This window comes from Bradyrhizobium cenepequi (assembly GCF_020329485.1).
GTDB classification, from domain to species: domain Bacteria; phylum Pseudomonadota; class Alphaproteobacteria; order Rhizobiales; family Xanthobacteraceae; genus Bradyrhizobium; species Bradyrhizobium cenepequi.
The window spans coordinates 1-184,278 of sequence record NZ_JAGKJI010000022.1 but is presented as its reverse complement, the minus strand read 5'-3'; the positions used below and the strand labels follow the sequence as shown (position 1 = coordinate 184,278).

Below are 184,278 nucleotides of genomic sequence, written 5' to 3'. Positions count from 1 at the left end.
CCCCATCCCAGGACGGCCCCCGCCCCCTTTTCTTCTCCATGCATCATCCGCCTGCCGCGACCGTCGCAGCTTGCCTTTCGAATGGGTTGCTGGCTCTGGCGGGAGACGATACCGATACAATCTGGAACCCGGCATGGATCGCGGCTGGTTCGCGGCAAGCCGCTCCAGCGAGAGGAAATCTCGTCCAAACTCGTGCCCTAATCCGGGCACAAATCGTGGCTGGGCCAAAGACGGCTCTCGCAGCAGGCAGGTAGCGCGTGCAGGGCGACAACAGCGATGAATCGGCACTGGCATTCGGACCATTCCGACTGCTGCCGAAAGCGCGACTGCTCGAAAAAGACGGCGATCCCGTACATATCGGAGGCCGCGCGCTCGACATCCTGATCTTCCTCGCGGAACGCGCCGGCGAAGTCGTCGGCAAGCGGGAACTGGTGTCCCGGGTGTGGGCCGATGTGACCGTTGACGAAGGCAGCCTCCGCTTCCACGTCAGCGCGCTGCGCAAGGTGCTCGGCGACAGCGCGTCCGGCGCGAGATTTGTCATGAACGTTCCTGGCCGCGGCTATTGCTTCACCGCGCCGATCATACGTGCGCAGACGGGGCCTGCCGCAACGCCGGTCAGTAGCCCTCCCCTTCCGGCTCAGATCGCCAGGATGATCGGGCGCACCGAAACGATCGAGAAGATAGCCGCCGAGCTCGCGCGCCATCGCCTGGTCACGGTGGTCGGACCGGGTGGTATCGGCAAGACAACCGTCGCCCTGGCGGTGGGGCACCGTCAGCTTCCCGCCTATGCCGGAATGGTCAGATTCGTCGATTTCGGCTCGCTGTGGGACAAGCGCCTGGCGCCGAGCGCGCTGGCATCGGCCTTGGGGCTTTCGGTCTCCTCCGACAATCCGGTGCCGAGCATCCTGGCGTTTCTGCGTGAGAAACGCATGCTGTTGATCTTCGACAGTTGCGAGCATCTCTTGGAGAGCCTGGCGATGCTCGCGGAAAGCATCATCCGCGAGGCGCCTGAGGTTTCCATCCTGGCCACCAGCCGCGAATCGCTGCGCGCTGAAGGCGAGCAGGTCCATCGGCTGTTTCCGCTGGATTGCCCGCCGGAGCGCGCTGCCATCACCGCTCAAGACGTGCTGGCCTTCCCGGCCGCGCAATTGTTCGTCGAACGCATCGCCGCGAGCCTCGGCGGGTTCGAGCTCGGAAATGCCGAAGCGCCACTGGTGGCGGAAATCTGCCGCAAGCTCGACGGCATCGCGCTGGCGATCGAGCTCGCCGCCGGCCGCGTCAACGCTTATGGAATTCAGGGCATCGCCACGCTGCTCAACAGTCGATTCTCGCTGCTGTGGCAGGGCCGGCGCACCGCGGTGCCCAGGCATCAGACGCTGAGCGCGGCTCTCGGCTGGAGCTACGATCTATTGACTCTTGCCGAGAGCGTCACGCTGCGCAGGCTGTCAGTGTTCGCCGGCACCTTTACGCTGGAAGCCGCCCTTGCGGTGGCCTGCGGCGATGAAACCGACGACGCCGAGGCAGTCGAGGCGATCGCAAACCTGGTGGCAAAGTCGCTGATCTCGCTGCCGTCAACGGCTCAGCCGGTACGTTATCGACTGCTCGATACCACGCGCGCCTTTGCCACCGAGAAGCTTGCAGAGAGCGGTGAAGCCGCAAAGATATCGCGCAACCACGCGATCTATTTTCGCGATCTCCTTACCGGCATCGCCGCGAGAACCGCGGGCTCCGACAGCTTTACGCTCTATGCGGATCATCTCGCCAATGTCCGCGCGGCGCTGGATTGGAGCTTCTCCGACCAGGGCGACCGCGCGATCGGGATCGGGCTTGCCGCGGCTGCCACGCAATTCTTCCTCCAGCTTTCGCTGCTGACGGAATGCCATCGCTGGGCGCGACAAGCGCTGGCGGCGCTCGATCCGAAAATTGCCGACCAGCGCCAGGAGATGGAGCTGCAGGCCGCGCTTGGCGCGTCCTTGATGTTCACGCAAGGCAACACTGAAGAAGTCCATGCGGCCTTCACCCGCAGCCTCGAACTCGCAGAGTCCCACAACGACCTGCACTGGCAGCTATGGCTGCTGCGGGAGCTTCATATCTATCTCACCCGGATCGGCGACTATCGTGGCGCGCTAGTGATGGGCGAGCGCGGCGCGGTGGTTGCCAGGACATTGAACGATGCCGGCGCGATCCGCACCGCGGAGTGGATGCTCGGGGTCGCCAATCACCTGATCGGAAATCAGAACGAAGCTGTCTTGCAGTGCGAGAGCGCCACGACGCATGATCCGACCAGCCTGCGGATCAACATGCAGCCCCTCGGATATGACGACCGGATCGTCGCGCTGGTCGCCCTTGCACGCAGCCTCTGGCTGACGGGCCATCCCGATCGCGCCATCGAGGCGGCAAGATATGCAGTCAGCGAGGCCGAGCGCACGCAGCAGCCGCTCACGATCGGAATTGGCCTGATATGGTCCATCTACGTGTTTCTCTGGGTCGGCGATTGGGACGAAGCCGACAAGCTCATTGAACGCCTCATCAATCATGCGGCCAGGCATTTTCTCGGGCCGTACCAGGCCGTGGGACTCGGATTGAAGGGCGAATTGCTGATCCGCCGCGGAGAGCCAAAGGTCGGCATCGAGCTGCTCCGGCAGGGAACCGGAACATTGCGGCAGACGCGGCACAAGATCTTGAGCACGGTGTTCGCGGCAGCGCTCGCCGAAGGCCTGGTGCAGGTGCGGCAATATGAGGAGGCGCTCGGAATCATTGACGAGGCGATCGCGCAGCGCGACAGCGCCGGACAATCATTCGACCTGCCGGAAATGCTCCGCGTCAAGGGACACGTGCTGGCTTCGTCGGCCCGTCGATCCGAGGCCGAAACCTATCTGATGCAGTCGCTCACTCTGTCCCGCGGGCAAGGTGCGCTGGGATGGGAATTGCGGGCCGCCGCCACCTTGGGACGGCTCTGCCGTGACCAGGGCGATGCTGCAAAGGCGCATGCGCTGATCCACCCGCTCTATGCACGATACAGTGAAGGCTTCGACAGCGCCGATCTCCGGTCCGTAAAACTACTGCTCGATGAGCTGGCTTCAAGTATCTAACAACATCTAACGCGCAAATTCGCCCGTGCTGGGCCATGCTCCCTGTACGATTTTGGGGCTGGTCGAAGACGGGATTTGCGAATGGGACTGCTTGATGACGCCCTCGAGGCCTGCGGTGGGCTGGAACGATGGCGTCGGTTGAAGAGATTCACCGTCCACGTTTCCATTGATGGCGCGCTTTTCTCCCGCATTGGAAACGCAGGGCAGCTCAAGGACATGGTCGTGGAGGGATCGACCGAGGTGCAGACGCTGCAGTTCACCGGCTTCACCGCTCCCGACAGATGCGGTCTGTATCAGCCTGACTGGGTCGCGATCCAGAGCCTCCAAGGCGAGATCCTGCAATCGTGTCGCGACCCGCAGACGGCATTTTCGGATCACCACGACGATGCGCCGTGGGACGATCTGCGCCTGGCCTATTTCTGCGGCCTCTCGCTCTGGAACTGTTTGACGACCCCATTCCTGCTTGCGCAACCTGAAATTGAGACCGAGGAGCTGCCTCCCTGGAACACCGGCAACCAGATCTGGCGGCGTCTTCGCGCGCTGTTTCCGCCGACCATCGTCACGCATTCGCGGGAGCAGATCTTCTACTTCGATTGCGACGGGCTGCAACGGCGATTGGACTACGAGGCCGCGGGCACGCCAGTCGCGCACCTGACCTGGGCGCATCAGAAGTTCAACGACATCGTCATTCCCACGCTCCGGCGTTGCCTGTCGCGTGAGCCCGACGGCACGCTGATTGCGAAGCCCGCGCTGATCGATATCGAGATCTTCGACGCGTCGTTCGAGTAGCTCCTAACGGTCGACATGGGCCGCGAGCCAAGCGCGAACGCCGTCCAGCGTCTGGAACGGCGATTTCGACTTTGCACGTTGCCGAGTAGTGTCGTCGGCACCATCGCTCGAAAGCGTCATGACCCACTTGCTCGCATCGGCGCAAGTGGGTCTTGTGATGTCACTCAGCCACTCTGTACTCGACCTGAGTAGCCTCCTCTCGGATCGGCACCGGCGCCATAGCCGCGAACACACCGTCATGCCGGACCAGCGCGTGGAAGAGCGCCGCGGCGGCGTGCATCAGGATCAGCGCAAAGAATGCGAAGGCCAGATAGAAATGCGCATTCCACAACAGCGTATGCAGGCTGTCGCTCTGCGGCAGGAGCGCGGGAAGATAGATGCCGCCGTACAGCTCGGCAGGATAGGCGGATGCCGACAGCATGGCCCAGCCGAGCAAGGGCATGCCGATCATCAGCGCGTAGAGCGCGTAGTGCGACAGTTCCGCAGCAAGCTTCATCGGCTCGGGCAGATCAACCGGCAGCGGCGGCGCGCCGTAATAGAAACGCGTGACCAGGCGGATCAGTGCCAGCACAAAGATGACAGTGCCGAGCGTCTTGTGGATCGAGACCAGCGGGACGTATTTCGGCATGATCGTGGAGACCATGCCGACGCCGATGAACAGCATCGCCAGAATGCAGATTGCCATGAGCCAGTGCAGCAGGCGCTGAAGGGGAGCAAAGTGATGGCGGATCGCGTTCATGGCTTCGGGCCCGTTGGGATTCGTGGATAATCCTTGGCCTCCGCCGTGCGGAGATCGTACGACTTGGCGTAGACTGACGACCGGGCTGCCGGGAACGGATCGTCCGAGGTGCGGATGCCCGGAGGCAGGACGGTCGGATCGAAGTTGATGTCGCGGCAAGGACCATCCGCCTCGGCCTCGATCCGCTGCACCACGAGCGTGCCAACATCGATAGTGCGACGATCCTCCGGCCAGGCCTTGGTCGGGTCCGCGGTGGGATCACTCGGATTGGCAACGGTCACCGCCATGGTCCAACGCTGCGGGCCACTGCGAACGCGCTGCGTGATCTCCTGTTTAAGGAAGTCAGCGCCAAGCTTCTCGAGATCATCCTGCGCCACCGGAATAATCTGCGCCTGCGGCAGCAGCGACCATCGCACCGCGTGATCAGCGCCGGAACTGTCGGTGAAGATGAAAGCGTTGAGGCCATTGAAGTGATCCTCGGCATAGCTGCCGGTCCAGGGCCCGTTCCTGGCCCAGGCGCCGAACGTCGCGAACTCCGGATGCGCTCGGGCAAACACCTTCATGGCGTTGGTGTCCTTGCTGCCTGCTGCGAGCAGGAGTTCGTGAAAACCTTCCGGCGTTGAAGCGGCAAAGACCGGCGCATTGATCATTGCCGTGCGCCATTCCTCACCATTCGGCGGCGTGATCCGCAATCCCATGCCGCGCACGCGCACCGACGCATCCGCGGCATCCGGATTGGGCGTGCCCAGATTGAAGCGTCCGAGCGCCGGATACTGGCCGGCGGCAAGCACCGAAGCGCGCGAGATCGCCGCGCCACTGCCATTGGATTCGAAAACGCCGGTGAAGCAGATGCCTTTGGCGTGATTGCGGCGGTGACCGAGCGCTGGGCCGCTGGGCGGCGCCAGCGCCTGCAACATCTTCCAGGGCGTGAGGCGCTCGGGCGAAAGCCATCCCGCGGTGTAAGCAAAGGCGGCCGCGCTGCCGGCAACGACGACGCCGATCAGCACGATCGATCCCAGCACGGAGTGTGCGGGAGATGGACGCGGCTCGGGCATTCAGACCTCGCGATGACGATGGATAGTTCTGTTCTGTACGCACCACTATCGCTCTGTCGCAGAGCCCGTCTTCCCGAACCTGCCAACACTCTTTCAAAATCGCACGGCCGGCATCCGCAACGCTCTCCTCGTCGGAGGGGATTGTCGATCCGTCGCCATCGTCCTAACCTGCAAGAAAAAACAGGTGGAAACGCAATGGCACATATCAAGAATATCGAAACCGGACTCTACCGGATTCCGCTGTCGGTCACTGTCCGACAGCACCCATGGCGAAATCAAGGCGTTCGAGCTCATCACCATTCGCGCACGCGATTCCGACGGCGCCGAGGGCGTCGGCTACACTTACACGGTCGGCCGCAACGGCGGCGCCATCGCCGACATTCTGCGGCGTGAGGTTCCCGAATTGATCGAGGGCCGCGAGGCCGACGATACCGAAGCGCTTTGGCACCACGTCTGGTGGGGCCTGCATTATGGCGGGCGCGGCGGCCCTACCGTGCTTGCGCTTTCGGCGCTGGACATCGCCCTTTGGGACTTGAAGGCCCGGCGTGCCAAACTTCCGCTCTGGCGCCTGCTCGGCGGGTTCGATCAGCGCGTCCCCTGCTATGCCGGCGGTATCGACCTCGATCTGTCGGTCGAGGCGCTGCTGCAGCAGACCGACGACAATCTGGGCAAGGGCTTTCGCGCCATCAAGATGAAGGTGGGCCGCCCCGATCTCGGCTCGGACGTGGCGCGCGTACAGGCGATGCGCAAGCATCTTGGTGACGGCTTTCCCTTGATGGCCGACGCCAACATGAAATGGACGGTAGAGGAAGCCATCCGCGCCGCGCGAGCGTTGCAGCCGTTCGATCTCACCTAGCTTGAAGAGCCGATCATTCCCGACGACGTCGCCGGCCACGCCCGGATCCTCGCCGCCGGCGGCGTGCCGATCGCGGCCGGAGAGAACTTACGCACGCTCTGGGAGTTCAAGAACTACATCGCCAATAGCGCGGTCTCTTATCCGGAGCCTGACGTCACCAATTGCGGCGGCGTGACGGCCTTTATGAAGATTGCGCGGCTTGCCGAGGCCTTCAATCTTCCCGTCACCAGCCACGGCGCGCACGACATCACCGTGCATCTGCTCGCGGCCTGCCCGAACCGCTCCTATCTTGAGGCGCACGGCTTCGGCCTCGATCGCTATATCGAGCATCCGCTGGTGCTCGAAGAAGGCATGGCGCTGGCGCCGACGCGGCCGGGCCATGGTGTCAACTTCGACTGGAAAGGGCTTGAGCTGTTGGCCGCATGAGTCGGCCGCGGTCGGCCCGGCCTCGTTCCCGCACACGTGATCGCTGTGACACCCAAGCCGACGATAGAACATTCCTTGCTGTCGTGGTAGCGGATCCATACTGGCCGGACAGCGTCGACGGCAAGGAAGGCGACATGGCGCGAACAATCCAATGGAAGCACGGAAGCATTGAAGTCACGCTCGGTCTCGATGGGGCCGGCCAGGGCGGCTCTGTTGTCCTTCTGCCGGCCTTGAGCTCGATCTCGACGCGTCAGGAGATGCGCCCTCTGCTTGATCGGCTGTCCTCCCGCTTCCATGTCACAGCCGTCGATTGGCCTGGCTTCGGCGACTTGGCGCGCCCCTCCGCGGACTGGTCACCCGACATGCTCTCGGCATTCCTCGACTGGTTCCTGACCGGGATCATCTCGCCGCCCCACATCGTTATCGCAGCCGGACATGCGGCGACCTACGCGCTGCATCAGGCGGCTAGCCGTCACGGCACCATTGAACGTCTCATATTGATCGCGCCGACCTGGCGCGGGCCGTTGCCGACCATGATGGATGGTGCGCGCCCCTGGTTCGCCCGCGTGCGCGCGGCGATCGATCAGCCTGTGATCGGCCCGCCGCTCTACCGGCTCAATGTCAGCCGCTTCGTGATCTCGAGGATGGCGAGCGGGCATGTCTACAGTGATCCCGATTGGCTGACCGGCGATCGCCTCGCCGCAAAGCTTGCCGTCACGCAAGCGAAAGGCGCCCGCTATGGCTCGGTACGCTTCGTGACCGGCGCGCTCGACCGCGTCGATAGCCGCGCGGCGTTCCTTGATCTGGCGCGTCGCGCGAACGTTCCGATCCTCGTGATCTACGGCGCCGGGACGCCGCCGAAGTCGCGCGCGGAGATCGAGGCCCTCACTGAACTGCCGAACGTGCAGATCAGGCGATTGCCAAAGGGCAAACTCGCCGTCCACGAGGAGCTGCCCGATGCCGTCGCCGACGAAATTCTGGCGACCATGCCAGGGTGATTTAGCGCCCGATCATGTTCCGCTCATCGCATCGCGAACAGTTCCTGGTGGAAGCGATCCTTGACCGGGAAACCGCGCACGGCGAAGTCACGTTTCAGCGCCTCGCCGAAACCAGGCGGCCCGCAGAACCAGATGCTCGCCTCGCGCCATAGCGGCACCTGCTCGCGTATGCGTTCGCCTGTCAGGTGTCCGTCGCGGGCATCGATCAGAATATGCAGGAGAACATCGGCGGACCTGGCATCGGCCGCCAGCTTGCCGAGCGCTTCCTCGTCGACATCGGCGGTGGTGTGGAAGAGATCGATGGTTTGCCCCTCGGGCCAGTCGGGGGTCTCTTTCTGCAGCGCCATGTGTTTCATGCGCGCGACAAAAGGTGTGATGCCGATCCCGCCGCCGATCCAGATCTGGTGCGGACAGTCATCGTCGAACGTGAAGCAGCCATACGGCCCCTCAAGCTTCACCTCTTGCCCTATCCTGAGCTTGTGGCGCAGGCGGCTGGTGTGGTCGCCGAGCTCCTTGGTGATGAAGGTTATGTTCGGCTGTTCGGCGTGCCAGCCGGAGGCGATGGTGTAAGGATGCGCGCCTTCCGAGGCGTCCGATGTGGCGAAGGCGAACTGGCCCGGCTTGTGGCCGGGCCAACCGCAGGGCACCGCGATCTCGGTTTCGAGTGCCCTCACGCCCGGATAATATTGCAGCGAGGTGATCTTGCCTTTGACCTGCCGCCCGGCGCCCGCGCGCCGCAACAGGACAAGGATGGCGGCGTAGGTCCCGCAGGCTAGCAGCACCGTCATCACCGATCCGAGCGGCGATATCCAGTGGCTGAACTTGATCAACACGACCGCGTGAAAGACCAGCACCAGATAGACGACGCCGAGCAGCCGATGGGTCTTGTAGAACAGCCGGTAGGGGAAATACCGGATCAAGGCCAGCGCGATCAGCAGCACGGCGGCATAGAAGGCCCATTCGCCCACGCCCTCCGCCGTGCCGCGCAAGCTCGCGAGATACGCCTCGAGGGGATTGTCGATGATGGGCCTTGGCCCGCGCGCCGGCCGCTGCATCAGGCCCCAGCCGACGGCCCATTTCGGGCCCTCGGCCCAGAGCCAATGGATAATGCCGACGACGAGCGCGCCGATGCCAAGCCATTTGTGCAGCCGATACATCTTGTCGAGGCCGCCCAGCCAACGCTCCGGCCAGCGTGGCCGCAGCGCCAGGATCATCGCCACGCTCATGCATCCGATCGCCACGACGCCGCTGAGCTGCACCATCCTGTCGCGAAGCGCAAAGAACGTGGCTGACTGGGATACGGACGGCTCCGCGAGCAGCCACAGCAGAACCAAGGCCGCCAGCATGCCCCAAAATGCGCGTTTGAGGTTCTGCATGCGGCCTTCCTGTGAGATGATTTCGATACAAATTAAAGATTACAACCAAATGGCCCATCGCTGCATTGAGCTGGCTCAAGGCCGCCCGCGACGGCCTGGATAGACGACGCTGCGGTTCCAGGTCGTTGGCCAAGTCATAGCTCGGCATTGTGCCTGTGCAAGCGGTGCGCTTTCGAGGTAGGTTTGCGGCAGGCGGCGAATTTTACTGGAGGCGGAACGACAAATGCCGACAAAAGATCCGGTCAACTGGATGTTGTCTGAAGCGATCGAATCGCTCGCGCGCGCCGAACGGCTGCATCAAAGATTGTTCAGCCTGCAGCCGGGTAGCCCGCGCGAGCCCAATTGGGAGCCTCCGATCGACGTGCTGGAGACCGATCGGGAATTGTTGATCTTCGTGGCGCTGCCCGGCGTCGATCCCGATCAGGTGGTGGCGATCATCGAGAACGGCGTGCTGATCATCAGGGGGCAACGGATATTGCCTGACGAGCTGCGCGACGCGCTGATCCACCGGCTCGAGTTGCCGCAAGGCCGGTTCGAGCGCCGCATTGCGCTGCCGGCCGGACGCTACGCCGTCAGCCGGAGCGCCCAAAATGGATGCGTCGTGTTGCGCCTGTCGAAATCCGTGTGAGAAGTTATGATGTCGCCTGACAATCAAAATCCCGCTTCGGCGACAGCCGGTGCGAAAGCGGAATCGGTCGCGATCCCCTCGGATGCGCTGATCATCGTCCCCGTCCGCAACATCGTGCTGTTTCCGGCCGTGATCGCTCCGGTCACGATCGCCCGCGCCAAGTCGATCGCCGCCGCGCAACAGGCGCTGCGCGAACAGCGTCCGATTGGAGTCCTGCTGCAGCGACACGCCGAGATCGAGGATCCAGGTCCTGATGACCTGCACCGCGTCTGCACGATCGCCAACATCGTCAGGTACATCACCGCGCCCGACGGAACCCATCACATCGTCTGCCAGGGAGTGCAGCGCGCCCGCATTCTTGATTTCCTGCCCGGCACGCCATTCCTCGCAGCGCGGGTGCTTCATATTCCGGAGCCGACAACGACGTCGCCCGAGATCGAGGCGCGTTCCATGAATCTGCAGAGGCAGGCGATCGAGGCTGTGCAGCTCCTGCCGCAGGCGCCGCCCGAGCTGGTCGGCGCCTTCCAGGCAACCACGGCTCCCGGCGCGCTCGCCGACCTCACGGCGTCCTATATGGACATCAAGCCGCAGGAAAAGCAGGAGATCCTCGAGACCATCGACGTCGCCTCCAGGATGGAGAAGGTTTCTCGCTATCTGGCCGAACGGCTGGAAGTGCTGCGGCTGAGCAACGAGATCGGCCAGAAAACCAAGGCGGCCCTTGACGAGCGCCAGCGCGAAGTGCTGCTCCGCGAGCAGATGGCCACTATCCAGCGCCAGCTCGGCGAAGGCGAAGGCAAGGCGCAGGAAGTCGCCGAACTGAGCGCGGCCATCGACAAGGCGAAGATGCCGCCCGAGGCCGAGAGCCAGGCGCGCAAGGAGCTGCGCCGCTACGAGCGGATGCCCGAGGCCGCCGCCGAGGGCGGCATGGTTCGCAGCTATCTCGACTGGCTGATCGATCTGCCCTGGGCGCTGCCGGAAGAAAAGCCGATCGATATCCGCGAAGCCAGGCGCATCCTCGATGAGGATCATTTCGGGCTGGAGAAGATCAAGGCCCGGATCATCGAATATCTCGCGGTCCGCAAGCTGGCGCCGCATGGCAAGGCGCCGATCCTGTGCTTCGTCGGACCGCCCGGCGTCGGCAAGACCTCACTCGGACAGTCGATCGCACGCGCCATGGACCGGCCGTTCGTGCGCGTCAGCCTTGGCGGCGTGCACGACGAAGCGGAAATCCGGGGGCATCGCCGCACCTATATCGGCGCCCTGCCCGGCAACATCATCCAGGGCATCAAGAAAGCCGGCTCTCGCGCCTGCGTCATGATGCTGGACGAGATCGACAAGATGGGTCGCGGCATCCAGGGCGATCCGTCGGCGGCAATGCTCGAGGTGCTCGATCCCGAGCAGAATTCGACCTTCCGCGACAACTATCTCGGCGTGCCCTTCGATCTTTCGCGCGTCGCCTTCATCGCGACCGCGAACATGCTCGATACGATTCCGGGACCGTTGCAGGACCGGATGGAGATCATCAGCCTGCCGGGCTACACCGAGGATGAAAAGCTCGAGATCGCGCGGCGCTATCTGGTGCGCCGCCAGCTCGAGGCCAACGGCCTGAAGCCGGACCAGGCCACAATCGAAGACGAGGCGCTGCGGTCGATCATCAAGGGCTATACGCGCGAAGCCGGTGTCCGTTCGCTCGAGCGGGAAATCGGCAAGGCACTGCGCTATGCCGCGGTGCAGATCGCGGAAGGCAGCTCAAGCAAAGTGACGATCGGCGCAAGGGATCTTGTGATCGTGCTCGGCCAGCCGCGTTTCGAAGGCGAGATCGCCTTGCGCACCAGCGTGCCAGGCGTTGCGACCGGGCTCGCATGGACCCCGGTCGGTGGCGACATTCTTTTCATCGAAGCGACCCGCGTGCCCGGCAAGGGCGGGCTGATCCTCACCGGCCAGCTCGGCGACGTCATGCGCGAAAGCGCGCAGGCGGCATTGACGCTGGTGAAGAGCCGCGCCTCGCAGCTCGGGATCGATCCGTCCGTCTTCGAGAAAAGCGACATCCATGTCCATGTGCCCGCCGGCGCCACGCCGAAGGATGGCCCGAGCGCCGGCGTCGCCATGTTCACCGCGCTGTCCTCGCTGTTCACCAATCGCACAGTGAGGCACGACACCGCCATGACCGGAGAGATATCGCTCCGCGGCCTGGTGCTGCCGGTCGGCGGCATCAAGGAGAAAGTCGTCGCGGCAGCGGCCGCTGGCCTGACCCGGGTGATGCTGCCGGCGCGCAACCGACGCGACTTCGACGACATTCCGCAAGGCGCGCGCGAGAAGCTGGAGTTTATCTGGCTGGAGCGCGTCGACGATGCGATTGCACAGGCGTTGGAGCAGGCGAAGCAGCCGGCCGCGGCACAGTAGAAGGTTCGATCAAGAACGCGGTTTCCCGCGCGCTTGACCCTCAGTCCTTGCCCTTGGTTTTCATGAGATAGCTGACAATCGCAGGCACATCCGCCTCGTTGATCGGCGCCTTGTAGGTGTTGATCATCTTGTGCACCTCGGCTTCCCATGTCGCCTTGGGCAGCGGCGGCTGGTTCAGCACCATGTCCGGCGAATGGCAGGCGAGGCAATTATTATTGATCGCATCGGCGCTGGCGCCGCCGGGAAACAGCGCGTCGCCTGCCGGCAGCTCCACCGTCGTCGATTTGATCGTAGGCAGATCCTGAACCCGGGCCGGTGTCGAGGACAACAGCACGCTTCCAAAACCGCCGATCACAAACAGTCTTTTCAGCATAGCCCGCTCCTAGACTGCCTTGACTTGCACGGTCTCGATGACATTGAGCATGAAGCCGCTGGTGTTCCAGTTCGGTGTGTCCGGCTGGACCTCGCCTGAGGAATTCGTGCAGCGCACCATCAGCGCGTGATCGCCTTTGTCGGCAAGGGCAAGGTCCGTCTGCCACTGGCGGAAACCGTACTTGCCAAAATCATCGCCGAGCCTGGTCGGCTGCCATGACTTGCCGCCGTCGCTGGAGACCTCGACCTTGGCGACACCGGCGTCGCCGCCAAAGGCGATTCCGCGAACGGGCACGCGTGTGCCGGCAGCGAACGACGCGCCATCAGCGATATTGGTGAAGAAGGAGCGCGGCACCATCCGGTTGATCGGCACCATCTTCACGCCGGTCTGGCCTGGCGCGATACTCGCATGCGGGGTGTCGGGAATCGTATAGGCGACCGCCATCCAGTAATTGTCGTCCACCTTGTCGAGCACTTCGATGTCGCTCAGCATCTTGACCCAATAGGTGGAGTACCATCCCGGCACGATCAGGCGCAGCGGGAAGCCATTGAGCAGCGGCAGTTGCTCGCCATTCATGGCGTAGGCGATCATCACTTCGCCGTCGCGGGCATGGTCGATCGCAAGCGACTTCCGGAAGGTCGGCGCTTCCGGTACGACCGGTTCGTCCAATCCCCTGAAACGGACCTGTACGGCGCCGGCCTTGATGCCGGCGCGGTCCAGCACGTCCTTCAGCCGCACGCCGGTCCATTTGGCGTTGCCCATCGCGCCATGCCCCCATTGCGCGCCGGGCACGCGCGGAGCGAAGAGGCCGCGCGAATTGCCGGAGCATTGATTGACCGCCGCCAGCTCCACCCGCGGCAGGTCGCCTATCATGTCCGGTATCGACAGCGACAGCGTCCGATCGACATGGCCGCGCACGGCGAGGCGGAAGGTGTTCACGTCGACCGAATTCGGGATCTCGGCCCAGTGCCAGCGCACGTAGAACTGCTCGTTCGGCGTGAAGACACCGCGGTCGAACACTTCCATCGGCGTTTCCAATAGTGGCGGCCGCACCCGCTGCAGGATCATGTCGCCTTTTTGCGGAAAAGCATGCGTGACCGGCCGTTCCCGCGGCCCGCTGGCAAACGGCAATTTGACGAGTTCGTCGGCGAGGGCTGGCGAGACCGCAAGCGACAGGCCGGTAGCTCCAACGTTCCGAAGCATCGCGCGGCGCGACAGACCTCGAGTGGCGGCGGCGTGACCGCGATGCAGGTTGGTCAGCGAGTGGCTGAACGGGCCTTCCTTGTCGTCGCGCATCGGAGCTTCCTCCTCCGGCAAGGCGGCCCTGAACCCATCAGCACCGCCCATCACAAATCCGAACACCATCGTAGCCAGACTAATGTCGACCGGCACCTGGGTATTTCGAATTTGCCCGCTACCGAGCCAGCGCGCGAACCGTGCAAGGCCGCGACCGATCAGGCCGCCAGCGCGTCCTGGTTGATTTCACCCTTGGCAAGCACCGTCAGCAATTCGTCCGCCCGCCGTTCCTCCTCGAGCGCGCCGTGCAGCAGCCGCTGGTCCTCCCGAAGATCGAGCTGACCCGCAAGTGCGGCCGCGCTTCCATAGGCCGCGATCTCGTAGTGCTCGAGCTTCTGCGCGGAGGCGATCAGACCGGCGTCGCGAACATTGTCGTCCTTCAGGATTGCGCACATCTTCTCGGTCTCATGGATCAGCGCCTGCATGGCCTGATCCGTATGTCGCTCGGCGCCGGCGCCATGCTTCTGCAGGATCGCCTCCAACCGCTCCTCCTGTACGACGGTTTCTCGCTGGTGCCGCTCCAGCGCGGCCCTTAGCGAAGGATGTGAGGCCACTTTGGCCATGCGCAGCAATGCCTCGCCGAGCTGTTGCTCGACGCTGACGAGTTCCTGCAATTCGGCAAGGTACATGTCCTTGAAGCTTTTGATTTGCATGGTGGTACCCTTTCGCTTTCCGAACGGGCCGTCCAGCCTGCCGCCGCGGCCCTCAAGCTGACCACTCAACAAAGGGAACCAGTCGGCGGTTCCTAAGGCAGGATGCGGGCGGCGCGGCTCACGCCCGATAGAGATGGAGATAATGCGGCGAGAACAGCGCCGCACTCTTGAGCGCTTCGAGGTGGATGATCGTCAGCGTCCGTTCCCGCAGCAGGATCAGGCCGGAGCTGCGCAGTTCCTGCAGTGTGCGGTTGAGATGGACCACCGACAGGCCGGTCGCGTCGGCCAAGTCCGTCTGGGTCACTGGAAGGCTGCAGGACGTACCATCGATCAGGCCGACCGGCCGCAGCCGCTCGAAGATCTCGCATAGCAGATGGGCGACGCGCTCGAGCGCCAGCCGGCGGCCAAGATTGATCGCCCATTCGCGCTGGATCGCGCCCTTCAGCAGCGTCTCGCACCAGAACGCCTCTGCGAGCGAACGGTCCTGCGCGATCAGCGCTTCGAATTGCGCGCGCTTCACCGTGGCATAGACCACCGGCGTCAGCGTCGCGATCGAATGATCCATCACTGACAGAAGATAGCCGTAGGCATCACAGGTTTCGCCCGGCAGGACAAAATTAACGATCTGGCGCCTTCCGTCCTCCAGCGTCTTGTAGCGGCACAGCCAGCCCGACAGGATGATCCGCACGCTGTTGACCGGATCGCCCTCGCGGATCACGTCCTCACCGGTGCCGACGTGCTGCATGCCTTCGCGTATCGTCCGTTCGAGCGAGGCGACACCTTCGTCCGACAAGCGCCGCAACGCATTGAGTCGCCGGATCACCGGCTGTGCCAGGCTTCCCTCGACGGGTGTGTGACGCATTTAACTGCCCACCACTGGGGTGTGAATGGTCCGCCGGCTCAAAGGAATGCTGATGGTGCAGTGAAGGCCGCCGGCATTGAACATCATCGTGCTCTGCCCTTTGAGTTCGAACGCCAGCGTCCGCTCCAGCAGTTCGGTGCCAAAGCCTTTGCGCGGCGGCGCCGTGACGGGCGGGCCGTTCCGCTCGCACCAGTCGAAAACCAGTCGCGGCGGATCAACCGCCTCGTCGATCCGCCAGTTGATCTCGATGCGCCCGGAGGGCTGGCTCAGCGCCCCATATTTGAGCGCATTGGTCGCAAGTTCGTGGACGGCGAGCGCGAAGGTTTCCGCGGCCTTTGCCCGGAAACGCAGGCGCGGGCCGGAAACGTACAAGTGCTCGCCTTCGCGCGCAGTATAGCCCAGCAGCTCCTCGATGACGAGATATTCGAGATCGACGCTACCCTCGGGATCGCGCATTACCATCGCCTGGGTGCGCGCGAATGCATTCAGGCGGCCGTCGAGATGGGCGGCATATTCCTCGACGCTCGAGCTGGTTTCGGCAGAGCGGCGCGCGATCGAGCGGACGACGCCGAGCGTGTTGCGGACCCGATGCTGAAGTTCGGCGAGCAGCTGCCGCTCCTCCGCGCGGATGATCGCGGTGACGTCATCCACGACGCGGACCGGCCCGTCCTTGAACAGCACGACGAAATTGCGGCGACCGCCGACATCGTCCTGGATGGACTCGACGGTGATGTCGACCACGATGCGATGACCGTTCACGCCGAGTTGCACCTGCTCGGCATGCACGGCCTTGTTGGTTTCCGCCGCCCGGCTGAACGCCGTCCGTAATGCCAGTCGGAGATCGCGATGCACGAGACCGAAGAGGTCGAGCGTCGCGGCATCGCCGGTCGGCTCGACATAGCGGTCGGTGCGGCCGGAAAAATGCAGGACCTGGAAGTTCTCGTCAGTGACCACGTAGGCCGGCGCGTAGCGCTCGGCGACGCGCTGCGCGCGGCGCTCGAGCCTTACGTCGGGCCCCAGCGAGCGCACTTGGGGCAGACGGCGGGCATAGACCTGGATGTGCTCGGGAATTTCCTCGGGCGGCAGCACGACATCGGCGATCGCGGCCGCATTGTTGCCGTCGGCAAGCTGAGCGGCATGGCCGTTGGTGGCCCGTCCGGCGATGGCCAGCCCGCCGCGGTCCTTAAGGGTCGCGGCGCCCAACGTCCCGTCATCGCCGGTCCCGGCAAGGACGACCCCGATCGCCTCCTCGGCGCGCTCCTCCGCGAGCGATACCAGGAAGCTGTCGATGGTGGCACGTTCGCCCGGCACCTGCTCGGCCTTGCGGACCGCAAGGCGACCACCCTGGATCGTGGTGATCCCGTCCGTGGGGCAGAGATAAATCGTGCCGCCCTCGATCGCGGCGCCGTCCTGGACTTCGGAAAGCCGGGTGCCTTCCGGCCGCTGCAGCATCGCGCGCAGCCGTCCTTCGTCCAACGCCTCGCGGTGCTGCAACGCCAACACGATAGTCTGGTCGGAACTCAGCGTCAGCTTCGAGAAGAACCGCTCGATACTGTCGATCGCGCTGGCGGACGCGCCGACGCCGATGATCAACGGTGGCTTGGCCCGACGCCCGCCCTGCGCTGGTTGCGATCCGGGTTCACTCATGCGGCGGCGGCTCTCGTTGTTGGGTCGGGGCCTGATTCAGCTACGCCAAGCATGCGCATAGCAGAATTTCACACTATCCCCAACAGAGATTGCGGCGAAACAGCCTGGGCGTACGATCATTTCGCCTGGCTCAACGCAGCCCCGCCGCTAAAGCAGCATGGAGGCGCAGATCGCGCAGCAGTGGTCTGGAATCCACGATTGGAGATGTCTGGGATGCGGAGCGCAATGAATCGCGCCGCAGGCAAGTCCACCGGCAACCCGCTTAAGATCATCGTTCAGCGGCGCCGTTGCTCCGGCTGAGCCAATGATGACGACAATATCACGGTTACCCATGGAACCTGCCATCATCTGGTATGTTTATGACAACGAGGTTTCGTCTCACATTCCTGACTTCAACAGAGAATTCAGACGGGACGCCGCCTCCTCGTCGCCGAAGACATTTCCTCGCCGACGACATCGCGCGGGCATGCCGGGCTCTCGGTGCCGAGATCGAAGGTCCGGTCGGCGAGGTCGAAGATGCGCTGGTCATCCTGAATGGATTGCGGGCGGTCGACGGCACAGTGCTCGACCTTAACCTCAGAAGCGCTTCGATATTCCCTGTCGCGCGTGCATTGCAGTCCCGCGGCACCCCTTTCGTGTTCGCGACCGGTTATGACAGAACTGCGATCGAACCCGAATTTGAGGGCATCCCATTGTGGGAGAAGCCGCTCGACATCGAGGCCATGACGCGCGAGCTGTGCGGGCTGATGGCGCGCCCCCTCACCATGAGGGTCTAGTGTCGCCCGCGGTGGGACGAATTAACCCGAGCGATTTCAAGGTGATTTGCCCCGTCCAGTCCTCGCGCGAAAAACATTCCGCTTCCGTCGTCGGGCAAATCAGTGATTTAACTCCGCGCGTCTCATCCAAATGAGGGGCGGCTCGCGATCGTCACGAACGTGCGGTGAGATGCGGTGGACGCGGGTGTTGCGACTGACGAGCGTGGCACTCGCGGACGGCGAAGTCGTGTGATTCTGGCGCCCCGACGCTGGCGCTAAGTTTTTTGCGCGAACAAGTTTGCGCGAGAGATGACGGTGGCAAGAAAGCCCGGTCACCGGGAAGAGCACGAAGTAAGCCGTAAAACCACTGCGCAGGGAAAGCCGGTGTTGCTCCGGTTGACCTGTGGTCCTATCCCCGTGCTTTTTGTTGCACGGGGCCCACGGGTGCAACCGGCACCCGGCTTTCCCTGCGCCCTCTGCTATCGAGGAGGGCGGAAAGTGACGCAAAGCTCGGACGCAACGCGCCGCGAGAATGCGGACTCACATCCCCTCCGCTGTTTGAAATTTGAATCCGAACCCCACCCCACGTCGTCCCGGCCTTGAGCCGGGACCCATAACCACAGGGAGTTGTTGTGGCGCGAGCAGGCGGTTGCAGCGGAGCACACGCAAAGGCCTGTGGTTATGGGTCCCCGCCTTCGCGGCGGGGTGTGAGAGGATCCGTCTCGCCTGCAGAGCCTGCATCAACCGGCCCGCACCTGATGGAGATGCGGGCTCGCCTTGTCGCCTATCCTCAATGACGACCGGAATCGCCGGCGTTGAGCGCCACTGCGAGGTCGCGCACCGACCGGGTCACGAGCGGGTCGAGGTCGAAGCGCTTCTCAAGCAGCTTGAGGATCGAGGTCGTGTCGTAATCCTCGTGAGCGACGCCCGACTTCTCAAAACGCTTGGAGATCAGGAGCGCCGGAACGCGGGTGCCCGGCCCCCACTGGTCGGCGGCCTTCGCCTCATCGCCGTGACGATTGTGGGGCGGCGGTGGCACGTGATCCCACTGGCCGCCGAACTCGTCATAGGTGATGATGATGAGGGTGTCCTTGCCATCCGGTCCCTCGGTGATCGCCTTGACCAGGTCAACCAGATGCTGGCTGCCTTCGGCTTCGCTGGCGTAACCAGGGTGCTCGTTCTCTTCGCCGATCGGCTTGATGAAGCTGACATCCTTCAGCCTGCCGCTCTTCGCCGCCTGGATGAACTCCGCCTCATCCTTCAGATGGTCCTTGCGGGCCTTCGTCCCCGGCGCATAGTTGGCGAAGTAGTTGAACGCCTGATGGTGGAACTGGAAGTCCACGTCGGCGCAGTTGGGAAAGACTGCGGTCGGCAGATGGTTCGGATCGGCGCAGGTGGTGCCGTTTCCGTTGGTCCAGCCGGAAGCGCCGACGTCACCATTGGCGTTCGACCACCCGCCCGAATACCAGGCCCAGTCGACGCGCTTGGCCGACAGCCGATCGCCGATGTTGGGCGTGTTGAGCGGCGGCAGACGCCGGGCATCTGCCGTACCCGGCGAATAGGGCTGATAGAACGGCTGGGTGGTGTTGACGGCATAGTCGCCGCAGGCGAGCCCGGTCGGCAGGCCAGCCTGGTTGCACTTGGCCGTCAGTGGCGCATCCTTCACCGTGGAGAGCGGGGTGTAGAGCGGCGTGCTGGTTGGCATGCCGTTGGCGTCGACGATGGAGTGCAGATCATTGGCACTGCCGTCGTTCGGCGCGCCGACGAACTGCGGCGCGGCAGCCGCGACGAGGAACTGGTGGTTGAGGAACGAACCGCCGAAAGCGCCCTGGAAGAAGCTGTCGGCGATGACGTAATTCGGCGCGCCGCGATCGTGCAGATAGCGATAGATCGGCAGCTTCTTGGTGTCGTAGTAGCCCATCACGAGACCCGACGCATCGCTGCCGGTCACGTAGCGGTTCTGCCGGCCGCCGTTGATTTGATACTGCTCGCTGTAGAAGCGATGCACGATGTCTTCCGTGCAGCCGCCGGGCAAGCCGGCGCCGTTGAGGAAGCCGTGGGCCGCGAACGCGCCGATCGGCTTCGGGCATGTGGTTGCCGAAGTCGGAATGAAATCGTTGATTTCGAACGGCTTGTTCTTGAAGGCGCTGAGGATGGCGACCGAGCTTCCATTGTCGGTGCAGCTCGTCGGCAGCGGCGAAGGAGAGATCAGGTTGACGTCATTCTGCAAGAGGCAGGTGTAGACCGTCTTGTTGTCCTGGCGGACCTGCAGCGTATGCGGCTGATCGGCATCGGAGACGCCGTCGATCCTGTCACGGCCAACGTCGCCCCAGTGGCCGTAAAGGTTATCGAAGCTGTGATTCTCCTGGTAGATGACCACGATGTGCTTGTACGCCTTCAAGAGATCGTCCCGATCATGATGACCATGATCATGGCCATGATTCCTGAAGTCCTGCCGCTCGTCCCTGATGTCGTGCTTGAACTGATCGATGATCCTTTCGACCAGATTCTCGGCATTAGCTACGGGCGAGGCAGCGATCGCACCGACAGCCAATGTGAACGCGGGAATGGCTCCCCAAAGCCGCATGGTTATCTCCCCTGAGAGCAAAGATGGAATGGAAACAAGGTGAGGCTATCTGCCCCACATTTCGATCCGATGACTGTTTTCCGACAATGCAGGACTCGCGCACACGTGCCGCCATTCTTAGACAGATGTCGATATGTGATCTGCCATCTGAGCGTCATCAAACCGACGACAAGTGTCGTCTATCCAATCCAGCTGCGGTCTCGCCAACAGGGACGTTGTCATCTGCGCGACATCTGCTGTTCACAGGCCGCTCAATTGGGTTGTTGCAGGGGCTGTTGTCGTGATGACCAGGGACATTCTTGCGTGCCGCTCGCGCCGAACTGGCGCAGCTGCCGCGGATCGCACCGCTTCGTCCGTCTTGATTGTACTGATCGCGCTTGTTGCAGCGTTCGTCCCCTTGCAGACAGAGGCATTTCCATTAGGCGGGGATCAGACCGTCTTGCCGACCGGGACCGAATTTTCCGAGGAGGCGCTGGCGAAGCCGCGTGAACTATTCCACTCGGAAGCCGTGGGCGGGCACAAATCCTACCTGGTCAATCTTGGCGATCTCGCATTCAACTCGCCTTCAATCCTGGGCGGCAAGGCGCGGCAGGCGGAAATGAGCTGCGGCACCTGTCATATCAACGGAGCGTCGAATCCGAAGCTGTTCGTTCCCGGCGCCTCCTCGCGGCCCGGCACCTTCGACACCACCAGCCTGATGTTCAATCCGAAGGCATTCAACAGCATTCTCGATCCGGTCCGGATCCCCAGCTTGCGCGGCGCGCGCTTTCTGGCGCCTTATGGGCATGACGGCCGCATGACCTCGCTGCGCGACTTCATATATAATGTCATCGTCAACGAGTTTGACGGCCCCCGGCCCAGCGATGCCGTCCTGGACGGCCTGGTCGCCTACATCAACGATATCGATTTTCTCCCGAATCCCAGACTTTCGCCTGGCGGCATGCTTACGACGCAGGCGAGTAACGCCGAGCGCCGCGGCGAGCAACTGTTCTTCAAGCCGTTCCCGCACCAGCCGCAACTGAGCTGCGCCACCTGTCATCTTCCAACCGGCGTCTTCACCGACCAGACCCGCCACGACGTCGGCTCAGGCGGCCTGGTGAAGACGCCGGCCTTGCTCAACGCCAATTTCAACGCGCCCTACTTCCACGATGGCCGGTACGACACTTATGAAGAAGTGGTTGGACATTTCGACCGCGTATTCGATCTCGGTCTGTCGTCGCAGGACACGCAGGATCTCGTCGCCTACCTGACAGCGGTCGGCGATGGTGACCGCCCCTTCGACAAAGATGGCGTGGCGATCCGCATGAAGGAAGTGCGAGAGTTGGCGAGCGTGCTGGAATTGGCCATCCCCGCCGCTGATACAGCCGTGGTCTCGCTGGCCGTCACGGGCGTAGGCGCTGAGCTACGCGAACTGACCGAGCACATTCCGGATATCAGGTATGCTTCGGTCGGCGGCCAGGAAGAGCGGCTTGCGGCGCGTACCGCCGTCAAGGACCTGGTTCTCAGCCTGCGCCGGATTGATCTTGCGGTCGCTGCCAGCCGTCTCGACGAGGCCATGGCCGAATACGAGAACTTCTCGATGCTCGCGACCTTCGACGTACCCGTCGCGTTGAAAAAGGCGGAGCCGTGGTCGCTGTTCAACGCCAACGTCCACCAGTCGCACTACGCTGCGCTTGGACGGATGCTGCAATCGACAGTCAGGCAATCGCAGTGATCCGCTCACTCCGAGGCAGGCGGAGCGACCCATACGTCGCTCTGCCTGATGCGATCGATCAGCGCCCGCGGATCGAATTTGCGCGAGCCGGGCGGAATTTCGAACGCTTGCGGCGGCTGCGGCTCGTCTCGGATGTTCTCGACGACAATCACCGCGCCGTCCGTGGTCCTGATCTGCAGCGGAAACTTCCGCTCGCGGTCGACCCAGCCGACAAAGCTGGTGCCGGAAGCCGCGGCGATACGATAGATGTCCGCCTTGCGCCCGCCTATCGTATCCTCTCCGTCGCGCTCGCAGCGCCACTTGTCGGGATCCACCGGCGCCGCCAGCGACGCCGCCACCTGCCATTGCCGGCAGGGCTCGTCGGGATCAACCGGGACAAACATCTGCGTGATCGGAGTTGATTGCCTTGCCTCCATGAACACCTTCGCGCGCGGACGCACGAAAGTGGCCGCAGGCTTCGTGCCATCGACTAGAAAGAAGCCATCGGCAAAACCGGTTGTCTCGATCCTCACCTTGCCTTCAGACACGCGCAAGCCTCCCACCCGCACGGCCTTTTCACCGCGCATCGCGACAAGATCGGCGGAAAATTGCTGCGCCGCGGCTGAAACATCGGCAAACGCCGAAGCGACCAAGGCAAGCAGGGTTGCTCTCAGGCTTTTGGTCCCCAACGCAATCATCCGGTCTCGATCCATCGGCCAACCTCAGCCCAGTGCAAAAATTATGGTGGTGCCGACCGGACCATTGGCTCGATCGGCACCATCCTTCGTTCGGGAACGCTGTTCAGTTACTCGGTATAGGACAGCGTAACGGGCTTGCTGAAGTCGAACGCATCGAACATGTCAGCCAGCGCGGGGCTGTTGGTCGGCACATATTCGTTGTTCCGCGAATATGTCGGGTTCGGCAGGTTGTCCCGGCTGCGGTTCGTCAGCGGCTGCAGGCCCCAGTTGCGTTCGATGAACTTGAGCAGCGAAACGTGGTCGCCGTAGTTGTGGTAGATCTTGCCGCCCGTCGAATAGGGCGACAGGATCAGGATCGGCATCCGCGGTCCATCGCCGAAGAAATCGATCGACTGGATGTAGCCCGAGTCCCAATAACCGCCTGCTTCGTCAAAGGTGACGAACACCGCGGTCTCCGCCTTGAGTTCCGGATTGTTGTCCAGCGCGTTCAGGACGTTCAGGACATAGGCCTCGAACAGATCGACCTTCGAGCTTTGCGGATGACCGTCGAGCAAGCCGTCCGGCTTGCCGAACGACACCGAAGGCAGGGCGTTGTTCTGGATCGCCGTGATCAGATCGGCGGTGTCCTTGATGTGAGCCTGACGCACGGTCGGATTGGCCATGATCGAGGTCGCATACTGGAACGGATTGCAGATCTGGCAATAGGCCACGCCGAGCGCGTGAGCGGGATCGGCAAGCGCAGCCGCATTGAGATCCGGCTTTGTCGGATTGGCGGCAATCGCGGCGTTCGAAAGCGCCACGGCGTCATTATAGGCACCACCGTAGAAGGCCCAGGAGATCTTCTTCTCGATCAAGGCATCGCCGATGGTCCGCACCGACGACGGCGGCAGGTTGTTTCCGCCGGCCAGCGCACCGTTCGGCAGATAGCCCGGATTGGTGTTGTTGAGCATATAGTAGTGGTTGGGCTTGCAGTTCGGCTCGGCCGCATACGGCAGATTGTTCAGATAGGTCACGATCGGCTTGACGCCGGGGTTCGCGACGTCCGAACAGTCGCTGAAGTTGCCATCAACAGTGTAGCGGTTCACCGTTCCGGACACCGGATTGGGGTTTGCGATCTGGTTTGCAGGCGGCGTGGTCGGATTACCCTTGCCGTCACTCCAGAAGCCAGCGTCGCCGGTGCCGAGCATGAAGTGGTTGGCACCGGTGCCGCCGTGGAACGACTGATGGAAGTTGTCGCCGAGGGTGAAGCGGTCAGCCAGCATTTTCAGTATCGGAGCCTGGCCCTGCTGGGCATTGTAGAAGCCCATCGAGTTGGCCATGCTCTTGTTGGAAGCCGAGTACGTCGCCATCACGAACGGGAACAGGTCGCTCAAGCAGCCGGAGTTGTTGGCTTTCGTCGCGCTGGCGGCGCTGCAATCCTCCTGCTGCCAGTCCTGATAGAACCGATGCGTGGTGTCACCGGTGTAGTCGTCGTCGCTGATCTGCTCGCCCTGCAGCGGAAATGGTCCGGTCAGATGGCCGGCGCCGGGAACGCGGATGTCAAGAACGCCAGTCGGCAGGCCGCTGAAGCCGGTTGTGAGGATGCCCAGATCGCTCGGGTCCATGTCCTTCTCGACACTGGCCTCGGCGATCGTCTTGAACGGAGGCGACGTATCGCTTTGCGCGGTGGGCGTGCCTGCCGTGTTCGGCTGCGGCATCGAATTGGTTGCGCTATAGGGCGACTTCGCGATCGTCGGAGCGCCGATGTAGAAAGAAGACTGCGCGGCGACCGAGTATTGCTGGGCTTGCGCGAAATTCGGGCCCGGCGAGCCGTCCTCGGTGACGATACCCTTCGACAGCAGGTTGGAGATCGTCTGTCCCCTGCCCTTCGGCTTGTACACACCGAACGTGTGATCGAGCCCGCGGTTTTCGCCGATCAGGATGATGACGTGCTTGATTGGCGAGGCGGTCTTCACTTTGTCGCCGTGATCATTGTCATCGTGGTCACCATGGTGGCCATTGTTGTCGTGATCGTTGTCACCGTGGTGACCGTTCCCATCGTGATCGTTGCCGTGATTGTCATGGGCGAAACGATTGTGGTGCGGGCGCTTGTCCCAATCACTTCGGCCGCCGGGATAGTGAGCAGCATAGGCAGCGGTTGCGACAGCGACTGTTGAAATGACGCAAAGTGCCGTGGTGGTTCGCCAGTTCTTCTTATGATTGAAAGTCATTATCGACTCCAAGGGTTGTGGTTGGCGACACATCGTCTAATGTGGCAACATGACGCACACTTATCGTTGCTGTGAAAGCGCGCGAGAAATTTTGACTCGTTCAAAAAAATTCTCTGTGTTGCATCTGCTGCAGCGATGCATCGCGACCGATGCCATTCGCATCGCACGACAAAGCAGAACGATTTTTTGAAAATGATGCGCGCGATGCAATCGCGCGAGAATTTTCTGCGGACGCGAATTAGCGCCTCTCAGCAATCGCCTAGTGAGACAGATGTTTCGACTGCATCACTTGGCGCAGCGCTGCATAGTGCTGGTCATGCACATCCTGATTGAACAGCGACCATGGTTCAGCACCCGCCAGCAATGCAGGGACAGCCGCGGCCATGAGATAGCGATAGTTCCTGAACTCAGTCGCGGCGTCAGTGCTGCGGCCTTCGGCTACGGCGATATCGATTCGACGTAGCATGAGAACGAGTTCCTTGAGACTGTTGCGCGCCAGGACGCGCTGCCGCTCGCCGCCTGACAAGCTGGTGTTCTTTCGATCGGGATATCGCTCAGTGAGCTCACGCAACTCCTGGCCGATGGTGTCGACGGCAAGCGCGACGATCGCCTTGTCGCCCGAGGGAATTGCGGTCGCGAGCACCAGATTGAAGTCATTGATTTCCTTCAGCGTCGCGCCGGCGCCGTCGCGCTCATAGGGCTGCACACCATCTCCGATCGCGGTGAGATAGGCCACGAGATCGCGCTTGTCCTGCGCCGACAGGCCAAGGTCGAATGTGCGGTCGAAATGATCGACGACCTGATCAAAGCTGTCGAAGCGACCATCGTGAAAATAGGGTGCGTTGAAGTCCGCGTTGCGCAGGGTCGGCGTCTTGAACAGACCGCCGGAGCCAACGTCATGCTGCTGGTGGTCGACAAAGGCAGCGGACGGAACATGACAACCGGCGCAGCTCAAGCCGGGATCATGCGGGAACGGCCTGGAGAACAGGGCCTCGCCGCGACGTTCGGATTCGCTGACACTGCCAACCAGCCGACCGCCTGGACCGAGGCTAGGGTTGGGCAGGAAGTCGATGTCCTGAACATAGGCGACTATCGCATCAATGATCGCAGGCGACGGCTCGGGCCCGGCGAACTCGTTCACGATGACGTTGCGGATGAAGTCGCGCAGCGACGCCGACCGCCCGTCGCTGCCGTAGGGCGCGAGATAGCGCGCACCGCGCAGGCTCGGAATCCTCACGGGATCGAGCACGAGGTTGTTCGCCTTCGGATTGAACAGGGGACCGGTGACGTCGAAATTTCCGGGCCGCGTCGACATCTTCGGCATGAAGAACTTGGCGTTACCGACGCCGTTGACGTGGCAGGTGCCGCAGCTCACGCCAGCTTGACGCGCGACGTCGCCAAGGATCGCCGGCGAATTGAATGCGAGGTCGCCGAGGTTGACCAGATACGATTTCGCGCCAACGCGTTCGGATTGGAACACCTCGCGCGGTTTGTCGAGCGCATCCTCGTTCAGCTCGGTCTTTGTCGGCAGGACAGTCTGATTGCCATCGACAGGAAAAGCCAGCGCCCGTCCGAGCGACGCGACGGCAAGCAAACCGGACGCAAGCGCCGCCAGCCGTAACCAAGGCGAGATCATCGCACCTGGGCCTCCAGCGTCGGCCGTTGCAGTCCAAGCTTTGCCGAAGCCGTCTGCAGCGCCACCACCAGTTCCTCGCTGGCTTGGCGCAGCCTCGGGATATCGACATGCGGCAGGTCTGGCGCCGCGACAATCGCTTCAAGCAGCTCGATTCTGGTCGTCACCATTTCATCAAGCTTGCCGTCCGCGGTGTTGAGGGGCGCCGAGAAAATCGTGTGGTAGGCAAAATCGATACCGGCGACGTTGTTGCGCATGTCATCGAGCGAGGTGCCGCTGATGCGAGATTCGCCGCCATCGGCCTTGCTTTCCCCGACCTCGTAAGCGAGCCGCGCTGTACCATCCAGCAATCCCTGCGGCGTGAGCTGTATGTCCTTGAGCTTGACGTGCAGATTGCTCAGATGCTCCACCAACGCGGCGGCATCTTTGTCGACGTCGGTCTGGCCCGCGCCGAACAATTTCGCTTCGATGGCGTGGAACCCGCTGTCGGCGTTTGGCCAGGCGTCGATCCTCGCGTCAAGCTCAGGCACGAAGCCGGTCGTGAAGACTTCCGAGCGCTCCCAGCCGGCGCGAGCCGAAATCCAGGCTTTCTTCGCGCCCGCGAGATCCCCTGCTGCAGCCCTTTCACGCAGTGCTTGGGCACCCGCCAGCGCGCTGCCAATGCCTTCGATCATGTAAGGCCGATAGCGTTCGGCGCCTTCGTCAAGGACTCCGGCGTCTGCGGAACGCACGCCGCCCAACATCACCAGCAAAGCAAGGCATGTCGCCACTCGCATTTTGTTCACCGTCATTCGCGCATCAGCTATCGGTCGCAGCGACAGGAAATATTGTCAGCTTCCTATGCGGTTTTGTGACAGACTGACTGCACGTTGCGGTTTTCTGTTCTCTGGACTTTTTTCGACGATCACATTCCCGAAAGGCCACGTCGTACTTATGCTGGCTGCTTGAAAATTGAGCTGCTGAGCGCGAAGGAAATTCTGGTAAGCACTCACACACTTCGTCATTCATCGTAGCGCATGCCCGCCGACAGTGAAGCTATACAGTTCCTCGGATTCTACATCGCCCTTTGCGTGACATGCTGCGCGTTGGCAATGATCGACTTTCGCCGCGGTATCATTCCCGATGGATTGAATCTTGCGATTGCCATCCTTGGCATTGCGCAAGCCACGATCTTCGGGAACCAGACGGACGCCTTCGGAGCGCTCGGCGAAGCTGCGGCGGTTGCAGTCATTTTCTTGTTGTTGCGGCGCCTCTATTTCCTGCTGCGACAGACCGAAGGGCTCGGGCTCGGCGATGTCAAATTTCTCGCAGCCGCCACGACCTGGGTCGGCATCACCGGCATTCCGATCTTGCTGTTGATTGCCACCTTGATGGCGCTTGCAGCGGTCGGCGGCCTGCAGCTCGCCGGGCGCCAAATGAAACGCCATACATCGCTGCCATTCGGTCCGTTCTTGGCGCTCGGTCTGTTGCTGACGCTGGCTTTCCAGCGATGGCTCGACCTGAACTAGCGCATGATCCGGAAAAGTGGACACCGGTTTTCCGAAAAGATGGTGCTCAAACAAAGAGCTAAAGCGGGATGACGATCCGAAGAAAAGTCATCACGCTTTAGCTAGCGTCGCGTTGCCAATGGCGTCCTGATCGTGCTCACTGGAACGAGATGGACCTCGCCGCCGCCCTCGCCGCCTGGCGGCGGCAGTGTAAGCACGGCACCCTGTTCGTCCTTTTCCATGGTGACTTCGCGCCCGTGGATCGCGCTCAGCTTCCAGCCCTGAAAATCTTCGCCGATCTTCAGCCGTAGCGCAGCATTGGTCGATTGATCGAGGAAGATCCCGAAGCCTTCGTCATCTCCGGCAATGGTACCGACGAGCGACAGTTGCGGAGATTCGACTTCCTTCTTCCGCGGCGGCGGAGGCGGCCTGGCGATGACAGGTTCGGCGACGGCCACGGGCGGCGGCCGCCGTGAGGGCGAGAACACCGGACGCTCGCGCGTATTGGATAGCTGCGTCAGCGGAATGCCCCACAACGGGTTGGCCGGAAGTGACCGCGCCGGCGCCGCCCGCGGTGGAACCACGCGCACTGTCGTGACCGGTTCAGAAGGCGGCGGCGATGTCAGGACGGGCCCGCCCAGCCGCGTGTCGTCCAATAGGCCGGCATCCAATGCATCACCCGATGTGTCAGGCGCCGCTGCCGCCATGGATTGAACTGACAACGCCAAGCCCAAGAGGCCCGTGACGATCACTGTCAAACGCATCACTTGGCCCCCCGCCACTGTCCGGAGACGCCCAGCAGCACGCGCAGCTTGCCCGGGCCTTCGCCCGTATTTGCCCCATCGAGGATGGTCTGCACGACGAGCTGGTCGATGAACAAGAACGGCATGCCGGCCTCCAGGTCGTAAAGCACCTGTTGCAATTGCTGTTGCTCGATTTCGCAGCTCGCGACCATGCTGATGAAGCCGGCCTTCGCGGGTGTGTTGGGGACATCGAGCTGGGTCGACAATACATTGCCGCCGAATTTCGTCACCGAACCCGCCACGCGTTGCAATAACGTGGCGCCGGCAACCGTGACGGTGGCGCCTTCGAGATAGGCCGAGCCCGCCGGCATCGTCTCACCAAGCGCGCCGCCTGCTCTCGCCGTGCGGCCTTCCAACTGCGCCAGCATCGCCGACGACGAAGCGAGTTCGTTACGCTGATCTATAAAGTCGGATAGCGACGATATGGCCACGAACAGCAGCAGGATCAGCAGCCCAGCATAAATCGCGGCTGCCACGAACGGCTGGGTGCTGATTGCCTTCAATGACCGGGCGGATGCGTTCATGAGCCGGATCCGAAATAGGCTGATATATTTGCCTCGACGTGAAAGCGCTCGCCAGACTCGTTCGCCGCACGGGTGGTCGGCGCAAAAAACGTGGCGCGGGTGAACTGCGGCGACTGTTCCATCAAGCGGATGAGCGATGGCGCGTCCTGGGTCATGCCCACAACCTGCACCTTGTCGCCTTCGATGCGCAGCTCCGTCACATAGGTCGTGTCCGGCAGCACGTGCGAGAGCGCTTCCAGCACCATCACGCTCGACGGCGTGGTCTGCTTGCGCTTTGCCAATAGACCGATCCCGGATGCCACGCCATTGGCGTCAACCCGCAATGCCGCACGGCGCTGCAAAATCTGCCGCTGGACATCCTCCTGCTCGGATTGCAGCGATCCGCCGAGATAGATGCTCAGAAACAACGACGCAGCGGCGGCGACGCCCGTCAAGATCAGGGCGACGCGCAACGAGCGCGGCACATTTGGTCCCGCCACACTGCGGAGCCGCTTGTCGAGCAGCTTCACCTGAACCAGCGCGCCGCCGCCCGCCGCTGGCGCATGGATCGCAACGGAAGCAGCGCCCAGCCGTTCGGCCAACTGCACCAACGGATCGACTTGCGACGCCGAGGTGGCGCTGAAGGCGACTTCGATCCGGTCGTCAGCGATTGGAGCCGGCGAACTCCAGCCGAACACCGCCTCGCCCGCGCCCCATGGCGTCAGGCGGTCGACCTGCGAACGAATCATGCCATCGAGAAAGTCAGCCGCCTGCCTTGGGAAGTCGAGCAGACGAGTCATGACATGGTCGGGCGGCAATTGCACCTCGACACGGCTGCCCTTGAAGGCGGCACTCCACTGCGCTGGCAGCGGCGGCTCCGGCGTGCCGTGCCGCATCCGGAAGGAGAGAACTGTCGGAGCGCGACTGTCTTTTGATGCCTTCATGCTGGCGGTGAATGTGCCGTCCGCATTCTCGTCGAGCTGGATGCGGCGCTGGCGCACCAACCGATCCGTAATGCTGTCGACCGCACCAGAAACCGCCGCGATCCATTGCTCGAACCATTGCCTGGTTTGCACGATCATTGTCATCAAGTGCTCCCGCGACGCGAAACGGCATTTCGCGGTGCGATGTCATCCTGCCAGGACAGCACCCGGTAGGGCTCAACCTCGTCGCCCATGGCGATCACGACCTCCGAGGTGGTGCGGCGGCCATTGCGAAAGTGGATCGTGGTCTCGACGCGGTAACAAGGGCTCTTCGCCGTCGACGCATCGGTCTTCGCTGAATCGGACGGTTGCGACGCCGGCCGCGCGGCGTTCACCGAAGCCGAACCACCTCCGAACGGATCTTGCTTGTTCGCAGACTTGTCGGGCATGGCCTCGATGACTTCCGGCGCCGCGATTGCCGGATCGACATCGGGAGATCCGTTGAACACCGTGACGAAAGGCAGTGCACGCTCCACCAACGCCGCCGGCAGGCCGACGACCAGCGCCAATTCATTGACATGGGTAAACGGAGCCTGCCGCGGCGAATAGCCGACCGAATTGTAACGCGCCTCCTCCTCGTTAGCGTTGCCGGGAACGGGCCGGGTTCGCCAGCCGACGACCCGATTCGCATATTCGATTGCCGCGTCCTTGCTGGCGCCCAGCGAGGCAAACAGGCCGGCCAACATCTCGTTGGGAGCGAGATTCAGATCGACGCGGGCAGCCTCCGATGTAAAGGCGACCTGGACACTCGCATCATCCATGCGGAAGTGAAAGGCTCCGCGCTGAGGCTTCGCAGATTCGTCCGCCAGCGCCAGTTGGTAGGCGGTCAGTTCGAGGCTGGCGGATACCAGTGCTTCGGTCTGCAGCGCGGTCTCGTTGACCGCGATCGCCCGCGTGGACGCTGACAAATAAGCTGCAAAGACCATTGCCAGGGATGCCAGCGCCGCCAGGATCCAAAGCACCGCGACAATGACAAAGCCGCGTTCGCCTGAGGATTTGCATGCGCCGATCGCTGCCATCACGTCCTCCCTGGCTCGGCAGCGCCTGGCGCGCTGTCCTTGTTGTCGTCGCATTTGGCGTTCGGCTTCGTACAATCGCTCGGCAATTGGACATGAACCGGCGCGATCGTCGAGACCGACAGCACGCGTTGGCTCGCGCCGTCGCGCACCGTCAGCTTGATCATGGCCGGTAGGCGGTCGGCGTTTCGCCAGGTGCTTTTCCAGATGTGATCGGGACCGGCATAGGCGAATGACAGGCGAAACGGCGCGCGCAGCAGCACCACGGGATCGCCGAGATGCGTTTGCTCCGACAGCGACAACCCAACGGGCAGCGGCGTGAAGCGGGCCCGCGACCGAACCGTGACGAACTCGCCGCGCTCCCTGGTTTCACCGAGCCGCACGACATCGAGCCCCGGCCCGGCGTTCGGACCCACCGACGTTCGCACGAACGTGACGGACAACTCCGATCCGTCGAACAGCGGACGGCGCGAGTCGCGGTTGGCGGGAACAAACTCAGCCGCGGCCAGGTCCGCGGCAATCCGCTCGAGCGCGATGCCGGTCAGTTCGCTGCGCTGGATCCGACCAAATCCCCTGTTCCAGTTCGGCAGCCACTGCGCGGTGATGCTCGCGAGCGCCGACAGCAATAGCCCCATCAGCGCCAGCGCGACGATGGTCTCTATCAGCGTAAATCCGCGCTCGTGCGCGCGCTGCCTGACCAATGCTGGGCTCATTCGGATGGCCTCGGCATCAAGCGCACGGTCCGAATATCGGATAGCGCACCAGTGGGCGACCGGACACGAATCCTCACCAGTTCGGGCGTCCACGGCACATTGGCGCCTGGAACGGTCCAATCGCCGCCGAGCGGACTGACGTCGATGGTCCAGCGGTAGCCGTCGGCCTGGCCCGTCGAGGTGCCCTGCTGCAATTCCGCGCGGGGCGGAACGCCAACCGTCATCACGGTCCGCGCCGCCTGCATCAGCGCCACGTGCTGCTCCAATGCGCGCACGCCGCGCATGTTGCCGGCCATGACGGTGCCGATCGCGACGATGGAGACGGCCACCACCGCCAGCGCCACCAGCACTTCGATGATTGTAAAGCCTGCGTCGGGGCGATCAGTTGGTGGCGTTGTCACGGGAAACGACCTCGACCCTTCCGGTGAGCCAGTTGACGCGGATCTCATAGCCGGCGTCGAGCCGCGTCAGCGCGATGGATCCGCCACATGAGCTGCCATTGGCGAAGAAGCGAATGGTCGACAGCGCCGCCCGCCGTTGGCAGGTTTGCGGCAACAGCGCATCGAAGCGAACGTCCTCGGGAATGCGGACCGTCGATCGCGACGACCCGGAATGGATCACGCGGCTCGGCGCGTCGACCAGCGTCGCGATGCTGGTATTGCGGTTGATCGCCGCATTGCGATCCGCTTTCAGGAGCGTCGCGGCCTGCAACGCGTAGGCCTGCAACCGCGACCGTGACGTCTGGCGTGGAATGAATGGCAGCAGCACGGCAGCCAGCAATGCGATGATGGCGAGCACACACACCATCTCCAGCAGGGTGAAGCCGCGCTGCGTGACGTCATTCATCTCGGGAGGCTGTCGTCTTCTCAAGAGAAATGTCGGCGGAATTGCCGCTGCCGCCCTCCTGGCCATCGGCGCCATAGGAGACGATGTCATAGGGACCGTGCTCGCCGGGCGACCGATAAACATAGGCGTGATTCCAGGGATCCTTCGGGACGTTGCCGCCCTTCAGATACGGCCCATTCCACGCGGCAAGCCCCGGCGTCCGCTGCACCAGCCCGGCAAGCCCCTCCGCGCTCGAAGGAAACCGTCCGGCATCGAGATAGAATAGGTCGAGCGCACTCGAAAAACTCTGCAGCTGGATGCGGGCGGCCTTGACCTTGGACTCGCTGAGATAATTGAGCACGCGCGGGCCGATCAAGCCCATGATCAGGCCGATGATGGCGATCACGACCAGCATTTCGACCAGCGTGAAGCCCTCTTGACCGAGATAGGCGTGCCCGCTTCTCTCACGGGCGCTCCGGTGTGTGAGGCGGGTGACGAGCAATTCAGCGATGCTCTTGAGCGAAATCATGATGTAACCCTTGCTCTAGCCGACAAGTTGCGTGACCGACAGCAGCGCCGTCATGACGGATACGATCAATCCGCCGACGACCGTGCTGATCGTGATGATCGCAAGCGGTCCGACGATGCCGACGATGCGATCAAGGCTGCGCTGCAATTTTGCTTCGTAGAATTCGGCGACCCGTCCCGCCAGCACCGGCAGCTGCCCGGTTTCTTCACCCAACCGAAGCATGCGGACCGCCATCGGTGGCAGGCTGTTGGCGACGGCAAGGGCCTCAGACAATTTTCCGCCATGCCGGACGCGGTCGGAAGCCGCCGTCCAGCTTGCTTCGCTGCCCGTCACCGCCATGATGTCAACCAAGATACGCAAGGTAGCCGTGAGATTGACGCCGCTGCCGAGCAGGACACCGAGATTGCGGCAGAACAGGCTGGCGCGATAGAATTGAAAGATGTTGCCGATCAGGGGCAGCTGCGATAACGCGTTCACCATTGCCGCGCGCACGCTTGCCTGGCGCAACAGCCACCAAACGATTGCGATGACAGCAGCCGAGATCAACATGGCGGCCGTCGCATTGGCGCGCAGGAAATCGGATAGCTGGATGAAGGTGGCGAGCGCCGTATCGGACTTGGCGCCGAAATCCCCGAGCACGGTCGAGAATTGCGGCAGCACGAACAGCAGAAAGAACAGCATCACGCCCGAGGCCGCGATCAGTACGAAGGCGGGATACTGCATGGCATCCGTGAGTTTCCGCCGCATCTGTTCGGAACGCGCGCGCTCTGCGCCGAGCATTTCGAGCACGGAATCGAGTGTGCCGGAGACTTCGCCGACGCGCACCAAGGCGCCATACATCGGTGGAAACAACGCCGGATGATCTGCCGCCGCATCGGCGAAACTCCCGCCGGCAAGCAGCGCCGCTCGCATCTTCGCCACCACGGGGCGCATCCGTCCGACATCTGCATCACCCGACAGCAGTTCAAGCGCATCGTCGAGGCGGGCGCCGGCCTTGAGCAGCAGCGCGAGGTCGCGCGTGAACGTGGTGATCTCGGCGGCGCTCGGCCGGCCGAACAAGCCGAAGCCTGCCGAACTGTGAGAAGCCCGCTTGTCTTCGATGGTTTCGATCGGCAAGAGCCGCAGATATTCGATCCGGCGCGCGACCTCGGCGGCTGTCGGTGCACTGATCGTGCCGTTCACGATCTCGCCGTTCTGGGTCAGGGCGCGGTAGCGGAAATTCGGCACGTGGTCACCGCATGGTCGTGACACGGAGAATTTCCGCAGGCGACGTCAGCCCGGCGCGGCATTTGGCGATGCCGTCGTCGAGCATTGTAGTCATACCTGCACGAATCGCAGTTGCATCGATCTTCAGTCCGTCGGTCTTCTCCCCGATCAGTTCACGCAGTTCGTTGGAGATTTCGAGCAGTTCGAAAACGCCAAGCCGCCCCCGATAGCCGGCGCCGCTGCAGCGTTCGCACCCGCACGGTTCCTGGATCGTTTCACCGGCGCGGAACCCGAACGCGGCAAGCCGCGGATCCTCGGCGAAATCGGAAGGGCCAAGCGTCCGTCCCGATTTGCAGCGTTCACAGAGTTGCCGGACAAGACGCTGCGCAATCACGCCACGCAGGACCGAGCGCAGCAGATAGCTCTCAACGCCGAGGTCGAGCAGTCGCGGCACCGCAGCAGCCGCCGTCTCGGTATGCAACGTTGTCAGCACCAGATGGCCGGTGAGAGCCGCATGGACCGCAACATGCGCGGTCTCGGAATCTCTGATTTCCCCGACCATGATGACGTCAGGGTCCTGCCGGACGAATGAGCGCAAGGCAGTGGCAAACGTCAGGCCGATCGCGGGCTTGACCTGGGATTGATTGACACCCGGGATTTCATACTCGACCGGATCTTCGATGGTCAGGATCTTGCGCGTCGGCTCGTTGAGGATCGAGAGGATCGTCGCAAGTGTCGTCGTCTTGCCGCTTCCGGTCGGACCGGTGATGACGATCATGCCGTGCGGCAACGCGAGCAGCCGCCGCAGCTTGCTTTCGTCTGCTGCCGAGAATCCCAGTTTTTCCACGACCAGCAGCCCGCGATCCTTCGGCAGGATGCGAATGACGGCCGATTCGCCGTGTTGCATCGGCATGATCGCGACGCGGATATCGATGTCGGAACGTCCTGCCCGCAACCGCGCCGCGCCATCCTGGGGCAGCCTGCGCTCGGCGATGTTGAGATTGGCGATGATCTTGATGCGGGAGATGACGGCTTGCGGCAGCACGCCGGATAGCGCTGCCACCGGCCTCAGCAGGCCGTCGATGCGCAGGCGGACCACGAGGCCGGAGAGAAACGGCTCGATATGGATATCACTGGCGCGAAGTTCGACAGCCTTTTCAATGAGATCATTGACCGCGCGGACCACCGGGGCGCCACTTGCAAGATCGCGCAGGCTCTCGATGTCGTCCTCGCGCGGCAGCGTTGCCACCGGTCCGGCGGCATCCGTGTCCTCGACGTGCACTCGTTGATCCAGGACGACGGCAATGTCTTCCGAGGTTGCGACCTTGATCGCGACGGCGGTGCCGAGCACGATCTGCGCCGCGCGTTGCGTCGCCTGATCGGTCGGATCGACGACCGCGAGCGTCATCGCGCCATCGGATGTGGTGCACGGATAGACCATGGTCTCGCGCAGAAAGCGCTGCGAGAACGACGCCCCGAGCGGCGCAGCCGACATCATCTCCTGCAGGGTCACGCGGCCGAGTCCGAAAAAGCAGGCAGCCTCGTCGGCAAACTCGGCGGGCGAGAGATTGGTGATCTCCCAGAGCTTTTGGTGACGGCGGTCGGAGCCGCCCTGTCCCGCGCCGTCCGCCTTTTCCTCAGCGGGCGTCAAATGCTTGTTCTGACGGAGGTAGTCGACGAATTGCGAGGACCGATCGCTGGCCATTTCGTCTTCTTCCGTCACATTGGTTTGGAGCAGCGCAGACGTCAGGCGTGTTGTTATCGATCCGAAGTATGACAGGCATACGAAGGCAGCGCGTGCTGAGTGTTCGAGAACGTCGAGACCGGACTTTCCCGAATGACTGGTCTCGCTTTTCTTCATGCCTTCATGCTTCGGCGTACGTCGCAGAATGCTAACCGGCCGACAATCATGTAATCAATTTATTTTTGTCATGTTCACTCGCTAATAATTTCTGGGGCAGGGGCTGATCGTCGAACATCCTCCAGTCGGAAACGGCAAGGACTTATGGTGCGCGTAGGCAAGCTGGGCCGCTACCAACGGATTCGTGGCGGCATCGGCGCCGCCTTTGTTTTGTTTTCGCTGGGGCTGCTGGCATCCTGCAATTCCGCAACGGTCGGAGGCGTGGATACGGCGCAGGTCGACATCTCCGACAAGGTGCGCTCGCTTGATCTGTTGCCACGGCAATCGCAACCGGTGAACGCCTTGGCCGCTGGTGGCGCTCAGGGTGGCGGCGTTCGCGCGGCAATGTATGAGGGATCCGAAGTCACGGCCGTGTCGGATGAGCGGCTGCAGCCGACAGCGAATGGCAACGGCTTCGATCTGAACTTTGAGAACACACCGGTTGCGACGGTCGCCAAGGTCGTCCTCGGCGACATACTGCAGGTGGGTTACACCATCGACCCGCGGGTGCAGGGCACCGTGAGCCTGGTGTCGGTCCGTCCGGTGCCGAAGTCGGACATCGTGTTCGTGCTGGAGAATGCCTTGAGATTGAGCGGCGTCGTGCTGCTTCGCGATACGACCGGCTATCGGCTCACGCCACTTGGCGACGCGGTCGGCGGAGGCCGGGTCGACACGGCGAGCGGCAATCCCGAACCCGGGTTCGGCGTCTCCGTCGTGCCATTACAATATGTGTCGGCGCAAACGCTGCTGAAGCTGATGGACAGCTTCGCCACCAAGGCCGGCGCGGTGCGCGCCGATACGACGCGAAACCTCATTCTGATTCAGGGAACCGGCGCTGAACGCCGCACCGCGGTCGATACGGTGCTCAGCTTCGACGTTGACTGGATGCGTGGCCAATCCGTCGGCATATTCCCGATCTCGAGCGGCTCGCCCGCGCCCATCATCGCCGAGATGGAGAAGATCGTCGATTCCGGCGAGAACGGCCTCAGTCAGAACATCATCAAGTTCCTGCCGATCGCCCGTCTCAACGCGGTGCTGGTTGTGACGAAGAAGCCGGAGATGCTTCGCACGGCCGCGACCTGGATCAAGCGTCTTGATCGAAACGATACGGCGCGGACCACGGTCCACGTTTATCGCGTGAAGTTCGGCGATGCCCGCCAGATCGCGCGGGTGCTGACGGATATGTTCCTCGGCGGATCGTCGTCAAGCCTGACCGAGAGTGCCGACAGCCAGATCGCGCCGGGGTCAGGAATCGCGGCGAGTTCAAGTGCTGCGGATCGGCTGTCGCTCAACGGCAACTTGGGGGCGAACACAAATGGCGGCTTTGCCTCTCGCGGCAACATGGGAATGGCTGGCGCGTCCGGCCTCGGCGGAAACGGCGGGCCTGGTGCGCAGCCGGCCAATCCCAATCAAAACGGCGGTGGCGCTCCGCTCGATAGCGGCCGCGGTTCTGGAAACGGCCAGCCGATGATGCAGGACGTGCGGATCACGCCCGACACCGTCAACAACACGCTCTTGATCTACGCCGACCAGGCGAACTACCGGATCATCGAAGCGACGTTGGTCCAGATCGACCAGCCGCAGTTGCAGGTCGCGATCGATGCGACGATTGCCGAGGTTACGCTGAACAACACCTTAGCCTATGGCGTCCAATCCTATCTGACGAGCCAGAATGTCGGGTTGAAGCCGAACACGGGCTCCATCCTCAACACCCAGACCCCGGCCTCCGCAGCGCCTACGACAATCGTCGACCCGACGACGGGCGCAGCCACTGTCGCTGGATCGGTCACCAATGCCTTCATCAATCGGGCCTTCCCCGGCTTCAACTTCCTGATCGGCTCTGAAACCCAGCCCAGCCTGATCCTCGATGCGCTGCATGCAGTCACCAGCGTCAAGGTGCTCTCCAATCCGTCGCTGGTGGTGATCAACAACCAGGTAGCGACGCTGCAGGTCGGCGACGTCGTGCCGGTGTCGACCGGAAGTGCGACGGTGTTGACGACGAACAATACCGTCGTCAACACCATCGACTATCGCAACACCGGCATCATCCTGCGGGTTTCGCCGCGCATCAGCGTCAACGGCAATGTCCGGCTCGACGTCGAACAGGAGATCAGCAACGTGCCCGCGGCAAGCGCCAACAGCCTGACGCCGACGGTGTCGGAGCGACGGGTGAAGAGCCAGATCTCGGTGGCAAACGGTCAGACCGTGCTGCTGGCGGGCCTGATCAGCGAACAGCAGAACGGCACCCGCAGCGCGATTCCCGTGCTTGACCAGATTCCAGGCCTTGGCGATGCCTTCGGACACCAGAGCAACAACACCCAGCGCACCGAACTGATCATCTTCATCCGTCCGCAAATCATCCGTGACGGCTCCGACGCTCACGTCGTGGCCGAAGAGCTGCGATCGAAATTGCGCGGCAGCATCGCCACGACCTCGACCAACGCCCCGATCACCACCAGCTTCCATTGAGCGGGACAACAGAATGCTGAGCGTCTGTGCCGCGCGCCGATTTCTCTTGGCACTGCTGGCCGTTGCGCTTGCGGCAGCCGCCGCGCCGGTCGCGGCTGGCAGCCTTTCGCGTGGGACCGCTGCGTTCTATCGCGGCGATTACGTTCGCGCGTTCCGGGAGCTTTCGCCGCTGGCCGAGCGCGAGAATGCAATCGCGCTCGGCCTGCTCGGCTTCATGTACGAGCACGGCTTTGGCGCGCCGCAGGCCTATGACGCCGCCGCCGATCTCTATGCCCGCGCGGCTATTCAAGGCAATCCATTCGCGCAGGCCATGCTCGGCCTGTTGTACGACAAGGGTCACGGCGTTCCGCAGGATTTCGTCCTCGCTTATAAGTGGCTCAATCTCGCAGCGGCCCGAACCAGCGGGCGCGAGCGGGACGCCTATGCACGGTTCCGCAACGCGGTCGCTTCAAAAATGTCGACCGATGAGATCGTGATCGGCCAGCGCCTTGCGTTGAACTGGTCGCCTGCCCTTCCCGCGCCCGCCCTGCGACTGTCACATTAAGGTCGGCTGAAGCCCGCTCGCTACGCCAAATCCGCGTCACAGAAGCGTCAATTCCGCATCAGATCAGTTGCGGTCTGTGACAGAATTGCTACGGTCACATGTCAGTTCGACTACGCGGGAGAGCAGGGCCCCATGAGTATGGAGTGGCGCGCGCGGCCAAATCCGGTGGTTCGGTGGTGGGGTCTGTTGACCCTGGTCAGCGGCGCCAACATCGCGCTTTGGTTCTTGCTGTACGGCGAGTTCCACAAGCCTGTCGTGGGCAGCCTGGGCAACACCTCTAGCACCAAGTCCATGTTCCTGCTTTCCGCGGCATATGTCTTCGGCTGCGCATTCAGGTCGTTGCTTCCGCGCGCGGATGTTCAACGGATCTGTCTGTTCGACACCTGGCTATCGAGCGTCTTCGTTGGCCGATCGGTGGCAACCGTGGCCGAGATCTGTTTTGCGGTGCAATGGGCGATCATCCTGAACCAGCTCGGCGGGATCGCCGGAGCAGAGACGACCTTGAACGCGGCGCGGTTGATCGTGCCCTTGATCATCATCGCGGAGTGCTTCTCATGGTACGCGGTGGTGTCCACCAACTATTTAGGCAATGCCATCGAGAACTCGATATGGGCCATCGCCTTCTTCGTGGTCGGCGTTGGCCTTTGCCGGCTCCTGCCTGAATATAACGGTCTGGTCCGCGTGGCCCTCATCGTCGCGATCGTCGGAATTGCGGGCTACCTGGCTTTTCTCATCACGATCGACGTCCCAATGTATTTGAGCCGATGGCAGGCAGGTCTTGCCGATGGCAGCAAGCTCCTCGGTTTTCTCGAGGGGCTCCATGACGTGAGTACGCGCTGGGTGGTGACGCACGATTTCGAGCACTGGAAAGACGAGATCGCCTGGATGTCGCTCTATTTTAGCGCGGCCGTCTGGGCCAGCCTCGCGCTTTGCGTCGTCTATTCGCTCGACGGTCATCTGCCGCAATATCGCACTGGAGCGGCGGCTGCGAATTGCCCTGCAGCGATGTGCAGCCCGCCGCAAGGTGCTCGCAAAGCCGACTATCGATATGCGGCACTGTCAGGCGTGTGAATGATGTGCCGGATTTTGGCTCGGCCTTCGTCGACAATGTCCCATTGCGGAAGAGCGTCGTTTCTGAACCTGTGACCCGCAACGATAATTTCGTCTCCGTCAATGGCCTCCACCGTTGCCGCTTTCCGTATCCCGTCGTCGGTCGGCCCGCAAATCTGCAAGACAACCGGATCGCCAAGCGCAAGCTTGCGCATGTCCCCCTGCCACCAATAATTCCTGCCCACCGGGGTGGTATCATCGCGAGCCATGATCGAGCAAGCGAAATGGGCCCGCATAAGGGTATGGTTTTACTGCGGTATGCACCGGGGTCGGGACGATGAAGTCGTTCTTCTAAGCATCGCGAATAAGCATCGCGAAGCGATGGACCCGGAATGACGAGTGGAGACGGCGGTGTGAACCTCACCGGCCCATCAGCCGATCGGCGAAATAACCGATGGTCTTGCGGTAGATCACGGCTCTGTTCCATTCGCGCATCGCTTCGAAATTGGCGCTGCCCTCGTCGTAGGGCGCGCCCATCTTGAAGCCGTTGGTGTGCAGGAGATTCGCGGTGGAGGCGAGAACGTCGGGCACGCTATGACGCAGATCGACATGGCCGTTGCCGTCGAAATCGACGCCGTATTTGATGTAGGACGACGGCAGGAATTGCGTCTGGCCGATCTCGCCGGCATAGGCTCCGATCATGTCGTTCAGGCGGAGATCGCCGCGCTGCACGATCTGCAGCGCCGAGAGCAATTCGTTCTGGAACAGCTCGGTGCGGCGGCAATCATGCGCGAGCGTGGCGAGCACGCGGAACACCGGCAGCTTGCCCATGTCGCCCTTGCCGTAGTCGCTCTCCAATCCCCAGATCGCGACCAGGATCTGGCGCGGCACGCCAAACTTCTGTTCGATGCTCGCAAGCAGCGCGGCATGACGCTGCAGCATCGCGCGCCCGGTGTTGATCCGCCCGGGTCCGACGCGGGTGGCGACATACTGCTCAAAAGTCTTCCGGAACGTGCCGCGCTGGCGGCGGTCGAAGGCAAGCACGCCCGCATCCTGCTGCACGCCATCGAGCGCCTGCGAGATCACGCTTTGCGAGATGCCGGCCGCGGCTGCTTCCTGCGAAAAACTGGCGATGAACGTGCGGAAGTCGCCGCCGCAGCGGGCCGCTCTGGCCGGGCCGGATGCGAACAGCGCAAGCAATAGGGCGGCCAGAGCAAGCCTCAGCATGTCGAATTTCCTTCAAGAAAAAACGTGGGCGGGAGGCCGATCATGCCCGCGAAACTCGCATCCGTCAAAATGCCGACGGGACCTTTTGCCGCGCGTCCTGGCGCGCGCGGTTGGCGTTTTCCTTGGCGACCTGCGGCACCTCGCGCGGCCGCGCCGGTTTGAGCGATCAGGCAAATCGCGTTATACGGGTGCGGCGCGGCTCGGCGTTGCCCTTCATTGCGGAGGCAGCCTATGAGATCAATCACCCGTCGTCTTTTCCTGTCGCTGGCGGCCGCCTTTAGTCCGGCAGCGGCGATGGCCCATCACGGTTGGGGCGGCTACGATACCTCCAAGGCATTCACCGTCACCGGCGAGATCCTCAAATCCGCATTCCAGAATCCGCACTGCGCGATCGAGATGGAGGTTGGCGGCAAGCACTGGCACTTCGTGCTGGCGCCGCCCTCGCGCATGCAGCAGCGCGGGATCACGCCGGACCTCATCGCGCCCGGCAAGACCTGCACCGTGTTCGGCTATCCTCACACCAGCAATCCGGACGAGGCGCGGATCGAATACATCATTCTCGACGGCAAGCGCGTCGAACTGCGGTAGGCCAGTGGAGCAGCATCCGGCCCCGCCGATCTTCCTGGCCTTGCAGGAGAGCGCGCTGGGGCATCTGATGCGCAGCTCGCCCGCGCTTTATCCCGCGGTGGAGATCCTGCACATCCTCGGCTTCGTTGTGCTGGTGGGATCGATCCTGGCCCTCGATGTGAGGTTGCTCGGATTGGGGCGCGCTATACCGATCCAGCCGATGGCGCAATTGCTGCTGCCTTTGTCACGCTTCGGTTTCCTGCTCGCCATCGGGATGGGTTTCCTGCTGTTCAGCGCGGATGCGGCGCATGTGGTGCGCAATCCCGCGTTCCAGGCCAAGCTGCTGCTGATTGCGGTCGCGCTGGTCAATGTCGTGATCGCGCATGCCGGCCCCTGGCGGCAAGTTGCGCTGTGGGGAGGCGAAGCGTCCGGCGGCGCAAAAATCACCGCGCTATTGTCGCTGCTGCTGTGGCTCGGCGCTGTCTGCGCCGGCCGCCTGATCGCGTATTTTTAACGAGCTCCTTCGCCATGTTTCGCATGCGCTTCGTCATCATCACGATACTCCTCGCGGTCTGCGCCGCGCCTGAGATCGCAAGCGCCGATCAAGCCGAGGCCTGGACCGCGTTGCGCGCGGGCCGGCATGTAGCCCTGATGCGCCATGCGGATGCGCCCGGTGGCGTCGGCGACCCGCCGGGATTCAGGATCGATGACTGCGCCACGCAACGCAATCTCAGCGCCAAGGGACGCGCGGATGCCGCAAGGATCGGGGCGCGGCTCAGGTCGGAAGGGATTGCGGTCGAGAAAATCCTCTCTTCGCCCTGGTGCCGCTGCATGGACACGGCGACGCTGCTGGAACTGGGACCGGTCGAAGCCGAACCCACATTCGGCAATGTGGTGGTGCTCAGTAATCAAACAGCGGCGCTGACCGCCGGGGCACGCGCGATGATCGACAAATGGACCGGGAGCGGAATCCTGCTTGTCGTGACGCACGGCGCGAATATTCGGGCACTCACAGGCATTTTGCCGGCGAGCGGCGAGATTATCGTGGTCCCAAGCGGAAGCGGCGGCAGCAAACCTGTCGGCCGCCTGACGCTTGATTGAAGCGTGAAGCATCCGCCACGCGCGATCGGACCGAACTTAGGAACGAAGCTGGAGCGATGCCGGTTATTGGTCAGAACCGGGCTCGGCTTTTCAATTCGCCCGTTTGTCGGGTGAACCGCCGTCCCTGTCATTCGCAAATGCGGTAGGCTTTCATGATGAACGACATGCAGGAAGAGGCGCCCTCGCCGCGGTCGCTTGTTTTCGGAGCGCCGCTGCTCCGGCTGCTCGCGATCAATCTCGCCGCAGGCGTCTCGCTGGCGGTGCTGCTGGTCGGCGGCTTGCTGCTGCTCAATCCCGGCCGGCTGCGCGACCTGATCCTGGCCGATCATGCGCCCGGCGTTGCGCTAGGGCTGCTCTTGTTCGGCTTCATCGTCACGCTGGGCTCGAGCACGATGGGCACGGCGATCATGGCGATGGGGCAGCAGCAGACCGACGGCGGTCCACGACGCGGCCGCGGCCGACTGGTGGCACAGAGGGTCGCTGCCATGGCGCCGACCCAGGGCAGGGCGGCATCCGACGCCTGAGCGAAAAGCGCCGCCACCACTGTTCTTCCGCGCACTTGATGCGCTAGCCGCCGGCAATTGGCTGGTGAGGCTTCAATGCAGGTTGAGCAAGTTCTTCACCAACTGCCCCGAAATGATATCCGCAAAGGACAGCTTGATCTCCGGAGCGGCCGCCGGCGCCGGGCTGGCAGGCGCGACCGCGGGCGCCAGCGGTAGCGGCGGCTGTAGCGCTGCGACCTTGGGCGCCTGCCGTTTGACGACCTTCTTGGTCTTTTTCTCGACCTCAACCGCCGGCGGAGGCGGAGGTGCTGCAGCGAGCGCGCGCACCGGAGGCGAAGGCGCGGTGGCGAGCGTGCGCACCGGCGGCGGTTCGCTTGTCGTCACCGGTTCGGCCAGCGTTGGCGGCGGCACAATGGTGGGCAGGCTGGTGTCGATGACGACAAGTTCGGGCGGCCGCTCGACCGAAGCAATCCGGATGGCCGGCCGCTCGACCGGGTCACCCGGCGCTTCCGTTAAGGATTGTGGCGAGCACCAGTCAACGATGTACATTAACACAAGAAGCGATGCGCCAACCCAGGCGATGTATCGTCCGACAGGCATAACCATCTCTCGCCACCATGCTGATGTGACGAGAAGCAAAGGCCGTAATTCCTGACAGTTCGTAACCGCGGCGGGGTTTGCGGGGGAATATTGGAACGTGGTTACCATCAAGGCCTGCACTACGAACTCGAGCATTTCGGCGAAGCACGCGTTGTTCGCGCAGGGCAGGCAGCCGCGGAAAGGCCGTTATTTTCTTTGACAGCGGTGCCCTGATCGAGGACAAGCCGCCATGGCCAAGAAACCCGGGACCAATCCCAAAGGCGAGTTCGCCTTTTTCAACGTCGTCTATGAAGACGGCTCCCAGCGTTCCAACCGCCGCGTGCCTGCCGAGTTGCTCGGCGGCCTCGATGGCGACGAACCGGCGCGCGGTTTCATCATCGAACAGGACCGCGAGATCGCCGAAAAAGCCGGCCGCCCACCGTTGGCGATCAAGAAGATCGAACGGGTTGGGGTGAAGAAGAAATAAGCCGCTATCGTTCGTTGATCGTCGCGATAGGGTGTACAAAAAAAGCAACACGTTCCCCGCAGTTTTCTTTGACGAGATGCCCGGTCAAGGTCGGCGTGATAATATGGATTGTTTGTCGAGAGGCTTCGCAGCTTCCGGCTGTGCGATGGACGCTTCACTTTAGGCACCATTCGCCTCTATCTGCCGGATGCATTCGGAAGCCGCTACGACCCCCTGGCTGACTTCCAGCCTCCTCAATCGTAGGGTGCAGCGCTTCCTCTTGCGCGAATCGAGCCCCGCTCGTAATTACGCGGTGTTGGCAATCGCTTTTTTTCCGAGGCGACCTCACGACGGTGATCTGTCAAGAGCCGAGCGTGTCGCGCGCAAGCGTGGCAGCTGCAAAGCTCCGAGACCCAGCAGATGCGTCTTTGACCATCTGGTGGCGGGGCAGAACAACGGAGGTGTCAATGTCCGTGGTGCGTAATAAGAAGAGGCGGGCTAATGACAGGTGTGAGGGAGAGCCGAAGGGGCGGAGGCGGTGCGTCGATACCGTTCGTTCACGGTTTGTTCTTTTCCTGATTGTTGGGACATGCTTGGCGAACAATTCAATCATCGAGGTGAGGCGCGGTTCTTCGACCGTGATTGACCAAACAGCGGTGATCTGTCACGAGCCGAGCGTGTCGCGCGCAAGCGTGGCAGCTGCAAAGCTCCGAGACCCAGCAGATGCGTCTTTGACCATCTGGTGGCGCCAGTTCTAGCAAGCTTAGGTGCACCAACTTCCTCGACCCTGAGCTTGTGCGAACGGCATGACGTCGAGACCAACTAAGATACTTTCCAAGTCTAAGTTGCGTGCAGCTTGGAACGATTCACGAGATTCATCTCCAAACGCGGGTCGACCAGGTATCGATAACGTAACAGCCGCTTGGTTCGCCGCGAATCTCGATCACAATCTTGCAGTACTTGCTGGCAGACTTCGGCAAGGTCAGTATGGTCCCTCCCCCCTAAAATCTGTCTTCATTCCAAAGCCAAACTCTGAGAAAGAGAGAATGATTTGTATTCCGACGGTCTCCGATCGTCTGGTTCAACGAGCGATTATCTTCTATCTCGATAAGAACAAGAAATTTCCTATCTATAATTCGTCATCATTCGGCTTCTTACGCGATCTTGGTACAGAAGCTGCAATAAAAGCAGCTGTGGGACACCGGCAAGCATTTGATTGGTGCTTGAAGACCGATATTGAATCGTTCTTCGATAGAATACCGCGTCAATATTTGAAGGCTTGCGTAAAGAGAGCACTCGGACAGCATAGTTTAGTCCCGATTATTTCTAAGATCATCGATTGTGAAGTGAAGCCTACCGTCTTGAACCGATCGAAGATTCAAAAATTTGGTATCGAGATGGGAGCTGGAATTCGACAGGGGATGCCGCTGTCGCCAATCCTTGCCAATCTTGTTCTTTCCGAATTTGACAATCTTGTCGAGAAGCGCGGGATGAAGATGGTCCGCTATGCGGACGATATTGCTGTCTTTTTCAAAACAAAGCATGAAGCTCAAGAAGGCCACAAGTTCATTAGTGATACCTTAGCCCGGATCAAGCTAACAATCCCAGGATTGAGCGATGACTCTAAGACCCAATTGCTAGGTCCTAGCGATCCAATAGACTTTCTCGGTCGAGAAATTGTCCGAGTTGGCGCCGACAATCATGCCGTTTGGCGCGTAGCGCAAAAACAGATTCGCAAAATCGTAAAGAGGTTGGAAGAGGAATACACACTGCAGGCCAGAATGAAAGCGGACAGCACGTTTCAGGAAACAATTATCGAAGTATGGGATTCAATTGGCGCATACTTTTCCATATACAAAGGGGCCTACAACTATACGTCACTCGATTCTGCGCTTCGCGCCGTTTCAAGCAAAATCATCCGCGAAATTTTCCTAGAGCTTTTTGGTGAACGAGCGATTGCCAACATAACCATTGAGGAAAGAAAATTCTTGGGAATGAGTCATGTCGATTTCGATGAATTTGCAAACGACATGCCGACCTGATCAATGCAAGCTATTGAGCAGCGCCTTGGCTTTGGTCCGGCGGATGCGCGCTCTGGTCACCGAGAACTACTGGCCAATTTCCAGACAATCGGGCGCGGACTGAAACCGCAAACAAAAACGGCGGGCTTTCGCCCGCCGTTCGTGGATGCCCGGGTCAAGCCCGGGCATGACGACTCGTATTGCTGCGTCAGTTATCCAAGAAGCTCCGCAGCTTCCGGCTCCTTGACGGATGCTTCAGCTTGCGCAGCGCTTTGGCTTCGATCTGGCGGATGCGCTCTCTGGTTACCGAGAACTGCTGGCCGACTTCTTCGAGCGTGTGGTCGGTGTTCATGCCGATGCCGAAGCGCATGCGGAGCACGCGTTCTTCGCGCGGTGTGAGCGAGGCCAGCACGCGCGTGGTGGTCTCGCGCAGGTTCGACTGGATCGCCGCATCAATGGGCAGGATCGCGTTCTTGTCCTCGATGAAATCGCCGAGGTGTGAATCCTCCTCATCACCGACCGGCGTCTCCAGCGACAACGGCTCTTTGGCGATCTTCAGGACCTTGCGCACCTTCTCCAGGGGCATACCGAGCTTCTCGGCGAGCTCTTCCGGGGTCGGCTCGCGGCCGATCTCGTTCAGCATCTGGCGCGAGGTGCGCACGATCTTGTTGATGGTCTCGATCATGTGCACGGGGATGCGGATGGTGCGGGCTTGATCTGCAATGCTGCGGGTGATCGCCTGCCGGATCCACCAGGTGGCATAGGTCGAGAACTTGTAGCCTCTCCGGTACTCGAACTTGTCGACCGCCTTCATCAGGCCGATGTTGCCTTCCTGGATCAGGTCGAGGAACTGCAGGCCGCGATTGGTGTATTTCTTCGCAATCGAGATCACGAGGCGAAGGTTGGCTTCCACCATCTCCTTCTTGGCCTGGCGTGCCTCGCGCTCGCCCTTCTGGACGCCGTGCACGATCTTGCGGAATTCGCCGATCTCCAGGCCCGTCAGCGCGGCGAGCTGCTGGATGTCGTGGCGCAGATCCTTGATGCGGTCCTTCTCGTGGTGGACGAAATTCTTCCAGCCCTTGGCGGAGAGTTTCGAGACACGGTTGAGCCAGCGCGGATCAAGCTCCGAGCCCTGGTAGTTGCGCAGGAAATCCTCGCGCGCGACGCCGTGGCTGTCGGCAAGCCGCATCATACGGCCCTCGAACGAGACCAGCCGCTTGTTGATGTCGTAGAGCTGCTCGACCAGCGAATCGATGCGGGCCTGGTTCAGCCGCAGCGACTTCACCTCGACGATGATCTCGTCCTTCAGCTTCTTGTACTTGCGCTCCTGCGAGGGCGAGAGCGACTCGCTCTGCAGCTGGTTGGCAATGTCCTGTTCCTGCAGGCGCCGCAGCTTCTTGTACTCGGACGCGATCTTGTCGAAGGTCTCGACCACCTTCGGCTTGAGCTCGGCCTCGATGGCGGCAAGCGACATCTGGTTCTCGAACTCGTCGTCGTCCATGTCGGCTTCGGCGGCGGCCTCGCCCGGATCCTTCTCCTCGACCTCGGTATCGCCGCCGGCGGCCGGCGCTGATCGGAACGGGGTCGGCGACGGCGGAGCGGCCGGCGGGGCGACATGGGCGGGCGCGCCCGGGGCGACATCGCCACCCTCGCCTTCCGCGGCAGGCGCACCATCAGCAGGCGCGCCGAGCACGGGCGGATTGATGCCGCCCTTGGCCTCCGGGCCGGCATAGGTTGCTTCGAGATCGATGATGTCGCGAAGGAAGATCTTGCCTTCGTTCAGTTCGTCGCGCCAGATGATGATGGCCTGGAAGGTCAGCGGGCTTTCGCAGAGGCCTGCGATCATCGCCTCGCGGCCGGCCTCGATGCGCTTGGCGATCGCGATTTCGCCCTCGCGAGAGAGCAGCTCGACGGTGCCCATTTCGCGCAGATACATGCGCACGGGATCGTCGGTGCGCTCGCCCGGTTCGGATTTCTTGACCTCGGTGACGGCCTTCTGCGTGACCTCGACAAGCTCGTTGTCGGTCTCGTCGTCGGTGTCCTTGTCGTCCTCCTCGCCCTCGGCGTCGTCGGCCTCGGTGACGTTGATGCCCATATCCGAGAGCATCGACATGATGTCCTCGATCTGCTCGGGCGAGGTGGTGTCGGAGGGAAGCACTTCATTGAGCTGATCGAAGGTCACGAAGCCGCGCTTCTTGGCCTGCTTGATCATCTTCTTGACGGCGGCATCCGAGAGGTCGAGCAAGGGCGACGGCGCATCCGCCTGTTCCTTCTCGGGGGCATCCGCTGCCTTGTCGTCTTTTTCCTTGTCCTTAACCTGCAGCGTCTTTGCCTTGGTGGCCATTCATCAAGCTCCCGAAACGCGTTCCATGCGAGGCCGGCGTCATCACGCCCCTCGCATGAATCACCGAAGTCCTCACGAGCGCGACAGCCTTCTCTTCGGAGAAGCGTCCCGCCCTATCTCCTCTTTCGAGCACAATTACGGAATACCCGCTTTTTCCGTTCGTGCCCTTGATGCGGAAAGGGCGGCGCAAACCTGTCGCCACCCTTGATCCGCCTCGACCAGTGTGCACCAATAACGGTGCGGCAATTAAGTTTCGCTTAACCCTGTTTTTGCAGCCAAACCATGGATTTGGCGAGTCTTGCGGACTTGGCACGAGCCTTCCGCATGATTCTTTCATCACACGCTGCGCTGGAACCGGCCCGACAGCTCACCAAATCCCTCGATCAGGGCCTCGGTGCCTTCGGCTTCTGCCATCCGTGCCTGAATGTCCCGCAGCCACGCCCAGTTCGCCTCGCTGGAATCCTCGGCGTAAGCCTGCTCGGCGTCCTTCTTTTCCCTAAGTAATGCATGTGTTTTCTGATGCAAGGCAACGAGTTGCCGCCAAGTGGAAAGAACATCCTCGCGTGCGGCGCCGCTTTGCACGCCCCACACCGCCTGCGTCGTGATCGCCCGCTCAACCCTTTGAAGCATTTGCGAAAATCCGCCCGCTGTGAGGTCGGCCCGCATTTTTTCCGCCTGCTCCTCCTCGTCGGGAGAATGGTGGTGATCGTTGGCGAAGGCGGCGATGATGCCAGCGCGGAGCTTGTGCGCCTCGGGATGGGCGAGCTCGAGGGCGGCAACCTCCTCCAGATGGTCGTGCAGCAGCCAGGGATGGTTGATCAGGGTCTGCAGGATCAGGGCCTCGCGGCGGGACAGCGCGCTGCGCTGGCCGTGCATGATCGGGCTGTTGGCCAGTTGCGGGCTCGCAGCCTGGTACGGACCGCGGGGAAGCCCCTGGGCCAGGCCGGCCGGTGGGCCGAACCGCCCGCCACCGGGGGCGCGAGGCGCGAATCGGCGGGGTGATTCGCTGCCCCTGGGCGAGCGGAAAGGGCCGCGGCCATAGCCGCCGCGGGCGGGCTCGGGGGCAAAATTGCGCTGCAGGCGCTCGGCAAAATCCTGCCGGTAGTAGCGGCGGACCACGTCGTCGCGGACGGCATTGGTGAGCTCGCCGATGCGGGCCTCCAATGCGGCGCGGCGCTCGGGGGTGGCGAAATTGCCGCCCTCGAGCTCGCGCGACCAGAGCACGTCGGCGAGGCCGCGGGCGGCCGAGATCACCTCCTCGATTGCGCCGCGCCCGCCGGAGCGGGCGAGATCGTCGGGGTCCTGGCCTTCCGGCAACAGCGCAAAGCGCAGGCTCTTGCCGGGCTTCAGATGCGGCAGCGCCAGATCGGCGGCGCGATATGCCGCCTTCTGGCCAGCGCGGTCGCCGTCGAAACAGAGGATCGGCTCGTCCGCCATCTTCCAGAGCAGCGCCAGCTGGTTCTCGGTGAGCGCGGTGCCAAGCGGCGCCACCGCGCCCGCGAAGCCCGAGGTGACCATGGCGATGACGTCGACATAGCCTTCGACCACGATCAGGGCAGCGCCGTCATGGGCGGCCTGGCGGGCGGTCGCGAGATTGTAGAGGTTGTCGCGCTTGTGGAAGAGCGGGGTTTCCGGCGAGTTCAGGTACTTGGCCGGGACGTCCTTCTCCAGCGCGCGGCCGCCGAAGGCGATCACGCGGCCGCGGAGGTCGGTGATCGGAAACATCACGCGGTCGCGAAAGCGGTCGTAGGGCACCGGGACGTCGTCCCCGGCGACCAGCAGCCCCGCCTCCACCATGTCCTCGGTCGAAATCCCCTGGGAGCCCAGGAATTCCTTCAGCGCAAAGCGTTCCGGCGGCGCATAGCCCAGGCGGAACTGCAATTGCGTCGCCGGCGAGATCGCGCGGTCGGCGAGATAGCCGCGCGCTTTGGCGCCGGTCCGCGAGGCCAGCGTGTCGGCAAAGAACTTGGCGGCCAGTTCCATCACGTCGTGCAGCGTCTTGCGGCGCTGCTCGTGGCGGGCGGCATCCGGCGTCACGGCCGGCAGCGGCATGCCGGCCATCGCCGCGAGCCGCTCGACCGCTTCCGGGAAGGAGACGCCCTCGGTCTCCATCACGAAATCGAAGATGTTGCCGTGCTTGCCGGAGGAAAAGTCGTGATAGAAGCCCTTTTGGTCGTTGACCGTGAACGACGGCGTCTTTTCCTGCTGGAACGGCGACAGCCCCTTCCACTCCTTCCCTGCCTTCTTCAACCGCACGCGCTTGCCCACGACTTCCGAGACCGGAAGCCGGGCGCGCAGTTCGTCGAGGAATTGCGGGGTGAAGCGCATGGGGCGATTTCTAGGGTGGGCGTGAACCGGTCACCGATACAGGGAGGACGTCCTCAACGGATCAACAATGTCGTGATTCGCCCGGTATTCACAGGAGCAACGGGCTTTGTCGCGCCCGTCAACAACACGGGAAGCTTGAACCTCGCTCGGTTCCGGGGTTGGATAGTACCATGTTCACGACCTTCAGGGGCGGACAGAGCGGCGGCTGGCGCGTCACCTCGATCTCCAAGGTGAAGGGCGAGACGCTGCCGCGCGTGGCGGCGGTGTCGATCATCGCGAGCGAAGCGATCGCGCTGCCGCTGTTGCCGTCGACCACCGCCTGGCGGCTTGCCGGCGTCACCAGTCATCTGCGCTATACAAACCGGGCGGAGAAGGAACAGCTTGACGCGCAGCAGCCCGCGCTTGGCCGGCGCGAGGCGAGCTGCGCGGCGCTGATCCCGATCCGGAAAACGGTCGCGTGGTGGAATCTGACGCCGGAAGAGCGGCGGGACCTCTTCGAGGACAAGTCGCACCACATCGCCGGCACGCTGAAATATCTGCCCGCGATCGCGCGGCAGCTGTTCCACAGCCGCGACCTCGGCGAGCCCTTCGACTTCCTCACCTGGTTCGAATTCGCGCCCGAGCATATCGCGCTGTTCGACGAGCTGGTGGCGATGCTGCGCGCGACCGAAGAATGGAGCTATGTCGAGCGCGAGGTCGATGTCCGGCTCGAGCGGGAGGAGTGACTACTTCTCCAGGAAGCGGCCCGAGGTGATGCGCGTCAGGCGGGCGACCGGCCAGTTGTAGACATAGGTCCACGCTTCGGCCTTGGCGCCGTCGGACAATATCAGCGGCAGCATCTGGCGGACATATTCGGTCGGCTGCGGAAAACCCTCGCCGCAGGCTTCGTACATATCGAACTCGCGCAACAGCTCGTCCGGAACGCGCAGGCGAAACAATTCGCCGTGCACGATATCGGCGGGATCGTCGGATAGCACGAGCCCCGGATAATGCTTTACCAGGTAAAGCCGGCCCTGGCAGCACGCCTCACCGATGAAATCGGCATTGCCCGAGAGCAGCCGTGCCATCGGATGGTCGAAGCCGTGCATCAGCGTGCCATAGACGAAGAGACAGTTGGAGATCATGGCTCTCTATGTCATTGCGAGCGGAGCGAAGCAATCCGTCTTGCTGCTCGTGCAGGCGTGGACCACTCGCTCGAAATGACGGAGACCGAGCGTGTCCGCCCGCTCGTCGAAGGCGATCGCCACACTGTTGCCGAACACATCGTGGATTCAGCGCAGCGACATCGGCTGTGGCTCTCATCTGAGATCGTCTCGACCACGCGCAAGTCATGGCTGTCGCGCGGGCTGGGCATGATGCGGTGCTCGCCGAACGCTCCGGATGGGTGTAGCGATGTAGACGCGCCGCTTCGATAGGCAAAGTTGAGGACGAAATCTTGGACACCACGACCGGCACTACGTTCCTGCTCACGGACGAAAACGTTCCGCCGGTCCACGAACAAAATGCCGATGGCCGCTCGTCGTTCCTGTTCACCTGCGACCATTATGGGCGGTTGATCCCGCGTATGCTCGGCGATCTCGGCCTCTCCGGAAGCGAGCTGACGCGGCACATCGCCTGGGACATCGGGATCGCCGGCGTCGCCGAGCAGCTTGCGGGGCAGCTCGACGCGCATCTGGTGGCGCAGCGTTATTCGCGGCTCGTGATCGACTGCAACCGCCCCCCGCATGTCGCAAGCTCGATCCCCCTGATCAGCGAGGCCACCACGATCCCCGGCAATGAGGGATTGACGCGCGAAGCCGCGGAGGCACGGCGGCAGGCGATCTTCGATCCCTATCACCGGCGGATCGACGAGATCATCGACCGGCGGCTGCGCGCGGGCAAGCCGACGGCGCTGGTGTCGCTGCACAGCTTCACGCCGGTTTATGCCGGGATCGATCGTCCCTGGCATATCGGCACGCTCTATCACCGCGACACCGTTCTGCCGCCGCTGCTCCTGAAGCATTTGCGCGGCGAGGGCGACCTCGTGGTCGGCAACAACGAGCCCTATGCGGTCAGCGACGAGACCGACTACACGATCCCCGTCCATGGCGAGAGGCGCGGCCTGATGAATACGGGAATCGAGATCCGCCAGGACCTGATCTCCGACCAGGCCGGACAGAAGGCGTGGGCCGACCGGCTGGCGCGGATCCTTGCCGAGATCGAGACGACATTAAGCGCAGAGAAGCTGAGCTAGCGCGCTGCGCATAACGAAACCGGCCACACCTCACCTCACGCCATGACTCGTCCTTCTAGCGATCGTCAGGACTTATGGACGATGGATGGCCAACACGGAGTGAAGAATGCCCCCCATCCACGACGCTAAAGTTGCCGGTTACGTCGCGACCTTGGGTGCCCTGGGAGAAGACAACAGGCTGCGCGGCCTCAAGCCGCGAGCGGGGATCGATTTCGTCTCGAACGATTATCTCGCGCTGGCGAGCGCGCCGCGCATGAAGAAGGCTATCGCGGCTGCAATCGATACCGGCACACCGATTGGAGCCGGCGGATCGCGGCTTCTGCGTGGAAACTGCGAGGAGCATGAAAATGTCGAAGCAGAAGCCGCCAGGTTCTTCGGAGCAGAGACGGCGCTCTTCTTTGGCAGCGGCTATGTTGCAAATTTTTCCGTCCTGACAACGCTGCCGCAACGGGGCGATTTGCTCGTCCTCGATTCTCTCGTGCACGCGAGTATTCATGAAGGCGCGCGGGCTGGCCGGGCCGAGTTTCGGATGAGCGCCCACAACGACCCATCCTCGGTCGAAAACACAATTCGCGACTGGCGGGCGAAAAGCGGAACGGGGCGCATCTGGATCGTGGTCGAAAGTCTGTACAGTATGGATGGCGATTTCGCCCCGCTCGAAGAGCTGCTGGCAATCGCGGACCGGCACGATGCTTTCCTGATGGTGGATGAGGCCCATGCCACCGGCGTCTACGGCGAGCACGGACGAGGGCTCACCGCGCCCTATGAGGGGCGCGAAAATCTGGTGGTCGTTCACACCTGCGGCAAAGCGCTGGGTGCTGCCGGCGCGCTCGTCACTGCGACACGCGTCCTGCGTGATTTCCTGGTCAATCGCTGCCGTTCATTCATCTTCTCCACCGCACCGTCACCTTTGATGGCGGTCGCAGTGCGGGAGGCACTCTTGATCCTGCGGGACGAACCTGACCGGCAGCGGCGGCTGGCCAATCTGGTCGCGTTCACGCATCGGGAGATCGCTGCGCGCAGTGGCCTAAGAAGTCCATCGTGCTCGCAGATCGTGCCATATATCGTGGGCGACAATGCGCGTGCGATGCGGCTCGCGTCTGCGCTGCAGGCTCGCGGATTCGACATCCGTGGAATCCGGCCGCCGACCGTGCCGGCGGGCACCGCACGACTGCGCATTTCCCTGACGCTGAACGTCGGAGAGGCTGACGTGCGCGCAATGCTCGATGCACTGATGGAAGAGATAAGAGGCGAAGCTCGATGAGACACCGAATCGTGGTGGCCGGCACCGACACCGGGATTGGAAAGACAGTCTTTTCGGCCGGGCTCGCCAATTTCCTTGACGCCAATTATTGGAAGCCGATCCAGGCTGGTCTTGAAGGAGAGACCGACTCCCAGACCGTCGCGCGGCTCGCTGATCTCTCCGATGATCGCATCGTGCCGGAGCGTTATCGTCTCAAGACACCAGCTTCGCCCCATCACGCCGCAGAAGCTGACGGGATTTGCATTGACGCGCAGTCGCTCGATGTGCCGGATTCCGGGGAGCGTCCCCTTGTGATCGAAGGCGCGGGCGGACTGATGGTGCCGCTCAATCGCAGCACGCTCTACATTGATATCTTCGCGCGATGGCATCTTCCGGTCGTGCTTTGCGCGCGTACTACGCTCGGCACCATCAATCACTCGCTGTTATCGATTGAAGCATTGCGACGCCGAAAGATCGAGATTGTCGGGATCGCATTCATCGGCGAAGAGAATGCCGACAGCGAGGCGACGGTCTGCAAGATTGGAGGCGTGAGGAGATTGGGCCGACTGCCCTGGCTTTCTCGTCTCACGACGAGCGCGCTCCGGACCGCGTTCGAAGCTTCGTTCCGCCGCGACGAGTTCGACCTATGATGCCAAAGAGGAAATCGCCGATCTGGCATCCGTTCACGCAACATGCGCTTCAAGGCGAGATGACAAAAGTTGTCCGCGGAGAGGGCGCATACCTCTACACCGCGGATGGCCACCGCATCATCGATGCGATCTCATCCTGGTGGGTCGTGACCCACGGTCATTGCCATCCACACATCGTCAGCGCGATTCAGAAACAGGCAGAGACGCTCAATCAGATCATCTTCGCCGGCCACACGCATGAGCCCGCCGAGGAGGTCGCCGCGCTTCTTCTACAACTTGCGCCCCGCGGCCTCGACTACGTGTTCTTCTCCGACAGCGGTTCGACCTCCGTGGAAGTGGCGCTGAAAATGGCGCTGGGCTACTGGCGTAACATAGGCGAGCCGCGAACACGTCTGATCGTCATGCAGCACTCGTATCACGGCGACACGATAGGGACGATGTCGGTCGGCGCGCGCGGCGTGTTCAACGCGGCGTACGAGCCTCTGCTGTTCGACGTCACCTCTGTCCCGTTCCCCGCGAGCGGTCGCGAACAGGCAACACTCGATGCCCTCGAGGCTGCGTGCCGGAACGGGAATGCGGCAGCCTTTATCGTGGAGCCGCTGATCCTGGGCGCCGGCGGGATGCTGATGTATCCAGCCTGGGTCCTCAAAGAGATGAGGCGGATCTGCGAGGCGTCGGGCGTCTTGCTCATTGCCGACGAGGTAATGACCGGCTGGGGCCGCACGGGGACGCTGTTCGCTTGTGAGCAGGCGGACGTGTCTGCGGATATCGTCTGCTATTCGAAAGGCCTCACCGGCGGATCGCTTCCGCTCGCGGTCACACTCTGCCGCGCAGATATTTTTAGAGCACACTACTCGAACGATCGTGCGCGCACGTTCTTTCACTCCAGTTCCTATACCGCAAATCCGGTCGCATGCGCAGCCGCCAAAGCAAACTTCGATCTTTGGCAACGCCAGGACGTTCGAGAGCGCATGGCGTTCGTCGCTGCGATGCAGGAGCAGCAAATTGAGCGATTCCGCGCCGACTCGCGCTTCGAAAACGTCCGTCGGACCGGGACCATCACGGCGCTCGATCTGAAAGGGAGCGATGCGGGTTATCTCGCAGATATCGGTCCGAAACTTCAAGCTTTCTTCAGGGATCGAAATCTACTGCTGCGCCCGCTCGGCAACACAATCTATGTGATGCCGCCCTATTGCGTAACGGCGACAGATCTTGCCGAAATCTACGCCTGCATCAGCGATGCTGCCGATGCGCTGGCTTGACATCGCCTCTTGGTCTCCGGATTCGGCTCAGGCCGCATACAGCGGAATCCGCCTGATGATTTCGGAAAACGGATCTTCACTTTTCCGGATCATGCTCTAGCTAGCGCGCCCGTGTCAGCGCGAGCCAGATGCCGCCGCCGATCATGAAGCCGCCGGAGATGCGCGAGACCAGGCGCGTCCGCTGCTTGGAAAAGAATTTTCGCGCGCGGCCGGCGAGCAGCGCATACACCATGTCGCTCATGGCCGCCGTCACCATGAAGGTCACGCCAAGCAGCGCGACTTGCGGGAAGTGATCCTTGTTCAGGTCCACGAACTGTGGAATGAACGCGCCGAAGAACACCAGAACTTTCGGGTTCGACAGCAGCACCAGGAATCCCTGCAGGAAGAAGCCGCCGCGCGGCGGCTTCGGCGGCGCATCCGCGCTCACCTCCTCGACCGGCGAGCGGATCAGCTTGATGCCGAGCCAGACAAGGTACGCCGCACCGGCAAAGCGCACCCAGTCGAACCAATAGCCCATCGTCGCCATCAGCGAGGTGAGACCGACGGCGACGACGCCGATCACGATCGCCAGCCCCGCCTGCGCACCAAGCACATTGGTCAGTGAGGCGCGGGTGCCATAGCGCAGGCCGTTGGCGATCACCAGCGTGACGATCGGCCCAGGCAACAAAGCGAGCGCAATGCAGGCGGCAACGTAAGCGAGATAGGCTTGAAGGGACATAGGGAGGACTCGGCTGGAGGCTCTGCTCGCATCATAGAGATGGGAATGCCCAGGACAAGCCCTGCGTGGTCAGTTCTATTGCGTATTCATCGCTGACTTCATCCATCGCGCCGGCTCGGCCTTCGCCAGTAATTCCAGCGCAGCGCGCTGTACCTGAATGGCATCTCCCCTGCCCTGCGCCGCTGCCACCAGAAGATCGCAGCGGTGCGAGACAGCAATGCCGATCGCAGCACGCGTGCCATCGCCCAGCCTCAGATTGTAGGGTCTGATACGTCCGGGCATATCGGCGACGCGCACGGCCTCGCCAGCGCTGATCGGGACAAAACGTTCGCTGATCAAGTCGACATCCGCAACGCGGTCGACCTCGTCGTCATCGGCAACACCGCTTGTGCAATTACAGAATCCGAGCTTCGGCCGGATGTAGACTTCGATATCGCCGCCGCAGGACGCCGCGCTGCAGTGGAACGCACGGCCCGCAGGCCAGCCGTCGCGCGGGAATGGCCAGGCGATCTCGTTCCAGTCGTCAGGCGGCGTCGCGCGCTCGTAAGCCGCAACGCCCGACAGGACGCCGAGCACGAGCGTCGCAGTCGCTATGACCGACCAGGCGCGCATTCGTCCCTCACGGCAGGCCGGCGCTGGCACGCGCCTCGTCGGTCAGTTCGAGGATATGCAGGCCGGTGTTGGCGCGGTCGACCGCATAGATGTAGCCGCGCTCGTCGGTCTCGACATTGTTGGTCTGGATCGCGACCTTGCAGCGGTCCTTGCCCTCGATGGTGACGCAGCGCTTGTCGGTTGCCGGCGTGATCGACGGGATGAAGTAGCCGACCTCCTTCGGGTGATAGGGATCGCGGATGTCGAGCGCACGGACACCGGCATTGAAGAAGGCGATGAAGGCCACCTTCTTGTAGTAGACCGGCGCCATGCTCTCGTTGGAGGAATGTGAGCCGAACCGCCCGCCGCGCTCGCAGAAGGAGCCGCTCGCTTCCGGCACGGTGTAACTCGAGATCATCATCGGCCGTGTCTCGGTGGTGACATCGGCAAACCACACCATCTGCCGCGCCTCGCCACATTCGTTCAAGATCGCCTCGTCGACGATCATGACGATGTCGCGGGTCTTGCCATCCTTGTCGTGTGCGAATTCCGCGATCGGCATTTCCGGCATCGGGAACGTCGTGTGTGCGCCGTTGAGTGCCGACAGCGGCATGCGCGATATTTCGGGATAACGGAGATTTTCCGCGATCGGCTCCTTCGGCCCGTTGAGCAACTTTTCACGGTCGACGATCTGCAGGAAACCGCCTTTGTTGGTGCCATAGCCGAAATAGACGCGGTTGCCAGATGGTCCCGTCGAGATCGGCCCGTGCAGTTCGGTCGGCACCGCGCCGGTCGAACCAGGCTCCTGGCCTGGCAGGCCAAAATCCCTGATCTTCACGGGATGGGCGGGATCACTGAGATCGTAGACCTGCGTCATGCGACGGGTGCGCCAGTCCGGCGCGCCCGAGACCAGGAAGGCGATGCCGGTGTTGCACTCCCACCAGCTCTTGTGCGTGTCCTTCAGTCCGCCGATCCGCGTGATCAGCGCTGGATTGGCGGGATCGGCGACATTCCAGATCTCATGCGCCTCGCTGCCGAAGGTGCGCAGCATATAGACCGCGTTGCGATCCCCCTTCGGCAAATCCTTGCCGTCGCAGACGCGCACCATCTGTGCGCCACCGGACTCATATTTGCCCTCCTGCCCCGGAATGTGGCGCAGATATTTTGGATGCGCGGGATCGGTGACATCGACGATCGACGTGCCGTTGGGTTCCGGCTTGCCGGTCATCGGATTGATGGGATCGGGAATCCCGTCGGTGCCGCCGTGATGGCCGATATAGGCGATCCAGCGGTCGCCCTGATGATGGATGGTCGGCTGATAGGCGCTGCGCGCCTGCAGATCGTTGGTTCCCACCAATTTCATGTTTGAGGCTTCGGGCGGCGCTCCGATCTTTTGCTGCTGCGCATAGACGTCCGCACCCCCGACAAAAGCAATTGCCACACACAGCGCAAGTTTACCGCTACCCTTCATGCGTTACTCCCCTTTTTGAAGCCAATCTCCGTTGGCTGACGGCAGGATAACACAACCAAACGCTGCGCCAAAAACACGCCCTTGACATGCAACCATTTGGTTGCCTATTTTCGCGCGCATGGACGAAGTCTTCAAAGCCCTGGCGGACGCATCGCGGCGGTCGCTCCTGGACAGGCTTCACGCCAGAAACGGACAGACATTGAACGAGTTGTGCGAAGGCCTCGCGATGACGCGACAGGCGGTCACCAAGCACCTTGCGATCCTTGAGCAGGCCAACCTCGTCAGCACGTTCAAGCATGGCCGCGAGAAGCTGCACTATCTCAATCCGGTGCCGATCCATCAGATCGGCGAACGGTGGATCAGGAAATTCGAGCGCGCCAAGCTGGTGGCGCTCAGCGAATTGAAACGGCAACTGGAGAAGCGTGATGAGTAAGCCGGAATTCGTCTATGTGATCTATATCGAGGCGACTTGCGAAAAGGTCTGGGATGCGCTGATCGATCCGGAGATGACCAAGGATTATTGGGGCAGGAAGCGCAACCGCTCGGAGTGGAGCAAGGGCGCGAGGTGGCAGCACGAAGATTACGATGACCCTTCCGAGGTCGCCATCGCCGGCACCGTCATCGAGAGCGAGCGTCCGCATCGGCTCGTGCTGAGCTGGGCCCAGCCGGCAAATCTAGGCAATGCCGACAAGGTGTCCCGGGTTACCTTCACGATCGAGGAGCAGTTCGGCTCGACCAGGCTGACAGTCGTGCACAGCGAACTCGACGACGAGATGCTGCGCGGCGTCAGCGCCGGCTGGCCCGCCGTCCTGTCGAGCATGAAAACGATGCTGGAGACAGGCGCGTCGATGCCGATGACGCGCCGACGCTGGAAGGGCGGCGATTAGCCTCGCGGGAGGGTTCAAGATGTCCAAGCCGGAATTCGTGTACGTCACCTATATCGAGACCACGCCGGAGAAATTGTGGGAGGCGCTGACCAATAGCGAATTCACCAAGCAGTACTGGTTCAACACGGAAGTGAAATCCGACTGGAAGGTGGGTTCCCCGTTCGCGCTGGTCATGAACGGCATCACGACCGACGTGGGCGAAATTCTCGAGGCCGACCGGCCGCGGCGTCTTGCCTACACCTTCAAGCACCAGCTTGATGAGGAGTTGCGCAAGGAGCCGCCGACCAAGGTCGTCTTCACCATCGAGCCCCACGGCAACCTTACGAAGCTGACCGTGACGCATGAAGGCTTCGTCGAAGGCAGCAAGCTTTTTGACGGCATCTCCAAGGGGTGGCCGGCGATTCTGTCCGGACTCAAGACCCTGCTTGAGACAGGGAAAGTGTTCGCGATCCCGCCTCGCGCGCTTGGGATCGAAGGATTCGAATAGAGATGAAGATCTATCGGAGGATTCGAGTGGACATGAACATCGAAAAATTCAAGCCGGCGATCGTCTACACGATCTATATCGCCTCCACACCGGAGAAGGTCTGGGAGGCGCTGACCAACGCCGAGTTCAGCCGCAAGTATTTTTTCGGCAACGCGGTCGAGGTCGATCTCAGGGTCGGCGGCGCATTCATGGTGCGCACGCCGGATGGCGCACCGCACATTACCGGCGAGGTGATCGAATGCGAGCCGGCGCGAAAGCTGACCGTGACCTTTAACGTCAACTGGCCGGCCCTGGTAGAAAAGCTCGGGCCGACGCTCGTGACCTATGAGATCGAACCAGCGGGCAACGCGGTCAAGTTGACGCTGCTGCAATCGCACGACCGGCCGCTCAGCGACGATATCCTCTCCGGCGGCCGCGCCGGCTGGCCCGCGATCCTCTCCAGCCTCAAGAGCCTGCTCGAAACCGGCAATGCCCTCGTCGTCCAGATGCAGCCGCCGGAGCGGATGCTGGCGGCGCTGAAGGAGCTGGGAATCGCGACGCCGTAAGCGGCGCGAACACAAGTGGGCTCCCTCTCCCCGTTCTTACGGGGAGAGGGTTGGGGTGAGGGGCTCTCTCCGCGCAGACGTTGATAGACGAACTCGTGGAGGCTCCCCCTCACCCGAAATTCAAGCTGCGCTTGAATTTCGACCTCTCCCCGCAAGCGGGGCGAGGTGTTTACCCCCGCGCCCGCAATTCGCGACGCAGCACCTTGCCGGTTGCGGTCATTGGCAGCGACTCCGCGAACTCCACAAAGCGCGGGTATTCGTGGGCAGCGAGTTGCACCTTGACGAAATCCTGGATCTCACGGGCGAGCGTGTCGCTCGGGGCATAGCCCGGTCGGAGCACGATCCAGGCCTTGATGGATTCGGTCCTGATAGGATCGGGAATGCCGACGACGGCCGACATCGCGACCGCCGGATGCTTCATCAGCGTGTGCTCGATCTCGGACGGGCCGACGCGATAGCCGGCGGTGGTGATGACGTCGTCCTCGCGGCTGACGTACCAGAAATAGCCGTCCTCATCCTGCACGCCGAGATCGCCGGTCAGCAGGAACTCGCCGGCATATTTCTTCGCGGTCGCCTCCGGGTTGCGCCAATACTCGATCATGGTGACGGGGCACGGCTGGCGCACGCCGATGATGCCCCTCGTCCCGCGCGGCAGCTCCTCGCCCTTCTCATTCACAATACGCACGTCGAAGCCCGGCGTCGCCCTGCCCATCGAGCCTGGGCGGATCGGAAACAGGTTCGAATTGCTGCCGATCACAAGGTTGCATTCGGTCTGGCCGAACACCTCATGGGCGTCGATGCCGAAGGTATCGCGCACCCAGCCCAATAATTCGCCGCCGAGCGACTCGCCGCCGGTGAAGATGCTGCGCAGCTTCACGCCGGAGTTCTTGACGCCCGCCTGCCGCATCAGCTTCAGCGCGGTCGGCGGCAGGAACACGTTGCGGATTCCGAGTTCGGCCATCATCTGCATCGCCGCCTGCGGCTCGAATTTGCGCGCGCGATGGCCGACCACGGGAATGCCGTGGTACCAGAACGCGAACAGGCCGTTGATCAAGCCGCCGATCCAGGCCCAATCCGCCGGCGTCCACATGAGGTCGCCGGGCCGCGGCAGGAAGTTGTGGCACATCTCGACATTCGGCAGGTGGCCGAGCACGACGCGATGCGCGTGCAGCGCGCCCTTCGGGTTACCCGTGGTGCCCGACGTGTAGATGATGAGTGCGGGATCATCGGCCGAGGTGTCGACGCTGGTAAACTCCGCCGACGCCGCACGCAGTGACGGCCAGAACGGCTTGGTGCCTGCTGGCACCTCGTCGCTGACCACATAGACGTTCTTCAGCTCGGGCAGGCGGTCGCGGATCTTCGCCAGCTTCTGCCAGCCGGCCGCGTCGGTGACGATCGCTTTCGCTTCGGCGTTCGACAGCCGGAATTCCAGCGCATCCTCACCGAACAGCGCGAACAGCGGGATCGAGATCAGCGCGGAGCGGAAGGCGGCAAAATGCGCGATCGGCAATTCCAGCGATTGCGACAGGAACACCGCGACGCGGTCGCCGCGCACAAGACCATCAGCCTTCAGCACATTGGCGAAGCGGCGCGACATTTCCGCGACCTCATCAAAGGTCGTGCGCGCCTGGCTGCCGTCCTCATCGACATAGACCAGCGCAAGCCGCTTAGTGCCGTCGGCATGACGGTCGCAGCAGGCCGTCGCCATGTTGAAGCGCGCCGGGACCTCCCAGCGGAAGTTGCGGTAGAGTTCGTCGTAGGTTGCGGCTTCCTTGAGCATGATCCTCGGGCGTTCCTGACGTTTCCTCAGGGGCCGGCGGCGCGAGACGCAATCACCGGCCATTCTGTTCTTGCCGCCAGTTTTAAAGCCCCGCGCGTCCCGCACAAGCTCCGCGTCCCCGGCGCTGAGAGCGCTGCCGAACGGCGCCATGCAACCCCCGTGTTTACCGGTGTCTGTCGCGCGAAAAATCTTATAACCGTCTGATTTAATTACATTTATCTGAATTTCTTTACTGCCATGCGTGGATTCATCATGAGGTCTGTCGCTGGCGTTCAGGGGTCGCAATTTTGTCAAATAAGCCTATATTAGGGATCGAAATGACATGTGCGGCGCGCCGCCGGTTGTGGCCGCCGTCCCCAACTCCCAATCGCGCTAGCGCCAAGAAGAGTAAGAGGTCGTCGACCATGCGTCCTATGCGTCCGTTCAACTTTAACACTGCCGCCGAACTGTTTCCCGCCGCCATTCGCAAGAAGAAGCGAGCAGGTTTCGCCTATCGGCGCTTTGGCACCGCGGCGGAAGCCGTGCGCTATGCCATGGAGGAGTTGCCGGCGGATTCGCTGAACGGCGCCTATCTGCAGGTCGAAGAAGCCCGTTTCGACCAGAACGGCATCCGCTCGCTCTATGAGAGCGAGGCGTTTCCGCTGCCCCGCCGTCCGCGCCCGGTGCAGACCAATACCGACGCCGACGCAGCTTAAACCAATCCGTCCCCGACCCAAGCGAAAAGCCCTCGGGATGATCCGGGGGCTTTCTCTTTTTGCGCTTACGGTCGCGGCTGCTTGTCCAGCCAGCGCTTGAGCATGCGCACGTTCCGGACATTGGCGCGGAACACGACGTCGAACGCGTCGCCGGCAAGCGGCACCAGGCCGACCGCGCCGTCGAGCGCGACGTTGGCAAGCATCCGCGCGGTGATGTGCCAGGGCGCGCCCAGCGCACGCGCTTCCCGCACCAGCCACAGCGAGATCGCCGTCGTGATGATGTCGCCGACCACGGGGATCAGGCCGATCAGCCCATCGATGCCGTAGCGGATGTTGGTGCCGGGCACGATGAAGGCGACGTCGAGCAGTTTCGCGATCGCCTCGAGCCGCGCCAGCCGCTGCTCACGGGTGAGATTGCCGAACGGATTGGCACCCTCGAAATCCAACCGGAACGCTTCGAATTGCGGATGCAGCGCGGTTTCCGGAATCTCGCGTCCGTCCTGGTCGATGATTTTTCCCTGCGGCCTGGCGTCGCGGTAGGCGCCGCGCGAGCGGGCACGGTTGGGCGTGAAGATGTCGTCGGGCATGCGCATGACATGGTAACGCAAGGGCGCGGTACAAGTTGCGTCACATTACCGCTCTGTCACCTGGCGGCGAGGCTCGCACCACAGATACGCCGTCATTCCGGGGCGCGACGAAGCCGCGAGCCCGGAATCCATTTCTCCCGCTTGCGCATGCGACGCAATGGATTCCGGGTTCGCGCTGACGCGCGCCCCGGAATGACAGAGAGAGTGGCTTATGTCGTCACTGGCTGCGGCTCTTCCGCATATTTGTGCGCCAGCCAGGATGACAGCGTTGCCGGCACGCAGCCGACAAGCCCGTAGAGGATGAACTGCACCACGCCGGAGTCCGGTCCGCGCGAGCCGTAGAGCAATTCGGACGCGATGAAGCCGATTGTGCCAATGACCAGTATCCGCACGGACGGACTGATCTTCCGCACATGCATCAGGATATCGTCGATTGCCCCCAGCATCAGCGACGGCACGATACCGAACAGATACGCGTATTGCAGCGTCTTGGCGAAAGCCAGGAAGAACTTTCCGACCTCGTGAGCGCCCGTCTCGGTCCAATAGCCGGACTGATAGCTGGTCGCGAACAGCAGAATGAGACCACCGATGAACGGGCCGATAGCGGCGAAGATCAGGTAGCGTTTCATGGTGCCTAACTCACTGCACTAACGACGCCGCTCTTGCCTTACGACAGGTTAGCGGCATTGTCCCGACGAGGAAATAACTCCCTCACTCCCCCCATGCCGCGAACGCATCATTAAACGCGCGTTCCCCCGGCGCCCCCTTCTCGATCGCGATGATGGCGCGGCGTTGGTTGGAGTAGACGAGCGGAATGTCGAACCAGGAGCGCTCCTTCAGGAGCTGCAGGTTGCGCGAGCGGTCGGCATCGACGTTGGAGAGGCCGACCAGGAAGAAGCCGTCGGTGACCTTCACCGCAAGGCCTGCGAGTGGCGTGCCGCGGGCCTGCTCGTTGGACTTCATCAGGATGCCCGGCACGTTGCCGACGCCGCCGTTCGGGAAGTCCTGCGGCAGGATGAAGGTGAGCTCGGCGGTGTGGCTTGCGGGCAAGGACGAGTCGGTGTTGCGGCGGAACGACATCGTCATCTTGAACTTGCGGTCGGGAATCTCGATGTCGGCGCGCACGGCGATGTCAGCGGGCGAGTTGCCGGCGGCCTTGATCGGTTCGGTGCGCCAGATCACCGAGCCCACATATTGCTTGCCCTTGGGATCGCTGGGGTCCTCGTCATAGAGCACGACGCGCTGCGCCACCGGCGCGACCGGCTCGGTGGACGACGGCTGGCCGACACGGTCCGGGATCTTCGGCTTGGTGGCGGGCGCCGATGCGTCCTTCGGCGCCTCCACCGAGGATGATGACTTGAGCAGGCTGCTCACCACCGTGACCGCCTGCTTACCCCAGAGGATGCCGGCGCCGATCAGGATCAGGATGATGCCAACCGCGATCGCACTCTTGAACGGGAATGCCGAGCCGAGCCGCGCGCTCTTCTTGAGCTCGCGATCGCCGCCATTGCCGATCCGCGTCCGCAGCTGCGATCCCTGCGGCGCGTAGCGCTCAGCCTCCTCGCTCGACTCGTCATAGGAGTATGTGGCATCCGGATCGGCGCCGCGATTCTCCATGTTCGGCTCGAGCCGGTCGAACTCCGGCGAGGGCGACGGCACGTTGGCGTAGGTTTTGCGCGCGTTGCGGTTGGCCTGCGCGGCGGCGCGGCCGAGATCGTCGGCGTCGGCGGCGAGATCGCGGAAACCGCGAAGGCCAGGCGGCTGCGGCACTGGCGGCCCGCCATTGGTGGCGGCACCGTTATTGTCAGGCCCGCGGCGCGCGCCGGGAGGCCGCTGCGGATCTGGCGGCTGGGGCGCCGGCGGCCGCGGGGTGACCGGCGGAGCCTCGCCACGGAGGTTGCGCTGCGGGCGATCCTCGCCAACGGTCGGACGCGGTGGCGGCGGAGTGCGCGGGCGCGGCGGCGTGGCTGGGGCCTGAGCGCCTTCCGGCGGGCGGGTGGTCGCCGTGGCCGTGGCACGGCGGAAGGCGTCGCCGCTGCGGGAACCGCCGCCGGGACGGCTAGCCTCGCGGGCGCGCTGGGCGGCTTCCGATTCGACCTTGCGCACGGCCTCTTCGAGCGACAGCCGCTCGCGGGTGATCTCGGACTCGGAAAGCGGCGGCTGGACGCTGCGGAGCTGCTGGATCAGCGCAGCCCGCGCCCGCTCGTAAAGCGCGCGGCGGCTCTCACCGGGAGCATTGGGATCCAATCCGGCGATGGCACGGGCAATCAGCGGGTAGTAATCAGCCATTTCCACTCAAATTGGTGGGATATAGGTAATATCCCGTTAAGCCTCGAACGGATTTTGTACCAGAATAGTATCCTCGCGTTCCGGGCTGGTGGAAAGTAGTGCGATCGGGCAGCCGACCAGTTCCTCCACCCGGCGGACATATTTGATGGCCTGCGCCGGCAGGTCGGCCCAGGAACGGGCGTTCGCCGTCGGCTGCTTCCAGCCCTCGATCGTCTCATAGATCGGCACCACGCGGGCCTGTGCGCCTTCGCCCGCCGGCAGGTGGTCGATTTCCTTGCCGTCGAGCTTGTAGCCGGTGCAGACCTGTATGGTATCGAATCCATCTAGAATATCGAGCTTGGTCAGCGCCAGTCCCGTGATGCCGCAGGTGCGCACCGTCTGCCGCACCAGCACCGCGTCGAACCAGCCGGTGCGACGCTTGCGGCCGGTGTTGACGCCGAATTCCTTGCCACGGCGGCCGATTTCCTCGCCGATCTCGTCCGTCAGCTCGGTCGGGAACGGCCCCTGACCGACGCGGGTGGTGTAGGCCTTGCAGATCCCCAGGACATAGCCGACCGCGCCGGGGCCGAGCCCAGCGCCGGTTGCCGCCTGCGCCGCCACCGTGTTGGAAGAGGTGACGTAAGGATAGGTGCCGTGATCGACATCGAGCAGCGCGCCCTGGGCACCTTCGAACAGGATACGCTTGCCCTCGCGGCGCTTGAGGTCGAGCAGTCGCCAGACCGTTTCGGCATAGGGCAGGATTTTCGGCGCCAGCGCCGTCAGCTCGCGCAGAATGCCCTTGCCGTCGATCTCCTCCAGATTGAGGCCGCGGCGGAGCGCATTGTGATGCGCCAGCAGCCGGTCGATCTTGTGCTGCAAGGTGTCGAGGTCGGCCAGGTCCATCAGGCGGATGGCGCGGCGGCCGACCTTGTCCTCATAGGCCGGGCCGATGCCGCGGCGAGTGGTGCCGATCGCGGTCACCGCGTTGGATGATTCGCGCAGCGCGTCGAGATCGCGGTGCAGCGGCAGGATCAGCGTGACGTTCTCGGCAATCCGCAAATTGTCCGGGCTGACCGCAACGCCCTGCCCCTTCAGCCGCGCCACCTCATCCAGGAAGGCTTGCGGATCGAACACGACGCCATTGCCGATCACGGCCAGTTTCGATGGCCGCAGCACGCCCGACGGCAGCAGTGCGAGCTTGTAGGTCTCGCCGTTGATCACAAGCGTATGGCCGGCATTGTGACCGCCCTGGAAGCGCACGACGATGTCGGCCTGCTCCGACAGCCAGTCGACGATCTTGCCCTTCCCTTCGTCGCCCCACTGGGCGCCGACCACGACAACATTGGCCATTTCGCAAGCGTTCCCTGCAACACTTCAAGGTTCGATCATGATCACAGCGGAAAAGCGGTGCCGAACTTTCCGGATCATGGTTTAAGCTGCCCGGCCGAAATCACGGCGGTGGCCGCTCGCACACAGGTCGCTCACCCCGATAAAGGAAGCGCTACGCTTAAGCAAGCAAGAAGGGTAGTTTTTGCGTCGTTTCGATGGTCTCCAAGCCTTTGATATCCCCGGAAAATTTGTGGCCGCGGAAAAGCAGGGCCAGATCATGGGCAAGGATTAAGGGAACAACCAGCCAGATGTCCAAAAGCACGCGCGCCACGGAGACGCTGGCCAGGCTCGGCGTGAAATTCACCCTGCACGCTTATGACTATGATCCTGACGCCGAGAGCATCGGCCTGCAGGCCGCCGAAGCGCTGGGGGTGGCGCCGAAACGGATGCTGAAGACGCTGATGGCCGAGGTCGACGGCAAGCCGGTCTGCGCCGTGGTGCCGTCGGACTGCGAGGTCAGCATGAAGAAGTTAGCGGCCGCCTTCGGCGGCAAGACCGCGAAGATGATGCGCCCCTCCGATGCCGAACGGCTGACGGGCTATCACGTCGGCGGCATCAGCCCGTTCGGGCAGAAGAAGCGCGTGCCTGTTACGATCGAACAGGCGTCGCTTAACGAGACGAGCGTGTTCGTCAATGGCGGCCAGCGCGGCCTGCAGATCGAGCTCGCGCCCGACGATGCGGTGAAGGCGACGGCTGCGATCGTGCGGCCGCTGACTGCATGAGGTTGGATGCGACGCTCAGGCCGTCGCGGGCTTGAGCGTCAGCACCTCGCGCCGCCTCGAGAGCAGCGAGAACAACAGCGATAGCGGCGCCATCGTGGCGAGCAGCACAGCGCCAGCGATCAGTGCGGCCGATGGCTTGCCCCAGGCATCCTGCAGCCGGCCGGCGGCGGACGGCCCGATCGCCATCAGGATGTAGAAGCAGGTGAAGAACAGGCCGAAGCCGAGCGAGCGGTCAGCCGGCTCGAGCACGCGCGTCGGCAGTGACAGGATCGCGCCGGACAAGGGGCCGATGGCGACGCCGAAGACGAGGCAGGCGATGGTTGGGTGGATGTCTGCGACGAACACGGCCAGCGCCAGGGCCGCCACAAGCCCGCAAGCAACGATCGCGGCAACCGGCCGCCCCGACCGCTCGACGACATAGCCGCCGACGGGAATGGCAATGATGGTGAACCAGATCGCGAGGCTGACCAGCGAGGCCGCCCCCGTCGGGCTCGCTCCCTGCGCCACCATCAATTGCGGCGCATAGCTGAAGAACAGCACGCAGGCGAGATTCATCGCGCCCCAGATGACGCCCGCAATCAGAATCGGGACCAGTGTCCTGACCGGCAGGCCGGCGCGCGTGGCCGCCGCGGTCTCTGCCTGGACGGGACTCCGCGGCAGGAGTGCGAAGGCGCCGAGCGCGACCAGGGCCATCATCGCGCTCGACGCCATCACCGCCGGCCACCCCAGCGATTGGGCGAGATAAGTCTGCGCCGGCAGCGCAACCATCGCGCCGAACGGCCAGCTCATCTGCAACAGCGACATCGCCAGCACGATCTCGCGGCCGGCGAACCAGTCGGTCGTCATCTTGGTAGCGACCAGGATCACGATGGTGGCGCCGACGCCGCCGATCACACGTGCGATCAGCGCGGCAGCGAAGCTATCGCAATAGGACAGAGCGACGCCCGAGACTGCCATCAGCGCCAGTCCGACAAGCCCGAGCGTCGTCTCGCGTACGCGCTGGCCGATCAGGCCCGCTGGAAAGGCGACGACGATTCCGGGCAACAGATAAGCGCCGAGCAGCATCCCGAGCTGGGCGTAGCCGAGCGCGAGATCCTGCATCAGGAAATTGGTCGTGGACCCGACCGATTGGAACTGAAACCCGGTCGCCGCGCGCGCTGCGAACAGCACGGCAAGCACGATCCATCTGCGGGGCATCGCTGCCTCCCGATCAATCCTGGAGGTCGCTGCTGACGAGATTGCGGCTGACCACGTTGGAGATTTCGGACAGTTCGTCTTCCGAAATCTCGTGCAGCGACAGTTGAAGCTGCATGATCGCGAGATCGACGAGGTGGCCGGCAAAGGACAGCCCGCCGGAAACCAGGATGTTACGCTGTTCGGTCAGTACCGGAATCACGTTACGCAAGCGACGGGCCCTCAATTCATCCATATCGATGCCCTCTCAGCGGCCGCTGCGCGGTTGCGACCAGCCAGTGAGCGGTGGTGGCGACGTCGGCGAACAATTCGATCGCCTTCGTCGCAACAAGGTGCACTGAACCAGCATCGGCATCGCGCCGCTGCCGGCTCGCCGCGGCATCGGTCAGGAAGGTGACGCGATGACCGCGGTGCGAAGCGTCGATGGCGGTGGCAAGGCAGACCTCTTCCGCAGCCAGACCGCCGATCGCAAAGCTGCCGATCCGCGAGACGACGTCCTCGAACAGCGGATTGGCGTAGCAGGAGGGCTGCCTACGCTCGAACACCATGTCCGAACGCTTCGGCTCAAGGCCCATGATCCAGGGCGACTGCGCCTTCCTGTCGACAATATCCAGCCCTTCAGCCCGCCGCGTGAAGGCGATCGGCATCCCGGCATTGCGGGCGTGCTGGATCGCGGCCCTGCAGCTTTCCAGCGAGCGAGCGAGATCGTCAGCGCAGGCCGCCGCACGAAAATAGGCATCCTCCTGCAGGTCGACCATGACCAGCAGGCGGGTGTTGGAAGCGCCGACATAGGGTTTGAGGTCGATCACGCCCATGGGATCACATCGTGGGCGGCTGCGCAGCCGCGCCGCGGCCAGCAGACATTTCGAGGATGCCGGGGACGTCCCACTGTCCTTCGGGACGGATCAGGACGTAAGGATCCTCGCCGAGGGTGATGCGCTGCGGATGCCGCTCGGTCTGAAGCTTGACCTCGACATAGTCGAAATCGGAGAACACGAATTCGCGCGAGCCCGGCATGCGCTCGAAGCCGCGCTGCTCCCAGAAGCCGAGCAATCGCTTCTGCGCATGCGCATAAAGAACGTTGTAACCCTTTTTGCGGCAGAGCTCGATCGCGGCATCGACGATGCGGCCGGCGATACCGCCGCTGCGGTTTTCGCTGCGCACCGCCAGCCGCTCCAGCTTGGCGAAATCGGCGAAGTAGCGGATCCGCATGCAGCCGACCGGCTCGCGGCCCTGATGGCAGATCAGATGGGTTGCGGAGAAATCATTGCCATCGAATTCCTCCTCGAACGGGCAATGCTGCTCGCCCATGTAGACGGCGCTGCGGATCGCCATCACGCGCGCCATCTCGTCCATCGAGCGTACCACCCGCACCGAGATCGGGTCCGGCGGCACCGGCTTCGGCGGCGGCATCTCGTGCGAGCGATCGAGCATCTGCAGATGCGGCGCGAACAGTCCGTCATAACGGGCGCCCGGAGTAAAGCCGAGCGGCTCGAGCACGCGCAGCCCTTCCTTGGTGATCGGGCGCGAATAGATGTTGATGCCCTGGTAGAGCGGGGTCGAGAATTTCTGCAGCACCAGCGGGATCGCAGCGACCGTCGGCCCCTTGGCGTGGATGGCCCAGACATAAATGCCGGCCGGCCGCTCCGATTGCCGCGCGACGAATTCGAGATCGGGATTCTTGGTGTCGAGCCGGCCGTCGATCAGGCGGCGCGCGCCTTCATGCGTCAGCGGCAGCACCGCCAGGAAGCCTTCGCCCTTCGGCGCGGCAATGTCGAATTGGTCGCGCCGCGCGATCGCCCAGAACACATCCGGATTATGGTTAGCAACGGTCTGAACGATCCGGTTGGTGGTCAGTCCGGGAATATCCTCCCTCGCCGCATCCATCAGCGCCGCAATTCCGGCAGCATCGACGGTGAAGATCACCGTGCGTTTCGCCAATTGCAGCATGGTCATCTTGTCGAGCGAACGGGCGGGACCCGTCCCCTGACGCCTGGTGGCGGCCTTGCGAATAAAATCGAGGTCCAGAGCAGTCATCGATCATCTCTCGCGGTTGTGGTTTCGCCGCGTTTCTGCCAAGAATAGCGAGGTGTTCCCGTTAAGCTAAAAGGCGACAAACGAGGCGATTTGTATGCACTCACCTGAGCGCAGGGGTGCTCACCACCGTGCACACCCTCCGGGCCGCATCGGCCAGTGGGATTCGGTGCGGATCTTCCTTGAGGTGGCCCGGATCGGCAGCTTCCGCGCTGCAGCCCTGGAGCTGAACGCCTCGGCCAACTTCCTGCGCAAGCAGATCCTGCAACTAGAGAGCGCCTATAAAACGACGCTGATCACCCGCCATGTCGATGGCGTGCGGCTGACGCCGGAAGGCGAGAAGGTGCTGGAGGCGGCGCGGCGGATGGAGGAAGCGGCCTTCGGCCTCGACCGCGCGCTGAGCCAGACCACGCCGGCGCTGTCGGGCGAGGTGCGCTTCGCGATCACCGAAGGTCTCGGCACCTTCTGGGTCGCGCCGCGGCTGATCGAATTCCAGCGCGTCTATCCGGGACTATTGGTCGATCTCAAATGCGAGATGCGCTCGGCTGACGTGCTCCGTCTCGAGGCCGATGTCGCGGTGCAGCTCGAAGAGCCTGACAAGCCCGACCTCAAGCGCGTCAAGATCGGGCGTCTGCATGTCATGCCGTTCGTCAGCCCGTCCTATGTCGAGATCTACGGCATGCCGAAGGACCAGGACGACATCCGGCAGAACCACCGCATCGTGCTGCAGGATGCCGACCAGACTCGCGCGCAGCAGATGTACGAGCAATATGCCGGCCGCGAGCAGGTCGGCTTCGTCGCCATGCGCAACAACGTCAGCAGCGCGCATGTCTGGGCGGTCGCCAAGGGCGCCGGCATCGGCTGGCTGCCGACCTATGTGCCGGCGGTCGCCGGGCCTTTGATCCCGCTCGACATCGGCATCAACTTCTCGCTCGACATTTGGCTTGCCTATCACCCCGACGCCAAGCGGATTCCACGCGTCAAGCAGTTGATCGACTGGACCATCCAGGCCTTCGACAGCCGGAAGTATCCGTGGTTCCGCGACGAGTTCGTGCATCCCAACGATCTGCAGAAAACCTACAAGGGGGAGCCGCTGGTCAATCTGTTCGCAGGCTTCGTGAACGAAACACGGTCCAAGATCGGCTGAGCAACGCAATGAGCAAATCGACCGACGGGCACATCGATCAATTGGTGCAGGCCAAGTGGCGCGAGATCGGATTATCGCAGTCCGACCTTGCGGAAGTGCTGGGAGCAACGCCCCCGCAACGGACAGGGCGCGTAAACGGCCGCGAGGCGGTTGATCTCGAGCGCTTGCGCCACGTGGCGAGCGCGCTCGGCGTTTCCGCCGATCACTTCGGCGGCCGCGCCGGCAGCAGCGCCGCGCGAGCACGGCGACTGCCGGAACCGGGCTCCGCATCGTTGCAGTCGCTGCTCGAGCTGCGCCTCTTGCGGTTGTTTCGCGAATTGCACGACGTCGATACGAAACGGATGCTCATCGACCTGACCGCACAGATCGTCAAACGCCAGGCTGATCCTTCGGGCGAGGCCGGCTGACGCCGCTCTCCGGCGGACCAGCACCCCACGAAACAGTCGTCAGGAGCTGCCGACAGGCTTGCCCGAATAGGGCCTCGCGCATGGTCGCGATGCAGCCAACGCCATTGCCGTCACCGCAAAATCCGTGTCTGTGGCGCGGGCCGGGCCCTCTCACATTCCGGCCCGGTGCGTGACCTCGCCGGGCGGGCCACGGCGCCATGAACCGGGCCCGACGAATGTCTGCTTCCGAGACCACCACTCCTGCCGGCTCCGGCAACTGGCTGGCCAACCAGCCCTACCTGCTGCTTAGCCTCACAGCGCTGTTCTGGGCCGGCAACGCCATCGTCGGCCGCCTCGCCGCCGGCCATATTCCGCCGGTGACGCTCTCCTTCCTGCGCTGGTCGCTGGCGTTCCTGTTGACCCTGCCCTGGGCCTGGCCGCATCTGAAGCAGGATTGGCAGGCGATCCGCGGCCACCTCGGCCTGATGGTTTTCCTTTCGCTGACGGGCATTGGCGTCTTCAATACCCTGCAATATTGGGCGCTCGAATACACCCAGGCGCTGAACACACTGCTGCTGCAATCGGCGGGGCCGCTGATCATCGCGGTATGGTCGCTGGTCCTGCTCGGCGTGCGGCTGACGGCGGCGCAGGCCCTTGGCGTGCTGCTGTCGCTTGCGGGCGTGCTGGAAATCATCCTGCACGGCGATTTCACCGCGCTGTCAAAGATCGAGTTCAACAAGGGCGACCTGATCTTCCTGCTGGCGCTCACGATCTTCGGGATCTATTCGGTGCTGTCGCTGAAGCGGCCGCAGATTCACGGCCTGTCATTCGTCGCCTTCACGTTCGGCTGCGGCGCGGTATGGCTGACGCCGTTCCTGGTCTGGGAATTGCTGGCGCGCCCGGCGATGGAGCTCAACCTCAACAACGTGCTCTCGCTGATCTATGTCGCGGTGTTCCCCTCAACGCTGGCTTATCTCTGCTTCAACCGCGGCGTCCAATTGATCGGCGCCAACCGCGCCGCGCCGTTCTTCCATGTGGTGCCGGTGTTCGGCACCGTGCTGTCGATCATCTTCCTTGGCGAACATCCGCAACCGTTCCATTTCATCGGCTTTGCGCTGGTGCTGTCAGGCGTGTTCGTCGCCTCGCGCAAGCCGAAGCCGGCCTAAGCCAATCGCCGTCATTTGTGTTTCGGCGCCGAGTCATGAGCTGATCGGCTTGAACTAACAGGCTTGGCACCGGGCTTGTTATCGCGAGCATGAGGGCCGATCATGGAAGACATGAAAGTCACGGCCAGCGGGTTTGACCATCCGGACGTAAGAGGCGAGCTCTTCTGGGGCGGACGTGGTGGCACGCAATGGTGGATTTCACCTGAGACGAATACGGCAGGCCTGATCATGGCGCAGCGTGAGATGGGGCATCCCTTTGTGGCCGAGTTCAAGCGGCTCGCGTACGAAGCGGTGAAGCGCAAGCGCTGACAAGGATAAGCTTCGCGCTACGCCAACAGGCTTGAAATTGAACTACCGTAATGGCCCATGTGCTGGCCGGGAAAAGTCGAGGGTGCAATGGCGAGGCTCATCGCGATGGCGGGCTTGCCGGGTGTCGGCAAGTCGAGCATTGCGCAGCATCTGGCGCGGCGCACTGGTGCCGTCTGGCTGCGGATCGACTCAATGGACCAGGCAATCTGGGCATCAGGTACGGCGCCTAGCGATCTCTTTGATTCGACCTACCGAGCAGCCCAAGCGGTCGCTGCCGATAATTTAGCGCTCGGCTTGGATGTCATTGCGGACTGTGTAAACGATTGCCAGGAGGCACGAGACGGCTGGGAGACGGCGGCGCGACGTATCGGAGCTGAAGTCAAATGGCTCGAAGTCGTGTGCAGCGACCCCCTCGAGCACCGTCGAAGAGTTGAAACAAGATCAAGCGACATCGTGGGATTGCACCTGCCCGATTGGGATGCAGTCGCCGCCCGCGCCTACGACAAGTGGAATCGGGATCGCATTGTTATCGACACAGCACATCGCAATCTGGAGGTGTGCGTCGACGAGGCCCTCGATCTCCTGCGCAGATGACAGCCGCTTTTGACGCGACTGAGACGTCAAGCACTCAGTCTGCCTTGTGCAGTTTGTTGATGGCCTCCGCCGATCTAGCGGCTGCCAGGTTGTGTTCTAGGCTATCGCGACGTTTGCCGCGGTCGAATTTGCGGCGGGCTCATCCAGAGCGGCCAGGCGACGATCGATTGCGTCGATGACCTGGCGTGAGAAAGGTCCAAGATGCGCGTAGGCCACAATCATGGCTACTGCGATTCGTGCCGAGGACGAGTCTCGCTTGGCGCAGCTGAGGAAGGTTCGCCAAAACGGATCGTGCGCTTCGGGAATCGCGGTGACGACGCGATGCACTGTCTCTAATGCCCGCACCTTGGCACGGATGTCGCCGACGGGCAGTTCCTGACGTTGCCGCGAACGGTCGAGGATCGTCATCAATCGGTCAATACGGCTCGCGTACGCGACGGGATGATAGACGCTCTCCAGGATCTGTCTGTAGTCTATCAAGATGTCGCGCAACGGACGCGTCGGATCGAAATTGATGCCGTCGGTGCACTGATCGCCGCCGATGGTTGGACCCAAATCGTGATTGGGGTGCAGCCGACCCTCGCGCGTAAGACGGCGCGTGAGCTGCGTGTTTGGCAAGGCATAGAGCAAGCCAACCATGCAAACGGGGATTGCGGCTTCCTCGATGAAGTCGATCATCGCATCCGCGATCGAGACTTTCTCGCTGTCGAAGCCCACGATGAAGCCCGCGGTGACGAGCATCCCGGCGCCGTATATCCGGTGAATGCTCTCGGCGATATTGCGCCTTGTGTTCTGCTTCTTCTTCGTCGCCACCAGGGTCGCCGGGTCCGGACTTTCGATGCCGACGAAAATGCCGAAGAAGTTGGCCGCGGCCATCATCTGCAGCAGTTCCGCATCATCGGCCAGATTGACCGAGGCTTCTGTCGAAAACTCGAACGGATAATCGTGCGCGCGTTGCCAGGCGGCGAGTTCGGGAAGAAACAGCTTGAGCGACTTCTTGTTGCCGATGAAGTTATCGTCGACGAAGTCGAGATGGCCGCGATATCCCATCTCGTAGAGCGCATCGAGCTCGGCGAGCATCTGCGGGGTCGTCTTGGTACGCGGCACCCGCCCGTAGAGTTCGATGATGTCGCAAAACTCGCACGTGAAGGGGCAGCCGCGCGAATACTGCACACCAAGATAGAGATAATCTTGAAAGTTGAGCAGGTCGAAACGCGGCACTGGCGTCTTGGTGACGTCAGCCTGGAACTTGGGCGCTGTGAAGACGCCCGATCGGGCACCGTTCTCCCAAGCCGCGACGAACTGGTCAATTACACTTTCGGCCTCACCGAGCACTTGAAAGTCGGCTGCGACATAGATGTGTGGACTGGAAGTTGGGTCGGGGCCACCGACGACCACCGGCTTGCCCCGCGAGCGACAAACCTCGATCAGCCGCAGCGTGTCAGCCTGTTGCGGCAACATCCCGCCAGTGAAAACGACGTCAGCCCAGGCAAGATCGTCGTCCGTGAACGACGCCGTATTGCAGTCGATCAGGCGCACCGTCCAGCGGTCCGGTAACATCGCCGCGACGGAAATCAGGCCGAGGGGAGCTGCGGGGCGTCGAACTCCCATCAGTTTGCAGGATTCGGTAAAGCTCCAAAACGAGTCCGCAACGAAGCGCGGATAAAGCATAAGCACGTTGCACGGGCGCTGCGTGTTCATGGTGCTCCAAGCTGGCCTGTGTCTCGGTCAGAACATAGCCCGGCCATAAAGGGCAATGCTAGAACTAACCTGACGCTCCTTGCGAGCGCAACAACAGGCTCCCAAGCCAACAATTGCGCGATGTTTTTTTGACTCACGTGGCAGAAATGGCACGCAATTAAGTGATTTTTGTGTTCCCCGAAGTGACGGAGCAGGTTCTTGAGATTCCATTCGAAAGTCGCACTGTGGCAATCTGTCACCCATGATCCGCACTGCGGGGCATAAAGCATGACTCATCTTACTTTGGCGAACGGCGACGTACGACTTGCCGCATCGGTTGATGGACCGATGGATGCGGTTCCGATCCTGTTCTTGCACGGGGCAAGCGTAAGTCGCGATACGTGGAATGAAACCAAGCAGCAATTGATGGGTCGCTATTGCGTTTGGACGCTCGATTTTCGTGGTCACGGCCACTCCGATCGCGCGTCGAACTACGACCTTGCAGGTTATGTTTCCGATGCCGAAACTGCTCTAGCGGCCATAGGCCGTCCGGCAATAGTTGTTGGGCATTCCCTGGGCGCATGCGTGGCCGGTGTGCTCAGCCAAACCAATCCGAACATCCGGGCAGTCTTTCTTGAGGACCCGCCGTGGTTCCTGGGACGTCCGGAGGAATGGAGCAGGTCGCTACTCTCGAAGCTGTTCTCACTCTTGCTATTGCGGCTGACGAAATGGCAGCACGAGCCTCCGCCGTTTACGACCTACGTTGAACTGCTTTCCAATGGGTCCGACCGCTTGGGAGGTGTGGCTCAGGACCACATATCGGCTCGGCATTTGCTCAGCCACGCTTCCGCGATACAGCGCGTCGACCCGCGTTGCCTTCGTGATGATTGCTTGAGAGACGCGTTGTCATCGATATCGACTGAGCGACCGTTCCTGTGCCCTGCAAAGCTTGTTCGAGGTGAAGAACGGTTCGGAGGCGCATTTTGGGATGAACATGCCGGCAATTTGCTGGCGACCAATCCCCATCTTGAAATCGTCCAATACAAACGATGTGGCCATCATCCCCACCGTATGCTCGGCTTCGAGCAGCGCTTCTTTTCTGATCTTGAGGACTTTCTTGCGAAGATCTGAGCTCGAACGCGGCGCCAGTCAATCCCAAGGCGAGGCGTTTGCCCGCTAGGGAACACTCCGCGTAATCGGTAGTCGGCACGTCCGATCTCTGCGGCATTTCAGTCGGCCGGGTCGACGATATTCACGCCGGAGCAACAGTTCATGTTGGCAATCGCGCATGCGAATGCGGGCCAATTCGATGATGCCTGCCGCTGCATCGACAAGGCGATGGCGGCGATGCAGGCAACCAAGGAACGGTGGTGCGAGGCCGAGGCGCATCGCGTGGCCGGTGAAATCGCGCTCAAATCGCCGCGTCGGGACGTGGCGAAAGCGCAAGCCTGTTTCGAGCGATCCCTGACCCTCGCACGCGCCCAGCAGGCCAAGTCATGGGAATTGCGCGCAGCCATGAGCCTGGCGCGGCTCTTGACTGAGCAGGGCAGCCGACAAGCGGCACGCGACGTTCTTGCCCCAGTATACGATTGGTTCACCGAGGGTTTTGACACAAGCGATTTGCGAAATGCCAAGGCCTTGCTCAGCGAGCTTCACTAGGCCCTGTACCCATAAACCCGTTGATGTGACGCGGCGAAGGCACGTCCGCTTGCCCCGTTAGCGACCAAGCTTGCGCCGCGGCGCAACATGTCGCGACGGGCCAACTCCGGAAGTCGGGGTAGCCCAAAGGTCCCGGAAGTCGGTAGCCAGGAACCGCCTAAGAGGAACCGGCGCGGTCGTTGTGCGTTTGGCAAAACCAGCCAGTGGCGACGAGGGGATGCCCATGCCGACCGGTCATTATAACATCCTGTTTTTGTCCAACCGCAACACAGCGCGTAGTATCTTCGCCGAGGCGGTCGCGAACCGATTGGGACGAGGACATTTTAAGGGCTTCAGTGCGGGTATGAACCCGGCCAACTTTCTGGACCCTCTGGCTATCGACGTTTTGCGGGTCGCGCAATATTCTGTCGACGGTTTGCGCCCCAAGCACTGGCAGGAATTCGCCAGAGCCGATGCCCCAGCCCTTGATTTCGTATTTACCCTCTGCGACCCCGTGGCTGGGGAGCCATTGCCACATTGGTCAGGTCGACCAATTACCGCCGATTGGCGTTATCCCGATCCTGCAAACCTTCCTGACGAAGAGTGGCAGCGGCGTAAGGAGCTGGCTCGGATACTGGCTGGCTTAGAGCGTCAATTCAGGGCGTTCATGCAGTTGCCGTTCAAGTCGCTCGACGAAATCAGTTTGCAGGCGCGACTTGGTGAACTTGGTGAGCGAGATCGGATCGCGCGCTCCGCGGATGCTCCGAACGCCCCGCCTTTGTTATAACTGACTTCCATGTCGCGAAGACAGGCCTTGAGCAAACTTGCCGCTGGACGAAGTATCGTATCGGCTTAAACTGAAGAACCCTGATAAGGGAGCGGAATTGGGCCTTGACCTAGGTTTCGTCCGGGCCGCGGCCCCGATGTCTCAGTTGGGTCACGAGCAGACATTCCTTACGTCGCCGACTCCGCCTCAATCCCCGCTTCGGCAAGTTCTTTGAACCCCCCAATGTTGAAAACCTTCGTATAACCCATCTCCTGAAGGGCTTTTCCGGCAAGTGCAGAACGACCACCTGACGCACAATGCAAAAGGATCGTCTTGTCTTTGTTGAACGCTGGATTGTAATAGGGGCTTTCGGGGTCGGCGCGAAACTCCAACATGCCGCGTGACACGTTCAGAGCACCTTTGAGCTTACCTGTTTGCTGAACCTCGGTCGGATCACGAACATCGACGACGAGCACCTCCGACGACCGCAGTTTCTCAGCCGCTTCAGCAGGAGACAACTTCGGGACTACAGCATTCGCTTCCGCCAACATCTGCTTCACATTCTGGGGCATCGCTTTCCTCCTCCGGCTAGCCGTTTAGCCGCGACGCGATGGTATACGAAGGAACCTATTCAGTCCAATACGCCTGAGCCGCAGTCAGGGATCCGCGTCCAAAGCGTGAGTTTTGGAATTCGCAGGAGCGCGCGCCCATCAACCGCGGCGCTCGCATAGCGCTGCGCCCGTCCGACGAGACAGCGGTGAGATACGCTGCGGATCACGCGTTGATTGCGACCGCAACAGCTAGCTGGGACGCTGCATTGGTCAGACGCGGATGACCTGTCCTTTGAGTGAGTAGAGGATTGCGACGACCTCGTTGCGTTCCCCTGGACGTCGGCTCTGGGTCAGAAGCGGACGTTACTGTTACGATGGCGTTGTGCCGTCCCGCCGCGGTGCGATCCGCCGATGGACCGATGGTCAGCAGTTAGGAACGTTAGGAACAGAAGCATGAAGGCAATTGCACTGACGGCCATCCTGCTCACCGCTTCACTTGCGCCGGAAATCGTACGCAATACGGCCCAGCAAGTCGCGGGCTGGCAAATGTCGCACTTCCATGAAGTACCCCAGGCGCCTGAAACAGATTGGACACGCGCCGTCTTCTATATCGGTCTCGCAAGATGGGCTGCGACACCAGATCAGATGAAATACTTCGACGCGATCCGAGAGCTTGGAGAACGGACCGGTTGGCAGATCGGCAACAGCGACTGGGCACCCCCGATCTACCTTGCAGACGATCATGCCATCGGGCAGGTCTACATCGCCGCCTATGATCATTTCGGCGATCGACGCATGATCGAGGCGACCGTGCGGCGGCTGGAGTATATCCTGCAGCACCCACCACAGGTCTCGCTCGAATTCGACAACGCAGAGTGCCTGCAGCGATGGTGCTGGTCTGACGCCATCTTCATGGGGCCTGCAACATGGTTCGGCATTGCGCGCATCCAGAAGGACCAGCGGTTTCGTGACTATGCCGACAGGGAATTCTGGGCCACGAAAGACTTCCTATTCGATAGCCAGGAGCACCTGTTCTACCGCGACAGCCGCTTCATCGGGAAAACTGGCGCGCATGGCGAAAAGATATTATGGGGCCGCGGTAACGGCTGGGTGCTCGCTGGGCTTGCCAACATCCTACGAGAGCTTCGTCCCGGCGACCCGCTGCGCGAGAAATACGTCAACCTGTTCGTCGAGATCGCGGATCGCGTAGCGAGCCTTCAGCGCCCGGATGGCTTCTGGTCCACCTCGCTGCTCGCTCCGCCCGACGTAGGCAGCCCTGAATCCAGTTGCACTGGATTCCTGACCTACGGCTTGGCCGCCGGGGTGCGGATGGGACTTCTCGATGTAAAGCAGTTTAGTCCAGTGATTGAACGAGCCTGGCGGGCTCTGGCATCGGCGACGGTTAACGGCCGACTCGGCCGCGTGCAGCAGATTGGCGACAGGCCGGACGCCGTTCAGATCACGGACACACAGCTCTACGGGTCTGGCGCTCTCTTGCTGGCTGCATCTGAACTAGTCCACTAGCATCGCATCATCGCGCGCATGACTTGTGGTTGCTGCATCGTGCCAGCGATAGCCATAAGCCAGGATATCAGCCGACCGTCTCGCGACAACGCTTCGCCTTTTTCAGACCTCGCTGGAGGTCCGTCCTGTGTTATTCGGCAGCCATCTGGGACAACTCAAGCTGAATGAGCCGATCGACAGCCGGATCCTGGAGCGCGCTTGGCGGCTTGAGCAGTTGCTGGACCTCCGCCATGAGCCGGTGAACGGCGGGATCGCGCATCGCGGCCCGGATCAGGGCTCCATTGTATTGAAGCCGGCTCTCGAAATCCGGCGGACGTTCGCCGCGCGTCTCGGGATAGACCAGATCCGGAACCGCGGACATGTTCCATGGAGCCTCGACCAACGGCAGGCTTTCGGAAAAGAATGCCAGCGCCAGTCCGGCAAGCGGATCGGGCTTGGTCGCCCGACCCTTCAGGAGTTGCTTTAGAAGACGAGCTTCCTGAGCCGCCACGCTCATGCCCTGGCCATAGATCGGGTTGAAGCGACAGATCGAGTCGCCGATCGGCAGCAGGCCGCGCGGAAATGCGCTCAGCCGGTCGAAACGGCGCCATACGCTGGCCGGATAGCCATAGCGCTCGAAGCCGCCCAGCCGCTCGGCATGCTTGATGGCGTTGTAGATCGTCTGCGTCTCGAGCCGCCGGGCATAGTCCATAAATCCGTCCGGCTCGGCTGGCGGACGTTCGCCGAGCTGTCCCGTGAGCGTCAGAACCCAGCGGTTGCCTTCGATCGGCAGCATATAGCCGCCACGGCTGCGTTCCGGCGCGTGGGGATGACTGGCTATGCCTCTCCAATCGGTGGGGGCATCCAGCGGAATGACAAAGCTGGTCGTCGTATAATGGAGATCGACGCCAATGATGATTTCATCCGGCACTGGCTGGTCGAACGAACGGAGCAGCGCCAGGGTTGGCGCACCGCGTCCGGACGCGTCGACAACAAGATCGGCGGCGAGGGTTTCCTGCCATCCATCGGCGGTTTCATAGCTGACGCCCGTAACCATAGCGCCATCCGACGTAGCGGTGATCTCGAGCACCCGGCATCCCCCGCGCATCGTCACGTTGGTCAGCCTCTCGACCTGTCGGCGCGTGAGCCGTTCGATCAGCGGGCGCGATGCGCAGTAGAAGAACCAGCCGAAATCGCGCGATGGTAGGGGACCGAGACCCGGGATCTCCACACGAAGCTCGCGTGGCACTCGAAGCAGCGCCGACCCGGCATTTATCAGATCTCGCTCGAAATGCGGGAACAGGTCGGTGAGCGCCCGCTGGCCGCCTGGCAGCAAAACGTGCAGATGCCGGGCTTGTGGAGTGCCCGGTCGCGGGACCGCCTGGTCCGGCAGGCGGTCGCGCTCCAGCACGATCACCCGTTCGAAGTGGTCGGCCAGCGCGCCCGCTGCGGCCAAGCCAGCCATACCCGCGCCAATCACTACGGCCTGCTTGCCTATCTTGCCTACCATCGCAGTCCTCTCCTCGTCCACACAGCCGTGTCGTGGTATGAGGGAACGGACGGATTACAGCGTGATTTCAGCGCGGAAGAAGCGTGTTACGATCGTAGCGGTGACTGGCCGCCGCAAATCCGCTAGTTTCGCTGTCCGCTTCACGAAGATCGAAACATGGTGCGCGCCAGCAATGTAATGATCGGGACCTTGGCGCTGGCGTTGGTCGCCGGCGCGCTCGGCGGCTGGCTCGGCTACCGCAAATATGCCGGAATCCAGCAGCAGGTGCCGTTCCGGGTGATCTTCGAGGGCCCGGCCTCGGGCCTGCGCCGGGGTGGCAGCGTGAATTTTGCCGGCGTGCGCATCGGCGAGGTGGAGTCGATCAGGCTCGACCGTCACCGCGTGATCGCGATGACGTGGATCGAGAAAACCGCGCCGATCAAGAAGGACACCCAGGTCGGACTCGAATTCCAGGGCCTGACCGGCATCGCCGGGATCTCCTTCACCGGCGGCACCGACCAGGCGCCGCCTCCGCCGACCGGTCCCGACGGCATTCCGGAACTGACCGCCGATCCCCTGGGCACGATGGGCATCCAGGAAAAGATCCGTGCCGCGCTGCGCAATGTCGACACTGTCATCAAGGACAACGAGGGTGCGATCCACGACACGTTGAGCGGTTTCGAGACCTTCACCGCCTCGCTGTCGAGCAACGGCGAGAAGATCAGCAGCGTCATCAGCACCGCCGAAACGGGCGTCAATGGTCTCGACGACGGCATGAGCCGGACCGAAGCGTTCCTGAAGAGCCTCGGCAGCGACAAGTATGGCGGCGAGTTGCTGCCGACCGTCATCTCGCTGCGCGAACTGATCGAGAGCTTCGACAAGAAGTCCACCGCGCTGATGGCCGACACCCGCAAGATGCTGGGCGATATCAGCCAGTCCGTGAACAAGGCGGACCGGAAATTTGGCGGAACCGGCGGCGGGCGCTAACGTAGCACGATGATAACAATAGACGATAACAATAACGGAAACGCCTGCTGTGCACGACAAGACGAAGAGCCCGCCCGCCCCGCCGCCCACCGTAACTCGCGCCCAAGGCGTGGTGCCGCGGCATCTGCGGCGCTATCTCACGCTGGATGATTTTGAGCCGGCCGCGCGCCGGCTGCTGCCGAAGTTCCTGTTCGGCTATATCGACGGCGGCGCCGAGACCGATGCGGCCAAGCGCGACAACCGTAAGGCGTTCGAGGAATATGGCTTCGTGCCGCGCGTGCTCAAGGACGTCTCCGGCCGCGACCAGACCACGACCTTGTTCGGCAAGACCTACGCCGCGCCGTTCGGGATTCCGCCGATGGGCTCGTCGGCGCTTTGCGCCCATCGCGGCGACATCGTACTGACGCGCGCGGCGGCGGCGATGAATGTGCCGATGATCCTTTCTGCCTCCTCCCTCATCACGCTGGAGGACGTCCGCCGCGAGAACGAGGCCGCGTGGTACCAGGCCTACCTCGCCGGCGTCGATGCGCGTATCGAACCTCTGGTCGACCGCGTGGCCGCGGCCAGCTACGACACCTTCGTCGTCACCGCCGACGTGCCGGTGCCGCCCAATCGCGAGAACAACATCCGCAACGGCTTCCAGGTGCCGCTGGCGATCACGCCGCGCGTGTTCTGGGACACGATCACGCATCCGGACTGGCTGCTCAACACCTGGGCGCGCACGGTTCTCAATCATGGCATGCCGCATTTCGAGAACATGGACGCACAGCGCGGCCCGCCGGTGCTTTCGAAGAACCTGATCCGCAACATCGGCGCGCGCGACCAGCTTGCCTGGAAGCATGTCGAGCTGATCCGCAAGCGCTGGAAGGGCAAGCTCGTGGTCAAGGGCCTGGTGTCGCCGGAGGATGCGCGGATCGCGCGTGAAAGCGGCGTCGACGGCGTGATGCTCTCCAACCATGGCGGCCGCCAGCTCGACTATACGGTCTCCGCGCTGCGCACGCTGCCGGAGATCGCCGCCAAGGCAAACGGCATGACCGTGATGGTCGACGGCGGCATCCGCCGCGGCACCGACATCATCAAGGCACTGGCGCTGGGCGCCGATTTCGTGTGGGTCGGCCGACCATTCCTCTATGCCGCGGTCGCCGCCGGCGAAGCCGGCGTCACGCGCGCGATCACGCTGTTGCGTGACGAGATCGACCGCGACCTCGCGCTGCTTGGCATCCGAAGCCTCAGTGAGATCACGCCGGACCTGGTACGGAAGTTCTAGACCGTAACGCCCGTTGATTGAATCGGTCTGGCCACACGTTCACCTCTCCCGCTTGCGGGGGAGGCCGGCGCTTTAGCGCCGGGTGGGGGCTCTCTCCACACGAAGAATGTGAACCGCGGAGACACCCCCACCCCAGCCCTCCCCCGCAAGCGGGAGAGGGAGCGCAGCCGCGTTCGCGGAGACTTCCCGCACCTAGCCAATCCTGAACTTGCTGTAGGCCTCTGTGGTCGCGATGATGACGTGCTCGGCGCAACCGTTGCGGCGGTGGGGATCGCACAAGGTTTCGTAGTCGGCCGAGGTCATCATGTCGATGAAGGCTGAGACCGCGGGATAGTAGACCAGCGCCAGATAGTCCCACTGGTTGTCGTCTGGCCTGCCGAGCGCGACCGTGCGGGCATTGCCGGTCCAGAGCAGTGTGCCGCCGCGCGCCTTGATCATTGGCACGGTGAGCGCGCTGTAGCGCAGATAGGCGTCCCAACCCGAGCCGTCGCCATCGAGCGAGCGCTCGCGGAAGCGCATCAGGTTCACCATCACGACCGGCTCCTGCGGCTGCAGCGCCTTGAGGCCTTCGACGTTCAAGAGGTCCACACCCATGCGTCTCTCCGATGATTCCTTGAGCAGTTCAGCATCGCATATATCGCGTCCATGACACCCAGCGGCAGCGCGCATGGCTGCATTCTTCCGGAGCGTCTTGTCGCGCGAGAAGAATCCGGCAAAAAGGTCTGATAGCATGACCGACCTCCGCGCCTTGCCGTCAGCACCCGCTCCCACACGCCGCTCCGCGATCGCCTGGCTCAACAACCAGCCCTACCTGCTGCTCAGCCTGACGTCCCTGTTCTGGGCCGGCAATATCGTGATCGCGCGCTATGTCGGCAGTCACGTGCCGCCGCTCACGCTGTCCTGCCTGCGCTGGCTCGGCACCTGCCTCATCCTGCTGCCCTTTGCCTGGCCGCATCTTCGGCATGACTGGCCGGCGCTGCGCGGCCGCCTGCCGCTGATGCTGCTGCTCTCGCTCACCGGCTTCGCCTTCAACAATGCGATCTCATACTGGGGGCTGCAATACACCCAGGCCCTCAACGCGCTCTTGATCCAGTCGGCAGGCCCGCTGTTCGTCGCACTGTGGGCCCTGGTTCTGTTCGGCGTGCGGCTGACCGGGGCGCAGTTCGCCGGTGTCATCCTGTCGCTGACGGGCGTGCTCACCATCATCCTGCGCGGCGATCTCGGCGCGCTCGCCTCCATCAGCTTCAATCGCGGCGACGTGATGTTCGCATCCGCGCTGCTGTCATTCGGGCTCTATTCGGCGCTGATGACACGGCGCCCGGTGACGCATCAGCTCTCGCTGATTGCATTCACCACCGGCTGTGGCGCCTTGATGCTGGTGCCCGGCTCGATCTGGGAATATCTGACCGGCGCCACCCTCAAATTCGACGCGCTGACGCTGGGAACGCTGGCCTATGTCCTTATCTTCCCCTCGGCGCTGGCCTATCTCTTCTTCAACCGCGGCATCGCGCTGATCGGACCGAACCGCGCCGCGCCCTTTTTTCACCTCGTGCCAGTGTTCGGCTCGGCGATGGCCATCCTGCTGCTCGGCGAGGCGCTGCAACCGTTCCACCTGATCGGCTACGCGCTGGTGCTGGCCGGTGTCGTGATCGCGTCACGGCGTAGCTCGACCAAACGGTGAATCAAGCACGGCAACGCCTTCCGCTTCGAGCCACGACCAGTTAGTTTCCCCGGCAACCAACAGCCCATAGCGGGGAAACGACGACATGATTTCGGGACTGAAACACCATTGGCGCATCGCGGCGGCATCCGCAGGGCTTGCGCTGCTCTCGGGCGCGGCCACGGCGCAGGCGCCGAATTACCCGAACCGCAGCATCACGCTGATGTTGCCGTTTGCGGCCGGCAGCGGCACCGACACCACGACGCGTCTGATCTCGAAGGAGCTCGGCACCGCGCTTGGCGTGCCCATGGTGATCGAGAACAAGGCGGGCGCCAATGGCTCGATCGCGGCGAACTATGTCGCCCGCTCCGCGCCCGACGGCTATACCCTGTTCGTGACGACGAACACCACGCACTCGGCCAATCCCTATCTGCTCAAGACCATGAGCTACGACCCGATCAAGGACTTTACGCCGATCGCGCGCACCGGCGACCTGCCGTTCATGCTGGTGATCAATCCGGAAATCCCGGCCAATTCGGTTGCCGAGCTGATCGCGCTCGCCAAGAAGGACCCCGGCAAATACTCCTACGCCAGCGGCAGTTCATCGGCTATCGTGTCAGGCGCGACATTTGCTCGTCTCGCCGGCATCGATCTCTTGCACGTCCCCTACAAGAGCTCGCCGCCCGCGCTCACCGACGTCATCGCCGGCCGCGTCTCCATGATGTTCGTCGACGTCCCGACCGGGCTGCCGCACGTCAACGCCAAGGTGCTGAAGGCGCTGGCGGTGACCACCAAGCGCCGGTCGGCACTGCTGCCGGAGCTGCCGACCATGGACGATACCGTGAAAGGCTTCGACATCACCTCGTGGCAGGGCTATCTCGGTCCGGCCAACATGCCCAAGGACATCGTGGTCAAGCTGAATGCCGAGATCCGCAAGGTCGTCGAGCGGCCGGACATCAAGAGCCAGCTCGCCGAACGCGGCATGGAGGCGTTCTCGGGCACGCGGGAGGAATTCGACGCCTTCCTCAAGGAGCAGCTCGTGCTCTGGGAGAGGTTGATCACGGACGCCGGAATCGAGAAGCAGTGATGGACCCCTGCCACATAATCCGCCGTCATCGTCCGCCAACGGGTCGGCCGAACGGCCGCCCGATGACAGGCTCCGGCGGACGATCCAGTAAACGACGGCGCCTCGGGTCAATGACTGCGGCCGGCGATTACTGGATGCCCGCCTGCGCGGGGCATGACGGTGAACGCTTACGCCGCACGCACCTTTGCCAAGAATTCGTCCACCGCGTTGCGGAGCATGCCGGACTGAGCGTCGAGCTCGCGGGCGTTCGACAGCACGTCGGAAGCCGCGGTGCCGGTGGCGGAGGCGGCCGTGGTGACGCCGCCGATATGGCTGGAAATCTCGCTGGAGCCGGCCGCGACCTGCTGGATGTTGCGCGCGATCTCGCGTGTCGCGTCGCCTTGCTGGTCCACCGAGGTCGAGATGCTGGCGGTGATCTCGCTCATCTGCGCGATCGTCTCGGTGATGCCGCCGATCGAGGTGACCGCCTCCGTGGTGGAGGCCTGCATGGCGGTGACCTGGGCGGAGATCTCCTCGGTCGCCTTCGCGGTCTGGTTCGCAAGCGCCTTCACCTCGGAGGCGACCACCGCAAAGCCGCGGCCGGACTCGCCGGCGCGCGCCGCTTCGATGGTGGCGTTGAGCGCAAGCAGGTTGGTCTGCGCGGCGATCGAGTGGATCAGCTTCACCACCTCGCCGATCTTCTCCGCGCCAGTGGAGAGCGCCTGCACAGTGGCGTTGGTGCGCTCGGCATCGGCCACGGCCTTGCTGGCGATATCGGCGGAACGCGCTACCTGGCGGGAAATCTCGGTGACCGAGCTCGACAGCTCCTCGGCGGCCGCCGCAACGGTGCCGACATTGTTCGAGGCGCTTTCAGACGCCGCGCTCACATTCGCCGCCCGCGCGCTGGCATCGCTCGCGGTCGCCGTCATCGATTGCGCGGTGGTTTGCATGCCGGCCGCGGCGGTCGCGACCGAACGGACGACGCCAGAGATGCTACGCTCGAAATCGTTGGCGATATTCTCCATTGCGGCACGGCGCTCGTCGGCAGCGCGGGCCTGCGTCTCGGCTTCCGCCTGCTCGAGGCCGCGGATGCGCACCGCATTGTCCTTGAAGATCTGCACGGTCGCCGCCATGGCGCCAACCTCGTCGGCCCGGCCGACACCGGGAATATCGCCGTCGAGCTTGCCGTCGGCGAGTTCCCGCATCCTGGTCCCGAGCTGGCCGAGCGGCCTGGTGATGCTGCGCCCGATCAGCCAGGCGATCGAGCCGGAGATGATGGCGATGCCGAGGATCGAGAGGGCGAGCAGCCAGGCGATCGGCGCCAGCTTGGCGTCGATATCGTCGATATAGGCACCGGTGCCGAGATACATGTCGAAGCCGGGAACGGCGACGGCATAGCCGATCTTGCGGATCAGCTTCTGCTCGCCGGGCCGCACATATTCGTAAGTGAGGAGGATTTCGCCCTTCGCCTTCACGCCATCCATCAATTCGCGGGACAGCTTGCGGCCGTTGGTGACCACGTCCAGGCGGTTGGTGCCGATCTGCTTGGGATCGGGCGCAAGGATGGTGATGCCCTCATAGGAGGTGCCGAACAGGTAGCCGGAGCCGTTGTCATAGGTCATGGAGTTGCCGCGCTTGCCGAGCTCGGCGAGCGCCGCCTCCTTGGTCATCCGCCCGGCATCGACCTCCTTCTTGAGGCCGGCCGCCATGTTCCTGGCCATCTCGACCATCGCCTTGGTCTGGTCGATGCGCGCGTTCATCATTTCGCGCTGCATCAGATGGTGCGCGAGGATGCCGGCGGCGCAGAGGCCGAGGATGGTCACCCCCACCAAAATGCCGAGTTTGGGAGTGATCTTGAGGTTGGTCAGCTTCACAGGGCGTCTCCGGGAATGGCGCGCTTGCGTGTTTGGCGGATTGATTCGGCCCACCCTAATGTGAGAGCCTTTAGCGTCAGGTTACGAAGCCTCTCCGTAAAATCCCGGGAAAGCCGCGCTCAAGGCAACCCGCGACGGTGCGGGGCGCGCTTCGGTGCACGAACACGAGGCAGCGACGACTTGTCGCGGCCAAGTGGCGGCAGAACAATCAACAACCGAACAATCAAATCGGGAGCAGGAGATGTCGAAGTTCAGGGTGGTGACGCCGAAAGGCGCAAGCTTCACGGTGGCCGGCGGCGGCTACGACTATGAGAAGGAAGCGCTCGATCCGATCGGTGCCGAGATCATCGAGGCTCCCGCCAACGAGGCGGAATTCATCGCAGCCGCCAAGACGGCCGACGCGATCTACGCCAAGGGCATGCCGATCACCAAGGCGGTCATCGATGCGCTCGAGAACTGCAAGGTGATCACGCTCGGCAGCGTCGGCGTCGACAGCGTCGACGTCAAGGCGGCAACCGCTCGCGGCATCCCCGTCACCAACATCCCCGATACGTTCATCGAGGAAGTCGCCGATCACGCGATGATGCTGCTGCTTGCCGGCTTCCGCCGCCTGGTCGAGCAGGACAAGATGGTACGCGAAGGGCGCTGGGCCGAAGGACGCCCCGCACTGTTGAAGATTCCGCGTCTGATGGGACAGACGCTCGGCTTCATCTCGTTCGGTCGCGTGGCGCGCGCGGTGGCGAAGCGCGCGGCTCCGTTCGGCCTGCGGATGATCGCATATGATCCGTTCATCCAGGAAACGCTGATGTCGGAACACAATGTGCTGCCGGCGACGCTGTCGGAGGTGCTGTCGCAATCCGACTTCGTCTCGATGCATGCGCCGGCGCGGCCCGAGGTGCATCACATGCTCACCGAGAAGCATTTCCGGCAGATGAAGAAGAGCGCGATCTTCATCAATACCGGACGCGGCGCCACGGTGGACGAGGAAGGGCTGATCAAGGCGCTGCAGGAGGGCTGGATCGCGCATGCCGCACTCGACGTGCTGGAGAAGGAGCCGCCGTCGCACAACAATCCCCTGCTCCGCATGGACAACGTCACGCTGACCGCCCATGTCGCCTCCGCATCGGCACGTTTCGATGAGGCGCGCAAGCGGCGCGTCGGCTACGAATTGTCGCTGGTGCTTTCCGGGCTGTGGCCGGTAAGCTGCGTCAATCCGTCGGTGCTGCAGAACACCTCGCTCCGGCGCTGGCAGCCTGTCAGCATGGATCGAGGTCCGAACAGCTAGCCGGCGGGAACGCGCGTTTCCCGCAATGCGGGAGCCGTGCGGGGCAAAAGTTTCAAGGCGATCGCTTCGGTCCTGATTGGGAGCGAAGCTCACGTTCACCGGTGAATAACGCCGGGAACGACAAAACAAGGGAGGAGACTATGGGGAACGACCTCACTCGTCGTGACGCGTTGGCGCTCGGCCTCTCGGCTGCGGCGCTGGCGGCAACCGGCGCCTCGGCGCAATCAACGGAATCGCGAGTCAAGGCGGCCGACGTCGCCGCACCATCGCTGCCGATCGAGAAGGGCGCGAGCCTGCGGATGCTGCGGCCGGTCCGTTTCGTCAAGACCGACGAAGACGTATTCCGTGCCAACGCCGCCAAGTTCACCGAGAAGATGGGCGTCGAGGTCAAGGTCGATTTCGTCGGCTGGGAGGACATCAACCAGCAGACCGCGGTGACCTCGAACTCCGGCGCCGGTCCCGACATCATCATCGGCTTCTCGGACGCACCGCATATCTACGCCGACAAGCTGATCGAACTCACCGACGTCGCGGAGTATCTCGGCAAGCGCTACGGCGGCTGGCAGACGCTGGCCCAGAAATACGGCAAGCGCGCCAAGGGCAACGCATGGATCGGATTGCCGTTCGGCGCCAGCAGCGGCCCGCTCGTCTATCGCAAGTCGGTGCTGCAATCGATCGGCTACGACAAAGTCCCGGAAGATCATGCGGGCGTGCTGGATGTCTGCCGCAAGCTGCAGAAGGCCGGCAAGCCCGCAGGCTTCGCGCTCGGCAACGCCGTCGGCGACGGCAACGGCTTTGCGAACTGGATCCTGTGGTCGCACAACGCGTCCCTGCTTGACGAGGAAGGCAACGTCACCATCAACAGCAAGGAGACGGTGGCCGCGCTGAAATATCTGAAGGAGCTGTATCCGACTTTGATCGCGGGCACGCCGTCCTGGAACGACGTCTCCAACAACCGCGCCTACTCATCGCAGGAAATCTCGCTGACGGCCAACGGCGTCTCGCTCTATTTCGCGCTGAAGAACGATCCGGCGACGGCCGCGATCGCCGAGGATACCGAGCATCAGTTCCTGCCGAAGGGCCTGGCAAGCTCCACGCCGATGGCGGGCCTCACACTGAATGCCATGGTGTTCAAGCACAGCCCCTATCCGAACGCCGCCAAGGCCTTCCTGCAGTTCATGATGGAGAAGGAACAGTACGAGCCGTGGCTCAATGCCAACAGCGGATACTGGGCGCAGCCGCTCGCGGGCTATGCGGATGCTGCGGTGTGGTCCGGCGATCCCAAGGTCAAGATCTTCAAGGACACCATGAAGAGCCAGTACTACGCCGGCTATAAGGGTCCGATCTCGACCGCGACCGGCGCTGTCAATGCCGACTATGTGCTGGTGCAGATGTGCGCGTCGGTCGCTACCGACGCGGCGACGCCGGAGTCCGCAGCGGCGGAAGCCGAGCGGCGCTGCAAACGCTACTTCCGGCGGTGAATCGATAGGCCCCGTCATTGCGAGAAGCGGAGCGACGAAGCAATCCACTCGTTGTTCTTGTCGCGAAATGGATTGCTTCGCTGCGCTTGCAATGACGGCGTAGGGCGCAACAGCACAGGACAAGTCTCTGATGTCCGTGACCACACTATCCCCCCGAGGCATCGCGCTGCGGCAGCCAGGCTGGCTTGCGCGCCTGTTCGATTACAAGCCGTTCCTGATCGTCATGTGCCTCGCGCCGGCGATCGGACTACTCGCCGTGTTCCTCACCTATCCGCTCGGGCTCGGCGTCTGGCTCGCCTTCACCGACACCACGATCGGGCGGCGCGGCATCTATGTCGGGCTGGAGAACTTCCAATATCTGCTCAGCGATCCCCTGTGGTGGGGCGCGGTGTTCTACAGCGTCTTCTACACAGCCGTCGCGACCTTCGGGAAATTCGCGCTCGGCTTCTGGCTGGCGCTGCTGCTCAACAACCACTTTCCGTTGAAGAGCCTGCTCCGCGCCATCGTGCTGCTGCCTTGGATCGTGCCGACCGTGCTGTCGGCACTGGCGTTCTGGTGGATCTACGACCCGCAATTCTCGATCATCTCCTATCTGCTGGTCGACGTACTGCACTGGCGTTCGACCAATATCGATTTTCTCGGCTCGGCATGGCCGGCGCGGTTCTCGCTGATCGCGGCCAACGTCTGGCGCGGCATCCCGTTCGTGGCGATCTCGCTCTTGGCGGGACTGCAGACGATCTCGCCATCGCTCTATGAGGCGGCGATGCTGGACGGCGCCTCATCCTGGCAGCGCTTCCGCTATATCACCTTCCCGATGATGATGCCGATATTGGCGATCGTGATGACGTTCTCGATCATCTTCACCTTCACCGATTTCCAGCTGGTCTACGCCATCACCCGCGGCGGGCCGGTGAACTCAACGCACCTGCTCGCGACGCTGGCGTTCCAGCGCGGCATCGCCGGCGGCGAGCTTGGCGAAGGCGCGGCGATCGCGGTGTCGATGGTGCCGTTCCTGGTGTTCGCGACGCTGTTCAGCTATTTCGGCCTGGCCCGGCGCAAATGGCAGCAGGGAGAGAGCGATGACTGACGCCGTCGCCCAACCAACCAAGGTCGCAAGCGCAGCGCCCGACACCATGGCGTGGGACTCCCGCGCGCGGCGGATGATGATGATCTACCTGCCGCTCGCCTGTTTCGTCATCATCCTGCTGTTTCCGTTCTATTGGATGACGGTGACCGCATTCAAACCGAACGCGGAGCTGTTGAACTACAAGGAGCACAACCCGTTCTGGATATCCTCGCCAACGCTGGCGCATATCCAGCACCTGTTGTTCAACACTGCCTATCCACGCTGGCTGAAGACGACGATGCTGGTGGCGATCGGCTCGACCTTCCTGTCGCTGCTCGCTAGCACGCTCGCCGCCTACGCGATCGAGCGGCTGCGCTTCCGTGGCAGCCCCTATGTGGGCTTGAGCATCTACCTCGCCTATCTGGTGCCGCCCTCGATCCTGTTCATTCCGCTCGCCACCGTGGTGGTGCAGTTCGGATTGTTCGACAGCCCCTTGGCGCTGATCCTGGTCTATCCGACCTTCCTGGTGCCGTTCTGCACCTGGCTCCTGATCGGCTATTTCAAGTCGATCCCCTACGAGCTCGAGGAATGCGCGCTGGTCGATGGTGCAACAAGGCTGCAGATCCTGCGGCGGATCACGCTGCCGCTGGCGGTGCCCGGGCTGATCTCGGCCGGCATCTTCTCGTTCACGCTGTCGTGGAACGAGTTCATCTACGCGCTCGCCTTCATCCAGAGCAGCGCCAACAAGACCGTGCCGGTCGCAATCCTGACCGAGCTCGTCTCCGGCGACGTCTATCAATGGGGCGCGCTGATGGCAGGCTCCCTGCTCGGCTCGCTGCCCGTTGCCATCTTCTACTCACTGTTCGTGGACTACTACGTGTCCTCGCTGACAGGCGCAGTGAAGGAGTAGTGTGTAAGGGTCAGCAAGCTCAAGCTCCTTCCCCCTGAAAGGGGGAAGGCTGGGATGGGGGTCAAGCCGCGGGCGCAGGTGCGCGTGGAGAGAAGATCCCCACCCGGTTTGCGTTTAGCGCAAACCGACCTCCCCTTTTCAAGGGGAGGTGGGAGCCTCACATGCTTACCGCAGCGAGAACGAGATCGGCACGTTGAAGCCCATGGCGGGGTGCTTCATGTCGGCGGGAAACGGCGGAAACGGCTGGGCCCGGCGAACCATCGCCACCACCTCGGCATCGAGCGCGGGATTACCCGATGACCGGCCGAGCCGGCTCGACGTCACCTGCCCGCCACGGCTCAGTGTGAAGATCACGCTGGCGACGCCCTGCTGTCCGGCGGACTTGGCACTCTGCGGATATTGCTTGAAGCGCAGCAGATGCGCGCGGACGATCTGGTTGTAGGAAGCGACGGCGGCAGCAGATGCGCCGCTGCTGACCGCGGACATCGTCGGACCCTGGCGCTCTACGCGTGGTGACGCGGTGGTGCGTGGCGCCGGCGGTGCTTCCGTCGGCTTCTTGGCCTCGCGACGGACCACCTTCGGTTTGACCGGCGCCGGCTTATGATCGGGAGCGGGCTTTGCGGGCTCGGGCGTCGGCGGTGTCGGCTGAACCTTCTGCTCCGGTGGTGCCACGACCTCAGGCTTCTCCTGCGGAGGCGTCGGCGGGATCAGCTTTTCCGCTGCCTGCTGCTGCACCGGTTCGGGCGGCGAAGCATTCGCTTCCTGCATCACCGGGCCGGGTGCGAGGTCCAATGGCGTCGATTGCGGCGCCGACGTCGCTGGCGCCATATCGACCATGATCGCAGGCAGGGTGACACCAGGCAGCGGCTGCTCGTGATACCATTTCATGCCGGCCGCGATCAGCGCCGCATGCGCCGCCAGGATCGCGAGCGCCGAGATGCCCCAGCGCCGCAATGCTGCGTGGTCGGTGGCATCGTGCAGCGCGAAGGCGTTCATCTTGCGGATCAGCTTCGGCCGTCGAGGCCGACCAGTGCGATCTTGAGATAGCCGGCGTTGCGGAGCAGGTTCATCACCTCCATCAATTCGCCATAGCTCACGGCCTTGTCGGCGCGCACGAAGATGCGCTCGTCCTTGCGGCCCTTGGTGGCGCCGTCGATGGTCGCGGACAGCGCGTCGCGCGCGACGATGTCCTCGCCGACGGCAACCGAGAGATCGGGTTTGACCGTGACGAACACCGGCTTGTCCGGGCGCGGCTGCGGCTCCGCGGTGCTCGCGGGCAGGTCGACGCCGAGGTCGACGGTGGCGAGCGGTGCTGCGACCATGAAGATGATGAGCAGCACCAGCATGACATCGATGAAGGGGGTGACGTTGATCTCGTGCGCCTCGACGAGATCATCCTCGGCGCGAAACCGTCCGCCCGCTGCACTGCCCGACCCGAGCCTGACGCCCATCATTCACTCCGCGGCGCGGGCGAGCCGAAACAGGCCGCGATCGCCCTCGCGGCTGACCAAAAGCAGCACCATCGCGCAGGCGTCGCCGAGCAGCGCGCGATGGGCCGCGATCGACCGCGTGAGATGATTGTAGATCACGACAGCCGGGATCGCCGCGACAAGCCCCAGCGCGGTCGCGAGCAAGGCTTCGGCAATGCCAGGTGCCACGACGGCGAGATTCGTCGTGTGTGCCTCGGAGATGCCGATGAAGGAATTCATGATGCCCCAGACCGTGCCGAACAGGCCGACAAAGGGCGCGGTGGCGCCGATGGTCGCGAGCACACCGGTGCCGCGCGCGATCTGCCGCGCCATTGCGGCTTCCACCCGCTCCAACCTGAGCGCGGTTCGCTCCTTGAAGCCGTCGTCGAACACACCGCCCGAGAGGCTCGCCTCACGCGCCGCGGACTGGATGATCTGCGCCACCGCATCATCGTCGCCGCGGCTCGCCTGCTCCGCCTCGGCCAGCACCGTATCCTTCTCGAGCAGGCGCAGGCGCTGTCTTGCCAGTGCCGTGTTGCGGCGGATCTCGATGGTCTTCGCCAGCCAGATCGTCCACGTCGCCAAGGAGGCGAAGGCCAGCCCGATCATGACCACCTTCACCACGACGTCGGCGCTCAGGAACATGCCCCAGGGCGACAGGTTGCGCGGCAATAGCGCGTTGTCGTCGGCAGCGAAGCAGGCGGCCGGCCACAGCGGCGCGCTGGCAGCAATCAGCGTCGTGACGATTGGCCGCCGGCAAAATCCATCGAGCCATGTTTGCATGATCGCCTCCGGCGTTGGCTTGTTCAGGCCGCCTTCATCGGCGCGATCCGGTCCGCGAGGAGGCGGAAGCGCTGGAGCTGGTCGCTGCGCAGCGCGCGGGTCTCGTCGCGGCCGACGAACACCTTGAACATGATGCCGCCGTCGATATTGATGAAGGCGATGAAGGCTGACGACTTGCCCATGAACGGACGCTCGACAAAGGCGATCGCCCCGCAACGCGCGTGCCGGAGATGGCCGTGCAGGCCCTTCGGCTGCATCAGGTTGAAATAGCCGCGGCCGATCTCGCCACCCGGTATTGAGCCTGTGAACTCGAAGATCGCATCGTCGGTGTGGACGATCAGCGTCACCTCGCCCCATTCAGCAATGTCCTGCATGGCGGCGGTGAATTCATCGCCTTTGCCGATCCGCACCATCTCGCCCGGCAGCGCCTCGATCACCGCGCGCGGCGAAACCTTTCGCTCGCGCGCGACGTCCTCGATCACGGCGCCGGGATTGTCGGCCATGTACGTCCTGAGATCGGCGGGCTCGCTCGCGGCCATTAGCGCCTCCGTCACGCCGCAGCGCTGGCGGCGCGCTCGGTGATCAGCACCTCGAATCCCTCGAACTTGGGATGGCCCAGATAGAGGCTGCCGCCGGTCTCGTTGCCGGCACGCGAATGGGCGCGGCGGAAGTTTTCCGACTTGGTCCAGGCCTCGAAGACGTTTCGGTTGGCCCACACCGTATGCGTCGCATAGAGCGTGTGGTCCTCGGCTTCCGGACCCTTGACCAGATGAAACTCGATGAAGCCTGGCGTGTCACCGAGATAGGATTCACGTGTCTTCCACACCGTCTCGAAATCCTGCTCCGAGCCCTTCTTCACCTGAAACCGGTTCATCGCGATAAACATTGTCGAATTCTCCTTGGTTTTCGGCGCTACGCCATCACCGCAGCCTGCCGGTTAAGTTGGTTGAAAACAAGAACGCACCAGGCCGCGCTGGGGCATCAGCGCGGCCGGCGGCAATTTGGATGTTGATCTCAGTTCCTCGAATTACGCTCCGCCGAAGTGGATCTTCAATCCAGCCTTATACACTGTTCCCGGACCGGGGCTCGAGAACAGCACGTCGTTCTGCGTCGTGCCGTCGGTCGAGCTCCCGGGGATCGCATAAGGCCGATAGTACTGGTTCAGCAGATTGTCGACCGATGCCGTGAACGTGATGTCCTTGGTCGCGTTCCAGGTCAGATAGAGATTGACCAGATCATAGGCAGTCGACGGCAGGTAGCCGGCCGGCAGATCGTTGTTGGCGGAGAACGACGCCCACTGCACAGCGAGGATCAGCGTGCGGTCGAGCAGCCGAACGCCGGCGGTCGTCGTCACCTTGGTCGGTGTGATGGTAGCGAGCCCGACATTATTCTGGAGGTTCTTGCCGCGCATCACGTGGCCGGCGATGCCGAGATACCACAGGCCGGTATCGTAGAGCGTCTCGAACTCGACACCCTCGATCCGGGCCTGGGCAATGTTCTGATACTGGTAGAACTGGCTGAACGAGCCGAACGGCGGCACGCGCACTGGTGTCGACGGCACCAGGTCGATGTAATCGGAGACATCGTTGCGGAACACGTTGATCTTGCCGCGGAAGGAGTCGGCCGCGGTGAAGATGCCGTCATATTTCAGGTTGACGCCAACCTCCTTGTTCTTGCCGACCTCGGGGCGCAGACCGGGATTGGGCAGGAAGCAGAAAAGGCCGCTGGTCCCATCAGGACAAACGAATAGCGCCGGGCCGCCCCCGGTGGCGTGGCCGCCTGCGATCAGCGTCTCGGTGATCGAGGGCGCGCGATAACCTTCGGCATAGCTGACATAGGGCGTGAAGCCCACGACCGGCGTCACGCCGACCGTGATCTTCGGCGAGAAGCGGTCGCCGCCCGAGTTTACCCCCGCGGTCGCCGAATGCAGGTCATAACGGTCGTACCTGATCGCGCTGATGACCTCCAGCCAGGTCGAATAGTTATTCCTCAACTGCGCGAAACCACCGGAGACGGTACGCAGACCGCCGGGCGTCGTGATGTTGGAATTGCCCCGGCCGTCACTCGTCGTGACGTCGTCCTGAAACGCATCGAAGCCATACGTCAACGCATTGCTCCAATCACCGAAATTGAAGCGCGTGGTGTTGTTGACGTCGACACCAATTGTATCGAGCACGTAGCTGCGGCGATCTCCAACGCAGCCCGAGATATTGTTGCCGGGATTGGCCAGCGTGCAGACGCCGCCGCCGGTGGTGATGCGGTTATTGTAAGTCTTGATCTGGTCGTTGTCGGTGCGATTGCCGTAGAGCGAGAAATTCCAGTCCCAGAGCATGTCCTCCGGCCTGGAATATTTCCAGGTCAGCGTGCCCGTGTAGTTCTTGACGTCCGATGCATAGACCGAAGAACCGGCGATCGTCGCAAGCGGCGCCGCCGTTGTGGTCGGCCCGCGGTTCTCCTGGCCGATGCTGTATTGATAGTCCTGGAAGATGCCGCCAAGCTTCACTTCATGGCCATCTGCCGGGCGTACCGTAAGCTTCATCAGGCCGCCGGCGATCTCGTTGCCGGTATTGCCGATCTCGGTGCCGTTGCCATCCTTGTAATTGGCCTGCGTACGATAGAGCGCGCCGCCGAACACGTCGACATCGGGATTGACGCGGACGCCGCCGAAGATCGATCCAAGCCCGCGGTCCTTGTTGGTGCCGTAGGAGCCGGTCATGTCGACCCCCCAGCGCTCGCCGGGCCGGACCACGTCCTGGATGTCCTTGGTGCGGAACGAGACCACGCCGCCGATCGCGCCCGAGCCGTAGATGTTCGCGGTCGGTCCACGCACGACATCAACGCCGCCGACCAACTCGGGATCGAGGAAGAACGAGCCGTTCGCATTATGCCCGGTGCGCTGATAGTTCTGGCGCGCGCCATCGACGACGACGGCGACGCGGCCGAAGTCCTGCAGGCCGCGGATGTTGATCACGGTCGATGGATCGTCGCCGCGTTCCTGGAACGAAACGCCGGGCACGTTGTAGAAGATGTCGGAAAGCCTATTCGGCTGCAGCCCCTGGATCTGCTCGAGCGTGACGACGCTGACCGGGGCGAGCGCGTCGATCGCGCGCTCCTCGGTCTTCGATGCGGCAACGGTGATGGTGTCGAGCGATTGCACCGTCACGGCGCCGATCTGCGCGCGCGCGTTCATCACGGGCGCCGCCGCCTCCTGTTCGCCTTTCGGCTTCGCTGGCTTGCGCTTGGCCTGCTTGGCACGCTCCGACGCGCGACCAGCCGGCTGTGCGTCCGCGGTCTGGGCAACCCCGGACTCGGAAAGCAACAACCCAATTGAAACCACCGACGCGCCCAAAATCAGGACGCGCGAAATCCTAGCCCCGTCAGCCATACTGCCCCAATCTAATGATCTGCTTTTGGGTCTGGCTGGCGTGCGCTCGCCAAATGATGCGAGCGGCTTGCTGGCTACCAAATATACGGCGCGGGCCCCCGCCCGCATCACGTTCATCTTCGTTACGTCGCGGTAACAAAGCGGTCAATAACGGCACGGCGCAGTTTATATCGATTGTAAACTGCGGCGATTGGATTGCGGCGCCGGCGAACTATACAAACAGCCATTCAGGGAACGTTCGGGGCGCAGCAAACAGGAATATGGCGGCAACTTCCGGAGACAGTATCGAAGGCGCCGGAGGGCGCGCAGGAAATACCTCACCTGCCGCGAGAAGCCTCCCCATGACCGGCAACCGGATCGACAGCCGCGAGCTGTTTCAGACCGAACGGGAGATCATCATCGCGCATGGCGAAGAGATTTACCGGCTGCGGCTGACCTCGCAGAACAAGCTGATCCTCACCAAGTGATCCCCCGATGGCATTTTGTCGCACGCTCGCAGTCCTGCTGATCGCCAGCCTGGTGCCCATTAAGACGGCACCGGCGGCAAGCACCACCGTGCATGATGCGCGCGATCGCGACGTCATCATCGACAACCCTTCGCGGATCGTTTCGATCGGCGGGGCGATCACCGAAATCCTCTATGCGCTCGGCTTCGAGGACCGTGTTGCGGGCGTCGATGCGACCAGCCTCTATCCGGTCGCCGCGCTGCGCGACAAACCCAATGTCGGCTATATGCGCCAGCTCTCGCCCGAAGGCGTGCTCGGGCTCAATCCTTCGCTGGTGCTGGCAGTGCAGGGCTCGGGGCCGAAGGAGACCATGGACGTGCTGGAAGCGGCCAAGGTGCCACTGGTGCTGGTGCCCGAGACGTTCTCGGAGCAGGGGTTGCTCGACAAGATCAAGCTGGTCGGCCACGCCATGGATGCCGATCTGCGCGCCGAATGCCTGAGCAGCGCCGTCGCGCATGATCTCGCGCAATTGCGGGAGTTGCGCGCCAAGGTGACGAAGCCGGTGCGGGTGATGTTCGTGATGTCGCTGCTCAACGGCCGCGCCATGGCGGCGGGCCAGAAGACGGCGGCAAACGAGATCATCCAGCTCGCCGGCGGCGTCAATGCGGTCGAAGGCTATGACGGCTACAAGATCATCAGCGACGAGGCGATCGTCGCCGCCAAGCCCGATGTCGTGCTGTCGATCCAGCGCGGCAAGGATTCGCTTGAAGCCGAGGCGATCTATTCGCATCCGGGCTTTGCGCTGACGCCGGTCGCAGCGAACAAGAGCTTCATCTCGATGGAAGGTCTCTATCTGCTCGGCTTCGGGCCGCGCACGGCGGCCGCGGCGCGCGACCTTTCGACGAAACTCTATCCGGCGCTGGCGCCGCAGGCGGAGAAGTTCGTGCCCGCAGCGCTCGCGGCAAATTGCCGGCAATGAGCGCCTTGGCCGACGCGCGTGGCAAGGCTGTCGATTCTCGCATCAAGCGCTCGTTGCGCCCGCCGGCGTCGCTCACGCTGCTTTGCCTTTGTGCGGCTCTTGTCGGCACTGCGCTGATTGCGGTGACGCTCGGTGCGGCCGGGATCCCCCTCGCCCGCCTTCCCGCCGCGCTCGGCCTGTGGAGCGACGGGGCGGCCAGTCCGCTGGTTGCGCGCGACCAGCTCGTGCTGTGGTCGATCCGGATTCCCCGGATCGTCGCCGCCGCGATGGTCGGTGGCCTCTTGGCGGCATCCGGCGCGATCATGCAGGGGCTGTTCCGCAATCCCCTTGCCGATCCCGCGCTCGTCGGCGTCTCCAGCGGCGGCGCCTTTGCTGCAGCCGCCGCGATCGTCTTCACTGACAGTTACATCGGCGAGAGCATCAGATTCATGCAGCAGCAATTGCTGCCGCTGGCGGCGTTTGCCGGCTCGCTCGCAACGACCATCATCCTCTACAGCATCGCAAGCCGCGCCGGGCGGACGTCGATTGCGATTTTCCTGCTGGCAGGAATTGCGATCGCCGCGATCGCCAATGCCGGCATCGGGCTTCTGGTGTTCATCGCCGACGATCGCCAGCTCCGCGACATCACGTTCTGGATGCTGGGCTCGATGAGCGGCGCCACCTGGGGCAAGATCGCGACGCTCGCGCCGGTGCTCGCCGTTGCGCTCCTCGCGTGCATCTCAATCGCGCGCGGGCTCGATGTCCTCGTGCTCGGCGAGGCCGAGGCCTTTCACAGCGGCGTTGATGTCGAGCGGTTGAAACGGATCTCCATCATCCTGGTTTCGGCCATGACCGGGGTCGCGGTCTCCGTCTGCGGCGTGGTCGGCTTTGTCGGCATCGTGGTGCCGCATTTGCTGCGGCTCGCCATCGGGCCGGCGCACCGGCTGCTGCTGCCGGCCTCGGTGATACTTGGGGCTATCCTGCTGGTCGGCGCCGACACGATGGCACGCACGATTGTGGCGCCCGCGGAAATGCCGATCGGCATCCTGACGGCGGCGGTCGGCGCGCCGTTCTTCCTCGCCATCCTGCTGCGGCAGCGCAGCCTGATTTCGCTATGACACCGATGCTGCAGGCGAGCTCGGTCTCTGTGGTGGTCGGCGGCGCCACGCTGGTCGACACCGTCGATCTGCGCGTCAATCCGGGCGAGATGATCGCGATCGTCGGCCCGAACGGTGCCGGCAAGTCGACGCTGTTGCGTATGCTGTCCGGCGACATCACGCCGACGCGCGGCACGGTCGAATTGAAGCAGCGCCCGCTCCGCGCTTATCCTCCGCGCGAATTGGCGCGGCATCGCGCCATGCTGTCGCAGCACGTCATCGTCACCTTCCCGTTCACCGTGGAAGAGATCGTTTACATGGGCGCGGGCGACAACTCGCGCGCAACAGTGGCGCCGCTGGTCGAGTCCGCCCTGGACGAAGTCGGGCTGAGAGGCTTCCGCCATCGCCAATTGCCGACACTGTCGGGCGGCGAGCAGCAGCGCGCGCATTTCGCCCGCGTGCTGGTGCAGCTCGCCTGCGGCGAAGCGCTTAACGGCCCCGGCCTGCTGCTCCTGGACGAGCCGACCTCGAGCCTCGACCTCAGGCACCAGATCGATCTGGTCGAGACCGCGCGCCGTCGTGCGCAGAACGGCACCGCCGTGATCGCGATCCTGCACGACCTCAACCTCGCGATGCGCTTTGCCGACCGCCTGGTTCTCCTGCATCGCGGCCGACTCGCGGTCGACGGCAGCCGCAGCGAAGCGATGACCGCGGACACGATCCGCACCATCTTCGAGGTCGATGCCGCGATCAGCTATACCGATGGCGGCATTCCCTTCCTGCTGCCGCAGACGATGCGACCGGTGACGTAACGTCGCAGGCATATCCAGCGCCAATCGCCCCCCGTCACGAAACTGTCAGCGGCATGTAACACGCGCCTCCCAGAACTCCGCGGCGTTATCTTCAGGGGAGATCAACATGCGCAAATCACTGCTCTGCTCCGTCGCGTCCATCGTGCTGCTCTCGGGAGCGGCCTTCGCGCAAGGCGAAGGCGAATATCCGGCGACCCTCAAGGGCCACGCCGTGCTTCCGGCGGAAAGCTTCATCGACGCGCCTGCCGATGCACCTGATGATCTCAAGACCTCGGGCAAATACACCACCGGCCGCCGCGTCGACGCCGCCGGCAGCGTGATGGGCAAGTCCTACGAGCGGCCGACCGGCGTGTCGCTGCCATTCAAGGGCCAGCCGCTGCAGGGCCATTCCGGCATCAAGGTGATGGCGGACGGCACGTTCTGGGTGCTCACCGACAACGGCATGGGCTCGCGCTACAACTCGGCCGATTCGATGCTGTACCTGAACCGGCACAAGATCGACTGGGCGAGCGGCAAGATCGAGCGGCAGGAGACCATCTTCCTGCACGATCCCGACAAGAAGGTGCCGTTCCGCATCCTGCATGAGGACACTGCCAAGCGCTGTCTCACCGGTGCCGATTTCGACACCGAAGGCTTCCAGATCATCGGTGACACGTTCTGGATGGGCGATGAGTTCGGGCCCTACGTGATCAAGGCCGACAAGACCGGCAAGGTGCTGGCCGTGTTCGAGACGACGGCCGACGGCAAGCCGGTGCGCTCGCCCGATCACTGGTCGGTGCAGTCGCCCGGCGCGCCGGGCGCGAGCTACACCAATGTCAACCTGCGCCGCTCCAAAGGCTATGAGGGCTTTGCGTCCTCGAAGGACGGCAAGTTCCTGTACGGCCTGCTCGAGGGTCCGCTGTGGGACGCCGAGAAGAAGGACTGGGAGAAGGTCGACGGCAAGGAAGCCTCGCGCATCCTTGAGTTCGACGTGGCAAACGAGAAGTTCACCGGCCGCTACTGGCAATATGTGTTCGAGCAGAACGGCAACGCCATCGGCGACTTCAACATGATCGACGCTACGGCCGGCCTGATCATCGAGCGCGACAATGGCGAAGGCACCGCAGACAAGGCCTGCCCGCAAGGCCAGCGCGGCCAGAACTGCTTTCCGGATCTGGCGAAATTCAAGCGCGTCTACAAGATCGAACTCTCCGACGCCAATGTCGGCAAGCCCGTGCGCAAGGTCGCCTATATCGACCTGATGAAGATCCGCGATCCCGACAAGAAGGCGAAGAAGCCGCTCAACGACGGCGTGCTGACCTTCCCGTTCTTCACCATCGAGAACGTCGATCGCGTCGACGACACCCATATCATCGTCGGCAACGACAACAACCTGCCGTTCTCCTCGAGCCGCGATCCCAACAAGGCCGACGACAACGAGTTCGTGCTGCTGGAAGTCGGCGACTTCCTGAAGGCGAAGTGAGCGCCCTCCCTCTCCCCGCTCTTCACGGGGAGAGGGTCGGGATGAGGGGCTCTCTCCGCGATCACGGTGGCAGATGTGTTCGCGGAGAGAGCCCCTCACCCGAATTTGCGCATTGCGCAAATTCGACCTCTCCCCGCAAGAGCGGGGCGAGGTAAGAATGCCTCAACCCGCCGGCGTCATCACGACTCCCTTGTCCTTGGGCCAGCGGATGCGCCAGCCCAAATTGATCTCCTTGAGCTCACCTGGCTTCGCGTCGAACGTCCATTGTAGCACGCCGCGCTTGTCGCGCAGATTGGTTGCGGTCGGCGGCGTGGTCTGCGGCAGCATCTCGACCAGGATCTCCTCATTCTCGCTGACCGGAAGCTGATCCTCGATCGCGATGCGAATCGGAAAATCGTGACCGTTGCGGATGCTGGTCTTGAACGAGCGTTCGTCGGTCTTCGACGTCGTCACAATCAGGCCGGCCGAGCCCTCGTTGCGCTTGACCACCGAGCGCTCGATCTCGACCTTGTCATCGGCGCCGAAGCCAAGCCGCACCATTTCATCCTTGCCGGCGGAAGCGATCTTGCCGCGGCCGACGAACACACCGTCGCGGTAGATCGCCACGCGGCCGGGCAACAGCGGCGCGTCCTCGGCCTGCCTGAAGCTCGCCTCAAGGAAAGCCGTCGGGTCTAGCACCGGCGCGGAACGGATCACAAGGTCGGGCACGATCACGCTGCTTGCGATGCGCAGGCTCTTCGCACCTTCGCTGGCATCGAGGCTGACGCGACCGGGAATTTTGAAGGTGGCCTGGAAGGCGCCGATCTCAGCCACCGCCTGCTGCTCTTCAGCGCGCTCACGCGCATCGATCGCGTCGGCGGACTTTGCAGCGGGCGCCGTGCGCAGCATCGGCGCAGGCCTCGCCGACTCCGACACGGCGCCCGGCATCGGCACCGGGCGCGGCGGCTGGGGATATTGCACGACCAGCGAATTTCAATTCGGGCGCGCTGCCGCCGCGGGCGATGCGCACGGTGGAGACGCCGAGCGCGACGTTCGACCAGTCCTCGCCGGTCGACTGCGTGATCTCGGCGCGACGCACCAGTTCGAGCGAGGGCTTGCGGTCCTTCGCGCCGGTCTCGAGGCGGGCGTCATAGATCGGCGCCCAGCGCGCATTGCGCACCGAATAGGTGACGCGCAGCGTGGCTTTCGTCGCGGCCGCGGCAGCGAGGTCAATACGGACCTCGAGCTTGCTCGGCGGCTTGGCGGCGCGATCGTGTTCCAGCCGCGCGATCTCGCGGTCGATGTCGCGCTGCTTGCGCTCAGTCTCGCGGATCGCCGTGTCGGCGGTTGCAATCTCCTCAGCGACGGCGGCGAACGCGGCGCGCCATTCGGAGATCGGTCGCGCTTCGCCCTTGTCGCCGATGCCGACCGGCGCGGCTTCCGCAAAGCGCGCGGCGAACTGGCGGCGCGCCTTCGCGGCGTCGATCGCGCCTTGCAGATTGGCACGCTCGTCCTTCAGCGCCTCGATGCGCTTGTCGAGCTCCGGCAGGTCGACCGGCGGCGCTGCGCGCGGCCGCCGCGCGTCGATCGACCCGATCGTCAGCTTGCTGCCCGCCTCGCCCTCGACACGCAGCGAGGATGGATCGAGCGACAGCGGGAAATCCCTGGCGACCAGCGTGCTGTCGCCGGACGGCAGATCGAGCGTGATGACGCGGGTGACGCTCGCGCCATCCGGATAGACGGTAACCGCATCCACCGTCGAAGAGGCATCGACGTCAGCCGCACGCGCCGGCAAAGCGGCAAGCGGGGTGACCAGCACCAGGCCGGTGGTGACAAGACAATTGGCAATCAAGCGCATTGGATCCCTTTCCTGCATTGCGCGCAAACTCCGCCCCATCCGGCACCGGACAGCGGCGAAAGTCACACCCCATCGGTGGTGAGACGCAGCGAGAAAAGAACCGGTTCGATTGCGGTTTGCGTGAGGCACAAAAAAGCACGGCGCTTGAGGCGCCGTGCTTTGGTTCATGTAGCGTTCAGCCGAAGCCGTTCTCAGCTATAGATCTCGAACAATCCGGCGCCGCCCTGCCCGCCGCCAATGCACATGGTGACGACGCCCCACTTGGCCTTGCGGCGGCGGCCTTCCTGCAGGAGGTGGCCGGTGAGACGCGCGCCGGTCATGCCGAAGGGGTGGCCGATCGCGATCGAGCCGCCGTTGACGTTGTACTTCTCGGGATCGATGCCGAGCTGGTCACGGCAGTACAGGCACTGGCTGGCGAAAGCCTCGTTGAGCTCCCAGAGATCGATATCGTCCATCTTCAGGCCGTGGCGCTTCAAGAGCTTCGGCACCGCATAGACGGGACCGATGCCCATCTCGTCCGGCTCGCAGCCGGCGGTCGCCCAGGCAACGAAGCGGCCCAGCGGCTCGAGACCGCGCTTCTCGGCGTCCTTGGCTTCCATCAGCACCACAGCCGCGGCGCCGTCGGAGAGCTGGCTGGCATTGCCGGCCGTGATGAACTTGCCCGGTCCCCTCACCGGCTCGAGCTTCGCCAGCCCCTCGATCGTGGTGTCGGGACGGTTGCACTCGTCGCGGTCGACGACATAGTCCTTGATGCTCTCTTCCTTCGTCACCTTGTCGACCACCTTCATCCGGGTCTTCATCGGGACAATCTCGTCCTTGAACTTGCCCCCCTGCTGCGCGGCGGCCATGCGGCGCTGCGACTCCAGCGAGAACTCGTCCTGGTATTCGCGGCTGAGCTTGTAGCGCTCGGCGACGATATCGGCGGTGTCGATCATCGCCATGAAGATGTCGGGCGCGGTCTTGAGCAACTCCGGATCGACCGACTCCTTCGGCGTGCCGCCGCCGGGAATCGAGATGCTCTCGACGCCGCCGGCGACGATGCATTCGGCGCCGTCGGAGCGGATCGAGTTGGCGGCCATCGCGATGGTCTGAAGCCCTGAGGAGCAGAAGCGGTTCACCGAGACGCCGGCAGTCGACTTCGGCAGGCCGGCGAGCAGCGCGGCCTGGCGGCCGATGTTCGGCGCGCCATGGGCGCAATTGCCGAGATAGCAGTCCTCGACGTATTCCTTGTCGACGCCGGCGCGCTCGACGGCATGCTTGATGGCGTGCGCCGCCAGCGACATCGGCGGGGTGATGTTGAATCCACCGCGGGCGGACTTTGCCAGTCCCGTGCGTGCATAGGAAACGATAACGGCTTCACGCATTGTGTTTTCTCCCTTGTTCGGACGGCCTGATATGACCGGTCTTGGCCCATTCGTACACAGATTTTGTCAGCTGCCAAACGGCAAACGCCGCCTCCGATGCCGGAGGCGGCGTCATGTTCCGCAGATCGGAATATGTGGGTCGAACGGCGCGACCTTCCTTCCCTTCTCCCCTTGTGGGAGAAGGTGGCGCGAAGCGCCGGATGAGGGGGTTGTCTCCACGGGCGACGGCGCTCGTGGAGAGAACCCCTCACCCGAATGAGTCTGGTACGAACAGCGGAGCTGCCCTCTCCCACAAGGGGCGAGGGCGCAGCAATTGGCACCTCCGCGCTCAGAACGCGAGCGCCTTGGCCTGCTTGACCTGCGGCAGCGCCTGCACCTTGGCGAGCACGTCCGCCGCAACGGGGCCGTCGATCTCGACCAGCGCGATCGCGTCGCCGCCTTGCGCGACACGGCCGAGATGGAAGGTCGCGATATTGATCTTGGCGTCGCCGAGCAGGCTCGCGAACTTGCCGATGAAGCCCGGCTTGTCCTCGTTGGTCACATAGATCATCGACTTGCCGAACTCGGCGTCGACGCGGATGCCCTTGATGTCGACCAGCCGCGGCTTGCCGTCGTGATAGACGGTGCCCGAGACGGAGCGCTCCTGCCGTTCCGTCGTCACGGTCACGGTGATCAGGCTTTCGTAGTCGCTCTGCGCCGCGCGCGTCACCTCGTCGACCACCATGCCGCGCTCCTTGGCAACCACCGGCGCAGAGACGACGTTGACGTCGCCCAGCATCGGCCGCAGCAGGCCGGACAGCACCGCCGAGGTCAGCGCCTTGATCTTCATCTCGGCGACATGGCCCTCATAGGTGATCTGGGTTTTGACGATGCCGCTCTCGGTGAGCTGGCCGGCGAACGAGCCGAGCTTCTCGGCGAGCTCGATGAACGGCTTCAGCTTCGGCGCCTCTTCAGCCGTGATCGAGGGGAAGTTGATGGCGTTGGAGATCGCACCCGTGAGCAGGTAATCCGACATCTGCTCGGCGATCTGCAGCGCGACATTCTCCTGCGCTTCGGTGGTGGAGGCACCAAGATGCGGGGTGCAGATCACGCTCGGATGGCCGAACAGGACGTTCGAATTCGCAGGCTCCTCGCTGAACACGTCGAAGGCCGCGCCTGCGACATGCTTGGAATTGAGCGCGTCTATCAGCGCCTGCTCGTCGACGAGGCCGCCGCGGGCGCAATTGACGATACGCACGCCCTTCTTCATCTTCGCAAGTGCCACGGCATCGATGATGTTGCGGGTCTTGTCGGTAAGCGGCGTGTGCAGGGTGATGAAATCGGCGCGCTTGAAGAGATCGTCGAGCTCGACCTTCTCGACCCCGATGTCCTTGGCGCGCTCCGGCGACAGGAACGGATCGAACGCGATCACCTTCATGCGCAGGCCGAGTGCACGGTCGCAGACGATCGAGCCGATATTGCCGCAGCCGACCACGCCGAGCGTTTTGTTGGTAATCTCCACGCCCATGAAGCGGTTCTTCTCCCACTTGCCGGCCTGCGTCGAGGCATCGGCCTGCGGGATCTCGCGGGCAAGCGCCAGCATCAGGGTGATCGCGTGCTCGGCGGTCGTGATCGAGTTGCCGAACGGCGTGTTCATCACGATGATGCCCTTGGCTGTGGCGGCCGGGATCTCGACATTGTCGACGCCGATGCCGGCGCGGCCGATCACTTTCAGCCGGGCGGCCTTCTCGATGAGCTTGGCGGTTGCCTTAGTCGCCGAGCGGATTGCGAGGCCATCATAGTTGCCGATGATCTCGGCGAGCTTTTCCTTGTCCTTGCCGAGATTGGGCTGGAAGTCGACCTCAACGCCGCGGTCTTTGAAGATCTGCACGGCAGCGGGCGAAAGGGCGTCGGAAATGAGAACTTTCGGTTTTGACATGGTAGTGGTCCTCTACCTTCCCACCTCTCCCCGTGAAGAACGGGGAGAGGTGGAGAGAGCGCTAAGCAGCCTTCGGCAGCTGTGCCTTGATCTCGGCGAACGCCCAGTCGATCCACTGCGTGAGCAGTTCGACGTCCTTCGCTTCCACGGTGGCGCCGCACCAGATGCGCAGGCCCGCCGGCGCATCGCGGTAATGCGCAAAGTCGAAGCCGGCATTCTCCTTCTCGACCAGGGCGACCAGCTTCTTGCAGAAGTCGGCCTGCAGGTCCGGCGTGAGCGAGGTGATCGCGGGATCCGTGATCTTCAGGCACACCGAGGTGTTGGAGCGGATCGCGGGATCCTTGGCCAGGAAATCGATCCACGGCGTCCTCGCCTTCCAGTGGGCGAGCACCTTGGTGTTGGCGTCGGCGCGTGCGATCAGCGTCTTCAGGCCGCCGATCGATTTCGCCCAGTCGAGCGCGTCGAGATAGTCCTCCACGCAGAGCATCGACGGCGTATTGATGGTCTCGCCTTCGAAGATGCCCTGGTTGAGCTTGCCGCCTTTGGTCATGCGGAAGATCTTCGGCAGCGGCCAGGCCGGCTTGTAGGTCTCGAGCCGCTCCACCGCACGCGGTGAGAGGATCAGCATGCCATGCGCGGCCTCGCCGCCCAGCGCCTTCTGCCAGGAGAAGGTGATGACGTCGAGCTTCGGCCAGTCGAGCGACTGCGCAAACGCCGCCGAGGTCGCGTCGCAGATGGTGAGGCCTTCGCGGGTCGCGCTGATCCAGTCGGCGTTCGGCACGCGCACGCCCGAGGTGGTGCCGTTCCAGGTGAAGACGACGTCGCTCGCCGGGTCGACCTTGGAGAGATCGGGGATCTCGCCATAGCCGGCGTTGAGCTTGGTGGCGTCCTTCAGCTTCAGTTCCTTGACGATGTCGCTGACCCAGCCCTCGCCGAAGGATTCCCAGGCCAGCGTGGTGACGGGTCGTGCACCGAGCAGCGACCACAGCGCCATCTCGACCGCGCCGGTGTCGGACGCCGGAACGATGCCGATCTTGTAGTCGGCCGGCACCTCCAGCACTTCGCGCGTCAGCTCAATGGCTTGCTTGAGCTTTGCCTTACCGATCTTGGCGCGATGCGAGCGGCCGAGGGCGGCGTCCTTGAGATTTTGAGGATTCCAGCCGGGGCGCTTGGCACAGGGGCCGGAGGAGAAATGCGGCACGTTCGGCCGCGAAGCGGGCTTCGCTGCAGTCATGATCTACCCTTCCAGATAGCTGCCTCTCGGTGGGGAGAGGTTTCCCGCCGTCGGAGATAGTGGAAGGGTAAGGGATCGTCAAGGAACTTCAGGAGGATCACAGGCGATTGATGCGGGCTCGTCGCGCGCTGGAGCCGGCACCTGATCGAGCAGTCCGGCCGCAACGTTCACCAGCTTCATGGCCTTTCGCCGGCTGGACATTTTCATAATGCTCTTTTCATCGACCTGTACGATGTATTCGTTGCCCGCCCTGACGATCGAATATCGCTTCATCTGAAATATCCCCGAGCCGTCCCCTGAACGCGATGACTTTGGAACGTCATCCGTTCGATCTTTTTTGCTTGATCATCATCTCTTGCGGATCATGTTCTGCTGCTGGGAGACGCGTAACTAGCAGGAGCGTTCCTGCCGGCAAAATTACGGAGGCCGGCGTAGTTTACCGCTTGTTAACCGGAACGCAGAGCGAAGACTACCACTGCGATCAGCGATCGTAGCCGCGCAACTCGACGCAACTCAGAAGCGTATCGTCATGCCGACGTGACTGCGTTGAAATCCAAGCCGTTCGTAGAACCGCTGCGCATCGACGCGGGTGTGATGCGTGAGCAGTTCGACGAGAATGCAACCGTTGGCGCGCGCTTCCGTAATCGCCCACTCCACCATCTGCTCGCCGATGCCGCGGCTGCGGCAGTGGGTCGCAACGCGCACGTCCTCGATCAAGCCGCGCGAGGCGCCTTGCGAGCTTATGCCCGGCAGAATGCACAACTGCAGGCAGCCCACCACCACGCTGTCCGTGCTCTCGGCGACCACGAGCTTGAAATTCGGATCGCGATCCACCTTCTCGAACGCGCCGAAATAGGATTGAGGCAAGGGATCCTCGATCCGCTCGCGCGCACTGCCGAGCCGGTCGTCCGCGAGCATGCCGACGATAACGGAGACATCGTCGCGACGGGCGCGACGGATGGTGATCGAAGACGCAGTTGCCATGATGTGTTCCGAAACAGTTCAGCGTGCAGGCGGAAGGCCCAGTGAGCGTTCGGCGTCACTGATCCAGCGACGAAGCGCGGGATAGCCGCTGAGATCAAATCCGCCCTCATGCGCAAGCCGCGTGTAGGCGAGCAGCGCCACGTCGGCGAGCGAGAGCACTTCGCCAACCAGAAACGGCGTGAGCGCAAGCTGCTGCTCCATTCGCGCCAGCGCGGCATGGCCGCGCCTGACCTTCTCCGGATCGAGCTCGGACACGGATTTGCCGAGATAGCGCATCTGGAATCGGCACACGGCGACATAGGGCTCGTGGCTATACTGTTCCCAGAACAACCACTCATCCATCTTCGCGGCGGCGAAATCGTCGGATGGAATGAGGTCGCTGCCGCGGGCGAGATAGCGGATGATGGCATTGGACTGCGCCAGGGTGCGGCCATCGTCGAGCACGATTGTCGGCACCTGGCCCGCGCTGTTCATCCTCAGGAAATCCGCACTCCGCGTCTCCTGCTTGAGGACGTCAACGTCGATCCAGGTGTAGCGCAGCGCGAGGTGATCGCAGACCCACTTCACCTTCAGGCAATTGCCCGACTTGTCGTCGCCGTAGATCTTCATGGCTGGCTGTTGTCCTGTTGCCCAACGACAGAGCAACAGCGGAAACAAGAGCTGTCAACACATCGGACGGAAGCGCGTCTAGAATTTGTAGCCGAGGCCGGCGCGCACCGTGTTGATGTTGGTATCGACCGTTGTGGTGAAGCGGATATATTCCCATTCCGCGCGCATGAAGAGGCCACCGACCAGATTGATGTCGATGCCAAGGCCGGCCGTATAGCCGTAGATGAGATGATTGTGCACAGCATCCGTCGCGCTCAATGGCATTAGCGGCGTGAAGGGCCCAAGGGCAGAGGGACCCACGGCGTCCGTAACGATTGCAGTGTGTGAAATATTGGCTTTGCCGAGCGCGAAGCCGCCGAACGCATAGGGCAGGAAGCATCCGAAAGCGTAAGCTGCGCGTCCCCGGAACGTGGCCATGTCCGAGATCGAGATCGAGGATGCCGAGGTGACTCCGACATCGTGAAAGGAGCCGTCGGTGAGAGGGGCGCCGCTCACAAGCTCCTTGCTGGCGCTGGCCGAACCGCCAAAGCTGCCATGCATGTAACTTGCCTCTAGGCCGAGCACGACGTCGCTCCATTGCCAATTGTATCCGACAAACGCTCCATATGTGGACGAACGCGCCGTCTGCTTTCCTAGACCGAGATTCCATTGCGCAACGCCCATCTGCTGGACGACGTTGTCGGAAATCAGCGAGGAGATCAAAGATGACGGTTTGCTGTCAAAATTCGCGTCGGACGATCCGTAACCGGCTTGGCCGCCAATGTAGAGACCTTCCCAATAAGCCCTGGAAGTGGTCAGCCCATCGGTGAAGCTGCCGCGAAGGATTGGCAGATCAGGAAGATCGGCGGCCTGCGCGCCCGTCACCGCGCCACACATCACTACCGCCAGTAGAAACCGACGCATCGCCCACGCCCCCAATGACTTAACCAAAACCCGGCGCGATCATCGCTCGTTAACCTTAACCAATGGTTGTCGCGGGCCGCATTTGCCACAATGTTCTGCGTGATGCGCACCATGCGTCCACAAAAACGAAACGGCGCGGGAACATCCCGCGCCGTCTGCAATCGTTAACCAATGAAGCTTCGTATTAACCTTTGCGCACCAGCGGCGGCGGCGCGTAGACCGGCTGCGGGCTGTCCAGATTCCAGCGCACGCCGAACTTGAGGTCGTGCGAGGTGATGTCCTTGAAGTGCATTGGGTTGTTGGTCGTGAAACCCTGGAACGTGGTCACGGGTCCTGTGAGTCCGGAGCCAAGGTCGACGTAGCTATAGGCGACTTCGAGCGTCAGATTTGGGCTAACCTTGTAGGCAAGACCCGCATGCGCGGCCCATGCGAAATTCCACTTGGAAGCCGAATTGGCGGTTGCAAAGCCCGGCCCGATCACACCGGGAGAGATATCGGCAAGACCCTGATCGGTGAAGTTGGAGATGGTCACGCGCGCTGCACCAACGCCGGCGCCGATGAACGGCGTCACGCACCACCAAGTGCCAAGATCGACATAGGCGTTGGCAAGGACAAGCCATTCCGACTTGCTTGCCGTGTAATTGTCGACGCCGGCGCCGACAACACCGCCGCCAATCGGAAACGTCGCGAGATCCTGACCGTGAAAGTTCGTCCTTCCACGGTACTGGCCGGTGATGTCGCCGCGGAACCAGCTATTGAACTGGTAACCGACGCCGAGACCAAAGATGCCGCCGGTGTCGAACCCAGTCTGCTGGTTCAGAGAGAGCAGCGGCGCATACAAAGCATCGTTGCCGTTGCGCACTTCCTTCACGCTCTGATTGCTGAAGCCAACGTCGCCGCGCAGATACCAGCCGCCGAAATCCTCCACCGGCGGCGGTCCGTAGGCCGGCGGCGGCGCGATCGGCATGTCGGCGGCGAACGCCATCGAAGAGATCAGGGAGGCCGCACCAGCGGCAATGAGAGACTTAACGCTACGCATTGGCTTCGTCCTTTTGGCCAGTGAGGCGAGCGCGGAAGCCTCACGTCTGAAAACCCACGGCCGGACGATGGCACTAAATGCTTAAGCGGCGCTTAACCCTAATTATTAAGGTTGACAGCCTCTGACGATTTTATCGAACGTGCGCATCATTGCGTGCATACGCGGTGGCCGCGCCACAAATGCTAACGATGCGTTGATGAAGTTTTCGGTGCGCCGCGCAAAGCACTCTCGTCGTCCCGGGCTTGCCGGGCCGCGGCGAAGCCTTGGCGCAGCCGGGACCCATAACCACAGGCTCTCGTGGTGTGCTCCGCTGCAACTGCTTGCTCCCACCATAACCTCTCCCTGTGGTTATGGGTCCCTGCTTTCGCAAGGGACGACGGAAGCGGAAGCGTCGGAAGCGAGCGTTACGCCGCGGCGGCGGCAGCGTGGCCGAGCGCGGAGACGATGTGATCGACGACTTCCTCGACCAGCAGGCGGTCGTCGCCCTCGCCCATCACGCGGATCACCGGCTCGGTGCCGGAGGAACGGACCAGCAGGCGACCGTGGCCGTTGAGCCGCTTCTCGCCGTCGACGATGGCGGACTTGACCTCGGCATCATCGAGCGGCTTGCCGCTGCGATAACGCACGTTCTTCAGGATCTGCGGCAGCGGATCGAAGCGGCGGCAGACCTCCGACACCGGGCGGCGTAGCTTTTGCACCACGGCAAGCACCTGCAGCGCTGCGACGAAGCCGTCGCCGGTGGTGGCGTAGTCGGAGAGAATGATATGGCCGGACGGCTCGCCGCCGAGATTGTAGCCGTCGTTCAGCATCCGCTCGAGCACATAGCGGTCGCCGACCGGCGTGCGCACCATGTCGAGCCCAATGCCCCGCAGGAAGCGTTCGAGCCCGAGATTGGACATCACGGTGGTGACGATGCCGGGCTTGGCGAGCCGGCCCTCTTCCTTCCAGCTCTGCGCGATCACTGCGAGCAGTTGGTCGCCATCGACCACGTGGCCGCGCTCGTCCACCAGGATGACGCGATCGGCGTCGCCGTCCAGCGCAATGCCGATATCGGCGCGCATCTCGCGCACCTTCTTCGCCAGCGCTTCCGGCGCGGTGGAGCCGCATTCCTTGTTGATGTTGAAGCCGTCGGGCTCGACGCCGATCTGCACGACGTCGGCGCCAAGCTCCCACAGCGCTTCCGGCACCACCTTGTAGGCCGCGCCATTGGCGCAATCGATCACGACGCGCAGGCCGTCGAGGCTCAATTCGCGCGGCAGCGTGCGCTTGGCGAATTCGATGTAACGATCGTGGACACCGTCGATCCGGCGGGCGCGGCCGAGGCTCGCGCTCTGCGCGAGCCGGCGCTCGATCGGCTCGTCGAGCAATTGCTCGATCTGCTTCTCGACGTCGTCGGAAAGCTTGAACCCTTGCGGCCCGAACAGCTTGATGCCGTTGTCCTCGAACAGATTGTGGGAGGCGGAGATCATCACACCGAGGTCAGCGCGCATCGATTTGGTGAGCATCGCGACCGCCGGCGTCGGCATCGGGCCGAGCAGCAGCACGTCCATGCCGACCGAGGTGAAGCCCGCGACCATGGCATATTCGATCATGTAGCCGGAGAGCCGCGTGTCCTTGCCGATCACCACGCGATGGCGATGATCGCCGCGCTGGAACACGAGGCCGGCGGCCTGCCCCACCTTGAGTGCGAGTTCCGGCGTAATCAGACCATTGGCACGGCCACGAATCCCGTCGGTCCCAAAGTATTTACGGCTCATATCACCCCCAGCTAGGCCTGGGCTTCTCCAGCTACCCTGGCGAGAAGCCCGAAACGCCATCGATGCAGGCCTTATAATGCGTCAGCCGCCACGGCGGCTTCAAAATATATGATGAATCATTACCGTTCACCCGATGGCAAGAGATTAGGTTAATATATTGTAAAATAATGTATAATTCTTAGGGATCGTAGCTTTACTGGGAGCGGCCGCGCCCGATTCTAGCGTTTGCGGAGGATGTGATGGTCGTCCTTGGAAGGCGCCGGTTGGATCACATTGACAGGGTCGGAGGCCGGAAAAGTCCCTTCCAATCCCTCCTCCAGCGACTCCTCGAGCGCGCGCTTTTCGCCGTCGGTATCCTTCCGCTTGGGGGTCGATCTGGTCATGGTGGCCTCCTGGTGGGGCGGATTTCGGTGGAGCGATTTGGCAGATGATCCAACCATGCTAGATGACGGCGCATTCGCGAAATACAAGACGGGCCGGGAGCGTCCATGAAGCACATCACCTGCATCGAAGATCTGCGCCAGCTACACAAGCGCCGCGTACCGAAGGCATTTTTCGACTATGCCGACCGCGGCTCCTATACCGAGGACACGCTGCGCGCCAACAGCGAGGATCTTCAGCAGATCAAATTCCGCCAGCGCATCCTGGTCGACGTCTCCAAGCGCGACCTCAGCACCACGATCCTGGGCGAGCCTGCCGCTATGCCGCTGATCCTCGCCCCGGTCGGCCTGCTCGGCATGCAGCATGGCGACGGCGAGATTCATGCCTGCCGCGCCGCGCAGGCCGCAGGGATTCCCTTCACCCAGAGCACGATGTCGATCTGCTCGATCGAGGACATCGCAGCCGCCGTTGACAAGCCGTTCTGGTTCCAGCTCTACGTCATGAAGGACCGCGGCTTCATCAAGGCGCTGATCGAGCGCGCGATCGCCGCCAGGTGCAGTGCGCTGGTGCTGACCGTCGATCTGCAGGTGATCGGCCAGCGGCACCAGGACATCAGGAACGGCATGACCGTGCCGCCGGAATGGTCGCTGTCGAAGCTGATCGATTTCGCCACCAAGCCGGCCTGGGTCTCCGGCGTGCTGCGCGGCAAGCGCCGCACCTTCGGCAATCTCGCCGGCCATCTCAAGGTCGACCAGGACATCACCTCGCTGTCGACCTGGATCAATTCGCAGTTCGACACCTCGCTGAACTGGAAGGACATCGACTGGATCCGCAGCATCTGGCCGGGCAAGCTGATCCTCAAGGGTATCCTGGACGTCGAGGATGCGGAGATCGCGGCCAAGACCGGCGCGCAGGCGATCGTGGTCTCCAACCATGGCGGCCGACAGCTGGACGGCGCCCCCTCCTCGATCGAGGTGCTGCCCGAGATCGTCGACGCCGTGGGATCGCAGGTGGAGGTCATGTTCGACGGCGGCATCCGCACCGGCATGGACGTGATGCGCGCGCTCGCGCTCGGCGCGAAATCCTGCATGATCGGCCGCGCCTATGCCTACGGTCTCGGCGCCGGCGGACAGGCCGGCGTCGCCGAGGCGATCAACGTGCTGGCGAAGGAGCTGCTCACGACCATGGGCCTGTGCGGCGTCAACACGATCGCCGAGATCGACGACAAGGTGCTGGCGGTTTAGGCCAACACACGCGCGATGCCGATTAATGTGCCCTCGCCCCTTGTGGGAGAGGGCAGCTCCGGCATCGGCAACGAGCGCGTTTGGGTGAGGGGTTCTCTCCGCGAGCACCGTCGCCCACGGAGAGAACCCCTCATCCGTCGCGCATTGCATGCGCGCCACCTTCTCCCACAAGGGAGCCCACAAGGGGAGAAGGGAAGACAGCAACGCGCACGTCACATCGGCGGCGTGATGCCGTCGCGGCCGACGCTGATGCGGTTGGTCTCGAGAGAGCCGTCGGGCGCCTTTTTCGTGAATGCGATGATCTTGGCGCCCGTCTTGAGCTCGGACTTGTCGCCGGGAACATAAGTGACGACAGGCGTGTCGGGCGAGACCAGCACCTTCTTCTCGCCGTCCTTGTATTTGACGAGCAGCGTGTGGCCGTCATTGCTGACCACGGATTGCTCGACCGTCGCATTGGTCATGCTGCTGTTGGGGCGCGTGTCCCAGGGCCGCGAGCCCTCGCCGGTGCCGCGCATGTCCTCGGGGAAGACGTGGACTTCCACCGCTTTCGGCGTGCCGTCGGAACCTGGCACGGTGGTGGCGCCGATGAAGGAACCGACCTTGACGTCGGACAGCGCGATCTTGACGATGCCGGCAACGCGCGCATCGTTCGTCAGATGCAGCTTGACGTCCTCGCCGCTGCGCGACTTGACCGCGAGCGTGTCGCCGTTGACGCTTTCGATGGTGCCGCGCACCCGCGACGATGTCGGGGGCTGCTGCGCGATCGCATAGAGGGTTGATGCCGCGACCATGGCGGCGGCAAATAGCGGACGGACAAGGGTGGAACGATAGGGAGTCATAGGGCGGAGCTCCGGGTGGATCACCTGTGCAGAGACCCCGCTCTTGCAGCGATATTTCGTGCCCTCAAGTCTTTGTGAGATCGTCCTCGACCAGGGCCCGCAGTTCCGGCGTCACTTGCGGGCGCTGGCCAAACCACAATTCGAAGCCGCGCACCGCCTGGTGCAGGAGCATGCCGAGCCCGTCGGCTGTCTTCAATCCGCGCGCCTCGGCGGCCGCAAGCAATGGCGTCTTCAAGGGAACATAGACGAGGTCGGCGACGACGGCATTTGGCGGCAACAAGCCGACGTCGAGGGCGAGCGCCGGCTGGCCGTGCATGCCAAGCGAGGTGGTGTTCACCAATAGCCTCGCGCGCGGCAACAGATCAGCGAGCGTATCCCAGATGGCCGGCTCGACGCGCGAGCCGAACTGATCGGCAAGCGCGCAGGCACGATCGATGCTGCGGTTGACGAGATGAATGCGCGTCATGCCGCGATCGAGCAATCCGAACACCACGGCGCGCGCCGCGCCGCCGGCGCCCAGCACCAGCGCTTCCGTCGCCTGGTCCCACCCGGGCGCGGAGGCATCGAGATTGTTGATGAAGCCTTCGACATCGGTGTTGGTCGAGCACAGCTCGCCGCCTTCGTACCACAGCGTGTTGGCAGCGCCGACTGCACGGGCGCGCTCATCAGGCAGCGACAGCGCCAGCGCGCGCTCCTTGTGCGGGATGGTGACATTGGCGCCGACGAAGCCGTGGGTCGACAGATGCAACACGAACTCGGCAAAGCCCTCCGGCGGGATCGCCTCGATGTTGTAGCCCCCCTCGATGCCGAGCTTCCGCAGCCAGTAGTGATGGATCAGCGGCGAGCGCGAATGCGCGGCCGGCCATCCGATCAGGCATGCGGCGCGGGCTTTGGTGGGTTCGGTCATTTCAGTCCATTCGGACAAGCGGTGAGGACTGTCAATCCTCACTTATCCCGCACCGCGACGATCGCGGTGAGCGCAACGGCGGCTCCGGCCGCGAACCAGACCGCTGACAGATTGAGGTGAAGATAAGCGAGTGCGCCGACGGTCGACCCCAACACCAGCGCCGCCCATAGCAAGAGGCTCGGCAGCCAGGCCCAGCGTGGGCCACCGGTCAACGCCGTCCCAAGGAGCTGGCCGGCCTTGACGAGTGCGCCGGTGACATAGGTGAGGCCGAGGCTGCCGCCGCCGCGAATCTGGAATATGGCATTCTCCAGTCCCATCGCGAATACGATCCCGCCAACCGCGACCGTCGGCCAGCCGAAGGTATAGGCGAGCGCGGAGCCGACGAGCAGCAGCGTTTCGGTCAGCAACAGCCAGGTCTGGCGGCGGCCGCCGCGCGCGAGCACGATCAAGCTGCCCGCCGCCGCGCCAATCACGAACGTCACGATGATGCCAATGGTTTGCGCTGCCGCGAACCAGTTCGCCTCGGTCAGGTCGACGCCGAGCCGGGTCGAGTTGCCGCTCATGAAGGAGACGAACAGGCCGCCGAGATGCAGATAGCCGATGCCGTCGAGATAGCCGGCGAGCGCACTGAGCGCGCAGGCCAGCGCCGTGTTGCGGCGCGAATCAAGCATCCGTCACGCCGTCCACTCGTAGACCTCTTTCTCGTAGGCTTCCGTGAAACCGGCGCGCCGCAGATTGCGGTACGAATGCTCCAGCATGTACATGGTCTCGGAGACCTGGACTCTGCAGCCCATCTGCTCGGCGCGTTCGACCCGCTTTGCAATGAGCGCCTGCTGCGCGCCGCGCTTGCGGTGGCTTTCGGCGGTTGTCGCCGCCAGGAGATAGCCGATATCCTCGAACAGGCAGAGCGCGGCGATCGCTACCGGCTGATCGCCGTCGAACGCCATGTAGTGAACGAAACCCCTGCGGCCGGCCGAGCGCGCATATTCCGGCCACAGCGTGTCGCCGAGCTGATCGCGCGCGGCGTCGATCTCGTCGGTGGTCACCTCGCGGATGCCGAGATCGGTGCTGAAGTGGATCGGCGAATACGCCGTGCGCCACAAGGTCGGATATCCGGTGCGCCGGGCGCGCAACAGGCCCCCCGCCTCGAGTCGCGCCCGCATCACGTCCATGTCGGGACCCGGGCTGAGCCAGACAAAGAAGCGCTTCACGCCTGCGGCCGTGAACAGATCGATGAAGCGCGCGATCGCATCATCCGTCATGGCGGGATCGGTGCCGCAGAGATAAACGCGATTGAGATTGGCGGACGGGAACGGCGCCTGACGTTCGGGATCAATGGTCACGTAGCAGTGACCGAACGGAGGACCGTCGAACCGACGGCGCACGAGCCGATAGGGCTGACAACGGCCGTCCAGCCATTGCGTCAGCCGCCGCATTTTCAAGGAGAGATCGACAACTTCCATGGCGATGCGGGGATCATGACCCTCGATCCGGGGCCATGATCCTAGCAACACTTATGCCGCCACGCGATGCGCCGCAATAATCTGATTGGCCGTCCGGCCGGTCACTTCAGCCATGTGATCAAATTGGCGTGTAAAACTGCCAGCACCGGCGGTGGCCGAGCGGAGTTCCACGATCAGGTCGCCGATTTCCGCTTCTGGCATGGTGGCACGGACGCAGTCCCAGCCGGCCCAGCCGTCGCGGGTGTCGAAACCGAGGATCTGCCCCCGCCGCGCCGACAGGATGGCGTTGATCTTGGCGGTGGCGTCGGTCGGGCAGACGATTTCGACCATGTGGATCGGTTCCAGCAGCACCGGCTGGCAGTTCGGCAGCGCCTCGGTGACGCCGATCCGCGCCGCAGTGCGGAACGCCAAATCGGAGGAGTCGACGCTGTGGTAGGAACCGTCGGTCAGACGTACATGAACGTCGACCACGGGAAAGCCAAGCGGTCCCTTCAGCAGGCCGTCGACCACGCCCTCTTCCACCGCGCCGATATAGTTCCGCGGCACCGCACCGCCGACCACGGTCTCGTCGAAGGTGAAGCCGGAGCCGCGCGGCAGGGGCTTTATTTCCAATACCACGTCGCCGAACTGGCCGTGGCCGCCGGACTGCTTCTTGTGCCGGCCGCGCTGAGTGACCGGTTTTCGGATGGTTTCCTGATACCCGATCGCGGGAGGGTGCGATTTGACGTTGACGCCGAAGCGGTCGCGCAGCCGTTCCACCGCGACGCGCAGATGCATCTCGCCCTGCCCCCACAGCACGGTGTCGTGGGTGCGCGGATTCTGGATCTGGGTCAGCGATGGATCCTCTTCGCTCAGCCGCAGCAGCGCCTGTCCGAGCTTGACGTCGTCCTTGCGGTCGCTGGCCGCGACCGACATCGCGAGCACCGGCGAGGTCGGTTCGACCTTCGCCAGCGACGGCGGCGCGCTCTTGCCGCCCGCGACGGTGTCGCCGGTCTTGATCGCATCGAGCTTGCCAAGCGCAACCGTCTCGCCGGCTTCTGCAGATGGGCGCTTGGTGTCGAAGGCGCCGCTCACGGCGAGAATGCCCGAGACGCGGCCGGTTTCGCCGGACGCGGAGGTCAGCGTCGCGCCATCGTCGAGACGGCCGGCGAGCAGCCGCGCCAGCGACAGTTTGCCGCCATGCTGCAAATGCACGGTCTTGAACACATAGGCGAGCGCATCCTTCGTCGCGGGCGCGCCAAGGCGCTTGGCTGTCTCGGCGATGCCAGGCGCTTCATGGCGCAGCGCCTTCAGCAGGCGCAGCACGCCGTTCTCGCGCAGCGCCGAGCCGAGCAGCACCGGGCAGATCACGCCGTCGCGCAGCTCGCGGGCGAGATCGTCGAACACGGCGTCGCGCGGCGGCTGGATGTCCTCGAGCAACTGCTCCATCAGCGCGTCGTCATGATCGGCGAGCTTCTCCAGCATCGAGAACCGCGCTTCCTTCTCGCGATCGAGATCGCCGCCTTCGATCGCGACCACCTCTGACGGCTTGTGCTCGCGATAGACAAAGGCGCGTTGCAGCGCCAAGTCGACGAAGCCCTCGATCAGGTCGCCGTTCCAGATTGGAATTTGCCGCAACACCAGCGGCACGCGCGAGGCCGGCTGCAGCATGGCGAGCGTCTCGCGGACGCGCTTGTTGGCGCGATCGATCTTGTTCAAGAACAGGAAACGGGGAATGGCGAGCTCTTCCAATTCGCGCAGGATGAGCTGCAATTGCGGCAGCTTCTTCTCATCGGCCTCGCAGACCACGACCGCAGCATCGACGGCAGGAAGCGCCATGCGCATGTCACGCGCGAATTCGACCGAGCCGGGACAATCGAGGAAGGTGTAGCTGTCGCCCATGAAGGTCGTGGTGGCGGCGGTAAGCCCGACACTCATCTTGTGATGGCGCGCTTCGGAACTGGCGTCGCCAACGGAAGTTCCGGCATCGACGCTGCCGGCTGTGCGGATCGCACCGGTCCGCGCCAAGATTGCTTCTAGAAGTGTGGTCTTACCGCTTTGGAAAGGGCCCACAAGTGCGATGCACCGTGGACCTCGGGGACTTCTGACGTCTTGTCCCATTGCCGTCTCCTCATCTGGAGCTCGGCCCTTGATTGGGTCGGCAACCGGTGATGCTCCGCCCGTCGCGAGCGTTTGGCAAGTGCGAAAACGTCGCTGCGTTGCGATGTAATGTAACGAAGCAGGCACAGCCGAATGGTGCCGTTATTGTGAGGAGCGACAGCGACGAAGCAATCCATTTTACCACTTGCGGAGATGTGGATTGCTTCGCTTCGCTTGCAATGACGATGGAGTCGGGTGGGCAAAGCGCAGCGTGCCCACCATCCACGCGCCTGGCGTCAGCGCCCCGGCCGGAGTTCCAGGCTCGCGAGTCCGGCTGCGATGTTGAGGCCGACTTGGCCCTGCAGGCTCAGCGGCTGCAGCGCGATCGAATTGTTGGAGCCGCCGACCAGCACATTGCCGCCGACGCCGACGCCGAGCGTCGCGCTGCCCTGCGCACCGGCGTAGTTGCCGGAAAGGTCGCCCGGTCCAAGCCGCGACACCGGCGCATAAACGCCCCAGGCCAGTGCCGTCTCCTGGGTGATGCCGAGATCGAGACCCACTTTCTGAATGGTCGCGACATAGCGGTCTTCCGGCATGCCCTCGACGCGCAGCACGCAGCCGAGATGGGTGACCGACCCCACGATGAAGCCGACGCTGGCGCCGCCGCGGCATTCGAGAACGCCAACCCGCACGCGCTCTGGCTGCTGCGCGTTGGCGCCGGCGATGACCGATGCGAGCATCACGATGGTCGTGCTCGCGCGAAGAACGAAGCGACGCATGAAGATATCTCCGGCTGAAAGGATGTGACGTGAGTAAAGATGAAGGACGCGTCTGCCCGCGGCGCGTGCTTGTCTATGCCACAAGCGTTGCGGCCGTACCAGATTGACGGCACAACCAAGTTGCGCTGGAACAAGAAAAAGCCCGCTTGCGCGGGCCTCTCAGTCTCGCTTGATTGCTTTTGACTAGCGCAGATTGCCGCAGAAGCGCTGGATGCGCTTGCAGGCATCCTCGAGATCCGAGGTCTTGGTGGCGTAGGAGATGCGGAACGCCGGGCCGAGGCCGAAGGCCGAACCGTGCACGACCGCAACGCCCTCGCTCTCCAGGAGTTCGGTGACGAAGTCCTCGTCGTTCTCGATCACCTTGCCGCTCGGCGATGTCTTGCCGATGGTGCCGGCGCAGGACGGATAGACGTAGAACGCGCCTTCCGGCCGCGGGCAGTCAATACCGGCAGCCTGGTTCAGCATCGAAACCACCAGGTCGCGCCGTTCCTTGAACACCTTGTTGTTCTCGGGAATGAAATCTTGCGGACCGTTGAGCGCTTCGACCGCGGCCCACTGCGAGATCGACGACGGGTTCGAGGTCGACTGCGACTGGATAGTCGCCATCGCCTTGATGAGCTGCGCAGGCCCGCCGGCATAGCCGATGCGCCAGCCGGTCATGCAGTAGGCCTTGGAGACGCCGTTCACCGTCAGCGTGCGGTCGTAGAGTTTCGGCTCGATCTGCGCCGGCGTGGCGAAGACGAAGTCGTCATAGACCAGATGCTCGTACATGTCGTCGGTCATCACCCAGACATGCGGATGTTTCACCAGCACATCGGTGATCGCCTTCAGTTCGGCGCGCGTGTAGGCGGCGCCGGTCGGGTTCGACGGCGAGTTGAGGATGATCCACTTGGTCTTCGGCGTGATCGCCTTTTCCAGATCTTCCGCGCTGAGCTTGAAACCGCGATCGGCCGTGCACACCACGGGCACGGATTCGCCGCCGGCCAGCGCGACCATCTCCGGATAGCTCACCCAATAGGGCGCGGGAATGATGACCTCGTCACCTGGATTGATGGTCGCCATCAGCGCGTTGTAGAGCACCTGCTTGCCGCCGGTGCCGACGATCACCTGGTTCGGCTTGTAGGTGAGGCCGTTCTCGCGCTGGAACTTGGCGATGATCGCCTCCTTCAGATCGGGAATGCCGCCGACATCGGTGTACTTGGTCTTGCCGGCCTCGATCGCATGGATCGCCGCCAGCTTGATGTTGGCCGGCGTATCGAAATCCGGCTCGCCGGCGCCGAGCCCGATGACATTGCGGCCCGCCGCTTTCAGCGCGCGTGCTTTGTCCGTGACCGCGATCGTCGCGGACGGCTTCACACGATCAAGCGCAGCGGACAGGAAGGACATCATCGTCTCCGGATTTTGATGGAAAGAACGCACAATGGCGCAGGAGCGTTTCTAGGACCGTTGCGGTGCAGCGGCAAGCGAAAAGCAGGGTTTCCTCGGCACTTTTGCCGCAACTTCACTTCGTTCACTCCGATCGGATCCGAGGGAATCGTGCTGCGATCACCGGATAGCAGGGGCGTGATCCTGCTGCGCCAATGGAATCATTCTGCACGCGTGCGGTGCGGGAGCAGTTTTCGACTTTTTCCATCCCGCAGGTCTTGCGACGCACCCCCGTCGGCATCATTGTGGAGTTGCGTTTGCGGCACCACCTGCCGCTGACGCCCCTCCACTGGGTGAACTCGGGCAGATGTACAAGCTCTATTCGATGCAGCTCTCCGGCAACAGCTACAAGGTTCGCCTTGCGCTGGCGCTGCTGGATACGCACTATGAGGCGATCGAGGTCGATATCCTGCGCGGCGAGAGCCGTACGCCGGAGTTTCTGGCCAAGAACCCGAGCGGCCAGGTGCCGCTGCTCGAAGTCGAGGAAGGACGTTACCTCGCCGAATCCAACGCCATCCTCTGGTATGTCGCCGGCGGCACGCCGCTCGCGCCGGAGTCGGTGATCGACCGGGCAGAGGCGCTGCAATGGATGTTCTTCGAACAGCACGCGCTGGAGCCAAATATCGGCGCGGCCTATTTCTGGCTATCGCTCGTGAAGGGTGGCCGCGACCTCCAGACGCACGCGCTGGAAGACTGGATGGAGCGGGGCTACGCCGCGCTGCAGGTGATGGAAAACCATCTCAAGACCGCGCACTTCTTCGCCGCCGACCAGCTCACGGTCGCCGACATCGCGCTCTACGGCTACACCCACGTCGCCGACCGCTGCGATTTCGACCTCGTCACCTTTCCGGCGATCCGCGCCTGGCTCAGGCGGGTCGAACAGGTGCCCGGCTTCGTCCCGATGGACTGGCGGCCGGAAGCCGAATTGGACGACGCCCCCGGCATTGCCGCAGGGGCTGAATAGCGGGAATTGCGGGCATAGCCCGTAAAATTACGGGCAAAACCTCTCGCGATGCCGCGGTTTCGCCATTTTTCGCATGGTAACCGCCGCAATATTGCCGGCGACGATTGCGAATCCTCCAGCCAGAGAACGTGGTGATTCGCCCACGCATGCGAGGATTTGGACCATGACATGGTCGCCAGGCACGGCCGGCTTCGACAGCCGCACCGCGCCAGCAGTCCCGTCCCGACTGGCGAGCGCGACCGCCACCTCGGTCACGACCGGTGCGTTGTCGCCGTGTGTTGTGATCACACTGACAATGCTGTCGATCAAGGTCACGATGGCGATGCCGCTTTCGACCTGATCCGGTGGTTCCCCTTCTAGAAATCGTAACCACGCGAGGCGCGACGGCTGATATCGCGACCAGAGCATGTTGAAGACACCTGTCGGACTGGTGACGATTGGACTGACCGTCGCGATCCTGCTCGCGGCCTCGCTCCTGATCGTCACGGGCACCCGTGGCGAGGATGGCGCCCCTGCGGTGCGGGTGATGTCTCGTACGACTAAATAGCGCGTGCAGCTTGCGCCGCTGCGCGCCTTCCCCCTAAAAGGGGGACGGTTGGGATGGGGGTCTGCCGCGGGCGCAGGTGCGTGTGGAGAAAATTGATCCCCACCCGGTTTGCGCTTGCGCGCAAACCGACCTCCCCTTTTCAAGGGGAGGTGAAGGGAGCACAGATCAGCCACCATCACGCGAAATTGTGGAAGATCAGGAACGCGCCGGCGGCGATCAGCGCAAAGCCGAGCGCGTGGTTCCAGGCGAGCGGCTCCTTGAGATAGAGCACCGAAAAGCCTGCGAACACGATCAGCGTGATCACCTCCTGCATGGTCTTGAGCTGCGCCGCCGAATAGACCGCGCTGCCCCACCGGTTGGCCGGCACGGCAAGCCAATATTCAAAGAACGCGATGCCCCAGCTCGCGATAACCACGACCGGCAGCGGGCTCCCCTTGAACTTCAAATGCCCGTACCATGCAAAGGTCATGAAGACGTTGGAGGCAAACAGCATCAGGATCGGCAGGATCGTGGGAGCAATGGTAGGCATCGACATCCTCCGGCAATGGTCCGCTGCAGCATGACCGAGCATGATCTTCGCGAGCGATCCATGCCACGGAACTGATTTCAGCCAATTCGCATAGCATTTGATTCCAACAATGCGAAAGCTTGTCGCTCGCAATCAAACGCATCTTAAGTGTGACGCGCAAAATCCCGCCGCGAGCGAAACCAGCCGCCAAACTGCGCGCCTATCCTCGGTTGTAACGAGGCGCGAGCATGCAGTTGAACTGGCACGCTATACTGGGCCCTGCCCTCACGGTGGCGACGGCGCTGACCGCCTTCGCCGTCGACCATCATTTCGCCGGCGTGCCCAATCCGGCGCCATTGTTCGTTTGCATCGTCGCGCTCGCGAGCTCAACCGGCGGCATCGCGTCGGGCCTTCTGAGCGCGGCCATTGCGGTCGCAGGCTCGGCGATCTTCTTCCTCAACCATCGTGCGACACCGGGCTATGACCTGTCGGACCTCGCGCGGATGGCGCTGCTGGCGGCGACCGCCGCCGTCACCGCCGTCATCACCGGCCTGCTCAGGCGGAAATGGATAGATGCCTTCGCCTGGGAGCAGAAGCATCATGCCACCGCGGAGCGCTTGAAGGCCGCGCTCGACCAGGTCGATATCGGAATCGTGCTCCTGGATTCGGACACGCGGGCGGAGTTCATCAATCGTGCCTTCCGCCACTATTTCGCGCTGTCCGACGAACAGGCGGAAAGCAAGCCGCCATTCATCGCGCTGATGTATCACGGCCGCGACACCGGCGCCTATGAATTGCCGAAGGATGAACTGAACGACTTCATCGCACGGCGCATCGAAATGATGCGGATTGGCGATTCCACGCCGATCAACATCAACCTCGCCGACGGCCAGGTGCTGCGCTTCAGTTGCACGGCGCTGCCCGACGGCGGCCGCATGCTGAGTTACATACCAGTGACCGACCTGGTGCGCCGCACCGACGATCCGAGGAAGGTCGATTATTATCGCTCCCTGCGCGGCATCGGTCTCGCACTTGATCGCGGGCTTGGCTCGCCATTGCGCGCCGCCGAATAGGACGATTGATCCGCGTCCACCGTGCCGATAATAACGACGGGCACCGTGCCGCCATCCGCGGCGTCATCTTCCGCTTCACCATGGCTTCCCCCATGTCCGACGACATCATCATCCGCTCTATCACCCGGCAGGACTACGAGCAGTGGCTGCCGCTCTGGGACGGCTACAACGCGTTCTACGGCCGTTCGGGCCCGACTGCGCTGGCGCCTGAGATCACGCGCATGACCTGGTCGCGCTTCTTCGATGCTTACGAGCCGGTGCATGCGCTGGTCGCCGAACAGAGCGGCGCACTACTCGGCCTCACGCACTACCTGTTTCATCGTTCGACCATTGCGATCGAGCCGGTCTGCTATCTGCAGGATCTGTTCACCAGCGAAGCCGCGCGCGGCAAAGGCATCGGGCGCGCGCTGATTACGGGCGTCTATGAGCAGGCAAAGCGCGCCGGCGCTGCGCGTGTTTATTGGTTGACGCACGAGACCAACCACACCGCGATGCAGCTCTACGACAAGGTCGCCGACAAACCCGGCTTCGTCGTCTATCGCAAGCTGTTCTGATCGATCCTTGCGGAGCTGTCGGCCATGCGGCCGGCTGTGGATAACCTACCTGTCACCCGGGCGTAATAAAGCACGGCTAGGCTTTCCAGTGCGTTTGATCAGGCCCCCCGTCTCAGATCACACGCCCCCCGAGCGGTCCCCGTCAGTCGCCGCGTCTGACCGGGGCCGCTTTTTTTGCGCGACATCCGCTCATGGCTGGACTGCAACCGGCGATGACGTGCAAGCCGGCCACTGCCTTGCGAGGTCCCAGCGTGCGGGCCACAATGCGCAGTCTTTCCTCCTGCTCTTTGGATCGTTCGATGCAAATTCGCAATCTCGGCGGCTCGGGCCTGCGCGTTTCCGCGGTCGGCCTTGGCTGCAACAATTTCGGCCAGCGCACTGACCTCGAAACCTCGCGCCAGGTGATCCACCGCGCGCTCGACCTCGGCATCACCCTGTTCGACACCGCCGACATCTATGCCGGCATGGGCGGCTCGGAGACGGTGCTCGGCGCCGTGCTCGGCGACCGCCGCAAGGACATCGTGCTGGCGACAAAATATGCGAAGCCGATGGCGACCGACGGCACCAAGCAGGGCGCCTCGCGCCGCTACATCGTGTCGGCGGTCGAAGCGAGCCTGAAGCGGTTGAAGACCGATTACATCGATCTCTATCAGCAGCACGAGTACGACCCGCTGACGCCGATCGACGAAACCCTGCGCGCGCTCGACGATCTCGTGCGGCAGGGCAAGGTGCGCTACATCGGCAATTCGAACTTCCCGGCCTGGCGGATCGCGGAAGCGGAATATGTCGCGCGCGCGATGAACGTGAACCGCTTCGTCTCCTGCCAGGACGAATACAGCCTCGTGGTGCGCGACATCGAGAAGGACCTCTTGCCGGCGGCGCAGGAATACAATCTCGGCCTGCTGCCGTTCTTTCCGCTCGCGAGCGGCCTTCTGACCGGCAAGTACCAGCGCGGCGCCACAGCACCTGCCGACACGCGCTTCGGCAAGATGCCGGCGCTGCGCGACCGCTACGTCACGCCCCGTAACGAGGACATCGTCGACAAGCTCCAGGCCTTCGCCAAGGAGCGCGGCCACACTTTGCTGGAGTTCGCCTTCTCCTGGCTCGCCGCGCGCCCGCAAGTCTCAAGCGTCATCGCCGGCGCCACCCGCGTCGAACAGATCGAACAGAACGTCAAGGCGATCGGGTGGAGCTTGACTGCGGAAGAGCTGGCGCAGGTGGATGAGATTACGAAGCAGTAGACGGGACTCTCTCACTCCCTCTCCCCGTCCTTCACGGGGAGAGGGCGGGGTGAGGGGCTCTGTCCGCGAAGTTCAGCCTGAATCGTGATCAAGACGCCCTCAACATTGCTGAGCACGTCGTTATTCCAAAATCGCAGCACCTTGTAACCATCGGCAACGAGCCGACGGTCGCGGATTTCGTCTGCCGCGGACTCGTTGTGCTGACCTCCGTCGACTTCAATAACAATCTGCTTCTCACGACACGCGAAGTCGCAGACATAGCCTCGGATCGGAACCTGCCTGGCAAACTTATGACCGTCCAGTTGACGATTCCGAAGACGATTCCAGAGCACTGTTTCCGCGTCCGTTTGATCGGCGCGTAAGCGCCTTGCGATTCGGATCATTTTTTCATTGCGGCCACGCATCGCCCTGCCCCTCACCCGGAGCCGGCGCTGCGCGCCGCCTCCGACCTCTCCCCGCAAAAGAGCGGGGAGAGGTTTTATACCACCAACCCCTGCATCGGCTTCACGGGTTGGCTGTCGGGAAAAACCGACTCCGCCAGCACGCGGTCGGTGAGGCCGAACTGATCGTGCAGCACGCCTTTCATCACGGCGCGCAGATCGATGGTCGGTGCGAGGTCGCGGCCCTGATAGAGATTGGCGGGCTTCAGGCCGGGCCAATCCGAGATCACGCGACCGCCTTTCACCGCGCCGCCAGCGAGCAGCGCGACGGTGCCGGTGCCGTGATCGGTGCCTTCGGTGCCGTTGATGCGCGCGGTGCGGCCGAATTCAGTGGCGACGACGATCACGGTGTCGCGCCAGCGCTCGCCAAGCCCGCTTTCGAATTCTGCCAGCGCGCCGTCGAGGCCGCCGAGCAGTTGCGCGAGACGGCCGACCGGCCCGCCCTCCTTGGCGTGGGTGTCCCAACCGTCGAAAGCGAGCGCACCGATCCGCGGACCATCGTCGGCCGCCATCAATTTCGCCGCGCCGCGTGCGACGAGCCGCATCGCACTGATGCCATTGGTGCCGGGCTTGCGCTTCATCTCGTCGCCTTGCGCGGCTTTTTCGAGCTGCAGACCTTGCGTGAGCGCCGAGGCGAGCGCGGGATCGCGATGCTGATAGAGCTCGAGCAGGCGCATCGCGGTGTCGTCATCGACCTGCGGCAGCGCGACCGGCGCCCAGCCGACGGTCGGCGCCGGGCCGCGCAGCACCAGTGGCGTGGTGGGGCCGACCGCGAGCGCGCGCGTCACCCGCTCGCCTTTCGGCAGCGCTTCCAGCGCGCGGTTGAGCCAGCCCGATTGCACCCTGCCCGGTCCTGCGAAGCCGCTTTCAAGCACATCCTGGCCATCGAAATGCGACCGCTCGCGATATGAGGTCGCGACCGCGTGGATCACGGCGGCCTGCCTGGCGCGATACATCCGCGCGAACTCCGGCATCGCCGGATGCAGGCCGAAGAAGGAGTCGAGCATGACGGCCGCGTTCGGCCCGTCCGGCCGGAGCGCGATCGAGCCATGCAGGCCGGCGTAGTCGGGGTCGCCGATCGGCGCCACCGTCGCAAGGCCGTCCAGCGCACCGCGGAGGATCACCACCACGAGCCGCGGATCGCGGCCATCGGCGGCGCGCGCGAATTTCGGCACATACGCCCAGGCCGCGAACGCAGCGCCGCCAAGCAGCAGAGAGCGGCGCGAGGTGGCCTGCGACCGCAGGCCTTCACAGCATTGCATCGTCACCTCCTCTGGAATTCCGGCGACATCAACAGCAGCGCCAGCGCCTGCTGGCGCGACTCCGCGCGCTCTATCGTGCGCCGCGTGTCCGGCGAGGCGGCATCCGCGGCGACCAATTCGAGCAGCTCGCGCGGATCGACGCCGTCGCCAAGCCGCGAGGCAATCTGCGCCGAGATATCAAGCCGCAGCTTCATGCCTTCGGGCGCGGCCCATGCCGCGCTGATATCGGGAAAACCGTTCGGTCCGGCCGGCGACCACAGCGGCTGACCGAGCACGTTGAGACCGCCCAGGTAGCGGGAAGGATCTTCGGGATTGCGCCCAAGCAGCCGGCCGGAGGCGATCAGGAATTCGTAAGGCGAACGCATCTTGGTCAGCGGCGCCTGCCAGGCCTCGCCGGAATCCACCAGCGCGGTCGCAAGCGCCTTCAGATCGCCATCGGTTTTGCTGAAGACATCCTGCAGGTACGCCACCAGCGCCGGCGGCGGATCATCAGCAACGAAATGCCGCGCGAATTTGGTAGCGATGAACTTTGCCGTCGAGGGATGGCGCGCGATGTCGGCAAGCACGGCCTCGCCCTGCGCTACGCCATTCGGCTCGTAGACCTTGCCCATCACGCGCTGCGCGCCGGGCTGATGCGCGTTCGCATTGAACACGAACGTGCCGGGTGGGCCGAGCTGGCCCCGCCGGCCGGCAAAGGTCCACCCGGTGATGATGCGGGCAAGCGCGGTGACGTCGTCCTGGGTGTAGCCGCCGCCGACGCCGAGCGTATGCAATTCCATGATCTCGCGGGCGAGGTTTTCGTTGAGCCCACGGTTGCGGTTGATGCCGGCGCGCGAGTCCGGCCCCAAGGATTGCTGGTTGTCGAGGAAGAACAGCATGGCCGGATGCTGCTCGACCGCCTTCAGCATGTCGGCGAAGCGGCCGAGCACATGCGGCCGGATCGCCTCGCGCTCGAACGAGCCGGCCCAGATCCGCGCCAGGGCGCCCTTGCTCGCGGAGATGCAGAAATGGTTCGACCAGAACACGACCAGGCGCTCGACGAACCCGCACTCGGCAAAGGTCGCGCGCTGGACGCGCGCCAGCGCTTCAGTGCGAAACGTCTTCTGGATGACGTTGGCCTGTTGCGGCGGCGGCCTCGGTGGATTGGGCTGCATCGCATCGGCTTGCGCCATCGGCTCCTTGGCCGTCATGTCCTTGGCGATCGAGGAGAGCGACGGATTGCGGCGCTGCGCTTTCGGTTCCGCTGGCGCCGCTTCCGTCGCGGCGGATTTCGCGGCGGCGTTGCGCGCCTGCTGGATCTCGAACTGATAGTCGAACAGCGCCTTGCCGAGCGCTGGCGTCGAGCAAAGCCCCGGCATCTCCAGGAGCGCAGCATTGGCGCGATTGAGTTCTGATTTGACAAAGCCGCGCGGATCGAACGCGGCATTGACGAAATCGCCGGAAGCGCCGCCGCGGGCGCCGAACCCGAAGCGATTGAGCGCAACGAGGGCTGCTTGCGAATCGCGGGCCATCGGATTTCCCTTCGGGCGTCCTCGGTCTATGATTTGTGCATCATCATAGCGCGCATCGGGATAAACCCGGATTAATTCAGCGAAAGGAAAGCGGCCGATTACATGACAAATCGGAAAGAAAGCACCTCGCGTCAGCTTTCCTGCGCCCGCTGTGGCACTGCTTTCACTTGCAGCCAGTCGGGCGACTGCTGGTGCGCGGCGGAACCCTATCGCCTGCCGATGCCGGCCCATGATGGCGGCGACTGCCTGTGCCCGGACTGCATGCGCGAGCTCGCGAGGCAGCAAACCGATGCGGCGGCGACGTGACGAGCCGCTGGAACATCGGCGCCGTCCTGCTCGACATGGATGGAACGCTGCTCGATACCGAGAAGGTCTATTTCGATAGCCTGATCGCGGCACTGAATGCGCATGGCTATACCGATGATGTCGTTGCCGTGTGTCACGCCATGATCGGCCTTCCCGGGCCGGAATGCGAGCTGATGCTGGTGAGCCGCTACGGCCACGATTTTCCGCTCGCCGAGATCAACAAGGCTTTCGCCACCAATCGCGACGAGATCTTTCGCGCCGGCCTGCCGCTGAAGACGGGCGCCCTCGAACTGCTCGATGCGCTTCGATCCGCGGACTATCCGATGGCGATCGTGACCTCTTCCTCGCGCCGCTCCGCCGACCAGCACCTCACGCTCGCCGGAATCCGCGCGCGCTTCGACACGATTTTGACGAGCGACGACGTCGCGCAGTGCAAGCCGAGCCCGGATCTCTATCTGCTGGCAGCGCAACGGCTCCGCGTGCAGCCGCAGGCCTGCGTCGCGATCGAGGATTCCAACCACGGCGTGACTGCGGCCCACGCCGCCGGTGCGATCACGCTCATGGTGCCGGACATGATCCCGCCGACCGAGGAGTCGCGCACGAAATGCGCCGCGGTGCTGCCGGACCTCAACGCGGCGCTGGCGATGCTGCGGGAACGCGGCGCGCTGTAGCTACACCTCGAAGCCCGGCGATCTCCGCGCCATGCCGTCGAACGCATCAAGCAGGCGCTCGCGCCAGGCGTAGACCGGATCGCTTTCGACAAGCAGCTTGAACGGGCTTACGACGCGCGCCCATTGGAAGCCACCAAACACGATGTAGTCGGCATAGTTTGGCTTCTCGCCGCCGAGATAGGGCTGCGTCCGCAGCGTCAGCCGCAGTGGATCGAGACTTTTGCGAAAGCCTTCGACGCCGCGATCGCGGGTGGCGGCGGCCTCCTCCAGCGGCTTGCCGAGCCGCGCCTCGCGCGTCTTGCGGAAATAGGCGACGTCGTCAGGCGCAAGATGCGCCGGGATATCGGCGACGATCAGCGGGAAGATGCCGCCGACCACAGTGACATCGCCCCACCAGTTCAGCATGCGCCCGATGGCGCGGCCGCCTTCGCCGCCGAACAGCGAGGGACGGTCGGGATACGCATCCTCGAGGTAGTTGGCGATCGCCCAGGAATCGGCGACGGAAGTATCGCCGTCGAGTAGCACCGGCACCTTGTCCGACTTGTGCGGGGCAATCGTTTCCTTCTCAGTGAAGCACCAGGGAATCGATTCGGCGCTGAGCCCCTTGTGCGCAAGCGCCATCCGCGTACGCCAGCAATACGGGCTGAACGGACGGGACGTGTCAGTGCCGACGAGTTCGAATAGTTTCATGGCCATGGATCAATCCCGCTGATATGGGCGGTCAGAGTAGCCGTGGCAGTAACGAGCGCAACCGCAGAATCCAGAGACCCGTCATGCCCCGCGAAGGCGGGGCATCCGGTAGCCGCTGCGCTGCATGAATTCATGACCGGCAGTGGTTACTGGATCATCCGCTTTCGCGGATGATGACAGCGGAGCACGCGGAAGACGGCAGCGCTACCGCACCACCGCCGCGGTCTGGCCGAACAGGATCTTGCGTTCCTCCTCGGTGCGGATCGCAGGCTGGCCGAAATTCGGATTGACTTCTTTCGCCTTGGCATAAGCGCGCACCGTGGCGGGTCGCGCCTTGATCGTTTCCAGCCAGCGCTTCAGATGCGGGAAATCGTCGATGTTCTGGCCCTGGTTCTGGTGGCCGACAACCCAGGGATAGCTCGCCATGTCGGCGATCGAATAGTCGCCGGCGACGAATTCGCGGTCGGCGAGGCGCTTGTTGAGTACGCCATAGAGCCGGTTGGTCTCATTCACATAACGGTCGATGGCGTATTGCAGCTTCTCTTGCGCGTAGTTGCGGAAGTGATGGTTCTGACCCGCCATCGGACCGAGACCGGCCATCTGCCAGAACGTCCACTGGATCGCGTCATAGCGGCCATAGAGATCGGCGGGCAGGAACTTGCCGGTCTTGTCGGCGAGATAGAGCAGAATCGCGCCGGACTCGAACAGCGAAATCGGCTTGCTGCCGCCCTTCGGCGCATGATCGACGATCGCGGGAATCCGGTTGTTGGGCGCGATCTCCAGGAACTCCGACGTGAACTGCTCACCCTTGCCGATGTTGATCGGGATGATCTTGTAGTCCAGCCCGGTCTCCTCGAGGAACATCGTGATCTTGTGGCCGTTCGGCGTGGTCCAGTAGTGGAGGTCGATCATGAGCGTGATCCTGCCGCTGAGGGGGAACGCGCATCGGAGAAAGATGCGATTGCATGAAGTTTGCTCCGACCGTCCGCGCAAGTCAATGGTATCGGTTGGAACCTTACCTCAGTTCGCCATTGCGCTGTTGCGCGCCACCAGCAGCCAGCCGCCATAGAGGATGTAGTAGCTCGCCACCGTCGTGATCAGCCGGTTGGCCCAGGTGCGAAACTGCGCATCGCTCATCGCCTCCAGGATCCGCCGCGCCAGCGTGGTGCCGAGCATCGAGGCCGCCACAGCCACGCCCGCCAGCACCGGATCGAGCGTCGCGGCCTGATCGATGATGCCGCCGAAATAGATCAGCTTGGTGAAATGGCTCGCGACCTGGCAGGTCGCCTTGGTCGCGACCACCTCGCGGCGGCCGAAATTGCCGCCGAGGAAGAAGGTGTCCATCAGCGGGCCGGAAACGCCGGTCATCAGCATCAGCCCCATGCAGACCGAGCCGTAGAACGTGCCCTGCCAGATGCTATCGGGATTCGGCTTTATTCCCTTCGGCGTCAGCCGCGCCATGAACGGAGTGATGCCGAGCAGGAGCAGCGCGATCGGCTTGTCCGGCACGTAGCGCGTGATCGACCAGATCGCCAGCGCCACGCCGCAGCCGATCATGTAGACGGCGACCGGCCGCCAGCGGATATGCGCCCGCCACAGCAGGGCGCGCCAGCCGTTTGAGGCCATCTGCGTGATCGCATGCAGCACCATCGCCGACGGCAGCGGCAGGATGGTGAGCAGCACGCCGATCAGGATCAGCCCACCGGCCATGCCGAACAGCCCCGACAGGAACGCCGTCGCGACCATCAGCACGCCAAGCGCTGCAATCAGAAGTAGACTCACGAGACTCTCCAGCGGGACGAACGCGGATCGATACGCGGCAAACTGCTTCCTCTCCCTCTCCCCGTTCTTACGGGGAGAGGGTTGGGGGTGAGGGGCTGTCTCCGCGAACACGGTAGCAAACGACTCGCGGAGGCTCCCCCTCACCCGGATCGCATCTGCGATGCGATCCGACCTCTCCCCGCAAGCGGGGCGAGGTGAAGCGAGCCGCACCGATTCAACCTCAGGCTTAACGTCATTGTTGTGCCCCGCTTGGACATGCCGCGCAAACTGAGTTATCTCCTCCTGGCATCAGCTTTCCTGAGGGTGATGGTTTGCGGCGGCTGCTCTTTCTCAACGGCATCAAGGCATTCGAGGCGGCGGCGCGCACCGGCAGCTTTGCCGCCGCGGGCACCGAGCTCAACGTCTCCGCGGCCGCAATCAGCCGCATGGTGCATCTGTTGGAAGATCGGCTCGGGGTGGCGCTGTTCGAGCGCAAGGCCAACCGCCTCGTCACCACGGCGGCCGGCCGCTTCTACCAGAGCGGATTGACCCCGATCTTCGATGCGCTGGCGAACCTCACGGCGCAGGTCACCGCGCCCGCGAGCGTTCGTGTCCTGACCATCGGCGTCGGGCCGACCTTCGCGATGAAATGGCTGATCCCGCGGCTCGCCGATTTCCAGAAGCAGGAGCCCGAGATCGAGGTCCGCATCACCACCGGCGGCGCCGCGGCGCCGGAGCCGTTCAGCGACGACTGGAGCTGCGGCATCAAGCTCGGCGACGGCGATTGGCCAGGTTTGGTGGCCGAGCCGCTGTTCGCCGCCGATCTGTTGCCGGTGTGCGCGCCGCGGCTGGCGAGCCAGCTCAAGCGCGCAAGCGACCTCAAGGGGAGAAACCTGCTTCGCGTAGCGCACTCGCCGGACGATTGGCCGACGTGGCTGAAGGCCGCCGGCGTCGGACGGCTCACGGCGCGCGGGCCCGAATTCGAGTTCTACGGCCAGGCGCTGCAGGCGGCCATCGACGGTCTCGGCGTCGCGATGGGGATCCGCCCCTATATCGACGATGATCTCGCCGCGGGGCGGCTGGTTGCGCCGTTCGAGCTGAGCGTGCCGAAGGGCATGCGCTGGTACCTCGTCTATCACGGCTTCCGCACCGGTCAGCGCGATTTTGCTGCCTTCCGCCGTTGGATCATCCGAGCCGCGGCCGAGCCCGCCACGGCAGGCAAAGGCCAGCGCGGCGCGGCCTGAGGCGGCGCGCCTTGGGGGACACTCTCTCCACTCGAATGGATTCCGGGCCTGCGCTACGCGCATCCCGGAATGACGGTGGAAGAGAGTTGCGCCCGCAGGCGCGGCCTGAGGCGGCGCGGCTGCGACAAAAGATTCCTGCACAGTGTGAACCAGTTCACAAAGTTCCGCACCAGCGGCGTGCTTTGGTCCCCAATTGGGAAAAGACCTGGGATCGCGGGCATGATTTACGGCGCCTTTGAGATCAACTCATTCGAGGCAGGGAAGGGGCTATGGCACGCCAGGATTCAACGAGCCGATCGCGAGCCGGTCGTCATCGATGGCATCTCGTTTCCGACACTCGAACTCGGCTTTGCGTGGTCCGATCCGGATGCGGCGATCTCCCACGCGAAGGCGCAGATCGACCGCTACGGCCGGCGCTATGGGGTAACCTCAACCGCACCGTCGCGGACCTCGCGATAGTCGGCAGTGCGCTGGTTGCCACCGCACCGGAGTGCGAGGCCGAACCGACGTCAGCGCGTCCGCCCACGCCGCCATTCCTGAACAACTGTCCGCAATGCGATGCCGAGTTTGCCCTGCTCCGCATCATTCCTGGCCACGCCGCCGAATACTGGGCCATGCGCTGCACCGGCTGCGGCGGGATTCACCTCAACATCGTCGAGACCACCTCCCCCGCGTGCTGATGTCACCTCCCCTTGAAACGGCCTTGAAAAAGCGAGGTCGGTTTGCGCGCGAGTGCGAACCGGGTGGGGATCATCTCTCTCCACACGAACAGTGTGACTCGTGGCTGATCCCCATCCCAGCCTTCCCCCTTGCAGGGGGAAGGAGAAGAGCCGTATCCACCGTCATTGTCGTCGCGCGCAAGAAGTAGTCTCTTCCCACCTCCCCTTGATCTTCCCACCTCCCCTTGAAAAGGGGAGGTCGCTTTGCGCGCCCAGCGCGCAAAGCGGGTGGGGATCAACTCTCTCCACGCGCGCCAGCGCCCGTGGCTTGACCCCCATCCCAGCCTTCCCCCTTTCAGGGGGAAGGAGCCGCCACACCGCGCTCGAAAAATCTCCTTCGGTTCCTGCTGACATCTGCTGACATGGCGGGTACGGCCCCGCGTTTGCTCTTTCATGCCGGCGGGACTCGTCCCATATTCCGGCCATGGCGAAGAAACCTGACGCTCCCAAAAAGCCCGGCAAATCCCCCAGATCCAAAGCACACCGGCCCGAGGTCCTCCCGATCGCGCCGGCGCTCGCCGAACTCTTGAATCCCGCGATCAACCGCGGCGATGCCGGACTTGGCTCCGGCACAGGCCTGCAACCGCCGCCGGACAATTCACGCGACCGCCGCGCCGGCGGCGAGGCCGCCGCCCATCGCGCGCGCGCTTCGACGCCGAAGGAATTTCCGAGCGATCGCGCAGCTCCGACCAACCCGCGTGAGACCGGCTTCGACGAAGCCTCCCAAGCCAATTACGGCACCGCGGCGACGGTGCCGATGCTCGATCCGGAGCTGGCGCGGCAGCTCGGCCTGCCGACCGCGGAGGACGATGACGAGGCGCTGGCCCGCCCGCCGCGCAACAAGATGGAGGCGCTCGGGGTCAAGGCGACCGCCGAGGCGCTCGAGAACCTGATCCGCGACGGCCGCCCCGAGTTCCGGAAAGACGACGGCTCTATGCGCGTATGGACGCCGCACCGCCCGCCGCGCCCGGAAAAGTCGGAAGGCGGCGTCCGCTTCGAGATCAAGTCCGACTATCAGCCGAAGGGCGACCAGCCAACCGCGATCGCCGAACTGGTCGAGGGCATCGACCGCCACGACCGCACGCAGGTGCTGCTCGGCGTCACCGGCTCCGGCAAGACCTACACAATGGCGAAGGTGATCGAGGCGACGCAACGCCCTGCCCTGATCCTGGCGCCGAACAAGACGCTCGCCGCCCAGCTCTATGGCGAGTTCAAGAATTTCTTCCCGGACAACGCGGTCGAGTATTTCGTCTCGTATTACGACTACTACCAGCCCGAGGCCTATGTGCCGCGGACCGACACCTATATCGAGAAGGATTCCTCGATCAACGAGCAGATCGACCGCATGCGCCACGCGGCGACGCGCGCGCTGCTCGAGCGCGACGATGTCATCATCGTCGCCTCGGTCTCCTGCATCTACGGTATCGGCTCGGTCGAGACCTATACCGCGATGACGTTCGCGCTGAAGAAGGGCGAGCGCATCGACCAGCGGCAGCTCATCGCCGACCTCGTTGCGCTGCAGTACAAGCGCACCTCGGCCGATTTTACCCGCGGCACCTTCCGTGTGCGCGGCGACGTCATCGACATCTTCCCGGCGCACTATGAGGACCGCGCCTGGCGCGTGAACCTGTTCGGCGACACAGTGGAGAACATCGAGGAGTTCGACCCGCTCACCGGCCACAAGCAGGACGAGCTCGAATTCATCAAAATCTACGCCAACTCACACTATGTGACGCCGCGGCCGACGCTGGTGCAGGCGATCAAGTCGATCAAGAGCGAATTGAAGATGCGCCTGGACCAGCTCAACGACCAGGGCCGGCTGCTGGAAGCGCAGCGTCTGGAGCAGCGCACGACTTTCGACCTCGAGATGATGGAGGCGACCGGGAGCTGCGCCGGCATCGAGAACTATTCGCGCTATCTCACCGGGCGTCGGCCTGGCGAGCCGCCGCCGACGCTGTTCGAATATGTGCCCGACAATGCGCTGGTGTTCGCCGACGAGAGCCATGTCAGCATCCCGCAGATCGGCGCCATGTTCCGCGGCGACTTCCGCCGCAAGGCAACGCTGGCCGAATATGGCTTCCGCCTGCCCTCCTGCATGGACAACCGTCCGCTACGGTTCGAGGAATGGGACATGATGCGGCCGCAGACGGTGGCGGTCTCGGCCACGCCGAGCGGCTGGGAATTGAACGAGAGCGGCGGCGTGTTCGTCGAGCAGGTGATCCGCCCGACCGGCCTGATCGATCCGCCGGTCGACATCCGCCCCGCCCGCACGCAGGTCGACGACCTCGTCGGCGAAGTCCGCGCGACCGCGGCCGTCGGCTATCGCAGCCTGATCACCGTTTTGACAAAACGGATGGCGGAGGACCTCACCGAATACCTGCATGAGCAGGGCATCCGCGTGCGCTACATGCACAGTGACATCGACACCATCGAGCGCATCGAGATCATCCGCGATCTCCGCCTCGGCGCGTTCGACGCGCTGGTCGGCATCAACCTGCTGCGCGAGGGTCTCGATATTCCCGAGTGCGCGCTGGTCGCGATCCTCGACGCCGACAAGGAAGGCTTCCTGCGCAGCGAGACCTCGCTGATCCAGACCATCGGCCGCGCCGCGCGCAACGTCGACGGCAAGGTGATCCTCTATGCCGACAGCATGACCGGCTCGATGGAGCGCGCGATCGCCGAGACCAACCGCCGCCGCGAAAAGCAGGTCGAGTACAACGCCGCCAACGGCATCACCCCGGCGAGCGTGAAGAAATCGATTGGCGACATCCTCAACTCCGTCTACGAGCGCGACCATGTGCTGGTCGATATCCGCGACGGCAGCGTGACCGAGGACGTGATCTCGATCGGCCACAATTTCGAGGCGGTCCTCGCCGATCTCGAAACAAGAATGCGCGAAGCCGCCGCCGATCTGAACTTCGAGGAAGCCGCCCGCCTGCGCGACGAGGTCAAGCGCCTGCGCGCCACCGAGATGGCCGTCGTCGACGACCCCACCGCCAAGCAGCGCACCGTGCAGGGCAAGGCCGGCGCTTATGCCGGCACGAGGAAATACGGCGACGCCGCCAACCTGCCGGTGAGCGCGATGAAGAAGAAAAGCGTGACCTCGGCGATCAAGGCCGGCGGCAGCTCCGGCCCAAGAGTCCACAAGCCCCATCTCGACGAGATGCACGGCCCGGAGTCCCTGCCCTTCCGCCCGAACCCCACTGCCAGGCCAGCAAAGCCGTTCGGCGGCACCAGCAGGATCATCCAGCCGACCGACTCGCGGCAGTCAGGCCCGGAGTTCGGGCCGGCGCCGCGATCGACCGGCGGCACGCCGGGGAAAAGGGGTGGGTGGAAGAAGCGATAGCGCTGGCTATGTTTGCTCAACCTTCGAACGAATGTCCGTTCACTTTTTCAGATTTTTGAACAGCGGAGCCAGATAAACAACGCATTGGAGCAAGCTGCAAGACCGCGTTCAACGGGGTGTAGGCAATCCGTGTCCGCTCGTCCTTGTCGGCTTACCCGCTTCGATCGTCAGGTTCAAAGCCTGATTGACGAAGGCAGCGAGTGACTGTCACAATGGATTCCGGGCTCGCCGCTTGCGCGACGCCCCGAAATGACGTGTGGATAGATCACCGCCGGTCGGCAGCTACTCCCTGAAAGTAGTAATCGCGGTTTGCGCCGTCATGGGCGCCGGACTTCATGCAGCAGGCTTTGAAATTTGCGTCCGGAGCCGCAAGGGCAGAGGTCGTTGCGGCCAAGCTTTTCGCTCAGTTCGACGTCACCATGGATGACGCGTTGCCCGCGTTTGACATGGGTTTCCGAGGGGAATGAATTCCGCCGCTTACGCGTGACGCTGAAAGCTGGGGAGGTTTTCGAGATCGCGATGTTTGCGCATGACGCCCTCCATTGGTTTGAAATCGCGGCCTGTTGCCGCGGCGGGTGGTTAGCATAGTGCCCGTCTTTCCGGAAGCCGCGTTAGCGGCTATCCGGAATCCATGCATCCGCTGGCGCGCGTTGTGAACTGCTTCGCTGCGCACGCAAGGGCAATCTGCATCGAGCAGGCGCGACAAAGTAACTCGACGGGCAAATCAGCAAAAACCTGTCCAGTCCCCGCGGAAAAAATATTTCTGTTTTTCCGAAATGCAAATCAGTCTATGCGTTCGAGCGTCTCACCCGATTGAGGGGCGCTTCGCGATCGTCACGAGTGTTGCGGTGGGATGCGGTGGACGCGGATTGCGCAAACGGACGAGTGCGCATGAGGCGGACGGCGAAGTCGTGTGGTCCTGACGCCCCGACGCTGGTGTCAAGTCCGTGAGAAGCCAACGCTTCTGGCGGGCGACGGTGGCAAGAAGCCCGGTCTCACCGAGGAGAGCACGATATAAGCCGTAAGACCATTGCGCAGGGAATGCCGGAATGCCTCCGCTGAACCTGTATGCTCGTGTGCGCTTCTTTGTGCACTTATGCACACGAGACCGCGGGTGCAGCGCGCACCCGGCGTTCCCTGCCCCCTCTGTTCGATGAGAGGGTGGAACGAGATGCAAAGCTCGGGCACGACGTGCCGCGAGAATGCACACTCACATCCGCTATTTGATTCAGACGTGGGATGGGTAGAGCGAAGTGAAACCCATCATTCGAGTCGCTCGTCGCAAAGCTGATGGGTTTCGCTTCGCTCTACCCATCCTACGAGACTGCTGTTTGACAATTGAATCAGAATTTCCCGCGTCGTCCTGGCGAAGGCCAGGACCCATAACCACAGGCCCTTGTGGTGTGCTCCGCTGCAACCGCTTGCTCGCTCCACAGCATCTCCCTGTGGTTATGGGTCCCGTCTTTCGACGGGACGACGACAGAGTGAGATGCGAGAGCGCCTGGCAACTCCGCGAGCGCCGAGCGATGTAGGATGCGAGCAAGGCGACTCGCGCTTGCTGGGACCCGTCCACGAACGACAGGACGCCACTCCCATTAATTCGCCATCAGGTTGAACCTCGCCGCCGCTTGCGTGACCAACTACCCGGGATGTTGCGGATGACGGGGTTGACGAGACATCATGAGAATCGCGTTGCTGGCGCTGTTGGGTCTGGCATTCGGGGCGCTGGGCGGCGCCGCGCCCGGCATCAGCGCCGGGCTTGCCTGGATCGGAATCCTCAAAACCTCGAATTTTGAAGGCGATAGCGGCGCGCTGGTGTTCTTCACTTTCATGCCGCTGGGGGCGGTGATCGGCGGCATCGGCGGTGCGCTGCTGTTCGCCGTGCTCGCGATTCGCGACGCCGGGATCGCAATCGAGCATGAGCGGCTAGCCCGTCGCGACCGCTGACAGGCGGCGGGAGGCGGGATCCAGGCAAAATCCCGTAAAAACCTCTGCATTTGTGCAATGCAAAAATAACAATTGTGTTCTGGCACGGCCGCTTTATTTGAGACCGTGAAATTTGAAGTGCAGCAATCTGGCGCGGCGTCGGTGCGGACGCCCATCGGCCGTTGCTGTTTTGCAATCCAGATTTGGAAAGACGATAAATGACAGAGCATAGTCTCTGGCGTTTTTCGCGCGCGTTTCATCGCGCGATCAACGAACGCCAGCTCGCGGATATTGCCGCCCTGCTCGACGAGGACGTCGAATGGGCGATCTATGGACCGATCGACCTGTTTTCCTTCTTCGGCGCGCGTCACGGCAAGGCCGCCGCGCTTGAGGTGATCAGGCAGATAGCCGAGAACTTCCGCGTCCACCGCTTCGACCGCGAGGCCATCATGCTCGGAGTCGATTCTGCGGCATCGATGATGCGCTATTCGCTGACCGCACTGGATTCGAACAAGCCGATCGCCGTGCGGATCGCGCATTTCGCGCAATTCCGCGCCGGTCTCCTGACGCGCCTGCGCGTCCTGGTCGACAGCTTCGACCTGGTCGAGCAGACCGTCGGCTATCCGATCCACCTGCCGCGGATCGCAGCGGCGCAATAAGTGCCTCGAGTTTCGTCGTACCCGGGCGTTTCCCGGGTATCCAAATGCCTTCCTCCGCCAGCCCCAGGAAGGCGTGGATGGCCGGGACATTGGCTGAATGCGTTTCACGCTTTTGTGCCCGGCCATGACGATCCGACCCGTGCTACATGCTGCCGCGCCGGACAACAACGTCGCCGTCACAATTTTGCGCTACGGTGCACGTACTATTCTGACTGGAATGCGGGCTGTGGGAATGACCTCCAAACGACGATCTGGTTGGGCGTGGTTGCCGGTATTGGCTGCGAGCATCAGCATGGCGATGGTGCTGTCGGCAGCGGCGCAGACCTCGCGGCAAACCTCCCCGCAAATTTCCCCTTGGAGCGGTATCGACAATGAGACGCCGGCCGCCGAGGAGGCCGCGCCCGAACCCGAGGCAAATGACGTCGACGTGACGAAGGACGTCGAGGTGGACAAGCTCGACTGGAGCCTGCTCAGCGCCGATGCCTCGGCTTTCGATACCGTGCCGACACCGAAGAAGGGCGCCGCGCCGAAGAAGGCGGATGGCGGTGCCGCATGGTCGTCGAGCAACAATGCGAACGGCACGTCCGCAGTGTCGGTCAAGCAATCGGTCTCGCCGTTCTGGGACACGCGGATCGGCGCCGACATGACGGTCGCGCCCCAGGGCACGCTGACCAATTCCGAACTGCTGTCGGAGCGGCTCGCCAATGGCGGCAGCCTGCCGCAATCCTCCGGCACCGCCTGGGCCGCGATGACAGCACCGGGCGTTGCCTCGATCTGGGACAAGACCTCGGTCGAGGCCCGCGTCGATCCCGGCGCCGATCAGACCAAATTCGGAACCTCGATCAGCAAGTCGGTGCCGTTCGCCAACGACTATTCGTTGACGCTGCAGAACGGCTACAACCTGATCCAGCAGGGCGTGATGCCGGTTCCCGGCATCGTCAGCCATCCCTCGCGGAGCTACGAGGCCGATCAATCGGCCAGGCTCAGCATCAACGACCTGGGAACCAGCTTCATTGCCGGCCAGACGCTTGCGACCGGCGACGACAAATGGCTGCACCGGGTCGGTGCCGAGCAGAAGCTGTTCGACGGCATCACCATCTCCGGCTCGATCGGCGAGACCGCCCAGGGGCCGGTTAACAAGAGCCTAACGGCCGGGTTCAAGCGTAGCTGGTGAGGTCGGCCGGCCGCACCCTTCGCAATCCCTTAAGGAATGATCGAACCATTGCCGCAACTTGGCCTAGATGCGGTCAAAATCGGACGCCCATAGTTACCTCTTCACGTCGTCGTGCGGCGGGGGCCTTCCGCGCTCGCGTCATTGCGTAACAGAGGAATAGCCGATGAACGCCACCAATCGTTCCGAGCAAGTTGAAACGGAAGTAGAAGAGACGGAAATCGACAACAACCTCGCCGCCGTCTCGGACGTCGAGGCCGGCATTCGCGAATTCGTGCGCAACGATATCGCGTATCTGCGCCGGTCGCCGCAGCAGGTGAGCACGGAACCACTCGAGCCCAACACCGAGGCCACCGTGAACAATGTCAACTCGTTGATCCAGCGCGTCGCCGGCACGTCGCTCGCGGAGATCGAGAAGTTGATCTCCGAGCTCGAAAGCCTGCGCGACCTCCTGCACGCCGAAGGCCAGCGCGTCCAGCGCGAGATCTCGGGCTATGCCCAGCTCAGCCAGGCCGCGATGAAGTCCACCCGCATGATCGCCGACAACGTCACGCAGTGGAAACGCGCCGCCGACGGGCTGCGCAACAGCTGATCTCGGCGACTGCTACGACTTCATGACCGCCGCATCACCCGTGCGGAGGATGCGGCGGTTTCTATTTGACTAAAATGATTTGAACGATAAAAGCGCAGCGCGCCTAAGCATGATCCGGAAAAGTGGATACCGGTTTTCTGAAGAGATCATGCTCAAACAAAGAGCGCGATGATTTCTTGACTAGCGTTGATCGCTTCTGATCACGCCGCGACGGATGCCGCCACGGCACGCCGTTTCCTGGGGAAAACAGCACTGATGCAAAGCGTTCGGCCCGACAACACCGATCCCATCCCGCTGCGGCAATCGCCGCACAGTGTCGGCACCATCATGCTCCGCTTCGTTGGATTATTGATCGCGGCGACCGTGGTGATGGTGTTGATCTGGAGCCGCTGACGCCGCGCAGGCGGCCAATGGCGTGGCCGCTATGGTTAGCGGAAACTGAAGATCAGCGTCGGACGATCGCGCTGCTCTCGAGCGTGAAGGCGCCGTCGGCATAGCCCTTCACCACCATTCCGGTGGTCAGCATCACCGCAACCGTGACGGTCGCGAAAATAGCGCCCAGAACTTTCAGTCCGACACGATCTGCCATTGTCGTCCCCATGGTGCTTACCCTGGGTCTGATATGGCCGGCAGAAAGTTCAAAATGGGTTAGCAAATAGATCGTTTCCGGGATTCGTCGAATACGGTTAAAGAGCCGCAGGGTTCCCGCAACCACGCACGCTGTGTTTCAGCCTGCCTTCCGGCGTGGAACGAAGGCGGTGGCGAGGAACGAGAACACGGGTTCGCCGCGCTGGTTGGTACCGGTATTGCGGCCCTGCAGGATGCCCCATTCGGGACGCTTCTCGGACAGACGCTTGATCTCAACCACATTGGCATAGCTGACGGTGTCGCCGGCCAGCACCGGCCTGATCCAGCGCAGCTCGCGAAAGCCGGGCGATGGACCCCACACCGCGACCTCTTCCCCGCGCGCGGCCATCTCCTGCGCCAGACGCTTGCCGTCGGCGACCAGGAGCTTCATGCACACGGAGGCGACGTGCCAGCCCGAGGCCGCCAGTCCGCCGAACAGCGACTTGCGTCCTTCCTCCTCGTCGAGATGAAAGCGCTGCGGATCGAACTGCGCCGCGAATCGCTTGATGTCCTCGGCGGTGAAGGTGAACGAGCCGACCTCGCGCCGCGCGCCGATCTCAATGTCCTCAAAGAAGCGCATCGATGCTACCCCGCCACCGCTTCCGCGCGCCGGCCGACGATGATCGGCGATTCCATCTCGCACAACACGAGGCCGGCCGCATTGCGCACCGTGCACTTGAAAGTGACGATGCCGGTCGAAGGCCGGCTGCGCGAGACCCGCGCCTCGACCACGTCGACATCCAGCGTCAAATCGTCGCCCGGGCGCAGCGGCGCCAGCCAACGCATCTCGCTGACGCCTGGTGAGCCAAGCGATGCCGTGCGGCAGATGAAGCCGTCGGCCAGCATGCGCATCGTGAGTGAGCCGAGATGCCAGCCCGAGCCGGACAGCCCCTTGAGCATCGATCGTTTCGCCGCCGCTTCGTCGAGATGCATCGGCTGCGGATCGAATTCGGCGGCAAAGGCCAGGATCTCCTCGCGCGTGACGTGGCGCGGGCCAAACGTGCCGAAATGGCCGATCTTGAAGTCTTCGAAAGTAAGCGTGGTCATGCTGGGGATTTCAGGAGAGAGGGGCCTGATTGTGGCCGTTATTTGCGGCAATCTCAACCCGCCCGCCCGCATGGCTTGTTTTCAAGGGGATCACCATAGCGGGGGAGCACTGTCCTTGCGTACCGCTCCCCGACTTGCCCGGACACAGGTTCGGAGCTAGCCCTGCTTCGGCGCGACTCAAAATGGATTGGCCGGGAGAATCCACCGATGTTCGATTTTCAAGACCTGTTTCAGTGGGACCGCTTCATCACCCCCACGATCATCAAGACGTTCTACTGGCTGGTCATCGGCGTGATCGTGCTGTTCGGCATTTACGGAATCCTCTGGAGCCTGGCCGCAATGGCGGTCAGCCCATTCGGCGGCTTCATCCTGCTGCTCGCCTCGCTCACCAGCATCGTGGTCGGCATCGTGCTCTCGCGCATCGTCGCCGAATTCATCCTGATCGTGTTCCGCATCAACGAGCATCTCGGCGCGATCCGCGACCAGGGCCAGGGCGGGATGCGGTAGACGCGTTACGTGTTGAACCTGAAATGCATCACGTCGCCGTCGGCGACGACATAGTCCTTGCCTTCCAGGCGCAGCTTGCCGGCATCGCGGGCGCCGGCCTCGCCGCCGAGCGTGACGTAGTCGTCATACGCGATGGTCTCGGCGCGGATAAAGCCCTTCTCGAAATCGGTATGGATCACGCCGGCAGCCTGCGGCGCCTTGGTGCCGCGGTCGATGGTCCAGGCTCTGGCCTCCTTCGGACCGACGGTGAAATAGGTGATGAGGTGGAGCAGTTCGTAGCCGGCGCGGATCAGGCGGTCCAGACCGGCTTCCTCGAGCCCCAGCGTCTCCAGGAAATCGGCGCGCTCCTCGCGTGACAGCGTTGCGATCTCGGATTCGATCTTGGCGGAGATCACGACGGCGACCGCGCCCTCTTTCTTCGCTTGCTCGAACACCTGCTTCGAAAAGCCGTTGCCATCCTTCGCGGAAGCTTCCTCGACGTTGCAGACATACAGCACCGGCTTGGAACTCAGAAGCCCAAGCATGCGGAAAGCGCGCTCCTCCTCCGGCTTGCGCTCGAGCGCACGCGCGGGCCTCCCCTCACGTAACAGTACCAGCGCGCGGTTGACGAGGTCGAGCTGTTCCTTGGCCTCCTTGTCGTTGCCCTTGGCCTTCTTGGTGAGATTGTCGAGGCGTTTCTCAAGGCTGTCGAGATCAGCCAGCATCAATTCGGTTTCGATGGTCTCGATATCGGCCAGCGGCGCGATCTTGCCCTCGACATGGGTGATGTCGGAATCTTCGAAGCAGCGCACCACATGCGCAATCGCATCGACCTCGCGGATGTTGGCGAGGAACTGGTTGCCGAGCCCTTCCCCCTTGGAGGCGCCGCGGACGAGGCCTGCGATATCGACGAAGGTCAGCCGAGTCGGGATGATCTGCGCCGACTTTGCGACGGCCGCGAGCTTGTCGAGCCGCGGATCGGGGACGGCGACCTCGCCAACATTCGGCTCGATGGTGCAGAACGGATAGTTGGCCGCCTGCGCTGCGGCCGTCTCCGTGAGCGCATTGAACAGCGTCGACTTGCCGACATTGGGCAACCCGACGATCCCACATTTGAATCCCATCGTGCTTTCCGATCTCCCGCGCGAATGTGCAGCGGCTGAATTGACTTGAGGAACGGGCGTTAGTTTCCGCCCTCTTCCTCGCTGTCGAAAAACCCCTTCGCCTGCATCGTCAGATGCACCTTGTTCTGGAATGACGAGTCGTGCCCCGCCGCCAGGAGGCTGGCATTGTCGGCGATCGCTTCGCACAGCGCCTTGACCCACGGCCGGTCGCTCTTGGCGAAATCCGACAGCACGTGACTGTGCACGAGTTCCTTGATCCCGGGATGACCGACCCCAAGCCGAACCCGGCGATAGTCGTTGCCGATATGCGCGGAAATCGAGCGCAAGCCGTTATGCCCGGCGATGCCGCCGCCGATCTTGACGCGCACCTTTGCCGGCGGCAGCTCGAGCTCGTCCTGGAAGACGGTGACGTCGCCGGCTGAAAGCTTGAAGAAATTCTGCGCTTCCTGCACCGCGCGCCCGGACTCATTCATGTAAGTGGTCGGCTTGAGCAGCACCACCTTCTCGTGACCGAGCAGGCCTTCGGATGTCTCGCCCTGAAAGCGGCGGCGCCACGGTGCGAAACCATGACGCCGCGCAATCTCATCGACGGCCATGAACCCGATGTTGTGCCGATTATCAGCGTATTTCGCGCCGGGGTTACCGAGGCCAACAAAGAGTCGCATGACGCGGCATCCCGCGTCCGCTTACTTCTTCTTGTCGCCGCCAGCCGGTGCCTTGGCAGCACCCGCCGCGGGAGCCGCAGCACCTGCCGCCGGAGCAGCTGCACCTGCAGCCGGAGCCGCAGCGCCTGCCGCTGGAGCCGCAGCACCTGCCGCTGCCGCCTTCTGCTCTTCGGCGTAGCCGGACGGCGGCACGATGGTGACCAGCGTGGCGTCCTCGCGCGACAGCGCCTTTACGCCCTTCGGCAGCTTGATGTCCGACAGATGCAGCGAGTAGCTGATTTCCAGCGCGCCGACATCGGCGTCGATGTACTGCGGAATGTTTTCGACCGAGCATTCGAGGTCGATCGTGTGGGTGACGATGTTGACGGTGCCGCCGCGCTTCACGCCGGGCGCCGTTTCCGCGTTGATGACGTGCAAGGGGACACTGACGCGGATGGTCGCGCCTTCGCCGAGCCGCATGAAGTCGACATGAACGGGGAAGTCCTTCACCGGGTCGAGGTGATAGTCGCGCGGAATCACGCGGTGCTTCTTGCCGTCGAGATCGATGTCGAACAAGGTCGTCAGGAACCGGCCGGCGAGGATGCGCTGGCGCAGCTCGCGGTCTTCGACCGAGATGGTCAGCGGGGGCTTGTTGTCACCATAGATCACTCCGGGAACTCTCCCGGCGCGACGCTCGGCCCGGGCGGCCCCCTTGCCGCTCTTCGGACGTGCGGTCGCCTTCAATTCCTTGACGGTCGCCATCAGTCTAAGTCCTTGTTTTGCAAAAAGTTAAAGGCCGCATCGCGGCCCCGTTTCGCGTGCCGCAGCAAGCCTCCAGGGGTGCGGGGGCTGCGGACGTGGCGGGCTTTTAGCCCCAAAGGGCAGAAATGACAAGGAAAATGGGCCGGGCCTGCACCCGTTCACCTCCCCCTTGAAAAGGGGAGGTCGGTTTGCGCGTCAGCGCAAACCGGGTGGGGATCATCTCTCTCCACGCGCACCTGCGCCCGTGGCAGACCCCCATCCCGACCTTCCCCCTTTCAGGAGGGAAGGAGAACGAGCTACGGGATCAGGTCCCCCCAAGTTTGGCCTCCAGCGCTGCGATCCGCGCCTTCAGCGCCTCGTTTTCCTCGCGCGCCAGGCGGGCCATGTCCTTCACCGCCTCGAACTCCTCGCGCCGGACGACATCGAGGTCGCGCAGGACGCGTTCGGCCTGGTTGCGCATTACCGAGTCGACTTCGCGCTTGACGCCCTGGGCGGCGCCGGCGGCGTCGTTCATGAGGCGACCGATCTCGTCAAAAAACCGGTTCGTGGTCTGGGTCATCTGGCTCTCCGCACTCCCTTGGGCGATCAAGACAATGGCAAGCAAAAGCGCGTGGTTCAAGGCTGCAAATGACCCATGATGCCACTTGTCTTGTCATGCTCCGGTTTCCCTGCAATCGTATTCAGCGCCCAAGGACAAAGAACCGAAGAAACGCCCATGATCGACCAACAGATCGATATTCCGACCAAAGACGGCAAGACCACCACTTTCATCACCCATCCCGAGCGCGGCGGCCGGTTTCCAGTGATCATCTTCTACATGGATGCGCCGGCGATCCGCGAAGAGCTGCGCGACATGGCGCGCCGCCTCGGTACGTCCGGTTACTATGTGATGCTGCCGAACCTCTATTACCGCGCCGGCGTCATGGAGCTCGGGCCGATCAATCCCGATCCGGAATCACCCGAGCGCAAGCGCATGTTCGAATTGATGAACTCGATCAACATCCCCATGGTGATGGAAGACACCAAGGCCCTGCTCGCCTATGCCGAGGGCCAGCGGGCTGCGAATACGCGCATCGCCGGCACTGTCGGCTACTGCATGAGCGGCCGCTACGCCATCAACGCGGCGACGCATTTTCCGGACAGCGTGAAGGCCGCCGCCTCGGTCTACGGCACACATCTGGCGACCGATCAGCCCGACAGCCCGCACCTGGCGGCCGAAAAAACCAAGGCCGAGCTCTATTTCGCCTGTGCCGAGACCGATATCTACGCGCCGATGGAGATCATCGAAAAAGTGCAGGCCGGCATGAAGGGATCGAACAACGAGGTCGAGATCTATCCCGGCACCCATCACGGCTTTGCCTTCCCGAAGCGCCCGGTCTATCACCGCGACGCGGCCGAGCGGCACTGGGAGCGACTGTTGGCGCTCTATCGCCGCAATCTATCCGCATAGCCTGAGGTGCGATGCCCTTCCTCTTGATCGATTTCCCCGTGTTCGATCCGGTCGCCATCTCGATCGGACCGATCGCGATCCGCTGGTACGCGCTCGCTTACATCTGCGGCATCGTACTCGGCTGGATCTATGCGCGGCAGATGATCAAGAACGAAAAACTGTGGGGCGGCCCCGCGCCGATCACGCTCACCCAGATGGACGACTTCATCCTCTGGGTCACGCTCGGCATCATCGTCGGCGGCCGCACCGGCTACGTGCTGTTCTACAACCTGCCGTTCTTCGTGCAGCACCCCGCCGAGATCTTCGAGCTGTGGAAGGGCGGCATGTCATTCCATGGCGGCTTCCTCGGCTGCGTCGTCGCAGTGATGTGGTTTGCGCTCCGAAACCACGTCCCGATCCTGTCGCTCGGCGACATGACCACCGCGGTTGCGCCGATCGGCTTGTTCCTTGGACGGCTGGCCAATTTCATCAACGGCGAATTGTGGGGCCGGCCCGCCGATCCAAGCCTGCCTTGGGCGATGGTGTTTCCCAGTGGCGGACCGCTGCCGCGGCATCCGAGCCAGCTCTATGAAGCCGGGCTCGAGGGCATTCTCCTGTTCACGATATTGGCGGTGATGATCCGGATCGGTGCGCTGAAGCGGCCCGGCCTCGTGCTCGGCAGCTTCATTTTGATCTACGGCATCGCCCGCATCATTGGCGAACGCTTCCGCGAGCCCGATCCGCAGCTCGGATTCCTGTGGGGCGGGCTAACCATGGGAATGCTGTTGTCGGTGCCGATGGTTATTATCGGCATTATCATGGTTGTGATGGCTTGGCGCCGCAGGGCGCCGCAGCCGGCCCCGAGCTCTATTTAAGGATGGATGTGACCGAAGTTTCGCCGCTGCTGTCCGAGATCAAGAAGCTGATCAAATCATCCGGCCCGATGCCGGTCTGGCGCTACATGGAATTGTGCCTGATGCATCCGGAGCACGGCTATTACGTGTCGCGTGATCCGCTGGGGCGCGAGGGCGATTTCACCACCGCCCCACAGGTCAGCCAGATGTTCGGCGAGCTCCTGGGCCTGTGGTCGGCGTCGATCTGGCGCGCGATCGGTTCGCCGCCGGTGTTGCACCTGGTCGAGATCGGCCCCGGCCGCGGCACCATGATGGCGGACGCCCTGCGGGCGCTGCGGGTGCTGCCGCCGCTCTATCAGTCGCTCAGCGTGCATCTGGTCGAGATCAATCCGGTGCTGCGCGAGAAGCAGCGCGCGACTTTGGCCGGTGTGAGCGACATCACCTGGCATGAGAGCATCGACGACGTGCCCGAGGGCCCGGCTGTGATCCTCGCCAATGAATATTTCGACGTGCTGCCGATCCACCAGGTGATGAAGCACGAGAACGGCTGGCACGAACGCGTGATCCAGCTCGACAGCAATGGCAAGCTCGTATTCGGCACCGCGTCCGAGCCGATACCGCGCTTCGACGTGCTGCTGCCGCCGCTGGTGCGCGCCGCTCCCATTGCCGCGGTGTTCGAATGGCGGCCCGACACCGAGATCATGAAGGTCGCTGCCCGCGTGCGCGACCAGGACGGCGCGGCGCTGATCATTGATTATGGCCATCTGCGCAGCGACGCCGGCGACACCTTTCAGGCCATCGCCCGCCACAGTTTTGCCGATCCGCTGAAGAACCCAGGCCAGACCGATGTCACCGCCCATGTCGATTTCGAGGCGCTGGCACGCGCCGCCGAAGATGTCGGCGCACGAGTCCACGGCCCGGTGACGCAGGGCGAATTCTTAAAGCGCCTCGGCATCGAGGCGCGTGCCGCCGGATTGATGGCAAAAGCCACGCCCGAAGTCTCCGCCGAGATCGCCGGTGCCCTGAAACGACTGACTGACAGCGGCCGCGGCGGCATGGGCTCGATGTTCAAGGCAATGGCAATCTCCCATCCGGAGCTCACTTCGATCGCGGGTTTGAGCGACTACCCACAAGACGCGGAACGTTCATGAATCTGGCTTCCCCGCTGCTCTCAGCCATTCCTGGTCTGCGCCATGCCTTTTTCTCGCGCGAAGGCGGCGTGTCCGAGGGCATCTATGCCGCCCTCAATGGCGGCATCGGCTCGAATGACGACGCCGACAACGTTGCGGAAAACCGCCGGCGCATGGCGGAGCGCATGGGGGTCGGGCCAGGCCGCCTGCTCACGCTCTATCAGGTACATTCGCCCGATGTCGTGGTCGCCACCACGCCATGGGCGAGCGATGCGCGGCCAAAGGCCGACGCTATCGTCACCCGGACCGAGAACCTTGCAATCGGCGTCACCGCGGCCGATTGCGGCCCGATCCTGTTCGCCGATCCCAACGCCCGCGTGATCGGTGCAACGCATGCCGGCTGGAAGGGTGCGCTGACCGGCGTGCTGGAATCGACGGTTGAGGCGATGGAAAGGCTCGGCGCGGACCGCAGCGGCATCGTCGCCGCGATCGGCCCGCTGATCCGCCAGCACTCCTATGAAGTTGGGCCTGAATTCGTCGCGCGTTTTGTGGAGGCCGATGCAGACAACGCTCTCTTCTTCCTGCCCGGCGAACGTGAAGGACACGCGATGTTCGACCTCGGCGGCTACATCCGGACGCGGCTGGAGAACGCCGGTATCCTGATGATCGACGACATCGGTATCGATACCTATTCTGACGAACGCTTCTATAGCTACCGCCGCTCGGTGCATCGGAACGAAGGCGATTATGGCCGCCACGTTCACGCCATCGCCCTCGAAAAATGACCGCGATCGGCGGAAGTGCTTAAACTTCAACGAAAATTTCGATCCAATCCTGGAATCCGTCGAACTGACGCGGTGGCCTCGCCGCCCTAGACCTTAACGTATTTTAACGATATCGGGAGACGATGAGCGCCACCATCGTCACTGTCTCCCGAATTGCCCGCGCGGTATTGGCTGCAACGTTGCTGATTGCGGCTTGCGCGCTCGGCGGCTGCGCCAACAGCGGCGCGGCAAGCAATGCCTATGCAATGGCCGGCGGTAATGGACCGACGATCGCATTCGAATCGATCGACGGCCCGCCGCCGCAGGTGTTCGACCGCATGGTGGGCGTGCTCGACAGCGAATCGAAACTCCGCGATCTCTCGATCGTATCGCGCGAAAGCGCGGCCGCCTATCGGGTGCGCAGCTATCTCTCGGCGCAGGTCGTGCGCGGCAAGACCATCATCGCCTGGGTCTGGGACGTCTATGACGCCAACCAGCAGCGCGCGTTGCGACTCTCCGGCGAAGAACCGGCCGGGAAGGCCGGCCGCGACGCCTGGGCTGTCGCCGACGACCTGGTCCTGCGCAAGATCGCACAAGCGGGCCTGAGCGGCCTCAGCAACATGATCAATGGCGGCCCGAGCGATGCGCCGTCGGAAGCGACGACGCCCAGCCGGCGCGGACCTGCGGTCGCGAGCGCTCCTACACCGGAAGAATCCGGGGTCGTGGCTCTCGGCTACAGCGCTAACTAAACATTCGGGATCGTCAAAAAGCTGTCATTTTTTCGCCGGGAAAACGGGTGTGACGGGTTGCCGCTGCATCCCTCGCCTGATATCTCGTCGCCCATCGAAACCCGCCGGTTCTGTAGGTACTTGAGATGTTGGACATGGTATCGAGCAAACCCCGGGGAGAAGCGTCCATGTCGGCCAAGAACGGCGCGATCAAGCTGGTAGCGGGCAATTCCAATCCTGTGCTCGCGCAGCAAATCGCCGACGGACTCGGGATGTCCTTGACCAAGGCGGTGGTCCGGCGCTTCGCCGATATGGAGATCTTCGTCGAGATCCAGGAAAATGTCCGTGGCTCCGATGTCTTCATCCTGCAGTCGACGTCGTTTCCCGCCAACGACCATCTGATGGAACTCCTGATCATCACCGACGCGCTGCGCCGGGCTTCCGCCCGCCGCATCACGGCGGTCGTGCCCTATTTCGGCTACGCGCGGCAGGATCGTAAATCGGGCTCGCGCACCCCAATCTCGGCAAAGCTGGTCGCCAACCTGATCACCCATGCCGGCGCCGACAGGGTGATGACGCTCGACCTGCATGCCGGCCAGATCCAGGGCTTCTTCGATATTCCGACCGACAATCTCTACGCTTCGCCGGTGATGGTGCGCGACATCCGCGAGCGCTTCGCCCTCAGCAATGTGATGGTGGTGTCGCCCGACGTCGGCGGCGTGGTCCGTGCACGCGGCCTCGCAAAGCGCATCAACACGCCGCTGGCGATTATCGATAAGCGCCGTGAGCGGCCGGGCGAGTCGGAAGTAATGAACGTGATCGGCGATGTCGCCGGCTACACCTGCATCCTCATCGACGACATTGTGGATTCCGGCGGCACGCTGGTGAACGCGGCCGACGCCCTGATCGCCAACGGCGCCAAGGAAGTGTTCGCCTATATCACCCACGGCGTCTTGTCCGGCGGTGCCGCTGCCCGGATCGCCTCGTCGAAGCTGAAAGAGCTCGTCATCACCGACTCGATCCTGCCGACGGAAGCGGTGAGAAATTCCGCCAACATCCGCACCCTCTCGATCGCCGGCCTGATCTCCGAGGCGATCGCTCGCACCGCTGCAGAAGAGTCGGTGTCGAGCCTGTTCGACTAGACATCGTCAACGCTGTCATTCCGGGGCGTGCGTCAGCGCGAACCCGGAATCCCATCTCGCCGCAGAGAACGCGGCCGAATGGATTCCGGGCCTGTGTGCTTCGCACGCATCCCGGAATGACGGCGTTCGTTACCCCACGATTCCCGCGGCGACCTGGCCACGCAGGCGCTCGAGGCTGTGCAGGGTCTTGGCGCAGGCTTCCGCGACCTCGACGCCCTTGATAGCGAAATGCTTGCGGAAGAAATCGTAATGCACCTCGGTCTCGTGGAACTGCTGCGGCGTCAGTACGGCCGAGAACACCGGCACCTCCGTGCGCAACTGCACGTCCATCAGCGCCTTGATCACTGTGTCGGCGACGAATTCGTGGCGGTAGATGCCGCCGTCGACAACGAGGCCCGCGGCAACGATCGCCGTGTAGCGGCGCGTCTTGGCCAGGATCTGCGCGTGCAGCGGAATCTCGAACGAGCCGGGCACCTCGAACACGTCGATATTGGTGACATGGCGCACCTCCATCTCGGCAAGAAAGGCGATGCGGCATTCCTCCACCACGTCGCGGTGCCAGGACGACTGCACGAACGCAACCCGCTGCGACTTGGTGAAACGCGGGTGCGTCGGCGCCGGCGGCGGCTCCGCAGCTGCCGGCGTGGCACCCGCGGGCGACTGGGCTTCTTCGGCTTCGGGAGTTTGGACTTCGGCGTCTTGCAACATCTGATTCATGGCTTTCCTCGTTAAGGACCAGAATCAGGGCATACGGAAAACGACTGTAGCCACGCGCGATGGCGAGGCTGCCGCAAACCGTTCTCTTTCATCCGGACTTTCACCGTCGGCTTCGGAATTGCACCGAATCTGCTGACCCCTGCCCCGGGGAGGAGCAAGGCGCTCGCGGGCTTGGGCCAAAGGCCCTCACCGCCGGTGGGGACTTTCACCCCGCCCTGAGAACATCAGCCGCCCGGAATGGACGACCTGTCCAAGGCTATGGCCAAATCGCGGCGCGCGGCAAGCGCCTTGGCATGGCGAATCGGCATGTTCCCCATGTGCCCGGCGCGAGCCTTGACGACCTTCGGTCACCTGTTGGCGCCGCTTGGCAACTCTCAAATGCCCTGCCCGAGCCGAGACGCGCGGGCGCGCGTTAACGATTACGACGATCGCGCAAATCCGATTCCGGTTTGTTCTCGCATTAACAATTATGGCGGCGATCAGCTGTGGACGAGCGCGCCTTTGGCTGTGGACGGACTCGGGGCCCGGTTGCGCGGATTCCGCAAATCACATCACTTCATCCTGGCAAGCCTCGGAGCGATCGGGAAGGCGACGGGGGCCTGCAGTCGGCAACCATGCGTTATCTGGTGCAGGCCGGCCTTCCGCGTGCGTACCAACAAAGTCAGAAGAACAAAGGTCGAGACGGCATGTCCCTCCTCGAAGGCATAATCGATTCCGAGAACCATCCGCTCACGGTGGTCGAGGATATTGCAGCGGATAACAACTGGGCGTTCGAGCGCGCCGGCGACGAGGTCACGATCGTCTCCAAGGGCGACTGGACCGATTATCAGCTCTCCTTCACCTGGATGAGCGAGATCGAGGCGCTGCATCTGGCCTGCGCCTTCGACATGAAGATTCCACCGGCGCGCCGCCCCGAGACACAGCGGCTGATCGCCGCCATCAACGAGCAATTGTGGATCGGCCATTTCGATCTGTGGACCCACACCGGCATGATCATGCACCGTCAGGCTCTGGTGCTGCCCGGCGGGCTGACCGCATCGACTGCGCAATGCGAGAGCATGCTGGTCGGCGCCATCCATGCCTGCGAGCGCTACTACCCGGCGTTCCAGTTCGTGGTGTGGGCCGGCAAGACCTCCGCGGAAGCAATGAGCGCCGCGATGTTCGAGACCGAGGGCGAGGCTTAGAACCCCGCTCGTCATGCCCGGGCTTGACCCGGGCATCCATCTGCAAAGAATGCTTCAGTTTGATGGATTGCCGGGTCAAGCCCGGCAATGACGGTTTGATGCTTGTCGCGCGTTCTGCAGCTGACTAGAACCGACTGTGATTATGGGTCCCGGGTCCCGGCTACGCCAAGGCTTCGCCGCGGCGCGCAAGCCCGGGACGACATGAGTGGTGACGCCCTTGAGTAACAACGACACCTTGCAAAATATCACCGGGACCATCGCGCTTGCCGGCGCAGGCAAGATGGGTGGGGCGATGTTGACCGGCTGGCTCGCCGGAGGCCTCGATGCCGGGCGTGTGATTGTGATCGATCCGCAGCCGTCGGCCGAGATCAGCGCGCTTGTCGCGAAGGGCGTCCGCCTCAATCCCAAGGACGCAGGCCCCGTCGACACGCTGGTGGTCGCGGTCAAGCCGCAATCGTTCCGTGACGCCAGCGCGGCGCTCAAGTCTCTGGTTGCTCCATCGACGCTTGTCGTCTCGATCATGGCCGGAACGACGATCGCCTCGCTCGAACAAGTCTGCGGCGGTGCGGTGGTGCGGGCAATGCCGAACACACCGGCCTCGATTGGTCGCGGCATCACGGTTGCAGTCGCCGCAAACAAGGTGAGCGCTACGCAGCGCGCGACTGCGGATGCGCTGTTGCACGCGACTGGTGCGGTGGAATGGGTCAACGACGAGGGCCTGATGGACGCCGTGACCGCGGTCTCCGGCTCCGGCCCGGCCTATGTGTTCCTGCTCGCCGAAGAGCTCGCGCGCGCCGGCGTCGAGGCCGGATTGCCGGAACAACTCGCCACCAAGCTCGCGCGCGCAACCGTGGCGGGCTCCGGCGAACTGCTGCATCGCTCGGATTTGCCGGCGGCAACCCTGCGTCAGAACGTCACCTCGCCCGGCGGCACCACCGCCGCTGCGCTGGAAGTGCTGATGGCGACCGACGGGCTACAGCCGCTGATGATCCGCGCGATTGCAGCCGCGACGAGGCGCTCGAAGGAATTGGCGAAGTAGCTTAAAGCCAAGTCGTCATTGCCGGGCTTGACCCGGCAATCCATCGTGATTGCGAAACCCTTTCGCGATGGATGCGCGGGTCAAGCCCGCGCATGACGAGCGGAGGGTTACTGCCCCGTGAGCCGCCTGGTAAAATTCTCGACATTGACGAGGCCGCGGGCGTGGCGGCCGGCGCCGATCTTGCGCTCTCCGTGGAAAGCTTCGACCTCGAAGCGGATCACGCGGCGTTCGACCGCGACGACTTTTGCGGTGGTGCGCACCAACGCCCCGACCGGCGCAGCCCAGAGATGGCGGATGTCGACCTCCGTACCCAAGGTGACCCAGCCAGGTTGAAGGGCACCTCGGATCGCATCGCCCGAGGCCATTTCCATCTCCAGGATCATCATCGGCGTGGCATAGACCATCGGCATATCAGGGACGAAATGCCCGACCGTGCGCTCGGGCGGCACCACGAGGGTGCGCTCGGCACTCATCCCGATCTTGATCGCGTCGCGGGCGTCCATGTTGCCTCACACACGGCGTCGTTCCGGACGAGCGAACGAAGTAAGCGCTGATCCGGGATCCATAACCACAGAAGGTCATTTGACGAGACTGGCGATTGGCAGCTCGCGCCGCAACGCAATCCTGTGATTATGGGTCCCGCTTTCGCGGGGACGACGACTACTTCGCTGCGGGAGCTACTTCTTCGCCGCAGCGGCGCGCTCAACAAAGGTCTTGCCGCCCTTCATCTTGTGGGTAAGCGGCGCCTCGTTGATCTGGATCACGACGGCTTCGGCGTCGACGCCGAGATTCTTGACGAGCGCCTGGGTGATGTCGAGCATCATGCCTTTCTTCTGCTCTTCGGTGCGGCCGGCAGCCATGTTCACGGTGATCTCAGGCATTCTTAGCGCTCCTTTTGTTGTCGTTCATTCGCCCGATCGTCATTGCCGGGCTCGACCCGGCAATCCATCATTTTGAAGATGGATACGCGGGTCAAGCCCGCGTATGACGAATTCAGCTATCCCCACGTCACGTCATGCCGCGCCAGCACCTCGCGGACTTTCGCAACGAGGTCAGCTTCCGCACAGGAAAACTGCGCCGGACGGGTCTCGCGCCATTCCTGGTTCGAAGCGATCGCCGCGGCAGCCTTCGCGCCCTCGATCAGGTCCTTGATCTGTACTTCTCCGCGCGCCTTTTCATCGGATCCCTGGATGATGACGCAAGGCGAGTTGCGACGGTCGGCATATTTGAGCTGGTTGCCCATGTTCTTGGGGTTACCAAGATAGAGCTCGGCGCGGATGTTGGCGCTACGGAGTTGCGCGACCATCTTTTGATAATCCGCGACCCGGTCGCGATCGAACACCGTGACCACGACAGGCCCGAATTGCGGCCGCGTATCGAGCTTGCCCAGCAGCGTCAGCGCCGCCTGCAGCCGCGACACGCCGATGGAAAATCCCGTCGCCGGCACCGGCTCGCCGCGAAAGCGTGAGACGAGACCATCGTAGCGACCGCCGCCGCCGACCGAGCCGAAGCGAACGGGGCGGCCTTTCTCGTCCTTGGTGTCGAGGAGGAGTTCAACTTCGTAGACGGGACCGGTGTAGTATTCGAGGCCGCGGACGATAGATGGATCAAGACGAATACGGTCTTCGCTATAGCCAGACGCTCGACAAAAGGCCGCAATGGAACCGAGTTCATCAGCACCAGCCAACGCCATTTCGTTGTCGCTGAAGTCGCGCTTAAAGAGGTCAAGAAAATCCTGCTCGGGAATTGTCACTGGATCTGCGTCTGATCTCCACTGTGGAGTGCCGGTGAGCATTGAACCAACAACCTTCCGAATCTGATTTGCGTCTAATCCGGCTCCCTTGGTGTAATCACCGCTCTCATCCTTGCGGCCTACGCCAAGGAGTTCTTGAACTCCGCTAACCCCAAGTCGATCTAATTTGTCGATCGCCCTCAACACCGTAAGTCGTCGTCCTGCATTCTCCTCGCCTCCGAGGCCGATGCTTTCCATCACTCCATCAAGCACCTTTCGATTATTCACCTTCACCACATACGAACCGCGCGGAATCCCCAGCGCCTCCATCGTATCCGCCGCCATCATGCACATTTCGGCGTCAGCGGCGGGCGACGCGCTACCCACGGTATCCGCATCGAACTGCATGAACTGGCGAAAGCGGCCGGGGCCCGGCTTCTCGTTGCGGAAGACGTAGCCGGCGCGGTAGCTGCGATAGGGCTTCGGCAGGTGATCGAAATTCTCCGCGACGTAGCGGGCGAGCGGCGCGGTCAGGTCGTAGCGCAGCGAGATCCACTGCTCGTCATCGTCCTGGAACGAGAACACGCCCTCGTTCGGGCGGTCCTGGTCCGGCAGGAATTTTCCGAGCGCATCGGTGTATTCCATCGCCGGCGTCTCCACCGGCTCGAAGCCATAGCGCTCGAACACCTCGCGGACGGTCTCGGTCATCCGGCGCGTCGCGGCGATCGCGGTCGGGCCACGATCTTCGAGCCCGCGCGGCAGGCGCGCCCGCAATTTCTGTGGCTTTTTGGGTTTTTCAGCCATGTCTCTCGTTGTAAGATTTGCAAGTCAATGTTGACTTACAACATACACGTTGACTTACAACATAAACGTCGAGTGATCAGCCGCCCGCGCGACAAACGTGGCTCTTTAACCCTTTGCCCGCAAGAGCGGTTCGAGGAAGAGATTCCGCTGCCGGTCACAGCACCTTTCTGATCCAGTTGTGCGGGTCGGGAGCGCGGCTGTACTGGATGTCGACCAGCTTCTTGCGCAGCCCCATGGCGACAGGGCCGGCCTCACCGCCGTTGATGAGAAAATCGCCGCTCGTGGAACACACCTTGCCGATCGGCGAGATCACGGCCGCCGTACCGCAGGCGAAAGCCTCCTTCAGCTTCCCGCTGGCCGCGTCCGCACGCCACTGGTCGATCGTGTAGGCCTCCTCGCGCACGCGCGTGCCGGCATCCTTCGCAAGCGCGATGATCGAATCCCTCGTGATGCCCGGCAGGATCGTGCCGAGCGGCGGCGTCAGCAGCGAGCCGTCGTCGAACACGAAGAAGACGTTCATGCCGCCGAGTTCCTCGATGTAGCGGCGCTCGACCGCATCGAGGAAAACGACCTGGTCGCAGCCGTGCTCGATGGCTTCGGCCTGCGCGCGCAGGCTCGCGGCGTAATTGCCGCCGCACTTGACGGCGCCGGTGCCGCCGATCGCGGCACGCGTGTAGTTCTCCGACACCCAGATCGACACCGGCGCGGGTCCGCCCTTGAAATAGGAGCCGACCGGCGAGGCGATGACGGCGAAGATGTATTCCGCTGATGGTTTCACGCCGAGGAAGACCTCGCTCGCGATCATGAAGGGCCGCAGGTAGAGACTGCCCTCGCCGCCCGGTATCCAGGCTCGGTCGATGCGCACGAGTTGTTCGACCGCCTCCATGAACACAGGCTCGGGCAGCGGTGCCATGGCCATGCGCTCAGCCGAATTCCAGAAGCGCCGGGCATTGGCGTCGGGACGGAACAGGTTCACGCCGCCGTCGTCGCGCTTGTAGGCCTTGAGGCCTTCGAAGATTTCCTGCGCGTAGTGCAGGACAGCCAGGGCCGGATCGATTCCGAAATTGGTACGGGCTTCAATGCGCGCGCCATGCCAGCCCTTGGCCTGGTTGTAGCGGACCAGAGCCATGTGATCGGTGAAAATCCGGCCGAAGCCCGGGTCCACGAGCTTTGCCGCGCGCTCCTTCTCGGACGTCGGATTCGCCGCAGGCTGGATTTCGAATTTCAAACTCATCCCTTTGCTTCCCGCCCTTGCTTCCCGCTATCGGAATCGACGCCATTTTTGGCGCCGGCCTCTCCGGGCCTACTGGCTTAATAGGTCTGGACGTCACCACCAGCCTTGCGGCCGGTTTCCATTGCCGTCGTGTCCGCAAGGACATGCTTTTGCCGGATGCTGAAGTCCAGTATGTTTTGTCGAAATGCCGCTCGACAATCGTACGGTAGTCCCAATTTGCGGCCCAAGCCTCCACTGGTCTGCTCGTGTCGTTCTAAACTTTGCCAAGGACGAAACGATCTAAAATTTCGTTGTGACCGGCAGTTTTGTAACATTGAACCCAAGATACGTCAATATGACTGACATAAATTTCTCAACCGCAGCAGCACAGCCCGATTCGCCGGGAACGGACGTATCCGCTCCGGGGCCGCGGACGGGGGATTTGCGCTGGGACGTCATCGAACTCCTGTTCTTTGCCTATCGCGACTTCGTCGGCGATGCCGACCAGGAACTGGAGGCGTTCGGCTTCGGCCGTGCCCATCACCGGGTGATGCACTTCGTCACCCGCTACCCCGGGTTGAAGGTCGCCGATCTTCTCGACGTCCTGCGCATCACCAAGCAATCGCTCGGCCGCGTGCTGAAGCAATTGCTCGACGAAGGCTACATCCTGCAGAAGACCGGCAGCAACGACCGGCGGCAGCGGCTGCTTTACGCCACCGCCAAGGGCGAAGCGCTGGTGGCCAAGCTGGCGGGATTGCAGACCGACCGCATCAACCGCGCGCTTGCCGGCCTTGATCCGGGCGGCGTCGAGACCGTGCGGGCGTTCCTGCGCGCGATGATCGACCGTGACGATCCCGACAAGGTGCTGGAGACCATCTTCGGCAGCGCGCCCAGGAAGACGAGGGAATGAACGTGACGCAGGGAGCAACCATTGCCGCAGCAACGGCGCGAATGCCGATGCAACCGGCTGACGACGCGCCGCACCTGCTGCTGGTCGATGACGACCGACGCATCCGCGATCTTCTCTCGCGCTTTCTCTGTGGCGAAGGCTACCGCGTCACGACTGCCATGAGCGCCAGCGACGCGCGCGCCAAACTGCTCGGACTCAATTTCGACCTGCTGATCCTGGACGTGATGATGCCTGGCGAGAACGGCTTTGATCTTGCGCGCTTCATCCGCTCGTCCTCATCGGTGCCGATCATCATGCTCACCGCGCGCCACGAGGCGGAAGCCCGCATCGAGGGCCTGCAGCTCGGCGCCGACGACTATGTGGCAAAACCGTTCGAGCCGCGCGAGCTGGTGCTGCGGATCGGCAACATCCTCAAGCGTAGCGCGCCGCCGCCGGCGCAGACGCTGGAGCAGATCGCCTTCGGCCCCTACGTCTTCCATCTCGACCGCGGTGAATTGCGCCAGGGCGAGGAGATCATCCATCTGACCGACCGCGAGCGGGAGATGCTGCGCATCCTCGCCACAAGCCCGGGCGAAACCGTGCCGCGCGGCGCGCTGACCGGCGACGGCACCGTCAACGAGCGCGCCGTCGACGTGCAGATCAACCGCCTGCGGCGCAAGATCGAGCGCGACCCCGCCAATCCCTTGTTCCTGCAGGCGGTGCGCGGCATCGGCTATCGCCTGGTGGCCTCGCCTTAAGACTTGTTCATGAGCACCATCGACACGGGCCTGAGCCTGATCCGTAACGCCTCGCAGCGCGTCTCCAGGGCCAATGGCCGGGTGGGAAACGCGTTCAAGAGCTGGATGCCGACCGGCCTCTATGCCCGCGCGCTGCTGATCATGATCGTGCCGATGGTGGTGCTGCAGACGGTGGTAGCGTTCGTGTTCATGGAGCGGCACTGGAACACGGTGACGCGCCGCCTCTCCGCCGCGGTCGTGCAGGACATCGCCGCCCTCATCGACGTCTACAAGACCTATCCCCAGGACAAGGACCGCGCGCAGGTGCGCCGGATCGCGCAGCGGCTGCAGCTCGTGGTCGATTTCCTGCCTTCCGGCGACATGCCGCCACCCGGGCCAAAGCCATTCTTTTCGCTGCTCGACCAGACGCTGTCGGTGCAGCTCGGGCGACAGATCGGCCGTCCGTTCTGGATCGACACCGTCGGCAGATCGAATCTGGTCGAGATCCGCGTACAGCTCGACGACGCGATCATGCGCATCTTCGCGCTGCGCAGCGCCGCCTACGCGTCGAATTCGGAGATCTTCATCTTCTGGATGCTCGGCACATCCACGATCCTTTTGATCGTCGCGGTGCTGTTCCTGCGCAACCAGATCAAGCCGATCCTGCGTCTGGCCGACGCCGCCGAAAGCTTCGGCAAGGGCCGGGAGGCGCCGAATTTCCGGCCGCGCGGCGCGCGCGAGGTGCGGCGCGCGGCGCAGGCATTCCTGGAGATGAAGGCGCGCATCGAGCGCACGATCGAGCAGCGTACCGCGATGCTTGCCGGCGTCTCGCACGATCTGCGCACGATCCTGACCCGCTTCAAGCTGGAGCTCGCGCTGCTCGGCGACGGCCCCGAGATCGACGCCATGCGCAAGGACATCGACGAAATGTCGATGATGCTGGAAGATTATCTCGCCTTCGCCCGCGGCGACTCCGGCGAGATCGCGCAGCCGACCGACATGACGATGGCGCTGGAGGAATTGCGCACCGACGCCGAACGCCACGGCCATACCGCGACCGTCGCCTTCCGCGGATTGCCTGTCGTGACCGTGAAGCCGGCCTCATTCAAGCGCTGCCTCGGCAATCTCGTCTCCAATGCGGCGCGGCACGCCAACACGATCTCGATCACCGGCCACCGCGACCACCGCTATCTCACGATCACAGTCGACGACGACGGCCCGGGCATTCCGGTGGACATGCGCGAGGAGGTGTTCAAGCCGTTCCTTCGGCTCGACGACGCCCGCAACCAGGACGAGGGCGGCACCGGCCTGGGACTAGCCATCGCCCGCGACATCGCCCGGTCGCATGGCGGCGACATCATGCTCGGCGACAGCCCGATGGGCGGCCTGCGCGCGACCGTGAGAGTGCCGGTGTAACAGCATTCTTCCCTTCTCCCCTTGTGGGAGAAGGTGGCGCGAAGCGCCGGATGAGGGGTTCTCTCTCCACGGGCGATGGTGCTTGTGGAGAGAACCCCTCACCCAAGCGAACTCGCTTCAGATAGCTGAGCGGCCCTCTCCCACAAGGGGAGAGGGCACAGTAATTGGCGCCTTGAGTCCGAGCTGACTCCGACGCACGCCATCCGGACCACGACAAGAGCTACCTCGGCAGCTTAGGGATCATGCCCTTCAGCTTTTCCATGTCCTTGACGTTCACCTTCATGCCACCGGCCATGATGATGTCGCCGGGCTTCTGGCCCGCTTTGCAGGGACCAAGCCATTTGGCCTCGATTGTGGCGGTGGCATCGCGCACCGCGCCCGCAGAGCCACGATCGGCGTGCGAGGTCGTCTTGACCGTATAGGCGGAGTTGAAGTCGCCGGTAATCTCGGCATGCGAGGTCACGTTGACGCCAGCGGTGCCGCACACCGAATCGCTGACATAGCCGGTCGCGGTCTTCTGGATCTCCTGCTGGGAGCAGATATCTTTCGCCATCGGCGAGACCGCCGTGCTCATGTCCTTGTCGGTGGTCTCATCGGTGCAATGCTGCATCGTCATTTCGGGCGTGGCTGCGCCCGTGCGCATGATCTTCATCTCCCAAAGGCCCGCCTTGCGGACCGGAAGATCGACGGCGCGAGCCGCGCCCGGCAGCAGCGCAACCAGGCAGAGGGCCGATCCGAACAGGACAAGCTGTCGTCTCATGCGGCGAAGCCGGCGGAGCCGCCGGTCAATAAAGCGTGCGCAGGGGCCGCTCGGTGGCGCCCCAAGGCACCCAGCGGCAGGAGAAGGAGACGTAGCCACCCTCGGTGTGCTGCACCGCGAGGAATTTCACCACCTTGCCGTAGGAAGCGCAGTGATCGACCGCGAGCTGGCGAGCGTCGACCTGCCTTGCCAGCGAATAGGCGATGATGCCGCCGGTATCGTTGCCCTTGAACGGGGGCACCCAGTCGGCGTGAACCGGTGCACCGGCCAGCATTGCGCCTGCGGCAACCATGCCAGCGGCCAGAATCCTTCGCATTGCAGACTCTCCTGAAATCCTTGAGCGGCACCATAGAGTGCGCGGGCGACCGTGAAAAGAATCGCGGGCCGGAGTTTTGCGGAGTTCTCCGTCAGTGTTGCCGCGCTGCACTTGACCTCGCCCGGGCTTCGCGGCACCGTCCGCCGCGTTAGATTGGCGGATTCCCATGTGCAACTCTCTTCTTTCCTTGACCAAGACTGGCCTCTGCACCGCATTCGGCCTGCTGGTTGGCCTGTTGGTGTCCGCCCAGACGGCGCAAGCCGCCAATCCACTTGAGCTGAACTTCTGGCTGTCCGGGCCGAAATATGACGGGGCGGTGGCTCCTTGCGAGGCAGCGCTGCCCACCATCGCCTCTCAGTTCCAGGAAAAAGAGAGCCAGTTCTGGAATTCCCCGCTGGTGATCACCGGCTATTCGCGCATCCATGAGACCACCTTCCGTCCCTGGCAGTCCGACAACATCCCGCGCCGCTATTGTTCGGGCGACGTGGTGCTGAATGACGGCAAGGTGCGCACGGTGCATTTCTCGATCATCGAGGATGGTGGCTTTGCCAGCATGGGCCAGGGGGTCGAATGGTGCGTGGTCGGGCTGGACCGCAACTGGGCCTACAATCCCGCCTGCAAGTCGGCCCGGCCCTAATCCCCACACGCGTGCAGCGGCGACTGCCAATCAAGCACCGCGTTCGCATCACAATTTGTTCTTGAAATGTTCCACCACCCTGCTAGGCTCGCCCGCAGTCGAGTGTGAGGGGGTATTCATGTTTCGATCCGCCTTGGCTTCCCGGCTGCTGATCTCCGTCTTTGCCTACTTTGTCGTGATCGGCACGGTCAGCGCTCAGGACCGCCGGCAAAACGCGCCGGGCGAGTTCGATTTCTACGTGCTCGCGCTGTCCTGGTCGCCATCCTTTTGCGAGGCGGCCTCCGAGCGCGGCGATGGCGGGCGGGCGCAGGTCCAATGCGACGGACGCCCCTACTCCTTCGTGGTGCATGGGCTGTGGCCGCAATATGAACGCGGCTTTCCGGAATATTGCCAGCGGCCCGCCCCACGCCTCGCCCGCAACGTCATGACTTCGATGCTCGACCTGATGCCGGCGCCCGGGCTGATCTACAACGAATGGGACAAGCACGGCACCTGCTCGGGCCTCTCGGCACGAGCCTATTTCGAGAGCATTCGCAAGGCGCGCGCCGCGGTGAAGATTCCGGAGGAATTGCTGCAACTATCGGAACCGAAGACGGTCGCGCCTGCCGAGATCGAGGATGCTTTCATCAAGGCCAATCCGGGCCTGAGCAGTTCGGCAATCTCGGTCACCTGCGACAGCAAGCGGCTGAGCGAGGTCAGGATCTGCATGAGCAAGGACATGCAGTTTCGCGCCTGCGAGGAGACCGATCGCCGCGCCTGCCGCCGTGACCAGGTGGTGATGCCGCCGGTCCGCGGGGGTTAGTCTTTTCGGGTGGTCGGAAAGGGCCAGACTTCAGATGCGTAATTGCGCATCCACGCTCGATGCTTTCATCTCGCCCGAACATGACATGGGTTACTTTCATCCGCGCGATGTCGTAACCGTCAGACATGAACTACCGTCACGCCTTTCACGCCGGCGGTTTTGCCGATGTCATCAAGCACGTCGTGTTGGTGCGAATCCTGCTGTATCTGCAGGAGAAGCCGGCGGCGCTCCGCGTCATCGATACCCATGCCGGCGCCGGCCTCTATGATCTCACGTCCGACGAGGCGCGGCGCGGTGGCGAATGGCTGACCGGGATCGCGCGGCTGATGCAGGCGCGATTCTCAAAGGAAGCGTTGCCGCTGCTGTTGCCCTATCTCGACATTGTGAGGGCCTTCAGCCCGCCCGGCGAACTGAACACCTATCCGGGTTCGCCCCTGATCGCGCGGGCACTGTTGCGGCCGCAGGACCGTCTCACCGCCTGCGAACTGGAGCCCGAGGCGCGCAAACGCCTGATCGATGCGCTGCGCCACGACGCCCAGGCGCGGGTCGTCAACCTCGATGGCTGGACCGCGCTGCCGGCCTTCGTTCCGCCGAAAGAAAGACGCGGATTGATCCTGATCGACCCGCCTTTTGAAGCCAAGGACGAATTCGAGCGGCTGGCGCAAGGCTTTTCTGATGCGTTCGTCAAATGGCCGACCGGCAGCTATCTGTTGTGGTATCCGGTGAAGAGCCGCCGCGTGACCGACGATCTTGCGCGACATGTCGCTTCGGAGACAAGCAAGAGCAAGCCGACCGGCAAATGCCTGCGGCTCGAATTCAGCATCGCGCCCCGCGAAGCCGACAGCGGCCTAGTCTCGACCGGGCTGTTGATTGTCAATCCGCCCTGGACGCTTGCCGGCGAACTCAAGACCATGCTGCCCGAGTTGGAAAAGCCCTTGGGCCAAGGCGGGGCCGCCCGATTCAGGCTGGAAACGCCCAAACCTTAAGCCAACGCCATTGCTGAAAACTCCCACTCGACCATAGGCAACTTGCCCGGAACCGTATTATGCTTGTCACGTTAGGACTGGCTTTACGTTCCGCTTCCGCGAATGGTTGCGGCGGAGTGACAAGGCCGAAGAAAAATCCAGGCGGGTCGGTGGCGTAACACGGGTCCGCTGAGGTGGCCAAGCTTCCGGCAGCGAATGTCCGGTCGCCCGCTACGTGGGTTACGCGTAGCGGCGGTGCAATGCGGGGGAGGAGTTTCCCGATGGCCATGACTGGGACAGTCAAGTTCTTCAATGGAGAGCGCGGCTACGGCTTCATCAAGCCGGACGACGGCGGCCGCGATGTGTTCGTTCACATCACCGCTGTCGAACGCGCAGGACTGAAGGATTTGACCGAAGGACAACGTATTACGTTTGACGTCGAACCGGACAAGAAGGGCAAAGGCCCCAAGGCGGTCAATCTGGTGATTTCATCGTGAGCTTTTGCGCTCACGCTGAAGCGGACTGAGTTCCCGGATCAGGATTTGCCGGGCGGCGTCCCGCTCGCACAGGCATGCGCGTGATCTTGCGCGTCAGCGCGGCAAAAAAATTCCGGCCGCTTGCGACGGCCGGAAGGTTGTTGTCGATCGTCTTTTTGTTCTTCGAAGCGATGGTTAGAAGTGATAGTTCACGCCGGCGCGAATGACACCGAAATGGTAGCCGTTCGATGCGCCGGTGATGATGAAGTTGCTGTTGGCGAGATCGACATAGAGATATTCGAGCTTGGCGCTCCAGTTCGGCGCAAAGCCCATTTCGGCGCCAAGGCCGGCGGTCCAGCCAATATTGGTATGGGACTCCGACAGGCCGAAGGTTTCGGCGCGCAACTCGCCGAAGGCGAGGCCGGCGGTGGCGTAGAACAGCACATTCTGGAATGCGTAGCCGCCGCGGCCGCGGATGGTGCCGAACCAGGGATTGGAAAATTTCCAGGGCGCAAAGGTTTCCTCCGCGCCGGTCGCCTGGATGTCGCCTTCGGCGCCGAACACCCATGGGCCGTTGGTCCAGTTGTAGCCGATCTGCGCGCCGCCCGAAAAACCCGAGGGCTTGGCTGGGTTGTTGTCCACGCCGCCCCAGGCATAGCCGAGATTGCCGCCGAGATAAGGCCCCGCCCAGCTCAAGGCGTTGAGCGGCTGATTGACCGTGTAGGCGCGATAATTGAGGTCGGCCGCCGCTGACGACGTCGTCCATCCGCCGACGATCAGCGCCAGCAGGCGCAAGACTAACCGCTTCATCGCAACCACACTCCATACGCAACAGCCGTGACCCGCCGGTTGCGAGGGCCGGCGTGGTTACGGAATTCACTGGTTTTTCTGGAAGATTTATCGAAAGTTTTAAGTTAAAGGCCTGTTAAGGGCTGGTACCGCCCACCCATCAGTCTTAATGGAGCGTTACCGGCGCAGGGCTTTCCGCTCGAAGCCTGATGCTGGCGACGGCGGCCGGCAGCGCCTAGTTTAGGCCCATGGATCACGATTCTACCGACCATCCGAAGGCGTCCGTCCCGAAGGGAACGCGCCACGGCCGAAACTCGGATTTACCGCCGCAGGATCTCGCGCTCGTCACCGGCGACGTCGATCCGGCGACGTCGGCCACGGACGACGACGAAGACACCCGGCTGCCTGAGGTTCCCGAGGAACCGGCGGATACCGTAGCCGAGGGCACGCTCGCGATCGGCCATGCCGCGATCGAGAATGCGGTCCGGCTCGCCCCGACCTCGCCGGGCGTCTACCGCATGCTCAATGCGGCCCATGACGTGCTCTATGTCGGCAAGGCGAAGAATGTCCGCAAACGGTTGTCTTCCTATGCCCGGCCCAACGCCCCGCTGCCGGCGCGCATCCTGCGCATGATCGCGGCGACGGTGAACGTCGAGATCGTCTCGACCACGACCGAGACCGAGGCGCTGCTGCTGGAGGCCAACCTCATCAAGCAGCTCCGGCCGCGCTTCAACGTGCAGCTGCGCGACGACAAGTCGTTCCCCTACATCCTGATCACCGGCGACCACTGGGCGCCGCAGATCCTCAAGCATCGCGGCGCGCAGACGCGGACCGGACGCTATTTCGGGCCGTTCGCCTCCGCGGGCGCCGTCAACCGCACCATCACGGCGCTGCAGCGCGCGTTTCTGATCCGCTCCTGCACTGACGGCTTCTTCGAAAGCCGCACCCGCCCCTGCCTGCTCTACCAGATCCGCCGCTGCTCCGGCCCCTGCACCGGCGAGATCGATTTCCCCGGCTATAGCGAACTGGTGCGCGAGGCGACCGAGTTTCTGTCGGGCCGCAGCCATGCGGTGAAGCAGGAGCTCGCCGCCGAAATGGAGAAGGCTTCCGGCGAGCTCGAATTCGAGACCGCCGCGCTTTACCGCGACCGCCTCGCCGCGCTCTCGGCGATCCAGTCGCAACAGGGCATCAACCCGCGCACGGTGGAGGAAGCCGACGTGTTCGCCATCCATCAGGACGGCGGCTATTCCTGCGTCGAGGTGTTCTTCTTCCGCACTGGACAGAACTGGGGCAACCGCGCCTATTTCCCGCGCGCGGAAAAGTCATTCACGCCCGAGGAGGTGCTTTCCTCCTTCCTCGCACAGTTCTATGACGACAAGCCGCCGCCCAAGCTCATCCTGCTCTCGCACGAGGTCGAGGATGCCGCGCTGCTCGCCGATGCGCTGTCGGTCAAGGCCAGGCGCAGGGTCGAGGTTTCAGTCCCCAAGCGCGGCGAGAAGAAAGAGCTGGTCACGCATGCGCTGACCAATGCGCGCGAGGCGCTCGGCCGCAAGCTCGCGGACACCGCAACCCAGGGTCGGCTGCTCGAAGGCATGGCCACGACGCTCGGCCTGCCGCAGGCGCCGAAACGCATCGAGGTCTACGACAACAGCCACATTCAGGGCACCAACGCGGTTGGCGCGATGATCGTGGCGGGCCCCGACGGGTTCATGAAGAACCAGTACCGCAAGTTCAACATCAAGTCCGAAGGGCTGACGCCGGGTGACGACTACGCGATGATGCGCGAGGTGCTGGAACGGCGCTTCAAGCGGCTATTGAAGCCTGCCGAAGGCGACGCGGCCAAGGTTAAGGGTGACGACGATTCCTTCCCGCAATGGCCCGACCTCGTCATCATCGACGGCGGCCGGGGGCAGTTGAACGCGGTGAAGGAGATCTTCGATCAGCTCGGGCTGCCCCAGGTCTCCCTGATGGCAGTGGCAAAGGGGCCGGACCGCGACGCCGGCCGCGAAACGCTGTTCATACCCGGCCGCGAGGCCATCAAGCTCGAGCCGCGCGACCCCGTGCTGTACTTCATCCAGCGGCTGCGCGATGAGGCGCACCGGTTCGTGATCGGCTCGCACCGCAAACTGCGCAAGAAGGACATCCGCGAGGCCGGCTTGCAGGAAATTCCCGGCATCGGGCCCTCGCGCAAGCGCGCGCTGCTCCACCATTTCGGAACGTTGAAGGAGATCGAGCGCGCATCGATCGCCGACCTCGGCAAGGTTCCCGGCGTCAGTGCCGAGAGTGCGCGGAAGATCTTCGAGTTTTTCCACTCCCAGCCGGGGGGCTAGAGGAATGGAGTCATCAAAGCGTCGCCTGGGACGGACCATCTTATGCGCCCACGGTTGACCTCGACGCTTGAGCGGTATTGGTAAGACGGATGAACATGGCGACCACAAGGGGGCAGCCCAAGACCCTGTCCCTTCCGAATATCCTGACCTACGCCCGCATCGCCGCCATCCCGGTGGTGGTCGGCTGCATCTATGTGCAGGCGATCCTAGATGGCCCGCTATGGCTGCGCTGGGTGGCGGTCGCGATCTTCATTGCCGCCGGCATCACCGATTACCTCGACGGCTACTATGCCCGGATCTGGAACCAGCAATCGGCGTTCGGCCGCATGCTGGACCCGATCGCCGACAAGCTCCTGGTCGCCTCCTGCCTACTCATGCTCGCTGCGGACGGAATCATCCACGGCTGGACGCTGTGGGCCGCGATCGTGATCCTCTGCCGCGAGATCCTGGTGTCGGGCCTGCGCGAATATCTCGCTGGCCTCCGCGTCAGCGTTCCCGTGACCAAGCTCGCCAAATGGAAGACCACGGTGCAGCTGGTCGCGATCGGATTTCTGCTGGCCGGCGAAGCCGGCGATCAGGTGGTCCCGGTGGTCACCCTGATCGGGCTGACTTTGCTGTGGATCTCCGCGATCGTCACGATCTATACCGGCTACGATTATTTCCGCGCCGGCATCCATCATCTGATCAAGGAGGATGAAGGATGAAGGTGAAATATTTCGCCTGGGTCCGCGAACGTATCGGCAAGGCCGAGGAGACCATCGAGCCGCCGGCCGAGGTGCGCACCGTCGGCGAGCTGATCGATTGGCTGGCCAGGCGCGATGACGCCTACGCCTATGCCTTCGAGAAGCCGAAGGTGATCCGCGCCGCGATCGACCAAGCCCATGTCCAGCAGGACGCCGCAATATACGGCGCGCGCGAGATCGCGTTCTTTCCGCCGATGACGGGCGGCTGAGCCACGACATGACGGCGATTGCGACCATCCGCATCCAGGAAGCCGATTTCGACGTCGCGCAGGAGATTGCCGCGATCGGCAAGGGCCGTGCCGATATCGGCGCCGTCGTCAGCTTCACCGGCATCTGCCGCGGCAGCGAGAACGGCGAGCCGATAGCGGCGCTGACGCTGGAGCACTATCCGGGCATGGCGGAAGCCGAGATCAGGCGCCATGCCGAGGAGGCGATGTCGCGCTGGCCGTTATCCGGTCTTACCGTCATTCACCGCGTCGGCCGCATCACGCCGGGCGAGAACATCGTGCTGGTGGTGACGGCGTCGCAGCACCGGCAGGCTGCTTTTCACGCCGCCGAATTCCTGATGGACTACCTGAAGACCAGCGCGCCGTTCTGGAAGCGCGAGGAAAGCGCGCGGGGATCGAGCTGGATCGAGGCGCGCGACCAGGATGACGCGGCGGCCGCGCGCTGGACCAAATCCTGATGGCAAAGCGTACCACGCCGGCCACGAAGCGCGGCCGATCTCCAGCGAAAGCCCCGAAGGTCGCAGCGGGCGAGCTCAAGACGCTGCTCGATTTCGTCCGTTATGCAGTGAGCCGCTTCACCGAGGCAAAGCTGGTGTTCGCGCACGGCACCACCGATCCAGTGGCGGAGGCCGCTTTCCTCGTCTGCGAAACCCTGCACCTGCATCCCGACCAGTTCGACCACTTCGCCGGCGCGCGCGTCACCGCGCATGAGGGCGGCAAGATCCTCGACCTGATCGAGCGCCGCATCGCGACGCGAAAGCCGGCCGCCTATCTCGTCAACAAGATCTACATGCGCGGCCTGCCCTTCTATGTCGACGAGCGTACCATCGTGCCGCGCTCCTTCATCGGCGAACTGCTCGACTCGCATTTCGGCGGCGATGAGCAGGAAGGCGGCTCGCTGGTCGACGATCCCGCCGCCGTCGTGACCGTGCTCGACCTCTGCACCGGCTCCGGATGCCTCGCGATCCTCGCCAGCCGCAGTTTCCCGAACTCCGACATCGACGCGGTTGATATTTCGAAGGACGCGCTGGCAGTCGCCGCGCGCAACGTCCGGGACTACGGCCTCGAGGACCGCGTGACGCTGCACCAGGGCAACTTGTTCGAGCCGCTCAAGGGCCGGCGTTACGACCTCATCATCTCCAATCCGCCCTATGTCGATGCGCTCGGCATGGCGTCGCTGCCCCGCGAATGCCGCACCGAACCCAAGCTCGCTTTCGACGGCGGTGCCGACGGGCTCGACATCGTCAGGCGCATCCTCGACGAAGCGCCGCAGCACCTGACCGCGGAAGGCGGCCTGCTCTGCGAGATCGGCCGCGGCCGCGAGCTCCTCGAAGCAGCCTATCCGCAATTGCCGCTGCTCTGGCTCGATACCGAGGATTCCGAGGCCGAAGTGTTCTGGATTGGCGCAACCGATCTCGAAAGCGCTGTGTGACGCAGTGCACCGCGGCGGAAATATCGCAGCTCACGCCGTTCACGCAGGGCAGCGAAGCTGATAGCTTCGAGGCAAATCAGCTCACCGCCATCAACGAGGTCCCCATGCTGGACAAGAGCCCCCGCCCCGCCGCCGTCAACGTTCCCAACGATCTGGCCGCGCATTGGATGCCGTTCACCGCCAACCGCGCGTTCAAGAAGCAGCCGCGGCTGCTCGCCGGCTCCAAGGACATGCACTATTTCACCGTCGATGGCCGCAAGATCATCGACGCCGCTGCCGGCATGTGGTGCTGCAATGCCGGCCATGGCCGCACCCAGATTTCGGAGGCGATCGCCAAGCAGGCTGCCGCGATGGACTACGCGCCGCCGTTCCAGTTCGGCATCCCGCAAGCCTTCGAGCTCGCCAGCCGCATCGCCGACCTGGCACCCGAAGGCCTGGACAACGTGTTCTTCTGCAATTCGGGATCGGAAGCGGCCGACACCGCGCTGAAGATCGCACTGGCCTATCACCAAATCAGCGGCCAGGGCAGCCGCATCCGCCTGATCGGCCGCGAGCGCGGCTATCACGGCGTCGGTTTCGGCGGCACCTCGGTCGGCGGCATCGTCGGCAACCGCAAGCTGTTCGGCTCGCTGCTCACCGGTGTCGACCATCTGCCGGCGACCTATGACCGCGACAAGCAGGCCTTCACCAAGGGCGAGCCGGACTATGGCGTGCATTTCGCCGACGAGCTCGAGCGTCTTGTCAACCTGCACGGCGCCAACACCATCGCCGCCGTCATCGTCGAGCCGATGGCGGGCTCGACCGGCGTGCTGCCGGCGCCGAAGGGCTATCTGAAGCGGCTGCGCGAGATCACCGAAAAGCATGGCATCCTCCTGATCTTCGACGAGGTCATCACCGGCTATGGCCGGCTCGGCTTTGCGTTCGCCGCGGAGCGCTATGGCGTGACGCCCGACATGATCACCTTCGCCAAAGGCATCACCAACGGCGCTGCTCCAATGGGCGGCGTGATCGTGCGCGGCGCCATCCACGACGCCTTCATGAACGGGCCCGAACATGTGGTCGAGCTGGCCCATGGCTACACCTATTCGGCGCATCCGCTGGCGTGCGCCGCCGGCCTTGCGACGCTCGACATCTATCGCGAGGAGAAGCTGTTCGAACGCGCGAACAAGCTGGAGCCGAAATTCGCCGACGCCGTGATGTCGCTGCGCGACCAGCCGAACGTGGTCGACATCCGCACCATCGGCCTGACCGCCGGCATCGACCTTGCCCCGATTGCGGAAGCGCCCGGCAAGCGCGGCTTCGCCGCACTCAACAGCGCCTTCCACGACAACGACCTGATGCTGCGGATCGCCGGCGACTCGCTGTGCCTGACGCCGCCCTTGATCGTCAGCGAGGACCAGATCGGCGAGATCGTCGACAAGGTCGGCAAGATCATCCGCGCGGTAGCGTAGGGCGGGAAGCGCTGAGTTTCGCTGGGCATCATTGCGAGCGAAGCGAAGCAATCCATCTCTCCACGCGCGCGGAAGCATGGATCTTCGTCGCTTCGCTCCTCGCAATGACGACACGGATAAGTTCGGGCACAATTTTCCAATCGCGTAGGGTGGGCAAAGGCGCACTTGCGCCGTGCCCACCATCCAGCGCCGTGCTCGCGATGGTGGGCACGCTTCCACCTTCGCTCTGCGAGCTACGGCGGACAAGTCGCTTTGCCCACCCTACGGCGTCGCCACGGCTTATGATTCAGATTTCAAACAGCGGAGGGGATGTGAGTCTATATTCTCGCGGCATGATGTGCCTGAGGTTTGCGTCTCGTTCGCCCTCCTCGATAGCAGAGGGCGCAGGGAAAGCCGGGTGCCGGTTGCACCCGTGGGCCCCGTGCAACAAAAAGCACGGGGGTAGGACCACAGGTCAACCGGAGCAACACCGGCTTTCCCTGCGCTGTGGTTTACGGCTTACTTCGTGCTCTCCCCGGTGACCGGGCTTTCTTGCCACCGTCATCCGCGGCAGCTCTTGCTGCTCGCGTACTTAGCGCCAGCGTCGGGGCGCCAGAACCACACGACTTCGCCGTCCGCGAGTGCCACGCTCGTCAGTCGCGACACCCGCGTCCACCGCATCCCACCGCAACGTTCGTGACGATCGCGACCCGCCCCTCATTCGCGCTGAGACGCGCGGAGTCATAGTGCTGATTTGCCCGACGGCGAAAGCGGAATGTTTTTCGCGCGAGGACTGGACAGGGCAAATCACGTTGAAATCGCTCGCGAATTTTTCTCCGCCGTCATTCCGGGGCGATGCGAAGCATCGAGCCTGGAATCCATTTCACCACCGGGACATGCGGCGCAATAGATTCCGGGCTCGCGACTTCGTCGCGCCCCGGAATGACGGAAGGCGAGGAGCCCGCGGCCCATCCCTTAAGACGCCGCTTGCGCGGCTCCTCGGGATGAGGAGTCGTCGGTCCGGAACGTTCAAACCCGGTTCACGTTCATCCCGGGCAGGGACAACCCCCTGCCTGGAGGAAACCGATGTCCGACGCGCGTTCCGGACAGGGCGAAAATTGGCTCCTGATCGCGGCGACGACGGTCCTGCTCCTTCTCGTCCATCGCTATCTTCAGCCCGATCCGAAGCCCGCGCCCGCTCGCGGTGCCATAGACCCGTCAAGAGCACGCCGCCGCTTCGCGCGCGAACTGACAGAACCCGGCAGGGGGCGCCGCGCGGAGAGCCCGTTCCGGATTCCGCTCGCCGGCTGGAAGGACATCCTGTGGCGCTGCTATCAGCGCATCAATGAGGACCGCCTGCTCGCCACCGCCGCGGGTGTCGTGTTCTACGGCCTGCTGGCGGTGTTCCCGACCATCACCGCGCTGGTCTCGTTTTACGGGCTCTACGCCGACCCTTCGACCATTGCCAGGAATCTCGAAGCGCTGGCGCTGATGCTGCCGGAAGGCTCGTTCCAGATCGTGCAGGATCAGATCGGCAGGGTGGTCGCGAAGGGCAACGGCGAATTGGGCGTGACCTTCCTATTCGGGCTGGCGCTTGCGATCTGGAGCGCCAATGCCGGGATGAAGGCCGTGATGGACGCGCTCAACGTCGCCTATGACGAGCGCGAGACGCGCAGCTTCATCCACCTGAACCTGATCTCGCTCGCCCTCACCCTCAGCGCGATCGCGGCGCTTCTGGTGATGGTGAGCGCGGTGGTTGTGCTTCCCCTGCTGCTCGATCGCGTCGGGCTGAAGCCGGAGAGTCAGCTTCTCGTCAGCCTTGGGCGATGGCCGCTGCTGTTCCTGATCCTGTCGGCCGGGCTCGCGGTGCTCTACCGGTATGGACCGAGCCGCCGCGCGCCGCGTTGGGAATGGCTTAGTGTTGGCACGCTGGCATCGGCGCTGCTCTGGATCGCCGGCTCAGCGGGGCTGTCCTGGTATCTGTCGAATTTCGGCAATTACAGCGCTACCTACGGATCGCTTGGCGCGGCCATCGGATTCATGATGTGGATGTGGATGTCCACCAGCATCCTGTTGTTGGGCGCGGAGCTGAATGCGGAGATCGAGCACCAGACCGCGGTGGATACCACGGTAGGCCGTCCGAAACCGCTCGGCACGCGCAAGGCCGAGGTGGCCGACACGCTTGGGCCGGCGGTTTCTTAGATCATGATCCGATTAAACGAATCGGATCATGATCTCATCTCTTTGCTTGAGCATGATCTCCGCGCAAACGCTTCGCGTTTGTCGCGAGGGAAAACCGGTTTCCACTTTTCCGGATCATGCTCTAAGTCTTCCAAAGAACGTTAGCCTGCCGAATCAAACTTGATGGTATAGTGCTCCCGCTTGGGGGAGCACAAACAAAACCACCTGAAGGGCCCGAATTTTCCCGGGGGACAGCCAAGGTGGACAGCCGGACTTGAGGACGTAGCGCGCGCGACATGATTCGCATTTCGACGATCTTCATCGCCATCTGCATGGTTCTGGTCGCGGCCTCGCTTGGCTTTGCGCTCTATTCGGTGGCAGGCATCAGCGGAACCGAGTCCGCAATCGTGGCGCTGACCGCGTTGACCTTCCTGATCTTCTACAACGCAGTGTCGATGCGGCTGCGCGACCGTTCCGCCGTCGGCGGTCAGATCGCGGACCTCTCCCGCGGCACCGCCGATCTCGCCCGCCAGGTTGGCGAATTCGGCCGCAGGCTCGCCGCCGTCGAGGGCCGCGTGGTGTCGGCAAATTCCGCCGGCGCCGACCGCCTCCAGGCCGTGATCGGCGAAATCAATGAGCTCGGCAACCTGGTCAAGCAGCTTGCGGCCTCCGTCGCCAGCCATGAAGACTTGCTGGCAACCGCGGCGATCGCGCCTTCAAGCAAGCCTGCCGCCGAGCCGCAACCGGAACCCTCGCCTTCAACGCTGGCCGCGCCAACTCCCGTGACCCCACCGGTCATGGCGGTACCGCCATCGCCGGCGCCTCCTACCCCGGCCGGCGTCATCGCCGTCTCACGCAACCAAGCCCAGCTCGTCAGCGCCGTAAAGAACGCAATCGAGGCCAACCGGCTCGATATCTACCTGCAGCCGATGGTGACGCTGCCGCAGCGCAGGGTGCGCTACTACGAAGCGGTGACGCGGCTGCGCGACGAGCACGACCAGATCGTCGCCGCCGATGATTTCATCGGCGCCGCGGAAGTCGGCGGCCTGATCGGGCGCATCGACCATATGGTGATGCTGCGCTGTGTGCAGGTGCTGCGCCGGTTGATGGTCCGCAACAAGGATGTCGGCGTGTTCTGCAACGTCTCCGCAGCGACGCTCGGCAACGCCGTCAATTTCACCCAGTGCCTCGATTTCCTCGAAGCCAATCGCGCGCTGGCGCCATCCTTCGTGCTCGAGTTCAAGCAGTCGACCTTCCGCAATCTCGGCCGGACCGAGAGCGAGCATCTGGCCGCGCTGTCGCAGCGCGGTTACCGCTTCTCGATCGACCATGTCAGCGACCTTCGCTTCGAGCCGCGCGAGCTCGCCGACCGCGGCGTGCGCTTCATCAAGGTGCCGGCGACACTGTTGCTCGATCCCAAGCAGAGCTCGACCTCGGACATTCATCCTTCAGACCTGTCCGACCTGCTCGGCCGCTACGGCATCGACCTGATCGCGGAGAGAATCGAAGGCGAGCGTGCCGTCGTCGACCTGCTCGACTACGACATACGGTTCGGCCAGGGGTTCCTGTTCGCGCCGCCGCGCCCGTTGCGGCCCGAGGGCGCATCTGCTACCGCCGGGGCCTCTTCGCCCATGCCGCAGGAAGCCAATGGCGCCACCGCTCCCGTCCCCCCGAACAGTCCCGCCATCGACCCGCCGCAGCGGGCCACCGGCAACGCCGCGCTCGCGCGCCGCGTTGCTGGCCCGGGCTAAGGTATGATGTGCTTACAGCGACGGCTCACCGCGCGCGAGGTGTCCACCTCTCCCATAGGGAGAGGTCGCGCCAACGGCGCGGGTGAGGGGTTACGCTCTCTCGTGGGACCTGCACCCCCTCACCCGATTTGCTGCGCAAATCGACCTCTCCCCGTTGGGGAGAGGTGGGAGGCCGCAGCCGCAACCATGGCACAAGAATCACCCTACACCAGACAATACGCGTTCTCATGACCTCACTTCACTTTGTCGAGCGGCTGCGCGACGTCGTTGGCGACGTCGAGGTGGTGCTCTCCGACGTCTGGGGCGTGGTGCACAACGGGCTCGAGTCGTTTCCCGAAGCCTGCGAGGCACTGCATACGTTCCGCCAGCAGGGCGGCACGGTCATCCTCATCACCAATGCGCCGCGGCCGGCCGACTCGGTGCAGCGTCAATTGCGCAAGCTGGGCGTGGCTGATGAGACTTACGACGCAATCGTCTCCTCCGGCGACCTGACCCGGCATTTCGTCGCCGAGCATCCCGGCAAGAAGATCCACTGGGTCGGCCCGGAGCGCGACTCCTCGATCCACCGCGGTCTCGATGCGCCGCTGACGCCGCTTGAGCAGGCCGATTACATCATCTGCACCGGCCTGTTCGACGACGAGACCGAGACTCCGGAAGACTATCGCGCGATGCTCCTGAAAGCGCGCGAACGCAAGCTTTCATTGATTTGCGCCAATCCCGACATCGTGGTCGAGCGCGGCGACCGGCTGATCTATTGCGCGGGGGCGATCGCCGAGCTCTATCGCGAGCTTGGGGGCGAAGCGATCTTCTACGGCAAACCGCACGAGCCGATCTATGAGCGCGCGATGCAGCTCGCGGCCGAGCGGGCCGGCCATCCGGTCGAACTCAATCGCGTGCTGGCGATCGGCGATTCCGTGCGCACCGACATTGCAGGCGCCAAGGGCTTTGGCATCGACTGCCTGTTCGTGACCCGCGGCATCCATTCCGAGCAATTCGAGGGCGTCGACCAGCTCGACCCGACCTCGGTGACGGAGCTGTTCGGCCACCCGCCGAAGGCGCTGATGCGGGAGTTGCGCTGGTAGCTGCTAGCGGCGAGGT

The 184,278-nt window shown here is 63.2% G+C and carries 182 protein-coding genes, 3 pseudogenes and 1 riboswitch; of the genes and pseudogenes, 92 read left to right on the top strand and 93 right to left on the bottom strand.

The window, feature by feature from the left end; all coding sequences use genetic code 11:
* Positions 1–257 precede the first annotated feature (257 nt).
* Together J6497_RS22925 and J6497_RS22920 are read left to right on the top strand one after the other, a co-directional pair.
* Positions 258–3,092, top strand: coding sequence for an ATP-binding protein (locus tag J6497_RS22925; RefSeq protein ID WP_225706537.1), 2,835 nt, complete (start codon positions 258–260; stop codon positions 3,090–3,092).
* Positions 3,093–3,173: 81 nt separating this feature from the next.
* On the top strand, positions 3,174–3,881 hold the full coding sequence (locus tag J6497_RS22920; RefSeq protein WP_225706536.1) for a hypothetical protein: 708 nt from the start codon (positions 3,174–3,176) through the stop codon (positions 3,879–3,881).
* Positions 3,882–4,041: 160 nt separating this feature from the next.
* Here J6497_RS22920 and J6497_RS22915 read toward each other — a convergent pair whose 3' ends face one another.
* Both J6497_RS22915 and J6497_RS22910 read right to left on the bottom strand, forming a co-directional pair.
* Complete coding sequence (locus J6497_RS22915; protein WP_225706535.1) at positions 4,042–4,620, bottom strand: cytochrome b; 579 nt, start codon at positions 4,618–4,620, stop codon at positions 4,042–4,044.
* Positions 4,617–5,675: a catalase family peroxidase gene (locus tag J6497_RS22910; protein ID WP_225706534.1), complete on the bottom strand. Its 1,059-nt coding sequence runs from the start codon at positions 5,673–5,675 to the stop codon at positions 4,617–4,619. The genes J6497_RS22915 and J6497_RS22910 overlap by 4 nt, the downstream gene beginning before the upstream one ends.
* Positions 5,676–5,870: 195 nt before the next feature.
* Here J6497_RS22910 and J6497_RS22905 point away from each other — a divergent pair.
* Positions 5,871–6,957: pseudogene (locus J6497_RS22905) on the top strand (mandelate racemase/muconate lactonizing enzyme family protein).
* A gap of 134 nt (positions 6,958–7,091) precedes the next feature.
* Positions 7,092–7,955 (top strand): alpha/beta fold hydrolase, encoded by an 864-nt coding sequence (locus J6497_RS22900; protein ID WP_225706533.1) that lies wholly within the window; start codon positions 7,092–7,094, stop codon positions 7,953–7,955.
* Between the two features lie 23 nt (positions 7,956–7,978).
* Here the strand turns inward: J6497_RS22900 and J6497_RS22895 are convergent, their stop codons facing one another.
* Complete coding sequence (locus J6497_RS22895) at positions 7,979–9,331, bottom strand: ferredoxin reductase family protein (RefSeq protein WP_225706532.1); 1,353 nt, start codon at positions 9,329–9,331, stop codon at positions 7,979–7,981.
* Positions 9,332–9,554: 223 nt separating this feature from the next.
* Between J6497_RS22895 and J6497_RS22890 the strand changes: the two genes are divergently transcribed.
* Together J6497_RS22890 and lon are read left to right on the top strand one after the other, a co-directional pair.
* Positions 9,555–9,959 carry an Hsp20/alpha crystallin family protein gene (locus tag J6497_RS22890; RefSeq protein WP_225706531.1) on the top strand — a complete coding sequence of 135 codons (405 nt, stop codon included), beginning with the start codon at positions 9,555–9,557 and terminating at the stop codon, positions 9,957–9,959.
* Between the two features lie 9 nt (positions 9,960–9,968).
* Entirely contained in the window at positions 9,969–12,362 is a 2,394-nt protein-coding gene (gene lon, locus J6497_RS22885) for an endopeptidase La (RefSeq protein ID WP_225706530.1), read from the top strand.
* A gap of 40 nt (positions 12,363–12,402) precedes the next feature.
* On the opposite strand, the gene J6497_RS22880 is transcribed toward lon, so the two are convergent.
* From J6497_RS22880 to J6497_RS22860, 5 genes are all read right to left on the bottom strand, one after another.
* Positions 12,403–12,735, bottom strand: a complete 333-nt coding sequence (locus tag J6497_RS22880; RefSeq protein WP_225706529.1) for a c-type cytochrome — start codon at positions 12,733–12,735, stop codon at positions 12,403–12,405.
* Between the two features lie 9 nt (positions 12,736–12,744).
* Positions 12,745–13,938, bottom strand: a complete 1,194-nt coding sequence (locus J6497_RS22875; protein ID WP_225706544.1) for a molybdopterin-dependent oxidoreductase — start codon at positions 13,936–13,938, stop codon at positions 12,745–12,747.
* Positions 13,939–14,189: 251 nt separating this feature from the next.
* Complete coding sequence (locus tag J6497_RS22870) at positions 14,190–14,684, bottom strand: YciE/YciF ferroxidase family protein (protein WP_225706528.1); 495 nt, start codon at positions 14,682–14,684, stop codon at positions 14,190–14,192.
* 118 nt (positions 14,685–14,802) lie between these two features.
* Positions 14,803–15,546: a Crp/Fnr family transcriptional regulator gene (locus J6497_RS22865; RefSeq protein WP_225706527.1), complete on the bottom strand. Its 744-nt coding sequence runs from the start codon at positions 15,544–15,546 to the stop codon at positions 14,803–14,805.
* Complete coding sequence (locus J6497_RS22860) at positions 15,547–17,193, bottom strand: chemotaxis protein CheB (RefSeq protein ID WP_225706526.1); 1,647 nt, start codon at positions 17,191–17,193, stop codon at positions 15,547–15,549.
* 359 nt (positions 17,194–17,552) lie between these two features.
* Here J6497_RS22860 and J6497_RS22855 point away from each other — a divergent pair, with 359 nt between their 5' ends.
* Positions 17,553–17,969 carry a response regulator gene (locus tag J6497_RS22855; RefSeq protein WP_225706525.1) on the top strand — a complete coding sequence of 139 codons (417 nt, stop codon included), beginning with the start codon at positions 17,553–17,555 and terminating at the stop codon, positions 17,967–17,969.
* A gap of 769 nt (positions 17,970–18,738) precedes the next feature.
* Here the strand turns inward: J6497_RS22855 and acpA are convergent.
* Positions 18,739–20,535 carry an acid phosphatase gene (acpA, locus tag J6497_RS22850; RefSeq protein ID WP_225706524.1) on the bottom strand — a complete coding sequence of 599 codons (1,797 nt, stop codon included), beginning with the start codon at positions 20,533–20,535 and terminating at the stop codon, positions 18,739–18,741.
* A 439-nt stretch (positions 20,536–20,974) separates the two neighbouring features.
* On the opposite strand from acpA, the gene J6497_RS22845 reads away from it, so the two are divergent.
* Positions 20,975–22,249, top strand: coding sequence for a cytochrome c peroxidase (locus tag J6497_RS22845; protein ID WP_225706523.1), 1,275 nt, complete (start codon positions 20,975–20,977; stop codon positions 22,247–22,249).
* A 5-nt stretch (positions 22,250–22,254) separates the two neighbouring features.
* Here J6497_RS22845 and J6497_RS22840 read toward each other — a convergent pair whose 3' ends face one another.
* The 4 genes from J6497_RS22840 to J6497_RS22825 all read right to left on the bottom strand — a co-directional run bounded on the left by J6497_RS22840 (position 22,255) and on the right by J6497_RS22825 (position 27,560).
* Entirely contained in the window at positions 22,255–22,926 is a 672-nt protein-coding gene (locus J6497_RS22840) for a hypothetical protein (RefSeq protein ID WP_225706522.1), read from the bottom strand.
* Between the two features lie 107 nt (positions 22,927–23,033).
* Positions 23,034–25,136, bottom strand: a complete 2,103-nt coding sequence (locus J6497_RS22835; protein ID WP_225706521.1) for a phospholipase C — start codon at positions 25,134–25,136, stop codon at positions 23,034–23,036.
* A gap of 259 nt (positions 25,137–25,395) precedes the next feature.
* Complete coding sequence (locus J6497_RS22830; RefSeq protein ID WP_225706520.1) at positions 25,396–26,772, bottom strand: cytochrome c peroxidase; 1,377 nt, start codon at positions 26,770–26,772, stop codon at positions 25,396–25,398.
* Complete coding sequence (locus tag J6497_RS22825; RefSeq protein WP_225706519.1) at positions 26,769–27,560, bottom strand: EfeM/EfeO family lipoprotein; 792 nt, start codon at positions 27,558–27,560, stop codon at positions 26,769–26,771. Before J6497_RS22825 ends, J6497_RS22830 begins: the two co-directional genes overlap by 4 nt.
* A 225-nt stretch (positions 27,561–27,785) precedes the next feature.
* Here J6497_RS22825 and J6497_RS22820 point away from each other — a divergent pair, with 225 nt between their 5' ends.
* The gene (locus J6497_RS22820; RefSeq protein ID WP_225706518.1) at positions 27,786–28,277 is read left to right on the top strand and encodes a prepilin peptidase; all 492 of its coding nucleotides are present in this window, start codon (positions 27,786–27,788) and stop codon (positions 28,275–28,277) included.
* 101 nt (positions 28,278–28,378) lie between these two features.
* Here J6497_RS22820 and J6497_RS22815 read toward each other — a convergent pair whose 3' ends face one another.
* The 10 genes from J6497_RS22815 to J6497_RS22770 are packed head-to-tail and all read right to left on the bottom strand — an operon-like array spanning position 28,379 to position 36,539.
* Positions 28,379–29,020 carry a hypothetical protein gene (locus J6497_RS22815; protein WP_225706517.1) on the bottom strand — a complete coding sequence of 214 codons (642 nt, stop codon included), beginning with the start codon at positions 29,018–29,020 and terminating at the stop codon, positions 28,379–28,381.
* The gene (gene gspM, locus J6497_RS22810; protein WP_225706516.1) at positions 29,020–29,583 is read right to left on the bottom strand and encodes a type II secretion system protein GspM; all 564 of its coding nucleotides are present in this window, start codon (positions 29,581–29,583) and stop codon (positions 29,020–29,022) included. Before gspM ends, J6497_RS22815 begins: the two co-directional genes overlap by 1 nt.
* The gene (locus J6497_RS22805) at positions 29,580–30,650 is read right to left on the bottom strand and encodes a PilN domain-containing protein (RefSeq protein ID WP_225706515.1); all 1,071 of its coding nucleotides are present in this window, start codon (positions 30,648–30,650) and stop codon (positions 29,580–29,582) included. The genes gspM and J6497_RS22805 overlap by 4 nt, the downstream gene beginning before the upstream one ends.
* Complete coding sequence (locus J6497_RS22800) at positions 30,650–31,564, bottom strand: type II secretion system minor pseudopilin (RefSeq protein WP_225706514.1); 915 nt, start codon at positions 31,562–31,564, stop codon at positions 30,650–30,652. The genes J6497_RS22805 and J6497_RS22800 overlap by 1 nt, the downstream gene beginning before the upstream one ends.
* Positions 31,564–32,274: a PulJ/GspJ family protein gene (locus J6497_RS22795; RefSeq protein WP_225706513.1), complete on the bottom strand. Its 711-nt coding sequence runs from the start codon at positions 32,272–32,274 to the stop codon at positions 31,564–31,566. The genes J6497_RS22800 and J6497_RS22795 overlap by 1 nt, the downstream gene beginning before the upstream one ends.
* Complete coding sequence (locus J6497_RS22790; protein ID WP_225706512.1) at positions 32,271–32,675, bottom strand: prepilin-type N-terminal cleavage/methylation domain-containing protein; 405 nt, start codon at positions 32,673–32,675, stop codon at positions 32,271–32,273. The genes J6497_RS22795 and J6497_RS22790 overlap by 4 nt, the downstream gene beginning before the upstream one ends.
* The gene (locus tag J6497_RS22785; protein WP_225706511.1) at positions 32,656–33,120 is read right to left on the bottom strand and encodes a type II secretion system protein; all 465 of its coding nucleotides are present in this window, start codon (positions 33,118–33,120) and stop codon (positions 32,656–32,658) included. The genes J6497_RS22790 and J6497_RS22785 overlap by 20 nt, the downstream gene beginning before the upstream one ends.
* Positions 33,113–33,628 (bottom strand): type II secretion system major pseudopilin GspG, encoded by a 516-nt coding sequence (gspG, locus tag J6497_RS22780; protein WP_225706510.1) that lies wholly within the window; start codon positions 33,626–33,628, stop codon positions 33,113–33,115. The genes J6497_RS22785 and gspG overlap by 8 nt, the downstream gene beginning before the upstream one ends.
* A 15-nt stretch (positions 33,629–33,643) precedes the next feature.
* Positions 33,644–34,855: a type II secretion system F family protein gene (locus tag J6497_RS22775; RefSeq protein WP_225706543.1), complete on the bottom strand. Its 1,212-nt coding sequence runs from the start codon at positions 34,853–34,855 to the stop codon at positions 33,644–33,646.
* 4 nt (positions 34,856–34,859) lie between these two features.
* Positions 34,860–36,539: a GspE/PulE family protein gene (locus tag J6497_RS22770; protein WP_225706509.1), complete on the bottom strand. Its 1,680-nt coding sequence runs from the start codon at positions 36,537–36,539 to the stop codon at positions 34,860–34,862.
* Positions 36,540–36,839: 300 nt separating this feature from the next.
* Here J6497_RS22770 and gspD point away from each other — a divergent pair, with 300 nt between their 5' ends.
* From gspD to J6497_RS22755, 3 genes are all read left to right on the top strand, one after another.
* Entirely contained in the window at positions 36,840–39,203 is a 2,364-nt protein-coding gene (gspD, locus tag J6497_RS22765; RefSeq protein ID WP_225706508.1) for a type II secretion system secretin GspD, read from the top strand.
* A 13-nt stretch (positions 39,204–39,216) separates the two neighbouring features.
* Positions 39,217–39,747, top strand: coding sequence for a tetratricopeptide repeat protein (locus tag J6497_RS22760; protein WP_225706507.1), 531 nt, complete (start codon positions 39,217–39,219; stop codon positions 39,745–39,747).
* A 132-nt stretch (positions 39,748–39,879) separates the two neighbouring features.
* Complete coding sequence (locus tag J6497_RS22755) at positions 39,880–40,818, top strand: hypothetical protein (RefSeq protein ID WP_225706506.1); 939 nt, start codon at positions 39,880–39,882, stop codon at positions 40,816–40,818.
* A gap of 399 nt (positions 40,819–41,217) precedes the next feature.
* Here the strand turns inward: J6497_RS22755 and J6497_RS22750 are convergent, their stop codons facing one another.
* The gene (locus tag J6497_RS22750; protein ID WP_225706505.1) at positions 41,218–42,024 is read right to left on the bottom strand and encodes a lytic murein transglycosylase; all 807 of its coding nucleotides are present in this window, start codon (positions 42,022–42,024) and stop codon (positions 41,218–41,220) included.
* A gap of 231 nt (positions 42,025–42,255) precedes the next feature.
* On the opposite strand from J6497_RS22750, the gene J6497_RS22745 reads away from it, so the two are divergent.
* The 4 genes from J6497_RS22745 to J6497_RS22730 all read left to right on the top strand — a co-directional run bounded on the left by J6497_RS22745 (position 42,256) and on the right by J6497_RS22730 (position 44,216).
* Complete coding sequence (locus J6497_RS22745) at positions 42,256–42,612, top strand: DUF6152 family protein (protein ID WP_225706504.1); 357 nt, start codon at positions 42,256–42,258, stop codon at positions 42,610–42,612.
* Between the two features lie 4 nt (positions 42,613–42,616).
* Positions 42,617–43,105, top strand: a complete 489-nt coding sequence (locus J6497_RS22740) for a hypothetical protein (RefSeq protein ID WP_225706503.1) — start codon at positions 42,617–42,619, stop codon at positions 43,103–43,105.
* 23 nt (positions 43,106–43,128) lie between these two features.
* Positions 43,129–43,692, top strand: coding sequence for a histidine phosphatase family protein (locus J6497_RS22735; protein WP_225706502.1), 564 nt, complete (start codon positions 43,129–43,131; stop codon positions 43,690–43,692).
* Positions 43,693–43,856: 164 nt separating this feature from the next.
* Positions 43,857–44,216 (top strand): hypothetical protein, encoded by a 360-nt coding sequence (locus tag J6497_RS22730; protein WP_376708260.1) that lies wholly within the window; start codon positions 43,857–43,859, stop codon positions 44,214–44,216.
* Between the two features lie 72 nt (positions 44,217–44,288).
* On the opposite strand, the gene J6497_RS22725 is transcribed toward J6497_RS22730, so the two are convergent.
* Positions 44,289–44,795 (bottom strand): hypothetical protein, encoded by a 507-nt coding sequence (locus J6497_RS22725; protein ID WP_225706500.1) that lies wholly within the window; start codon positions 44,793–44,795, stop codon positions 44,289–44,291.
* 229 nt (positions 44,796–45,024) lie between these two features.
* Here J6497_RS22725 and J6497_RS22720 point away from each other — a divergent pair, with 229 nt between their 5' ends.
* Both J6497_RS22720 and J6497_RS22715 read left to right on the top strand, forming a co-directional pair.
* Positions 45,025–45,261: a hypothetical protein gene (locus tag J6497_RS22720; protein WP_225706499.1), complete on the top strand. Its 237-nt coding sequence runs from the start codon at positions 45,025–45,027 to the stop codon at positions 45,259–45,261.
* Positions 45,262–46,046: 785 nt separating this feature from the next.
* On the top strand, positions 46,047–47,282 hold the full coding sequence (locus tag J6497_RS22715; protein ID WP_225706498.1) for a reverse transcriptase domain-containing protein: 1,236 nt from the start codon (positions 46,047–46,049) through the stop codon (positions 47,280–47,282).
* A 187-nt stretch (positions 47,283–47,469) separates the two neighbouring features.
* Here the strand turns inward: J6497_RS22715 and rpoD are convergent, their stop codons facing one another.
* Both rpoD and dnaG read right to left on the bottom strand, forming a co-directional pair.
* Positions 47,470–49,605: an RNA polymerase sigma factor RpoD gene (gene rpoD / locus J6497_RS22710; protein ID WP_225706497.1), complete on the bottom strand. Its 2,136-nt coding sequence runs from the start codon at positions 49,603–49,605 to the stop codon at positions 47,470–47,472.
* A 336-nt stretch (positions 49,606–49,941) separates the two neighbouring features.
* Positions 49,942–51,933: a DNA primase gene (gene dnaG, locus J6497_RS22705; protein ID WP_225706496.1), complete on the bottom strand. Its 1,992-nt coding sequence runs from the start codon at positions 51,931–51,933 to the stop codon at positions 49,942–49,944.
* Between the two features lie 170 nt (positions 51,934–52,103).
* Between dnaG and J6497_RS22700 the strand changes: the two genes are divergently transcribed.
* A complete protein-coding gene (locus J6497_RS22700) occupies positions 52,104–52,658 on the top strand; it encodes a chlorite dismutase family protein (RefSeq protein WP_225706495.1) in 555 nt (184 codons plus the stop codon).
* Here J6497_RS22700 and J6497_RS22695 read toward each other — a convergent pair whose 3' ends face one another.
* Entirely contained in the window at positions 52,659–53,057 is a 399-nt protein-coding gene (locus J6497_RS22695; protein WP_225706494.1) for a gamma-glutamylcyclotransferase family protein, read from the bottom strand.
* Positions 53,058–53,368: 311 nt separating this feature from the next.
* Between J6497_RS22695 and J6497_RS22690 the strand changes: the two genes are divergently transcribed.
* From J6497_RS22690 to J6497_RS22675, 4 genes are all read left to right on the top strand, one after another.
* On the top strand, positions 53,369–54,166 hold the full coding sequence (locus J6497_RS22690) for an N-formylglutamate amidohydrolase (RefSeq protein WP_225706493.1): 798 nt from the start codon (positions 53,369–53,371) through the stop codon (positions 54,164–54,166).
* Between the two features lie 106 nt (positions 54,167–54,272).
* Complete coding sequence (locus J6497_RS22685; RefSeq protein ID WP_225706492.1) at positions 54,273–55,430, top strand: 8-amino-7-oxononanoate synthase; 1,158 nt, start codon at positions 54,273–54,275, stop codon at positions 55,428–55,430.
* Complete coding sequence (gene bioD, locus J6497_RS22680; RefSeq protein WP_225706491.1) at positions 55,427–56,059, top strand: dethiobiotin synthase; 633 nt, start codon at positions 55,427–55,429, stop codon at positions 56,057–56,059. Before J6497_RS22685 ends, bioD begins: the two co-directional genes overlap by 4 nt.
* Complete coding sequence (locus J6497_RS22675) at positions 56,056–57,321, top strand: adenosylmethionine--8-amino-7-oxononanoate transaminase (protein ID WP_225706490.1); 1,266 nt, start codon at positions 56,056–56,058, stop codon at positions 57,319–57,321. The genes bioD and J6497_RS22675 overlap by 4 nt, the downstream gene beginning before the upstream one ends.
* Before the next feature lie 100 nt (positions 57,322–57,421).
* Here the strand turns inward: J6497_RS22675 and J6497_RS22670 are convergent, their stop codons facing one another.
* From J6497_RS22670 to J6497_RS22660, 3 genes are all read right to left on the bottom strand, one after another.
* Entirely contained in the window at positions 57,422–58,039 is a 618-nt protein-coding gene (locus J6497_RS22670) for a LysE family translocator (RefSeq protein ID WP_225706489.1), read from the bottom strand.
* A 75-nt stretch (positions 58,040–58,114) separates the two neighbouring features.
* The gene (locus J6497_RS22665) at positions 58,115–58,651 is read right to left on the bottom strand and encodes a hypothetical protein (RefSeq protein WP_225706488.1); all 537 of its coding nucleotides are present in this window, start codon (positions 58,649–58,651) and stop codon (positions 58,115–58,117) included.
* Between the two features lie 7 nt (positions 58,652–58,658).
* Positions 58,659–60,101: an LVIVD repeat-containing protein gene (locus tag J6497_RS22660; RefSeq protein ID WP_225706487.1), complete on the bottom strand. Its 1,443-nt coding sequence runs from the start codon at positions 60,099–60,101 to the stop codon at positions 58,659–58,661.
* A 118-nt stretch (positions 60,102–60,219) separates the two neighbouring features.
* Between J6497_RS22660 and J6497_RS22655 the strand changes: the two genes are divergently transcribed.
* From J6497_RS22655 to J6497_RS22640, 4 genes are read left to right on the top strand one after another with little or no spacing between them, the layout of a single operon-like run.
* On the top strand, positions 60,220–60,534 hold the full coding sequence (locus J6497_RS22655) for an ArsR/SmtB family transcription factor (RefSeq protein WP_225706542.1): 315 nt from the start codon (positions 60,220–60,222) through the stop codon (positions 60,532–60,534).
* Positions 60,527–60,988 (top strand): SRPBCC family protein, encoded by a 462-nt coding sequence (locus tag J6497_RS22650; RefSeq protein ID WP_225706486.1) that lies wholly within the window; start codon positions 60,527–60,529, stop codon positions 60,986–60,988. Before J6497_RS22655 ends, J6497_RS22650 begins: the two co-directional genes overlap by 8 nt.
* Before the next feature lie 19 nt (positions 60,989–61,007).
* Entirely contained in the window at positions 61,008–61,475 is a 468-nt protein-coding gene (locus tag J6497_RS22645) for an SRPBCC family protein (protein WP_225706485.1), read from the top strand.
* 32 nt (positions 61,476–61,507) lie between these two features.
* A complete protein-coding gene (locus tag J6497_RS22640; protein ID WP_225706484.1) occupies positions 61,508–62,020 on the top strand; it encodes an SRPBCC family protein in 513 nt (170 codons plus the stop codon).
* 169 nt (positions 62,021–62,189) lie between these two features.
* Here J6497_RS22640 and J6497_RS22635 read toward each other — a convergent pair whose 3' ends face one another.
* Positions 62,190–63,800 carry an acyl-CoA synthetase gene (locus tag J6497_RS22635; protein ID WP_225706483.1) on the bottom strand — a complete coding sequence of 537 codons (1,611 nt, stop codon included), beginning with the start codon at positions 63,798–63,800 and terminating at the stop codon, positions 62,190–62,192.
* Between the two features lie 404 nt (positions 63,801–64,204).
* Between J6497_RS22635 and J6497_RS22630 the strand changes: the two genes are divergently transcribed.
* A complete protein-coding gene (locus tag J6497_RS22630; RefSeq protein ID WP_225706482.1) occupies positions 64,205–64,495 on the top strand; it encodes a hypothetical protein in 291 nt (96 codons plus the stop codon).
* Positions 64,496–64,560: 65 nt separating this feature from the next.
* On the opposite strand, the gene J6497_RS22625 is transcribed toward J6497_RS22630, so the two are convergent.
* The 4 genes from J6497_RS22625 to J6497_RS22610 all read right to left on the bottom strand — a co-directional run bounded on the left by J6497_RS22625 (position 64,561) and on the right by J6497_RS22610 (position 68,700).
* Positions 64,561–65,088 (bottom strand): DUF4112 domain-containing protein, encoded by a 528-nt coding sequence (locus J6497_RS22625; protein WP_376708257.1) that lies wholly within the window; start codon positions 65,086–65,088, stop codon positions 64,561–64,563.
* A 203-nt stretch (positions 65,089–65,291) separates the two neighbouring features.
* Positions 65,292–65,711, bottom strand: a complete 420-nt coding sequence (locus tag J6497_RS22620) for a DUF5413 family protein (RefSeq protein ID WP_225706480.1) — start codon at positions 65,709–65,711, stop codon at positions 65,292–65,294.
* A gap of 82 nt (positions 65,712–65,793) precedes the next feature.
* Positions 65,794–67,371 carry a hypothetical protein gene (locus J6497_RS22615; protein ID WP_225706479.1) on the bottom strand — a complete coding sequence of 526 codons (1,578 nt, stop codon included), beginning with the start codon at positions 67,369–67,371 and terminating at the stop codon, positions 65,794–65,796.
* A 36-nt stretch (positions 67,372–67,407) separates the two neighbouring features.
* The gene (locus tag J6497_RS22610; protein WP_225706478.1) at positions 67,408–68,700 is read right to left on the bottom strand and encodes an adenylosuccinate synthase; all 1,293 of its coding nucleotides are present in this window, start codon (positions 68,698–68,700) and stop codon (positions 67,408–67,410) included.
* A 287-nt stretch (positions 68,701–68,987) separates the two neighbouring features.
* Here J6497_RS22610 and ybaK point away from each other — a divergent pair, with 287 nt between their 5' ends.
* Entirely contained in the window at positions 68,988–69,461 is a 474-nt protein-coding gene (ybaK, locus tag J6497_RS22605; protein ID WP_225706477.1) for a Cys-tRNA(Pro) deacylase, read from the top strand.
* 15 nt (positions 69,462–69,476) lie between these two features.
* On the opposite strand, the gene J6497_RS22600 is transcribed toward ybaK, so the two are convergent.
* Genes J6497_RS22600 through J6497_RS22585 form a run of 4 tightly spaced genes read right to left on the bottom strand, consistent with a single transcriptional unit; the run spans position 69,477 to position 72,692 of the window.
* The gene (locus J6497_RS22600; RefSeq protein ID WP_225706476.1) at positions 69,477–70,658 is read right to left on the bottom strand and encodes an MFS transporter; all 1,182 of its coding nucleotides are present in this window, start codon (positions 70,656–70,658) and stop codon (positions 69,477–69,479) included.
* 13 nt (positions 70,659–70,671) lie between these two features.
* Complete coding sequence (locus tag J6497_RS22595; RefSeq protein ID WP_249793686.1) at positions 70,672–70,866, bottom strand: hypothetical protein; 195 nt, start codon at positions 70,864–70,866, stop codon at positions 70,672–70,674.
* A gap of 16 nt (positions 70,867–70,882) precedes the next feature.
* A complete protein-coding gene (locus tag J6497_RS22590; RefSeq protein ID WP_225706475.1) occupies positions 70,883–71,470 on the bottom strand; it encodes a cysteine hydrolase family protein in 588 nt (195 codons plus the stop codon).
* Positions 71,471–71,474: 4 nt separating this feature from the next.
* The gene (locus J6497_RS22585; RefSeq protein ID WP_225706474.1) at positions 71,475–72,692 is read right to left on the bottom strand and encodes a GNAT family N-acetyltransferase; all 1,218 of its coding nucleotides are present in this window, start codon (positions 72,690–72,692) and stop codon (positions 71,475–71,477) included.
* Positions 72,693–72,786: 94 nt separating this feature from the next.
* Here J6497_RS22585 and J6497_RS22580 point away from each other — a divergent pair, with 94 nt between their 5' ends.
* The 5 genes from J6497_RS22580 (at position 72,787) to J6497_RS22560 (ending at position 76,291) form a co-directional block, all read left to right on the top strand.
* The gene (locus J6497_RS22580) at positions 72,787–73,836 is read left to right on the top strand and encodes a LysR family transcriptional regulator (protein ID WP_225706473.1); all 1,050 of its coding nucleotides are present in this window, start codon (positions 72,787–72,789) and stop codon (positions 73,834–73,836) included.
* Positions 73,837–73,844: 8 nt separating this feature from the next.
* Complete coding sequence (locus tag J6497_RS22575; protein ID WP_225706472.1) at positions 73,845–74,243, top strand: helix-turn-helix domain-containing protein; 399 nt, start codon at positions 73,845–73,847, stop codon at positions 74,241–74,243.
* Between the two features lie 215 nt (positions 74,244–74,458).
* Positions 74,459–75,388, top strand: coding sequence for a DMT family transporter (locus tag J6497_RS22570; protein WP_225706471.1), 930 nt, complete (start codon positions 74,459–74,461; stop codon positions 75,386–75,388).
* A 102-nt stretch (positions 75,389–75,490) separates the two neighbouring features.
* The gene (locus J6497_RS22565) at positions 75,491–75,697 is read left to right on the top strand and encodes a hypothetical protein (RefSeq protein WP_225706470.1); all 207 of its coding nucleotides are present in this window, start codon (positions 75,491–75,493) and stop codon (positions 75,695–75,697) included.
* 87 nt (positions 75,698–75,784) lie between these two features.
* Positions 75,785–76,291, top strand: a complete 507-nt coding sequence (locus J6497_RS22560; RefSeq protein ID WP_225706469.1) for a P-loop nucleotide/nucleoside kinase family protein — start codon at positions 75,785–75,787, stop codon at positions 76,289–76,291.
* Positions 76,292–76,387: 96 nt separating this feature from the next.
* Here J6497_RS22560 and J6497_RS22555 read toward each other — a convergent pair whose 3' ends face one another.
* Positions 76,388–77,992: a B12-binding domain-containing radical SAM protein gene (locus J6497_RS22555; RefSeq protein ID WP_225706468.1), complete on the bottom strand. Its 1,605-nt coding sequence runs from the start codon at positions 77,990–77,992 to the stop codon at positions 76,388–76,390.
* A gap of 267 nt (positions 77,993–78,259) precedes the next feature.
* On the opposite strand from J6497_RS22555, the gene J6497_RS22550 reads away from it, so the two are divergent.
* The 3 genes from J6497_RS22550 to J6497_RS22540 all read left to right on the top strand — a co-directional run bounded on the left by J6497_RS22550 (position 78,260) and on the right by J6497_RS22540 (position 80,396).
* Entirely contained in the window at positions 78,260–79,102 is an 843-nt protein-coding gene (locus J6497_RS22550; RefSeq protein WP_225706467.1) for an alpha/beta fold hydrolase, read from the top strand.
* Positions 79,103–79,309: 207 nt separating this feature from the next.
* Entirely contained in the window at positions 79,310–79,630 is a 321-nt protein-coding gene (locus J6497_RS22545) for a hypothetical protein (RefSeq protein WP_225706466.1), read from the top strand.
* A 223-nt stretch (positions 79,631–79,853) separates the two neighbouring features.
* A complete protein-coding gene (locus J6497_RS22540) occupies positions 79,854–80,396 on the top strand; it encodes an arsenate reductase/protein-tyrosine-phosphatase family protein (protein ID WP_225706465.1) in 543 nt (180 codons plus the stop codon).
* A 167-nt stretch (positions 80,397–80,563) separates the two neighbouring features.
* Here the strand turns inward: J6497_RS22540 and J6497_RS22535 are convergent, their stop codons facing one another.
* Positions 80,564–80,947 carry a rhodanese-like domain-containing protein gene (locus J6497_RS22535; RefSeq protein WP_225706464.1) on the bottom strand — a complete coding sequence of 128 codons (384 nt, stop codon included), beginning with the start codon at positions 80,945–80,947 and terminating at the stop codon, positions 80,564–80,566.
* Positions 80,948–81,379: 432 nt separating this feature from the next.
* Between J6497_RS22535 and J6497_RS22530 the strand changes: the two genes are divergently transcribed.
* On the top strand, positions 81,380–82,450 hold the full coding sequence (locus J6497_RS22530; RefSeq protein ID WP_225706463.1) for a glycoside hydrolase family 88/105 protein: 1,071 nt from the start codon (positions 81,380–81,382) through the stop codon (positions 82,448–82,450).
* Positions 82,451–82,580: 130 nt separating this feature from the next.
* On the opposite strand, the gene J6497_RS22525 is transcribed toward J6497_RS22530, so the two are convergent.
* Positions 82,581–83,939, bottom strand: coding sequence for an NAD(P)/FAD-dependent oxidoreductase (locus tag J6497_RS22525; RefSeq protein WP_225706462.1), 1,359 nt, complete (start codon positions 83,937–83,939; stop codon positions 82,581–82,583).
* 156 nt (positions 83,940–84,095) lie between these two features.
* Between J6497_RS22525 and J6497_RS22520 the strand changes: the two genes are divergently transcribed.
* Both J6497_RS22520 and J6497_RS22515 read left to right on the top strand, forming a co-directional pair.
* Positions 84,096–84,905 carry an MlaD family protein gene (locus J6497_RS22520; RefSeq protein WP_225706461.1) on the top strand — a complete coding sequence of 270 codons (810 nt, stop codon included), beginning with the start codon at positions 84,096–84,098 and terminating at the stop codon, positions 84,903–84,905.
* 49 nt (positions 84,906–84,954) lie between these two features.
* A complete protein-coding gene (locus J6497_RS22515) occupies positions 84,955–86,172 on the top strand; it encodes an alpha-hydroxy acid oxidase (protein ID WP_225706460.1) in 1,218 nt (405 codons plus the stop codon).
* A gap of 192 nt (positions 86,173–86,364) precedes the next feature.
* Here J6497_RS22515 and J6497_RS22510 read toward each other — a convergent pair whose 3' ends face one another.
* Positions 86,365–86,766, bottom strand: a complete 402-nt coding sequence (locus J6497_RS22510; RefSeq protein ID WP_225706459.1) for a DUF1330 domain-containing protein — start codon at positions 86,764–86,766, stop codon at positions 86,365–86,367.
* 136 nt (positions 86,767–86,902) lie between these two features.
* Here J6497_RS22510 and J6497_RS22505 point away from each other — a divergent pair, with 136 nt between their 5' ends.
* Together J6497_RS22505 and J6497_RS22500 are read left to right on the top strand one after the other, a co-directional pair.
* A complete protein-coding gene (locus J6497_RS22505; RefSeq protein WP_225706458.1) occupies positions 86,903–87,853 on the top strand; it encodes a DMT family transporter in 951 nt (316 codons plus the stop codon).
* An 85-nt stretch (positions 87,854–87,938) separates the two neighbouring features.
* Positions 87,939–88,919, top strand: a complete 981-nt coding sequence (locus J6497_RS22500) for a Bug family tripartite tricarboxylate transporter substrate binding protein (RefSeq protein WP_225706457.1) — start codon at positions 87,939–87,941, stop codon at positions 88,917–88,919.
* 167 nt (positions 88,920–89,086) lie between these two features.
* Here J6497_RS22500 and J6497_RS22495 read toward each other — a convergent pair whose 3' ends face one another.
* Positions 89,087–90,772 (bottom strand): methyl-accepting chemotaxis protein, encoded by a 1,686-nt coding sequence (locus J6497_RS22495; protein ID WP_225706456.1) that lies wholly within the window; start codon positions 90,770–90,772, stop codon positions 89,087–89,089.
* A 241-nt stretch (positions 90,773–91,013) separates the two neighbouring features.
* Here J6497_RS22495 and J6497_RS22490 point away from each other — a divergent pair, with 241 nt between their 5' ends.
* The 4 genes from J6497_RS22490 (at position 91,014) to J6497_RS22475 (ending at position 95,514) form a co-directional block, all read left to right on the top strand.
* Positions 91,014–92,057: a C-terminal binding protein gene (locus tag J6497_RS22490; protein ID WP_225706455.1), complete on the top strand. Its 1,044-nt coding sequence runs from the start codon at positions 91,014–91,016 to the stop codon at positions 92,055–92,057.
* Between the two features lie 140 nt (positions 92,058–92,197).
* Complete coding sequence (locus J6497_RS22485) at positions 92,198–93,538, top strand: ABC transporter substrate-binding protein (protein WP_225706454.1); 1,341 nt, start codon at positions 92,198–92,200, stop codon at positions 93,536–93,538.
* Between the two features lie 130 nt (positions 93,539–93,668).
* A complete protein-coding gene (locus tag J6497_RS22480) occupies positions 93,669–94,625 on the top strand; it encodes a carbohydrate ABC transporter permease (RefSeq protein ID WP_225706453.1) in 957 nt (318 codons plus the stop codon).
* Between the two features lie 46 nt (positions 94,626–94,671).
* The gene (locus tag J6497_RS22475) at positions 94,672–95,514 is read left to right on the top strand and encodes a carbohydrate ABC transporter permease (protein WP_376708259.1); all 843 of its coding nucleotides are present in this window, start codon (positions 94,672–94,674) and stop codon (positions 95,512–95,514) included.
* A 165-nt stretch (positions 95,515–95,679) separates the two neighbouring features.
* Here the strand turns inward: J6497_RS22475 and J6497_RS22470 are convergent, their stop codons facing one another.
* The 6 genes from J6497_RS22470 to J6497_RS22445 all read right to left on the bottom strand — a co-directional run bounded on the left by J6497_RS22470 (position 95,680) and on the right by J6497_RS22445 (position 101,151).
* Entirely contained in the window at positions 95,680–96,510 is an 831-nt protein-coding gene (locus J6497_RS22470; protein ID WP_225706451.1) for an energy transducer TonB, read from the bottom strand.
* A gap of 8 nt (positions 96,511–96,518) precedes the next feature.
* Entirely contained in the window at positions 96,519–96,965 is a 447-nt protein-coding gene (gene exbD, locus J6497_RS22465; RefSeq protein ID WP_225706450.1) for a TonB system transport protein ExbD, read from the bottom strand.
* Between the two features lie 3 nt (positions 96,966–96,968).
* Complete coding sequence (gene exbB, locus J6497_RS22460; RefSeq protein WP_225706449.1) at positions 96,969–97,766, bottom strand: tonB-system energizer ExbB; 798 nt, start codon at positions 97,764–97,766, stop codon at positions 96,969–96,971.
* A 23-nt stretch (positions 97,767–97,789) separates the two neighbouring features.
* Positions 97,790–98,305 (bottom strand): heme utilization cystosolic carrier protein HutX, encoded by a 516-nt coding sequence (gene hutX / locus J6497_RS22455; RefSeq protein WP_225706448.1) that lies wholly within the window; start codon positions 98,303–98,305, stop codon positions 97,790–97,792.
* Positions 98,306–98,316: 11 nt separating this feature from the next.
* Entirely contained in the window at positions 98,317–98,652 is a 336-nt protein-coding gene (gene hmuQ / locus J6497_RS22450) for a heme-degrading protein HmuQ (protein WP_225706447.1), read from the bottom strand.
* 141 nt (positions 98,653–98,793) lie between these two features.
* The gene (locus J6497_RS22445) at positions 98,794–101,151 is read right to left on the bottom strand and encodes a TonB-dependent hemoglobin/transferrin/lactoferrin family receptor (protein ID WP_225706446.1); all 2,358 of its coding nucleotides are present in this window, start codon (positions 101,149–101,151) and stop codon (positions 98,794–98,796) included.
* A 260-nt stretch (positions 101,152–101,411) separates the two neighbouring features.
* Here J6497_RS22445 and hemP point away from each other — a divergent pair, with 260 nt between their 5' ends.
* From hemP to J6497_RS22420, 5 genes are all read left to right on the top strand, one after another.
* The gene (gene hemP / locus J6497_RS42045; RefSeq protein WP_225706445.1) at positions 101,412–101,618 is read left to right on the top strand and encodes a hemin uptake protein HemP; all 207 of its coding nucleotides are present in this window, start codon (positions 101,412–101,414) and stop codon (positions 101,616–101,618) included.
* A 7-nt stretch (positions 101,619–101,625) separates the two neighbouring features.
* On the top strand, positions 101,626–102,576 hold the full coding sequence (locus J6497_RS22435; protein WP_225706444.1) for a heme/hemin ABC transporter substrate-binding protein: 951 nt from the start codon (positions 101,626–101,628) through the stop codon (positions 102,574–102,576).
* Positions 102,573–103,673, top strand: coding sequence for a FecCD family ABC transporter permease (locus J6497_RS22430; protein WP_225706443.1), 1,101 nt, complete (start codon positions 102,573–102,575; stop codon positions 103,671–103,673). Before J6497_RS22435 ends, J6497_RS22430 begins: the two co-directional genes overlap by 4 nt.
* Positions 103,670–104,464: a heme ABC transporter ATP-binding protein gene (locus tag J6497_RS22425; RefSeq protein WP_225706442.1), complete on the top strand. Its 795-nt coding sequence runs from the start codon at positions 103,670–103,672 to the stop codon at positions 104,462–104,464. Before J6497_RS22430 ends, J6497_RS22425 begins: the two co-directional genes overlap by 4 nt.
* 106 nt (positions 104,465–104,570) lie before the next feature.
* Complete coding sequence (locus tag J6497_RS22420) at positions 104,571–105,926, top strand: esterase-like activity of phytase family protein (protein ID WP_225706441.1); 1,356 nt, start codon at positions 104,571–104,573, stop codon at positions 105,924–105,926.
* 162 nt (positions 105,927–106,088) lie between these two features.
* Here J6497_RS22420 and J6497_RS22415 read toward each other — a convergent pair.
* From J6497_RS22415 to J6497_RS22365, 11 genes and pseudogenes are all read right to left on the bottom strand, one after another.
* A pseudogene (locus J6497_RS22415) lies at positions 106,089–107,763 on the bottom strand (mucoidy inhibitor MuiA family protein).
* Positions 107,764–107,954: 191 nt separating this feature from the next.
* The gene (locus J6497_RS22410) at positions 107,955–109,127 is read right to left on the bottom strand and encodes a thiolase family protein (protein ID WP_225706440.1); all 1,173 of its coding nucleotides are present in this window, start codon (positions 109,125–109,127) and stop codon (positions 107,955–107,957) included.
* A 328-nt stretch (positions 109,128–109,455) separates the two neighbouring features.
* Positions 109,456–111,045 carry a phosphoglycerate dehydrogenase gene (serA, locus tag J6497_RS22405; RefSeq protein ID WP_225706439.1) on the bottom strand — a complete coding sequence of 530 codons (1,590 nt, stop codon included), beginning with the start codon at positions 111,043–111,045 and terminating at the stop codon, positions 109,456–109,458.
* A gap of 61 nt (positions 111,046–111,106) precedes the next feature.
* A complete protein-coding gene (locus J6497_RS22400) occupies positions 111,107–112,279 on the bottom strand; it encodes a phosphoserine transaminase (RefSeq protein WP_225706438.1) in 1,173 nt (390 codons plus the stop codon).
* A gap of 78 nt (positions 112,280–112,357) precedes the next feature.
* Positions 112,358–112,552 carry a hypothetical protein gene (locus J6497_RS22395; RefSeq protein ID WP_225706437.1) on the bottom strand — a complete coding sequence of 65 codons (195 nt, stop codon included), beginning with the start codon at positions 112,550–112,552 and terminating at the stop codon, positions 112,358–112,360.
* Between the two features lie 240 nt (positions 112,553–112,792).
* Positions 112,793–113,263, bottom strand: a complete 471-nt coding sequence (locus J6497_RS22390; RefSeq protein ID WP_225706436.1) for a GNAT family N-acetyltransferase — start codon at positions 113,261–113,263, stop codon at positions 112,793–112,795.
* Between the two features lie 18 nt (positions 113,264–113,281).
* Entirely contained in the window at positions 113,282–113,872 is a 591-nt protein-coding gene (locus J6497_RS22385) for a glutathione S-transferase family protein (RefSeq protein WP_225706435.1), read from the bottom strand.
* A 78-nt stretch (positions 113,873–113,950) separates the two neighbouring features.
* A complete protein-coding gene (locus tag J6497_RS22380) occupies positions 113,951–114,775 on the bottom strand; it encodes an outer membrane protein (protein ID WP_225706434.1) in 825 nt (274 codons plus the stop codon).
* 184 nt (positions 114,776–114,959) lie between these two features.
* Positions 114,960–115,814 (bottom strand): outer membrane protein, encoded by an 855-nt coding sequence (locus J6497_RS22375; RefSeq protein WP_225706433.1) that lies wholly within the window; start codon positions 115,812–115,814, stop codon positions 114,960–114,962.
* Between the two features lie 404 nt (positions 115,815–116,218).
* Positions 116,219–117,571, bottom strand: coding sequence for a phosphoglucosamine mutase (gene glmM / locus J6497_RS22370; protein ID WP_225706432.1), 1,353 nt, complete (start codon positions 117,569–117,571; stop codon positions 116,219–116,221).
* Positions 117,572–117,789: 218 nt separating this feature from the next.
* On the bottom strand, positions 117,790–117,954 hold the full coding sequence (locus J6497_RS22365; protein ID WP_225706431.1) for a hypothetical protein: 165 nt from the start codon (positions 117,952–117,954) through the stop codon (positions 117,790–117,792).
* Between the two features lie 105 nt (positions 117,955–118,059).
* On the opposite strand from J6497_RS22365, the gene J6497_RS22360 reads away from it, so the two are divergent.
* A complete protein-coding gene (locus tag J6497_RS22360) occupies positions 118,060–119,196 on the top strand; it encodes an alpha-hydroxy acid oxidase (RefSeq protein ID WP_225706430.1) in 1,137 nt (378 codons plus the stop codon).
* A gap of 212 nt (positions 119,197–119,408) precedes the next feature.
* Here J6497_RS22360 and J6497_RS22355 read toward each other — a convergent pair whose 3' ends face one another.
* The 7 genes from J6497_RS22355 to J6497_RS22325 all read right to left on the bottom strand — a co-directional run bounded on the left by J6497_RS22355 (position 119,409) and on the right by J6497_RS22325 (position 126,649).
* Positions 119,409–120,035, bottom strand: a complete 627-nt coding sequence (locus J6497_RS22355; protein WP_225706429.1) for a hypothetical protein — start codon at positions 120,033–120,035, stop codon at positions 119,409–119,411.
* 64 nt (positions 120,036–120,099) lie between these two features.
* Entirely contained in the window at positions 120,100–120,942 is an 843-nt protein-coding gene (locus J6497_RS22350; protein ID WP_225706428.1) for a shikimate dehydrogenase, read from the bottom strand.
* Positions 120,943–120,980: 38 nt separating this feature from the next.
* Positions 120,981–121,613: a YoaK family protein gene (locus tag J6497_RS22345; protein WP_225706427.1), complete on the bottom strand. Its 633-nt coding sequence runs from the start codon at positions 121,611–121,613 to the stop codon at positions 120,981–120,983.
* A gap of 3 nt (positions 121,614–121,616) precedes the next feature.
* Positions 121,617–122,456 carry a GNAT family N-acetyltransferase gene (locus J6497_RS22340; protein ID WP_225706426.1) on the bottom strand — a complete coding sequence of 280 codons (840 nt, stop codon included), beginning with the start codon at positions 122,454–122,456 and terminating at the stop codon, positions 121,617–121,619.
* Complete coding sequence (locus J6497_RS22335; protein ID WP_225706425.1) at positions 122,457–124,505, bottom strand: elongation factor G; 2,049 nt, start codon at positions 124,503–124,505, stop codon at positions 122,457–122,459. It lies immediately after the preceding gene.
* Positions 124,506–124,780: 275 nt separating this feature from the next.
* Entirely contained in the window at positions 124,781–125,263 is a 483-nt protein-coding gene (locus J6497_RS22330; RefSeq protein ID WP_376708256.1) for a DUF992 domain-containing protein, read from the bottom strand.
* Between the two features lie 183 nt (positions 125,264–125,446).
* On the bottom strand, positions 125,447–126,649 hold the full coding sequence (locus J6497_RS22325) for a pyridoxal phosphate-dependent aminotransferase (RefSeq protein ID WP_225706424.1): 1,203 nt from the start codon (positions 126,647–126,649) through the stop codon (positions 125,447–125,449).
* Between the two features lie 346 nt (positions 126,650–126,995).
* Here J6497_RS22325 and J6497_RS22320 point away from each other — a divergent pair, with 346 nt between their 5' ends.
* Entirely contained in the window at positions 126,996–127,652 is a 657-nt protein-coding gene (locus tag J6497_RS22320; protein ID WP_225706423.1) for a glutathione S-transferase family protein, read from the top strand.
* A 27-nt stretch (positions 127,653–127,679) separates the two neighbouring features.
* Here the strand turns inward: J6497_RS22320 and J6497_RS22315 are convergent, their stop codons facing one another.
* On the bottom strand, positions 127,680–128,060 hold the full coding sequence (locus J6497_RS22315) for a hypothetical protein (RefSeq protein ID WP_225706422.1): 381 nt from the start codon (positions 128,058–128,060) through the stop codon (positions 127,680–127,682).
* Here J6497_RS22315 and J6497_RS22310 point away from each other — a divergent pair.
* Positions 128,059–128,199: a hypothetical protein gene (locus J6497_RS22310; RefSeq protein ID WP_225706421.1), complete on the top strand. Its 141-nt coding sequence runs from the start codon at positions 128,059–128,061 to the stop codon at positions 128,197–128,199. The two genes, J6497_RS22315 and J6497_RS22310, sit on opposite strands and share 2 nt — an antisense overlap.
* A 175-nt stretch (positions 128,200–128,374) precedes the next feature.
* Here J6497_RS22310 and J6497_RS22305 read toward each other — a convergent pair whose 3' ends face one another.
* Positions 128,375–128,728: a DMT family protein gene (locus J6497_RS22305; RefSeq protein WP_225706420.1), complete on the bottom strand. Its 354-nt coding sequence runs from the start codon at positions 128,726–128,728 to the stop codon at positions 128,375–128,377.
* Between the two features lie 227 nt (positions 128,729–128,955).
* On the opposite strand from J6497_RS22305, the gene J6497_RS22300 reads away from it, so the two are divergent.
* The 3 genes from J6497_RS22300 (at position 128,956) to J6497_RS22290 (ending at position 131,575) form a co-directional block, all read left to right on the top strand.
* Entirely contained in the window at positions 128,956–129,780 is an 825-nt protein-coding gene (locus J6497_RS22300; RefSeq protein WP_225706419.1) for a PAS-domain containing protein, read from the top strand.
* Between the two features lie 92 nt (positions 129,781–129,872).
* Positions 129,873–130,334, top strand: a complete 462-nt coding sequence (locus tag J6497_RS22295) for a GNAT family N-acetyltransferase (protein WP_225706418.1) — start codon at positions 129,873–129,875, stop codon at positions 130,332–130,334.
* A 299-nt stretch (positions 130,335–130,633) separates the two neighbouring features.
* Complete coding sequence (locus tag J6497_RS22290) at positions 130,634–131,575, top strand: aldo/keto reductase (protein WP_225706417.1); 942 nt, start codon at positions 130,634–130,636, stop codon at positions 131,573–131,575.
* An 11-nt stretch (positions 131,576–131,586) separates the two neighbouring features.
* Here the strand turns inward: J6497_RS22290 and J6497_RS22285 are convergent, their stop codons facing one another.
* The 3 genes from J6497_RS22285 to J6497_RS22275 all read right to left on the bottom strand — a co-directional run bounded on the left by J6497_RS22285 (position 131,587) and on the right by J6497_RS22275 (position 134,788).
* On the bottom strand, positions 131,587–131,979 hold the full coding sequence (locus J6497_RS22285) for an endonuclease domain-containing protein (protein WP_225706416.1): 393 nt from the start codon (positions 131,977–131,979) through the stop codon (positions 131,587–131,589).
* A gap of 74 nt (positions 131,980–132,053) precedes the next feature.
* Complete coding sequence (locus J6497_RS22280; protein WP_225706415.1) at positions 132,054–133,277, bottom strand: DUF1501 domain-containing protein; 1,224 nt, start codon at positions 133,275–133,277, stop codon at positions 132,054–132,056.
* Positions 133,278–133,279: 2 nt separating this feature from the next.
* On the bottom strand, positions 133,280–134,788 hold the full coding sequence (locus J6497_RS22275) for a DUF1800 domain-containing protein (RefSeq protein ID WP_225706414.1): 1,509 nt from the start codon (positions 134,786–134,788) through the stop codon (positions 133,280–133,282).
* A gap of 302 nt (positions 134,789–135,090) precedes the next feature.
* Here J6497_RS22275 and J6497_RS22265 point away from each other — a divergent pair, with 302 nt between their 5' ends.
* A complete protein-coding gene (locus J6497_RS22265) occupies positions 135,091–135,765 on the top strand; it encodes an HAD family hydrolase (protein ID WP_225706412.1) in 675 nt (224 codons plus the stop codon).
* Here the strand turns inward: J6497_RS22265 and J6497_RS22260 are convergent, their stop codons facing one another.
* The 3 genes from J6497_RS22260 to J6497_RS22250 form a co-directional block, all read right to left on the bottom strand.
* The gene (locus J6497_RS22260; protein ID WP_225706411.1) at positions 135,766–136,461 is read right to left on the bottom strand and encodes a glutathione S-transferase family protein; all 696 of its coding nucleotides are present in this window, start codon (positions 136,459–136,461) and stop codon (positions 135,766–135,768) included.
* Between the two features lie 198 nt (positions 136,462–136,659).
* A complete protein-coding gene (locus J6497_RS22255) occupies positions 136,660–137,367 on the bottom strand; it encodes a glutathione binding-like protein (RefSeq protein ID WP_225706410.1) in 708 nt (235 codons plus the stop codon).
* A gap of 108 nt (positions 137,368–137,475) precedes the next feature.
* Positions 137,476–138,201: a sulfite exporter TauE/SafE family protein gene (locus J6497_RS22250; protein ID WP_249793690.1), complete on the bottom strand. Its 726-nt coding sequence runs from the start codon at positions 138,199–138,201 to the stop codon at positions 137,476–137,478.
* Between the two features lie 347 nt (positions 138,202–138,548).
* On the opposite strand from J6497_RS22250, the gene J6497_RS22245 reads away from it, so the two are divergent.
* From J6497_RS22245 to J6497_RS42520, 4 genes and pseudogenes are all read left to right on the top strand, one after another.
* Complete coding sequence (locus J6497_RS22245) at positions 138,549–139,460, top strand: LysR substrate-binding domain-containing protein (RefSeq protein ID WP_225706408.1); 912 nt, start codon at positions 138,549–138,551, stop codon at positions 139,458–139,460.
* A gap of 219 nt (positions 139,461–139,679) precedes the next feature.
* Entirely contained in the window at positions 139,680–139,919 is a 240-nt protein-coding gene (locus J6497_RS22240) for a hypothetical protein (RefSeq protein WP_225706407.1), read from the top strand.
* 684 nt (positions 139,920–140,603) lie between these two features.
* On the top strand, positions 140,604–143,525 hold the full coding sequence (gene uvrB / locus J6497_RS22235) for an excinuclease ABC subunit UvrB (protein WP_225706406.1): 2,922 nt from the start codon (positions 140,604–140,606) through the stop codon (positions 143,523–143,525).
* Between the two features lie 88 nt (positions 143,526–143,613).
* A pseudogene (locus J6497_RS42520) lies at positions 143,614–143,709 on the top strand (BglII/BstYI family type II restriction endonuclease); the annotation flags it as partial.
* Between the two features lie 133 nt (positions 143,710–143,842).
* Here J6497_RS42520 and J6497_RS22230 read toward each other — a convergent pair.
* Positions 143,843–143,932 (bottom strand): SEC-C metal-binding domain-containing protein, encoded by a 90-nt coding sequence (locus J6497_RS22230; protein WP_225706539.1) that lies wholly within the window; start codon positions 143,930–143,932, stop codon positions 143,843–143,845.
* Between the two features lie 1,273 nt (positions 143,933–145,205).
* Between J6497_RS22230 and J6497_RS22225 the strand changes: the two genes are divergently transcribed.
* From J6497_RS22225 to J6497_RS22205, 5 genes are all read left to right on the top strand, one after another.
* Positions 145,206–145,472 (top strand): hypothetical protein, encoded by a 267-nt coding sequence (locus J6497_RS22225; protein WP_225706405.1) that lies wholly within the window; start codon positions 145,206–145,208, stop codon positions 145,470–145,472.
* Between the two features lie 197 nt (positions 145,473–145,669).
* On the top strand, positions 145,670–146,110 hold the full coding sequence (locus tag J6497_RS22220) for a nuclear transport factor 2 family protein (protein ID WP_225706404.1): 441 nt from the start codon (positions 145,670–145,672) through the stop codon (positions 146,108–146,110).
* Between the two features lie 232 nt (positions 146,111–146,342).
* Positions 146,343–147,284: a hypothetical protein gene (locus J6497_RS22215; protein ID WP_225706403.1), complete on the top strand. Its 942-nt coding sequence runs from the start codon at positions 146,343–146,345 to the stop codon at positions 147,282–147,284.
* A 163-nt stretch (positions 147,285–147,447) separates the two neighbouring features.
* Positions 147,448–147,873: a hypothetical protein gene (locus J6497_RS22210; RefSeq protein WP_225706402.1), complete on the top strand. Its 426-nt coding sequence runs from the start codon at positions 147,448–147,450 to the stop codon at positions 147,871–147,873.
* 255 nt (positions 147,874–148,128) lie between these two features.
* Positions 148,129–148,266: a hypothetical protein gene (locus tag J6497_RS22205; protein WP_165435628.1), complete on the top strand. Its 138-nt coding sequence runs from the start codon at positions 148,129–148,131 to the stop codon at positions 148,264–148,266.
* Positions 148,267–148,318: 52 nt separating this feature from the next.
* Here J6497_RS22205 and J6497_RS22200 read toward each other — a convergent pair whose 3' ends face one another.
* The 3 genes from J6497_RS22200 to J6497_RS22190 all read right to left on the bottom strand — a co-directional run bounded on the left by J6497_RS22200 (position 148,319) and on the right by J6497_RS22190 (position 149,547).
* Complete coding sequence (locus J6497_RS22200; protein ID WP_225706401.1) at positions 148,319–148,462, bottom strand: hypothetical protein; 144 nt, start codon at positions 148,460–148,462, stop codon at positions 148,319–148,321.
* 138 nt (positions 148,463–148,600) lie between these two features.
* Entirely contained in the window at positions 148,601–149,080 is a 480-nt protein-coding gene (locus tag J6497_RS22195) for a MaoC family dehydratase (protein WP_225706400.1), read from the bottom strand.
* Between the two features lie 5 nt (positions 149,081–149,085).
* A complete protein-coding gene (locus tag J6497_RS22190; RefSeq protein ID WP_225706399.1) occupies positions 149,086–149,547 on the bottom strand; it encodes a MaoC family dehydratase in 462 nt (153 codons plus the stop codon).
* Between the two features lie 207 nt (positions 149,548–149,754).
* Between J6497_RS22190 and J6497_RS22185 the strand changes: the two genes are divergently transcribed.
* On the top strand, positions 149,755–150,054 hold the full coding sequence (locus J6497_RS22185) for a DUF4282 domain-containing protein (protein WP_225706398.1): 300 nt from the start codon (positions 149,755–149,757) through the stop codon (positions 150,052–150,054).
* 5 nt (positions 150,055–150,059) lie between these two features.
* On the opposite strand, the gene ychF is transcribed toward J6497_RS22185, so the two are convergent.
* From ychF to J6497_RS22165, 4 genes are all read right to left on the bottom strand, one after another.
* Entirely contained in the window at positions 150,060–151,157 is a 1,098-nt protein-coding gene (gene ychF / locus J6497_RS22180; RefSeq protein WP_225706397.1) for a redox-regulated ATPase YchF, read from the bottom strand.
* A 59-nt stretch (positions 151,158–151,216) separates the two neighbouring features.
* Entirely contained in the window at positions 151,217–151,822 is a 606-nt protein-coding gene (pth, locus tag J6497_RS22175) for an aminoacyl-tRNA hydrolase (RefSeq protein WP_225706396.1), read from the bottom strand.
* Between the two features lie 21 nt (positions 151,823–151,843).
* A complete protein-coding gene (locus J6497_RS22170; protein ID WP_225706395.1) occupies positions 151,844–152,563 on the bottom strand; it encodes a 50S ribosomal protein L25/general stress protein Ctc in 720 nt (239 codons plus the stop codon).
* Positions 152,564–152,867: 304 nt separating this feature from the next.
* Entirely contained in the window at positions 152,868–153,122 is a 255-nt protein-coding gene (locus J6497_RS22165; protein ID WP_130583256.1) for an accessory factor UbiK family protein, read from the bottom strand.
* Between the two features lie 156 nt (positions 153,123–153,278).
* Between J6497_RS22165 and J6497_RS22160 the strand changes: the two genes are divergently transcribed.
* From J6497_RS22160 to J6497_RS22135, 6 genes are all read left to right on the top strand, one after another.
* Entirely contained in the window at positions 153,279–154,013 is a 735-nt protein-coding gene (locus J6497_RS22160) for a dienelactone hydrolase family protein (RefSeq protein WP_225706394.1), read from the top strand.
* 11 nt (positions 154,014–154,024) lie between these two features.
* On the top strand, positions 154,025–154,867 hold the full coding sequence (gene lgt / locus J6497_RS22155) for a prolipoprotein diacylglyceryl transferase (RefSeq protein WP_225706393.1): 843 nt from the start codon (positions 154,025–154,027) through the stop codon (positions 154,865–154,867).
* Between the two features lie 8 nt (positions 154,868–154,875).
* The gene (locus J6497_RS22150) at positions 154,876–155,997 is read left to right on the top strand and encodes a class I SAM-dependent methyltransferase (RefSeq protein ID WP_225706392.1); all 1,122 of its coding nucleotides are present in this window, start codon (positions 154,876–154,878) and stop codon (positions 155,995–155,997) included.
* A complete protein-coding gene (pgeF, locus tag J6497_RS22145; protein ID WP_225706391.1) occupies positions 155,994–156,761 on the top strand; it encodes a peptidoglycan editing factor PgeF in 768 nt (255 codons plus the stop codon). The genes J6497_RS22150 and pgeF overlap by 4 nt, the downstream gene beginning before the upstream one ends.
* Positions 156,762–156,883: 122 nt before the next feature.
* Positions 156,884–157,489, top strand: a complete 606-nt coding sequence (locus tag J6497_RS22140) for a hypothetical protein (RefSeq protein ID WP_225706390.1) — start codon at positions 156,884–156,886, stop codon at positions 157,487–157,489.
* A gap of 167 nt (positions 157,490–157,656) precedes the next feature.
* Positions 157,657–158,610: a ribose-phosphate pyrophosphokinase gene (locus J6497_RS22135; protein WP_225706389.1), complete on the top strand. Its 954-nt coding sequence runs from the start codon at positions 157,657–157,659 to the stop codon at positions 158,608–158,610.
* A gap of 129 nt (positions 158,611–158,739) precedes the next feature.
* On the opposite strand, the gene J6497_RS22130 is transcribed toward J6497_RS22135, so the two are convergent.
* On the bottom strand, positions 158,740–159,327 hold the full coding sequence (locus tag J6497_RS22130; protein ID WP_225706388.1) for a 6,7-dimethyl-8-ribityllumazine synthase: 588 nt from the start codon (positions 159,325–159,327) through the stop codon (positions 158,740–158,742).
* Between the two features lie 76 nt (positions 159,328–159,403).
* Positions 159,404–159,554: riboswitch (FMN riboswitch) on the bottom strand.
* Positions 159,555–160,013: 459 nt separating this feature from the next.
* Between J6497_RS22130 and J6497_RS22125 the strand changes: the two genes are divergently transcribed.
* On the top strand, positions 160,014–160,511 hold the full coding sequence (locus tag J6497_RS22125) for a type III secretion system chaperone family protein (protein ID WP_225706387.1): 498 nt from the start codon (positions 160,014–160,016) through the stop codon (positions 160,509–160,511).
* A gap of 217 nt (positions 160,512–160,728) precedes the next feature.
* A complete protein-coding gene (proC, locus tag J6497_RS22120) occupies positions 160,729–161,550 on the top strand; it encodes a pyrroline-5-carboxylate reductase (RefSeq protein WP_249793685.1) in 822 nt (273 codons plus the stop codon).
* Between the two features lie 107 nt (positions 161,551–161,657).
* Here proC and J6497_RS22115 read toward each other — a convergent pair whose 3' ends face one another.
* The 4 genes from J6497_RS22115 to J6497_RS22100 all read right to left on the bottom strand — a co-directional run bounded on the left by J6497_RS22115 (position 161,658) and on the right by J6497_RS22100 (position 165,320).
* Complete coding sequence (locus J6497_RS22115; RefSeq protein ID WP_225706385.1) at positions 161,658–162,053, bottom strand: thioesterase family protein; 396 nt, start codon at positions 162,051–162,053, stop codon at positions 161,658–161,660.
* A gap of 174 nt (positions 162,054–162,227) precedes the next feature.
* Positions 162,228–162,431, bottom strand: a complete 204-nt coding sequence (locus tag J6497_RS22110; RefSeq protein ID WP_028163903.1) for a tautomerase family protein — start codon at positions 162,429–162,431, stop codon at positions 162,228–162,230.
* A 116-nt stretch (positions 162,432–162,547) separates the two neighbouring features.
* The gene (gene hisS / locus J6497_RS22105) at positions 162,548–163,990 is read right to left on the bottom strand and encodes a histidine--tRNA ligase (protein WP_376708258.1); all 1,443 of its coding nucleotides are present in this window, start codon (positions 163,988–163,990) and stop codon (positions 162,548–162,550) included.
* A 250-nt stretch (positions 163,991–164,240) separates the two neighbouring features.
* Positions 164,241–165,320, bottom strand: coding sequence for a branched-chain amino acid aminotransferase (locus tag J6497_RS22100; protein WP_225706383.1), 1,080 nt, complete (start codon positions 165,318–165,320; stop codon positions 164,241–164,243).
* Positions 165,321–165,654: 334 nt separating this feature from the next.
* Here J6497_RS22100 and J6497_RS22095 point away from each other — a divergent pair, with 334 nt between their 5' ends.
* Genes J6497_RS22095 through J6497_RS22085 form a run of 3 tightly spaced genes read left to right on the top strand, consistent with a single transcriptional unit; the run spans position 165,655 to position 168,341 of the window.
* The gene (locus J6497_RS22095) at positions 165,655–166,209 is read left to right on the top strand and encodes a MarR family winged helix-turn-helix transcriptional regulator (protein ID WP_225706382.1); all 555 of its coding nucleotides are present in this window, start codon (positions 165,655–165,657) and stop codon (positions 166,207–166,209) included.
* Positions 166,206–166,946 (top strand): response regulator, encoded by a 741-nt coding sequence (locus J6497_RS22090; RefSeq protein WP_225706381.1) that lies wholly within the window; start codon positions 166,206–166,208, stop codon positions 166,944–166,946. Before J6497_RS22095 ends, J6497_RS22090 begins: the two co-directional genes overlap by 4 nt.
* 9 nt (positions 166,947–166,955) lie before the next feature.
* Positions 166,956–168,341, top strand: a complete 1,386-nt coding sequence (locus J6497_RS22085; protein WP_225706380.1) for an ATP-binding protein — start codon at positions 166,956–166,958, stop codon at positions 168,339–168,341.
* 220 nt (positions 168,342–168,561) lie between these two features.
* On the opposite strand, the gene J6497_RS22080 is transcribed toward J6497_RS22085, so the two are convergent.
* Complete coding sequence (locus J6497_RS22080; RefSeq protein WP_225706379.1) at positions 168,562–169,101, bottom strand: DUF3617 domain-containing protein; 540 nt, start codon at positions 169,099–169,101, stop codon at positions 168,562–168,564.
* A gap of 25 nt (positions 169,102–169,126) precedes the next feature.
* The gene (locus tag J6497_RS22075; protein WP_225706378.1) at positions 169,127–169,417 is read right to left on the bottom strand and encodes a hypothetical protein; all 291 of its coding nucleotides are present in this window, start codon (positions 169,415–169,417) and stop codon (positions 169,127–169,129) included.
* Positions 169,418–169,583: 166 nt separating this feature from the next.
* Here J6497_RS22075 and J6497_RS22070 point away from each other — a divergent pair, with 166 nt between their 5' ends.
* The 4 genes from J6497_RS22070 (at position 169,584) to J6497_RS22055 (ending at position 172,318) form a co-directional block, all read left to right on the top strand.
* The gene (locus J6497_RS22070) at positions 169,584–170,054 is read left to right on the top strand and encodes a hypothetical protein (protein ID WP_225706377.1); all 471 of its coding nucleotides are present in this window, start codon (positions 169,584–169,586) and stop codon (positions 170,052–170,054) included.
* 118 nt (positions 170,055–170,172) lie between these two features.
* Entirely contained in the window at positions 170,173–170,856 is a 684-nt protein-coding gene (locus J6497_RS22065) for a ribonuclease T2 family protein (RefSeq protein WP_225706376.1), read from the top strand.
* Positions 170,857–170,981: 125 nt separating this feature from the next.
* Positions 170,982–171,842 carry a 23S rRNA (adenine(2030)-N(6))-methyltransferase RlmJ gene (locus tag J6497_RS22060; protein WP_225706375.1) on the top strand — a complete coding sequence of 287 codons (861 nt, stop codon included), beginning with the start codon at positions 170,982–170,984 and terminating at the stop codon, positions 171,840–171,842.
* 260 nt (positions 171,843–172,102) lie between these two features.
* The gene (locus J6497_RS22055) at positions 172,103–172,318 is read left to right on the top strand and encodes a cold-shock protein (RefSeq protein WP_027581161.1); all 216 of its coding nucleotides are present in this window, start codon (positions 172,103–172,105) and stop codon (positions 172,316–172,318) included.
* Between the two features lie 174 nt (positions 172,319–172,492).
* Here the strand turns inward: J6497_RS22055 and J6497_RS22050 are convergent, their stop codons facing one another.
* Positions 172,493–173,107 (bottom strand): outer membrane protein, encoded by a 615-nt coding sequence (locus tag J6497_RS22050; protein ID WP_225706374.1) that lies wholly within the window; start codon positions 173,105–173,107, stop codon positions 172,493–172,495.
* Positions 173,108–173,334: 227 nt separating this feature from the next.
* Here J6497_RS22050 and uvrC point away from each other — a divergent pair, with 227 nt between their 5' ends.
* The 9 genes from uvrC to J6497_RS22005 all read left to right on the top strand — a co-directional run bounded on the left by uvrC (position 173,335) and on the right by J6497_RS22005 (position 184,262).
* Positions 173,335–175,416: an excinuclease ABC subunit UvrC gene (gene uvrC / locus J6497_RS22045; protein ID WP_225706373.1), complete on the top strand. Its 2,082-nt coding sequence runs from the start codon at positions 173,335–173,337 to the stop codon at positions 175,414–175,416.
* A gap of 89 nt (positions 175,417–175,505) precedes the next feature.
* Positions 175,506–176,120, top strand: coding sequence for a CDP-diacylglycerol--glycerol-3-phosphate 3-phosphatidyltransferase (gene pgsA, locus J6497_RS22040; protein ID WP_225706372.1), 615 nt, complete (start codon positions 175,506–175,508; stop codon positions 176,118–176,120).
* Entirely contained in the window at positions 176,117–176,368 is a 252-nt protein-coding gene (moaD, locus tag J6497_RS22035; RefSeq protein ID WP_225706371.1) for a molybdopterin converting factor subunit 1, read from the top strand. Before pgsA ends, moaD begins: the two co-directional genes overlap by 4 nt.
* Positions 176,369–176,376: 8 nt before the next feature.
* Positions 176,377–176,844, top strand: a complete 468-nt coding sequence (locus J6497_RS22030; protein WP_225706370.1) for a molybdenum cofactor biosynthesis protein MoaE — start codon at positions 176,377–176,379, stop codon at positions 176,842–176,844.
* The gene (gene prmB / locus J6497_RS22025; protein ID WP_225706369.1) at positions 176,844–177,818 is read left to right on the top strand and encodes a 50S ribosomal protein L3 N(5)-glutamine methyltransferase; all 975 of its coding nucleotides are present in this window, start codon (positions 176,844–176,846) and stop codon (positions 177,816–177,818) included. The genes J6497_RS22030 and prmB overlap by 1 nt, the downstream gene beginning before the upstream one ends.
* Positions 177,819–177,922: 104 nt before the next feature.
* The gene (aptA, locus tag J6497_RS22020) at positions 177,923–179,269 is read left to right on the top strand and encodes an omega-aminotransferase AptA (RefSeq protein WP_225706538.1); all 1,347 of its coding nucleotides are present in this window, start codon (positions 177,923–177,925) and stop codon (positions 179,267–179,269) included.
* 1,065 nt (positions 179,270–180,334) lie between these two features.
* Positions 180,335–181,450, top strand: coding sequence for a YihY/virulence factor BrkB family protein (locus J6497_RS22015; RefSeq protein ID WP_225706368.1), 1,116 nt, complete (start codon positions 180,335–180,337; stop codon positions 181,448–181,450).
* A 275-nt stretch (positions 181,451–181,725) separates the two neighbouring features.
* A complete protein-coding gene (locus tag J6497_RS22010; RefSeq protein WP_225706367.1) occupies positions 181,726–183,180 on the top strand; it encodes an EAL domain-containing protein in 1,455 nt (484 codons plus the stop codon).
* Positions 183,181–183,407: 227 nt separating this feature from the next.
* Positions 183,408–184,262: a TIGR01459 family HAD-type hydrolase gene (locus J6497_RS22005; protein ID WP_225706366.1), complete on the top strand. Its 855-nt coding sequence runs from the start codon at positions 183,408–183,410 to the stop codon at positions 184,260–184,262.
* Positions 184,263–184,278: the final 16 nt, after the last annotated feature.

What these genes read in the sequence shown, in the direction of transcription:
- J6497_RS22920 (WP_225706536.1), top strand. Translation starts at nt 3,174, where the DNA reads ATGGGACTGCTTGATGACGCCCTCGAGGCCTGCGGTGGGCTGGAACGA.
- J6497_RS22915 (WP_225706535.1), bottom strand. Translation starts at nt 4,620, where the DNA reads ATGAACGCGATCCGCCATCACTTTGCTCCCCTTCAGCGCCTGCTGCAC.
- J6497_RS22910 (WP_225706534.1), bottom strand. Translation starts at nt 5,675, where the DNA reads ATGCCCGAGCCGCGTCCATCTCCCGCACACTCCGTGCTGGGATCGATC.
- J6497_RS22900 (WP_225706533.1), top strand. Translation starts at nt 7,092, where the DNA reads ATGGCGCGAACAATCCAATGGAAGCACGGAAGCATTGAAGTCACGCTC.
- J6497_RS22895 (WP_225706532.1), bottom strand. Translation starts at nt 9,331, where the DNA reads ATGCAGAACCTCAAACGCGCATTTTGGGGCATGCTGGCGGCCTTGGTT.
- J6497_RS22890 (WP_225706531.1), top strand. Translation starts at nt 9,555, where the DNA reads ATGCCGACAAAAGATCCGGTCAACTGGATGTTGTCTGAAGCGATCGAA.
- lon (WP_225706530.1), top strand. Translation starts at nt 9,969, where the DNA reads ATGTCGCCTGACAATCAAAATCCCGCTTCGGCGACAGCCGGTGCGAAA.
- J6497_RS22880 (WP_225706529.1), bottom strand. Translation starts at nt 12,735, where the DNA reads ATGCTGAAAAGACTGTTTGTGATCGGCGGTTTTGGAAGCGTGCTGTTG.
- J6497_RS22875 (WP_225706544.1), bottom strand. Translation starts at nt 13,938, where the DNA reads ATGCTTCGGAACGTTGGAGCTACCGGCCTGTCGCTTGCGGTCTCGCCA.
- J6497_RS22870 (WP_225706528.1), bottom strand. Translation starts at nt 14,684, where the DNA reads ATGCAAATCAAAAGCTTCAAGGACATGTACCTTGCCGAATTGCAGGAA.
- J6497_RS22865 (WP_225706527.1), bottom strand. Translation starts at nt 15,546, where the DNA reads ATGCGTCACACACCCGTCGAGGGAAGCCTGGCACAGCCGGTGATCCGG.
- J6497_RS22860 (WP_225706526.1), bottom strand. Translation starts at nt 17,193, where the DNA reads ATGAGTGAACCCGGATCGCAACCAGCGCAGGGCGGGCGTCGGGCCAAG.
- J6497_RS22855 (WP_225706525.1), top strand. Translation starts at nt 17,553, where the DNA reads ATGACAACGAGGTTTCGTCTCACATTCCTGACTTCAACAGAGAATTCA.
- acpA (WP_225706524.1), bottom strand. Translation starts at nt 20,535, where the DNA reads ATGCGGCTTTGGGGAGCCATTCCCGCGTTCACATTGGCTGTCGGTGCG.
- J6497_RS22840 (WP_225706522.1), bottom strand. Translation starts at nt 22,926, where the DNA reads ATGATTGCGTTGGGGACCAAAAGCCTGAGAGCAACCCTGCTTGCCTTG.
- J6497_RS22835 (WP_225706521.1), bottom strand. Translation starts at nt 25,136, where the DNA reads ATGACTTTCAATCATAAGAAGAACTGGCGAACCACCACGGCACTTTGC.
- J6497_RS22830 (WP_225706520.1), bottom strand. Translation starts at nt 26,772, where the DNA reads ATGATCTCGCCTTGGTTACGGCTGGCGGCGCTTGCGTCCGGTTTGCTT.
- J6497_RS22825 (WP_225706519.1), bottom strand. Translation starts at nt 27,560, where the DNA reads ATGACGGTGAACAAAATGCGAGTGGCGACATGCCTTGCTTTGCTGGTG.
- J6497_RS22820 (WP_225706518.1), top strand. Translation starts at nt 27,786, where the DNA reads ATGCCCGCCGACAGTGAAGCTATACAGTTCCTCGGATTCTACATCGCC.
- J6497_RS22815 (WP_225706517.1), bottom strand. Translation starts at nt 29,020, where the DNA reads ATGCGTTTGACAGTGATCGTCACGGGCCTCTTGGGCTTGGCGTTGTCA.
- gspM (WP_225706516.1), bottom strand. Translation starts at nt 29,583, where the DNA reads ATGAACGCATCCGCCCGGTCATTGAAGGCAATCAGCACCCAGCCGTTC.
- J6497_RS22805 (WP_225706515.1), bottom strand. Translation starts at nt 30,650, where the DNA reads ATGACAATGATCGTGCAAACCAGGCAATGGTTCGAGCAATGGATCGCG.
- J6497_RS22800 (WP_225706514.1), bottom strand. Translation starts at nt 31,564, where the DNA reads ATGGCAGCGATCGGCGCATGCAAATCCTCAGGCGAACGCGGCTTTGTC.
- J6497_RS22795 (WP_225706513.1), bottom strand. Translation starts at nt 32,274, where the DNA reads ATGAGCCCAGCATTGGTCAGGCAGCGCGCGCACGAGCGCGGATTTACG.
- J6497_RS22785 (WP_225706511.1), bottom strand. Translation starts at nt 33,120, where the DNA reads ATGAATGACGTCACGCAGCGCGGCTTCACCCTGCTGGAGATGGTGTGT.
- gspG (WP_225706510.1), bottom strand. Translation starts at nt 33,628, where the DNA reads ATGATTTCGCTCAAGAGCATCGCTGAATTGCTCGTCACCCGCCTCACA.
- J6497_RS22770 (WP_225706509.1), bottom strand. Translation starts at nt 36,539, where the DNA reads ATGGCCAGCGATCGGTCCTCGCAATTCGTCGACTACCTCCGTCAGAAC.
- gspD (WP_225706508.1), top strand. Translation starts at nt 36,840, where the DNA reads ATGGTGCGCGTAGGCAAGCTGGGCCGCTACCAACGGATTCGTGGCGGC.
- J6497_RS22760 (WP_225706507.1), top strand. Translation starts at nt 39,217, where the DNA reads ATGCTGAGCGTCTGTGCCGCGCGCCGATTTCTCTTGGCACTGCTGGCC.
- J6497_RS22755 (WP_225706506.1), top strand. Translation starts at nt 39,880, where the DNA reads ATGAGTATGGAGTGGCGCGCGCGGCCAAATCCGGTGGTTCGGTGGTGG.
- J6497_RS22750 (WP_225706505.1), bottom strand. Translation starts at nt 42,024, where the DNA reads ATGCTGAGGCTTGCTCTGGCCGCCCTATTGCTTGCGCTGTTCGCATCC.
- J6497_RS22745 (WP_225706504.1), top strand. Translation starts at nt 42,256, where the DNA reads ATGAGATCAATCACCCGTCGTCTTTTCCTGTCGCTGGCGGCCGCCTTT.
- J6497_RS22735 (WP_225706502.1), top strand. Translation starts at nt 43,129, where the DNA reads ATGCGCTTCGTCATCATCACGATACTCCTCGCGGTCTGCGCCGCGCCT.
- J6497_RS22730 (WP_376708260.1), top strand. Translation starts at nt 43,857, where the DNA reads ATGCAGGAAGAGGCGCCCTCGCCGCGGTCGCTTGTTTTCGGAGCGCCG.
- J6497_RS22725 (WP_225706500.1), bottom strand. Translation starts at nt 44,795, where the DNA reads ATGCCTGTCGGACGATACATCGCCTGGGTTGGCGCATCGCTTCTTGTG.
- J6497_RS22720 (WP_225706499.1), top strand. Translation starts at nt 45,025, where the DNA reads ATGGCCAAGAAACCCGGGACCAATCCCAAAGGCGAGTTCGCCTTTTTC.
- J6497_RS22715 (WP_225706498.1), top strand. Translation starts at nt 46,047, where the DNA reads ATGACGTCGAGACCAACTAAGATACTTTCCAAGTCTAAGTTGCGTGCA.
- rpoD (WP_225706497.1), bottom strand. Translation starts at nt 49,605, where the DNA reads ATGGCCACCAAGGCAAAGACGCTGCAGGTTAAGGACAAGGAAAAAGAC.
- dnaG (WP_225706496.1), bottom strand. Translation starts at nt 51,933, where the DNA reads ATGCGCTTCACCCCGCAATTCCTCGACGAACTGCGCGCCCGGCTTCCG.
- J6497_RS22700 (WP_225706495.1), top strand. Translation starts at nt 52,104, where the DNA reads ATGTTCACGACCTTCAGGGGCGGACAGAGCGGCGGCTGGCGCGTCACC.
- J6497_RS22695 (WP_225706494.1), bottom strand. Translation starts at nt 53,057, where the DNA reads ATGATCTCCAACTGTCTCTTCGTCTATGGCACGCTGATGCACGGCTTC.
- J6497_RS22685 (WP_225706492.1), top strand. Translation starts at nt 54,273, where the DNA reads ATGCCCCCCATCCACGACGCTAAAGTTGCCGGTTACGTCGCGACCTTG.
- bioD (WP_225706491.1), top strand. Translation starts at nt 55,427, where the DNA reads ATGAGACACCGAATCGTGGTGGCCGGCACCGACACCGGGATTGGAAAG.
- J6497_RS22675 (WP_225706490.1), top strand. Translation starts at nt 56,056, where the DNA reads ATGATGCCAAAGAGGAAATCGCCGATCTGGCATCCGTTCACGCAACAT.
- J6497_RS22670 (WP_225706489.1), bottom strand. Translation starts at nt 58,039, where the DNA reads ATGTCCCTTCAAGCCTATCTCGCTTACGTTGCCGCCTGCATTGCGCTC.
- J6497_RS22665 (WP_225706488.1), bottom strand. Translation starts at nt 58,651, where the DNA reads ATGCGCGCCTGGTCGGTCATAGCGACTGCGACGCTCGTGCTCGGCGTC.
- J6497_RS22660 (WP_225706487.1), bottom strand. Translation starts at nt 60,101, where the DNA reads ATGAAGGGTAGCGGTAAACTTGCGCTGTGTGTGGCAATTGCTTTTGTC.
- J6497_RS22655 (WP_225706542.1), top strand. Translation starts at nt 60,220, where the DNA reads ATGGACGAAGTCTTCAAAGCCCTGGCGGACGCATCGCGGCGGTCGCTC.
- J6497_RS22650 (WP_225706486.1), top strand. Translation starts at nt 60,527, where the DNA reads ATGAGTAAGCCGGAATTCGTCTATGTGATCTATATCGAGGCGACTTGC.
- J6497_RS22645 (WP_225706485.1), top strand. Translation starts at nt 61,008, where the DNA reads ATGTCCAAGCCGGAATTCGTGTACGTCACCTATATCGAGACCACGCCG.
- J6497_RS22640 (WP_225706484.1), top strand. Translation starts at nt 61,508, where the DNA reads ATGAACATCGAAAAATTCAAGCCGGCGATCGTCTACACGATCTATATC.
- J6497_RS22635 (WP_225706483.1), bottom strand. Translation starts at nt 63,800, where the DNA reads ATGCTCAAGGAAGCCGCAACCTACGACGAACTCTACCGCAACTTCCGC.
- J6497_RS22630 (WP_225706482.1), top strand. Translation starts at nt 64,205, where the DNA reads ATGCGTCCTATGCGTCCGTTCAACTTTAACACTGCCGCCGAACTGTTT.
- J6497_RS22625 (WP_376708257.1), bottom strand. Translation starts at nt 65,088, where the DNA reads ATGCGCATGCCCGACGACATCTTCACGCCCAACCGTGCCCGCTCGCGC.
- J6497_RS22620 (WP_225706480.1), bottom strand. Translation starts at nt 65,711, where the DNA reads ATGAAACGCTACCTGATCTTCGCCGCTATCGGCCCGTTCATCGGTGGT.
- J6497_RS22615 (WP_225706479.1), bottom strand. Translation starts at nt 67,371, where the DNA reads ATGGCTGATTACTACCCGCTGATTGCCCGTGCCATCGCCGGATTGGAT.
- J6497_RS22610 (WP_225706478.1), bottom strand. Translation starts at nt 68,700, where the DNA reads ATGGCCAATGTTGTCGTGGTCGGCGCCCAGTGGGGCGACGAAGGGAAG.
- ybaK (WP_225706477.1), top strand. Translation starts at nt 68,988, where the DNA reads ATGTCCAAAAGCACGCGCGCCACGGAGACGCTGGCCAGGCTCGGCGTG.
- J6497_RS22600 (WP_225706476.1), bottom strand. Translation starts at nt 70,658, where the DNA reads ATGCCCCGCAGATGGATCGTGCTTGCCGTGCTGTTCGCAGCGCGCGCG.
- J6497_RS22590 (WP_225706475.1), bottom strand. Translation starts at nt 71,470, where the DNA reads ATGGGCGTGATCGACCTCAAACCCTATGTCGGCGCTTCCAACACCCGC.
- J6497_RS22585 (WP_225706474.1), bottom strand. Translation starts at nt 72,692, where the DNA reads ATGACTGCTCTGGACCTCGATTTTATTCGCAAGGCCGCCACCAGGCGT.
- J6497_RS22580 (WP_225706473.1), top strand. Translation starts at nt 72,787, where the DNA reads ATGCACTCACCTGAGCGCAGGGGTGCTCACCACCGTGCACACCCTCCG.
- J6497_RS22575 (WP_225706472.1), top strand. Translation starts at nt 73,845, where the DNA reads ATGAGCAAATCGACCGACGGGCACATCGATCAATTGGTGCAGGCCAAG.
- J6497_RS22570 (WP_225706471.1), top strand. Translation starts at nt 74,459, where the DNA reads ATGTCTGCTTCCGAGACCACCACTCCTGCCGGCTCCGGCAACTGGCTG.
- J6497_RS22565 (WP_225706470.1), top strand. Translation starts at nt 75,491, where the DNA reads ATGGAAGACATGAAAGTCACGGCCAGCGGGTTTGACCATCCGGACGTA.
- J6497_RS22560 (WP_225706469.1), top strand. Translation starts at nt 75,785, where the DNA reads ATGGCGAGGCTCATCGCGATGGCGGGCTTGCCGGGTGTCGGCAAGTCG.
- J6497_RS22555 (WP_225706468.1), bottom strand. Translation starts at nt 77,992, where the DNA reads ATGAACACGCAGCGCCCGTGCAACGTGCTTATGCTTTATCCGCGCTTC.
- J6497_RS22550 (WP_225706467.1), top strand. Translation starts at nt 78,260, where the DNA reads ATGACTCATCTTACTTTGGCGAACGGCGACGTACGACTTGCCGCATCG.
- J6497_RS22545 (WP_225706466.1), top strand. Translation starts at nt 79,310, where the DNA reads ATGGCGGCGATGCAGGCAACCAAGGAACGGTGGTGCGAGGCCGAGGCG.
- J6497_RS22540 (WP_225706465.1), top strand. Translation starts at nt 79,854, where the DNA reads ATGCCGACCGGTCATTATAACATCCTGTTTTTGTCCAACCGCAACACA.
- J6497_RS22535 (WP_225706464.1), bottom strand. Translation starts at nt 80,947, where the DNA reads ATGCCCCAGAATGTGAAGCAGATGTTGGCGGAAGCGAATGCTGTAGTC.
- J6497_RS22530 (WP_225706463.1), top strand. Translation starts at nt 81,380, where the DNA reads ATGAAGGCAATTGCACTGACGGCCATCCTGCTCACCGCTTCACTTGCG.
- J6497_RS22525 (WP_225706462.1), bottom strand. Translation starts at nt 83,939, where the DNA reads ATGGTAGGCAAGATAGGCAAGCAGGCCGTAGTGATTGGCGCGGGTATG.
- J6497_RS22520 (WP_225706461.1), top strand. Translation starts at nt 84,096, where the DNA reads ATGGTGCGCGCCAGCAATGTAATGATCGGGACCTTGGCGCTGGCGTTG.
- J6497_RS22510 (WP_225706459.1), bottom strand. Translation starts at nt 86,766, where the DNA reads ATGGGTGTGGACCTCTTGAACGTCGAAGGCCTCAAGGCGCTGCAGCCG.
- J6497_RS22505 (WP_225706458.1), top strand. Translation starts at nt 86,903, where the DNA reads ATGACCGACCTCCGCGCCTTGCCGTCAGCACCCGCTCCCACACGCCGC.
- J6497_RS22500 (WP_225706457.1), top strand. Translation starts at nt 87,939, where the DNA reads ATGATTTCGGGACTGAAACACCATTGGCGCATCGCGGCGGCATCCGCA.
- J6497_RS22490 (WP_225706455.1), top strand. Translation starts at nt 91,014, where the DNA reads ATGTCGAAGTTCAGGGTGGTGACGCCGAAAGGCGCAAGCTTCACGGTG.
- J6497_RS22485 (WP_225706454.1), top strand. Translation starts at nt 92,198, where the DNA reads ATGGGGAACGACCTCACTCGTCGTGACGCGTTGGCGCTCGGCCTCTCG.
- J6497_RS22480 (WP_225706453.1), top strand. Translation starts at nt 93,669, where the DNA reads ATGTCCGTGACCACACTATCCCCCCGAGGCATCGCGCTGCGGCAGCCA.
- J6497_RS22475 (WP_376708259.1), top strand. Translation starts at nt 94,672, where the DNA reads ATGGCGTGGGACTCCCGCGCGCGGCGGATGATGATGATCTACCTGCCG.
- J6497_RS22470 (WP_225706451.1), bottom strand. Translation starts at nt 96,510, where the DNA reads ATGAACGCCTTCGCGCTGCACGATGCCACCGACCACGCAGCATTGCGG.
- exbD (WP_225706450.1), bottom strand. Translation starts at nt 96,965, where the DNA reads ATGGGCGTCAGGCTCGGGTCGGGCAGTGCAGCGGGCGGACGGTTTCGC.
- exbB (WP_225706449.1), bottom strand. Translation starts at nt 97,766, where the DNA reads ATGCAAACATGGCTCGATGGATTTTGCCGGCGGCCAATCGTCACGACG.
- hutX (WP_225706448.1), bottom strand. Translation starts at nt 98,305, where the DNA reads ATGGCCGCGAGCGAGCCCGCCGATCTCAGGACGTACATGGCCGACAAT.
- hmuQ (WP_225706447.1), bottom strand. Translation starts at nt 98,652, where the DNA reads ATGTTTATCGCGATGAACCGGTTTCAGGTGAAGAAGGGCTCGGAGCAG.
- J6497_RS22445 (WP_225706446.1), bottom strand. Translation starts at nt 101,151, where the DNA reads ATGGCTGACGGGGCTAGGATTTCGCGCGTCCTGATTTTGGGCGCGTCG.
- hemP (WP_225706445.1), top strand. Translation starts at nt 101,412, where the DNA reads ATGGCGGCAACTTCCGGAGACAGTATCGAAGGCGCCGGAGGGCGCGCA.
- J6497_RS22435 (WP_225706444.1), top strand. Translation starts at nt 101,626, where the DNA reads ATGGCATTTTGTCGCACGCTCGCAGTCCTGCTGATCGCCAGCCTGGTG.
- J6497_RS22430 (WP_225706443.1), top strand. Translation starts at nt 102,573, where the DNA reads ATGAGCGCCTTGGCCGACGCGCGTGGCAAGGCTGTCGATTCTCGCATC.
- J6497_RS22425 (WP_225706442.1), top strand. Translation starts at nt 103,670, where the DNA reads ATGACACCGATGCTGCAGGCGAGCTCGGTCTCTGTGGTGGTCGGCGGC.
- J6497_RS22420 (WP_225706441.1), top strand. Translation starts at nt 104,571, where the DNA reads ATGCGCAAATCACTGCTCTGCTCCGTCGCGTCCATCGTGCTGCTCTCG.
- J6497_RS22410 (WP_225706440.1), bottom strand. Translation starts at nt 109,127, where the DNA reads ATGCGTGAAGCCGTTATCGTTTCCTATGCACGCACGGGACTGGCAAAG.
- serA (WP_225706439.1), bottom strand. Translation starts at nt 111,045, where the DNA reads ATGTCAAAACCGAAAGTTCTCATTTCCGACGCCCTTTCGCCCGCTGCC.
- J6497_RS22400 (WP_225706438.1), bottom strand. Translation starts at nt 112,279, where the DNA reads ATGACTGCAGCGAAGCCCGCTTCGCGGCCGAACGTGCCGCATTTCTCC.
- J6497_RS22395 (WP_225706437.1), bottom strand. Translation starts at nt 112,552, where the DNA reads ATGAAGCGATATTCGATCGTCAGGGCGGGCAACGAATACATCGTACAG.
- J6497_RS22390 (WP_225706436.1), bottom strand. Translation starts at nt 113,263, where the DNA reads ATGGCAACTGCGTCTTCGATCACCATCCGTCGCGCCCGTCGCGACGAT.
- J6497_RS22385 (WP_225706435.1), bottom strand. Translation starts at nt 113,872, where the DNA reads ATGAAGATCTACGGCGACGACAAGTCGGGCAATTGCCTGAAGGTGAAG.
- J6497_RS22380 (WP_225706434.1), bottom strand. Translation starts at nt 114,775, where the DNA reads ATGCGTCGGTTTCTACTGGCGGTAGTGATGTGTGGCGCGGTGACGGGC.
- J6497_RS22375 (WP_225706433.1), bottom strand. Translation starts at nt 115,814, where the DNA reads ATGCGTAGCGTTAAGTCTCTCATTGCCGCTGGTGCGGCCTCCCTGATC.
- glmM (WP_225706432.1), bottom strand. Translation starts at nt 117,571, where the DNA reads ATGAGCCGTAAATACTTTGGGACCGACGGGATTCGTGGCCGTGCCAAT.
- J6497_RS22365 (WP_225706431.1), bottom strand. Translation starts at nt 117,954, where the DNA reads ATGACCAGATCGACCCCCAAGCGGAAGGATACCGACGGCGAAAAGCGC.
- J6497_RS22360 (WP_225706430.1), top strand. Translation starts at nt 118,060, where the DNA reads ATGAAGCACATCACCTGCATCGAAGATCTGCGCCAGCTACACAAGCGC.
- J6497_RS22355 (WP_225706429.1), bottom strand. Translation starts at nt 120,035, where the DNA reads ATGACTCCCTATCGTTCCACCCTTGTCCGTCCGCTATTTGCCGCCGCC.
- J6497_RS22350 (WP_225706428.1), bottom strand. Translation starts at nt 120,942, where the DNA reads ATGACCGAACCCACCAAAGCCCGCGCCGCATGCCTGATCGGATGGCCG.
- J6497_RS22345 (WP_225706427.1), bottom strand. Translation starts at nt 121,613, where the DNA reads ATGCTTGATTCGCGCCGCAACACGGCGCTGGCCTGCGCGCTCAGTGCG.
- J6497_RS22335 (WP_225706425.1), bottom strand. Translation starts at nt 124,505, where the DNA reads ATGGGACAAGACGTCAGAAGTCCCCGAGGTCCACGGTGCATCGCACTT.
- J6497_RS22330 (WP_376708256.1), bottom strand. Translation starts at nt 125,263, where the DNA reads ATGCGTCGCTTCGTTCTTCGCGCGAGCACGACCATCGTGATGCTCGCA.
- J6497_RS22325 (WP_225706424.1), bottom strand. Translation starts at nt 126,649, where the DNA reads ATGTCCTTCCTGTCCGCTGCGCTTGATCGTGTGAAGCCGTCCGCGACG.
- J6497_RS22320 (WP_225706423.1), top strand. Translation starts at nt 126,996, where the DNA reads ATGTACAAGCTCTATTCGATGCAGCTCTCCGGCAACAGCTACAAGGTT.
- J6497_RS22310 (WP_225706421.1), top strand. Translation starts at nt 128,059, where the DNA reads ATGTTGAAGACACCTGTCGGACTGGTGACGATTGGACTGACCGTCGCG.
- J6497_RS22315 (WP_225706422.1), bottom strand. Translation starts at nt 128,060, where the DNA reads ATGCTCTGGTCGCGATATCAGCCGTCGCGCCTCGCGTGGTTACGATTT.
- J6497_RS22305 (WP_225706420.1), bottom strand. Translation starts at nt 128,728, where the DNA reads ATGCCTACCATTGCTCCCACGATCCTGCCGATCCTGATGCTGTTTGCC.
- J6497_RS22300 (WP_225706419.1), top strand. Translation starts at nt 128,956, where the DNA reads ATGCAGTTGAACTGGCACGCTATACTGGGCCCTGCCCTCACGGTGGCG.
- J6497_RS22295 (WP_225706418.1), top strand. Translation starts at nt 129,873, where the DNA reads ATGTCCGACGACATCATCATCCGCTCTATCACCCGGCAGGACTACGAG.
- J6497_RS22290 (WP_225706417.1), top strand. Translation starts at nt 130,634, where the DNA reads ATGCAAATTCGCAATCTCGGCGGCTCGGGCCTGCGCGTTTCCGCGGTC.
- J6497_RS22285 (WP_225706416.1), bottom strand. Translation starts at nt 131,979, where the DNA reads ATGCGTGGCCGCAATGAAAAAATGATCCGAATCGCAAGGCGCTTACGC.
- J6497_RS22280 (WP_225706415.1), bottom strand. Translation starts at nt 133,277, where the DNA reads ATGCAATGCTGTGAAGGCCTGCGGTCGCAGGCCACCTCGCGCCGCTCT.
- J6497_RS22275 (WP_225706414.1), bottom strand. Translation starts at nt 134,788, where the DNA reads ATGGCCCGCGATTCGCAAGCAGCCCTCGTTGCGCTCAATCGCTTCGGG.
- J6497_RS22260 (WP_225706411.1), bottom strand. Translation starts at nt 136,461, where the DNA reads ATGGCCATGAAACTATTCGAACTCGTCGGCACTGACACGTCCCGTCCG.
- J6497_RS22255 (WP_225706410.1), bottom strand. Translation starts at nt 137,367, where the DNA reads ATGATCGACCTCCACTACTGGACCACGCCGAACGGCCACAAGATCACG.
- J6497_RS22250 (WP_249793690.1), bottom strand. Translation starts at nt 138,201, where the DNA reads ATGGTCGCGACGGCGTTCCTGTCGGGGCTGTTCGGCATGGCCGGTGGG.
- J6497_RS22240 (WP_225706407.1), top strand. Translation starts at nt 139,680, where the DNA reads ATGATTTACGGCGCCTTTGAGATCAACTCATTCGAGGCAGGGAAGGGG.
- uvrB (WP_225706406.1), top strand. Translation starts at nt 140,604, where the DNA reads ATGGCGAAGAAACCTGACGCTCCCAAAAAGCCCGGCAAATCCCCCAGA.
- J6497_RS22225 (WP_225706405.1), top strand. Translation starts at nt 145,206, where the DNA reads ATGAGAATCGCGTTGCTGGCGCTGTTGGGTCTGGCATTCGGGGCGCTG.
- J6497_RS22220 (WP_225706404.1), top strand. Translation starts at nt 145,670, where the DNA reads ATGACAGAGCATAGTCTCTGGCGTTTTTCGCGCGCGTTTCATCGCGCG.
- J6497_RS22215 (WP_225706403.1), top strand. Translation starts at nt 146,343, where the DNA reads ATGACCTCCAAACGACGATCTGGTTGGGCGTGGTTGCCGGTATTGGCT.
- J6497_RS22210 (WP_225706402.1), top strand. Translation starts at nt 147,448, where the DNA reads ATGAACGCCACCAATCGTTCCGAGCAAGTTGAAACGGAAGTAGAAGAG.
- J6497_RS22205 (WP_165435628.1), top strand. Translation starts at nt 148,129, where the DNA reads ATGCAAAGCGTTCGGCCCGACAACACCGATCCCATCCCGCTGCGGCAA.
- J6497_RS22200 (WP_225706401.1), bottom strand. Translation starts at nt 148,462, where the DNA reads ATGGCAGATCGTGTCGGACTGAAAGTTCTGGGCGCTATTTTCGCGACC.
- J6497_RS22195 (WP_225706400.1), bottom strand. Translation starts at nt 149,080, where the DNA reads ATGCGCTTCTTTGAGGACATTGAGATCGGCGCGCGGCGCGAGGTCGGC.
- J6497_RS22190 (WP_225706399.1), bottom strand. Translation starts at nt 149,547, where the DNA reads ATGACCACGCTTACTTTCGAAGACTTCAAGATCGGCCATTTCGGCACG.
- J6497_RS22185 (WP_225706398.1), top strand. Translation starts at nt 149,755, where the DNA reads ATGTTCGATTTTCAAGACCTGTTTCAGTGGGACCGCTTCATCACCCCC.
- ychF (WP_225706397.1), bottom strand. Translation starts at nt 151,157, where the DNA reads ATGGGATTCAAATGTGGGATCGTCGGGTTGCCCAATGTCGGCAAGTCG.
- pth (WP_225706396.1), bottom strand. Translation starts at nt 151,822, where the DNA reads ATGCGACTCTTTGTTGGCCTCGGTAACCCCGGCGCGAAATACGCTGAT.
- J6497_RS22170 (WP_225706395.1), bottom strand. Translation starts at nt 152,563, where the DNA reads ATGGCGACCGTCAAGGAATTGAAGGCGACCGCACGTCCGAAGAGCGGC.
- J6497_RS22165 (WP_130583256.1), bottom strand. Translation starts at nt 153,122, where the DNA reads ATGACCCAGACCACGAACCGGTTTTTTGACGAGATCGGTCGCCTCATG.
- J6497_RS22160 (WP_225706394.1), top strand. Translation starts at nt 153,279, where the DNA reads ATGATCGACCAACAGATCGATATTCCGACCAAAGACGGCAAGACCACC.
- lgt (WP_225706393.1), top strand. Translation starts at nt 154,025, where the DNA reads ATGCCCTTCCTCTTGATCGATTTCCCCGTGTTCGATCCGGTCGCCATC.
- pgeF (WP_225706391.1), top strand. Translation starts at nt 155,994, where the DNA reads ATGAATCTGGCTTCCCCGCTGCTCTCAGCCATTCCTGGTCTGCGCCAT.
- J6497_RS22140 (WP_225706390.1), top strand. Translation starts at nt 156,884, where the DNA reads ATGAGCGCCACCATCGTCACTGTCTCCCGAATTGCCCGCGCGGTATTG.
- J6497_RS22135 (WP_225706389.1), top strand. Translation starts at nt 157,657, where the DNA reads ATGTCGGCCAAGAACGGCGCGATCAAGCTGGTAGCGGGCAATTCCAAT.
- J6497_RS22130 (WP_225706388.1), bottom strand. Translation starts at nt 159,327, where the DNA reads ATGAATCAGATGTTGCAAGACGCCGAAGTCCAAACTCCCGAAGCCGAA.
- J6497_RS22125 (WP_225706387.1), top strand. Translation starts at nt 160,014, where the DNA reads ATGTCCCTCCTCGAAGGCATAATCGATTCCGAGAACCATCCGCTCACG.
- J6497_RS22115 (WP_225706385.1), bottom strand. Translation starts at nt 162,053, where the DNA reads ATGGACGCCCGCGACGCGATCAAGATCGGGATGAGTGCCGAGCGCACC.
- J6497_RS22110 (WP_028163903.1), bottom strand. Translation starts at nt 162,431, where the DNA reads ATGCCTGAGATCACCGTGAACATGGCTGCCGGCCGCACCGAAGAGCAG.
- hisS (WP_376708258.1), bottom strand. Translation starts at nt 163,990, where the DNA reads ATGACCGAGACCGTCCGCGAGGTGTTCGAGCGCTATGGCTTCGAGCCG.
- J6497_RS22100 (WP_225706383.1), bottom strand. Translation starts at nt 165,320, where the DNA reads ATGAGTTTGAAATTCGAAATCCAGCCTGCGGCGAATCCGACGTCCGAG.
- J6497_RS22095 (WP_225706382.1), top strand. Translation starts at nt 165,655, where the DNA reads ATGACTGACATAAATTTCTCAACCGCAGCAGCACAGCCCGATTCGCCG.
- J6497_RS22090 (WP_225706381.1), top strand. Translation starts at nt 166,206, where the DNA reads ATGAACGTGACGCAGGGAGCAACCATTGCCGCAGCAACGGCGCGAATG.
- J6497_RS22085 (WP_225706380.1), top strand. Translation starts at nt 166,956, where the DNA reads ATGAGCACCATCGACACGGGCCTGAGCCTGATCCGTAACGCCTCGCAG.
- J6497_RS22080 (WP_225706379.1), bottom strand. Translation starts at nt 169,101, where the DNA reads ATGAGACGACAGCTTGTCCTGTTCGGATCGGCCCTCTGCCTGGTTGCG.
- J6497_RS22075 (WP_225706378.1), bottom strand. Translation starts at nt 169,417, where the DNA reads ATGCGAAGGATTCTGGCCGCTGGCATGGTTGCCGCAGGCGCAATGCTG.
- J6497_RS22070 (WP_225706377.1), top strand. Translation starts at nt 169,584, where the DNA reads ATGTGCAACTCTCTTCTTTCCTTGACCAAGACTGGCCTCTGCACCGCA.
- J6497_RS22065 (WP_225706376.1), top strand. Translation starts at nt 170,173, where the DNA reads ATGTTTCGATCCGCCTTGGCTTCCCGGCTGCTGATCTCCGTCTTTGCC.
- J6497_RS22060 (WP_225706375.1), top strand. Translation starts at nt 170,982, where the DNA reads ATGAACTACCGTCACGCCTTTCACGCCGGCGGTTTTGCCGATGTCATC.
- J6497_RS22055 (WP_027581161.1), top strand. Translation starts at nt 172,103, where the DNA reads ATGGCCATGACTGGGACAGTCAAGTTCTTCAATGGAGAGCGCGGCTAC.
- J6497_RS22050 (WP_225706374.1), bottom strand. Translation starts at nt 173,107, where the DNA reads ATGAAGCGGTTAGTCTTGCGCCTGCTGGCGCTGATCGTCGGCGGATGG.
- uvrC (WP_225706373.1), top strand. Translation starts at nt 173,335, where the DNA reads ATGGATCACGATTCTACCGACCATCCGAAGGCGTCCGTCCCGAAGGGA.
- pgsA (WP_225706372.1), top strand. Translation starts at nt 175,506, where the DNA reads ATGAACATGGCGACCACAAGGGGGCAGCCCAAGACCCTGTCCCTTCCG.
- moaD (WP_225706371.1), top strand. Translation starts at nt 176,117, where the DNA reads ATGAAGGTGAAATATTTCGCCTGGGTCCGCGAACGTATCGGCAAGGCC.
- J6497_RS22030 (WP_225706370.1), top strand. Translation starts at nt 176,377, where the DNA reads ATGACGGCGATTGCGACCATCCGCATCCAGGAAGCCGATTTCGACGTC.
- prmB (WP_225706369.1), top strand. Translation starts at nt 176,844, where the DNA reads ATGGCAAAGCGTACCACGCCGGCCACGAAGCGCGGCCGATCTCCAGCG.
- aptA (WP_225706538.1), top strand. Translation starts at nt 177,923, where the DNA reads ATGCTGGACAAGAGCCCCCGCCCCGCCGCCGTCAACGTTCCCAACGAT.
- J6497_RS22015 (WP_225706368.1), top strand. Translation starts at nt 180,335, where the DNA reads ATGTCCGACGCGCGTTCCGGACAGGGCGAAAATTGGCTCCTGATCGCG.
- J6497_RS22010 (WP_225706367.1), top strand. Translation starts at nt 181,726, where the DNA reads ATGATTCGCATTTCGACGATCTTCATCGCCATCTGCATGGTTCTGGTC.
- J6497_RS22005 (WP_225706366.1), top strand. Translation starts at nt 183,408, where the DNA reads ATGACCTCACTTCACTTTGTCGAGCGGCTGCGCGACGTCGTTGGCGAC.